This window comes from Enterobacter sp. E12 (genome assembly GCF_014596715.2).
GTDB classification, from domain to species: Bacteria; Pseudomonadota; Gammaproteobacteria; order Enterobacterales; family Enterobacteriaceae; genus Enterobacter; species Enterobacter bugandensis.
Genome location: NZ_CP115601.1, coordinates 2700408 through 2931093 on the forward strand (window position 1 = coordinate 2700408; position 230686 = coordinate 2931093).

224 protein-coding genes, 3 tRNA genes, 2 pseudogenes and 1 riboswitch (2 of these 230 only partly in view) are annotated in these 230686 nt (G+C 55.7%); of the genes and pseudogenes, 88 read left to right on the plus strand and 141 right to left on the minus strand.

The window, feature by feature from the left end; translation table 11 throughout:
• The 28 genes from IB212_RS12880 to IB212_RS13015 form a co-directional block, all read right to left on the minus strand.
• Nucleotides 1–540: the start of an RHS repeat-associated core domain-containing protein gene (locus tag IB212_RS12880; protein WP_041909564.1), read on the minus strand. It extends 3924 nt beyond the left edge of the window; the window shows 540 of its 4464 coding nt (coding positions 1–540); the start codon lies at nucleotides 538–540; its stop codon lies beyond the left edge, outside the window.
• 3 nt (nucleotides 541–543) lie between these two features.
• Nucleotides 544–984 (minus strand): DcrB-related protein, encoded by a 441-nt coding sequence (locus IB212_RS12885; protein ID WP_041909563.1) that lies wholly within the window; start codon nucleotides 982–984, stop codon nucleotides 544–546.
• A gap of 82 nt (nucleotides 985–1066) precedes the next feature.
• On the minus strand, nucleotides 1067–1765 hold the full coding sequence (locus tag IB212_RS12890; RefSeq protein ID WP_041909562.1) for a hypothetical protein: 699 nt from the start codon (nucleotides 1763–1765) through the stop codon (nucleotides 1067–1069).
• On the minus strand, nucleotides 1765–4326 hold the full coding sequence (gene tssI, locus IB212_RS12895) for a type VI secretion system tip protein TssI/VgrG (protein WP_041909561.1): 2562 nt from the start codon (nucleotides 4324–4326) through the stop codon (nucleotides 1765–1767). Before tssI ends, IB212_RS12890 begins: the two co-directional genes overlap by 1 nt.
• 71 nt (nucleotides 4327–4397) lie before the next feature.
• The gene (locus IB212_RS12900; RefSeq protein WP_041909560.1) at nucleotides 4398–4850 is read right to left on the minus strand and encodes a hypothetical protein; all 453 of its coding nucleotides are present in this window, start codon (nucleotides 4848–4850) and stop codon (nucleotides 4398–4400) included.
• Nucleotides 4834–5637: a hypothetical protein gene (locus tag IB212_RS12905; RefSeq protein WP_045630818.1), complete on the minus strand. Its 804-nt coding sequence runs from the start codon at nucleotides 5635–5637 to the stop codon at nucleotides 4834–4836. Before IB212_RS12905 ends, IB212_RS12900 begins: the two co-directional genes overlap by 17 nt.
• A gap of 20 nt (nucleotides 5638–5657) precedes the next feature.
• A complete protein-coding gene (locus IB212_RS12910) occupies nucleotides 5658–7076 on the minus strand; it encodes a serine/threonine-protein kinase (RefSeq protein WP_041909558.1) in 1419 nt (472 codons plus the stop codon).
• A gap of 24 nt (nucleotides 7077–7100) precedes the next feature.
• Nucleotides 7101–9716, minus strand: coding sequence for a type VI secretion system ATPase TssH (gene tssH, locus IB212_RS12915; RefSeq protein ID WP_041909556.1), 2616 nt, complete (start codon nucleotides 9714–9716; stop codon nucleotides 7101–7103).
• 35 nt (nucleotides 9717–9751) lie between these two features.
• Nucleotides 9752–10795 carry a type VI secretion system baseplate subunit TssG gene (tssG, locus tag IB212_RS12920; RefSeq protein ID WP_041909554.1) on the minus strand — a complete coding sequence of 348 codons (1044 nt, stop codon included), beginning with the start codon at nucleotides 10793–10795 and terminating at the stop codon, nucleotides 9752–9754.
• Entirely contained in the window at nucleotides 10792–12663 is a 1872-nt protein-coding gene (tssF, locus tag IB212_RS12925; RefSeq protein WP_041909549.1) for a type VI secretion system baseplate subunit TssF, read from the minus strand. The genes tssG and tssF overlap by 4 nt, the downstream gene beginning before the upstream one ends.
• A gap of 2 nt (nucleotides 12664–12665) precedes the next feature.
• Nucleotides 12666–13229, minus strand: coding sequence for a type VI secretion system baseplate subunit TssE (gene tssE, locus IB212_RS12930; protein WP_028013485.1), 564 nt, complete (start codon nucleotides 13227–13229; stop codon nucleotides 12666–12668).
• Complete coding sequence (locus IB212_RS12935; RefSeq protein ID WP_041909547.1) at nucleotides 13222–14034, minus strand: type VI secretion system accessory protein TagJ; 813 nt, start codon at nucleotides 14032–14034, stop codon at nucleotides 13222–13224. Before IB212_RS12935 ends, tssE begins: the two co-directional genes overlap by 8 nt.
• A 9-nt stretch (nucleotides 14035–14043) precedes the next feature.
• Nucleotides 14044–15042, minus strand: a complete 999-nt coding sequence (locus IB212_RS12940) for a hypothetical protein (protein ID WP_041909545.1) — start codon at nucleotides 15040–15042, stop codon at nucleotides 14044–14046.
• Nucleotides 15043–15058: 16 nt separating this feature from the next.
• Nucleotides 15059–15856 (minus strand): PP2C family serine/threonine-protein phosphatase, encoded by a 798-nt coding sequence (locus tag IB212_RS12945; protein WP_023336024.1) that lies wholly within the window; start codon nucleotides 15854–15856, stop codon nucleotides 15059–15061.
• The gene (gene tagH, locus IB212_RS12950; RefSeq protein ID WP_041909543.1) at nucleotides 15853–17613 is read right to left on the minus strand and encodes a type VI secretion system-associated FHA domain protein TagH; all 1761 of its coding nucleotides are present in this window, start codon (nucleotides 17611–17613) and stop codon (nucleotides 15853–15855) included. The genes IB212_RS12945 and tagH overlap by 4 nt, the downstream gene beginning before the upstream one ends.
• 87 nt (nucleotides 17614–17700) lie before the next feature.
• Nucleotides 17701–18117 (minus strand): hypothetical protein, encoded by a 417-nt coding sequence (locus tag IB212_RS12955; RefSeq protein WP_041909541.1) that lies wholly within the window; start codon nucleotides 18115–18117, stop codon nucleotides 17701–17703.
• Nucleotides 18111–19100, minus strand: coding sequence for a hypothetical protein (locus IB212_RS12960; RefSeq protein ID WP_041909539.1), 990 nt, complete (start codon nucleotides 19098–19100; stop codon nucleotides 18111–18113). The genes IB212_RS12955 and IB212_RS12960 overlap by 7 nt, the downstream gene beginning before the upstream one ends.
• A gap of 600 nt (nucleotides 19101–19700) precedes the next feature.
• Entirely contained in the window at nucleotides 19701–20183 is a 483-nt protein-coding gene (locus tag IB212_RS12965) for a type VI secretion system tube protein Hcp (protein ID WP_008502640.1), read from the minus strand.
• Nucleotides 20184–20360: 177 nt separating this feature from the next.
• Nucleotides 20361–20783 carry a T6SS amidase immunity protein Tai4 family protein gene (locus tag IB212_RS12970; protein WP_188246020.1) on the minus strand — a complete coding sequence of 141 codons (423 nt, stop codon included), beginning with the start codon at nucleotides 20781–20783 and terminating at the stop codon, nucleotides 20361–20363.
• A gap of 338 nt (nucleotides 20784–21121) precedes the next feature.
• Nucleotides 21122–22621 (minus strand): type VI secretion system contractile sheath large subunit, encoded by a 1500-nt coding sequence (tssC, locus tag IB212_RS12975; protein ID WP_006810956.1) that lies wholly within the window; start codon nucleotides 22619–22621, stop codon nucleotides 21122–21124.
• 3 nt (nucleotides 22622–22624) lie between these two features.
• Nucleotides 22625–23149: a type VI secretion system contractile sheath small subunit gene (tssB, locus tag IB212_RS12980; RefSeq protein ID WP_022648413.1), complete on the minus strand. Its 525-nt coding sequence runs from the start codon at nucleotides 23147–23149 to the stop codon at nucleotides 22625–22627.
• Between the two features lie 75 nt (nucleotides 23150–23224).
• The gene (tssA, locus tag IB212_RS12985) at nucleotides 23225–24241 is read right to left on the minus strand and encodes a type VI secretion system protein TssA (protein ID WP_041909535.1); all 1017 of its coding nucleotides are present in this window, start codon (nucleotides 24239–24241) and stop codon (nucleotides 23225–23227) included.
• Nucleotides 24242–24252: 11 nt separating this feature from the next.
• Nucleotides 24253–24969 carry a type VI secretion system-associated protein TagF gene (gene tagF, locus IB212_RS12990; RefSeq protein ID WP_008502646.1) on the minus strand — a complete coding sequence of 239 codons (717 nt, stop codon included), beginning with the start codon at nucleotides 24967–24969 and terminating at the stop codon, nucleotides 24253–24255.
• 16 nt (nucleotides 24970–24985) lie between these two features.
• The gene (gene tssM, locus IB212_RS12995; protein ID WP_188246019.1) at nucleotides 24986–28606 is read right to left on the minus strand and encodes a type VI secretion system membrane subunit TssM; all 3621 of its coding nucleotides are present in this window, start codon (nucleotides 28604–28606) and stop codon (nucleotides 24986–24988) included.
• Between the two features lie 2 nt (nucleotides 28607–28608).
• Complete coding sequence (locus tag IB212_RS13000) at nucleotides 28609–29847, minus strand: DotU family type VI secretion system protein (RefSeq protein WP_028013493.1); 1239 nt, start codon at nucleotides 29845–29847, stop codon at nucleotides 28609–28611.
• A 17-nt stretch (nucleotides 29848–29864) separates the two neighbouring features.
• The gene (tssK, locus tag IB212_RS13005) at nucleotides 29865–31208 is read right to left on the minus strand and encodes a type VI secretion system baseplate subunit TssK (protein ID WP_041909533.1); all 1344 of its coding nucleotides are present in this window, start codon (nucleotides 31206–31208) and stop codon (nucleotides 29865–29867) included.
• A gap of 28 nt (nucleotides 31209–31236) precedes the next feature.
• A complete protein-coding gene (tssJ, locus tag IB212_RS13010) occupies nucleotides 31237–31740 on the minus strand; it encodes a type VI secretion system lipoprotein TssJ (RefSeq protein WP_028013495.1) in 504 nt (167 codons plus the stop codon).
• Between the two features lie 23 nt (nucleotides 31741–31763).
• Complete coding sequence (locus IB212_RS13015) at nucleotides 31764–32258, minus strand: hypothetical protein (RefSeq protein ID WP_028013496.1); 495 nt, start codon at nucleotides 32256–32258, stop codon at nucleotides 31764–31766.
• Between the two features lie 1003 nt (nucleotides 32259–33261).
• Here IB212_RS13015 and IB212_RS13020 point away from each other — a divergent pair.
• Together IB212_RS13020 and IB212_RS13025 are read left to right on the plus strand one after the other, a co-directional pair.
• Nucleotides 33262–35550, plus strand: coding sequence for an FdhF/YdeP family oxidoreductase (locus IB212_RS13020; RefSeq protein WP_041909529.1), 2289 nt, complete (start codon nucleotides 33262–33264; stop codon nucleotides 35548–35550).
• 23 nt (nucleotides 35551–35573) lie between these two features.
• Nucleotides 35574–36470: a LysR family transcriptional regulator gene (locus tag IB212_RS13025; protein WP_188246018.1), complete on the plus strand. Its 897-nt coding sequence runs from the start codon at nucleotides 35574–35576 to the stop codon at nucleotides 36468–36470.
• On the opposite strand, the gene IB212_RS13030 is transcribed toward IB212_RS13025, so the two are convergent.
• Together IB212_RS13030 and IB212_RS13035 are read right to left on the minus strand one after the other, a co-directional pair.
• Nucleotides 36449–37207 carry a phosphate/phosphite/phosphonate ABC transporter substrate-binding protein gene (locus tag IB212_RS13030; RefSeq protein ID WP_041909522.1) on the minus strand — a complete coding sequence of 253 codons (759 nt, stop codon included), beginning with the start codon at nucleotides 37205–37207 and terminating at the stop codon, nucleotides 36449–36451. The genes IB212_RS13025 and IB212_RS13030 overlap by 22 nt on opposite strands.
• On the minus strand, nucleotides 37200–38171 hold the full coding sequence (locus tag IB212_RS13035) for a fatty acid desaturase (RefSeq protein WP_041909520.1): 972 nt from the start codon (nucleotides 38169–38171) through the stop codon (nucleotides 37200–37202). The genes IB212_RS13030 and IB212_RS13035 overlap by 8 nt, the downstream gene beginning before the upstream one ends.
• A 148-nt stretch (nucleotides 38172–38319) precedes the next feature.
• Here IB212_RS13035 and IB212_RS13040 point away from each other — a divergent pair, with 148 nt between their 5' ends.
• Nucleotides 38320–39300 carry a GlxA family transcriptional regulator gene (locus IB212_RS13040; RefSeq protein ID WP_041909518.1) on the plus strand — a complete coding sequence of 327 codons (981 nt, stop codon included), beginning with the start codon at nucleotides 38320–38322 and terminating at the stop codon, nucleotides 39298–39300.
• A gap of 78 nt (nucleotides 39301–39378) precedes the next feature.
• Nucleotides 39379–40389 carry a type I glyceraldehyde-3-phosphate dehydrogenase gene (gene gap, locus IB212_RS13045; protein ID WP_041909516.1) on the plus strand — a complete coding sequence of 337 codons (1011 nt, stop codon included), beginning with the start codon at nucleotides 39379–39381 and terminating at the stop codon, nucleotides 40387–40389.
• A gap of 40 nt (nucleotides 40390–40429) precedes the next feature.
• Here the strand turns inward: gap and IB212_RS13050 are convergent, their stop codons facing one another.
• Nucleotides 40430–41617, minus strand: coding sequence for an MFS transporter (locus tag IB212_RS13050; protein ID WP_041909515.1), 1188 nt, complete (start codon nucleotides 41615–41617; stop codon nucleotides 40430–40432).
• A 115-nt stretch (nucleotides 41618–41732) separates the two neighbouring features.
• Here IB212_RS13050 and IB212_RS13055 point away from each other — a divergent pair, with 115 nt between their 5' ends.
• Entirely contained in the window at nucleotides 41733–42689 is a 957-nt protein-coding gene (locus tag IB212_RS13055) for an AraC family transcriptional regulator (RefSeq protein WP_041909514.1), read from the plus strand.
• 102 nt (nucleotides 42690–42791) lie between these two features.
• The gene (locus IB212_RS13060; RefSeq protein ID WP_041909513.1) at nucleotides 42792–44477 is read left to right on the plus strand and encodes an alpha,alpha-trehalase; all 1686 of its coding nucleotides are present in this window, start codon (nucleotides 42792–42794) and stop codon (nucleotides 44475–44477) included.
• A gap of 60 nt (nucleotides 44478–44537) precedes the next feature.
• Here the strand turns inward: IB212_RS13060 and IB212_RS13065 are convergent, their stop codons facing one another.
• Both IB212_RS13065 and IB212_RS13070 read right to left on the minus strand, forming a co-directional pair.
• Nucleotides 44538–46640: a TonB-dependent siderophore receptor gene (locus IB212_RS13065; RefSeq protein ID WP_041909512.1), complete on the minus strand. Its 2103-nt coding sequence runs from the start codon at nucleotides 46638–46640 to the stop codon at nucleotides 44538–44540.
• 112 nt (nucleotides 46641–46752) lie between these two features.
• Nucleotides 46753–47007, minus strand: a complete 255-nt coding sequence (locus tag IB212_RS13070; protein WP_028013508.1) for a GlsB/YeaQ/YmgE family stress response membrane protein — start codon at nucleotides 47005–47007, stop codon at nucleotides 46753–46755.
• Between the two features lie 208 nt (nucleotides 47008–47215).
• Between IB212_RS13070 and IB212_RS13075 the strand changes: the two genes are divergently transcribed.
• Complete coding sequence (locus tag IB212_RS13075) at nucleotides 47216–47947, plus strand: flagellar brake protein (RefSeq protein WP_045630797.1); 732 nt, start codon at nucleotides 47216–47218, stop codon at nucleotides 47945–47947.
• Between the two features lie 36 nt (nucleotides 47948–47983).
• Here the strand turns inward: IB212_RS13075 and emtA are convergent, their stop codons facing one another.
• Nucleotides 47984–48595: a membrane-bound lytic murein transglycosylase EmtA gene (gene emtA, locus IB212_RS13080; RefSeq protein ID WP_041909508.1), complete on the minus strand. Its 612-nt coding sequence runs from the start codon at nucleotides 48593–48595 to the stop codon at nucleotides 47984–47986.
• 106 nt (nucleotides 48596–48701) lie between these two features.
• Between emtA and ldcA the strand changes: the two genes are divergently transcribed.
• Nucleotides 48702–49616, plus strand: coding sequence for a muramoyltetrapeptide carboxypeptidase (ldcA, locus tag IB212_RS13085; RefSeq protein ID WP_041909506.1), 915 nt, complete (start codon nucleotides 48702–48704; stop codon nucleotides 49614–49616).
• An 88-nt stretch (nucleotides 49617–49704) separates the two neighbouring features.
• Complete coding sequence (locus IB212_RS13090) at nucleotides 49705–51438, plus strand: potassium/proton antiporter (RefSeq protein ID WP_041909504.1); 1734 nt, start codon at nucleotides 49705–49707, stop codon at nucleotides 51436–51438.
• Nucleotides 51439–51484: 46 nt separating this feature from the next.
• Here the strand turns inward: IB212_RS13090 and dadX are convergent, their stop codons facing one another.
• Both dadX and IB212_RS13100 read right to left on the minus strand, forming a co-directional pair.
• Entirely contained in the window at nucleotides 51485–52555 is a 1071-nt protein-coding gene (gene dadX / locus IB212_RS13095; RefSeq protein ID WP_028013513.1) for a catabolic alanine racemase DadX, read from the minus strand.
• Nucleotides 52556–52564: 9 nt separating this feature from the next.
• A complete protein-coding gene (locus tag IB212_RS13100) occupies nucleotides 52565–53863 on the minus strand; it encodes a D-amino acid dehydrogenase (protein WP_041909503.1) in 1299 nt (432 codons plus the stop codon).
• Nucleotides 53864–54184: 321 nt separating this feature from the next.
• Between IB212_RS13100 and IB212_RS13105 the strand changes: the two genes are divergently transcribed.
• Entirely contained in the window at nucleotides 54185–55717 is a 1533-nt protein-coding gene (locus IB212_RS13105) for a SpoVR family protein (protein WP_023293929.1), read from the plus strand.
• 45 nt (nucleotides 55718–55762) lie between these two features.
• Here the strand turns inward: IB212_RS13105 and fadR are convergent, their stop codons facing one another.
• Nucleotides 55763–56482, minus strand: coding sequence for a fatty acid metabolism transcriptional regulator FadR (gene fadR, locus IB212_RS13110; RefSeq protein ID WP_028013515.1), 720 nt, complete (start codon nucleotides 56480–56482; stop codon nucleotides 55763–55765).
• 201 nt (nucleotides 56483–56683) lie between these two features.
• Between fadR and nhaB the strand changes: the two genes are divergently transcribed.
• Both nhaB and dsbB read left to right on the plus strand, forming a co-directional pair.
• Nucleotides 56684–58222, plus strand: a complete 1539-nt coding sequence (gene nhaB / locus IB212_RS13115) for a Na(+)/H(+) antiporter NhaB (protein ID WP_188246017.1) — start codon at nucleotides 56684–56686, stop codon at nucleotides 58220–58222.
• Nucleotides 58223–58268: 46 nt separating this feature from the next.
• Nucleotides 58269–58799: a disulfide bond formation protein DsbB gene (dsbB, locus tag IB212_RS13120; protein WP_188246016.1), complete on the plus strand. Its 531-nt coding sequence runs from the start codon at nucleotides 58269–58271 to the stop codon at nucleotides 58797–58799.
• A 33-nt stretch (nucleotides 58800–58832) separates the two neighbouring features.
• Here dsbB and IB212_RS13125 read toward each other — a convergent pair whose 3' ends face one another.
• The 3 genes from IB212_RS13125 to IB212_RS13135 all read right to left on the minus strand — a co-directional run bounded on the left by IB212_RS13125 (nucleotide 58833) and on the right by IB212_RS13135 (nucleotide 60349).
• Complete coding sequence (locus tag IB212_RS13125) at nucleotides 58833–59273, minus strand: YcgN family cysteine cluster protein (protein WP_041909501.1); 441 nt, start codon at nucleotides 59271–59273, stop codon at nucleotides 58833–58835.
• Nucleotides 59274–59366: 93 nt separating this feature from the next.
• A complete protein-coding gene (locus tag IB212_RS13130; protein ID WP_041909500.1) occupies nucleotides 59367–60026 on the minus strand; it encodes a fumarylacetoacetate hydrolase family protein in 660 nt (219 codons plus the stop codon).
• A gap of 47 nt (nucleotides 60027–60073) precedes the next feature.
• Nucleotides 60074–60349 carry a YcgL domain-containing protein gene (locus tag IB212_RS13135; RefSeq protein ID WP_041909499.1) on the minus strand — a complete coding sequence of 92 codons (276 nt, stop codon included), beginning with the start codon at nucleotides 60347–60349 and terminating at the stop codon, nucleotides 60074–60076.
• A 123-nt stretch (nucleotides 60350–60472) separates the two neighbouring features.
• On the opposite strand from IB212_RS13135, the gene minC reads away from it, so the two are divergent.
• From minC to minE, 3 genes are read left to right on the plus strand one after another with little or no spacing between them, the layout of a single operon-like run.
• Nucleotides 60473–61180, plus strand: a complete 708-nt coding sequence (gene minC, locus IB212_RS13140; RefSeq protein ID WP_028013521.1) for a septum site-determining protein MinC — start codon at nucleotides 60473–60475, stop codon at nucleotides 61178–61180.
• 23 nt (nucleotides 61181–61203) lie between these two features.
• On the plus strand, nucleotides 61204–62016 hold the full coding sequence (gene minD / locus IB212_RS13145) for a septum site-determining protein MinD (RefSeq protein ID WP_028013522.1): 813 nt from the start codon (nucleotides 61204–61206) through the stop codon (nucleotides 62014–62016).
• 3 nt (nucleotides 62017–62019) lie between these two features.
• Nucleotides 62020–62289: a cell division topological specificity factor MinE gene (minE, locus tag IB212_RS13150; RefSeq protein ID WP_010432714.1), complete on the plus strand. Its 270-nt coding sequence runs from the start codon at nucleotides 62020–62022 to the stop codon at nucleotides 62287–62289.
• A gap of 74 nt (nucleotides 62290–62363) precedes the next feature.
• Here minE and rnd read toward each other — a convergent pair whose 3' ends face one another.
• From rnd to IB212_RS13175, 5 genes are all read right to left on the minus strand, one after another.
• The gene (gene rnd / locus IB212_RS13155; protein WP_028013523.1) at nucleotides 62364–63491 is read right to left on the minus strand and encodes a ribonuclease D; all 1128 of its coding nucleotides are present in this window, start codon (nucleotides 63489–63491) and stop codon (nucleotides 62364–62366) included.
• Nucleotides 63492–63562: 71 nt separating this feature from the next.
• Nucleotides 63563–65248, minus strand: a complete 1686-nt coding sequence (gene fadD, locus IB212_RS13160; RefSeq protein WP_072252102.1) for a long-chain-fatty-acid--CoA ligase FadD — start codon at nucleotides 65246–65248, stop codon at nucleotides 63563–63565.
• Nucleotides 65249–65451: 203 nt separating this feature from the next.
• Nucleotides 65452–66033 carry a Slp family lipoprotein gene (locus IB212_RS13165; protein ID WP_041909497.1) on the minus strand — a complete coding sequence of 194 codons (582 nt, stop codon included), beginning with the start codon at nucleotides 66031–66033 and terminating at the stop codon, nucleotides 65452–65454.
• 37 nt (nucleotides 66034–66070) lie between these two features.
• Nucleotides 66071–66766 carry a tRNA (adenosine(37)-N6)-threonylcarbamoyltransferase complex dimerization subunit type 1 TsaB gene (gene tsaB / locus IB212_RS13170; RefSeq protein ID WP_041909495.1) on the minus strand — a complete coding sequence of 232 codons (696 nt, stop codon included), beginning with the start codon at nucleotides 66764–66766 and terminating at the stop codon, nucleotides 66071–66073.
• Nucleotides 66767–66832: 66 nt separating this feature from the next.
• A complete protein-coding gene (locus IB212_RS13175) occupies nucleotides 66833–68743 on the minus strand; it encodes an ATP-dependent DNA helicase (protein ID WP_041909493.1) in 1911 nt (636 codons plus the stop codon).
• A gap of 133 nt (nucleotides 68744–68876) precedes the next feature.
• Here IB212_RS13175 and IB212_RS13180 point away from each other — a divergent pair, with 133 nt between their 5' ends.
• Nucleotides 68877–69221, plus strand: coding sequence for a RidA family protein (locus IB212_RS13180; RefSeq protein ID WP_041909491.1), 345 nt, complete (start codon nucleotides 68877–68879; stop codon nucleotides 69219–69221).
• 6 nt (nucleotides 69222–69227) lie between these two features.
• Here IB212_RS13180 and IB212_RS13185 read toward each other — a convergent pair whose 3' ends face one another.
• Nucleotides 69228–69410: a YoaH family protein gene (locus tag IB212_RS13185; protein ID WP_008500497.1), complete on the minus strand. Its 183-nt coding sequence runs from the start codon at nucleotides 69408–69410 to the stop codon at nucleotides 69228–69230.
• Between the two features lie 61 nt (nucleotides 69411–69471).
• On the opposite strand from IB212_RS13185, the gene pabB reads away from it, so the two are divergent.
• The 3 genes from pabB to sdaA all read left to right on the plus strand — a co-directional run bounded on the left by pabB (nucleotide 69472) and on the right by sdaA (nucleotide 72930).
• On the plus strand, nucleotides 69472–70800 hold the full coding sequence (gene pabB, locus IB212_RS13190) for an aminodeoxychorismate synthase component 1 (protein WP_041909489.1): 1329 nt from the start codon (nucleotides 69472–69474) through the stop codon (nucleotides 70798–70800).
• A 2-nt stretch (nucleotides 70801–70802) separates the two neighbouring features.
• Nucleotides 70803–71381, plus strand: coding sequence for a CoA pyrophosphatase (locus IB212_RS13195; protein WP_041909487.1), 579 nt, complete (start codon nucleotides 70803–70805; stop codon nucleotides 71379–71381).
• Nucleotides 71382–71565: 184 nt separating this feature from the next.
• Nucleotides 71566–72930: an L-serine ammonia-lyase gene (gene sdaA / locus IB212_RS13200; RefSeq protein WP_041909485.1), complete on the plus strand. Its 1365-nt coding sequence runs from the start codon at nucleotides 71566–71568 to the stop codon at nucleotides 72928–72930.
• 240 nt (nucleotides 72931–73170) lie between these two features.
• Here the strand turns inward: sdaA and yoaE are convergent, their stop codons facing one another.
• Together yoaE and IB212_RS13210 are read right to left on the minus strand one after the other, a co-directional pair.
• Nucleotides 73171–74730, minus strand: a complete 1560-nt coding sequence (gene yoaE, locus IB212_RS13205; RefSeq protein WP_028013532.1) for a CNNM family cation transport protein YoaE — start codon at nucleotides 74728–74730, stop codon at nucleotides 73171–73173.
• Nucleotides 74718–74927, minus strand: coding sequence for a protein YoaL (locus IB212_RS13210; RefSeq protein WP_373569430.1), 210 nt, complete (start codon nucleotides 74925–74927; stop codon nucleotides 74718–74720). Before IB212_RS13210 ends, yoaE begins: the two co-directional genes overlap by 13 nt.
• Nucleotides 74928–75192: 265 nt before the next feature.
• Between IB212_RS13210 and manX the strand changes: the two genes are divergently transcribed.
• The 5 genes from manX to mntP all read left to right on the plus strand — a co-directional run bounded on the left by manX (nucleotide 75193) and on the right by mntP (nucleotide 79352).
• The gene (gene manX, locus IB212_RS13215) at nucleotides 75193–76161 is read left to right on the plus strand and encodes a PTS mannose transporter subunit IIAB (protein WP_028013533.1); all 969 of its coding nucleotides are present in this window, start codon (nucleotides 75193–75195) and stop codon (nucleotides 76159–76161) included.
• Nucleotides 76162–76208: 47 nt separating this feature from the next.
• A complete protein-coding gene (gene manY / locus IB212_RS13220; protein WP_003859914.1) occupies nucleotides 76209–77009 on the plus strand; it encodes a PTS mannose transporter subunit IIC in 801 nt (266 codons plus the stop codon).
• 12 nt (nucleotides 77010–77021) lie between these two features.
• Complete coding sequence (locus IB212_RS13225; protein ID WP_006810994.1) at nucleotides 77022–77873, plus strand: PTS mannose transporter subunit IID; 852 nt, start codon at nucleotides 77022–77024, stop codon at nucleotides 77871–77873.
• A 54-nt stretch (nucleotides 77874–77927) separates the two neighbouring features.
• Nucleotides 77928–78386, plus strand: coding sequence for a DUF986 family protein (locus IB212_RS13230; RefSeq protein ID WP_041909484.1), 459 nt, complete (start codon nucleotides 77928–77930; stop codon nucleotides 78384–78386).
• 198 nt (nucleotides 78387–78584) lie between these two features.
• Nucleotides 78585–78775, plus strand: a riboswitch (yybP-ykoY riboswitch).
• A gap of 10 nt (nucleotides 78776–78785) precedes the next feature.
• Entirely contained in the window at nucleotides 78786–79352 is a 567-nt protein-coding gene (gene mntP / locus IB212_RS13235; protein WP_041911997.1) for a manganese efflux pump MntP, read from the plus strand.
• On the opposite strand, the gene rlmA is transcribed toward mntP, so the two are convergent.
• The 7 genes and pseudogenes from rlmA to mgrB all read right to left on the minus strand — a co-directional run bounded on the left by rlmA (nucleotide 79349) and on the right by mgrB (nucleotide 84581).
• A complete protein-coding gene (rlmA, locus tag IB212_RS13240; protein ID WP_041909483.1) occupies nucleotides 79349–80164 on the minus strand; it encodes a 23S rRNA (guanine(745)-N(1))-methyltransferase in 816 nt (271 codons plus the stop codon). The two genes, mntP and rlmA, sit on opposite strands and share 4 nt — an antisense overlap.
• Before the next feature lie 67 nt (nucleotides 80165–80231).
• Nucleotides 80232–81950 carry a peptidoglycan glycosyltransferase FtsI gene (ftsI, locus tag IB212_RS13245; RefSeq protein WP_028013537.1) on the minus strand — a complete coding sequence of 573 codons (1719 nt, stop codon included), beginning with the start codon at nucleotides 81948–81950 and terminating at the stop codon, nucleotides 80232–80234.
• 217 nt (nucleotides 81951–82167) lie between these two features.
• The gene (gene cspE, locus IB212_RS13250) at nucleotides 82168–82377 is read right to left on the minus strand and encodes a transcription antiterminator/RNA stability regulator CspE (protein WP_001062678.1); all 210 of its coding nucleotides are present in this window, start codon (nucleotides 82375–82377) and stop codon (nucleotides 82168–82170) included.
• A gap of 13 nt (nucleotides 82378–82390) precedes the next feature.
• A pseudogene (locus IB212_RS13255) lies at nucleotides 82391–82535 on the minus strand (DUF2627 domain-containing protein).
• A 524-nt stretch (nucleotides 82536–83059) separates the two neighbouring features.
• On the minus strand, nucleotides 83060–84049 hold the full coding sequence (locus tag IB212_RS13260; RefSeq protein ID WP_041909482.1) for an MBL fold metallo-hydrolase: 990 nt from the start codon (nucleotides 84047–84049) through the stop codon (nucleotides 83060–83062).
• A 23-nt stretch (nucleotides 84050–84072) separates the two neighbouring features.
• Nucleotides 84073–84363: a YebO family protein gene (locus IB212_RS13265; protein WP_041909480.1), complete on the minus strand. Its 291-nt coding sequence runs from the start codon at nucleotides 84361–84363 to the stop codon at nucleotides 84073–84075.
• A gap of 74 nt (nucleotides 84364–84437) precedes the next feature.
• Entirely contained in the window at nucleotides 84438–84581 is a 144-nt protein-coding gene (gene mgrB / locus IB212_RS13270) for a PhoP/PhoQ regulator MgrB (protein ID WP_041909478.1), read from the minus strand.
• 159 nt (nucleotides 84582–84740) lie between these two features.
• Between mgrB and IB212_RS13275 the strand changes: the two genes are divergently transcribed.
• Complete coding sequence (locus IB212_RS13275; protein WP_041909477.1) at nucleotides 84741–84980, plus strand: YobH family protein; 240 nt, start codon at nucleotides 84741–84743, stop codon at nucleotides 84978–84980.
• Nucleotides 84981–85045: 65 nt separating this feature from the next.
• On the opposite strand, the gene kdgR is transcribed toward IB212_RS13275, so the two are convergent.
• Complete coding sequence (kdgR, locus tag IB212_RS13280) at nucleotides 85046–85837, minus strand: DNA-binding transcriptional regulator KdgR (RefSeq protein ID WP_014884288.1); 792 nt, start codon at nucleotides 85835–85837, stop codon at nucleotides 85046–85048.
• Between the two features lie 178 nt (nucleotides 85838–86015).
• Here kdgR and IB212_RS13285 point away from each other — a divergent pair, with 178 nt between their 5' ends.
• Nucleotides 86016–87389: an MFS transporter gene (locus tag IB212_RS13285; RefSeq protein WP_041909476.1), complete on the plus strand. Its 1374-nt coding sequence runs from the start codon at nucleotides 86016–86018 to the stop codon at nucleotides 87387–87389.
• A gap of 50 nt (nucleotides 87390–87439) precedes the next feature.
• On the opposite strand, the gene htpX is transcribed toward IB212_RS13285, so the two are convergent.
• The 4 genes from htpX to IB212_RS13305 form a co-directional block, all read right to left on the minus strand.
• Nucleotides 87440–88321, minus strand: coding sequence for a protease HtpX (htpX, locus tag IB212_RS13290; protein ID WP_010432647.1), 882 nt, complete (start codon nucleotides 88319–88321; stop codon nucleotides 87440–87442).
• A 193-nt stretch (nucleotides 88322–88514) separates the two neighbouring features.
• Nucleotides 88515–90563 (minus strand): carboxy terminal-processing peptidase, encoded by a 2049-nt coding sequence (gene prc / locus IB212_RS13295; RefSeq protein WP_028013542.1) that lies wholly within the window; start codon nucleotides 90561–90563, stop codon nucleotides 88515–88517.
• Between the two features lie 19 nt (nucleotides 90564–90582).
• Nucleotides 90583–91269, minus strand: coding sequence for an RNA chaperone ProQ (proQ, locus tag IB212_RS13300; RefSeq protein ID WP_028013543.1), 687 nt, complete (start codon nucleotides 91267–91269; stop codon nucleotides 90583–90585).
• A gap of 96 nt (nucleotides 91270–91365) precedes the next feature.
• On the minus strand, nucleotides 91366–91863 hold the full coding sequence (locus IB212_RS13305; protein ID WP_008500476.1) for a GAF domain-containing protein: 498 nt from the start codon (nucleotides 91861–91863) through the stop codon (nucleotides 91366–91368).
• Nucleotides 91864–91995: 132 nt separating this feature from the next.
• On the opposite strand from IB212_RS13305, the gene yebS reads away from it, so the two are divergent.
• From yebS to IB212_RS13325, 4 genes are all read left to right on the plus strand, one after another.
• On the plus strand, nucleotides 91996–93279 hold the full coding sequence (gene yebS / locus IB212_RS13310) for a membrane integrity lipid transport subunit YebS (protein ID WP_041909475.1): 1284 nt from the start codon (nucleotides 91996–91998) through the stop codon (nucleotides 93277–93279).
• Nucleotides 93248–95881, plus strand: a complete 2634-nt coding sequence (locus IB212_RS13315; protein WP_045630782.1) for a PqiB family protein — start codon at nucleotides 93248–93250, stop codon at nucleotides 95879–95881. Before yebS ends, IB212_RS13315 begins: the two co-directional genes overlap by 32 nt.
• 71 nt (nucleotides 95882–95952) lie before the next feature.
• Nucleotides 95953–97401, plus strand: a complete 1449-nt coding sequence (gene rsmF / locus IB212_RS13320) for a 16S rRNA (cytosine(1407)-C(5))-methyltransferase RsmF (RefSeq protein WP_204376005.1) — start codon at nucleotides 95953–95955, stop codon at nucleotides 97399–97401.
• Between the two features lie 105 nt (nucleotides 97402–97506).
• The gene (locus tag IB212_RS13325; RefSeq protein WP_041909472.1) at nucleotides 97507–97746 is read left to right on the plus strand and encodes a YebV family protein; all 240 of its coding nucleotides are present in this window, start codon (nucleotides 97507–97509) and stop codon (nucleotides 97744–97746) included.
• 34 nt (nucleotides 97747–97780) lie between these two features.
• On the opposite strand, the gene pphA is transcribed toward IB212_RS13325, so the two are convergent.
• On the minus strand, nucleotides 97781–98425 hold the full coding sequence (pphA, locus tag IB212_RS13330) for a protein-serine/threonine phosphatase (protein WP_041909471.1): 645 nt from the start codon (nucleotides 98423–98425) through the stop codon (nucleotides 97781–97783).
• Between the two features lie 168 nt (nucleotides 98426–98593).
• Here pphA and IB212_RS13335 point away from each other — a divergent pair, with 168 nt between their 5' ends.
• The 3 genes from IB212_RS13335 to IB212_RS13345 all read left to right on the plus strand — a co-directional run bounded on the left by IB212_RS13335 (nucleotide 98594) and on the right by IB212_RS13345 (nucleotide 100579).
• Complete coding sequence (locus IB212_RS13335) at nucleotides 98594–99535, plus strand: VirK/YbjX family protein (RefSeq protein ID WP_041909470.1); 942 nt, start codon at nucleotides 98594–98596, stop codon at nucleotides 99533–99535.
• Nucleotides 99536–99743: 208 nt separating this feature from the next.
• Nucleotides 99744–99914 carry a hypothetical protein gene (locus tag IB212_RS13340; protein ID WP_395756337.1) on the plus strand — a complete coding sequence of 57 codons (171 nt, stop codon included), beginning with the start codon at nucleotides 99744–99746 and terminating at the stop codon, nucleotides 99912–99914.
• Nucleotides 99911–100579 (plus strand): benzoate transporter, encoded by a 669-nt coding sequence (locus IB212_RS13345; protein ID WP_369797261.1) that lies wholly within the window; start codon nucleotides 99911–99913, stop codon nucleotides 100577–100579. Before IB212_RS13340 ends, IB212_RS13345 begins: the two co-directional genes overlap by 4 nt.
• Before the next feature lie 441 nt (nucleotides 100580–101020).
• Here the strand turns inward: IB212_RS13345 and IB212_RS13350 are convergent, their stop codons facing one another.
• From IB212_RS13350 to yobA, 3 genes are read right to left on the minus strand one after another with little or no spacing between them, the layout of a single operon-like run.
• Nucleotides 101021–101359: a YebY family protein gene (locus IB212_RS13350; RefSeq protein WP_028013604.1), complete on the minus strand. Its 339-nt coding sequence runs from the start codon at nucleotides 101357–101359 to the stop codon at nucleotides 101021–101023.
• A gap of 16 nt (nucleotides 101360–101375) precedes the next feature.
• The gene (gene copD / locus IB212_RS13355) at nucleotides 101376–102245 is read right to left on the minus strand and encodes a copper homeostasis membrane protein CopD (protein ID WP_041909468.1); all 870 of its coding nucleotides are present in this window, start codon (nucleotides 102243–102245) and stop codon (nucleotides 101376–101378) included.
• 1 nt (nucleotide 102246) lies between these two features.
• On the minus strand, nucleotides 102247–102618 hold the full coding sequence (gene yobA / locus IB212_RS13360; RefSeq protein ID WP_041909466.1) for a CopC domain-containing protein YobA: 372 nt from the start codon (nucleotides 102616–102618) through the stop codon (nucleotides 102247–102249).
• Nucleotides 102619–102754: 136 nt separating this feature from the next.
• On the opposite strand from yobA, the gene IB212_RS13365 reads away from it, so the two are divergent.
• The 3 genes from IB212_RS13365 (at nucleotide 102755) to exoX (ending at nucleotide 104433) form a co-directional block, all read left to right on the plus strand.
• The gene (locus tag IB212_RS13365) at nucleotides 102755–102985 is read left to right on the plus strand and encodes a DNA polymerase III subunit theta (protein WP_008500465.1); all 231 of its coding nucleotides are present in this window, start codon (nucleotides 102755–102757) and stop codon (nucleotides 102983–102985) included.
• A gap of 110 nt (nucleotides 102986–103095) precedes the next feature.
• A complete protein-coding gene (locus IB212_RS13370; RefSeq protein WP_041909464.1) occupies nucleotides 103096–103746 on the plus strand; it encodes a nitrilase-related carbon-nitrogen hydrolase in 651 nt (216 codons plus the stop codon).
• Nucleotides 103747–103770: 24 nt separating this feature from the next.
• Nucleotides 103771–104433: an exodeoxyribonuclease X gene (exoX, locus tag IB212_RS13375; RefSeq protein ID WP_025756911.1), complete on the plus strand. Its 663-nt coding sequence runs from the start codon at nucleotides 103771–103773 to the stop codon at nucleotides 104431–104433.
• Here the strand turns inward: exoX and ptrB are convergent.
• Both ptrB and IB212_RS13385 read right to left on the minus strand, forming a co-directional pair.
• Nucleotides 104430–106490 (minus strand): oligopeptidase B, encoded by a 2061-nt coding sequence (gene ptrB, locus IB212_RS13380; RefSeq protein ID WP_041909462.1) that lies wholly within the window; start codon nucleotides 106488–106490, stop codon nucleotides 104430–104432. The two genes, exoX and ptrB, sit on opposite strands and share 4 nt — an antisense overlap.
• 85 nt (nucleotides 106491–106575) lie before the next feature.
• Nucleotides 106576–107226 (minus strand): tellurite resistance TerB family protein, encoded by a 651-nt coding sequence (locus IB212_RS13385; protein ID WP_041909460.1) that lies wholly within the window; start codon nucleotides 107224–107226, stop codon nucleotides 106576–106578.
• A 170-nt stretch (nucleotides 107227–107396) separates the two neighbouring features.
• On the opposite strand from IB212_RS13385, the gene purT reads away from it, so the two are divergent.
• Nucleotides 107397–108575, plus strand: coding sequence for a formate-dependent phosphoribosylglycinamide formyltransferase (gene purT, locus IB212_RS13390; RefSeq protein ID WP_041909459.1), 1179 nt, complete (start codon nucleotides 107397–107399; stop codon nucleotides 108573–108575).
• A gap of 41 nt (nucleotides 108576–108616) precedes the next feature.
• Here the strand turns inward: purT and kdgA are convergent, their stop codons facing one another.
• From kdgA to zwf, 3 genes are all read right to left on the minus strand, one after another.
• A complete protein-coding gene (gene kdgA, locus IB212_RS13395; RefSeq protein ID WP_014884307.1) occupies nucleotides 108617–109258 on the minus strand; it encodes a bifunctional 4-hydroxy-2-oxoglutarate aldolase/2-dehydro-3-deoxy-phosphogluconate aldolase in 642 nt (213 codons plus the stop codon).
• Between the two features lie 39 nt (nucleotides 109259–109297).
• Nucleotides 109298–111109, minus strand: coding sequence for a phosphogluconate dehydratase (gene edd, locus IB212_RS13400; protein WP_041909456.1), 1812 nt, complete (start codon nucleotides 111107–111109; stop codon nucleotides 109298–109300).
• A gap of 234 nt (nucleotides 111110–111343) precedes the next feature.
• Nucleotides 111344–112819 (minus strand): glucose-6-phosphate dehydrogenase, encoded by a 1476-nt coding sequence (gene zwf, locus IB212_RS13405; RefSeq protein WP_028013613.1) that lies wholly within the window; start codon nucleotides 112817–112819, stop codon nucleotides 111344–111346.
• Nucleotides 112820–113177: 358 nt separating this feature from the next.
• Here zwf and IB212_RS13410 point away from each other — a divergent pair, with 358 nt between their 5' ends.
• The 3 genes from IB212_RS13410 (at nucleotide 113178) to IB212_RS13420 (ending at nucleotide 116887) form a co-directional block, all read left to right on the plus strand.
• Nucleotides 113178–114047 carry a MurR/RpiR family transcriptional regulator gene (locus tag IB212_RS13410; RefSeq protein WP_041909454.1) on the plus strand — a complete coding sequence of 290 codons (870 nt, stop codon included), beginning with the start codon at nucleotides 113178–113180 and terminating at the stop codon, nucleotides 114045–114047.
• Between the two features lie 139 nt (nucleotides 114048–114186).
• The gene (gene pyk / locus IB212_RS13415; protein WP_028013616.1) at nucleotides 114187–115629 is read left to right on the plus strand and encodes a pyruvate kinase; all 1443 of its coding nucleotides are present in this window, start codon (nucleotides 114187–114189) and stop codon (nucleotides 115627–115629) included.
• A gap of 103 nt (nucleotides 115630–115732) precedes the next feature.
• The gene (locus IB212_RS13420; RefSeq protein ID WP_409033778.1) at nucleotides 115733–116887 is read left to right on the plus strand and encodes an IS481 family transposase; all 1155 of its coding nucleotides are present in this window, start codon (nucleotides 115733–115735) and stop codon (nucleotides 116885–116887) included.
• Between the two features lie 80 nt (nucleotides 116888–116967).
• Here the strand turns inward: IB212_RS13420 and lpxM are convergent, their stop codons facing one another.
• From lpxM to znuA, 3 genes are all read right to left on the minus strand, one after another.
• Nucleotides 116968–117939 (minus strand): lauroyl-Kdo(2)-lipid IV(A) myristoyltransferase, encoded by a 972-nt coding sequence (lpxM, locus tag IB212_RS13425; RefSeq protein WP_028013618.1) that lies wholly within the window; start codon nucleotides 117937–117939, stop codon nucleotides 116968–116970.
• Between the two features lie 120 nt (nucleotides 117940–118059).
• Nucleotides 118060–119379 carry a murein DD-endopeptidase MepM gene (mepM, locus tag IB212_RS13430; protein ID WP_028013619.1) on the minus strand — a complete coding sequence of 440 codons (1320 nt, stop codon included), beginning with the start codon at nucleotides 119377–119379 and terminating at the stop codon, nucleotides 118060–118062.
• Nucleotides 119380–119394: 15 nt separating this feature from the next.
• Nucleotides 119395–120339 (minus strand): zinc ABC transporter substrate-binding protein ZnuA, encoded by a 945-nt coding sequence (gene znuA, locus IB212_RS13435; RefSeq protein ID WP_041911996.1) that lies wholly within the window; start codon nucleotides 120337–120339, stop codon nucleotides 119395–119397.
• 77 nt (nucleotides 120340–120416) lie between these two features.
• Here znuA and znuC point away from each other — a divergent pair, with 77 nt between their 5' ends.
• A complete protein-coding gene (gene znuC, locus IB212_RS13440; protein WP_028013621.1) occupies nucleotides 120417–121172 on the plus strand; it encodes a zinc ABC transporter ATP-binding protein ZnuC in 756 nt (251 codons plus the stop codon).
• Complete coding sequence (znuB, locus tag IB212_RS13445; protein ID WP_041909449.1) at nucleotides 121169–121954, plus strand: zinc ABC transporter permease subunit ZnuB; 786 nt, start codon at nucleotides 121169–121171, stop codon at nucleotides 121952–121954. The genes znuC and znuB overlap by 4 nt, the downstream gene beginning before the upstream one ends.
• Before the next feature lie 52 nt (nucleotides 121955–122006).
• On the opposite strand, the gene ruvB is transcribed toward znuB, so the two are convergent.
• From ruvB to aspS, 6 genes are all read right to left on the minus strand, one after another.
• Nucleotides 122007–123017 carry a Holliday junction branch migration DNA helicase RuvB gene (gene ruvB, locus IB212_RS13450; RefSeq protein ID WP_028013623.1) on the minus strand — a complete coding sequence of 337 codons (1011 nt, stop codon included), beginning with the start codon at nucleotides 123015–123017 and terminating at the stop codon, nucleotides 122007–122009.
• 8 nt (nucleotides 123018–123025) lie between these two features.
• On the minus strand, nucleotides 123026–123640 hold the full coding sequence (gene ruvA, locus IB212_RS13455; protein WP_028013624.1) for a Holliday junction branch migration protein RuvA: 615 nt from the start codon (nucleotides 123638–123640) through the stop codon (nucleotides 123026–123028).
• 80 nt (nucleotides 123641–123720) lie between these two features.
• Nucleotides 123721–124242, minus strand: a complete 522-nt coding sequence (ruvC, locus tag IB212_RS13460) for a crossover junction endodeoxyribonuclease RuvC (protein WP_003859749.1) — start codon at nucleotides 124240–124242, stop codon at nucleotides 123721–123723.
• A gap of 34 nt (nucleotides 124243–124276) precedes the next feature.
• Nucleotides 124277–125017 carry a YebC/PmpR family DNA-binding transcriptional regulator gene (locus tag IB212_RS13465; protein WP_003859747.1) on the minus strand — a complete coding sequence of 247 codons (741 nt, stop codon included), beginning with the start codon at nucleotides 125015–125017 and terminating at the stop codon, nucleotides 124277–124279.
• A gap of 27 nt (nucleotides 125018–125044) precedes the next feature.
• Nucleotides 125045–125488, minus strand: a complete 444-nt coding sequence (nudB, locus tag IB212_RS13470) for a dihydroneopterin triphosphate diphosphatase (RefSeq protein WP_041909447.1) — start codon at nucleotides 125486–125488, stop codon at nucleotides 125045–125047.
• 1 nt (nucleotide 125489) lies between these two features.
• Nucleotides 125490–127262 carry an aspartate--tRNA ligase gene (gene aspS / locus IB212_RS13475; protein WP_041909445.1) on the minus strand — a complete coding sequence of 591 codons (1773 nt, stop codon included), beginning with the start codon at nucleotides 127260–127262 and terminating at the stop codon, nucleotides 125490–125492.
• Between the two features lie 264 nt (nucleotides 127263–127526).
• On the opposite strand from aspS, the gene IB212_RS13480 reads away from it, so the two are divergent.
• Genes IB212_RS13480 through cmoB form a run of 5 tightly spaced genes read left to right on the plus strand, consistent with a single transcriptional unit; the run spans nucleotide 127527 to nucleotide 131108 of the window.
• Nucleotides 127527–128093, plus strand: a complete 567-nt coding sequence (locus IB212_RS13480; RefSeq protein WP_041909443.1) for a hydrolase — start codon at nucleotides 127527–127529, stop codon at nucleotides 128091–128093.
• Complete coding sequence (locus tag IB212_RS13485) at nucleotides 128090–128908, plus strand: DUF72 domain-containing protein (RefSeq protein WP_041909441.1); 819 nt, start codon at nucleotides 128090–128092, stop codon at nucleotides 128906–128908. Before IB212_RS13480 ends, IB212_RS13485 begins: the two co-directional genes overlap by 4 nt.
• A 52-nt stretch (nucleotides 128909–128960) precedes the next feature.
• Nucleotides 128961–129356, plus strand: a complete 396-nt coding sequence (locus IB212_RS13490; protein ID WP_028013630.1) for an MAPEG family protein — start codon at nucleotides 128961–128963, stop codon at nucleotides 129354–129356.
• A gap of 40 nt (nucleotides 129357–129396) precedes the next feature.
• Entirely contained in the window at nucleotides 129397–130140 is a 744-nt protein-coding gene (gene cmoA, locus IB212_RS13495; protein WP_041909439.1) for a carboxy-S-adenosyl-L-methionine synthase CmoA, read from the plus strand.
• Complete coding sequence (cmoB, locus tag IB212_RS13500; protein WP_028013632.1) at nucleotides 130137–131108, plus strand: tRNA 5-methoxyuridine(34)/uridine 5-oxyacetic acid(34) synthase CmoB; 972 nt, start codon at nucleotides 130137–130139, stop codon at nucleotides 131106–131108. Before cmoA ends, cmoB begins: the two co-directional genes overlap by 4 nt.
• 120 nt (nucleotides 131109–131228) lie before the next feature.
• Here cmoB and cutC read toward each other — a convergent pair whose 3' ends face one another.
• Both cutC and IB212_RS13510 read right to left on the minus strand, forming a co-directional pair.
• The gene (gene cutC, locus IB212_RS13505) at nucleotides 131229–131972 is read right to left on the minus strand and encodes a copper homeostasis protein CutC (protein ID WP_041909437.1); all 744 of its coding nucleotides are present in this window, start codon (nucleotides 131970–131972) and stop codon (nucleotides 131229–131231) included.
• Nucleotides 131973–132050: 78 nt separating this feature from the next.
• Nucleotides 132051–132611, minus strand: coding sequence for a VOC family protein (locus tag IB212_RS13510; protein WP_047362797.1), 561 nt, complete (start codon nucleotides 132609–132611; stop codon nucleotides 132051–132053).
• Between the two features lie 239 nt (nucleotides 132612–132850).
• On the opposite strand from IB212_RS13510, the gene argS reads away from it, so the two are divergent.
• Nucleotides 132851–134584 (plus strand): arginine--tRNA ligase, encoded by a 1734-nt coding sequence (gene argS, locus IB212_RS13515; protein ID WP_028013635.1) that lies wholly within the window; start codon nucleotides 132851–132853, stop codon nucleotides 134582–134584.
• Nucleotides 134585–134618: 34 nt separating this feature from the next.
• On the opposite strand, the gene IB212_RS13520 is transcribed toward argS, so the two are convergent.
• The 16 genes from IB212_RS13520 to IB212_RS13595 all read right to left on the minus strand — a co-directional run bounded on the left by IB212_RS13520 (nucleotide 134619) and on the right by IB212_RS13595 (nucleotide 152986).
• On the minus strand, nucleotides 134619–135758 hold the full coding sequence (locus IB212_RS13520) for a glycoside hydrolase family 105 protein (protein WP_041911995.1): 1140 nt from the start codon (nucleotides 135756–135758) through the stop codon (nucleotides 134619–134621).
• A 4-nt stretch (nucleotides 135759–135762) separates the two neighbouring features.
• Nucleotides 135763–137346, minus strand: coding sequence for an MFS transporter (locus IB212_RS13525; RefSeq protein ID WP_041909434.1), 1584 nt, complete (start codon nucleotides 137344–137346; stop codon nucleotides 135763–135765).
• Nucleotides 137347–137609: 263 nt separating this feature from the next.
• Complete coding sequence (locus tag IB212_RS13530) at nucleotides 137610–138002, minus strand: flagellar protein FlhE (RefSeq protein WP_028013640.1); 393 nt, start codon at nucleotides 138000–138002, stop codon at nucleotides 137610–137612.
• Nucleotides 137999–140077 (minus strand): flagellar biosynthesis protein FlhA, encoded by a 2079-nt coding sequence (flhA, locus tag IB212_RS13535; protein WP_028013641.1) that lies wholly within the window; start codon nucleotides 140075–140077, stop codon nucleotides 137999–138001. The genes IB212_RS13530 and flhA overlap by 4 nt, the downstream gene beginning before the upstream one ends.
• Nucleotides 140070–141218 (minus strand): flagellar biosynthesis protein FlhB, encoded by a 1149-nt coding sequence (gene flhB / locus IB212_RS13540; protein WP_041909432.1) that lies wholly within the window; start codon nucleotides 141216–141218, stop codon nucleotides 140070–140072. Before flhB ends, flhA begins: the two co-directional genes overlap by 8 nt.
• Before the next feature lie 148 nt (nucleotides 141219–141366).
• Nucleotides 141367–142011: a protein phosphatase CheZ gene (gene cheZ / locus IB212_RS13545; RefSeq protein ID WP_028013643.1), complete on the minus strand. Its 645-nt coding sequence runs from the start codon at nucleotides 142009–142011 to the stop codon at nucleotides 141367–141369.
• 10 nt (nucleotides 142012–142021) lie between these two features.
• A complete protein-coding gene (gene cheY, locus IB212_RS13550) occupies nucleotides 142022–142411 on the minus strand; it encodes a chemotaxis response regulator CheY (protein WP_000763862.1) in 390 nt (129 codons plus the stop codon).
• A 17-nt stretch (nucleotides 142412–142428) separates the two neighbouring features.
• Entirely contained in the window at nucleotides 142429–143478 is a 1050-nt protein-coding gene (locus IB212_RS13555) for a chemotaxis response regulator protein-glutamate methylesterase (protein ID WP_014884341.1), read from the minus strand.
• Nucleotides 143475–144341, minus strand: a complete 867-nt coding sequence (gene cheR, locus IB212_RS13560; RefSeq protein ID WP_014884342.1) for a protein-glutamate O-methyltransferase CheR — start codon at nucleotides 144339–144341, stop codon at nucleotides 143475–143477. The genes IB212_RS13555 and cheR overlap by 4 nt, the downstream gene beginning before the upstream one ends.
• A 19-nt stretch (nucleotides 144342–144360) precedes the next feature.
• Entirely contained in the window at nucleotides 144361–145962 is a 1602-nt protein-coding gene (gene tap / locus IB212_RS13565; RefSeq protein WP_041909430.1) for a methyl-accepting chemotaxis protein IV, read from the minus strand.
• 44 nt (nucleotides 145963–146006) lie between these two features.
• A complete protein-coding gene (tar, locus tag IB212_RS13570) occupies nucleotides 146007–147674 on the minus strand; it encodes a methyl-accepting chemotaxis protein II (protein ID WP_041909428.1) in 1668 nt (555 codons plus the stop codon).
• 84 nt (nucleotides 147675–147758) lie between these two features.
• Nucleotides 147759–148721, minus strand: a complete 963-nt coding sequence (locus IB212_RS13575; protein ID WP_041909425.1) for a spore coat U domain-containing protein — start codon at nucleotides 148719–148721, stop codon at nucleotides 147759–147761.
• Nucleotides 148718–151102, minus strand: a complete 2385-nt coding sequence (locus IB212_RS13580; protein ID WP_041909423.1) for a fimbria/pilus outer membrane usher protein — start codon at nucleotides 151100–151102, stop codon at nucleotides 148718–148720. The genes IB212_RS13575 and IB212_RS13580 overlap by 4 nt, the downstream gene beginning before the upstream one ends.
• Nucleotides 151078–151836, minus strand: a complete 759-nt coding sequence (locus IB212_RS13585; RefSeq protein WP_041909422.1) for a molecular chaperone — start codon at nucleotides 151834–151836, stop codon at nucleotides 151078–151080. The genes IB212_RS13580 and IB212_RS13585 overlap by 25 nt, the downstream gene beginning before the upstream one ends.
• Nucleotides 151837–151852: 16 nt before the next feature.
• On the minus strand, nucleotides 151853–152401 hold the full coding sequence (locus IB212_RS13590; RefSeq protein ID WP_041909421.1) for a spore coat U domain-containing protein: 549 nt from the start codon (nucleotides 152399–152401) through the stop codon (nucleotides 151853–151855).
• Between the two features lie 12 nt (nucleotides 152402–152413).
• Entirely contained in the window at nucleotides 152414–152986 is a 573-nt protein-coding gene (locus IB212_RS13595) for a spore coat protein U domain-containing protein (RefSeq protein ID WP_041909419.1), read from the minus strand.
• 430 nt (nucleotides 152987–153416) lie between these two features.
• On the opposite strand from IB212_RS13595, the gene IB212_RS13600 reads away from it, so the two are divergent.
• Nucleotides 153417–154676: a dicarboxylate/amino acid:cation symporter gene (locus IB212_RS13600; RefSeq protein WP_041909418.1), complete on the plus strand. Its 1260-nt coding sequence runs from the start codon at nucleotides 153417–153419 to the stop codon at nucleotides 154674–154676.
• 95 nt (nucleotides 154677–154771) lie between these two features.
• Here the strand turns inward: IB212_RS13600 and cheW are convergent, their stop codons facing one another.
• The 6 genes from cheW to flhD all read right to left on the minus strand — a co-directional run bounded on the left by cheW (nucleotide 154772) and on the right by flhD (nucleotide 160204).
• Nucleotides 154772–155275 (minus strand): chemotaxis protein CheW, encoded by a 504-nt coding sequence (cheW, locus tag IB212_RS13605; protein ID WP_041909416.1) that lies wholly within the window; start codon nucleotides 155273–155275, stop codon nucleotides 154772–154774.
• A 19-nt stretch (nucleotides 155276–155294) separates the two neighbouring features.
• Nucleotides 155295–157331 carry a chemotaxis protein CheA gene (cheA, locus tag IB212_RS13610; RefSeq protein ID WP_188245990.1) on the minus strand — a complete coding sequence of 679 codons (2037 nt, stop codon included), beginning with the start codon at nucleotides 157329–157331 and terminating at the stop codon, nucleotides 155295–155297.
• Between the two features lie 4 nt (nucleotides 157332–157335).
• On the minus strand, nucleotides 157336–158265 hold the full coding sequence (gene motB, locus IB212_RS13615; protein WP_028013653.1) for a flagellar motor protein MotB: 930 nt from the start codon (nucleotides 158263–158265) through the stop codon (nucleotides 157336–157338).
• Nucleotides 158262–159149 (minus strand): flagellar motor stator protein MotA, encoded by an 888-nt coding sequence (motA, locus tag IB212_RS13620; RefSeq protein WP_008500417.1) that lies wholly within the window; start codon nucleotides 159147–159149, stop codon nucleotides 158262–158264. Before motA ends, motB begins: the two co-directional genes overlap by 4 nt.
• Nucleotides 159150–159272: 123 nt before the next feature.
• Complete coding sequence (gene flhC, locus IB212_RS13625) at nucleotides 159273–159851, minus strand: flagellar transcriptional regulator FlhC (RefSeq protein WP_013096051.1); 579 nt, start codon at nucleotides 159849–159851, stop codon at nucleotides 159273–159275.
• Between the two features lie 2 nt (nucleotides 159852–159853).
• Nucleotides 159854–160204, minus strand: a complete 351-nt coding sequence (gene flhD, locus IB212_RS13630; protein ID WP_028013654.1) for a flagellar transcriptional regulator FlhD — start codon at nucleotides 160202–160204, stop codon at nucleotides 159854–159856.
• 795 nt (nucleotides 160205–160999) lie between these two features.
• On the opposite strand from flhD, the gene uspC reads away from it, so the two are divergent.
• Nucleotides 161000–161428 carry a universal stress protein UspC gene (gene uspC / locus IB212_RS13635; RefSeq protein WP_041909414.1) on the plus strand — a complete coding sequence of 143 codons (429 nt, stop codon included), beginning with the start codon at nucleotides 161000–161002 and terminating at the stop codon, nucleotides 161426–161428.
• A 16-nt stretch (nucleotides 161429–161444) separates the two neighbouring features.
• Here uspC and otsA read toward each other — a convergent pair whose 3' ends face one another.
• The 5 genes from otsA to araF form a co-directional block, all read right to left on the minus strand.
• Nucleotides 161445–162869, minus strand: coding sequence for an alpha,alpha-trehalose-phosphate synthase (gene otsA, locus IB212_RS13640; protein WP_028013656.1), 1425 nt, complete (start codon nucleotides 162867–162869; stop codon nucleotides 161445–161447).
• Nucleotides 162844–163647, minus strand: coding sequence for a trehalose-phosphatase (gene otsB / locus IB212_RS13645; RefSeq protein WP_028013657.1), 804 nt, complete (start codon nucleotides 163645–163647; stop codon nucleotides 162844–162846). The genes otsA and otsB overlap by 26 nt, the downstream gene beginning before the upstream one ends.
• Before the next feature lie 176 nt (nucleotides 163648–163823).
• Nucleotides 163824–164804 carry an arabinose ABC transporter permease AraH gene (gene araH / locus IB212_RS13650; protein ID WP_032644894.1) on the minus strand — a complete coding sequence of 327 codons (981 nt, stop codon included), beginning with the start codon at nucleotides 164802–164804 and terminating at the stop codon, nucleotides 163824–163826.
• 14 nt (nucleotides 164805–164818) lie between these two features.
• On the minus strand, nucleotides 164819–166333 hold the full coding sequence (gene araG / locus IB212_RS13655; RefSeq protein ID WP_028013659.1) for an L-arabinose ABC transporter ATP-binding protein AraG: 1515 nt from the start codon (nucleotides 166331–166333) through the stop codon (nucleotides 164819–164821).
• A gap of 71 nt (nucleotides 166334–166404) precedes the next feature.
• Nucleotides 166405–167394, minus strand: coding sequence for an arabinose ABC transporter substrate-binding protein AraF (gene araF, locus IB212_RS13660; protein WP_008500409.1), 990 nt, complete (start codon nucleotides 167392–167394; stop codon nucleotides 166405–166407).
• Nucleotides 167395–168181: 787 nt separating this feature from the next.
• Between araF and IB212_RS13665 the strand changes: the two genes are divergently transcribed.
• Complete coding sequence (locus IB212_RS13665) at nucleotides 168182–168685, plus strand: non-heme ferritin-like protein (RefSeq protein ID WP_028013660.1); 504 nt, start codon at nucleotides 168182–168184, stop codon at nucleotides 168683–168685.
• A gap of 163 nt (nucleotides 168686–168848) precedes the next feature.
• Nucleotides 168849–170192: an anaerobic C4-dicarboxylate transporter gene (locus tag IB212_RS13670; RefSeq protein ID WP_041909412.1), complete on the plus strand. Its 1344-nt coding sequence runs from the start codon at nucleotides 168849–168851 to the stop codon at nucleotides 170190–170192.
• Nucleotides 170193–170232: 40 nt separating this feature from the next.
• Here the strand turns inward: IB212_RS13670 and IB212_RS13675 are convergent, their stop codons facing one another.
• From IB212_RS13675 to IB212_RS13685, 3 genes are all read right to left on the minus strand, one after another.
• The gene (locus IB212_RS13675; RefSeq protein WP_041909410.1) at nucleotides 170233–170484 is read right to left on the minus strand and encodes a DUF2766 family protein; all 252 of its coding nucleotides are present in this window, start codon (nucleotides 170482–170484) and stop codon (nucleotides 170233–170235) included.
• 110 nt (nucleotides 170485–170594) lie between these two features.
• Nucleotides 170595–170678, minus strand: coding sequence for a stress response protein AzuC (gene azuC / locus IB212_RS13680; protein WP_014884364.1), 84 nt, complete (start codon nucleotides 170676–170678; stop codon nucleotides 170595–170597).
• A gap of 118 nt (nucleotides 170679–170796) precedes the next feature.
• Nucleotides 170797–171435: an RpiB/LacA/LacB family sugar-phosphate isomerase gene (locus tag IB212_RS13685; protein WP_028013662.1), complete on the minus strand. Its 639-nt coding sequence runs from the start codon at nucleotides 171433–171435 to the stop codon at nucleotides 170797–170799.
• A 254-nt stretch (nucleotides 171436–171689) separates the two neighbouring features.
• Here IB212_RS13685 and yecR point away from each other — a divergent pair, with 254 nt between their 5' ends.
• From yecR to tyrP, 3 genes are all read left to right on the plus strand, one after another.
• On the plus strand, nucleotides 171690–172028 hold the full coding sequence (gene yecR / locus IB212_RS13690; protein WP_041909409.1) for a YecR family lipoprotein: 339 nt from the start codon (nucleotides 171690–171692) through the stop codon (nucleotides 172026–172028).
• Nucleotides 172029–172231: 203 nt separating this feature from the next.
• Nucleotides 172232–172729: a non-heme ferritin gene (gene ftnA, locus IB212_RS13695; protein ID WP_028013664.1), complete on the plus strand. Its 498-nt coding sequence runs from the start codon at nucleotides 172232–172234 to the stop codon at nucleotides 172727–172729.
• A 245-nt stretch (nucleotides 172730–172974) separates the two neighbouring features.
• On the plus strand, nucleotides 172975–174186 hold the full coding sequence (gene tyrP, locus IB212_RS13700; RefSeq protein ID WP_041909407.1) for a tyrosine transporter TyrP: 1212 nt from the start codon (nucleotides 172975–172977) through the stop codon (nucleotides 174184–174186).
• Nucleotides 174187–174220: 34 nt separating this feature from the next.
• On the opposite strand, the gene IB212_RS13705 is transcribed toward tyrP, so the two are convergent.
• Nucleotides 174221–174889 (minus strand): YecA family protein, encoded by a 669-nt coding sequence (locus tag IB212_RS13705; protein WP_188245991.1) that lies wholly within the window; start codon nucleotides 174887–174889, stop codon nucleotides 174221–174223.
• Nucleotides 174890–175304: 415 nt separating this feature from the next.
• Between IB212_RS13705 and IB212_RS13710 the strand changes: the two genes are divergently transcribed.
• The 8 genes from IB212_RS13710 (at nucleotide 175305) to IB212_RS13745 (ending at nucleotide 181669) form a co-directional block, all read left to right on the plus strand.
• Nucleotides 175305–176426 (plus strand): branched-chain amino acid ABC transporter substrate-binding protein, encoded by a 1122-nt coding sequence (locus IB212_RS13710; protein ID WP_028013667.1) that lies wholly within the window; start codon nucleotides 175305–175307, stop codon nucleotides 176424–176426.
• 99 nt (nucleotides 176427–176525) lie between these two features.
• Nucleotides 176526–177440, plus strand: a complete 915-nt coding sequence (locus IB212_RS13715; protein ID WP_047362805.1) for an ABC transporter permease subunit — start codon at nucleotides 176526–176528, stop codon at nucleotides 177438–177440.
• 11 nt (nucleotides 177441–177451) lie between these two features.
• Nucleotides 177452–178726 (plus strand): high-affinity branched-chain amino acid ABC transporter permease LivM, encoded by a 1275-nt coding sequence (gene livM, locus IB212_RS13720; protein ID WP_047362806.1) that lies wholly within the window; start codon nucleotides 177452–177454, stop codon nucleotides 178724–178726.
• A complete protein-coding gene (locus tag IB212_RS13725; protein WP_045260336.1) occupies nucleotides 178723–179598 on the plus strand; it encodes an ATP-binding cassette domain-containing protein in 876 nt (291 codons plus the stop codon). The genes livM and IB212_RS13725 overlap by 4 nt, the downstream gene beginning before the upstream one ends.
• Nucleotides 179595–180311 carry an ABC transporter ATP-binding protein gene (locus IB212_RS13730; protein ID WP_126818457.1) on the plus strand — a complete coding sequence of 239 codons (717 nt, stop codon included), beginning with the start codon at nucleotides 179595–179597 and terminating at the stop codon, nucleotides 180309–180311. The genes IB212_RS13725 and IB212_RS13730 overlap by 4 nt, the downstream gene beginning before the upstream one ends.
• 154 nt (nucleotides 180312–180465) lie before the next feature.
• Nucleotides 180466–180957 (plus strand): Hcp family type VI secretion system effector, encoded by a 492-nt coding sequence (locus tag IB212_RS13735; RefSeq protein ID WP_008500392.1) that lies wholly within the window; start codon nucleotides 180466–180468, stop codon nucleotides 180955–180957.
• Complete coding sequence (locus IB212_RS13740) at nucleotides 180954–181433, plus strand: DUF2778 domain-containing protein (RefSeq protein WP_188245992.1); 480 nt, start codon at nucleotides 180954–180956, stop codon at nucleotides 181431–181433. The genes IB212_RS13735 and IB212_RS13740 overlap by 4 nt, the downstream gene beginning before the upstream one ends.
• The gene (locus tag IB212_RS13745) at nucleotides 181430–181669 is read left to right on the plus strand and encodes a hypothetical protein (protein WP_041909397.1); all 240 of its coding nucleotides are present in this window, start codon (nucleotides 181430–181432) and stop codon (nucleotides 181667–181669) included. The genes IB212_RS13740 and IB212_RS13745 overlap by 4 nt, the downstream gene beginning before the upstream one ends.
• Nucleotides 181670–181788: 119 nt before the next feature.
• Here the strand turns inward: IB212_RS13745 and IB212_RS13750 are convergent, their stop codons facing one another.
• The 7 genes from IB212_RS13750 to uvrY form a co-directional block, all read right to left on the minus strand.
• Nucleotides 181789–182466 carry a DUF2076 domain-containing protein gene (locus IB212_RS13750; protein WP_041909395.1) on the minus strand — a complete coding sequence of 226 codons (678 nt, stop codon included), beginning with the start codon at nucleotides 182464–182466 and terminating at the stop codon, nucleotides 181789–181791.
• 300 nt (nucleotides 182467–182766) lie between these two features.
• A tRNA-Leu gene (locus IB212_RS13755) sits at nucleotides 182767–182853 on the minus strand.
• A gap of 12 nt (nucleotides 182854–182865) precedes the next feature.
• A tRNA-Cys gene (locus tag IB212_RS13760) sits at nucleotides 182866–182939 on the minus strand.
• 46 nt (nucleotides 182940–182985) lie between these two features.
• Nucleotides 182986–183061, minus strand: a tRNA-Gly gene (locus IB212_RS13765).
• Nucleotides 183062–183213: 152 nt separating this feature from the next.
• Entirely contained in the window at nucleotides 183214–183762 is a 549-nt protein-coding gene (gene pgsA / locus IB212_RS13770) for a CDP-diacylglycerol--glycerol-3-phosphate 3-phosphatidyltransferase (protein ID WP_041909393.1), read from the minus strand.
• Nucleotides 183763–183818: 56 nt separating this feature from the next.
• Nucleotides 183819–185651, minus strand: coding sequence for an excinuclease ABC subunit UvrC (gene uvrC, locus IB212_RS13775; RefSeq protein WP_041909391.1), 1833 nt, complete (start codon nucleotides 185649–185651; stop codon nucleotides 183819–183821).
• Nucleotides 185648–186304, minus strand: coding sequence for a UvrY/SirA/GacA family response regulator transcription factor (gene uvrY, locus IB212_RS13780; protein ID WP_188245993.1), 657 nt, complete (start codon nucleotides 186302–186304; stop codon nucleotides 185648–185650). Before uvrY ends, uvrC begins: the two co-directional genes overlap by 4 nt.
• 464 nt (nucleotides 186305–186768) lie before the next feature.
• On the opposite strand from uvrY, the gene IB212_RS13785 reads away from it, so the two are divergent.
• Nucleotides 186769–186993, plus strand: coding sequence for a DUF2594 family protein (locus IB212_RS13785; protein WP_014832453.1), 225 nt, complete (start codon nucleotides 186769–186771; stop codon nucleotides 186991–186993).
• Between the two features lie 66 nt (nucleotides 186994–187059).
• On the opposite strand, the gene sdiA is transcribed toward IB212_RS13785, so the two are convergent.
• The 10 genes from sdiA to IB212_RS13835 form a co-directional block, all read right to left on the minus strand.
• Entirely contained in the window at nucleotides 187060–187782 is a 723-nt protein-coding gene (gene sdiA / locus IB212_RS13790) for a transcriptional regulator SdiA (protein ID WP_041909389.1), read from the minus strand.
• Nucleotides 187783–188003: 221 nt separating this feature from the next.
• A complete protein-coding gene (gene tcyN / locus IB212_RS13795; RefSeq protein WP_041909387.1) occupies nucleotides 188004–188756 on the minus strand; it encodes an L-cystine ABC transporter ATP-binding protein TcyN in 753 nt (250 codons plus the stop codon).
• Complete coding sequence (gene tcyL, locus IB212_RS13800; protein WP_028013677.1) at nucleotides 188753–189421, minus strand: cystine ABC transporter permease; 669 nt, start codon at nucleotides 189419–189421, stop codon at nucleotides 188753–188755. The genes tcyN and tcyL overlap by 4 nt, the downstream gene beginning before the upstream one ends.
• A 21-nt stretch (nucleotides 189422–189442) precedes the next feature.
• A complete protein-coding gene (dcyD, locus tag IB212_RS13805; RefSeq protein WP_041909386.1) occupies nucleotides 189443–190429 on the minus strand; it encodes a D-cysteine desulfhydrase in 987 nt (328 codons plus the stop codon).
• Nucleotides 190430–190536: 107 nt separating this feature from the next.
• Nucleotides 190537–191337, minus strand: a complete 801-nt coding sequence (gene tcyJ / locus IB212_RS13810) for a cystine ABC transporter substrate-binding protein (protein ID WP_028013679.1) — start codon at nucleotides 191335–191337, stop codon at nucleotides 190537–190539.
• 86 nt (nucleotides 191338–191423) lie between these two features.
• Entirely contained in the window at nucleotides 191424–191975 is a 552-nt protein-coding gene (gene fliZ / locus IB212_RS13815) for a flagella biosynthesis regulatory protein FliZ (RefSeq protein ID WP_028013680.1), read from the minus strand.
• A gap of 54 nt (nucleotides 191976–192029) precedes the next feature.
• The gene (locus IB212_RS13820) at nucleotides 192030–192749 is read right to left on the minus strand and encodes an RNA polymerase sigma factor FliA (protein WP_014170714.1); all 720 of its coding nucleotides are present in this window, start codon (nucleotides 192747–192749) and stop codon (nucleotides 192030–192032) included.
• A gap of 157 nt (nucleotides 192750–192906) precedes the next feature.
• Nucleotides 192907–193722, minus strand: coding sequence for a glycosyltransferase (locus IB212_RS13825; RefSeq protein WP_051486078.1), 816 nt, complete (start codon nucleotides 193720–193722; stop codon nucleotides 192907–192909).
• Nucleotides 193723–193790: 68 nt separating this feature from the next.
• Nucleotides 193791–197468, minus strand: a complete 3678-nt coding sequence (locus IB212_RS13830; protein WP_041909384.1) for a glycosyltransferase — start codon at nucleotides 197466–197468, stop codon at nucleotides 193791–193793.
• Nucleotides 197469–197560: 92 nt separating this feature from the next.
• Nucleotides 197561–198412: a flagellin domain-containing protein gene (locus IB212_RS13835; protein WP_041909382.1), complete on the minus strand. Its 852-nt coding sequence runs from the start codon at nucleotides 198410–198412 to the stop codon at nucleotides 197561–197563.
• Nucleotides 198413–198778: 366 nt separating this feature from the next.
• Here IB212_RS13835 and fliD point away from each other — a divergent pair, with 366 nt between their 5' ends.
• The 4 genes from fliD to amyA are packed head-to-tail and all read left to right on the plus strand — an operon-like array spanning nucleotide 198779 to nucleotide 202549.
• Nucleotides 198779–200215, plus strand: coding sequence for a flagellar filament capping protein FliD (gene fliD / locus IB212_RS13840; RefSeq protein WP_041909380.1), 1437 nt, complete (start codon nucleotides 198779–198781; stop codon nucleotides 200213–200215).
• A 9-nt stretch (nucleotides 200216–200224) separates the two neighbouring features.
• Nucleotides 200225–200635: a flagellar export chaperone FliS gene (gene fliS, locus IB212_RS13845; RefSeq protein WP_041909379.1), complete on the plus strand. Its 411-nt coding sequence runs from the start codon at nucleotides 200225–200227 to the stop codon at nucleotides 200633–200635.
• Nucleotides 200635–201009, plus strand: a complete 375-nt coding sequence (fliT, locus tag IB212_RS13850; protein ID WP_041909376.1) for a flagella biosynthesis regulatory protein FliT — start codon at nucleotides 200635–200637, stop codon at nucleotides 201007–201009. The genes fliS and fliT overlap by 1 nt, the downstream gene beginning before the upstream one ends.
• 52 nt (nucleotides 201010–201061) lie before the next feature.
• Nucleotides 201062–202549 carry an alpha-amylase gene (gene amyA, locus IB212_RS13855; RefSeq protein ID WP_041909373.1) on the plus strand — a complete coding sequence of 496 codons (1488 nt, stop codon included), beginning with the start codon at nucleotides 201062–201064 and terminating at the stop codon, nucleotides 202547–202549.
• 102 nt (nucleotides 202550–202651) lie between these two features.
• Here the strand turns inward: amyA and yedD are convergent, their stop codons facing one another.
• The 3 genes from yedD to fliE form a co-directional block, all read right to left on the minus strand.
• Nucleotides 202652–203065 (minus strand): lipoprotein YedD, encoded by a 414-nt coding sequence (gene yedD / locus IB212_RS13860; protein WP_041909371.1) that lies wholly within the window; start codon nucleotides 203063–203065, stop codon nucleotides 202652–202654.
• A 108-nt stretch (nucleotides 203066–203173) separates the two neighbouring features.
• On the minus strand, nucleotides 203174–203968 hold the full coding sequence (locus IB212_RS13865) for an FkbM family methyltransferase (RefSeq protein WP_041909369.1): 795 nt from the start codon (nucleotides 203966–203968) through the stop codon (nucleotides 203174–203176).
• A gap of 68 nt (nucleotides 203969–204036) precedes the next feature.
• Nucleotides 204037–204351, minus strand: a complete 315-nt coding sequence (fliE, locus tag IB212_RS13870; protein ID WP_013097729.1) for a flagellar hook-basal body complex protein FliE — start codon at nucleotides 204349–204351, stop codon at nucleotides 204037–204039.
• 228 nt (nucleotides 204352–204579) lie between these two features.
• On the opposite strand from fliE, the gene fliF reads away from it, so the two are divergent.
• From fliF to rcsA, 14 genes and pseudogenes are all read left to right on the plus strand, one after another.
• The gene (gene fliF, locus IB212_RS13875; protein ID WP_028013700.1) at nucleotides 204580–206259 is read left to right on the plus strand and encodes a flagellar basal-body MS-ring/collar protein FliF; all 1680 of its coding nucleotides are present in this window, start codon (nucleotides 204580–204582) and stop codon (nucleotides 206257–206259) included.
• A complete protein-coding gene (gene fliG / locus IB212_RS13880; protein WP_014832476.1) occupies nucleotides 206252–207250 on the plus strand; it encodes a flagellar motor switch protein FliG in 999 nt (332 codons plus the stop codon). Before fliF ends, fliG begins: the two co-directional genes overlap by 8 nt.
• Nucleotides 207243–207950, plus strand: a complete 708-nt coding sequence (gene fliH, locus IB212_RS13885; protein ID WP_041909366.1) for a flagellar assembly protein FliH — start codon at nucleotides 207243–207245, stop codon at nucleotides 207948–207950. Before fliG ends, fliH begins: the two co-directional genes overlap by 8 nt.
• Nucleotides 207950–209320 (plus strand): flagellar protein export ATPase FliI, encoded by a 1371-nt coding sequence (fliI, locus tag IB212_RS13890; protein WP_041909364.1) that lies wholly within the window; start codon nucleotides 207950–207952, stop codon nucleotides 209318–209320. Before fliH ends, fliI begins: the two co-directional genes overlap by 1 nt.
• Before the next feature lie 21 nt (nucleotides 209321–209341).
• Nucleotides 209342–209785, plus strand: a complete 444-nt coding sequence (gene fliJ / locus IB212_RS13895; protein WP_006811155.1) for a flagellar export protein FliJ — start codon at nucleotides 209342–209344, stop codon at nucleotides 209783–209785.
• Entirely contained in the window at nucleotides 209782–211014 is a 1233-nt protein-coding gene (gene fliK / locus IB212_RS13900) for a flagellar hook length control protein FliK (RefSeq protein WP_041909362.1), read from the plus strand. Before fliJ ends, fliK begins: the two co-directional genes overlap by 4 nt.
• A gap of 106 nt (nucleotides 211015–211120) precedes the next feature.
• A complete protein-coding gene (gene fliL / locus IB212_RS13905; RefSeq protein WP_021241388.1) occupies nucleotides 211121–211591 on the plus strand; it encodes a flagellar basal body-associated protein FliL in 471 nt (156 codons plus the stop codon).
• 4 nt (nucleotides 211592–211595) lie between these two features.
• A complete protein-coding gene (gene fliM, locus IB212_RS13910) occupies nucleotides 211596–212600 on the plus strand; it encodes a flagellar motor switch protein FliM (RefSeq protein ID WP_028013703.1) in 1005 nt (334 codons plus the stop codon).
• Nucleotides 212597–213010, plus strand: coding sequence for a flagellar motor switch protein FliN (gene fliN, locus IB212_RS13915; RefSeq protein WP_003859592.1), 414 nt, complete (start codon nucleotides 212597–212599; stop codon nucleotides 213008–213010). Before fliM ends, fliN begins: the two co-directional genes overlap by 4 nt.
• Nucleotides 213011–213012: 2 nt before the next feature.
• Entirely contained in the window at nucleotides 213013–213387 is a 375-nt protein-coding gene (gene fliO, locus IB212_RS13920) for a flagellar biosynthetic protein FliO (RefSeq protein WP_041909360.1), read from the plus strand.
• On the plus strand, nucleotides 213387–214124 hold the full coding sequence (fliP, locus tag IB212_RS13925) for a flagellar type III secretion system pore protein FliP (RefSeq protein WP_041909358.1): 738 nt from the start codon (nucleotides 213387–213389) through the stop codon (nucleotides 214122–214124). Before fliO ends, fliP begins: the two co-directional genes overlap by 1 nt.
• A 9-nt stretch (nucleotides 214125–214133) precedes the next feature.
• Complete coding sequence (gene fliQ / locus IB212_RS13930) at nucleotides 214134–214403, plus strand: flagellar biosynthesis protein FliQ (protein WP_003859587.1); 270 nt, start codon at nucleotides 214134–214136, stop codon at nucleotides 214401–214403.
• Between the two features lie 7 nt (nucleotides 214404–214410).
• Nucleotides 214411–215203 (plus strand): annotated as a pseudogene (gene fliR / locus IB212_RS13935) (flagellar biosynthetic protein FliR); the annotation flags it as partial.
• 287 nt (nucleotides 215204–215490) lie between these two features.
• Nucleotides 215491–216114 carry a transcriptional regulator RcsA gene (gene rcsA, locus IB212_RS13940; RefSeq protein WP_013097740.1) on the plus strand — a complete coding sequence of 208 codons (624 nt, stop codon included), beginning with the start codon at nucleotides 215491–215493 and terminating at the stop codon, nucleotides 216112–216114.
• A 102-nt stretch (nucleotides 216115–216216) separates the two neighbouring features.
• Here rcsA and dsrB read toward each other — a convergent pair whose 3' ends face one another.
• Complete coding sequence (dsrB, locus tag IB212_RS13945) at nucleotides 216217–216405, minus strand: protein DsrB (protein ID WP_008500312.1); 189 nt, start codon at nucleotides 216403–216405, stop codon at nucleotides 216217–216219.
• A 128-nt stretch (nucleotides 216406–216533) separates the two neighbouring features.
• Between dsrB and yodD the strand changes: the two genes are divergently transcribed.
• Both yodD and IB212_RS13955 read left to right on the plus strand, forming a co-directional pair.
• Nucleotides 216534–216761, plus strand: a complete 228-nt coding sequence (gene yodD / locus IB212_RS13950) for a YodD family peroxide/acid resistance protein (RefSeq protein ID WP_028013707.1) — start codon at nucleotides 216534–216536, stop codon at nucleotides 216759–216761.
• 301 nt (nucleotides 216762–217062) lie between these two features.
• Entirely contained in the window at nucleotides 217063–217863 is an 801-nt protein-coding gene (locus IB212_RS13955) for a mannosyl-3-phosphoglycerate phosphatase-related protein (protein WP_041909356.1), read from the plus strand.
• On the opposite strand, the gene dgcQ is transcribed toward IB212_RS13955, so the two are convergent.
• From dgcQ to IB212_RS13970, 3 genes are all read right to left on the minus strand, one after another.
• Entirely contained in the window at nucleotides 217848–219548 is a 1701-nt protein-coding gene (gene dgcQ, locus IB212_RS13960; protein WP_041909354.1) for a cellulose biosynthesis regulator diguanylate cyclase DgcQ, read from the minus strand. The two genes, IB212_RS13955 and dgcQ, sit on opposite strands and share 16 nt — an antisense overlap.
• A 73-nt stretch (nucleotides 219549–219621) precedes the next feature.
• Nucleotides 219622–219804, minus strand: a complete 183-nt coding sequence (locus IB212_RS13965) for a YodC family protein (RefSeq protein WP_041909353.1) — start codon at nucleotides 219802–219804, stop codon at nucleotides 219622–219624.
• Between the two features lie 78 nt (nucleotides 219805–219882).
• Nucleotides 219883–220797, minus strand: a complete 915-nt coding sequence (locus tag IB212_RS13970) for a DUF808 domain-containing protein (RefSeq protein WP_181013184.1) — start codon at nucleotides 220795–220797, stop codon at nucleotides 219883–219885.
• Between the two features lie 174 nt (nucleotides 220798–220971).
• On the opposite strand from IB212_RS13970, the gene yedA reads away from it, so the two are divergent.
• Entirely contained in the window at nucleotides 220972–221886 is a 915-nt protein-coding gene (gene yedA, locus IB212_RS13975; RefSeq protein ID WP_028013712.1) for a drug/metabolite exporter YedA, read from the plus strand.
• On the opposite strand, the gene IB212_RS13980 is transcribed toward yedA, so the two are convergent.
• From IB212_RS13980 to IB212_RS13990, 3 genes are all read right to left on the minus strand, one after another.
• The gene (locus IB212_RS13980; RefSeq protein ID WP_041909351.1) at nucleotides 221858–222349 is read right to left on the minus strand and encodes a very short patch repair endonuclease; all 492 of its coding nucleotides are present in this window, start codon (nucleotides 222347–222349) and stop codon (nucleotides 221858–221860) included. The genes yedA and IB212_RS13980 overlap by 29 nt on opposite strands.
• Nucleotides 222330–223745 (minus strand): DNA cytosine methyltransferase, encoded by a 1416-nt coding sequence (locus IB212_RS13985; protein ID WP_041909349.1) that lies wholly within the window; start codon nucleotides 223743–223745, stop codon nucleotides 222330–222332. Before IB212_RS13985 ends, IB212_RS13980 begins: the two co-directional genes overlap by 20 nt.
• A 61-nt stretch (nucleotides 223746–223806) precedes the next feature.
• A complete protein-coding gene (locus IB212_RS13990) occupies nucleotides 223807–224508 on the minus strand; it encodes a phosphohydrolase (RefSeq protein ID WP_041909346.1) in 702 nt (233 codons plus the stop codon).
• A 285-nt stretch (nucleotides 224509–224793) separates the two neighbouring features.
• Between IB212_RS13990 and ompC the strand changes: the two genes are divergently transcribed.
• A complete protein-coding gene (gene ompC, locus IB212_RS13995) occupies nucleotides 224794–225957 on the plus strand; it encodes a porin OmpC (protein WP_041909345.1) in 1164 nt (387 codons plus the stop codon).
• A 57-nt stretch (nucleotides 225958–226014) separates the two neighbouring features.
• On the opposite strand, the gene IB212_RS14000 is transcribed toward ompC, so the two are convergent.
• Nucleotides 226015–226878 (minus strand): N-acetylmuramic acid 6-phosphate etherase, encoded by an 864-nt coding sequence (locus tag IB212_RS14000; protein WP_041909343.1) that lies wholly within the window; start codon nucleotides 226876–226878, stop codon nucleotides 226015–226017.
• A gap of 165 nt (nucleotides 226879–227043) precedes the next feature.
• Between IB212_RS14000 and IB212_RS14005 the strand changes: the two genes are divergently transcribed.
• A complete protein-coding gene (locus IB212_RS14005; protein ID WP_041909341.1) occupies nucleotides 227044–228660 on the plus strand; it encodes a sensor histidine kinase in 1617 nt (538 codons plus the stop codon).
• Nucleotides 228657–229376: a two-component system response regulator DcuR gene (gene dcuR, locus IB212_RS14010; protein WP_188245994.1), complete on the plus strand. Its 720-nt coding sequence runs from the start codon at nucleotides 228657–228659 to the stop codon at nucleotides 229374–229376. The genes IB212_RS14005 and dcuR overlap by 4 nt, the downstream gene beginning before the upstream one ends.
• On the opposite strand, the gene IB212_RS14015 is transcribed toward dcuR, so the two are convergent.
• The gene (locus tag IB212_RS14015) at nucleotides 229357–230319 is read right to left on the minus strand and encodes an FAD:protein FMN transferase (RefSeq protein WP_041909336.1); all 963 of its coding nucleotides are present in this window, start codon (nucleotides 230317–230319) and stop codon (nucleotides 229357–229359) included. The genes dcuR and IB212_RS14015 overlap by 20 nt on opposite strands.
• A gap of 58 nt (nucleotides 230320–230377) precedes the next feature.
• Nucleotides 230378–230686, minus strand: the 3' portion of a protein-coding gene (locus IB212_RS14020) for a flavocytochrome c (protein ID WP_041909335.1). The gene runs 2472 nt beyond the window's last position; the window shows 309 of its 2781 coding nt (coding positions 2473–2781); the start codon falls outside the window, past its right edge; its stop codon occupies nucleotides 230378–230380.

The following is a 230686-nucleotide window of genomic DNA, read 5'->3' on the forward strand; positions in this document are numbered from 1 at the left end:
CTTGTCTTCTTCCAGCGGCGAGGTTCCCGCAGCGGCAGAGGCCACGCTCGGCTGCCACATTTCGCTGCCAAACTGTCCGGCGGCGGAAAGCAGCATGCCCGCGTAATCGGCAAAGCTGCCCGGCGACTGCGGCTCAGGGGGCGGGGTATCGGCGGGCGTGAGCGTGCCTGCCGCGCGCGCGGCAGGGATTGCGTTGGTCAGAACGTTGTTCGAACCGGTGGTGATTTTGCCCGCAGGCGACGGCGGGAAAAGCGCATTACCTAACCCTTCCGCGGCGTTACTGATATCGTCTGTGATCCCCGCCACGTTCGCCAGCACGCCGCCAATGATGCCGCTTAACAGACAACTGGATCCAATTGCTGCCACGCCCGCGGCGGCGGCTCCGGCACCGAGGAGTGGCGCGGCCGCCGTAGCCGCCAGCCCTACCGCCGCGCCAATCACCGCATAGGCGGCACCTTCCGCCACAATGCTGGTGATGTCAGCAAAAATGCTGGAGTGAATAATCTCGTCGCCCTTACGGGCCGCGTTGTTATCGCTCATGCCTTACACATTCCGGTTGTCGTTTAGCGTCAGACTCTGCTTAAGCGCGCTCCAGCGCACCTCGTCCTCTTCGGTAAAGGCTCTGAGTGCCGAGAGGGTAAAAATCATCAATACCGGTTTGCCCGGCGTCTGCACAGCCAGCTGTTTTTGCCACAGACGCTGCCCGTTGCGGTCAAAAGTGGTCTCGACTTCCAGTCCGCTAATGTTTCCGTCTGGCCCGGCTTTTACGCTCCGGAACTCGCTCTGGGCAATCTCACCCATCTGAGGACGCAGCACATCCCACTGGCGGTGAAACTCTTGTTCGTAGTCGCTGCCATCGGGAATCACGCCGCGGCTGACCACCACGGACAGCCCGCTTTCGTCATCGCGAATGATGTTCATGCTGTTATCCTGCCAGGCAGCAGGAAATAGGGAAAACGAACCTTCCTGGAGGGTGTATTTCATAAGTGAACTCGGGATGATTAATATCAAGAAAAGTGAAGGCAAAAATAAAGGCCAGAGAACACTGACCCTTTAGTAATAAATTCTACTTATTAATCCATTGACCTGACTGATCAACTAAAATATCACCACCCTTACTGACTACCAATTTCAATGGGTTATAGGTAACCGCATAGGTAATTTCGCCATTTTTAAATAAGGAGCCAATTACTTTTCCTGTCGCATCGTTTAAAGTCTTCCCATTTAAAGAAATTGTACTATTGTCACCTTTTCTAATTCCAAGATAAAACATATCATTGCAGTCGCTTTCAAACGAACCACATTTATTTACTAGAGTAATGTTGAATTTATCGGTTTCAAAAATTCTTTTTTCGGACACCGGCGACTTTAACACTTTTGTTAGTTTATAATTCTGCGGAGCATAATATTCACCTTTCTGTGGCGGTGTAATTAAAGTCCAGATCATTTTATCACCAACAACTTCCAGTTTCGCATGTCCCTTTTCACCACCAAATGAAGAGTTAAATTCCACATTTGCTCGATTTTCAGCAATAACACCCTTTAGATTATTCTCATCATCTGGGGGACAGTCAATGCGGTTACCGTTTTGCGTAACATAACAATAACTACCATTCACATTTTGACCAACTTGAGTTAATCGTAAAGTCAGTGTTGACTCATTTTTTTGTTCTCCGCTCCACTGACCAGAAAACAAATCTTTAGCTATTACATGACCACTATTAAAACCTGCAACCATCAATAGCATTACTAATTTTATATTCATTACAAAGCCACCTGTGCACACCGATCAACTCGATTTAACCAACCTGTCAAAAACTTAGCATTTTTTGAGTTATTTACCACAAGATTTTCATAATATTCTTTACGAATGTCCGCTATTCTGGAGGTAAGCTTCGCTGAGTCGCTTACGCTGTTCATTGCGTCTATAGTCTTAGGCCCTATTTTCCCATCTGCAATCAACTGCTGGCCAAACTCATTGTTCAGCAATTTTTGGATTTGTTTACCGGCTCCGCCGGAGGTTATGGTCCAATCATAAGACATTAGTGCGAGTTTAGGATCATTAAGATTGTTAAACCCAGACGGCTCCCAGTAACGTTTACGGTAAATTGTCTCAGCTTGTTCATTGGTTAAATTTTTTAGGTTATCCAATGTGGGTTCAACACCAAGATCTTCCTTGGCATATTTCTGCCATGTTTTCCACGCAATTCCTTTATTGGTAGCACCCCCTGCGTCGTTAGGGTCATTAACGTATCCTCCTTCATTTTGGAAGATAATAGGTGAGATCTTTGAAAACTTGTCCTCACTTTGAGTCGGTGTTGCTGAAGTGGCATTACTTACTGTGGCTTGAGGTGCTGGTTTCGTTGCAGACTGTGATGGCACAGGAGACGCTCCTGCCCCTTTCTTGCTTTGTTCCGGCGAAAACTTCGCCTGCACCGCCGCATCAATATCCCCTTTATGCCCTGCCCCCGGCGCCGTTGTGCCCGGCTTAGTGCCAGAGGTATTCAGATGCAGCTTACCGCCCGTGGTGATATAACCATCCCCTTCCACGAAGAAGTTAAACTCTTTGCCGATCAGGTTAATCTTGCCGTTAGCGTTAAGCTCTATGGCGCTTTCACCTGAGACCAGCCGCAGCTTCGTCCCGGATGCAATAACATACTGCTCGACCGCCGCATCCAGCTTGCCTTTCCCCGTCAGGATCTCGGTGCCACCTTTCACGGCCTGCGTCTGGTTCGCTTCTACGCGATGCAGCTCATTTTTCTTCACGTAATGGCTGCGCGCCCCGCCGACGCTGTGCGTTTCATCATTTTTAACGCTGGTGTCCATGTTGCGCTCGGCCTGGATCCACACCTGCTCTGCACCCGCTTTATCCTCAAAGCGCAGGGCGTTAGCGTTGTCCACGGAACCGTCTTTCGTGCGGCTCATAAAGCCCATCTGCGTTGCCGCTGCCGGCAGCGCCCACGGCGGCATGCTCGCGTCGTTGTACACACGACCGGTAATGATCGGACGGTCCGGGTCGCCGTTGATAAAGTCCACCACCACCTCGTCGCCGACGCGCGGGATCTGCACCCCGCCGTAGCCCTGGCCTGCCCACGCGCTCGACACGCGAACCCAGCAGGAGCTGGTGTCATCGCCCTTCGCCAGCCGGTCCCAGTGGAACTTCACCTTCACCCGGCCATATTTATCCGTCCAGATACTCTCCCCCTTCGGCCCCACCACCTTCGCCGTCTGCGGGCCGTAGGTGCGCGGCCACGCCGTGGACTGCGCCGGGCGGTAAACCACCGCCGACGGAATGACCGTGAAATCGGTACGGTGTATGGTCTCCCCCTCGCCGCTGGCGTAGCGGTTCTCCTCGAAGTGGTAGCCCGCTGCCGTCACCAGATATTCCCCGTTGTCGCTGAAGAACGGCGCGTTGGTTAACGTGAAGGTGTGCCCCGGCGCTATCCCCGCCGCCGTGGCGGTGGCCTGAATCTGCTGGTGCTCCACCTGCCAGCGCTCCTGACGGATACGGGCATAGAACTCCCCGTGACCTTTGTCCACAAAGCGCCCCGGCCAGTCGTACACGTCGATGCTGCCCGGCTTCGGCGACGCCGGGTTCTGCTGGGCCTGGAACAGCCACGCGTTCGGCTTGCGGAAGTCATAGTCGTCGAGGCTGTAAATCCCCGGCGTCACGCTGTCCTCCAGCGCCCACTGGCTGATGCCCTCTTCATCCGTACTGCCGCCGGACGGCGTCTGGTGGTAAGGAATGACCTCATAGCCGCTGAACGGCTGATGCTGCGTGGCGGCGTCAGTCAACACCAGGGTGTGCTTGTCCGCATCGTGTCTGAAGTGATAGGCAATCCCCTCCAGCTCCATCAGGCGGCTGATAAAGTCCAGGCTCGACTCCTGATACTGCACGCAGTAGTCCCACACCCGGTAGCTGCCGGTGAGCTTATCCTCGACGTTGACCTGATGCTCGCCCAGCAGGGTTTTCACAATCTGCGGCACCGTCTGCCCCTGGAAAATACGCAGGTTACGGTCGCGCTTCATCGGCCACAGGTCCGGTTCCACCGTCAGCTGGTACACCGCATAGCGGGTGCCCGTCAGCTCAACGGCGCTCACCGCCACGCGGGTAATCTTGCCGTTAATATAGCGGGAGGTCAGCAGGCTCTGCGTCGGGATGGTCACCGTGACCGGCTGGCCCAGCAGCTTACTGCGGTCAATGCGCGCGTCCGTGCCGAGCACTGTCAGCGTCAGCGCAAACGACTCGGACATCGCCTCGCGGCCCGTCAGTTTCCAGAACAGAAGCCCCTCCATCGGGAGCTGAACGGTAATTCGGTTGAGCATAATCTTTATTCCATATTGCTTATGCGATTCAGAAAAGAGGTTCGCATCTATGCATGAGCGTCATTTATATATCAAAGTGAATGAGTTTTTTCTCTTTTGCCCATTACGTAAATGAGAGAATATATCTTCAGAAACTCCGAGATAACAAACAACCCTAAATTCACCCACACATTTGAAATACCAAACACACTTATCAGAAGTGGGAAAAGAGAAACCGAACATCTGAATGAAATGAGACGAAAGACTTCCTGAATAAGGGCAAACTTAATCGCAACATTTTTTCTCTTAAAAAACAGCCAGGCCGAAGCAAAAAGAGAAAGCAACAAAAGCAAATCAAATATAAAAAAGAGGGTTACGATAAAGCTGTAACCGCCTCCTGAAATGACATCTGAGTTCCCTGTGAACGCGATTATATCTGAAATGAAGGGGATCCTGTTCTGGCGAAGTGAATTTATAGAGTAAAGCAAAAGAGCCAGTACATCCATGCATCCCCAGAAATACCATAATTTATTTTTTAAATTCATAATCCTCTTCTCTGACTCCAGGTATCCATTGCCATGATTTACCACTTACTGCCCAGGCATCATCGCTCTCCAGGTATTTCTGATAAATGGATCGTTGTTCTCCGAATCGTCTAATTACAGATTTTTCAGATATCAACGCGCGTGATACTCCGTCCAGGTCTGCGGGTAGTGCTGTCCAGCGCTGGATTTTGTCGCGCGACGTATTCATGTAATCTTTACCGTCCGATCCAAATACTCTTCCCTCATCCCCCATGCTCGTCAGACGATTAATCGCCATGATCACAACATTTTTTGTGCCATGATAATCATCTTCCACAGTTTTCCAGTAACCTGGCCCATAGTGAGCAGTCAAGGGAATAAAAGCATCACGCGTTGGGGCTGGTTTTCCAAATAGAGCGACATTGTTTCGGTAACGTTCGAGGATGTAACTCACGAAAGCTGAGCTGTACATCTTCTCATCTACACAAAACAACTCTCCTGACTCAGAGATGAAAAAGGGATATATGGCTTTTGTCCGTTGACGGTGGTCTGTTAAAACGACTTCTCCTGAGTCAATTAACCGTTCAATTTTACTAAGATTTTGTGCGTAGAGAGGATCAAACACGGCATTAGGATTAAATTCGAAGCGACGTCGCAACGTTAAACCATCAATGCTGTGAAATGGATTTAAAGCACCGCGCACCACAACAAATTCACGCCCTACGTCGCTCCGTGCATAAACAGGAGAGACAATCTTTTCGAATTCCTTTGGATGAAGCCTTTGGCTTCGAAGATCGTACACTTCCATAGTTTCTCCTGTTTATATTTCTACGGATTCACCAGCCAGGTGCCCGGCTTGGCAATCTCCAGCGTCTGGCCACGCGTTCTTCCGTTGCCCTGCAGCTCAATCTTCGCCTCACCGGCCGGCAGCTTGAGCGATGCATAGCCGTTAGCTCCCGGGCGCAGCGCTTTTGGCTCACCGTTAACTTTCAGCGTTTCGCCGTCGAGGATCCGGATATAGACCAGCGCAATCGGGCTCGCGGCAGGCGGTGGCGTCTGCTGTGCCGTCGCCGGTTCGCTCACCGTCGCCGTTTCTGGCTTCACCTCTGGCGCGTTCGCGGCAGTTTCTGTCGGACGCGTCTCTGACGGAGCCTGGGCAGCCTGCTCAGGCGCATCATTCCCACCGCTGAACAGCATCGCCCCGGCGACAACGCCCACCAGCACGCCCGCGGCAACCATGCCCGGGATCTTATAGCGACGCCAGTCGAGCACCGAAGCTGGCTTCTCTTCCTCAACAGGAACCAGCATGGTGCCGGTCTTTTTGGCGGTGAGCACGTCGTTGATCCCGGCGACCGGCATCTCAATCAGCGCCGCGAATTCGTCGATAGACTGCGGACGATCCTCCATGTGCAGCGCCAGCGCGCGGTCGATGGCCTGCAGCAGCGGGATGGAGTAGCCCTGCGGCATGATTTCCACCAGCGGCTTACAGGTATCCTGGATGGAGCGCACCACGCTGACCGGCGGCGGAGAACCCACAATCAGGGTACGCAGCACCGCGCCGAGGGCGTAAATATCCGTCCACGGCCCCTGCTCGCTCTCGTTGTCGTCGGTGTACTGCTCAATCGGCGCAAAGCCGGGGCGCAGCATGGTTTCCGTTTCGTCGGAAAGGTTGCCGATGGTGCGGCGCGCGGAGCCGAAATCGAGCAGCACCGGCAGGCCGTTATCCTGGATCTGAATATTATCCAGAGAGATATCACGGTGCAGATAGCCTTCGTCGTGGATGGTCTTGATCGCCCCGAACAGCATCGGCAGCGTGCGGCGGATCCAGGCCTCGTTGATCAGCTCCGGTTTTTCTTCGCGCAGGCGTGAAAGCGTGGTGCCGCTATAAAACAGCGTCCCCATGTAAGCCGTGTCGTTTTGCACCCAGAAACGCAGGACGTGCAGCAGGTTCGGGTGGTTAAAACGCGCCAGCAGACGCGCTTCCTGAATAAAGCTGTTCAGGCCCGCGGAAAATGCTTTGCCAAAGCGCTCGCTGCGCAGCACCAGGGTCATGTCGTCGCCGCGCACGGCGAGCGAGGAAGGCATAAATTCTTTGATAGCGATAGTGCGTTCGAGCTGGTGATCCCACGCGCGATAGACAATGCCAAAACCGCCGCCGCCGATCACCTCTTTGATTTCAAACTCGTTGAAGCGGTACCCGACCGGGAGCGCGTTTGGGACAGTCCGATTGTTATCATTATCCGTCATCTTTTACAGTTCTCTTGATGATTATTACGCGGCAAACTGACAGTGAAACTCGCCCTGCTCGCAGGTGACATGCAGGCGTCGGAACTGCTCGTCGCTGCGGCTGGCGGTAAGTAAGATCTGGCTCATCTGAGGCAGCAGGGTGTTAGTCAGGATAGCATCCACCATGCGGCCACCGGACTCCACCTCGGTGCAGCGCTGAACAATCTGTTCCACCACGCTGTCGTCAAACTCAGAAATAATGCTGTGATTCTCTTCCAGACGACGCTGAATGCGCTTGAGCTGCAGGCGCACAATCTGCCCGAGCATCTCGTCGCTGAGCGGGTAGTACGGCACCACCAGCAGGCGGCCCAGCAGCGCCGGCGGGAATACTTCCAGCAGCGGCTGGCGCAGCGCGCCGCTTAACGCGTCAGGCTCCGGCATCAGCTCCGGATCGGCGCACATGGCGCTTATCAGCTCGGTACCCACGTTGGACGTCAGAATGATAATGGTGTTACGGAAATCAATGTGGCGCCCCTCGCCGTCCTCCATCCAGCCTTTGTCGAAGACCTGGAAGAAGATCTCATGGACGTCCGGGTGCGCTTTTTCAATTTCGTCCAGCAGCACCACGCTGTAAGGGCGACGGCGCACGGCCTCGGTTAACACGCCGCCTTCACCATACCCTACGTATCCCGGAGGCGCACCTTTTAAGGTGGAAACGGTGTGCGCTTCCTGGAACTCGCTCATGTTGATGGTGATGACGTTCTGCTCGCCGCCGTACAGGGATTCCGCCAGCGCCAGCGCGGTTTCAGTTTTCCCGACGCCGGACGGGCCGCACAGCATAAAGACGCCCACCGGTTTGTTCGGATCGTCGAGCTTCGCCCGCGAGGTTTTCACGCGGCGGGCAATGAGATCCAGCCCGTGACGCTGGCCGATAACGCGCTGGTTCAGCGTATCGGCAAGGTTCAGCACCGCGTCGATCTCGTTTTTCACCATCCGGCCCAGCGGGATCCCGGTCCAGTCAGAGACGACTGCGGCGACCACGTTTTCATCTACCGCCGCAAACAGCAGCGGCTCGTCACCCTGTAAGGCGTTCAGCGCCTGCTGCTGCTCCGCCAGCTGGCTGCGCAGCTCGGCGGTCTCTTCCTCGCCCGCCGCAAACAGCGCGGCGCGCAGGCGGATAATCTCCTGCACCAGGCCGCGCTCGTCTTCCCAGCGCCGGGCCAGGGCTTCGCGTTTTGTTTCATACGCGTCGCGCTCTGTGATTAATGCCGTTACGCGCTCTGCGTCACCGGCGCCGACGCGCGCTTCGCGTTCAGCAATTTCAATTTCCACGTCCAGCGCGGCAAGATGGCGCAGGCAGTCTTCCAGCTGCGCCGGCGGCGCGCTCTGGCTGACCGCCACGCGGGCGCAGGCGGTATCGAGCAGGGCTACGGCTTTGTCCGGCAGCTGACGCGCCGGAATGTAGCGATGGGACAGCTTCACCGCCGCGCTGACCGCTTCGTCGAGCAGCAGGACCTGGTGGTGCGTCTCAAGCGGCGACACGGTGCTGCGCAGCATCAGAATCGCTTTCGCTTCGTCCGGCTCGTGAACCTGTACGGTCTGGAAACGACGGGTCAGCGCCGGGTCTTTTTCAATGTACTTTTTGTATTCCGCCCAGGTGGTGGCACCGATGGTGCGTAGCTGACCGCGCGCCAGGGCCGGTTTCAGCAGGTTCGCCGCATCGCCGGTTCCCTGCTGGCCGCCTGCACCAATCAGAGTGTGGATCTCATCGATAAACAGAATAATCGGCGTGGCGCTGGACTGGACTTCATTAATGAGCGCCTGCAGACGGGCTTCAAATTCGCCTTTCATGCCCGCGCCTGCCTGCAGCATGCCGATATCCAGCAGCCACAGCTGAATATTTTGCAGCGGCTCCGGCACGTCGCCGTCGGCGATACGCAGCGCCAGCCCTTCAACGACTGCGGTTTTGCCGACCCCGGCCTCCCCGGTCAGCAGCGGGTTGTTCTGGCGGCGGCGCATCAGGATATCGACCATCTGGCGGATCTCCTCGTCGCGCCCGACAACCGGGTCAATCTTCCCGTCGCGGGCACGAGCGGTCAGGTCCTGGCCGTACTGGGCCAGCGTACCCTGAGCCGCCGGGACCGCACCCGCCGGTGCATCGACGGCGGCAGCGGCCTGCTGCGTCTCTTTACTGTTGCCACAGATGGCGTCGAACTGCTCAATCAGCACTTCGACGTTAAGGCGGGTGAACTGCGACGAGATGCTTTTCAGCACGTTGGCCAGATTCCAGGTCTTTAGGATGCCGATCAGCAAATGGCCGCCGCGAATGCGGCTGACGCCAAACTTCAGCGAGCCGAATACCCAGGCGCGCTCCACGGCGCTGTCGATATGTTCGGAGAGATCGGAAACGGAACTTGCGCCGCGCGGCAGAGCGTCCAGCGCCGCCACGATATCGCGCGTTAGCTGCTGTTCGTCGAGGGCAAAGTGGCGGATGACCTGCTGCAGATCGCCATCCTGCTGCTGCATCAGCTGATGCAGCCAGTGCACCAGCTCAACGTAGGGGTTGCCGCGCAGCTTGCAGAAGGCAGTCGCGCTTTCCAGAGAGGTAAATAACAGCGTATCCAGTTTGCCGAAAAGCACGGCACGGCTAATTTCTGACATGTTCGGTTCCGTTGATAACAATGCGTTAGAAAAATTTATCGCTCTGCGCGATACACCAGATCGCCACGCGGGACAGGCTGCGGCTGATGCCCCAGCCAGGTGTTAAAGCCTAATCGCCCATCGCTGCCGAGCGTGGTACCCTGCACCGCGTCTTCACGCAGGATCACCCGTGTTTCCCATTCAAACTCAATTCCCGCGTACTGGCGCACCCAGTCGCGCAGCTCGGTGACCCACGCTTCGCCCGGCAGAAAGCGGTTGTACTCCTCCGCGCTCAGCGGGCCAATCTCGATACGAAACTTATGCTGCACGTCGCGGACGGCGACGCCGAGAAAAGCGGATTCCCCCATGCGCGGCATGCAGCGTCCTGCTCCCAGCTGCGCCTGCTCGCGGGTGGAGAGCGGCATCCACTGCGGCACGTTGCTCACCAGCTTAACCGGCGCTTTAAAATAGCTGCGCAGGATCTTCTCCAGCCCTTCCGGATCCCGCCCGTGGCGGGTCAGGTGCCCGGCGTGGGTAAAGCGGGCATGGGCGCTCAGGCTGCCCTTGTTCATCTGACCCGGCTGTCCCATTCCGATCAGCGACGCCAGGTAGCCCTCAAAGCGCTTATTGTCGGCGCGATCGAGGGAAACGGCAGGCTGCGCATCCGCCCAGGCGCGGTAAAACAGCAGCGCAAGACGATGATGGAACAGATCGGCAAACGCGCTGAGGCTGGTGTCCTGATGATGATGAATCCGCTCGCGGGCGTACTCGGTCATATGCACCGGCAGCGGGCCGTTCGGGCCAAACAGGCCAAAGCTGAGGATCGACACCTCATGCAGCCCGCTTTCCTCACGCTTTCGCACCTGGGCCAGCGTCGACGGCGCAAAGCTCATTGAGGGCTGCTGGCCAATGCGCAGCGGCTCAAATTTCGGCAGCGGCGCGCGTCCCAGCGGGTAGCGCTCGCCGCCCTGGGCATCAATGCGCCTTAACAGCTGAAACAGATCGTAGCGCCAGGGCGTCTCGCGGACCCCGTGCCAGAACGTATCCGGCAGCTTCGTCAGGCGATGCACGCGCAGCGGTGCGGTGGCAGCGTCACTCATACCAGCGCCCTTTTACCCATGCGCGGCGCCCAGTAGCCTATCTCGCCGCGCTGCTGACTCTTCAGGGTGAACTCGGTGAAGCTGTTGATGGAGACCAGACGGGCAAAAAGGCGCTCCATCACGCTGCCGAAAAGCCACGGGCTGGCGCCGGAAAACGCCCGCTCGTCCACCGTCAGGGTGATGCCAATTCCGCGGGCGAAAACGACCGGGCCGGGTTCAGGCACGCGGCGGTGTACCGGCTCCAGTACGCAGTGGCGAACCCCCTCCACCTGACGCGCAACCGGCGTTTCGGCCAGGTTGGCGTACAGACCTAACAGCTGGCGCAGCGCCGCTGCCCCCTCTTCATTTTCGCTGTCCATCAGGCTGAGGTAGTTCATCTGCAGCTGGCTGATGAGCCGCCAGGTGCTGAACCCTTCCGCCAGCGCCGGACGCGGCGGCGTCGGGCCTTTGCGCAGGGTTAACCCCTTCACCGGCATGGAGTCGGCCATAATGAACTGCCCGAGCTCCTGCTGGAGCATCAGCGGCAGGTCGCGGCTGGTACAGAGCACCTCGGCAGAGATGTAGCGCAGGTTTTCCTGCCACGGGGCATGCTGTTCATCCACCAGCGAGACAAAGACCTCCGAGCCGATATAGCCGGTACGGGTGCCGTAGCGCAGGGCGTGCTCGGAGAGCACGCGCTGTTCCCGGCGCAGGGAAAAATAGGCCCCGTAGTTACCCGCGTCGCCGCTCCAGGTGCTCCAGAACGGACGAAACGTCTGGTCGTCGCGCTGGCCGTCGGCGCTGCCAAAAATTTTATTTACCGCATAAATTTCGTAGTCCAGCGGGCGGATGTTATCGACCACCAGATGGTATTCATGCTGGCCTTCATTCAGCTTCTGCCGGGCCGCCACTTTCGGGAACAGGTTGATGACCGGCGTGCAGTGCAGCGCCAGATGGCTGGCGTCGACCACGCGCTCCAGCTGTTCATCCGACTTATCCAGCAGAATGAAGATATCGAAGGCTTTTTCGTTTTCGCAGCGCTGGATAAGCGTGCTCAGACCGCTCAGGCTGATAAAGCGGAAGCGGGCCGGAAACGCAAAATACTCCTGCAGCAGACGGTAGCCGTCAAAGTTGCGCAGATCGTCCGGGAGGAGCGCCTGGTCCGGCGCAAAGCCCTCCTGACGCAGCGCATCCGTTGCCAGCAGCTGTCGCTGCGGCTGCGGGCTGACCGTCTGGCAGACGATCCCGGCGTGGTGCTCCATCACCAGCTCCAGCAGCTTCAGCGCCTCAATGTCCGGGCCGCTGAGGAAAAACTCCAGCCGGTCAAAATTCAGGTGCCCGAGGTTTTGCGGGCCGTCGCAGGCAATGCGGATCCGCAAGGCGCTGTTGATCCCCCGCTGGCTTAAGCCGAGCTGCGCCAGCGGCAGGTCAGCGGGCACGCCGCCGAACTCCACTTTGTCGATTTTCAGCGGCAGCAGATTAACCTCGTGCGCGGTGGTATAGCTGCAGGTTACGCCGGTTTTTTTCAGCGCCAGGCTGTCCATCATGGTGCCGCGCGGCACAATAAAGCCGTTGCTCAGATCGCCGCGGCTGCTGTCGGGCTCAATTTCCGCAATCGCCATTGAAGGGGTGGGCGCGAGGTAGTTCGGCGCGATCATCTCCAGCAGACGCTGGGAGAAGCGCGGAAACTCCGCGTCCATTTTCATCTGCACGCGGGAGGTCAGAAACGCGAAACCTTCCATCAGGCGTTCGGTGTACGGGTCCGCCACTTCGATGCCGCGCATGCCCAGCCGCCCGGCGACCTTCGGATAGCGTTCGGCAAACTCGGCCCCCATTTCGCGCAGGTAGGCCAGCTCACGGTTGTAATATTCGAGCAGTTTACTTTCCATGATTACCCCGCATCTTTCAGTTCAAAATGGCCGTTTTCCAGATCGACATCGGTGCGAAACAGAAACTCCAGCGGGTACGGCACACACCATAAGCGCCCTTTAATCTCGATGGAGAGCACGTTGTGCAGATCCAGCGAGGAGGTATCCGACACGCAGCGGACCTGCAGCCCCTGCGGCAAAATTCGCGGTTCAAAATTGATGATGGCCTCGGTGAGCTTGCGCTGAATATCGTGCCATTCGATGTCCGACATTCTCTTCCCGGCGAGCGGCGCGACGCCGAAGTTAACCACCGAGCGGCTCACGTGCGGTAGCGCGCTTAAATCGCCGGAGGCATCGTGGTTGATGGTGTTAAACAGCCACTGCAGATCCCGCAGCACGTTACGACGCAGCGCGGCGTGGGTGATCAGGTTGCTGTTAGCCGGCTCGCGTTTTTTTTCCGGGTCGTTATCGGTGAGGCGATCGAGCAGCGAAGGCTGCATTTTGTCGCGCGCCCCCACCTTCTCCTGCCTGCTGCGGGCTTGCCAGCCGCTGCGCAGCAGATCGCCTTCGCCAGCGGGATTACTCATCGGCTCCATCCGTCGCAAACGACACGAGGCTTAACGACAGCAACGGGCTTTCGCTTTGCTCACTGAGCCAGGCTTTCTGGCCCATCCCTTCGTAGAGGGTGCCGTCCTCGTCGAGCGGCTGCCACTCGGTAGTGCGGCCCAGTTTGATCGCATCCGACGCATCGGCAGCAAACGGATAACGCGCCGGGATCTGACATACCTGCTCCGTACCGTCAGTCAGGCGCACCAGCGCGTGACGCCAGACCAGATCGGTCACGCTGGCAGGCGCCTGGAAACGGATCTCGGCGATAGCGTTAAACGGCAGCCAGAAATAGCGGCCGTTCACGATGGTTTCGCACACCGGGCCGAGACGGGCATCGCCGTCCATCAGCCAGTCAAACGCCTGAGCCTCATCGTTTTCGAGGGTGATGTGACCGGGAGTGGCCTGCGCCTGGTCAAGCGCTTCAAGGCGCAGCGACCGGGCACGCTCGCCCTCCTCGCGGAGCGCCGCGGCCAGGGTGGTCAGCCACGGCCACTGCGTTTCAGGCATGGCCGGACGCGCCTGCCCCGCCATCACCTGCGCGCGCTGCAGCTCGCCCTGAATGGACTGCTCCAGCAGCGTGACGGTGGGTTTCGCCTGCGGCTTCAGCGCCAGCCAGCTTTTCAGCTGGGTCAGCGCACGCGTCCCGTTGCCGCTGAGGATTAAAAACTGCACGAACGCGGCGCGGAGGTCTGCATCTGCCGGACGGGCTTTGATCTCCGCTTCAAGACGCGCCAGCGCGTCGTTGAGCGTTTCACCCGCCAGGTGTTGATAGAGCGTATTCATAGCCATTCCTTAATTCGCCGCGCGCCAGGCGCCCACTGCCGGATCGCGCAGCTGAGGACGCAGGGTATCAATCAGAACGATATTCAGCGGGGTGCCTGGGGCAACCCAGGCGCTCCAGGTTTTCTTCACCGCCGCAATACGCGCCTGCAGTTTTGCATCGTCGCTGGCGGTCTCGCGGGAAATTTCTACCGCAACCGTGCCGTTGCTCTTCCAGCTGTTCAGGGTGCTGTCGTAAGGCAGGATCATCCAGCTCTGATCGCTGTCTGGCGTGCTGAATACCATGCGCTCTTTGTTTACGGAGGTGATCAGCGCGTTTTCCGGATCGGCGCTCTGATTCAGCCCCATCACCGGGAAGCCGTGAATGTACGTCACCGCCATCTCTTTCTGCCCGCCGTTGCGGGACTGAGAGATAACGGTGTGACCGCTCAGCCAGCTGCCGTTACCGCAGCGGGTGGTGTCAGAATCCGGAATAAAGAGCGCCGGAGCGGACGCGCCGCCCTCCCAGAAGGTGCGCAGGTGGCAGCCATCCTGCAGGGTAAACTCCTGCCACGGCGTGCGGTCCGCGGCAACGGTGCGGGAAGCCACGTTCTGATCGGGTGGCAGTAACGCGCCGCTGGCTGGGGTTGCGGTGACGGTCTCGGCAGGCGCGGCCTGCTGCTGTTTCACCACCAGCGCCCAGTCCTGCGCTTTAGCTGCCGTGCCCTGCGCCAGCGTCGTCCCCTCGGGATCGTTGAGCGTCCAGCTGAGTTTATTCACTTTGCTGCACTGGTGTTCCAGCAGCGAGCCAAGGCGCGGCACAAAGTTTTCCAGCACGGAGACCTCTTTCTTGCCGTTCGCCACAATGCGCAGCGCCACGTCTGGCTTACACCAGCTCTGTGGGGTGTTGTCTTTGATGTTGTCGATCCAGATATCCAGCTTCTGCGCAGGAGACTGCACGATGCGGAAATTTTCAGCCTGCGCGGTGGAGGTCGCCGCCAGAAGTGCCAAACCCGATAGCCAAAGTTTCATATCGTTCCTTGTGTGTCTAATCAGTTCCGCAGGGAAGAAATTGTGCTGCATCAGAGAGGGTGTGCAGCAAAGTGGTGTCCTGAGGGTTGCCCATCCATACCGCCAGGGCGGTATAGTTATCCTGCGCATTCCCCTCCTGCTCGCCATTCTTTTGAATGATTTGGTTCATTAAGGTCAGCCACTCCTGCGGCGTATTGACCATGTGCAGCGACTGCTTCATTTGCTCTTCGCTGACGCCGTGCCAGAACCCGTCGGTGCAGAGTAAAAAGGCATCGCCGTCTTCTACCTGCACCACGTCGCTGTAGCTCGCTTCCGGTCCGCCGTTTTCAATTCCCAGCGCCAGATAAAGCAGGTTGCTGTTGAGATCGTCCGTCTGATGCCCGGCATCCTTCATCTGCTGCACCAGACTGTGGTCCGTAGTGACGTGCCACAGCCACCCCCGGCGAAACAGGTACAGGCGGCTGTCGCCGGCATGCGCCCAGTACGCCAGCCCGTAGTCCCGGTCAATGAACAGGCTGACCAGCGTCGTACCCATCCGGCGATAGTCCTGAACGGCCTGCTGTTCGCTCAGAATGGTGCGATTCGCCGTCTGCACGTAGTCGCGGATATGCTGCGCGTTGAGGTGCTTGTCGCCATCGAAGCGGGAGATAATGCTGTTACGGGCCAGTTCCGCGGCGACTTCACCACCGGGCAGACCCGCGATGCCGTCGCAGACGACAAAGCAGGCCGAGCGTTCCCCTATGGTTTCTCCCGTCTGATCCTGGTTGCTGGCGCGCGTCCCCTGGCGGGAGAGAGAAGCGGTTGCGATATTCATTTGTCTTCCGATCCGCTCTGTGAGTCTTTGTACTGATTCACCTCCATGTCATACGCATGAAGGAAGGCTTCGCCGAACAGGGTGTGGAAGTCATCCTCAATCTCGCCCGCCGTCTCGCCATAGCTGCGAACAAAATAGTCCCACAGGGCGGCTTTGCGGCTGCCCGGCAGCGCCAGACGCGAGGTCATGCCGTTCTGCTTCGCCTGCTCCTCCAGCTGTTCCGGGTTAAAGGACTGCAGCATCGCGGCGATGATGGCGCGGATACCGGAGATCATCCCCAGCTGGTGCGCCTGCAGGTCGATCAGCGCGTCGCGCACCGATTTGGTCGGCGGCATAAAGCCCGGCATCGGGGTGCCGAACATCTGAATTAAGACGGTTTTCCCGGTCGGCAACAGCTTGAACGGGTTGTTGGCATCGTCCAGCACCATGGTCATATCGGCTTTTACGCCGCGTTTCAGGATGGAGCGCGACGAGAGCAGCGCCACGGTGCCCTGCGAGAACATGCCGAGAATCTGCCCCAACTGACGCATATTTTCCCGGTCAAACTGCGGAACAGGCTGCATTTCGCTCAGGCCCATACCTTCAAGCAGCGCCTGCAGCAGCTCGCCCTGCAGCACTTCACCCTTCTCGCCATTATTCGGGCTGGCGGTTGGGGATGCCGCGTTATTGACCGGGTCGATGCGCAGGCGCCCCTTCGGTGCCTGAGCGCTGCTGCGCGCAACGGCCTGCGGCGTAGGCATGGTGAAGCCTGCGTAATCCGGCCGTGCAGGCTCTTCTTCACGCGGCGTATCCTGCGGCTCTGGGGCGAACAACGGAGAATCGGCAAGCACGTCCTCTTCCTGCTCCGGTTCAGGCGTTGGTGCTGGCTTTTCGTCTGCAATATCATCCGGGTGGGTTAACGGTGCTCCGCCCATCAGCCCGAGCGGGTCATCATTGCGCGCGGCTGGCGCGCTGGCCTTTCCACCGAACAGCGCCAGCGGGTCAAGCTCGTCCGCCGCGTCTTCTTTAGGGGCGGGTTGCCCCTCAACCGGCGGCACCAGCGTGGAAGGCGTCACGTCGTCAAAAATGCTCTCTTTTTTGAACAGCGCTTCGTCGCTGAACAGCGTGTCCGGGTCGACGTTTTTGCGCTCAAGCGTTGGATCGCTGTCGTTGAACATCGCCAACGGATCTTCGGCATTACGCTCCGGCGTGGCGGGCTGGGAGAAGGGATCCTGTGAGGCCGCAGGCTGCGGTTTAGCGCGGTTGCTGGAGATGCTGTCGGAGATGGAGAACTCCTGCATCAGGCTGTCCCAGATTTCGGAAGGCACGGCGGTCGGTTCCGCCTTCCCGCGTGGCGCGGGGTTAGCAGGCTTCGCTTGCGCTGCGGGCGCAGCGGGTGCGGCTGTCGGACGCGCCTGCTGCTGCATGCTGGCCGCCATGCGGCTCACCGGCTGTGTGTCGTGGATCAGTTCGGTCACTTCGATACGGTAGTCATCAATACCGAGAATGTCGCCATCCTGCAGTTCAACCTGACGCCCACGCTCCAGCGGAATATCATTCAATACCACGCGGGTGACGCTGCCACGGTTGGTGACACGGCATTCGCCCTGAGCGTCAACGTGGACAATGGCCTGCAGACGCGAGATGGTGCGGTCATTGTCCGGTAATACCAGATTGTTATCCGTACCGCGCCCAATGGTGCCGCCCGGGGCGTAAAAATCACAGCTGCTTTGCGGCGGCTGATGACCGGGTTTCGTAGAAATAATCGTGAATCGCATGGCGTATTCCTGCTGGTATGATTAGCGCTCAAACGCTGCCGCTCTCGGGGCGAGAACGGCGGCGTTTGAGAAATTGAATATCAAAAACTATTTAATGAAGATGATAAAATATAATCCAACAATGAGCCATAGAGTGAATATTAACGCCTGTAACTTATAACGGCGATGTAACTTTAGTATCCAGCCAATTTTTTCTTCAGGTAACGACTGTACATATTTATAAGCATCTTCCTGAACAAGCCGCTCACGCGTAAATTTCATTTTAACGCCTTTATAAAGGCGAACAAACCAGATTATTTTTTGATAATTTGCCAACGAACCAAAAAAAGAAGCGTAGTCGGTAACAAGATCCAGGTCATATCCTTTTCGCCGGTACTCAGAAAGTAACTGATTATAATCAGCCTCGTGTTTTTTGAAGTAACGAGAACTGAATAGATCCATAACTATCACAATCAGCAATAAAGCCACGATAAGGAATAATAGTAAATTTTCAATATTCACCATATTTTATCCATCATATACTCAGTCGCTCCGCCCGCTATCTCGCCACCAACGTATCCACCTGCAGCCGCCCCGACAATGGAACAGGCGAGCAAACCTACACCACCCGTCGCGACACCAAGCGCAACGCATACACCGGCACCTGCCATGGCCCCGTATTTGCCACCGTAAATCCCTCCTGCAAGACTTGCACCAAAGCTGCTGTATTTTTTTACAGCGACTTTAGTACAACTTTGCTCTCGTCCCGTGGTGCATGCATTGTAAACTTCATTGGTTGTATTTGCACCGGCAAAACCTATTGCAAGCCATCCCCCGGCTTTAAGAAAACGAGCGGCTTTAGAGGCATTATCGACATAAGTTGAATAACCACGAATAGAAGCGACACCCGCTGTGCTCCATTCATGTACAATTGATCTGCTTGACAACCCTAATGCATGCTTCAGTTCGTTATAGGGTTTCATCTTTAACGTCAGCCTGGACAATTTATTTAATAAACCATCCAACTCAGAAAAGAGGCGCTGACGCTCAACAAAAAACTGCTGGCTTATCAATGTCCCTTGTGCCCTGAACTGATTCTGGTATGCCAACTCAATGGATTTAAGTTTTTTTTCTATTTCACTGAAATATTTTTCACCTGCGTCAGCAACAACTCCAAGGGACTTATCCATAAAATTAGTGACTGCGGCTATGGTACTAAAATGGTGATTAAAAAAATTCGCTTCTCCAGAGTTAAGTTCGGCCAGAGCACCGTTGACTTTATTTTTTGCAAGCTGTAATTGCTTAAGTTGCACAGCATTATTACTTCCCGGCGCATCAAGAATCAACATCTGCCCAGGTTTTGACCACTGCATATCACTATTAACCCGCATGAAATAACGTGCAGCATCACTATTTGGATTGTTGAATAAGAGCCTTGCCTGGAAATCCAGAGTTCCGGGTTGCTGAACAATGCAATATCCCGGATTAACTAATGATTGACCAGTCATATTAATTCCTTCTGATTTTCACCGAAACGCTTACAAATAAGCACAAACATTTAAATAAAAATGAAGTTAAGCAGCACCCAAATGTTGACGTTTTTCTAAAAAAGCCAACATTTGGAAACTCTTCTATTCTATTTTAGTCAGCGATAGTTCACCTTTAGCATTCGCACTGAGCACAAAGCGAGTCGCGTACCGAAGAGCGGCATTATGATTTCTCAACTTTAATACCACATCATACTTTCCTGGCTGCCAGTCAACTTTATCCCAGCGAAGACAATCCTCAGACTTTAGAATGCGGCCGGAATGAAAAATTTGTGGGGAATATATAGCTTCCCATTCATTACCTACCTGTCGAGATATTGAAGGTTCGTAAACTAAAACAGTTTCACCTGGCCTCGTGTCTTCCAAAAATCCAAAACAGGGGACATTTTTTTCCAGCTTAACAGTTAAACTTTTAAACTTTTAAACTGAGCAGGATGGGATATGCACGCGCTACATGATAATACAATGGATATAACAGTTATCGCTCTTTCCATCGCTATTATACACCGAGTAGTGAACCAATCGTAATGACCGGGGAAAACTCCCCGGTCACCTGCGCAATTACGCTTCTTTGTTCTCTTTGATGTTCCAGCCAGCGCTGCTTTCAGCACCTTTGCCACCAGAGGTGGTCTGCTCCCAGTACTGCTGCTTCACTTTCGCAGCCTGGAATGCGTAGGTCACACCAACGGTATCGCCATTGTCTGCACCAGTGTACTGAACGGAAGTCACCAGCACATCTTCCAGCGTAATGCGGGAATATTCCACCTGCTGGCCACCCGCTTTACATACGGACAGCTCAACTTTGGTAAGGTGTTTACCGCTGGCGCAGTGTTTCAGGATAGCGGTGGTGGATTTGTCGATCAGCGCGTTAACGTGCAGGTCGTTAAAGTTGACTTTACCGGCACCGCCGCCACCGCCAACGCTCATATTACCTGGCTGGGAAGCGCCCCAGGAGAAGGAGGTAATATCAGTCCAGCCGGTGTGGTTAGAATCTTTAGATTCGCCCGTAACACCCTCGACCTTCAGAAACATATCAATAGCCATAATATCTACTCTTCGTGGATGAACAATATTGCTTTCGAAAAAGCACTTATATGGCAAACAGGAAAGCATGGGGCTGAATAAAACCGTCCATATTTTACCTCTGCCTCATATCAAACGACCCATGTCATTTGACAGTCTTACATTCCCCCTGAATGAAAGGAAAGAATGTGAAGTCTTTTACTCTTGTGGATTATCCTGTAACCAGGTGCGGTCAGGATTTCCGATGATTAACTGAGGTGCAAGTTCGTTAAGTTCGTCGCTGTGATAAAGTCGTAAACAGTTTAAGGTTACGCCTTTGACATCGGGTTTTCGCTCTGAATGAAACCCGTTAATTTGATTTATATATTTCCCAATGATGACATTCACTTTATCCGTGCCATTTTCGGCATCAAAAGGAATCCATTCAATGAATGCACTCGCACTGCGAGCCGCATCAGCAGAAAACTTACTGCCTTTATCTGCCACCTGCGCAAGGCAGCGCGCCAGAACTAAATTTTTTAAAACCTGCCGGTATGTTTGCTGATGATAAAAATCAGGATAGCTATTTCCGGCATTTACATAAGAAGTCAAAAACACGAGGAGATAACCCAAATATTTCATCTGATATCCTTTTCTATATACTCAGTAACACACTGACCAGCATGAGGAACTAACATTTCTCTTTCCGCTTCTCTGCAACAACGTATATACCTATCGCTAATGCATTAAGTCCAGTACATAAGGAACCATGCATTACGATTTGCCGGACATCGTCCGTCCAGTTAAATATAAACAAATAGTAGCCAGATACTGTCACAAATAGCATGAATGAAATAATGAGCAATGTATAACTGATTAAATAGCTGATGAATTTTCTTGTTATCGTTTTTAAAGGTAAATTCATTAGCTATCTCGAATTAACAGTAAAGCTGCCGGCCCCTGCGGGCCGGCAATCGTCATCACGCGTCTTTCGTCTTCAGAGACGGCAGTTTAGAAACCAGACGCAGAGAAACGGTCAGACCTTCCAGCTGGTAGTGCGGACGCAGGAAGAACTTCGCGGCATAGTAGCCCGGGTTGTCCTCAATCTCCTGCACCTGCACTTCCGCAGCCGCCAGCGGTTTGCGGGACTTGGTCTCCTGAGAGGAGTTCGCCGGGTCACCGTCGACGTAGTTCATCACCCAGTCGTTCAGCCAGCGCTCCATCTCTTCGCGCTCGCGGAAGGAGCCGATTTTGTCGCGCACGATGCACTTCAGGTAGTGGGCAAAGCGGCAGCAGGCAAACAGATACGGCAGACGGGAGGCCAGGCGCGCGTTGGCGGTGGCATCCGGGTCGTGGTACTCGGCCGGTTTTTGCAGAGACTGTGCGCCGATGAAGGCAGCAAAGTCGGAGTTTTTACGGTGAACCAGCGGCATAAACCCGTTTTTCGCCAGCTCGGCTTCGCGACGGTCGCTGATGGCGATCTCGGTCGGGCACTTCATGTCCACGCCGCCGTCATCACTCGGGAAAGTGTGGCACGGCAGGTTTTCCACCGCCCCGCCGGACTCCACGCCGCGAATAGAGGTGCACCAGCCGTACTCTTTAAAGGAGCGGTTGATGTTGGCGGCCATCGCATAGGCCGCGTTCGCCCACGAGTAGCTGTTGTGGTTTGCGCCGTCGGTCTGCTCTTCAAAATCGAAGCTGTCCACCGGGTTGGTGCGAATGCCGTACGGCAGGCGCGACAGGAAGCGCGGCATCACCAGCCCCAGATAGCGGGCGTCTTCGGATTCACGCAGGGAACGCCAGGCGGCGTATTCGGTGTTCTGGAAGATCTTGGTCAGATCGCGCGGGTTGGCCAGCTCCTGCCAGGACTCCATCTGCATCACGCCCGGCGCGGTGCCGGTGATGAACGGACAGTGCGCCGCAGAGCCAATGCGCGCCATTTCCCCCAGCAGCTCAACGTCCTGCGGGCTGTGGTCGAAGTAATAGTCGCCGACGATGCAGCCAAACGGCTCGCCGCCGAACTGACCGTACTCCTGCTCGTAGATTTTCTTGAAGATCGGGCTCTGGTCCCAGCCCACGCCCTTGTAGCGCTTCAGGGTGCGGCCCAGCTCCTGCTTGGAGATACTCATAAAGCGGATCTTCAGCATCTCGTCAGTTTCGGTATTGTTGACCAGGTAGCTCAGGCCGCGCCAGGCGCTCTCCAGCTTCTGAAACTCTTCGTGGTGAATGATCTGGTTCACCTGCTGCGAGAGCTGCTCGTCGATACCGGCAATCAGGTTCTGAATGGTGCGGTAGGTGTCGTTCGAGAAGGTAACGGTATTTTCCAGCGCCTGCTGCGCCAGAGTCTTGACCGCACTCTCCACGGCGGAACGCGCCTGATCGGTTTTCGGGCGGAACTCTTTGTTCAGCAGCGCGCTGAACTCATCCTGGCTGAACGCCTGACCCGCCTGCTGATCGTGTTGTTGAGTCTGGTTGCTCATCGATTATTCCTCGCTACCTTTCGCGCTTTCGTCATTTTTTGGCATCTGGCTCAGGGATTTGAGCAGCGTCGGATCCTGAAGGATTTTTGCGATCAGCTCTTCCGCACCGTTTTTGCCGTCCATGTAGGTCAGCAGGTTAGAGAGCTGCGTGCGCGCCTCCAGCAGCTTGTTCAGCGGCTCAACCTTGCGGGCCACCGCGTCCGGCAGGAAGTCGTCCATGCTGTCGAAGGTCAGATCGACGTTGAGCTTACCTTCGCCGGTCAGGGTGTTATCTACCTGGAACGCCACGCGCGGCTTCAGCGCCTTCATGCGTTCATCGAAGTTATCGATGTCGATTTCCAGGAATTTACGCTCGTCGACGGCTGGCAGGTTTTCCACCGGCTTGCCAACCAGATCGGCCATAACGCCCATCACAAACGGCAGCTGAATTTTGCGTTCTGCACCGTAGATCTCTACGTCGTATTCGATCTGCACGCGGGGAGCACGGTTGCGTGCGATGAATTTCTGTCCACTGTTACTCATTGCCATGATGTTCTCCATCAAAGATGCGCGGTGAAGGTGAAACGGCAGACTCCATGCCTGTCGTCATAATGCCAGGACGCGTCATTCGCGGCGTCCAAAGATGTTTTCCAGTTGGTTAACGCCGTCTGGCGCCAGGTCGCGAATAATGTCCATAAAGTTAAGTTCTGACAGCCGCTGCACCCGTTCAATCATCAGCGGCGCGGGGTGGCTCGGTTCGTACTGCGCGAAATACTGCTTCGCTTTTTCCAGCATTAGCTGCGCGTCGGCGCGGCTGGTAACCTGCACGCTGCGCCAGTCGGTGACCGGCTGAACGGGCTGCGCTGCCGCAGGCTGCGGCTCAGCGTGCTGTTCAGCCTGCGCTTCACGGTTCGGCAGCAGCTTACTGATGTCGGTCACCTGACACGCGCTGGCGACCAGCCCCACGGTTTTCAGCAGCTGTTCCATTTCCGGTACGCCGCTTTCACCGAGATGCCCGGTGAGCAGCTCGCGGATGGCCAGCAGCCGTTCGTTAATCACAATGACCGCTGCGGTCCCCGGCTGGTCGCCGCGGGCCAGTTCGTCAATCAGCCTCGGGCGACCGCCGGGATAGTCCGGACACTCGGTTTTACTGCCGTCCAGCAGCGCCTGGGCGTCACGCAGCGAAATTTCATCGCCGTTTGAACGCAGCAGCGAGGCGTTACGTACCGCGACGGTGAGCTCGGATTTATCGCTCAGCCCTGCCAGAGCGTTAATGCGATAGAACGGGTCGGTTTCGCCATACTCTTCCAGCAGCGGATAGAGCGGCTCCCAGTAGCGCGCGATCGCCTCCTGCACCAGCAACAGCCCGTCCGCGTAGCCTGCAAGACCGCGACGGCGGGTCCAGGCGTGGGTTAACGCCAGCATCACGCGAAGATCTTTGGTGCGGCTCAGCAGGCTGGTAGCGAATTTTTCTACCGTGTTCCAGTCCGCAGGCTCTGCCGGGATGATGGTGTCGCCAAACTGCTGTTCCGCTTTGCCCTGACTGGCCTGGTTCATCGCCTGAAAGTCAGCGTCATATTCCAGATTGTCGCCGCAGGGCTTGTCGGCGCTTATCGGCGCGAGAAATTCTTCGATATTCATGTGATCCCTGCTTATTCAAACATAGGCGGATAGAGACCGTGACGCCCCGGGCGGGCGCCCCCTGCCGGGTCGAACAGCAGGGTAAAAAGCTGCCCGGTGAAGTTGCCGCTGTGAACGTGGGTGTACAGCGGGTACCCGTCGCAGCGGTTGGTCCACCAGTAGCTGGTCTGACGCAGCGGGTCAAAACACTCTGCCGCCTGCGGCCAGCCCAGCGTGCTTTGGCCGTCCTCGTCGTAGCCAATGACGTCGAGGATGTCAGAGCGCTTCTGCGGCTCGACGGGCTGCGGCGCCGGAATGGACATCAGCATCTCATCCAGCTGCGAGGCGGAAAAGCTGTTACGCACCGCGTGCAGCCCCAGACGACCAATTTGCTGATACCAGCTCTCCGCCTGGCTGAGCAGGCTGGTCGACCACTCTGACGGGGCGAAGCTCAGCTGAATGCAGACCGGGTACTGTCGGCCAACGCTGTCGCGGCCGGGCAGCAGGCAGCCCATCTGGATCATCTGGCTGCCCAGCATGGGCGGCACCACAAAATTCCAGACTGGCGCTTTCTGAAACGGGCGCTCGCCGCTGCGCTGCTCTTCCTGCTGCCAGGCCAGCAGACCGACCTGGAACCAGTGCGACCACTGGCGCTGTAAGGTGTCAGGAAAGCGACGCTGCAAAAAATCTCCGGCGCTGGGTAATTTGCCATACCAGCTGTAGCGGTTCATCGCAGGGGTATTCGTCATACGGCTGTCCTTGCGGTTATGGGCATGAAAAACGGGGAAGCTGGAACGGGTTGCGGATGCTGTTCGGCGCAAACTCCAGCGTGACCTGATGTCCGTCGACGCTGAAGGTGGCCTGACGGCTCAGGCTTCCCGCGCCCGGGCTGCTGCTCGCTTTGTCAAAAAAGCGGTTGAGCGCCCAGGAGCCGTTGGTCACAAGCGTCGCGGTGCTGCCGTTAGCCAGACCCAGCTGCATACGGACCTGGTTGGTGCCGCCCGGCCCCGGCCAGTTCATGATTTGTACCGCCTGCGGACCGTGGCTATAGCGCAGCAGCTGACCGTCGACATCCAGCGTCAGGTTCAGAATGGTGTTATCCATTCGCACGGTGCGAACCGTCACCTTGAAAGATGGCGTGGTTGCGCCGTTCGCAAAGAAGGCGTCGCGAATCGACTGGGCCTGCTGGAACGGCCTCAGCAGCCCTTCGCTGCCCGGCAGGGTTTTACCGTCGATGCCCGGCATAAAGCGCCAGTTTGCCTGCGTCGTATCCACTTTGCTGGTCAGGTTGTCGCGAAAGAAGGTATCCATCAGCCCGGTGCCCGGCGCAAACATGCGGGCGAGATCGTCCGGAGTGACCTCAGTGCTGGCGCTGCGCACCAGCGGGTAGCGACCGGCGATCGCCTGACGGCAGAAACCGCCGACTTCAACGTTGATCCGCTTACGCACGTTTTCCAGATCGCGGCGCTGGGTATCGCTGCTGGCCCCCACCGCCATGTTGCTGAACATGGTTTGCAATCCGCCCGGCAGTCGACCGGCGCTGGCCTGCAGACGGCTGATCGCCTCGCCGCCCGGTGCCGGCATACCGCTGTTGGCGGCATCCTGCACGGCGGTCAGGTAACGATAAAGCTCGTCCACCTGCTTAAGAAAATCATCAAAGACGATGGTCTTGCCACCCTTTTCCAGCGGCTGGGCCAGCTCAATCATCGGCGCGTAGTGGTCCGTCACCAGCTGCTCCGGCGCCTGAGTAATCGCGGCGGCCTGCGTCGGGGCATTGTCATTATTGCTGAACAGCGCTTCCAGCGTGCGGGTGGCGCGGTTGCTCTGCGCCTGCGCTTTATCGGCATCTTCCGGTGCCGGGGTATCCCGGGAGAGCGTCAGCACCTGGCTCAGGTTCTGCACCAGACGGCGCAGGGGCGAGTTTGCGCCAGAGAGCAGGCGCGCAGTGTTGATGCGCTGGGAGAGATCGGCGCTGTTGTTAAGCTGGATGTCGGCGAGAAAGCGATCCCAGTTCGCGATAAAGTCGCGCATGTAGAACTGGCGTACGGCGTTATCGATCTGCTGTCTATCTTCCTGCGCGGTCGCGGCGCCCAGCACCCAGGCGTCGTCTTCATGCAGAGCGGTCGTTACGCTGTCAATCTGGCTGTTAAAGCTTTTCCAGTAACCGTCCGGCGTATAAAGACCCGGCACCCCTTCGCTCACCGGCTTACCGCTTTTGCGGGAAAACACCAGCTCGCTCTGTGGCCCGCCCAGGTCGGAAAGGGAGACCGGTTTGAGGTTGTCGTCATGTTCCAGCAGGCGCTTCAGGCGACCGTAGACGCGGGTTGAAAGCGGCTGCTGGTTGATCAGCGCTCTTTCACGCGCCACCAGGGATTCGTCCTGCGCGTACGGCGAGGCCTGAATTTTCGGCTCCAGCAGCTGGGTGAGATGCCATTCGAGCTGCTGCAGCTGCGCCTTCGTGACGTTTTGCGGCAGGTTGCGCTGCAGGTTGAGCATCACCCAGGAGTGCAAGAATTTGCCGTCGTAGTGCTTCGGCTGATAGAGCATCTGATAGGCTTTCAGCGCCTCATAGCTGTACTCCACGTCGCTGCCGTTGTCGTTGCGCAGCCAGGTGGTGATGTGCATAGCAACGGCGGGCAACAGCAGTTGATCCAGCGCCTTCTGGTACAGGGACTGCGAAGCATCGCTGACGTCATCCCCACGGTAAAGCCCCATGCGGCGGGAGACTGGCGGATCGTTGACATCAAACGCGTCGCTTTTCGGCAGGTCCACCAGGCCATTCAGCAATGGCAGCAGATCGAACAGGTCACGCTGCGGCTGGTTCTGCAACGCTTTGCTCTGCTGGTCCAGCAGCGGTACCTTCGCATCCACCTCTTCCAGATAGGCCTTGTTTTTAGCATAGCTGGTCAGCCACAGCCCGCCGAGGATCGCCAGCAGGGCCAGCAGCGCCGCGTAGCCGGACCAGATCACCGCCCGGTTGCGCAGTTCCCACCAGCGGTTTTCCCCGGCGATCCCGGCTTCCTGGAAAATAACGTTTTGCAGCAGGTTCTTGATGAAGAAGCTCTGGCCCTTCGCGCCCGGGATTGGGGCTTCTTTACTGACCGAATCCCAGTTATCGCGCTCTGCCCCTTCCGGCAGCGACAGCGCGCGGTTCAGTTCGCCCATGACGCGGTCAAACGGCATGCCTTCCTGCGTCCCGCTGGCGAAATAGATCCCGCGCGGGGAGAACTCAGTTTCGAAGTTGGAGCGCGCGAAGACCGTGCTCAGGTAGTCCGCCAGCAGCGGACGCAGCGCGGCGAACTCCTGCGGGAAGAGATACGCTTCGGCGCGGGTTTTCGCGTCATGCTCTTTGAGCATGGTTTCCGGCAGCCCGGCATCAAGACGCTGCTGTAACAGAGAAAATTCCTGCTGGAAGTTGCCCATCAGGTCGTAATCGGCGTGTTTGGTCTGCTCCCACGGCAGCGTGAAGCCCCAGATCTGGTCGCGCTGCGCTTTATCGTAGTCGGCAAACCAGGCGCGGAAGCCTTTAAGAAGGTCGGCCTTGGTCACCATCACGTACACCGGGAAGCGGATACCCAGCTGTTCATGCAGCTCGGACAGGCGCTGGCGCAGGTTCACCGCCTGCTGGCGGGACGCCTCGGCAGACTGGGTCAGCAGGTCCGAAATGCTGATCGTGACGATGACGCCGTTGATCGGCTGGCGGCGACGGTACTTGCGCAGTAGCCCCATGAACTGCAGCCACTCACCGGCATCCTGCGCCTGCTCGCTCTCCTGGGTGGTATAGCGACCCGCGGTGTCCAGCAGCACGGCCTCGTTGGTGAACCACCAGTCGCAGTTGCGCGTGCCGCCAATACCGCGCAGCGCGGTCTTACCAAAACGGTCGGCCAGCGGGAACTGCAGCCCGGAGTTCACCAGTGCCGTGGTTTTACCGGAGCCCGGCGCGCCGATAATGACGTACCACGGCAGCTGATAGAGATATTGCGTGCTGAAGCGCTGGGTCCACTGGGTGCCCTGGCCCGCTTTGCTGAAGTGCGCTTTTTTAAGCATCTGCGCGGCTTCATCAAAACGGCTGGCGAGGATCTGCTCCTCGTTGTTCAGGCGCTGCTGCGGATCCGCCGCCTCCGGGCTGGTGGTGTTCTCGTTGAGCTTGTCCATCAGCTTGCGGTTCAGCCAGGCGTTATAAAGGCGCGGCAGAATATGTCCCTGCGCCCACAGCAGGTAGACCACGGCGATACTGATGATGCGGTTCTGTTCGGATTCGAGCGGTCGGGTGTCCACGATGGACAACAGCGGGCCAATCATCCAGATTACCGCCGCCAGCGCCGTTACGCCGAGGAAGCTCCACAGAATGCGGTTGGTCAGAATGGAAAGAAGTGTAGTCAGCATCCTTAGTTTCCTTGCGGCAATCCGTTCAGCTCGGCCTGGGTGTTTTCAGGGGACACCAGCAGAGTAATTTCCACACGGCGGTTACGGGCGCGGTTTTCCGGCGTCGTGTTCGGCGCCACCGGGTTAATCTCGCCCCGCCCTTCCGCCTTCACGCGGCCAGGCTGAGAGAGGCTTCCCTGCAGCATTTTCTGTACGGAGCGCGCGCGTTCCAGTGAGAGCTCGTAGTTAGAGGCAAAGCGCGCGCTGCGGATCGGCACGTTATCGCTGTAGCCCACCACCAGAATTTTGCCGCTGACGTTGTTCATCGCCTGCGCAATGCGGTTGATGACCGGTTCATAGCGGTCGCGCACGACGGTCGAGGCGGAGGCAAACAGCCCGTCGCCCTTCAGGATCACGACGCTGCGATCTGCCTGGTCTTTTACCGCCACCAGGCCCGCCTCAATTTCAGGCTTCAGGAAGCCGCGCAGGTTAAGCACTGCGGGCAGCTGACGCGCTGGCTGCTGGATGGTGGTTTCCGGCAGTTGGGACTGATAAATCTTCGCCAGCACCGGGTTGGTGTTGTCGCCAAGGCGCCAGTTAAGCACGATGTAAAACAGGCAGGCGATAAACCCGGCCAGCGCCACGCAGGCCCACAGGGGAACCATCGGCCGCCAGAGCTTGCGCAGCACCGGACGATCTTCCGGATGGGGAGAAAGCGGCGGCGGATAGCTGCCGCGCACGCCGCGGATCATCTGCCACAGCCGCTGCTTGATGGTTTCAAGCTGGGTGCGGCCATTGTCCAGCACCCGATAGCGCCCCTCGAAGCCGAGCAGCAGGCAGTAGTTGATCATCTCCAGCAGCAGGATATGCTCGCGCGGGTTCTGCGACAGGCGCGCCAGCAGCTGGAAGAACTTTTCGCCGCCCCAGGTTTCGTTATGGAACGTCACCAGCAGGCCATTGCTGGACCAGACGCCGCTGCTGCCCCAGGGAGTCAGCGCGGCGGCCTCGTCCAGCGCCGTACACAGGCAGTAGCGCGCCCCGACGATCACTTCGTAGGGCAGCCCCGCCTGCTGACAGCGGACTTCAAAACGGCGAATCTCATCGATCAGGCGCTGGCGTAACGCCACCTGATCGTCATGTGATACCGAATGACGGATCTGCGGAATCGCGTTGAGCAGCGGATTGGCGGCCGCCACCAGCTGATTGTTGCTACTGGCTCCGGTAAACGCGGCATCACTGCCGCTATCCTGTCGTTCCTGCATATTAAGCGCTCGCTTTATTATTCTGTCGGGCTACGGATGGCCCAAAACTCCATATCCAGCCCCGGGAACTCTCCTGCAAGGTGCAGGGCGAATGCGCCGGACTTATCCATCTCGTGCCACAGCTCGCTGCCCTTCTCCAGCTCGAAGTAGCTGTAGCCGGCATGCCACGGGATCTGCGGCGGCGCGACCGGCATGGCGCGCAGCATAATGCCCGGCAGCTGCAGCTGAACCAGATCGCGAATTTTCGAGACCGGGGCAATTTTCATCTGCGCCGGGAAATGGGTTTGCAGGTGTTCGCCCGGCACGTTGGCTTTCACCGCCAGCACGAAGCCAAATTCGCGCACCATGCTGGTTTCAGGAACGGTGGCGATGTTCAGGCCATGCGAGCGCTCGTTAAGCGGCAGTTGAATGGCGTGGTCTTCCATCACCAGCGACAGCCCCTGGCGCAGCATTAGCATAAGCTTGCTGAAGCAGTTCGCCAGATCGTCGTGATCGTAGATCGGCAGCACGCTCTCGGTGGTGCGCTGCGACGTCCAGGTCGTGAGCTCGGTGGCAAACGGCAGCCAGCTGCGCCAGAGCGTTTCCGGGTGCAGCAGCGGCAGCGTTTTTAAATGTGAAACCTCGCCCAGATGACGGTTCACGAGCGAAAGCAGCGTAAATTCAATCAGTTCAGAGGTGTTAAAGCGGCCAGGCTGACGCAGGCGGCCGCCAATCTGCTGGCTGCGCTGCACCAGCAAACCGTGCAGATCGTTGATCATGCTGTAGATCTGCGGGCTGTTATTGGCGTTCAGCATCGGCGGGATGTAGCTGTTATCCAGCCGCACGTGGTTGTCGTTGCGTTTTTCAGTCACAAACGCCACGCCGATGGATGTCCATTCTGCCGTGAGGTCTTTTTCCAGCATCAGCGTCAGGCGCAGGCGGCCAAACTGGACGGTGGCATCCCCCACCGACATGGCGTTATCGTCCTCCACCTCCTGCTCAAACGCGACGAAGCGGGCCAGCGAGGCAGGCTCTTCGCTGAAAATCACCTCTTCCCGCTCGCCACGACGAACCGGCAACGCAAGCACCACCTTTTCGTTGGTGAGATTGTCAGGAATTTTTAGCGGCGCGGGACCATTGCGTCCGTTGCGGACCTGGAAAAAGGTGCCGTCCGGCAGTAACCCGCTGCAGTAGCTCAGGGCAATGCAGCCCTGGCGAAGCATCGCTTCGTCCAGTTCTACGTCGAGAAAGCCCCAGAGATAGGAACGCTGCAGCGCACCCCACTCACGAACATGGTTGAGCAGATAACTTTCAGTCCGCTGAAAATGGTGTGGACGCAGGAACATGCCTTCGGTCCAGACGACCTTTTCTGCTTTGGTCATGATGATGTGTTTCCTGTTGTGAAGCGCGTTACTGGCTGATGACCCGAATGCCGTTTACGTCGAGAAAAACGTTGGCCTGGAGTTCATCCGCGGACCATTTCCAGAACTGGTAGATATGATTTTCGCCTGGCACAGGCAGCGGGAGTGAAACGCGCCATTTTTTACCGTCCAGCTTCTGATATTCCGCCATCACGCCGATATAACGCGCCTCAGGATCGCTCTGACCGCTGAGGGTTTTGGACAGCTGTCCCGGCATCAGGAAGAAAACGTCGCTGTTCAGCAGATTCGCGCCAAGCGTTGCTGACGCGTTGTTCTGCAGGGAATAGAAGTCGCTGGACATGAAATCCGCATCGGATTTCAACAACAGCACCCGGACTTTAAGTGGCGCAGAATCATTGATTTGTGGATGAGCCTGAAACTGCAGATTGTAGCGGGAAGGGTCGCTGTGTGAAGACGACGTACAACCACTGACAAGGGCGAAAATCGCCGCGTAAAAGACTAACCACAGCCGATGAAACTTTTTATTATTCATAAAAATACGCCCACGAAAGCCGTTTAGTTCAGGATCCAGGTACCGTTAGCGCTGTCTTTGCAGGCTTTGCTGTTGCCATCCACATCGACGCAGGTCGCTTTTTTACGCACCTTAGGACGAATGGCCTGTTTGCGGACGGTGGCTTCGTACTGGTCGGCTTTGATAACGGCACGCATCGGGACGTAGCCAATCAGCTGGTCGTTCCCCTCATCGGCGAGCGCCATCCAGTAGTGTTCAACCTGCCCCAGCACTACATAGGTTTTTCCGGTTTCCAGCGTACGGATAACCTTTCCGCCAAAATCAGGACGGCTCATCAGGGAGGCCGGGTACATGGCACGATAAGGCTCGTTGAGCTGGGTGAATTCCGTTGGCGGCACCACGGCGTGACGGTGGGTCAGGGTGACACCGTTGACCTGGCTGGTCACGATCGTGTCGTCGGTGATTGCCGGTTTCTGTGGCGCTTTACAGCCCGCCACCGCCATTACAAACAGAAGTGAAAACAGTACGCGCATTTTCATATGCTTTTCCGTAGCGATATTTTGATGATGGAGATAAGGGGATGAAATTTGACTTAGGTGCTATTGTTAAAATAGTCAGGATAATTTCGGGGTGTTACTAATTTAAAGGCATAGCTACCGCACGAGCCCTTCAGAATAAGGCCCAGCGTCTTCCTGACATATTTTGACAAACGGTAAACAAGTTTACATGAGCTTTGCTTCAATTCAATATTTACCGCATCGTAACTGTTGGTAAATGAAGCAGTCGGAAAATTATAGGATTAATCCTATGATAAAAAACGATATGGCCCACGCTTTCTTATTCCCCCACCATAATATGACATAACCTTATGTTTTATCTATTAAAAAACACAAAGGATAACTACTTTATTAACGCAGTCACGCTATTACCGCCACTACCATAATTAGTAGAATTCGCGGTTTTTTGATGTCAAAGGAATATATCTCTGATGAATTATTTGTTGCACTAACAGGGTATGTTTAATATTGAAGACGCTTCATCGTCTGGGTGAGAGTATTTCACTTATGCAGCAAGATGTTAATTTCATGCCGCAAAAAAAGCGTATATTTTAGGCCGTAATAATTCCACTGTCAGGTATACCTTATATCTATTATTCATTAAGCGTGAGTAAACCTTTCTGCCATTCTCTCAATTGAAAAATGCCTCCAGTAGTCCATCAGACGCGAACCGCGGCGATATCTCCAGCGCATCAGCTTCATTCGAAGTTTAACTGGCGCTACATACTTTCCTGCTCACCGCCATCTATCTCGCCTACCGATTGATAGATAAAATTTATTATTAAAATGATAAAATTTCGTTATAATTTCTTTAAATATTTAAACACAAGATCATATAAATCACTGTAATAAAAAGAGTTTTAGTTAAGTCGCTTTTCCGTTCCGTATGTGCTTTGCCATTCGGTCGTCATTGCTTTCACCTATTGCTCTCGTCAGTGATTTTTTGAGCTCAGGCGTTGTGTGATCGAACAAATCAGGAGTGGGTATGAACAAGAAAAGACGCTCGGTGCCAGGCATCAGACACTATGACGGCCCTGCCGGCGGCTGGGGCGCGTTGAAGGCGACGGCCATTGCAGTACGTACCCAAATGGATACCCTGGACGCTCCCGCGACGCTGCTGCGTACCAACCAGCCGGACGGTTTTGACTGCCCCGGCTGCGCGTGGCCCGATAAAGAGCACAAGTCGACATTCCAGTTCTGCGAGAACGGCGCGAAAGCGGTGACCTGGGAAGCGACCAGTAAGCGCGTGACGCCCGATTTTCTGGCGGAAAACAGCGTCTCCTCGCTGCTGGCTAAATCAGACTTTGAGCTGGAAGGTTACGGTCGTCTGACGCATCCCCTGCGCTATGATCGGGCCAGCGATACCTTCCGGCCCGTCGACTGGGACGAGGCGTTTCAACGCATCGGGGAAATATTGCGCGGGCTCGAACCGGACCAGGTCGAGTTCTATACTTCCGGGCGCGCCTCCAACGAAGCGGCGTATCTGTTCCAGCTGTTCGCTCGCGAGTACGGCACCAATAATTTCCCGGACTGCTCGAATATGTGTCACGAGGCCACCAGCGTCGGCTTGCCGCGCTCCATCGGAATTGGGAAAGGCACCGTCTCGCTGGACGATTTCGACAAGACTGAGCTGGTGATCTCCATCGGTCACAACCCCGGCACCAACCATCCGCGAATGATGGGTACCCTGCACGAGCTGGCGCGTCGCAATGTGCCGATTATCGTTTTCAACCCGCTGCGCGAACGCGCCCTCGAACGTTTTGCCGACCCGCAAAGCGTGATTGAAATGGCAACCTATAGCTCTACGGACATCGCCTCGACCTACTTCCAGGTGAAGGCCGGGGGCGATGCCGCCGCGCTGAAAGGCATTGCTAAACACCTTCTGGAGATGGAGGCCGAACGCGGTGACGTGCTTGACCGCGCGTTTATTGCAGAACACACCCGGGGTATTGAAGATTTTGCCGCCGATATCGCGCAGACCCGCTGGGAAGACATTGAGCGCGAGTCGGGGCTCAGCCAGGCGGCGCTCAAAAAGGTGGCCGAGGCCTATGCCAAATCAAACGCCACCATCATTACTTACGGAATGGGGATTACCCAGCACAATAAAGGCACGGCGAACGTCCGCCTGATTGCTGACCTGCTGCTTCTGCGCGGGAATATCGGTAAGCCCGGCGCGGGGATCTGCCCCCTGCGCGGCCACTCTAACGTTCAGGGGAACCGGACCGTCGGGATTAGCGAGAAGCCTGCCCCAGCCTTCCTGAACCGCCTGAAAGAGGTGTTTGGCTTTGAGCCCCCTTCCCGTCACGGACACGATGCGGTGCAGGCGACGCAGGCCATGATCGACGGTCGCGCAAAAGCGCTCATTTGCCTCGGCGGTAACTTTGCCGTCGCGATGCCCGACCACGAGAACGGTTTCCCGGCGATGGGTAACCTGGATCTGAGCGTGCACGTCGGGACCAAGCTGAACCGTACCCATCTGCTGGTGGGCAAAGAGACCTTTATTTTCCCGTGTCTCGGCCGCACGGAGCTGGATATGCAGGCCACCGGCCGTCAGTCGATCACCGTCGAAGACTCTATGTCGATGGTGCATGCTTCCTCCGGCAAGCTGAAACCCGCCTCGCCGTTGCTCCGTTCGGAGCCTGCCATCGTCGCTGGCCTCGCAAAGGCTACCCTGCCGGAAACACGCGTGGACTGGCTGACGCTGGTCGAGGATTACGACCGCATCCGCGATTTGATCGAGCAGACCATTCCGGGCTTTGAGAACTACAATGCGCGGATCCGTGTTCCCGGCGGCTTCCGCATGCCGCTGCCTCCAACACAGCGTATCTGGCCGACCGCAACGGGCAAAGCGATGTTTTCGGTATTCGACGGCGTACAGGAAAACGCCAGCGGTGAAGGCGAGCATGTGCTGCGCCTGATCACGCTGCGCAGCCACGATCAGTACAACACCACCATTTACGCCCTGGACGATCGCTACCGTGGCGTATTTGGCCGCCGCGACGTGCTGTTTATGAACGAAGAAGATATGGCGCAGTCAGGGCTGGAACACGGCGATCGCGTGGATATCGAAACCGCCCTCCCCGGCAGCGCGCAGCGGCTGGAAGATATTACGGTGGTGGCGTACAACATCGCCCCGGGCTCCGTCGGCGCGTATTACCCGGAGGCCAACGTGCTGGTGCCGCTCGATTATCTCGATAAGGACAGCGGTACGCCGTCGTATAAATCGGTTCCGGTTCGCATTACCCTGCGCTCGAAAGAGATCCGCATGCTGTAAGGCTTTACGCGCAGAGAAGAGTGATGGACATAAAACAGTTAAAATATTTACTCGCGCTCGACGAGACCCGCCACTTTGGTAAAGCGGCATTGCGGTGCAACATCACCCAGCCGACCCTCTCCATGCGCATCCGCAGCCTGGAAGAGGAGCTGGGGCTGGTGTTGATCGTGCGCGGGCAGCGCTTTGAAGGGTTTACGCCGGAGGGAGAGCGCATCCTCGCATGGGCGCGCGCGCTTCTTGCCGCGCACGACGGATTGCAGGCGGAAGCCGCGCTGTGCAAAGGCCAGGTGGTGGGGGAATTACGTCTGGGGATGGTGCCGCTGGCGAGCGTGGATCCGATGATCTTTATCCGCCTGCTGACGCAAAAATACCCGGAGCTTACCTACAGCCTCTATTCTATGTCTTCGGCGCAGATTGCCGACGGCGTCAGCCGCAATAAGCTTGAGCTGGGGATTTGCTACCTGAACAGCATCGACACCAGCCTGTTTGACATTATTCAGCTTCCTAAAACGAAGATGGGGCTGCTCCACGACACCCGTCATTTCCAGCTTACCCCGGAGACGCTGACCTGGCACGACCTGACGGATTTTCCGCTGGGGTTCCTGACCAAAGGGATGCACTACCGGGCGCATATGGAGGCCAGCTTTAAAGCTGCTGGCATCGAACCGACGGCCGTTTTTGAGAGCGACTCCACGTTCCAGATCATTCAGGCGGTTCAGAGCGGCATATGCTGCGCCGTGATGCCGCTGAATAACGGGCTGGAAGCCCTGAACGGCACTTTCAGGATTGTCCCCATCGCCGACGCGAACATTGAGGCTCCCATCGGCCTGATTATGCGCAGGCAGAAACCCGTCTCTTCGCTGGCGCTGCGCTGCTTTACCGACGCGCAGGCGATTTATCACGCGGACAAGGAGGCGTAAGCCTGCCGCGACACCACGCTAAAACCGCCGATCAGCACTGCGGCGCAAACCTTCCGGTATTCCGGCGCACTCACCAGCTCGCGCAGCGCATCGCGAATGGCGCTGAGCGTTTCGGGGGACGTGCGTCGCGACGTGATTAATGGCAGCCCTGGCGTCAGCGGCGTTTGATCGAACGCCGCCAGCCCCGCAAGCCGTTCCGGCTCATGACGCTCCAGCAGCGCCCAGGTCACGCAGTCGATGGCGGCGATATCGCTCTTCCCGCGCTGCACGTCAATCAGCGACTGACGGTGGCTGCCGCTGAAGGACGTTTGTGAAAAAAATGGCCCGTCGACAATCAGGGGTGCCACCTTTTTTCGCAGCGCGTTATAGCCGGACTGCGAGTCTTCCGAATTACAAACCGCCCTACGTCCGCGAAAATCCGCCAACGTGAGATGCCTTTCCTCCTCGCGCGCTACCAGAAAACTGCGGTACTGGCTCCCTTCGCAGCCCGCGGCGGTGTAGTGAAAACAGCCCACCACCTGTACCTCCGGGAGCTGCGTCACCAGCGGGTAGCCGCATGTCTGGCTGAGGATAAGCTCAGGCTGCTGCCAGTGGGCCAGCAGGTTAGACTCCGGCCAGCCGGGAATACGATCGACGGGCACGCCACGCGCGGCCAGCAGATGCTGCACCGCCAGCCAGAGCGCGCGGGTATCGCCGCGATCCACGGCGTACATGGGAAACGCCAGCAGGTTACTCATACCTCTCCTCCTGTTGTTTTCCGGGATGGACGGTGACCTCCACTGGCCGGGTCCAGAACTGGCGTAGCCATTCACCGTAGCCCCGGACCACAAAGCCGTGGTTACGCTGCCGGTACGCCTCCCGGTTTTGCCGGTAGATCGTCGGCAACCCGTACCAGGGAACGCCCGGTAAATCGTGGTGAATAGAATGGTAGTTGAGATTCAAAAACAGCACCCGCCAGACTAGCCCGGCCTCGTTAATGACCGAGCGCGCGAGCGGATCGTCCGCCGCCCGATGTTCGTAGAACGAGCGGACCTTGGTCAGCGCCAGCGCCGGATAGCTTACCGCCAGCACAAACCAGACGGGTGAAAAGCCGTGATGCACCATCCACGCGAAAAGTGCCGCCAGCAGCAGAGCGTGAACCAGCCACATCGCCATCGCCCGCAGGTGAAAATCACGAAACGCCGCCCCGGCGCCGCCCAGCGCCTGAAGGATATCCAGCAGCGGCGCCAGCAGAAGCCGCCCGGCAAAGGTATTCCGGGCCCGGATCAGGCGCTTCTGCCACGGGGAAAAGCGCGCCCAGCTCGCCTCGGTAAAATAATACGACTCCGGGTCATCCGCCGGAAAGGTCAGGCTATCGTGACGGTGATGGGCCAGATGGGAATCCCGGTACAGGCCATACGGATACCAGACCGCCAGCGGGAGCGTGCCAAACAGCTGGTTAAGCCGGGCAAAACGGGTGGGATGCCCGTGGATCAGCTCGTGCTGCAGGGACATGTACCAGGCGGTAAACCAGATAAGCAGCAGCGTGGCGGGAAGCAGGCCGAGCGTTTGCCAGAATGTTAGGGTGGAAAACCAGCCGGTATAGATAATGACGATCAGCAGCCACGTAGGGAGTTCACTTCGCCACAGAACCCCAGATGCAAGTCGGTGGATGTGATTGCGCTGCTGCGGATGTAAATAGAGGGAGCTTCGTTTACTCATTCCTTCAGACGCCGTTTCGCCAGAGACAATGCTCTGACGATCGGGGATAACGCCTGAAATGACAAAGAACTTAAATCGCTTTGCTTTGCCGGAAACGCAGGGTCACGCCCGGCTTGACTTATTCTGTGGTAAAGGTACTTTTCAGGACATGAAGAAAATATTAATTATCGTACCTGACGGCGGCATGCTGTTTGAGGCCGCCGGTATCGCCGACATTCTGATGCAGGCCAACCGGCTGCATCCGGAAGGGCTTACCCAGCCCCGCTACCGTATCATCATTGCCACCACGCAGCCCCACCAGGTGATCCACGGCCAGTCTGGCCTGAACCTGCTGGCGGACTATCGTCTGCCGGAGCTGGATCCGCGCGAACCGCTGGACACCATTATCATCACCGGACGCGGGATCAACGAGCAGGAGAGCACGGCGGTGGTGGACTGGCTGCACCTCGCTGCCCCGCACGCCCGGCGGGTCGCCTCCATTTGTGGGGGCGCGATGCTGCTTGCCCAGACCGGCTTGCTGGACGGCCGCCGCGCAACCACCCACTGGCGGCTGCTGGAGACGATGCAAGCCCAGTACCCGGCTATCCACGTCGAAGGCGGCCCGCTGTATATTCAGGATGGCCCCATCTGGACCTCCGGCGGCGTGAGTTCCGGATTCGATCTGACCCTGGCGCTGGTGGAAGACGACTACGGATTTACCCTCGCCCGCGACGTGGCGCAGGATATGGTGATGTATCTGCGTCGCCCCGGCGGACAGCTGCAGTTCAGCCGCTATAGCCTGCAGCAGCCTGGCGCATCGGGGCCTATCAGCGAACTGCAAACCTGGATCCTGCAGAACCTCACCGCCGACCTGTGCGTGGAAAATTTGGCCGAAAAGGTGGCGATGAGCCCGCGCAATTTCACCCGGGTTTTTACCCGTGACGCGGGCGTCTCGCCTGCCCGTTACGTGACGGAAGCGCGCCTGGCCGCCGCCCGACAGCTGCTTGAGCAGACCCATGATCCCCTTGAGCGGGTTGCCGAGCAAAGCGGGTTTGGCACCAGCATTAACCTGCGCCGCGTGTTTGAGAAACAGCTCCACCTCACGCCAGGCGAGTATCGCCAGCGCTTCCACTGCCGCAAGATGGCGTAATCTGATCCTTTTTTGTCGTTTACGCCAACCGGCCCCGCGCCTACAGTGACTCCAGACAACAGAGATAAGGAGTGCACCATGGTTAAGGTCGGTATTAACGGTTTCGGCCGTATCGGACGTAATTTCCTGCGCGCGGCGCTGGGTAACCCGGATCTTCAGATTGTGGCCATTAACGATCTGACGGACAGTAAAACCCTCGCCCACCTGCTGAAACATGATTCCCTTCTGGGCAAACTGCCCGCGCCCGTTGAAGCGGCTGACGGCGCGCTGCAGGTGGACGGTCAGCGGATTGTGGTGTTTAGCGAACGCGACCCGGCAAATATTCCGTGGCGCGATGTTGGTGTTGACGTGGTAATTGAGGCCACCGGCTTCTTTACCGATCGGGAAAAAGCGGCGGTGCACGTCACGCAGGGTGGCGCAAAGCGCGTCATCATCTCCGCGCCCGGCAAGAATGATGATCTGACGGTTGTGATGGGAGTGAACCACGATCGCTACGACCCGGCTCAGCACGTGGTCGTCAGTAACGGGAGCTGTACCACTAACGGTCTGGCGCCGGCGGCTCAGGTGCTGCATCAGCAGTTCGGGATCGAGAATGGTCTGATGAACACGACGCACGCCTACACCAACAGCCAGGCGCTGCACGACCAGCCGGAAAAAGATCTGCGCGGTGCGCGCGCGGCGGCGCTGTCGATTGTGCCTTACTCCAGCGGCGCGGCGAAAGCGCTGGGCAAAGTGATCCCCTCCCTGGACGGCAAGCTGACCGGGTACTCCCTGCGCGTGCCGGTGCCGGTGGTGTCGATTGTGGATTTAACGGTAACGCTCAGCCGTAGCGTAACCGCCGAAGAGGTGAATGAGGCGTTCCGCAACGCGGCCGCCAGCGGGCCTCTGAAAGGGATCCTGGGCTATAGCGATGAACCGCTGGTCTCCAGCGACTACCAGGGCGACCCGCGCTCCTCCATTATCGACGGGCTTTCCACGCTGGTGATTGGCGGGAACATGGTGAAGATCCTGGCGTGGTATGACAACGAGTGGGGCTTCTCTAACCGCCTGGTGGATCTGGCGGTGCTCATGGATAAGAAAGGGCTGTAAGCCTGGAGCCGGGTGGCGCGAACGCTCACCCGGCAAAAAATCATTCCGCTTTCACTTTCACGCCCATCAACACAATCACCATCGCCGTCACCAGCAGGAACCCGCTTCCGGCGAATACGCCGCTGGCACCGTTAAGGTCAAATACCGCCCCGCCCCCGGCCGCACCGGCGCTTATCGCCAGCTGGATTGAGGCTACCAGCAGCCCCCCTGCACTTTCGGCTTCATCCGGAACGGTGGTGGCAAGCCAGGTTGACCAGCCCACCGGAACCAGACCAAACGCAAAGCCCCACAGCGCCACCAGGAAACCGTCCAGCATTGCCAGATGGCCAAACACCACCATCGTCAGCGCCAGTATGCCCATGGCGAACGGCACCAGCGCCAGCGTCAGGCGCAGATTACGTGCCAGCAGATGTCCGGCAACGGAAGTACCGACAAAGTTCGCCAGCCCAAAGCCCAGCAGGATCAGTGAAATGGTCTCAACGTTCGCCTGCCCCACCGTTTCCAGGAACGGGCGCAGGTAGGTAAAGAAGGCGAAATGGCCACTGAAGATCAGAATAGTGGCCAGCATGCCGCCGATCATGCCCGGTCGACGCAGCACGCGGAACAGCGTACTGAGGCTACCGCTGCTCTCGGGCTTCATGGACGGCAGCACCCAGATCTGCCACAGCAGCGCCAGTACGCTCGGCAGTATGCAGAGCACAAAGACGTTGCGCCAGCCGATCAGGCTACCCAGATAGCTCCCCAGCGGGGCAGCAACCACGGTGGCAATCGACACGCTGGAGAAAATCACCGCCAGCGCCTTCGGTACTTTATCCGTCGGAACCAGGCGCATCGTGGTGGCCGTCGACATCGCCCAGAAGCCACCGATGGCGACCCCTAACAGCAGGCGCCCCATCAGCAGGACGTGCAGCGTAGGCGCAAAGGCCACCAGCAGGCTGGAGATGATTTGCAGCACGGAGAAAAACATCAGTACCCAGCGACGGTCGATACTTTTGGTCGCCGGCGTAATCAGAAGCCCGGTGATCAGCGCCACCAGCGCGGTGGCGGTGACGGCCTGCCCGGCCATGCCCTCGCTGACGCCCAGGCTCGCGGCCATCGGCGTCAGCAAACTGGCTGGCAGGAACTCAGCCGTTATCAACCCAAACACGCCCAGCCCCAGTGAATAGACGGCCCGCCAGGCGGGTCTGGCAGGCGCCACGGCCTCTCTCGCCACGACACATGAATTCATCTGTTGTTCTCCCGTTATAAAAATGTGACAACTGTCGCAAAAGCATAGAGGGTTCACCGTGGACGATCTATGACATATAATCTCCACTTATTGATTATTCGTCCGGAGTTGCGCCATGACCGTTCAGTCCCCCGATTTGATCAGCGAACTCTTACGCGGCATGCGCCTGTCGGGCGTGAAATACCGACGGATTGAAGCCAGCGCGCCGTTTGGCGTGGCGTTCCACCAGGCGCCCGGTAAGGCGCAGTTCCATTTTGTGAGCCACGGTAGCGCCCTGCTGCGTATGGAGAGCGGTGCGACCTTCGAACTGAGCGGCGGCGACGCGCTGTTTATTCCCGGCGGGAACGCCCACGCCCTGCTCTCTGACGCGCAGGCAGCCATTACTCCGGTGAACGCCTTTCCGAGCGAGCCTATCTGCAGCTCGGTGTGCGCCATAACCTGCGAGCCCTGTCCGGAGAGCGAGAACACCATCATCTTTAGCGGGTGTATGGATTTTGAGCTCGGCGGGATGCAGCCGCTGATTAAAGCAATGCCTGAAGTGATGATGGTCAGCCGGCTGATGTCCACCTGGCCGGAAATTCATCCGCTACTGGTGGCGATGGAGCGAGAATCCATGACCCGTCAGGCCGGGTTCGCCGGGATCCTTGCCCGGCTGGCTGATGTGGTGGCGGCGTTAATTGTGCGCGGCTGGGTTGAGGGCGGCTGCGGTAAAGCCACCGGCTGGGTGCAGGTTTTACGCGACCCGCGCCTGAGCCGGGCCATTTACGCCATGCACCAGCAGCCTGGCCTGAACTGGAGCGTGGCGGATCTGGCGAAAGAAGCGGGCACCTCACGCTCCGTGTTTGCCGAACGGTTTCTGGCCGCGACGGGGACGACCCCGGCAAAGTATCTCAGCGAACTGAGAATGCGGCTGGCGATTCAGTACATTCGTCACGAAAATCAGCCGATTGAAACGGTCGCACTTAGGCTGGGTTACGGATCGCTGGCGGCGTTTAGCCGGGCCTTTAAGCGCATCATTGGCCATGCGCCGGGCACGCTGCGGGAAGCCGGTCAGACGCCGGAAGAGGTCTGATAGCGCGGCAATATTTAACGCGAAGCGGGCAATATTCGTCTAAGGTTTTCAGGTGATTGACAACAGCGGTCACGCTGTTTAGTGAAGACAGGAGACGAACTCATGATAAGACCTCGTACACTACGCCCCGCCTTTTTGCCCCTTGCGTTAGGTGGCGCGCTGCTCGGCGTAACGACATTGGGATATGCCGACGATAGCCCCACCGCCCAGACAACTTCACCCGATATTTTACTGGGCCCTCTGTTTAACGACGTGCAGAGTGCCAAACTGTTTCCCGATCAGAAAACCTTTGCCGATGCCGTTCCCAAAAGCGACCCGCTGATGATTCTGGCGGATTACCGGATGCAGCACACCCAGACAAGCTTTGACCTGCGCCACTTTGTGGAGATGAACTTCATGCTGCCTGCGGAAGGTGAAAAATATGTGCCGCCTGCGGGACAAAGCTTACGTGAGCACATTGACGACCTCTGGCCTGTGCTGACGCGCACCACGGATAAAGCCAGTAACAAATGGGATTCCCTGCTGCCTTTACCGAAACCTTACGTTGTGCCCGGCGGGCGCTTCCGCGAGGTCTACTACTGGGATAGCTATTTCACCATGCTGGGCCTGGCGGAGAGCGATCACTGGGACAAAATCAGCGATATGGTGGATAACTTTGCGTATGAGATTGATACCTTCGGCCATATCCCCAACGGTAACCGCAGCTACTACCTGAGCCGCTCCCAGCCGCCGTTCTTCTCACTGATGGTTGAGTTGCTGGCGACGCATGACAAAGACGCGCTGAAAAAATACCGTCCACAAATGGAGAAAGAGTACACCTACTGGATGGAGGGTGTAGAAAGCCTTCAGCCTGGGCAAGCTAACCAGCGCGTGGTGAAGCTCGATGACGGTTCCGTACTCAACCGCTACTGGGACGATCGCGATACCCCGCGCCCGGAGTCCTGGCTTGACGATATCACCACGGCGAAGAGCAACCCTAACCGGCCTGCGACGCAGATCTACCGCGATTTGCGCTCCGCAGCGGCCTCGGGCTGGGACTTTAGCTCCCGCTGGATGGACGACCCGCAAAAGCTCGGCACCATCCGCACCACCAGCATTGTGCCCGTCGATCTGAACGCCCTGATGTTTAAAATGGAAAAACTGCTCGCGCGAGCAGGCCAGGAGGCGGGCGACAGCGCGGCGGCGAGTAAATACGAGGCATTAGCAACCGCGCGTCAAAAAGCCATTGAGCGCCACCTGTGGAACGATAAAGAGGGCTGGTACGCCGATTACGATCTCAAGAGTAAGAAGGTGCGTAACCAGCTCACGGCGGCAGCCCTCTTCCCGCTCTACGTGAAGGCGGCGGCACAGGATCGCGCCGATAAAGTGGCCGCGGCCACTTCCGCGCGCCTGTTGAAGCCGGGTGGTATTACCACCACCACCATCAACAGCGGTCAGCAGTGGGATGCGCCAAACGGCTGGGCACCGCTGCAGTGGGTGGCAACGGAAGGGTTGCAGAACTATGGGCAGGATAAGGTTGCAATGGACGTGACCTGGCGCTTCCTGAAGAACGTTCAGCACACTTACGACCGCGAGAAGAAGCTGGTGGAGAAGTATGATGTCTCTTCTACCGGAACCGGCGGTGGCGGCGGTGAATATCCGCTCCAGGATGGGTTCGGCTGGAGTAACGGCGTGACGCTGAAAATGCTGGATCTGGTTTGTCCGAAAGAGAAACCGTGCGACAGTGTGCCGGAAAATCAGCCTGCGGCGAATGATGTGGCTGCGCCGGTGAAAGCTTCGGCGCAGTAAGGGAGTATTGCCGGGTGATGGCTACGCCTTACCCGGCCTTCATTTTGAACTCACAGGGATTTAGAAGCTGTAACTCGCCCCTAGCTGATACGTCCTGTCACGCCCAATCCAGCAGTTAGTCGCATCGTAGCAGGTCAGCGTCTCTTTATTGGTGATGTTCTGCATACTCGCTTTAAGCGTCAGCCCCGCCAGCGAAGGCAGAATTTCGCCCATCCGGTACGACGCCGCCAGATCGTACTGCGTAGTGCCCCCCAGCTTACCCGCATCGTTAGACGGTGAAATCTCCATCGGCCCGGTATAGCGCGCCCCGGCGCCCAGCATCAGCCCCTTCAGCGGCGTGCTCTCGAAGGTGTAGTCCCCCCACAGGTTGAATGCATTTTCCGGCACCTGAGTGGGACGCTTGCCATGGTATTTATCATCTTCGGTATTAATTACGTGGGTATAGGCATAGTTGGCAATCAGCGTCAGGTTGTCCGTCGGGCGGCTGATGGCGGAGAGCTCCGCGCCTTTGGATTCCACTTCACCAGTCTGATGGTAGTTCAGGAAGCCCGGGTCGGAGGTGACGACGTTTTTCTGCCGGATGTTAAACACCGAGGCGGTAAACGTCGTGGCGTACTCTGCCAGCAGATATTTTACCCCGCCTTCCACCTGCTTGCTGGTGGTTGGCTTGACGTCTTTCGCCGTGAGCGTCCCCTGCGGCGAGACCGGTGCAAAACCCTCTGAATAGCTGATAAACGGCGAAATACCGTTATCGAAGGCGTAAATCGCCCCCAGGCGTTTGGTAACGCGATCCTGCGATACCCAGGCCTTATCGCCATTTTGCAGGTAATCGGTGGTGACGGAGCGGTAATCGTCGTAGCGCAGGCTGCCCAACAGATTTAAGCCGCCAAATTCCACCTGATCCTGCAGGTAATACCCGTTCTGCTGATAGCTGAGGCGGTTTTTCTGGGCGGTGTAGAGCCCCAGCGCGCTTTCGTGGATTTGCGAATAATCCGGATTACGCATATCCATGCCCGGCGTAGTCGACGCGTAGCGGTAGTGGAAATGGGAGTTCAGCCTCTGATAGTCAAACCCGGCCAGCAGATGGTGTTTCCATTCGCCCAGCGCAACGGTTTTAGTCACCTGGTTGTCGATGTTGAAGCTCTTAAGATCTTCATCGGTGGTATAGGCAAAGCGGTTAAGCTGATAGACCTCACTTCCCGTTCCCGTCGCGTAGACGCTGTTTTGGTGGGTATCGACGTCGAAATAGCGCGCTTTCTGATTAAAGCCCCAGCCGCTGTCAAACTCGTGTTCGAAGCTGTAGCCCAGCATCCACTGCCGCTGCTTAAACCCGCTCCACTCATCTCCGGCGTAATCCCGGCGATCGGCATATTTGGACCGCAGATAAGCGAGCGGCAGCGGGTTAGACGGCGTCAGGCTCGGGGAGTTTTGCGCCAGCGCATCCAGGGTGAGGCGGGTTTTACTGTCGGGTTGCCATGTAACGGACGGGGCGACCAGATAATTTTCATAGCGGCTGGTGTGCGGCTGATCGTCATTCTCCGTCGCCTTACCCAGCAGGCGGTAATTCCAGTCGCTGTCGGCAATTTGTCCGGTCGAATCGAGGTAGCCTTCTTTCAGATTACGGTTCCCGGTGTTAAAACCGACCTCGGTTCGGGCTTCCCGCTGCGGCTTTTTGCTTTGAATATTTACCAGCCCGCCCGGCGAACCGCCGCCGTAAAGCACCGATGAAGGCCCTTTCAGGATATCGACGCTCTCTATTAACAACGGATCGATGCGCGCCTTGGTGTTGCCGGTGACGTTATAGGGTAGCTGCAGCCCGTTGTAAAACTCCTGATCGACGGTAAAGCCACGAATTTTGTATTCGCTCATATAGGAGGTATTCCCCCGCACCTCGGTTGAGACGCCTGGGGCATAGCGCAGGATTTCATTCACGGAGTTCGCGTGATGCTTTTCGATCTCCGGCGCAGAGAGCGTGTTGATAACCTGCGGCGTTTTACTTTCGGCAACGGCCGATTTGGTGGCGCTGTTGGTCCAGGCCGGCAGCGCGCTGCCCTGCTCTGAGCCCGTGACGACAATGGTTGATTCTTCGGCGAAAGCCTGGACCTGCAATGCCAGCGTGACGGCACCCGCCAGGGTGCATAACGTAAAACGTGAGGAGTTCATAATGTCGTCTTGTGATTACATGCAATACGGAACGACAATTATTATCATTTAGATTAGCAAATCAATATAGCGGCAAAAAAAACGGCCCTCCGCAGAGAGCCGTTCTGTCATTTTATGCTCGTCGCAGTAATCTGAATATGCCCAGCACGACAATGGCTCCCACGACAGCGACCAGGAAACTGTGCATGTCGAAACCACTGATGTCACCACCAAAACCAAACATCGTCGCCAGCCAGCCGCCTACAACCGCACCAACGACCCCGAGTACGCAGGTCAGAATAAAGCCGCCGCCATCGTTTCCCGGCATGATCAGTTTTGCGATAGCGCCGGCAATAAGGCCAAAGATAATCCAGGCGATGATACCCATAGCAATGCCCTCTTGCAGATTAAACGCATGTGCAGAAAACCTTCTGCACAGCTAACTTAAGTATAGGTCATCACCGGAAAACCAGTTTCGTCTCACCGACTTATCCGGCGGACAACAGTAAAAAAAATCTCACCGGTTTGTATTAAGTTTGAAGGTGGATTGCCGATAACGCTAAGACAGTCTGTCATCAATCAAGGAGCCATCCGGCGTGAGTCATTACAGTGAGCAGTTCCTCAAGCAAAATCCGCTGGCTGTATTAGGGGTATTACGCGACCTGCAAAAAGGCGAAGTGCCGCTGCGCATCAGCTGGTCGAATAATCAGTTCATCAGCAAGATCCTTGACGTCTCGCAGGAGCGACTGGTTATCGATCTGGGTAGCCAGGAGTATGAAAACCGCGCGGCGCTGAAAGCAGAGAATATCGTGGTCATGGCCGAAACCCATGGGGCCAAAGTGGAATTTGTCCTGCCGCGACTGGAATTGAGCGAGTACCAGGGCCTTCCTGCTTTTGTTACCCCCCTTCCTGGCAACCTCTGGTTTGTCCAGCGTCGTGAATATTTTCGCATCAGCGCCCCGCTTCATCCTGCCTATTTTTGTAAGGCTAAAATGCCGGACAAAAAAGAGATCCGCTTCCGTCTCTTTGACCTGTCGCTGGGTGGAATGGGCGCGCTGATGGATACCCCGAAGCCGGAGGGTCTGGTAGAAGGCATGCGGTTCACGCAAATTGAACTGGATATGGCGGGCTGGGGCCGCTTTTATTTCGATGCACAGCTGATTGCCATCAGCGAGCGCACGGTGGTGGACAGCAAAAATGAAACGATTACCACGCCGCGTCTGAGCTTCCGTTTTCTGAACGTCGGGCCCGGCGCGGAGCGCGAGCTGCAGCGCATTATCTATTCGCTGGAACGGGAAGCACGGGAACGTGCGAATAAGGTTCTGTAGGAAAAGTCGGGCAGCGAGCGCCGCCCGTTTGCGGCATTACATGGCATCCATCGCTTTCTGTACTTTCCAGATATAGCGAGGCGCCTGCGGTGCCGGATGATTTTTCGCCACATGCTCGACGAACTCATCTTTGTCCATGTCGTTGATCTCCTCAATCGCCTCTTTGCGGTCAGAGGAGAAGGTTCTGAGCAACGCCCCGGCGCCATTCACGTACGAGACCACCAGCGCGTATTGCATCACTTCCGGATCCTCAATGCCCTTCAGCACGCCGTGTTCCAGAATGCTCAGGTAAGCGGTCCCCATAGAAATGTTGCGTTCCGGGTTCTTCAGCTCGCTGGTCGACGGCTGGCCGCTCCAGCCCATATAGCGGTAGACCTCTCTCCCCGCCGTAGAGGCTTTCAGCTGCATCAGCCCCACCGCGTTGGATTTGCTGACAAGCGTAGGATTGCCACCGGACTCCACCGCAATAATGGCGGTGATCAACCGCGGACTGACGCCCCATGCCTTCCCGGCTTGTTCACTGATCGGCATCCACTGCATGGCCCGTTTCACCGGCACTTCCGGATTCCAGGGCGGGTTTTGATAATCATGTTTTGAACTACAGCCAGCCAGCAAAACAATCAAAAAAGCAAACCATCTCAATTTCACGTCATCTATCCTTATAGCCGGTCATCGCGGTGCGCCGCCCTTGAAGCAGGCGGCGTATACGCGGCATGATATAGACAATTAGTTTCTCATTCAGCAAGGAATTGCCATGTCTCAGTTTCATCTCATCGCGCCATCGGGCTACTGTATTAACCAGGACGCGGCGCAGCGGGGCGTTCAGCGCTTACTGGAATCCGGCCATCAGGTAGAAAATCAGACAATTATCCCCCGCCGCCAGCAGCGTTTTGCCGGAACAGAAGCGCAGAGGCTAAATGATATCAATAGCCTGGTGAACCTGAAGGGCGAAAACCGAATAGTCCTTGCGGTGCGCGGCGGCTATGGTGCGAGCAGGCTGCTTGAGAGCATTGACTGGCAGGGCCTGGCGCAGCGCCAGCAGCAGGATCCGCTGCTGATATGCGGCCACAGCGATTTTACCGCCATCCAGCTTGGTCTTCTGGCGCTGCATAACGTCATCACGTTTAGCGGCCCGATGCTGGCCGGTAACTTCGGCGCGCCGGAACTGGACGCGTTCACCATGGAGCATTTCTGGCGCGCGCTGCGCAATCCCACCTACAGCGTGGAATGGCAAGGCAATGGACCGCACTGGGAATGTGAGGGCCAGCTCTGGGGCGGTAACCTGGCGATGCTGGTCTCGCTCATCGGCACGCCGTGGATGCCGCAAATCAAGGACGGCATTCTGGTGCTGGAGGATATTAACGAACATCCGTTCCGCGTCGAGCGTATGTTATTGCAGCTTTATCATGCCGGTATTCTCGATCGCCAGTCCGCGATCGTGCTGGGCAGCTTCAGCGGCTCTGCCCCGAATGACTATGATGCAGGCTACTCCCTGGAAACGATGGTCGATTTCATCCGCTCGCGGCTGGATATTCCGGTTATCACCGGGCTGGATTTCGGCCATGAGCAGCAGACCGTTACCCTTGCGCTGGGCGCGCAGGCGACGCTTACACATGATGTTTCGGGCAGTCGGTTAACGATCGGTGGTCATCCGGTCATAAAAGCATAAAAAACCCCCTTAATAAAACGCTGTTGCCGTTGTTAATATGTTAGGGTTTTAGTAACAGCGTTAACATTGAGGTGGGAGTAAGAGAACATTGGATGCCGCAGCGATAATCAGCCTTTTCATTTTGGGTTCTGTACTTGTAACCAGCAGTATTTTATTAAGTTCATTTTCATCGCGTCTTGGCATACCCATTCTTGTTATTTTCCTGGCCATCGGCATGCTGGCCGGCGTTGACGGCATCGGCGGTATCCCCTTCGATAACTATCCCTTCGCCTACATGGTGAGTAACCTCGCGCTGGCGGTGATCCTGCTCGACGGCGGGATGCGCACTCAGGCGAGCTCCTTCCGCGTGGCCTTAGGGCCTGCGCTGTCGCTGGCGACCGTCGGCGTGTTGATCACCTCCGGCCTCACCGGGATGATGGCCGCATGGCTTTTCAATCTCAATCTGATGGAAGGCTTGCTGATTGGCGCAATCGTTGGCTCTACCGATGCGGCGGCGGTCTTTTCCCTGCTTGGGGGTAAAGGGCTTAACGAACGCGTTGGCTCAACGCTTGAGATTGAATCCGGCAGTAACGATCCGATGGCTGTGTTCCTGACCATCACGCTGATAGAGATGATCCAGCAGCACGAGACGGGCCTGAGCTGGATGTTTGCCCTGCATATTCTGCAGCAGTTCGGGCTGGGGATTGTCATCGGCCTGGCGGGGGGATACCTGTTACAGCAGACGATCAACCGCATTTCTCTGCCCTCGGGGCTTTACCCTCTGCTGGCGCTGAGCGGCGGCATTCTCATTTTTGCCGTTACCACCGCGCTGGACGGCAGCGGTATTCTCGCCGTCTACCTCTGCGGGTTCCTGATGGGCAACCGCCCTATTCGCAACCGTCATGCTATTTTGCAGAACTTTGACGGCCTGGCGTGGCTGGCGCAAATCGGCATGTTCCTGGTGCTGGGCCTGCTGGTGACCCCGTCGGACCTGCTGCCGATCGCCGTTCCGGCGCTGCTGCTGTCGGCGTGGATGATCTTCTTCGCCCGTCCGCTCTCCGTATTTGCAGGCCTGCTGCCGTTTCGCGGCTTTAACCTGCGCGAGCGCGTCTTTATCAGCTGGGTCGGCCTGCGCGGCGCGGTGCCGATTATCCTTGCGGTGTTCCCGATGATGGCCGGCCTCGACAACGCGCGGCTGTTCTTCAACGTGGCGTTCTTCGTAGTGCTGATTTCCCTGCTGTTCCAGGGCACGTCGCTCGGGTGGGCGGCGAAAAAGGCCAAAGTGGTGGTGCCGCCCGTAGGCTGGCCGGTCTCCCGCGTTGGGCTGGATATTCACCCGGAAAACCCGTGGGAGCAGTTCGTCTATCAGCTGAGCGCCGATAAATGGTGCGTGGGGGCCTCGCTGCGCGATTTGCACATGCCGACTGAAACGCGCATTGCCGCCCTGTTCCGCGATAATGTCCTGCTGCACCCGACCGGCAGCACCCGCCTGCGCGAAGGGGATATTCTGTGCGTCATTGGCCGCGAGCGCGACCTGCCCGCGCTGGGCAAGCTGTTCAGCCAGTCGCCTCCCGTGGCGCTGGACCAGCGTTTCTTCGGCGATTTTATTCTGGAAGCCAGCGCCAAGTTTGCGGATGTGGCGCTCATTTATGGCCTGGATGAAGGTGCAGAAGACGGTGATAACCCGCAAACGCTGGGCGAAATCATTCAGCAGCGGCTAGGCGCTGCGCCGGTTGTGGGTGACCAGGTGGAGTTTGCCGGGATGATCTGGACGGTGGCAGAAAAAGAAGATAACGCGGTGCGGAAGGTCGGTTTGAGGCCGATGGAAGAGGACGCGGAGTAGTTTTTTTGCCGGGTGGCGGCTTCGCGTCACCCGGCAAAGATACAAGTTACACCGTCACAACCGGCACTCTTGGTGCCAGGGCACACATCAGTTCATACCCTACCGTTCCCGCCGCGGCCGCCACGTCATCAATTTTGATTTCGTTGCCCCACAGCTCGACCGGTGAACCGATGCCCGCCTGCGGGCATGGCGTCAGGTCAACGGCCAGCATATCCATTGAGACGGTCCCCACCGTGCCCGTGCGCACCCCATCCACCCAAACCGGCGTGCCGGTCGGCGCGATACGCGGATAGCCGTCGGCATAACCGCCCGCGACGATGCCAATCCGCTGCTCGCCCTTCGCCCGGAAGCGGCTGCCGTAGCCTACCGTGTCGCCCGCCTTCAGCGTCTGCACGCCAATGATCTCGCTGCGCAGGGTCATGACCGGCCTCAGGCCGCTGTTGGCGATATCCTGCCACTGGCCTGAGGGTGATGCACCGTACAGAACGATCCCCGGACGCACCCAGTTATAGTGGGCTTCAGGATGCCAAAGCGTCGCCGCCGAGTTCGACAGGGAGCGCGGACAATCGAGCCCTTCAGCCGCCTGCTCAATGCGGACCATCGCATCAGCAATGCCGTCCGGTTTTTCCGCATCGGCAAAGTGCGCCATCAGCGTCATTTCGCCGACGTTTTTCAGGCCACGCAGCTGCTGCCAGACCGTATGCACCCGCTCAGGCTGGAAGCCCAGGCGGTTCATGCCGCTGTTCACCTTGAGATAAATATCCAGCGGAGCGTGGAGCTTCGCATCCTGAATGGCTTTAATCTGCCAGTTGCTGTGAACGCTGGTGGTCAGGCGATACTTATCCAGCAGCGGCAGATCGTCCGCGTGGAAGAACCCCTCCAGCAGCAGAATAGGTCCTTTCCAGCCGCGCTCGCGCAGCAGGATGGCCTCTTCGAGATTCAGTAACGCAAAACCGTCGGTCGCGCCGAGCGCGCTCCATATACGGTCAATACCGTGGCCGTAGGCGTTTGCCTTGACGACTGACCAGACGCGCGAACCAGGTGCTGCCCGGCGAACAATTTGCAGGTTTTCCTTCAGGGCCTGCAGATCCAGCTGAGCCAGAACAGGACGGGACATGACAACTCCTTAATTATGCGCGCCGTGCAGGTGCTGAGGACGCGATGGCGTAAATCCTGATTGATAGCGCGCCGCACTTAAATCGTCAAACGGAATTGCCGGCGTGCGCCCGGAAATCAGGTCGCTCAGCAGCTGGCCCGAGCCGCAGGCCATCGTCCAGCCGAGCGTGCCGTGTCCGGTATTGGTCCACAGGTTTTTGTATGGCGTGCGGCCCACGATTGGCGTGCCGTCCGGGGTCATCGGACGCAGGCCGGTCCAGAACGTCGCCTGTTCCACAAACCCGCCGCGCGGGAAGAGATCGCCCACCACCATCTCCAGCGTTTCACGACGCGGCTGCAGCAGCTCGGTGTTGAAGCCGACAATCTCCGCCATGCCGCCGACGCGAATACGGTTATCGAAGCGGGTAATGGCGATTTTGTAGGTTTCATCCAGGATGGTTGACACAGGCGCCCCGCTCTCCTCTTTCACCGGGATAGTCAATGAATAGCCCTTGAGCGGGTAGACCGGAATATCGAGGATGCCTTTCAGCATGGCGGTGGAGTAGGAACCAAACGCCATCACGTAGGCATCCGCCTTTATCACCTCGTCGCCGCACTTCACGCCATAAATTTTTTCGCCTTCCGACAGCAGCTTGTCGACGGAGGTATTAAAGCGGAATTTCACCCCAGCCTGCTCGCACATCTGTGCCAGACGCTGGGTAAAGAGCTGACAGTCGCCGGTTTCGTCATTCGGCAGACGCAGACCGCCGGTCAGTTTGTGGGCCACTTCGGCCAGCGCGGGTTCCACCTGCCCCAGCTGGCTGGCTTCCAGCAGCTGATACGGTACACCGGCATCTTCCAGCACGGCGATATCGCGGGTGGCGTTTTCATACTGTTGCTCGGTGCGGAACAGCTGCAGCGTGCCGCCCTGACGGCCTTCGTACTCAATCCCCGTCGACGCGCGCAGGGCTTTGAGGCAGTCACGGCTGTATTCCGCCAGACGCACCATGCGCCCTTTGTTTTCCATGTAGTGCCGGGTATCGCAATTGCGCAGCATCTGCCACATCCACTTCAGCTGGAACTGCGTGCCGTCAAGGCTGATGGCCAGCGGCGCGTGGCGCTGGAACATCCATTTGATTGCCTTCAGCGGCACGCCGGGCGCCGCCCACGGGGCCGCATAGCCAGGAGAGATTTGACCGGCATTTGCCGCACTGGTTTCAAGCGCCGGGCCGGATTCACGATCGATAACGGTAACCTCATGTCCCGCCTGACTTAAATACCAGGCGCTGGTTACGCCAACGACACCACTTCCCAGTATGACAACACGCATAGCCACTCCATTATGAGCAAAAGAACAATCATCTAATTACAGATTGATAACCTAGTTGAAAATATTATTCAACATACGACTTTTTTATGGTGACTTACCTCACACATCCCCCAGCATCAGGGGACAGGGATAATTTGGGATCTCCTGCTGAGCTTTATTTTTAACCAGCATAAAATTCTGATGAGTGCGCTTTTTTTGCCGTATCAAAAACGGGAAATCGCAAAGAAAAAATTTCTGCGCCAGCACGCTTTTTAACACGTTGATCTATGCTTGAAAGGAGGCTCTCCAGACAGAGAGAGCACCCACAACGAGGGCGCGCTAATGGCTACTATTGATTCCCTGAACAAGGACAACACACGTCTGAGCGATGGACCCGACTGGACCTTCGAGCTGCTGGATGTCTACCTAGCCGAAATCGACCGGGTGGCAAAACTGTATCGCCTGGATACCTATCCCCATCAGATTGAGGTGATTACCTCCGAACAGATGATGGACGCTTACTCCAGCGTCGGGATGCCGATCAACTATCCGCACTGGTCGTTTGGTAAAAAATTCATTGAAACGGAGCGGCTGTACAAGCACGGCCAGCAGGGGCTGGCGTATGAGATCGTCATTAACTCCAACCCGTGTATCGCCTATCTGATGGAAGAGAACACCATTACCATGCAGGCGCTGGTGATGGCGCACGCCTGCTACGGCCATAACTCCTTCTTTAAAAATAACTATCTGTTCCGCAGCTGGACGGACGCCAGCTCCATCGTCGATTACCTGATCTTCGCCCGTAAATACATTACCGACTGCGAAGAGCGCTACGGCGTGGACGAGGTAGAGAAGCTGCTCGACTCCTGCCACGCGCTGATGAACTACGGCGTGGACCGCTATAAACGCCCGCAGAAAATCTCACTGCAGGAGGAGAAAGCCCGGCAGAAAAGCCGCGAGGAGTATCTGCAGAGCCAGGTGAACATGCTGTGGCGCACCCTGCCGAAGCGTGAGGAGGAAAAAACGATTGCCGAAGCGCGTCGTTATCCGTCCGAGCCGCAGGAAAACTTGCTCTATTTTATGGAGAAGAACGCCCCGCTGCTGGAGCCGTGGCAGCGCGAGATTTTGCGTATCGTGCGTAAGGTGAGCCAGTATTTCTATCCGCAGAAACAGACCCAGGTGATGAACGAAGGCTGGGCAACATTCTGGCACTACACCATCCTCAACCATCTGTATGACGAGGGGAAAGTCACCGAGCGGTTCATGATGGAATTCCTCCACAGCCATACTAACGTGGTGTTCCAGCCGCCCTACAACAGCCCGTGGTACAGTGGGATTAACCCGTATGCGCTGGGCTTTGCGATGTTCCAGGATATTAAGCGCATCTGCCAGTCGCCAACGGAAGAGGACAAGTACTGGTTCCCGGATATCGCCGGTTCTGACTGGCTGGAAACGCTGCATTTTGCGATGCGCGACTTTAAGGATGAGAGCTTTATCAGCCAGTTCATGTCGCCGAAGATCATGCGCGATTTCCGCTTCTTCACCGTACTGGACGATGACCGCAACAACTATCTGGAGATCTCCGCGATCCACAACGAGGAAGGATACCGGGAGATCCGCTCCCGCCTCTCCTCCCAGTACAACCTGAGCAACCTTGAACCCAATATTCAGGTGTGGAACGTGGATCTGCGCGGCGACCGCTCCCTGACGCTGCGCTATATCCCGCACAACCGCGCGCCGCTGGATAAAGGACGTAAAGAGGTGCTGAAGCACGTGCACCGCCTGTGGGGCTTTGACGTGCAGCTGGAGCAGCAGAATGAGGACGGCAGCGTGGAGCTGCTGGAACGCTGCCCGGCGCGGTTGAATACGCTGTAGCGCCACCGGGCGAAAAAAAACCTCTCGATTGAGAGGTTTTTTATTTCAGCGGCTCTGAATCGCCAAATCGCCCGGCAGCGTTTTCTGCATACGGTGCCAGATTTCACCGGAGTCGTGGCCGTAGCGGCGTACGGTTTCATATACCTGATCGTGCAGGCCTTCGGTGCAGAGCTTGCTCAGCTTATGGTAGAAGCCCAGCGCCAGACTGCGGGCTTCAGGGTTAGCGAAGTAGTGACGACCAATGCGGGTATAGAGCCCTTTCATACCGTTGAGGATCAGGCCGTAAACCGGGTTGCCGGAGGCAAACGCCAGGCCGCGAAACACGTTGTAATCGAGGGTGGCAAAGGCGTCGGCGTGATCTTCAACTTCATTCGCGCTGGCCAGCACCGCAAGCGCATCTTCAGGATGCTGACGGAAAGCGGTACGAATAAAAATAGTCGCGATGTTGGTGCGCACGGAGAGCAGATTATCAATCAGCTGCGGCACGCTTTCGTGGTCGAGGCGCGCCAGCGTTTCAAGAATGTTCAGCCCCGAGGTTTCCCAGAAGTTGTTTACCTTTGTTGGCTTGCCGTGCTGGATCGTCAACCATCCATCACGCGCCAGTCGCTGAAGCACTTCACGCAGCGTGGTGCGAGTGACGCCAATCAGTTCAGAGAGTTCGCGTTCAGCCGGAAGAATGGACCCCGCAGGGAAACGATTATTCCAGATGCTTTCAATGATGTACTCTTCCGCGAAACCCGCCGGGCTCTGCGCCTTAATGACCATAGTGAGATTTCCATTACACAGCTTTTTGCAAATTGGACTCATCATACCAGAGGCGTGCAACGGCAGGTAGCGCGGCAAAGTGAGAAAAGAGGGATCGCCGTTTCATTTTTGTGAAATTTACAATGCGGTCTTATCCGCCTCCGGGCCGCGATTTTTGCGTATACTGATGTTTTGTATTACTTAACGGGAAGGACGTCTGTTGTGGAAATTTCTTTTGGGCGCGCGCTGTGGCGCAATTTTTTAGGCTATTCTCCTGACTGGTACAAACTGATACTGCTGGTTTTCCTGGTCGTTAATCCCCTCATTTTTAGCGTGGATCCGTTTATCGCCGGGTGGCTGCTGGTGGCAGAATTTATCTTCACCCTGGCCATGGCGCTGAAGTGTTATCCCCTGCTGCCCGGCGGTTTGCTGGCATTTGAAGCCGTTGTCATCGGCATGACGTCCGCAGAGCATGTAAAAGCAGAGCTGGCCTCCAATCTGGAAGTGCTACTGCTGCTCATTTTTATGGTGGCCGGTATCTACTTTATGAAACAGCTGCTGCTGTTTATCTTTACCCGCCTGCTGCTGAGCATTACGTCAAAAACGATCCTCTCGCTGGCGTTTTGCCTTGCCGCCGCCTTTCTGTCGGCCTTCCTGGATGCACTCACCGTTGTCGCGGTGGTGATCAGCGTCGCCGTCGGATTTTACGGCATTTATCACCGCGTGGCCTCCTCTCGCCCAAGTGAGGATTTACAGGACGATAGCCACGTCGAGGCGCATAACCGCGACGTGCTGGAACAGTTCCGCGCGTTTCTGCGCAGCCTGATGATGCACGCAGGGGTCGGTACGGCGCTGGGCGGCGTGATGACCATGGTGGGCGAGCCGCAAAACCTGATCATCGCGCAAGCGGCTGAATGGCATTTTGGCGAGTTTTTCCTGCGCATGGCCCCCGTCAGCGTGCCTGTGCTGGTCTGCGGGTTAGCGACCTGCATTCTGGTCGAAAAATTCAGGCTGTTCGGCTACGGCGCACAGCTGCCTGAACCGGTTCGCAATGAACTGCATAAATTTGACGAGCAGAGCCGCAAACAGCGTACGCGCCAGGAGACGCTGCGTCTGATTGCGCAGGGGATCATCGGCATCTGGCTTATCGCCGCGCTGGCGTTGCATCTTGCCGAAGTCGGGTTGATTGGCCTCTCCGTCATTATTCTTGCCACCACCTTTAGCGGGGTAACGGACGAACATGCTATTGGTAAAGCCTTTACCGAAGCCCTGCCGTTTACCGCGCTGCTGGCGGTCTTTTTTGCGGTCGTGGCGGTGATTATTGACCAACGCCTTTTCGCACCAATTATCGCGTTTGTGCTTCAGGCCTCGCCGGACTCGCAGCTTACGCTGTTCTATCTCTTTAACGGTCTGTTGTCCTCTATTTCCGATAACGTCTTTGTCGGGACGGTGTATATCAATGAGGCCAAAGCGGCGATGGAGCAAGGGATCGTCAGCACCGGGCAGTTCGACCTGCTGGCGGTGGCCATCAACACCGGAACAAACCTGCCCTCCGTTGCAACACCGAACGGCCAGGCGGCATTTCTCTTCCTGCTGACCTCGGCGCTGGCGCCGCTCATACGGCTTTCTTATGGAAGAATGGTCTGGATGGCGCTGCCGTACACGCTGGTGCTCACCGTTGTTGGTTTGCTGTGCATCAAAATTACTCTCGTTCCCTGTACGCAATGGCTGCTACAAGCGGGTATACTTGCGGCGCATTAAAATTCGTTTACACTGCGCTTTCTAAGCATGTTCCAGGGAAATGATTATGTTGAGATTTTTAAACCAGTGCTCCCGCGGTCGCGGAGCGTGGTTGTCGATGGCCCTGACCGCCTTTGCGCTGGAAATGGTTGCGCTGTGGTTCCAGCACGTGATGGGACTCAAGCCCTGCGTGCTGTGCATCTACGAGCGCTGCGCGCTGTTCGGCATTATGGGTGCAGGCCTGGTGGGCGCAATTGCCCCAAAAACGCCGTTGCGCTATGTGGGTATTGCCATCTGGCTGTACAGCGCCTGGAAAGGGATTGAGCTTTCCTGGCAGCACACCATGATGCAGCTGCATCCGTCACCGTTTATGACCTGTGATTTCGCCGCCCGCTTCCCGAGCTGGCTGCCGCTGGATAAGTGGCTTCCGCAGGTGTTTGTCGCATCCGGTGACTGCTCCGTACGTCAGTGGGAATTCCTGACGCTGGAGATGCCGCAGTGGCTGGTGGGCATTTTTGTGGCCTACTTCGTCGTGGCGCTGCTGGTGCTGATTGCTCAGCCGTTCAAACCGAAGAAACGCGATTTGTTTGGAAGGTAAAAGCAAAAACCCGCCACGGCGGGTTTTTTATTATCACCGATTAGGGTGATTCATGATGTGATCTTCCCAGTCCCGTACCTCGGACTCCTTCACCGCAATGTGGCGCACCGAAATCCGCTCGCCGTGCATCGCCGCCTTTGAACCGGTCAGCAGCGGATGCCAGTTCGGCAGTTCTTTCCCTTCCGCCAGCAGGCGATACGCGCAGGTGTGCGGCAGCCACTCAAAAGTCGGCAGATTTTCACGGGTGAGCTTGATGCAGTCCGGCTCGAACTCGAAGCGGCGTTCGTAGTTGCGGCACTGGCAGGTTTTAATGTTCAGTTGCCTGCAGGCGACGTTGGTGAAATAGATCTCATCGGAGTCTTCATCCATCAGCTTGTGCAGGCAGCACTGCCCGCAGCCGTCGCACAACGATTCCCACTCCGCGTCGGTCATTTGGTCAAGAGTTTTGCTTTGCCAGAAAGGAATGTCGTTCATCAGGATGTCCACACGTCAAAAGAAAGCGCACCTTATAACGAGTCTGGCACGTGGTTGCAAGTTTTGCCGCCCTTTGCAGGCGGCAAGATGCGGTTACAGCATGCGGGTTTTTAGCGACAGGCCGTTAAAACCGACCTCAAGCTCATCGCCGCTGGCGAGCGGGCCCACGCCTTCTGGCGTGCCGGTGAGGATCACATCGCCCGGCTTCAGGGTGAAGAAACGGCTCATGTAGGCGATCAGCGGCACAATCTTGTGGATCATATCTGCCGTGGTGCCCTGCTGGCGGATCTCGCCGTTAACCTTCAGGCTGAGCGGAGTGTCCTGCGGATCGTTGGTAAATTCATTCACCGGAACAAACCCTGAAATCGGACATGCGTTATCAAATCCTTTGGCTTTTTCCCACGGCTGCCCTGCCTTCTTCATTTTGCCCTGCACGTCGCGCAGGGTCAGATCCAGCGCCACGCCGTAGCCGGCAATCGCTTTCTCGACATGCTCTTCGGAAGCCTGGCGCAGCGTGGCGCCGATCAGCACGGCAAGCTCTACTTCGTGATGTACGGACCCCAGCCCCTGCGGCAGCGCCAGCGGCTGGCGGATGTCGCATAGCGCCGTCTCGGGCTTAATAAACAGGACCGGCTCTTCTGGGGTTGCGCTGCCCATCTCCTGAATATGCTTCGCATAGTTGCTGCCCACGCAGACCACTTTGCTGACGGGATAATCCAGTAATGCACCTTGCCAGTTATGATGTTGATACATGCTCGACCCCTAATCGGTTGATGTGTTATGCCCGAAAACAGCTGAGGCTATTTTTTCCCGGACGCCTCGAGGTGCTGTTTTAATAAATTCTCAGGCGGCGGTGGAAGCTGTAAATAATAGCCCTGCTCGGCTAATGCCGTTTTCACTTTTTCCAGATCGGCATTCACCAGTTTCTTACGGCCGTCCAGCGGCAGCAGCATCGCCAGCTGTGGTCGGCCAAAGTTCTTCATTAATTCTTCCGGCACGCGTGAAAAATCGTCTTTCTTTTCGACATAAAGATAGGTCTGGTCACGGCTTGTACTTCTGTAGATCACACAAAACATGTTTTTACTCTGAATTAATGGGTGGTTGCTTGCCTCAATATACTCCTGACTATAACATGCCTGATACTCTTCGGAATATCGCAGCGAATGGTTGCGGTTAATAGCAAATTGAGTAAGGCCAGGATGTCAAACACGCCCATCGAGCTTAAAGGCAGTAGCTTCACCTTATCAGTGGTTCATTTGCATGATGCAAAACCCGAGGTTATTCGTCAGGCGTTAGAAGACAAAATCGCCCAGGCTCCCGCCTTTCTGAAGCACGCCCCCGTCGTCATCAACGTCAGCGGTCTTGAGGCGCCAGTTAACTGGACACGTCTCCAGCAGGCGGTCTCCTCTACCGGGCTGCGTATTGTCGGCATCAGCGGCTGCAAAGATCCCGAGCTGAAAGCGGAAATCGACCGTGCGGGGCTGCCTCTTCTTAATGAAGGCAAAGAAAAAACCCCACGTGCAGCACCCGCTGCCGTACAAACGCCCCCTCCTGCGGCGCAAAACGTTACCGCTCTCACAAAAACGCGAATGATTGATGTGCCGGTTCGTTCCGGTCAGCGCATTTATGCGCCAAACTGTGATCTAATTGTTACAAGCCACGTCAGTGCTGGCGCAGAGCTTATTGCAGATGGCAATATTCACGTTTACGGTATGATGCGTGGACGTGCGCTCGCGGGCGCAAGTGGCGATCGGGACGCGCAAATATTTTGTACTCACCTGACGGCGGAACTGGTGTCCATCGCAGGTGAATATTGGCTGAGCGACAAGATCCCAGCCGAATTTTATGGCAAAGCGGCTCGCCTGCTTCTGGCAGACGACGCGTTGACCGTTCAACCGTTGAATTAATCCCTTTTTAACAAGGAATTTCTATGGCACGCATTATTGTTGTTACTTCGGGTAAAGGAGGCGTTGGCAAGACCACCTCCAGCGCGGCCATCGCTACTGGTTTGGCCCAGAAGGGAAAGAAAACCGTCGTTATCGACTTCGATATCGGTCTGCGTAACCTCGACCTCATCATGGGATGTGAGCGTCGCGTCGTATATGACTTCGTGAACGTCATTCAGGGCGATGCCACGCTGAACCAGGCGCTGATTAAAGACAAGCGCACCGAGAACCTCTTCATTCTTCCGGCTTCTCAGACGCGTGATAAAGATGCCCTGACCCGTGAAGGCGTGGAAAAGGTGCTCGACGAGCTGAAAAAAATGGAGTTCGACTTCATCGTCTGTGACTCCCCTGCCGGCATTGAAACCGGTGCCCTGATGGCGCTCTACTTTGCTGATGAAGCGATCATCACCACCAACCCGGAAGTCTCCTCCGTGCGTGACTCCGACCGTATTCTCGGTATTCTGGCCTCCAAATCCCGCCGTGCGGAAAATGGCCAGGATCCGATCAAAGAGCACCTGCTGCTGACCCGCTATAACCCGGGTCGCGTAAACAAAGGTGACATGCTGAGCATGGAAGACGTGCTGGAGATCCTGCGCATTAAACTGGTTGGCGTTATCCCGGAAGACCAGTCCGTGTTACGCGCCTCTAACCAGGGCGAGCCCGTGATCCTTGATACAACGGCAGATGCAGGTAAAGCTTACGCCGATACCGTTGACCGTCTGCTGGGAGAAGAACGTCCTTTCCGCTTCATTGAAGAAGAGAAGAAAGGTTTCCTCAAACGCCTGTTCGGAGGATAAGTTATGGCATTACTGGACTTTTTTCTCTCGCGGAAAAAAAGCACCGCCAACATCGCAAAAGAACGCCTGCAAATTATCGTTGCGGAGCGTCGTCGTAGCGACGCCGAGCCTCACTACCTGCCGCAGCTGCGCAAGGACATCCTGGAAGTGATCTGTAAGTATGTGCAGATTGACCCGGAGATGGTCACCGTACAGCTGGAGCAAAAAGACGGGGATATTTCGATTCTGGAGCTGAACGTAACGCTTCCGGAAGCGGAAGAGTCGCGTCCGTAGGTTCCTGGTGTCGTAGCCCCGGTAAGCGCAGCGCCACCGGGGGGAATATGCCGGGTATATCGCCCGGCATATTTTTATCGCGGATAACCTTCCAGCAAGGTATTCAGGCGATCGGCCATCAATACCCCGCGCCAGCCAGCCATCAGTTCCGGCACGCCATTCTGCGGTTTCAGCTTCCAGTGCCAGTTCAGCAGCTGGTTAATTTGTCTGCGTGACGCCAGCAGTTCAGCGCTCAGCTTGCTTTCCGTTGCGACATCCTGCACCAGCGCTTTGATATCCTTGAATGCTTTACGATAGCCCGGCATATCCATGAGATTCAGCAGCGTCTCAGGCAGTGCATCCTCCGGCAGCGCCTGCGCTTTGGCGACCAGCGCCAGCAGGGTTTTACCATGGAAACGGATCTCGCTGCCGGAAAGGCCAATGCTGTCCAGCTCGCCCAGGCTGCCCGGCATATAGCGCGCGACCGCCCAGAGATGCTCTTCACGCACCACAAAATTCACGGCCAGATCGCGCTCGCGCGCTTTACGCAAACGCCAGTCCGCTAACAGCTGCAGGCAGGCCAGCTGACGCGTGCGAAGCTGCCAGGCGTTGGTGATATCACGCCAGGCCTCTTTCGGGTCAACCACTTCCTGGCGACGCTGCTGCGTCATACGGCACTCGTCCAGCGCGGCAGAGAGCCAGCCGGAGGCTTCCGCCTCTTTCATCAGCTGTCCGGCAATCGGCAGCAGGTAAAACACGTCTGCCGCCGCATATTCCAGCTGACGCTCGGTAAGCGGACGCGCCAGCCAGTCGGTACGGGATTCACTTTTATCCAGCGTCAGGCCCGTGTACTCCTCCACCATCGCGGCAAAGCCCCACGACAGCGGACGACCGCTGAACGCCGCGAGGATCTGCGTATCAATCAGCGGCTGAGGCATGATGCCAAAGGTGTTAAGAAAAACTTCCAGATCTTCACTGCCCGCATGCAGATATTTCGTTACCGCAGTATCCAGCAGCAGGTCACGCATCGGCGCCCAGTCGGTAATGCCGAGCGGGTCGATCAGCGAGACGTGCTTACCGTCGTACATCTGTATCAAACCCAGCTGTGGATAATAGGTGCGAGTACGGACAAACTCGGTATCCAGAGCGATGGCAGGAAAGTCGCGCGTCACTTCGCACAGCGAAGCCAGCTCGTCGTTGGTCGTGATCATCTGGTAATTCAAATCGGATTCTCTTTTGTTTGCGCCCATAAAAAACGCCGGCTTAACCGGCGTCTGGGCGATTAACGTGAAGCTCAGGCCTTATTGTCTACTTTGGCACGGGCTTCGTCACGTAATTCTCGTCGTAATATCTTCCCAACGTTGGATTTCGGCAGCTCATCGCGGAATTCCACCAGCTTCGGCACTTTATAGCCCGTCAGCTGACGGCGACAAAACGTTATCAGCGCTTCCTCGGTAAGAGAAGGATCTTTCTTGACCACAAATATCTTCACCGCTTCACCGCTGCTGCCGGAAGGAACGCCCACCGCCGCCACTTCCAGCACGCCGCTGTGCTGCATCACCACGTCTTCGATTTCGTTCGGATAGACGTTGAAGCCGGAGACCAGGATCATATCTTTTTTGCGATCGACGATGCGCAGGAAGCCTTCGTCATCCATCACCGCAATATCGCCGGTGTGAAGCCAGCCGTCTTTAATGATTTCGTCGGTCGCATCAGGACGCTGCCAGTAACCCAGCATCACCTGCGGCCCTCTGACGCACAGCTCGCCCGGCTCGCCGTGAGGCACTTCGTTATCCTCATCATCCACCAGCTTTGCTTCCGTCGACGGGACCGGCAGGCCGATGCTGCCGCTGTGGTAGTCGATATCGTGCGGGTTGACGCTCACCAGTGGGGCACATTCCGTCAGGCCATAGCCTTCCAGCAGATATTGCCCGGTTAGCTTCACCCAGCGCTCGGCCACCGCCTGCTGAACCGGCATGCCGCCGCCCGCGGATAGATGCAGCGTGGAGAAATCAAGCTGCTGGAACTCTTTGTTGTTGAGCAGCGCGTTAAACAGGGTGTTCACCCCGGTCATGGCGGTAAACGGGTATTTTGCCAGCTCTTTCACCAGACCCGGGATATCGCGCGGGTTGGTGATCAATACGTTTTGCCCGCCCAGCTCGATAAACAGCAGGCAGTTCATGGTCAGCGCGAAGATGTGATACAGCGGCAGCGCGGTGATTACCAGCTCTTTACCCGGATGCAGCAGCGGCCCGTAGGTGGCATTGACCTGCTCAAGGTTCGCCAGCATGTTGCGGTGGGTCAGCATCGCCCCTTTGGCCACGCCGGTAGTGCCGCCCGTGTATTGCAGGAAGGCCAGGTCTTCGGAGACGACTTCAGGCTTGACGTACTGCATGCGATAGCCCGCATGCAGCGCGCGGCGGAAGGAGATAGCATCCGGCAGGTGGTATTTTGGTACCAGACGTTTGACGTATTTAACGACAAAGTTAACCAGCGTCCCTTTGGCGGTGGAAAGCTGATCGCCCATGCGCGTCAGGATGACGTGCTTCACCTGGGTTTTGTCGACCACTTTTTCCAGGGTATGGGCAAAGTTAGAAACAATGACAATCGCCACCGCCCCGCTGTCGTTCAGCTGATGTTCCAGCTCGCGCGGCGTGTAAAGCGGGTTAACGTTGACGACAATCATCCCGGCACGCAGGATGCCGAACAGCGCCACCGGGTATTGCAGCAGGTTCGGCATCATCAGCGCGACGCGATCCCCTTTTTGCAGCCCAAGTCCTTCCTGCAGATAAGCCGCAAACGCCCGGCTACGCTCCTCAAGCTTACGGAACGTCATCACCTCGCCCATATTCACAAACGCGGGCTGGTCTGCGTAACGTCTTACCGAGTGCTCAAATAATTCCACCAGGGATTGATAACGGTCAGGATTGATCTCCGCAGGCACATCTGCGGGATAACGGTTAAGCCAAACCTTTTGCAATGCATCACCTCTGAAATGAGTGTTCGTCGTCATCACAGCCCCGATAATAAACAGTTTGTTAACATTATATTAACTCAGCGTACCAGTTTATTAATTGTTCAGATTGCAGGTTGCGAAGCGCGTCACTCTTTTTTTTCGTTTTATCCGTAAAAAAACAGAGACAGCGGCTGAGCCGCTGTCTCTTTCTTAACAATAACAGTAAGTTACTCAGTTACGATCGTTTGCACCTGTGCGGGGCCCGGGTTATACCAGCCCCATCCCGGATAACCGTAACGATAAGGATGTGGACCCCACATCCACGGGTCGATTGGCTGAGGCGGCATCACCACCTGCTGGGCGATACGCCAGCGCTTATAGCCGTTCACCTGCATGGTCATAAATTTATACGGCGTGTTGCCGATTTTGCCCTGCACCGAACCGGTAATCGGCCCGACAACGGTTACCAGCTGTCCACGAAAATCGACCGGGTCGAGGAAACCACTAACGTCGGCATAGATACGCCCGCGAGAGGCTTCACCGAGTACGGGACGCGCGCCGCTGTCGAGCGGTACCGTGGCAATTTCCAGACGGGTTTTCCCCTGCTGGTTCTGCACGTCGATCACTTTCCCACCGAAGCGGGCTTCCTGGCCGACGTAAAGCTCGGGCGCATTCATTACCCGAACCAGATCCTGCTGTGGCGTCGGGCTGCTGCCCTTGATCGCATCAGGTACGGTTACGCAACCGCTCAGTGCTATGGCAACCGCGCCTGCCATAAAAAGGCGTACTACTTTAGTCTGAACCGCCATGATGCGACTCCTTTTTCTCAGTTCATGTTACTGAGATTCACTCGCGGCCCGGAAGTTTCTTCCACGCGACGGTGTTTCGCAAATAAACCGGTTCCGCGTGTTCAACGGCCACGGTTTTTCCTGCTGCAAGCAGTTGACGGGCAATCGGGAGCATATCTTCTGCCGCAGGCAGGAGCATGTTGCCGTCCACCAGCGTCAACCCGGTGCCGCTCGCCATCTCTGGCCACGCCGGCCAGCCCGTGCCGACGGTCGCCCATTCGCCGGACAGCTGCTTCAGGCGCTCAGTAACGGCTTCAGGCTTAAGCACTGCTTCCGTCTCTTCGCCGTGCCAGACGCCGTTTTCATCGCGGGTATATTCCGCCCAGTAAACTTCACCCATGCGAGCGTCAATAGCGGCGAGCACGCGGGTCGCGCCCGTCATGCGCCAGGCACCCTCCGCCATCGTCGCAAGCGTAGAGACGCCGATCATCGGCAGGTCAGCGCCCAGCGCCAGCCCCTGCGCGATGCCAATCCCAATGCGCACGCCCGTAAAGCTGCCGGGACCGCGGCCAAAGGCCAGCGCGTCGAGGTCGGTTAAGGAGGTGTTGCCCTGGGTTAAAATGGCTTTAACCAGGGGGAGAATGCGTTGGGTATGTTCCCGTGGGCACTCTTCGAAATGGGCAGAAACAGCACCGTCGTTCAACAGTGCGACAGAGCAAGCCTCTGTCGCGGTATCAATAGCCAGAATTCGCATCAGTCGTCGCGCTCTCGCAAGGGTCAGTCACAAAATGGCGCGCATCTTAGCACACTCCGGAGCGAATTACTCCGCCGTTGGGTTTGCCAGGAAACGCACCGCGCGTTTAATGTCCCGCGTACGCGGGGCGGGCGGCAGGCTGGCGAGAAAGGTTGCGCCGTAAGGACGCATCACCAGCCGGTTATCGCAGATGACCAGCACGCCGCGATCGGTGACGTCACGGATTAAGCGCCCTACCCCCTGCTTAAGCGTAATGACCGCATCCGGCAGCTGAACCTCGTCAAACGGATCGCCGCCGCGCAGACGGCAGTCTTCCATCCGCGCCTTGAGCAGAGGATCGTCCGGCGACGTGAACGGCAGCTTATCGATGATCACCAGCGAGAGCGTGTCGCCGCGCACGTCCACCCCTTCCCAGAAGCTGCTGGTTGCCACCAGCAGGGCATTACCGGCGCTGACGAACTGCTGCAGCAGCTGGCCTTTGCTGGTTTCGCCCTGCAGCAGCACAGGGAGGGTCATGGTGGCGCGAAACTGCTCGGCGAGATCGCGCATCATGGCGTGTGAGGTGCAGAGCATAAAGCAGCGCCCGTTGTTGGCCTCAATCATCGGCTTGAGCATCGCTGCGAGATGCCGCGCCGCCCCCGGCTGGTTCGGCAGCGGGAGATTGCGTGGCACGCAAAGCAGCGCCTGCTTTTCGTAATCAAACGGGCTGGGCAGCAGCAGTGATTCCGCCTGCTCAATACCGAGGCGTTCGGTGAAGTGGTGCAGATCGTCATTTACAGACAGGGTTGCGGAAGTGAAGATCCAGCTTCCCGGCTTCTGCGCCATCACCTCTTTGAATTTATCGGCCACCGTCAGCGGCGTGAGCGCCAGGGTAAAGTGCCGTGAGGTGCATTCATACCAGTAGCTGAACCCCGGCTGGTTGATCTCTTTTAGCCGTTTGAGCCGCCCGCGATAGAGCGTGGCGCGTTCAAAGGCGGCGTCAAGCAGCGCGGAGCGTCCGAGGGACAGCTTCGCCACGTCGTAGCAGAGCTCAAGTGCATCATCGAGCAGCAGCAGCGCGCGCTGGATATTTTTGTCCGCCAGCAATTCGCGCAGGTTGCCGCGATAGCCCGGCTCGCCAAGCTGTAAGCGGAAATCCTGTGCGCTTTGCGCCAGACGGTCGGCACACTTCTGCAGCTGCTGGGTATCTTTGAGTTCGGTACGGTAGGCAATGGTAAAATCTTTCGCCAGATCCTGTAGCTGGCGGCTGGAGAGCGACTGGCCGAAATACTGGCTGGCGATATCCGGCAACTGATGGGCTTCATCGAAGATCATCACGTCCGCCTCCGGGATCAGCTCGCCGAAACCGCTGTCCTTAACCACCATGTCCGCGAGGAACAGGTGGTGGTTCACCACCACCACGTCTGCGTCCATCGCTGTTTTGCGCGCTTTCACCACAAAACAGTCTTTATACAGCGGGCAGTCGCTGCCGAGGCAATTGTCGTTGGTGCTGGTCACCAGCGGCCAGGCCGGGGAGTCTTCCGGCACGCTCGCGCAGGTGCTGATATCGCCCTCTTCGGTCTGGTTCGCCCAGGCGCGCAGGATGATGACGTCGCTCAGGGTTTGTACCGGCAGATCGCCGCCGGCCAGCGCCTGTTGTTCGAGTCGCTCCAGGCAGAGATAGTTGGAGCGCCCCTTCAGCAGTGCCAGGCGTCCTTTGTATTTCAGCGCTTTTGCTACGGTAGGCAGATCGCGGCTGTAGAGCTGATCCTGCAGCGCTTTCGATCCGGTGGAAATTATCACTTTCTTTTTCGCCCGCAGCGCCGGCGCAAGGTAAGCATAGGTCTTACCCGTGCCGGTTCCGGCTTCAACCACCAGCGGCTGGGCCTGATCAATGGCGCGGGCAACGGCGTGCGCCATCTGTCGCTGAGGCTCACGGGGCTTGAAGCCGGGGATCGCCTGCGCTAATTGACCTTCAGGGGAAAAATCGTCTGCCACGTTGCTCTCTCACTGTATTTTTGCACAGGGATTATGTCAGCCCATCTTCTCCTGTGCCACCCCAAATAGTGACGACGGCAGAACAATATGGCAGTCTTGCCGCCTGACGACGAAAAATAACGAGGAAACGTTTATGACAATTGTGCGCATTGATGCCGAAGCCCGCTGGTCTGATGTGGTGATCCATAACCAGACGCTGTATTACACCGGTGTACCGTCAAATCTGGACGCGGATGCGTTCGAACAGACGGCGAATACCCTGGCGCAGATTGACGCGGTGCTGAAAAAACAGGGCAGCGATAAATCCCGCATTCTGGATGCGACCATTTTCCTGGCAAATAAAGACGATTTCGCGGCGATGAATAAAGCCTGGGATGCGTGGGTGGTGGCGGGTCACGCGCCTGTACGCTGCACCGTACAGGCCACGCTGATGAAACCGGAATACAAGGTTGAGATCAAGATTATCGCGGCGGTTTAAGCCCGATTACTCTTCATCTTCATCCTCAAAACGCGCCACGATCCGCTCGCCGGTATGGGTGGCGCGCAGCTCCTCCGCCACCTGGGAAATCGCCTGTCCGCTGCTCATCCCCTGGGACATCAGTTCCTGAATTCGCTCAACCGCTTTCTGCTGCTGTTCATGGCTCAGAGAAGGTAAACCTGCAAACATCGTCAACTCCTGCTAAATTATTCGCGCTAATTATTTCACGCTGCCCGGTAGTATGCCATACATGAACATGCGCTTCCCCATTGTTGTTACCTTACCCTGGCGCGCTGACGCCGCTGAGTTCTGGTTTGCCCGTCTGAGCCATCTTCCTTTTGCCATGCTGCTGCACTCCGGCCATGCGGATCACCCGTACAGCCGCTTCGATATTCTGGTGGCCGATCCCCTGAAAACGCTGACGACCGACGATCTGTCGACGACGGACGATCCGCTGATGCAGCTTCAGCAGGAAATCAACGCGCTGGGCTTATCCGCTACCCCTAACCTGGACCTGCCCTTCCAGGGCGGCGCGCTGGGCCTGTTTGGCTACGATTTGGGTCGCCGCTTCGAGATGCTGCCCGAGCATGCGCAGGCGGATATTGCCCTGCCGGACATGGCCGTGGGGCTGTATGACTGGGCGTTGATTGTGGACCACCAGAAAAAAAGGGTCTCCCTGCTGAGCCATGATGACGTGCAGGCGCGTCTGGCCTGGCTTGAGGCACAACAGCCTGCTCCAGCTGAGGCGTTCACCCTGACCTCCGGCTGGCGCTCAAACATGACCGCGCCGGAATACGCGGAAAAATTCTCCCGCGTGCAGGCCTATCTGCAAAGCGGCGACTGCTATCAGGTTAACCTTGCCCAGCGTTTCCAGGCAGCATACCAGGGGGACGAGTGGCAGGCGTTTACCCGTCTCAATGCCAACAACAGGGCTCCGTTCAGCGCGTTTGTACGTCTGAAACAGGGGGCCATCCTCAGCCTGTCGCCGGAGCGTTTTATCCATCTGGCGGAAGGGACGATTCAGACCCGCCCGATTAAAGGCACGCTGCCGCGCCTTGCCGATCCGGACGCCGATCGCCAGCAGGCGGAGAAACTCGCCGGGTCACCGAAGGATCGCGCCGAAAACCTGATGATTGTCGACCTGATGCGTAACGATATTGGCCGGGTCGCCGAACCAGGCAGCGTGCGCGTGCCGGAGCTGTTCGTCGTCGAGCCTTTCCCGGCAGTGCATCATCTGGTCAGCACCATCACCGCGCGTCTGCCCGCCTCTCGCACCGCCTGCGATCTGCTCCGGGCCGCGTTCCCGGGCGGCTCCATCACCGGTGCGCCAAAAATTCGCGCCATGGAAATCATCGACGAACTGGAACCGCACCGCCGCAACGCCTGGTGCGGCAGCATCGGCTATATCAGCCTGTGCGGCACCATGGATACCAGCATTACCATTCGCACGCTGACGGCCTGCGGCGGCAATCTGTACTGTTCTGCGGGCGGCGGCATTGTGGCGGACAGCCAGGTCGAGGCGGAATATCAGGAAACCTTTGATAAGGTGAACCGCATCCTGAAGCAACTGGAGAACTAACGGTGGACAAAGAGAACCTGACGCTGGATGATTTTCTGTCGCGCTTTCAGCTGCTACGGCCGCAGGTCAACCGCGCCACGCTGAATCAGCGTCAGGCGGCGGTGCTGATCCCGGTGGTGCGCCGGGAACAGCCGGGCCTGCTGCTTACGCAGCGTTCGCCGCATATGCGCAAACACGCCGGTCAGGTGGCCTTCCCGGGAGGCGCGGTGGACAGCACCGATGCGTCGCTGATTGCCGCCGCGCTGCGGGAAGCGCAGGAGGAGGTGGCGATCCCGCCTGACGCGGTGGAAGTCATTGGCGTGCTGCCGCCCGTCGACAGCGTGACCGGCTTTCAGGTCACGCCGGTAGTCGGCATTATCCCCCCCAATCTTCAGTATCACGCCAGCGTCGACGAAGTCTCTGCGGTGTTTGAGATGCCGCTTGAAGAGGCGCTCCGGCTAAGCCGCTATCATCCGCTGGATATCCATCGCCGGGGGCACGACCATCGGGTCTGGTTGTCCTGGTATCAGCATTATTTTGTCTGGGGCATGACGGCGGGCATCATTCGTGAACTGGCGCTACAAATCGGCCTGAAGCCTTGACTATACTTTACATTCCAGCCTTTTTTGCAGGTTTGCGATCCGCGTCGCGCTATTAGCAAAACCCATCGTTAACCATTAGTTTAATTCATGTGAATAGTTAAGCCGAGGTTGGTGTTCCCTCTTACACTATGCGCAGTTATAACATCGTTACTGGAACCCCGGTAACCCTGTCAGGAGTGTGAAAGTGATTAGTATATTCGACATGTTCAAAGTGGGGATTGGTCCTTCTTCTTCCCACACTGTAGGGCCGATGAAGGCCGGTAAACAGTTCGTCGATGATCTGGTCGAAAAAGGATTACTGGAAAGCGTTACCCGTGTCGCCGTAGACGTTTACGGTTCACTGTCATTAACGGGTAAAGGCCACCACACCGATATCGCCATTATTATGGGTCTGGCGGGCAATATGCCGGACACTGTTGATATTGATGCCATCCCGTCATTCATCCGCGACGTGGAAGCGCGCGGTCGCCTGCTGCTGGCTAACGGTCAGCACGAAGTGGATTTTCCGCAGGATGACGGCATGCGTTTTCGCAGCGACAACCTGCCGCTGCATGAAAACGGCATGACTATCCACGCCTGGAGCGGCGAAAAAGAGCTCTACAGCAAAACCTACTACTCCATCGGCGGTGGCTTCATCGTTGACGAAGAGCATTTCGGTAAAGAGAGCGCGGGCGACGTGAACGTGCCCTATCCGTTCAAATCGGCCACCGAGATGCTGGGCTACTGCAAAGAGACCGGCTTATCGCTGTCCGGCATGGTGATGCAGAACGAGCTGGCGCTGCACAGCAAAAAAGAGATCGAAGACTATTTTGCCAACGTGTGGCAAACCATGCGCGCCTGTATCGATCGCGGGATGAACACCGAAGGCGTACTGCCAGGGCCACTGCGCGTGCCGCGTCGTGCCTCTGCCCTGCGCCGTATGCTGGTGACCACGGACAAATTCTCTAACGACCCGATGAACGTAGTTGACTGGGTGAACATGTTTGCTCTGGCGGTGAACGAAGAGAACGCCGCAGGGGGGCGCGTCGTGACTGCGCCAACCAACGGTGCGTGCGGGATCGTTCCGGCGGTGCTGGCCTACTACGATCACTTTATCGAGCCTGTGACGCCGGATATTTATATCCGTTATTTCCTCGCGGCAGGCGCTATCGGCGCGCTGTACAAGATGAACGCGTCCATTTCAGGCGCTGAAGTGGGCTGTCAGGGTGAAGTAGGCGTGGCCTGCTCCATGGCGGCGGCCGGTTTGGCCGAGCTGCTGGGCGCAAGCCCTGAACAGGTTTGCGTGGCGGCGGAAATTGGCATGGAGCATAACCTCGGTCTGACCTGTGATCCGGTCGCAGGCCAGGTGCAGGTGCCGTGCATTGAGCGTAACGCGATTGCCTCCGTCAAAGCGATTAACGCCTCGCGCATGGCGATGCGCCGTACCAGCGAACCACGCGTGTCGCTGGATAAGGTTATCGAAACCATGTACGAAACCGGCAAAGACATGAACGCGAAGTACCGTGAAACGTCGCGCGGCGGTCTGGCCATTAAGGTGCAGTGCGACTGATCCTCTCTTTCGCCCATCCGCAACGGATGGGCGAATTTCTCCCTTCATTCTCGTCTCCTTCTTCTTTCCCCACTACACTTTTACGGTCGCGGCTGCTCGCGCTCGGCCTGACATCAGGCAGCGGCTAAATAGCGAACGGGTTGAGAGAGAAGCAGGCGCGGTAGTAACGCCACAATGGCTGGCGGGAATATCTTCCCCGCCAGAAGATCGTAGCGGGCACATCGTACCCGTTAAGCAGACTTATTCGTCTTCGTCGTGTGCAGACTGTTCTTTAACAATGCGGACCAGATCGACGCGGTAGTCGTTAGCTTCAACGATAGTAATGTGCAATGGAGGAAGCTCGATCACATCCCCGACGCGCGGGATCTGACCGTTTACGGCGATAACCAGCCCCGCCACGGTTGCGATGTCTTCTTCATCGTTAACCACGTTTTCCAGCCCCAGCGTATGCGAGAGCGCGTGCAGGTCGGTCGCACCTTTGACCAGCCAGCCTTCGCCGTCGGCCACAATCTCAGGCGTTTCGTCTTCATCCGGGAATTCACCGGCAATCGCTTCAAGCACGTCCAGCGGCGTCACCAGCCCCTGTACCACACCAAACTCGTTGGTGACGATAACAAAGCTACCGCGCGCGCGACGCAATACGCCCAGCAGGTTGATCGGATCCAGCGTTTCCGGTACGACAATCGCCGGCGACGAAGCTGCAATGGCCTCCACGTTGACGCCCTCTTCCAGCGCCACCAGCATCTCTTTCGCCCGAACCACGCCGATGATCTCATCCAGTTCACCGCGGCATACCGGGAACAGGCTGTGCGGAGATGAGAGCAATTGCTGACGAATTTCATCAACGCTCAGGTTCGCATCGACCCAGCTAATTTCCCCGCGCGGCGTCATGATGCCGCGCAGCGAGCGGGAGGCCAGGGAGAGCACGCCGTTAATCATGTAGCGTTCTTCTTCCACAAATGCCCCTTCCGGAACCGGCACCGGGTTACGGTTTTCAGGGTCAGACTGGACGTTCACCTGACGGCGTCCGCCCATCAGGCGCAGAATGGCGTCCGCCGTTCGGGCACGCAGCGGCTGATTTGACTGCTGCTTAATAAAGTTACGACGCGCAATCTGGTTGAACAGTTCGATCAGGATCGAGAAGCCAATCGCGGCGTACAGGTAGCCTTTCGGAATATGGAAGCCGAAACCTTCCGCCACCAGGCTCAAACCAATCATCAGCAGGAAGCTCAGACAGAGCACGACCACCGTCGGATGCTGGTTGACGAAGCGCGTCAGCGGTTTCGAGGCCAGCAGCATCACCGCCATCGCAATCACGACAGCCGCCATCATCACCGGCAGGTGGTTCACCATACCGACCGCGGTAATCACCGCATCCAGCGAGAAGACTGCATCCAGCACCACAATTTGCAGCACCACGACCCAGAAGCTGGCGTAGCCCTTACCGTGACCATCATCATGCTGCCGGTTCTCCAGCCGTTCATGCAACTCTGTTGTCGCTTTGAAGAGCAGGAATATCCCCCCGATTAGCATGATCAAATCACGGCCGGAGAAGGTGTAATCCATGACGGAGAACAGCGGTTTGGTCAGCGTGACCATCCACGAGATCACGGAGAGCAGCCCCAGTCGCATGACCAGCGCCAGCGAGAGTCCAATCAGACGCGCTTTATCACGCTGTTTTGGCGGCAGCTTATCCGCAAGGATGGCGATAAACACCAGGTTATCGATGCCGAGAACGATCTCCAGTACGACCAGCGTGAGCAGTCCCACCCAGATTGACGGGTCCATTAAGAATTCCATGACAAGCTCCTGCTAAAGGAATGACAAAACGGTGCCCCACTCAACGTGGGCAAATAAGAGGCAGACAGAGTTGATACGTGGCGTGGTTCGCCGGTGAAAAAGGCGCGGAATGGCCTGGTAGATGACTGACGTCGGTGACGGTCCATATAGTGGGCTGTAGCCCTATACTCCTGAACAAGTAAACGGAGGCTAAACATATCAGAGAGACTGTGTTTTTAGCAAAGATTTACGTTCCTTTGCAAAGTTCTGTAACACAGCGGCTATACGCTACAGATAATTCTGTAACGCGTGGCTAAATTACGGATCTTCATCACATAAATTATTTTTTCACTATCTAAAATAATTCGCGGAAGTCTTAGTTTTTTGAACTCTAACCCTTATCTGAATCGATTCGGTTCGCCAATACGATTCTCAGTACTCCTGCCCGGCAGGCGTATTAATGATAATAAAAGGAGGTAGCAAGTGACCATTGCTATTGTCATAGGCACACATGGTTGGGCTGCTGAGCAGCTACTCAAAACGGCAGAGATGCTGTTGGGCGAGCAGGAAAACGTCGGCTGGATCGATTTCGTTCCCGGTGAAAATGCCGAGACGCTGATTGAGAAGTACAACGCTCAACTCGCGAAGCTGGATACCAGCAAAGGCGTGCTGTTTCTCGTCGATACATGGGGCGGCAGTCCGTTTAATGCTGCCAGCCGCATTGTCGTCGATAAAGAGCATTATGAAGTCGTCGCCGGGGTAAACATTCCCATGCTGGTGGAAACCTTTATGGCGCGCGACGACAACCCAGGCTTCGATGAGCTGGTCGCGCTGGCCGTTGAAACCGGCCGCGAAGGGGTGAAAGCCCTGAAGGCTCAGCCGGTTGAAAAACCCGCCCCTGCCCCGGCTGCGGCGGCACCGAAAGCAGCGGCACCGGCAAAACCGATGGGACCGAACGATTACATGGTTATCGGCCTGGCGCGTATTGATGACCGTCTGATTCACGGACAGGTTGCGACTCGCTGGACCAAAGAGACCAACGTACAGCGTATCATCGTGGTCAGTGACGAAGTGGCCGCCGACACTGTCCGTAAAACCCTTCTGACTCAGGTTGCACCACCGGGCGTTACCGCGCACGTGGTGGATGTCGCCAAGATGATCCGCGTTTACAACAACCCGAAATATGCGGGTGAACGCGTGATGCTTCTGTTTACTAACCCGACAGACGTCGAGCGCATTGTTGAAGGCGGCGTGAAAATCACCTCCGTGAACATCGGCGGTATGGCTTTCCGTCAGGGCAAAACGCAGGTCAACAACGCGATTTCAGTTGATGCGAAAGATATCGAGGCGTTCAACAAGCTGAATGCCCGCGGTATTGAGCTGGAAGCCCGTAAGGTTTCCACTGACCAGAAACTGAAAATGATGGATTTGATCGGTAAAGTTGGGAAATAAGCCCGCGCCGGTTTTTCACATAAAGCTTATGTTATAGGAGAAGTACAATGGAGATTACCACTCTTCAGATTGTGCTGGTGTTCATCGTCGCGTGTATTGCGGGTATGGAATCCGTACTTGATGAATTTCAGTTCCACCGCCCTCTGGTGGCCTGTACGCTGATCGGTGCCGTTCTGGGTGATATGAAAACCGGTATCATCATCGGTGGTACGCTGGAAATGATCGCCCTGGGCTGGATGAACATCGGTGCCGCCGTTGCGCCTGATGCCGCACTGGCCTCTATCATCTCAACCGTTCTGGTTATTGCCGGTCATCAGAGTATTGGTGCAGGTATTGCCCTTGCCATTCCTCTGGCCGCAGCAGGCCAGGTGCTGACCATCATCGTTCGTACCATCACCGTGGCCTTCCAGCACGCGGCGGATAAGGCGGCCGAGAACGGCAACCTCACGGCACTCTCCTGGATCCACGTGTCTTCCCTGTTCCTGCAGGCGATGCGTATCGCAATCCCGGCGGTTATCGTTGCGATCTCTGTTGGCACCAGTGAAGTTCAGGGCATGCTGAACGCGATTCCTGAAGTGGTCACCAGCGGTCTGAACATCGCGGGCGGTATGATCGTCGTGGTAGGTTACGCGATGGTCATCAACATGATGCGCGCGGGCTACCTGATGCCGTTCTTCTACCTCGGCTTCGTCACCGCAGCATTCACCAACTTCAACCTCGTTGCGCTGGGCGTGATTGGTGCCGTGATGGCGATTCTCTACATCCAGCTCAGCCCGAAATACAACCGTGTTGCGGGTGCCCCAGCGCAGGCTGCTGGTAACAACGATCTCGATAACGAACTGGACTAACAGGTGAGCGAAATGGTTGATATGACAAAAACTACCACCGAGAAAAAACTCACTCCGGGTGATATTCGTGGCGTGTTCATCCGTTCTAACCTGTTTCAGGGTTCATGGAACTTCGAACGTATGCAGGCGCTGGGCTTCTGCTTCTCAATGGTGCCGGCGATAAAACGCCTCTACCCTGAGAACAACGAAGCACGCCGTCAGGCGATTAAGCGTCACCTGGAATTCTTCAACACCCATCCTTACGTCGCGGCTCCGGTTCTGGGCGTGACGCTGGCGATGGAAGAGCAGCGTGCGAACGGCGCGGAGATTGACGATGGTGCCATCAACGGTATCAAAGTCGGTCTGATGGGTCCGCTGGCTGGCGTGGGCGACCCTATCTTCTGGGGTACTGTTCGTCCGGTCTTCGCGGCGCTGGGTGCCGGGATCGCGATGAGCGGCAGCCTGCTCGGTCCTCTGCTGTTCTTTATCCTGTTCAACGCGGTACGTCTGCTGACCCGTTACTACGGCGTGGCCTACGGCTACCGTAAGGGCGTGGACATCGTTAAGGATATGGGCGGCGGCTTCCTGCAGAAACTGACCGAGGGGGCGTCTATTCTCGGCCTGTTTGTGATGGGGGCGCTGGTTAACAAGTGGACGCACGTGAACATCCCGCTGGTGGTTTCAACCATCACCGGTCAGGATGGTCAAACCCGCGTCACCACCGTGCAGACGATTCTGGACCAGCTGATGCCTGGCCTGGTGCCGCTGCTGTTGACCTTCGCCTGTATGTGGCTGCTGCGTAAGAAAGTGAACCCGCTGTGGATCATCGTTGGCTTCTTCGTCATCGGTATCGCGGGCTACGCTGTCGGCCTGCTGGGCCTGTAAAACATTGCGTTATCGACCGGGGGCTTGCCCCCGGTCTTTTTATCTGGAGGATGAATGACTGTTACGGACATCGTACTGGTGTTGTTTATTGTTGCCCTTCTGGCTTACGCGATCTATGACGAATTCATTATGCCTCGCCGTAACGGCGAGACGCTGCTGACCCTTCCCCTCTTACGTCGTGGACGCATTGATGCATTTATCTTCGCCGGCCTGGTGGTCATTCTGATTTACAATAACGTGACCAGCCACGGTGCAATATTAACCACATGGTTATTATGTGCGCTGGCATTAATGGCGATTTACCTGTTCTGGATCCGCTCGCCAAAACTCATTTTTAAAAAACACGGATTCTTCTTCGCCAATGTCTGGATAGAATATAACCGTATTAAAGAGATGAATTTATCCGAGGACGGCGTGTTAGTGATGCAATTAGAACAGCGCCGCCTGCTCATTCGGGTCAAAAATATTGATGACCTTGAGAAAATCTACACATTACTCGTTAAAACTCAATAAGTTAACATTATAACCTCGGCTATATATTGTGATATTCTTTCGCAAAGAATATAGCCGTTGCTATATCTTCTCGCCTCTTTGACTTATATTTATTAACGATATTTTCACGCATAAACCTAAATGAAAATCGTTATCAAAGACGCAGGTAAATTAAGCCTTGCTCGTTGTTGTTTTATATTCTCAAAATATGTTAAGGTTGCGCCCGTCGTTGGGGAGTAGCCGATTTCCTGCACGCAGGAAATGTACGCGTCAACATACTCGTTGAAAAACGTGGCGCGTACGGATCGCTTTCAGCACGCTTACCGTGCAAAAGAGATCAGGCGAGACCATAGATACATCAACTGCTGTTTACTGGGGGCAGTGATGTGTCATATGGATATCCCCGGTCTGGACGCTCTTATGAACATCTCCGCTACGATCCTTCTCGCTTTTGGCATGTCCATGGATGCATTTGCCGCCTCCATCGGCAAAGGCGCCACGCTTCACAAACCTAAATTCACAGAAGCTCTGCGCACCGGTCTGATCTTTGGTGCCATCGAAACGCTGACGCCGCTCATCGGCTGGGGTTTGGGCATGCTCGCCAGCCAGTTCGTGCTGGAGTGGAACCACTGGATTGCGTTCGTCCTGCTGGTGTTTCTCGGAGGCCGAATGATGATTGAAGGTTTTCGCGGGAATGATGATGAAGATGAAGCACCGCTGCACCGCCACGGTTTCTGGCTGCTGGTCACCACGGCAATTGCCACCAGCCTGGACGCCATGGCCGTCGGGGTGGGTCTGGCATTCCTGCAGGTCAATATTATCGCCACCGCGCTGGCCATTGGCTGTGCAACGCTGATTATGTCCACGCTGGGCATGATGGTCGGGCGGTTTATTGGCCCGCTGCTGGGTAAACGCGCCGAGATCTTAGGCGGTATTGTTCTGATCGGCATTGGTGCCCAGATCCTCTGGGCACACTTCGCGCCTTAAGCGTCGCGCTGCCAGACGTGGATACTGAAATCCGTCTGGCAGCCAAACGTCGTCCGAGCCGCTAACGCATCCCATACTTCCGGCTTTGCCCGCCACGCGAACGGCGTCATCTGCAGCAGGGCTACCGCTTCTTCCCCGTTCAAACTCATTTCATACGCCACTGAATGCTCCTGCTTCAGCGTAAAGCCTGTCAGCTGTTCAGAGTGGGGGGCATGCAGACGCACCTCATCGTAAATGAGTCCCTTCAGCTCCATCAGGTGACGCGGGCCCGGCGTGACGGTTATCACCCAGCCTCCGGGCTTCACCACGCGCGCCAGCTCGTCTGCTTTACACGGCGCGTAGATGCGGATAACGGCATCCATACTGGCATTATCAAATGGCAGCCGGTGGCTGGATGCCACGCAAAACGTCACGCCAGCGTAACGTTTAGCCGCCGCGCGGATCGCCACTTTCGACACGTCGAGACCGAATGTCACGGCCCCCTTCTCCCGCACCACATCCGCAAACCGTGCGGTGTAGTACCCTTCCCCGCAGCCGATATCAAGCATGGCGGACGCCGAATCAGGCAGTAAGTCACCCAGCATCTGCGCTACCGTCTCCCGTAGCGGCAGATAGTGCCCGGCATCGAGAAACGCCCTGCGCGCCTGCATCATCTCTGCGCTATCGCCCGGATCGCGGGAGCGCTTGTGCTGCACCGGAAGAAGATTCACATACCCTTCTTTCGCCATATCAAACTGATGTCCCTGCGGACAGGCATAACTTTTATCTGAGCGCGTCAGTGACGCGTGGCAAAGGGGACAGCTGAAGGACATGGAAACTCCGGGAGATAAACCAAAGGGCGAAGTGTACCGCTATTCGCCCTGCTATAAAATGGCTGGATTACCGCATGACGATAAGGTGGTCTGAACCGGCCGGCAGGCCATCGGGTTTGATATTCTCCAGGCGCAGCACGTTGCCCATGATTTCGCTGAAGACCGGCGCGGAAACCGCCCCGCCATAGTAGGCCCCGTTTTGTGGATCGTTAATCACCACCACCAGGGCGAAACGCGGGTCGCTGGCAGGCGCAACGCCTGCGGTATAGGCGACGTATTTATCGACATATTTGCCGCTATCATCAATTTTCTTCGCCGTCCCGGTCTTAACCGCCACGCGATAATCGCGAACGGCGGCCTTAACGCCCCCGCCGCCGGGCAGCGCGACGCTTTCCATCATGTGCTCCACTTCATGCGCGATCTCCTCCGGCATGACGCGGTGGCCGATAACCGGGGGATCGATGCGGGTGATGGAGAGTGGACGCTCAAGCCCGAAGCCGCCAATCGTCGCGTAGACGTGGGCAAGCTGGAGCGGTGTGACCATCAGGCCGTAGCCAAAGGCAAAAGTCGCACGGTCTAGCTGACTCCAGTATTTACGCTGTGGCAACAGCCCGGCGCTTTCGCCCGTTAAGCCAAGCCCCGTGTTGGTGCCAAATCCAAAGTTTCGATAGGTATCAATAAGATGCTGGACAGGCATCGCCAGCGAGAGCCGGGATACGCCGGTGTCGCTCGATTTTTGCAGGATCCCGGTCATAGTCAGCTCAGGATAATAACCCACGTCGCGGATACGATGCCCGTCAAGGGTATACGGGTGGGTATCAATGACGCTGTCCGGCTGGACCAGCCCCTGCTGCAGAGCCGTCATCAACACCAGCGGCTTAACGGTCGAACCGGGCTCGAACGTATCGCTGATTGCCCGGTTGCGAAAATCGTTTATCGTTGCGCCTTCCCGGTTATTGGGATTGAAATCCGGATAGCTCGCCATGGCGAGTATTTCCCCGGTGGGGATATTAATGAGCACCGATGCCCCTGACTCGGCCTTATTCCAGGCGACGGCATTGTCCAGCGCGTCTTCGGTAATGGTTTGCAGCCGCTCGTCAATACTCAACTGGATGTTATGTGCCGGCGTGGGCGCCACTTCCGTCAGGTTTTCAACCACGCGCCCGTAGCGATCCTCCCGGACCTGTCGGACACCCGCTTTACCGGTCAGCTGAGTGTTGAAGCTTTTCTCCACCCCTTCAATGCCCTGCCCGTCAATATTGGTGAAGCCAATCAGGTTCGCCGCCACGTGGCCTGCCGGGTAAAAGCGGCGGGATTCATCGCGCAAATTAATGCCGGGTAAATTGAGCTTATCAATCCACTTCGCCTGAGCAGGATCGACCTGACGCGCCAGGTAGATGAAGCGGCCCTGGGGGTTGGCGTTAATTCGTGATGAAAGGGTGCTCAACGAAAGATGCAGCGCGCTCGCCAGCGCCTGCCAGCGTTCATCAAACCCAACGCCCCCTTTTGCCAGCACCGTTTTTGGATCGGCCCATACGGCCCGGACGGGCACGCTGACCGCCAGCGGTCGCCCTTCACGATCCATAATCATCCCACGCGGCGCATCAATCGCCAGCTGACGGAGGGATCGCATATCTTCTTGCTTCACCAGATTGTCAGGTTTGATGATTTGTAGCCAGGCAACGCGGCCAAGTAAAAAGGCCAGACTGCAGAAAATAGCGAAACAGAGCAGCGCAAAACGCGCCGGCGTGAAATTGCCAGCGGTTAATATCAATTTTTTCTTCACCTGAACCCCAGAGCTGTTAAACAACGCTCTGATTTAACGAGAAAAGATGCGCTTAGGGAGGCGAAACTGTGATACTAACCTCGCAGCTTTGCAACAAGTTGCTAACAAGACCGTAGATAGTAATATTTTGAAAGATAGGGAATAAAAAAGCCCCGCATGATGCGAGGCTTTATGTCTGAGAGTGAAGCGCTATGCGCCCCAGTCAGCAGCGGTTCGATCAGATAGCAGTTACGTTAACTGCAGCTGGGCCTTTCTGGCCGTCCTGAATTTCGAACTCAACGTTCTGGCCTTCGGCCAGAGTTTTGAAGCCGTTACCCTGGATTGCAGAGAAGTGTACGAACACGTCTTTGCTGCCATCAGCAGGAGTAATGAAACCAAAACCTTTAGACTCGTTGAACCACTTAACTTGACCTTTAATCTTTGCCATTTTGCAAAATTCCTTAGAGTGTTTTCTTAGCCCGCAGGCATTAACTGAGATAAAACTGAGACATTACTGCATGAGGCACTAATATAAGGTTCGGCAGAGAAGCGGTATTCAACGACAACGTGTTTACTCAGGACTTCTTTACTGAAAATGCCACACATAAACAGAACTGTACCTCGTTTGACCCAAAACGTGTTATCACACACTATGTTTAATATGGCAAGCCATTTTTAAACATGTCTCGATCCGCCGCACAAATTCGAACACTGTCTGTAAGGAATTGCACAATTATGCGCTTCTCAAACAGACGGCTATACTCCCTTACACAGACTCAACGCTGCTTGCACAACCGCTGTAATCTAAGACTTTTTTAACATAGCTCAATCATTACAATGCGTCCAGCAGTCGGGAAAAGAAATCTTTGGTGTTGATTGAGTTAGAACAAATTGTGAAAACTTATGCTTAAATCATTGTAACGTGACCGTATTGTTTCAGCCAAAAACGATGTTAATAATCCGCACCCTTCTGTATTAAAATCCATCAGGTAATTAGCATTGTTATGCACCAAAATAATGAAATTTTTATGACTCTGCATCAAAACAAGGCAAGCAAAACGTTTCGATAAAATTAAAATTTTCCTGACGACGAATACATACATAATATACGCAACAATTCATCGCTTCGTTTATAAGGGTAAATACTCACCAACTTTCAGTATCCTGAAAGTATTATTAACTGGTGCTACATTATCCAGCGCATCAGTTAATTCTTTTATGGGGTCATCCAGCGCTTCATCCGCCAGCTCAAACACGCCCCAGTGAACAGGGAACGCCAGCGGGCAACCTAACTGTTGCCACAGCGCAACGGCAGACTGGGGATCCATATGGTGTACGGCCATAAACCATCGTGGAGCATAGGCGCCAACGGGCAATGCTGCAGCATCAATTTTCCCCAAACGTTCCGGTATCATCAGCAGCTCAGGCGAATAGCCGGTATCGCCACTAAACCAGAACTGGTGATGCCGCCCTTCAAAGACCCAGCCGCACCACAATGAGCGATTGCGGTTCCAGAGCGTGCGCATACTCCAGTGCTGCGCCGGTACGGCGGATAATGTTATCCCCTGCCAGGTAAAACTCTGCCACCAGTCGAGCTCAACCACCTGTTTTGCGCCCCGGCGGCGAAACCAGCCGCCCAGGCCTAAAGGAACAAACACACTGACGTCGGGAAAGCGTTTGAGAATGTGGCGAACAGTGAGTTCATCAAGATGATCGTAATGGTTATGCGAGATAACGACCGCGTCAAGCTGGTGCAGTTGATCGACAGAGAGTGCCGGAGGCGTTCTACGCTGCGGCCCTAAGAAAGGAAGTGGAGAAGCGCGCCTTGAAAAAACGGGATCGGTAAGAAGGATATTGCCGTCCAGCTGCAGCAGTATGCTCGCATGTCCGAGCCACCACGCCCCATCCTGCTGCGGCTGCTGAAGATCGGCCGGTTGCCACCACCGCCGGATAAAGTCATTGTAGCCGAGCGCGGGCGGCTTCGGTAAGCCAGCTGCTTTGCGTTCTTTGCGCCAGCGTTCAAGGTCGCCAGGCTGGTGTCCTGCAGAAGTGGTATTACGAAAACCGTTTGGGGTGTGATGTTTCAGGGAGGGGTCATACCAGGGATTTTTCCAGACCACTGCCACCTCCCGGAATAATACGATTAACGCTCAGCCACCAGGCGGATAAAATCGTCTTGATCGTTGTTGTCGTCAGCGACCGCTTCTTTTTGTGCTTCTTTCTCTTCCGGCTCGTTAGCCTCGCACAGACGACGCAACAGTGCATTCTGCCGTTTTTGCTGCTCAAGCAGCGCTTCCAGCAGTTCGATCTGCTCATTGGTACGTGAACTGGCACGGTTTACGAAAAACCAAATGACCAGCCCCACCAGCAGAACAACCAAAGAGATCGTCAGGGATGCCATATTTAGCAGCCCTGAATTCAGTAACTCACCCATTTCACCACCTCAATAAAAACGTCTATTTTACCACTGGCGCGAAGGAAGGAAATCACCTGAAGAAAAAATGCGTGCTACCACGGAATAAACTTATTGATTGCGCAAACGCCGCTAAAAAACTGTACATCCTGATCGCACATCACGTTGATAGTCTGCGTCCACAACACCACGCATGCTATCAGCACGATAATCAGAATCATCCAGCGTATTTTTTTCACTCCACACTCCGTTTAAAGACCTGATATGACCAGGTTATCACGGTTATCTTAAACAAGGACTAACTGTAGCGCCATCAGGCTCTTTTCAGAATCCTGCACTTGTTTCATTACGTAAACCGGTTAGGCTAGCGTCATGATAACAATGATAAAGAGGTAATAATGCGCTTAATTATTCGTACAATTGTTGCACTGGCGATACTCTGGATTGGCCTTCTTTTAACGGGTTATGGCGTGCTGGTGGGAAGCACCGAAAACGCCGCAGGGTTAGGCATTCAATGTAAGTATTTAACAGCACAGGGAGTTAGCACGGCGCAGTATCTCCATTCGGATAGCGGGATCATTGGGTTAACCAACTGCCCGGTACTGCGTAAGACCTCCGTCGTGATTGATAATGGCTGAGTCACAGCGTTAACGACGAATAAAAAACGCCGCAAAGATGCGGCGTTTTTTTATGCTAACCGGGGTTAGAACGGATAGTCGTGGTAACCCATCTGTTCAGAAATCTTACGCGCGGCGGTATGCAGAATAGCCACGTACTCGTGCAGGCGCTCTTCCGAGAAGCGAAGCGTTGGGAAAGAGATGCTCAACCCTGCGATCACGACGCCAAAACGGTCAAACACCGGAACGCCAATACAGCGCAGCCCTTCTTCCTGCTCTTCGTTATCTTCGCCGTACCCTTGCTCACGCACCTTGTCGAGCACCGTTAATAACTCATCGGTGTTAGTAATGGTGCGTTCAGTGCTGCGTTTGTACTCCACGCCATCGAGGATCTGTTTAACTTCTTCACGATCGCGCCACGCCAGCAGAACCTTACCGATTGCCGTGCTGTAAAGCGGGTTGCGACGACCAATGCGCGAATACATACGCAGGTTATACATGGAGTCAATTTTATGGATGTAAACAATACTGTCTTCATCCAGCGCGCCCAGGTGGATAGTCTCTTTGGTCAGGCGGGAGATCTCGCGCATCTGAATATCCGCGCTACGGATCAGATCCACGTTTTGCAATGCCCGGGCACCCAGTTCAAACAGTTTCAGCGTCAGAGAATATTTTTCAGATTCGCCTTCCTGTGCAACGTAACCCAGTGATTTCATGGTTTGCAAAAAGCGGTAAACGGTGCTTTTCGACATCATCACGCGCTGTGACAACTCTGTGATACCAATTTCACGCTCTTCCCCGAGCGCCTGTAAGATGCCAAACACCTTCAGCACGGAAGAAACTGAATCTGGCTGTTTATCCAAATCCGCAATTGCCATTTACCACCTCATAGAGAGTGTTTTATAAAAATCAGAACCGGTTTTTATTATAAATTCCCGTCATGTTACCTGCAATCAATCCGCGTTTACTTCGTTACAAATCTGCGACATAAAACGGTGTTAACGATGCTAAAATAGTTACCCTGAGAATAATTTCACTCTGAGCTATTTATCCCCGATGGAAAAGAACCTTTCCGATGGCCTGCCTTTGCCCCAGCGGTATGGCGCTATCGCTACGATTATTATTGGTATCTCAATGGCCGTTCTTGACGGCGCGATTGCGAACGTTGCCCTTCCCACCATTGCCACCGATCTGCATGCTTCCCCGGCCAGTTCGATATGGATTGTTAACGCCTATCAGATTGCGATTGTGGTTTCCCTGCTCTCCTTTTCTTTTCTGGGCGATATGTTCGGCTACCGTCGGGTATATCAGTGCGGGCTGGTGGTATTTACCTTTACATCACTGCTGTGCGCCCTTTCGGACTCTCTGCATACGCTGACGCTGGCGCGCATCGCGCAAGGTTTTGGCGGCGCGGCGCTGATGAGCGTCAATACGGCGCTAATCCGCCTAATTTATCCGCACCGCCATCTGGGCCGCGGCATGGGGATAAATTCGTTTATTGTCGCGGTCTCTTCTGCCGCCGGGCCAACGATTGCAGCGGCCATTCTTTCTGTCGCCTCGTGGCAGTGGCTGTTCGCCATAAACGTGCCGCTGGGTATCGTGGCCATCTTCTTTGCCCTGCGATTTCTCCCCGCTAACGGCCCGAAAAGCACCATGCCGCGCTTTGACGTAGCAAGCGCGGTGATGAATGCGCTCACCTTTGGTCTGCTGATTACCGCCCTGAGCGGTTTTGCGCAGGGTCAATCCCTGATGCTAACCGCCGTGGAGCTTGTTGCCCTGCTGGTGACGGGCTTCTTCTTTGTTCGCCGCCAGCTTTCCCTGCCGGTGCCCTTACTGCCGGTCGATCTGCTGCGTATTCCCCTCTTTTCGCTTTCCATCTGCACCTCCGTCTGCTCATTCTGCGCCCAGATGCTGGCTCTGGTTTCTCTGCCCTTCTTCCTGCAAAGCGTGATAGGACGTTCCGAAGTGGAGACCGGGCTGCTGTTAACCCCCTGGCCGCTGGCGACGATGGTGATGGCCCCCCTGGCAGGTTATTTAATAGAACGTGTACATGCCGGTTTGTTGGGCGCGGTGGGGCTGGCCGTGATGGCAACAGGTCTTTTCGCGCTGGCGCTGCTGCCATCATCGCCAGGGGATCTGGACATCATCTGGCGCATGATCCTGTGCGGAGCCGGGTTTGGCCTGTTTCAGTCCCCCAACAACCACACCATTATTACCTCTGCACCGCGCCACCGCAGCGGAGGTGCCAGCGGCATGCTGGGGACCGCGCGTCTGCTGGGGCAAAGCACCGGTGCGGCGCTGGTTGCCCTGATGTTTAACCTTGCCGGGCAAAACGGCAACCACGTTGCGCTTCTCACCGCAGGCGCCCTTGCCACCCTTGCAGCCATCGTCAGCGGGTTGCGCGTGACCCAACCCGGCGTTCAGGCATAAAAAAAGCCGGGCGGAGTGTTCTCCTGCCCGGCTTATTTAAGCGCTTAGCGTTACTTCAGGTATTCTCCACTGCGCAGCGCTTCAATACGTTTATCCAGCGGTGGGTGAGACATAAACAGCTCGCTCAGCGACTTTGATTTGCCGTTGATGCAGAAGGCCATCATGCTGTTCGCTTCCTGCGGCTCGTAGCTGGTTTTCAGACGCTGCAGGGCGGCAATCATCTTTTCACGCCCTACCAGCTTCGCTGAACCGGCATCCGCATGGAACTCACGGTGACGGGAGAACCACATGGTGATAATGCTGGCCAGAATACCGAACACCAGTTCCAGCACCATCGATACGGCGAAGTAGATCAGCGGATTACCGTTGCTCTCTTCACCTTCATCACGGTTGCCACCCATGAAGCCAGCCGCAATCTGCGCCAGGATACGAGAGATGAAGATAACGAAGGTGTTCACCACACCCTGAATCAGGGTCATGGTCACCATGTCACCGTTGGCGATATGGCTGATTTCGTGCGCGATAACCGCTTCGGCTTCGTCACGGCTCATGTTCTGCAACAACCCGGTGCTCACGGCAACCAGCGACGCATCACGACGGGCACCCGTAGCAAACGCGTTAATATCCGGGGCATGGTAAATAGCAACCTGCGGCATCGCAATGCCTGCCTGCTTAGACTGCTGTGCCACCGTATTCATCAGCCACTGTTCCATGTCGTTACGCGGCTGTTCAATCACCTCACCGCCTACGGATTTCAGCGCCATCCACTTTGACATCAGCAGGGAAATGAAAGAGCCACCAAAACCAAACAGCAGCGCCATAATCAACAGACCCTGAACGCTGCTCGACTGAATTCCCGTCAGGCTTAGCACTAGCCCGAAAACCACCATCACCGCCAGGTTGGTGAGCAGGAAGAGCGCGATTCGCATCATAATTTTCTTTTAACCTCAGTTTAACAAAACGCACTATGCGATTACCCACATCGTATGGGTATTACGGCTATTTTCAAGCATCCGGTGGGCGTAAGTCACCAGAAAGACACAACTTTACACAATTGGAAATCAGCCTGACGGAAGGATGCAGAACAAAAAGAAACAGGCACAATTTCTTGTGCCTGTTGAGAGATTATTTTGCCGGAGCGGGCTGTACGGCAGGCTTCTCTTTTTCCAGATTCGCCAGGTCGAGCGCGATATGCACCGTCTCGTCCAGGTACGGATCCGGCTCCTGGTAATCTTTTGGCAGATCGTCCAGTTTCTTGAGCAGAGGCTTACCTTCTCGCTTGAAGCGATCGTTGATACGCGCCAGACGCGTTGCGTCGTCCTCGTTGTTCTCTTTTTCACGCTGAGCGTAGTTCAGAGAAACAATATTCCGCTTATCTTTCAGAGCATTGAAACGCGCAATGTCCTTCATGATGTACTGGAATTCCGGGTCTTTCGCGATGCGTTCATTATGCGCTTTCAGCAGCTCAGGGCCAAACTGCGTCATATCACCTGCCTTCACGAATGTCGCAGCATTGATGCTGTCCCACGGCAACGCGTTATCCTCAAACTTCTCGCCGGTTTCAGTCTCTTCAGTGCCGGTCGGCATCATGATATCCGGCGTTACGCCTTTACGCTGCGTACTGCCGCCGTTAACGCGGTAGAACTTCTGAATGGTGTACTGAACGGAGCCCAGCGCAGGCCATTCCGGACGCAGCATCTGATCGTAAATACGGTTCAGCGAGCGATACTGCTGAACAGTACCTTTGCCGAAGGTGGGCTCACCCACGATTAGCGCGCGGCCATAGTCCTGCATTGCAGCGGCAAAGATTTCAGATGCGGACGCGCTGAAGCGGTCAACCAGGACCACCAGCGGGCCTTTGTAATAGACCACACCGTCGTTATCAGCATCTTCACGAACTTTACCGTTGTTATCACGCACCTGTACAACCGGGCCAGACGGGATAAACAGCCCTGAGAGCGACACCGCTTCGGTCAGCGCACCGCCACCGTTCGTGCGCAGGTCGATGATGACGCTGCTCACGTTCTGCTTCTCAAGTTTCTGCAGCTGAACTTTTACATCGTCGGTCAGCCCCACGTAGAAGCCAGGGATATCCAGGACACCCACCTTCTCTTTACCCACGGTTTTCACCGACATTTTCACCGCGCGGTCTTCCAGACGAATACGCTCGCGGGTCAGGGTCACGATACGGGTTTTGGTGCCTTTACCGGCAGGCAGAATTTCCAGACGAACTTTGCTGCCTTTCGGACCTTTGATCAGCGCAACCACATCGTCCAGACGCCAGCCAATGACATCAACCATGCTCTGACCGGTTTGTCCTACCCCCACAATGCGATCGCCTACGCTTATCGCTTTGCTTTTGGATGCCGGGCCGCCCGCGACCATGGAGTTGATCACCGTGTAGTCATCATCCATTTGCAGTACCGCGCCAATACCTTCCAGAGACAGGCTCATCTCAGTATTGAACTGTTCGGTATTGCGTGGAGAGAGATAGTTGGTGTGCGGATCGATTTCGTGCGCAAAGGCGGTCATCGCCAGTGAGAAAACATCTTCACTGTTGGTCTGCGCCAGACGGCGAATGGCAAATTTGTAACGACGCGTCAGCGTGTCGCGGATCTCTTTTTCATCTTTGCCGGTCAGCTTGAGGCTTAGCTCATCGTATTTGACCTTTCCATCCCACAGCGCGTTCAGCTCGGCTTCGTCTTTCGGCCAGGGCGCTTTGCTGCGATCGAGATTAAAGGTGTCGTTGCCGGTGAAGTCCATTGGACGTTCCAGCACTTTCAGCGCGTACTGATAGCGTTCAAAGCGGCGCTTCTGCGACAGGTTGTAGAGATCGTAGAACAGATCCAGCTTGCCTGACCGCAGCTCATCACCCACCTCGGATTTGCGCTTAGCGAACTGCTCGACATCGCTGGCGAGCAAAACGTTATGGCTGTAATCCAGCAAGTTCAGATAGCGGTCAAAGATTTTGGCCGAAAAGGCCTGATCGAGATCGAACTGACGATAGTGCGAGCGGGTAAAGCGAGAGGTTACACGCTCGCTTACCGTCGCGTGCTGCGTCTCTTCCTTGAGTACCGGAATTTGATCAACACGCGTGATATCGTCCACTGCGAAAGCGTGACCTGTTATGGCAAACAGGCCCGCCAGCGCGGTGAGCTTAAAAAAAGTGTTCATGCCAGGCTTGGCCTCCGTTTCAGAACAACAAGTGTTCTGCGCGTACAATCATTGACATACCAGAAGTCAGCTGTACACGAACGCCATCTTTGGTGATTTCCAGTACGGTGGCGTCCATTGCGTTGTTGCCCGCTTTTACCTTCAGAGCCTGACCCACGCTCAGGGCGTTAATGTCAGAAACCGGAGTATGGCGCTGCTCTTCACGAGGCGCACGAGGGGCTTTCGCTGCTGGTTTGTCTGCACGCGGTTTGCGATCGTTATTGTCGTGACGACGAGGCGCAGGACGTGGTTTACGCTCACGACGAGGCGCTTCTTCCTGGCCGTTTGCCGCTGCGGCTTCGCGTTTTTTCGCCTGCTGTTCTGCACGTTGTGCCTGAACGCGTGCTTTGGCTTCTTCCAGCTGCTTGCGCGCGTGTTCTACGTGCTGCTCGTCCAGCTCGCCGCAAGGGTTGCCGTCGAGATCCACGCGGGTCGCGCCCGGTTTGATACCGTACAGGTAACGCCAGCTCGAAGTATAAAGACGTAAGGCAGAACGCAGCTGAGTTTTGCTGAGGTTCATTTCCCCTTCAACACGCGCTACCAGATCCTGAAAAATACCGACTTTCAGGGGACGTGCTTCACCTTCCGCGCTGAAGCACTGCGGGAAACGCTCGGCCAGAAATGCGATAACTTCTTTACTGCTATTCAACTTAGGTTGATTTTCCATGAAATTTCCTGATTACAACGGACGTTGCCAACAAGCGCAGGCATGAACAGGCGTCATTATAATGACGCTATCAGTAAATGCTACGTTATCCGTTGATTATCCTGCGACGCTCGCAAAGAATTTTTGATAATCGGTTGCAGCGAGGACGTTTTCCAGATTCGCCACCAGCTCGCGCAGCCCCTGTTCGTCCTCGGTTGTAAAGCGACTGAAGACCGTACTGTCGATATCCAGAACGCCAATAATCTGATTTTTTACCACCAGCGGCAGAACGATCTCTGAATTGCTGGCAGCATCACAGGCGATATGCCCGTCAAACGCATGAACATCTTCCACGCGCTGAACCTGATTCTCGGCCACCGCGGTACCGCATACGCCGCGCCCTACCGGAATACGCACGCAGGCCAGTTTGCCCTGAAACGGACCCAGCACCAGCGTTTCACCTTCCAGGAGATAAAAGCCAGCCCAGTTCACATCGGATAGCCGTTCGAACAGCAATGCGCTAGTATTTGCCAGAGTGGCTAAGAAGCTGGTTTCACCTGCCATCAATGCCTTAAAATCGCGGTTCAGATCCGCGTAGAATTCTGTTTTGTTCATTATTCAATCACTTAGTTGTCTTACAAAATTACCGCATAGCCTATTAAAATAAGCAATAAATGCGCTCATGCTCAAGATGAATCCGTTCATGAGTTAATATAACGTTCAACAATACTTATTTGCGCGCAGCTGATGGCCTTAAAAACAACCAAAATTACGCCGACAAAAAAGATAACTGTCCATACGGTAAGCGACGCTTTGCCTCGTGCACATTATCAGCGTTGCCCCCAGTGCGATACGCTTTTTATGTTGCCGAAGATGAAATCGCACCAAAGCGCCTTTTGTCCCCGCTGTGACGCTAAAATTCGTGACGGCCGCGACTGGTCGTTAACCCGCCTTGCCGCTATGGCCGTTACCATGCTGCTGCTGATGCCTTTCGCCTGGACCGAGCCGCTTCTGAAGCTTTACCTGCTTGGTGTGCGCATTGACGCTAACGTGCTGCAGGGTATCTGGCAGATGACGAGCCAGGGCGATCCTCTCACCGCCGCCATGGTACTGTTTTGCGTTGTCGGCGCGCCGCTGGTGCTGGTTGCAGCCATTGCCTACCTGTGGTTTGGTAACATTTTGGGAATGAACCTGCGTCCGGTATTGCTGATGCTGGAAAAGCTTAAAGAGTGGGTCATGCTGGATATCTATCTGGTGGGCGTGGGCGTGGCATCAATTAAGGTGCAGGACTATGCCTTTCTGCAGCCGGGCGTCGGGCTTTTTGCCTTTATCTGCCTGGTATTGCTCAGCATCCTGACACTGATCCACCTGAACGTTGAGCAGCTTTGGGAGCGTTTTTACCCGCAGCGCCCTGCCACCCGCCCGGATGAAAACCTCCGCGTCTGTCTGGGATGCCATTACACCGGGTTGCCCGACAAGCGTGGACGCTGCCCGCGCTGCCACATACCGTTGAGGTTACGACGCAACAACAGCCTGCAAAAATGCTGGGCGGCGCTGATTGCCTCCCTGGTGTTTCTGTTCCCGGCCAATATGCTGCCGATATCCATTATTTACGTGAACGGTGGCCGTCAGGAAGATACTATCCTCTCCGGTATTATCTCTCTTGCACACAGTAACGTTGGGGTGGCGGCCATCGTCTTTATTGCCAGTATCCTGGTTCCCTTTACCAAAGTGGTGGTGATGTTTACCCTGCTCGTCAGCATTCACTTTAAGTGTGAACAAGGTTTACGTACCCGTATTCTGCTTCTGCGATTCGTCACCTGGATTGGCCGCTGGTCAATGCTGGATCTGTTTGTGATTTCGCTGATGATGTCGCTGATCAATCGCGACCAGCTTCTTGCTTTTACTATGGGACCCGCGGCTTTTTATTTCGGCTCTGCGGTGATATTGACTATTCTTGCTGTGGAATGGCTGGATAGCCGCTTACTTTGGGATGCACATGAGTCAGGAAACCCCCGCTTCGCCGACTGAAGCGAGAATTAAAACTAAACGCCGCATTTCGCCATTCTGGTTGCTGCCCGTCATCGCCCTGATGATTGCAGGCTGGCTTATCTGGACGAGCTATGAAGATCGCGGCAGTACCGTCACCATTGATTTTCAGACCGCCGACGGCATCGTCGCCGGACGAACCCCCGTTCGTTTTCAGGGGGTCGAAGTCGGTACGGTTCAGGACATCTCCCTTGGAAAAGGGCTTAACAAGATTCAGGTGCGGGTCAGTATAAAATCTGACATGCAGGATGCCCTGCGCAGCGAAACGCAGTTCTGGCTGGTGACGCCGAAAGCCTCACTGGCCGGCGTGTCCGGGCTGGATGCGCTGGTTGGCGGCAACTACATCGGCATGATGCCGGGCAAAGGTGAACCGCAGGATCACTTTGTCGCGCTGGATACACAGCCGAAGTACCGCCTCAATAACGGCGATTTGATGATCCATCTCCAGGCACCGGATTTGGGCTCGCTGAACAGCGGCTCGCTGGTCTACTTCCGCAAGATTCCGGTTGGCCGTGTGTATGATTACAGCATCAACCCGAATAAACAGGGCGTCACCATTGATGTGCTGATCGAGCGTCGCTTCACCAATCTGGTGAAAAAAGGCAGCCGCTTCTGGAATGTCTCCGGCGTCGATGCCGACCTCAGTCTGAGCGGTGCAAAAGTGAAGCTGGAGAGTCTGGCCGCCCTGGTTAACGGTGCCATTGCCTTTGACTCCCCGGAAAACTCAAGCCCTGCCACGGCCGATGACACGTTCGGTTTATACCCGGATCTGGCGCACAGCCAGCGTGGCGTGATCGTTAAGCTCGTTCTGCCTGATGCCAAAGGGCTGAAAGCGGGGTCAACGCCGCTGATGTACCAGGGACTGCAGGTCGGCCAGCTCACCAAAATGACGCTCAATCCGGGCGGCTCGGTCACGGGCGAAATGACGGTCGATCCGAGCGTGGTCGATCTCCTGCGCGAGAAAACGCGCATCGAGATGCGCAGCCCTAAACTCTCTCTGAACGATGCCAGCCTCAGCACGCTGCTGACCGGAAATACCTTTGAACTGATCCCCGGTGAAGGTCAGCCCAGCAATAGCTTCGTCATTGCCCCGGCGGATAAAGCGCTGCTGCAAAAACCGGGCGTCGTGACGGTTACGCTCAATGCGCCTGAAAGTTACGGCATTGAGGCCGGTCAGCCGCTGATTCTGCATGGCGTACAGGTGGGTCAGGTGCTGGAGCGAACGCTCTCCGAAAATGGCGTGAGCTTCTCGGTAGCTATCGATCCGCAATACAGCAACCTCGTCCATGGCGACAGTAAGTTCGTGGTGAACAGCCGCGTCGACGTGAAGGTGGGTCTGGATGGCGTGGAGTTTCTCGGCGCCAGCGCCAGCGAATGGGTTAACGGCGGTATTCGCATTTTGCCGGGCAATAAAGGCCCCGTTCGCGACAGCTACCCGCTGTACGCCAACCTGGACAAAGCGATTGAAAACAGCCTGAGCGATATGCCAACCACGACCCTGACCTTAAGCGCCGAGACGCTGCCTGACGTTCAGGCGGGCTCCGTGGTGCTCTACCGCAAATTTGAGGTTGGGGAGGTGATCGCCGTTCGCCCGCGTGCGGACGCGTTTGATATCGAACTGCATATCAAGCCCGAGTACCGCAAGCTGCTGACCCCAAACAGCGTCTTCTGGGCCGAGGGCGGCGCGAAGGTGCAGCTTAACGGCAACGGCCTGACCGTGCAGGCCTCCCCGCTCTCGCGCGCGCTGCGCGGGGCGATCAGCTTTGATAACCTCAGCGGCGCGGGCGCGAACCTGCGTAAAGGCGATAAGCGAATTCTCTTCCCATCCGAAACTGCCGCGCGTGCCGTGGGTGGGCAGATTACCCTGCATGCGTTCGATGCCGGCAAGCTGGCGGAAGGCATGCCAATTCGCTACCTGGGCATTGATATCGGGCAGATCCAGAAGCTGACGCTCATCACCTCGCGCAACGAGGTGCAGGCCACCGCCGTGCTTTATCCGGAATATGTGCAGACCTTCGCCCGCTCGGGTTCCCGCTTCTCGGTGGTGACCCCACAGATTTCGGCCGCGGGCGTTGAGCATCTCGACACCATTCTGCAGCCTTACATCAATGTCGAGCCCGGTCAGGGCAAAGCCCGTCGTGATTTCGAGCTGCAGGAAGCTACCATTACCGACTCGCGCTACCTTGGCGGCCTGAGCATTGTAGTGGAAGTGCCGGAAGCGGGCTCGCTTGGCATCGGTACGCCGGTGCTGTTCCGCGGCATTGAGGTGGGTACGGTAACGGGCCTCACGCTCGGCACGCTCTCCGACCGCGTGATGGTGGCGCTACGCATCAGCGAGCGTTACCAGCATCTGGTGCGTAATAACTCGGTGTTCTGGCTGGCATCCGGCTATTCGCTGGACTTCGGCCTGACGGGTGGCGTGGTGAAAACCGGTACCTTCAACCAGTTCATCCGCGGCGGTATTGCCTTTGCCACCCCGCCGGGAACGCCGCTGGCGCCGAAAGCGCAGCCGGGTAAACACTTCCTGCTGCTGGAAAGCGAACCGAAAGAGTGGCGCGAATGGGGAACGGCCCTGCCGCGTTAATCTGACAGGCTCCGGTGTCAACGCACCGGAGCCTTTATGTTACACTGCGCACCTGAACTTTTCCCTGTGGTGTGCTCGTGGCTCAAAACTCCGTATTTCTTCCCGATCAATTCCTGGCGCAGATGCGCGAGGCGCTTCCCTCTCATCTGTCGTTGGACGATTTTATCGCCGCCTGCCAGCGTCCGTTACGCCGGAGCATCCGCGTTAATACGCTGAAAATCAGCGTCGAGGATTTTCTGGCGCTGGTCTCTCCGTACGGCTGGCAGCTTACGCCGGTTCCGTGGTGTGAAGAGGGATTCTGGATCGACCGCGATGACGAAGACGCGGTGCCGCTGGGAAGTACCGCAGAACATCTGAGCGGTCTGTTTTATATTCAGGAAGCGAGCTCAATGCTACCGGTTGCCGCCCTGTTCGCCGACGGCAACGCGCCTGAACGCGTGATGGATGTCGCCGCCGCGCCCGGCTCGAAAACCACGCAGATTGCCGCGCGCATGGGCAATCGCGGAGCAATCCTCGCCAACGAATTTTCCGCCAGCCGCGTGAAGGTGTTGCATGCCAATATCAGCCGCTGCGGTATTCATAATGTCGCTCTTACGCACTTCGACGGTCGCGTCTTTGGCGCCGCCCTGCCGGAAATGTTTGATGCCATCCTGCTGGACGCCCCCTGCTCCGGTGAAGGGGTAGTGCGTAAAGATCCCGATGCGTTAAAGAACTGGTCCGTGGAGAGCAATCTTGAGATCGCCGCCACGCAGCGCGAGCTGATCGACAGCGCGTTCCACGCCCTGCGCCCCGGCGGCACGCTGGTCTATTCAACGTGTACCTTAAACCGCGATGAAAACGAAGACGTCTGCCTGTGGCTGAAAGCGCAATATCCGGATGCGGTCGAGTTCCTGCCGCTTAACGATCTGTTTTCCTCGGCACAGGAGGCGGTCACGCCGGAAGGTTTCCTCCACGTGTTCCCGCAGATTTACGACTGCGAAGGGTTCTTTGTGGCGCGTCTGCGTAAAACGCAGGCGGTTGCTCCCCTGCCCGCCCCCAAATTCAAGGTCGGCAACTTCCCGTTTGCGCCGCTTAAAGGCCGCGACGTCGCGCAGCTTGAAGCCGCAGCCAGCAAGGTCGGGTTGCAGTGGGATGAGAGCATGCATCTCTGGCAGCGGGACAAAGAGGTTTGGCTTTTCCCGGCGAATATCGAGCCACTGATTGGCAAAGTGCGTTTTTCCCGAATCGGGATCCGCCTGGCGGAAGTGCATAATAAAGGCTATCGCTGGCAGCATGAGGCCGTCATCGCGCTTGCCGGACACGAGAATACCTTTGCCCTGACGCATCAGGAAGCCGAAGAGTGGTACCGTGGCCGCGATGTTTATCCTGACAGCTCGCCTTCCGCAGATGAAGTGGTGGTGACCTATCAGGGATTCCCGCTGGGGCTGGCCAAAAAGGTCGGTTCAAGACTCAAAAACAGCTATCCACGCGAACTGGTCCGGGATGGCCGACTGTTTACCGGTAACGATCGCACCGCCTGAAAAAAGCGCATTTTTTTACTGGCGATTTTGCTCTCCTTGTCTACGATCAAAAATGGATCCCCATACTGGTCATACCAGATTTTGACAACCGACCCGGAGAGCACTATGACGAAAACCAGCGTGCGTATTGGCGCTTTTGAGATCGACGACGCAGAGCTGCGCGGCGAAGCACAAGGCGATCGAACGTTAAGTATTCCCTGCAAATCCGACCCGGATTTGTGCATGCAGCTCGATGCATGGGATGCAGACACCAGCGTCCCGGCAATACTTGATGGCGAACATTCTGTCCTTTACCGTGAGCATTACGATAGTAAAGCCGATGCCTGGGTCATGCGTCTTGCCTGACCTAAAGAGAACCCGCCCGAAGGCGGGTTATTTATTACTGCAGCTGCGCCAGCGTAAAGTAACCGTCAAATACGGCCCCCGTATCAATGTAGTGCAGATTGTCAAAATCATACCTTCTGTCGACGGGCGTATGTCCGAACCAGAAATGATCCGCCCCGCTAATTCCCTGCCCTTTGCCCACCATAAACCCCATCAGGCGGTCGCGATCCCATAACACGCGCTGGGCGCTTACCGGTTTTTCCCAGCGGTATTCCTCCGCCGGGTAATCAGCATGAGCAATAACGTTCAATCCGTTCGCGCAGGTAATTTCGATAATATGCGGTAACGCACGACATGCGTTAAGTAACGAGCGCGCCCGCTGCTGCTCCTCATGCTCAAGCCGCGAAAACCACATTCCGCCATTCATTGTCCAGAGCGCAAAATCATTATTATCCAGGCTATCTATTGCCATTTGCTCATGATTGCCCCGCACTGCTCGAAACCATTTCTCATTGATGAGCTGCAATGATTTCACGCTGTCCGGACCACGATCGATCAGATCGCCAACGGAAATAAGTAAATCCTCATAAGGATTGAAATGACGGCGTTTCAGTTCCTCCATGAGCCTCTGGTAACAGCCGTGTATGTCGCTGACAACCCATACGTGACGCCACTCTCCACCTTCTATTCGCTGATACATAAGGCCTCCCTTTAACAGTATAGCCGCCGTCAAAAGCGCAAGAAGATCAGCGCAGCCCTTACAAAGTAAAACAAACGGTAAACCAAAGAGAAATAAAGATCCGCGCGCTCTTAATCCCTTTTTACTGGCTCCTTAGAATAAGGGGAGATAAAAACGAGAGGTCTTCACGTGTCTAATACACAGCTACATAACGATGTTTTCTATCCGCATCGCACGAATATTATTTCCGAGCTGGTGAACGGCAAACGCGTCCCGGGGCCAATCTGGCGGAAACGCGACTACCGACTGAAGTTCCTTTTACGTTCCCTGCTCTTTTGGTCTTCCACCCACCGTATGCTGGAAGCCCTCTCTGGCCGTGACGATTTCGACAAACTGCTGACATCGCAAATTACGTTGCCCAGCAAGACCCATCGGCAATACCTGATGCGTGGTCTGACGGCAAACGATCGCGCCGACGCTATCGTTAACCATTACTACTGGATCGATCGCCTGAAGGAGAGCCGTCTTGCCCAGGCTATGACCGGCGCGCAGGAACAACCTATCGCGCAGTTCCATGTCAAAGACGGCATGACCTACACGATTAATGCGTCCTCAGCTGGCAAAGCCGAGCGTGAAGGTGAGAGTACGCTCTGGCTGCGCGACAACGAGGATACGCTTCTGGCCAGCCTGACCTTTAGCGTCGCCCGCAGCAATGGCCAGCCCGTTATGGTCATTGGCGGACTTCAGGGCCCCCGTCGCTGCGTGTCACGAGATGCCATTAAACTGGCAACTCGCGCCTGCCATGGCCTGTTTCCCAAGCGCGTGCTGATGGAGGTACTTTTCCAGCTGGCAGCGCAGTCCTCTGTTCGGGCCATTTTTGCCGTCAGCGATGAGGGACACGTTTTCCGCGCGCTGCGCTATCGCCTCAGCAAAGGCCGTCATTTCCACGCCAGCTATGACGAATTCTGGGATTCTTTGGGTGGGAAAAAACTTTCCGCCTTCTGCTGGCAGCTGCCGCTGCAGATGGAGCGCAAATCCCTCGACGAGATAGCCAGTAAAAAACGCGCTGAATACCGTCGTCGCTTTGAACTGCTTGATGAAATTGAGGCGTCCGTTAAGTCCCATTTCTAATCGCGACAAGCGTTTTCGCTCTCAGCACAGAGAATGCACTCGGTTTGAGAAAGGAATGATAAAGCAGAGCACTCTTGCATATGCCAGGGGTGCTCAGTTAGCATTGCGCGAAATGAAAATAGCGAATGCGTTGGAAAAGCGCAGTGTAGACGCAAATTTAAGGACTTTAATGATGATTTACGACTGCTTCTTGTATTACGATGAAGATATGCTTCTTGATATCAGGCTGAATACGCTAGCGGACGTTATTGATCGGTTCGTTATCGTTGAGTCAACGCATACCTTTACCGGCAAAAAGCGGCAGCTTAACTTTGACATAAATACGGTCCTTTTAAAGATAAAATTATTTATGTTGTGCATGATGAAACACCTCTCATGAAAGCCTCTGACGGCGGCGATCAGCATCAGGACGGTCTGGTGGTGGATGCATGGGCGAATGAAGCCGCGCAGAGAAATGCCATCATGCAGGGCCTCAAAAGTGCTAAATATGATGATTTGATTTTAATTTCCGATGTGGACGAGATTTTTTCACCACAGGTTATCGGCTCTATCAACGCGAATAAACTCTGCACAACGCTTTATCAAAACTTTTATAATTATCAGTTTAATCTGCAGGTTTTTAATACAGATAACACCCCAAGAAAATGTAAACTGCCGAGAGCCACAAAATATAAAAACCTCGTTCATTTTTTTGGCGGCGAGCCTGAGTCGTTCAGAAATCTTAAACGCACCAGAAGCGTCAAAAACTGGTCCTGGCTCAAATGGAACTGGTTCAAACTTAACAATCGCATCATTGAAAATAGTGTCTGGCATTTCTCATGGGTTATGACCCCTGAACGCATATCAGAAAAAATGTCCACCATCTCCCACACGGAATACGATCTGCCTGAGTTCAATAACCCGGAACATATCATGAAGGTGATAAAAAACGCCGAAGATATCTGGGGACGAGACAGGAAGTTAATCAGGCAAGAGCTGTCGGCAGACAGTTTCCCCGAGTATATCGTTAACAACAAAGATAAATTCAGGGAATTCATTATTTAACTATCAGGCCGGGCCTTTACTTCACCGACGAAGATTCCACAGCGATCGCCAGGACACAATTTTTTAACAAAGATGCCAAAAAACCCTGGACGTACGCGGTCCTGAGTATGTTATGGTTTAGTCAGGATAGGGAACTGTCCAGCCATTCTCGGGGTTTTCGGTCCATAACCGAAGAAACCTTTTGAGAAACATAGAGATAAAAAGAGACCGAATACGATTCCTGTATTCGGTCCAGGGAAATGGCTCTTGGGAGAGAGCCGTGCGCTAAAAGTTGGCATTAATGCAGGCTAAGTCGCCTTGCCTTTTAAGAATAGATGACGACGCCAGGTTTTCCAGTCCACAGCAAAAGTGGCCTGAAAAAAAGCGTCAGAGCATCATTAAAAGTGAAAAACCGCAGTGCTTTGGCGAGCATCTGCGGTTTTTTTATTGGAAACCTGAACGTCAGCAGAGCTTGTCAGCGCGCTCGATAAACGGTGCCAGGCTCATCTTCTGCCCCGGGTTGGCCGGGTCATCAATCTGAATCACGCTGACTGGCTGACCGCTGCTCTTGCCGCTGGCGACCTGCTGCTCAGCGGTATCGTTGAGCGGGTACTGGACCAGCGTGCTCGGGTTGATCGCATACAGCGCATGGCCCGGACGGCAGGTCAGCATCACCTCTTCGCGATTAAAGGCCCATTTGTCTTTGCCCACTTCAAAGCGGCTTACGGTGATTACCTGCGGTGCCGCCAGAGCGCTTCCCGCGCAGGCCAGCAATAAGAGAGAAAGTACTGTCTTTTTCATTTAATAGTTAACCTTGTCAGAAGGGTTCCCAGGTAGCAAACAGACTGACCGTTGCCAGAACCAGCGCGCCCAGCACCACCTCTGCCTGTGTCATCCTGATAAACATCTGTTGTGCGCGCCCGGAATCCGGACGGAACCGTGGCACCAGAAAATACCGATTTGCCAGCGCAATTGCCACCATCAACGCCACGAGAGCACATTTGAACAACAAAAACTGCACGTAGCCAGCCTGCCAGGGAATATGGATGCCCAGAATCAACAGCGCATTCACTACGCCGGTAAGCAGCACGCCTGCGACGGCATAATGCCCCACGCGCGAGAAACGCATCATGGTATAGATGGCCGCGTTCTGCCAGCGTCCTTTCGCCAGACGCATGCAAAACAGCAGCGGCAGCAATCCACCCACCCAGGTTGCGGCACACAGCAGGTGAACAGCATGATTGATTCGCTGTATCGCCCCCATCGGGCCGTCGCTCATCGCCGCGTGCCCTACACCTGCCAGCAGGATAAGCTGGCCCATGGCGAGCAGCAGCAGGCGCGAGCCTTTCAGCGGCGCGAGCCACGCGACGACAACGGTGATGGCAGCGAGGATAATTTGCCACAACCAGACGCCACCAAACCGCGTTCCCAGCACGCTGTTCCAGATTTGCGGGTTAAACACATCGCCCCAGCCGTTGCCCATTAAGCCGCCCTGAAGCATAAACATCAGGATCGCAGCGGTCAGGCTGACGATGGATGCCACTCTCTGCTGGAGCTGGAAACGCCGGGCCATCAGGCGGTGCAGCCCGGAAGGCGCAAACCAGACGCTGTAAAGCGCGTTGCCAAAAACGAGCATTAGCGCCGCAAAATGGATAAAGCGCAATCCTACGTATAACAGTCCCAGCATGCTATTTCACGCTGAAGCGATAGCTGCCTTTGGTTTTATGGCCGTCGACGGAAACCACGTGCCAGTCCACCCGGTAAGCCCCCGGCGCCAGCGTCTGTTCCAGCGGAACGGTCAGCTGTGCTTTGTTCTTTTCGTCTCGCGTGGCGGTACCGGTTTTGATCACCTGATTTTGCGCATCCGTCACCACGACGCCGCTAAATCCGGGCTCGATACCTTCGGAGAAATTCAGCGTCAGCACCTGCGGTGACGCCACCTGGCTGTCCGCTGCCGGGCTCTGCTGCTCAAGATGCGCATGCGCCAGCACGGAGGGTGAGATTACCGTTGAGGCCAAAAAAACCAGTGCGCATACCGCGCGGGAAGCGGATAAACCCATCACAATCATTCCTTTTTGTTATGTCTGTATGCTAAAGAATAACGCTGTATAATAAACGAGTCGAGGATCATCCCGCTCTGCTTGTTATCGTCGCGCAATCGCGGTAACGTTGCCGCCGCAAAATAAGGAGAAGGTAATGAAGATTAATCTGGCCGCCCTTCCTCAGGACGAGATGGATAAAGTGAATGTCGATCTCGCTGCCGCTGGCGTCGCCTTTAAAGAGCGTTACAACATGCCCGTCGTGGCTGAAGTGGTGGAGCGAGAACAGCCCGCCCATCTGCGTGACTGGTTTCGCGAAAGGTTAATTGCCCACCGTCTCGCCTCGGTCAACCTCTCCCGCTTGCCGTACGAGCCGAAAGTTAAATAAGCTTAACGACTCGTTACACTTCCTTACGCGGAATCTGGCAGGATAAGAAAACCCTGATTAAATTAGGTGTACTCTTTAATCCCTGCGACTCTGTGTATAAGGAAGTCACGATGTCACATTGGAATATTGCGGCAGCCCAGTATGGCGGGCAGCATCACAGCGTAGATGACCATATTGCGCACCATCTCCACTTTATTGCCGAAGCAGCACAGCATCAGTGCGATTTGCTGGTTTTTCCGGAACTCTCATTAACCGGCCCGGGCGCGACGGCATTACCGCTCCCGCCCGAAGACGATCGACTACAGCCGTTGCTTGACGCCGCGCATTTTTACCGCATTACCCTCATTGCAGGGCTTCCCGTTGAACGAAACGGTCAGCGCCAGAAAGGCCTTGCGCTGTTTATCCCCTCTCGCGATCGTATTCTGCGTTACCCTCAGGGGAGCGGCGCCAGCCTGGTGCCGGGTGATAAACAACTCACGATTATCGATGGGCAAAGCGATTCCCCGAATCTTGATCCGCAGGCAACACTCTTCACCAGCTGCCAGTCGGTGAGGGATTACCGCTGGCGACAGTCCATCAATACCCTGCAGCGCTTTGCGCACAGGTATGCCATCGCGGTGTTAATGGCAAATGCCGGCACGGGCAGCGCGTTATGGGATGAAAAAGGCCAGCTGATCGTTCGGGCAGATAAGGGTGAGCTCCTGTTGACCGGCACGCGCAACGGACAGGGTTGGCAAGGCGATATCATTCCTTTAGGCTAAGCGTTTTAAGCTCAGGAGATTTTCATGCTGCGCGTCATTGATACCGAAACTTGCGATCTTCAGGGCGGAATTGTGGAAGTGGCCTCGGTCGACGTGGTTGATGGAAAAATCGTCAACCCGATGAGCCATCTGGTGCGTCCCGATCGTCCTATTAGCCCACAGGCCATGGCTATCCATCGCATTACAGAATCAATGGTGGCGGATAAACCCTGGATAGAAGATGTTATCCCGCACTACTACGGCAGCCCATGGTACGTTGCCCACAACGCCAGCTTTGACCGTCGGGTACTCCCCGAAATGCCCGGGGAGTGGATTTGTACCATGAAGCTGGCGCGTCGCCTCTGGCCAGGGATCAAGTACAGCAATATGGCGCTGTATAAATCCCGCAAGCTCAGCGTCAGAACCCCTGAAGGGCTGCACCATCACCGCGCCCTGTATGACTGCTATATCACCGCTGCGCTACTCATAGATATTATGAACACATCGGGCTGGACGCCGGATGATATGGCAACGATCACCGGACGCCCTGCGCTGCTGACGACGTTCACCTTCGGCAAATACCGCGGGAGAGCGGTATCGGATATTGCGGATAAAGATCCGGGCTATCTGCGCTGGCTGTATAACAACCTCGACAAAATGAGCCCGGAGCTGCGCTTAACCCTGAAACACTATCTGGGTGAAGCTTAACGCTGTACACGGCCTGGCAACGTATCCTGCGCCAGGCCTATCAAAAAGGCATACTCAAGGGCCACCCCTTCGTAGGATTTGAATCGACCCGATTTCCCCCCGTGCCCGGAGTCCATATCGGTACAGAGCAGCAGCAGGTTGTCATCGGTTTTCAGCTCCCGCAGCTTTGCTACCCATTTTGCCGGTTCCCAGTATTGCACCTGTGAATCGTGCAAACCGGTCGTCACCAGCATGTGCGGGTACGCTTTCGCTTCCACGTTGTCATACGGGCTGTACTCTTTCATATAGCGATAATAGGTTTCATCCTGCGGGTTGCCCCACTCCTCAAACTCTCCGGTTGTCAAAGGGATGGACTCATCGAGCATAGTGGTAACCACATCGACAAACGGGACCTGCGCAACAATACCCTTAAAGCGTTCGGGCCGCTGATTGATGACCGCCCCCATCAGCATCCCCCCCGCGCTACCGCCCATGCCGAAGCAAAGCTGAGGATCGCCATAGCCTTGCTCAATCAGCGCATCGCAGACGTCGAGATAGTCGTTGAAGGTGTTTTTCTTTTTCAGGAATTTCCCGTCTTCATACCAGTGCTGCCCCAGCTCGCCGCCGCCGCGAATATGGGCAATGGCGAAAACAAAGCCGCGGTCGAGCAGGCTTAATCTGCTGCTGCTGAAGTCGGCATCCATGCTGGAGCCATAGGAGCCGTAGCCATAGACCAGGATCGGATTTTTACCCTTCTGGAAGTGCGCCTTGTGATAAACGAGCGAAACAGGCACCTCCACGCCATCGCGCGCGGTGACCCACAGGTGTTCGCTGCGGTAATTGTCGGAATCAAAGCCCTTCACTTCGGTTTGCTTAAGCACCTGGCGCTGTCCGGTATCCATATCCAGCTCGAAGAGCGTATCCGGCGTGGTCATGGACGAGTAACCGTAGCGCAGCCGGGACGATTCAGGTTCCGGGTTAAAGCCGATCCACGTGACGTAGGCCGGATCGTCGAACGCAATCCCTATCACCTCACGCGTTTTACGGTTGATCTGCCGGATACTGGTCAGCCCCCGCTGGCGCTCCTCCACCACCAGCCAGTCGGTAAACAGCGTGAACCCTTCCAGCATCACCTGATCCCGCGCGGGAATCAGCACCTCCCACTTGCGCTCGTCGCGCACCTTGGTTTTGTACAGACCAAAGTTCTTGCCTTCACGATTCGAACGCAGATAAAAGCTGTGCTGGAAGTGATCCAGGCTGTACTCGTGGTCCTTGCGGCGCGGCAGGAAACAGAGCGGCTGGGCGTCAGGCAGTTCGGCATCCAGGAGCAGCACTTCCGAGGTGGTGGCGCTGGCGAGGAAGATAATCACATAGTGGCGCGAGGAGGTTTTATGCAGGCTGACATAAAACGTTTCGTCTTTCTCTTCATAGACCAGCTCGTCATCGGCTGAGTCCGTGCCTACGGTATGGCGCCACACCTGATAAGGCAGCAGCGTGGAGGCGTGCTTTTTAACGTAGTAGACCGTCTCGGAATCGTTCGCCCAGACAAAATCCGGGGAGACGTTTTCCAGCATTTCCGGATACCAGTTGCCGGTTTCCAGATTGCGAAAACGCAGGCCGTACTGGCGCCGGGAGAGATAATCCTCCGCCAGCGCCATGATGGTGTTGTCCGGGGAGATGGACATACCGCCCAGGGTATAAAACTCGCTGTGGGCGGCACGCTGGTTCGCATCCAGCAAAATGTCCCATTCATCCCACTCGGCGCTTAATACCGACTGTCGTTGATAGATGGGATACTCGTTGCCCGGCTCATAGATATGGCGATAGCGATAGCCGTTTTTGGTCCAGGGCGCGGAGATGTCGCGCTGGGGAATACGCTGCACCATTTCATTCAGCAGCTGGTCCTGAAGCGCCTGCTGGCTGGCCATGACCCTGCGGCCATAGTCGTTTTCCTCGTGCAGGTAGTCGAGCACCTCTGGCCGGGAACGCGAATCGTCCCGCAGCCAGTAATAGTTGTCTATGCGCGTATCGCCATGCGTGACGATCGCATAAGGAGTACGTCGGGCTTTCGGTGGCATGTCATCATTCTTTTAAGTTTTACACCCTATAAGGTTGGCAAAACCCGCGCATGATGCAAGCGAAACATGACCACGGGGGCGCGAGTTAGCCCTGTAGCGCCAGTTTTTGTTCCCCGATATCTTTTTCAATCCCCTCGCGCACGTCCTGAGGGATCTTCAGCGCGTCGCCGAGGGCATTAAGGTAGCTACGCTCCATAAAGTGATCGATATCTATGGCGGCACAGCTGAGAAAATAGAGTTCCAGCGCCTCTTCCTCATTTTTCACGCTCAGTGCCAGACGCTGCGGATCGAGCGGCTGTTCAATGGCCTGCGCCACCAGCGTTCTGCCCTGTTCTTCAACACCCGCCTCGCGCAGCTGCTGTTCGATAGCCGCTCTTTCATTATCATCAATATGCCCGTCGCTTTTGGCGGCAAACACCAGCGCCAGGATGAGCCGCTCCGTGCGCAGATCCAGCGGAGAAGTATGCTCCCCATAGTGAGGTTCATCGCGGTGCGCCGCTCGCACCCTGTCCTTATATTTGTTCCACAGCACGGTGCCGGCGATAACGCCGCCCCCGGCCAGCAGCGCGCCGGTACCGTACTTCGCCAGCAGCTTGCGTGAGGATTTATTGGCAACCAGCAGCCCTGCCAGCCCACCGAGCGCCCCCGGTACCAGCAGTTTGCTCAGCCCCTGTTCGCCGGAACCAGACGTTTTCTGCCCTAACATGGATTGCAGTTGATTTAACCAGCCTGACATGGTTTCCCTCGCTTAACGGTTAACATGTTCTCCAGCGTAAGCGAGCAGGCGTCAGGAAATGTCCATCAAGCCTAAAGAAGCGCAAATTTCTGGTCTGCCCTTTTGCCGTGCGCAAGACAGACGCAAACGTTTTCGTTTATACTGCGCGCATCTTTTTCAGGGGGAATGTTATGACTCGTTTAGGAACCGCGCTGCGACCTGCGGCGACGCGCGTAATGCTGTTGGGATCGGGCGAACTGGGTAAAGAAGTCGCCATTGAGTGTCAGCGTTTAGGGGTGGAGGTGATTGCCGTAGACCGCTACGCCGACGCGCCCGCCATGCACGTCGCCCATCGTTCTTATGTGATTAACATGCTGGACGGTGATGCCCTGCGTACGCTTATTGCACGGGAGAAACCGGATTTTGTCGTGCCGGAAATTGAAGCTATCGCAACCGATACGCTGATCGCCCTTGAGCAGGCAGGCCAGCGCGTGGTGCCCTGCGCGAAAGCCGCAAAGCTGACCATGAACCGTGAAGGCATTCGCCGCCTGGCGGCGGAGGAGCTGGGGCTGCCTACTTCAAGCTACCGTTTTGCGGGTGACAAAGCCGCATTCCTGCAGGCCGTTGAAGAGATTGGCTACCCGTGCATCATTAAGCCGGTGATGAGCTCTTCGGGGAAAGGTCAGAGCTTTATTCGCGACAGCAGCGCGCTGGACAGCGCGTGGGATTATGCGCAACAGGGTGGCCGTGCCGGTGCCGGTCGCGTGATCGTCGAAGGCGTGGTGAAGTTTGATTTCGAAATCACTCTGCTCACCGTCAGTGCCGTGGACGGCGTCCATTTCTGCGACCCGATTGGCCACCGCCAGGAAGATGGCGATTATCGTGAATCCTGGCAGCCGCAGCAGATGAGCGACCTGGCGCTGGAGCGTGCCCGGGAGATTGCCCGTAAGACCGTTCTGGCCCTGGGCGGTTATGGCCTGTTCGGCGTGGAGCTGTTCGTCTGCGGTGACGAAGTGATCTTCAGCGAAGTCTCCCCTCGCCCGCACGACACCGGTATGGTCACGCTCATTTCGCAGGATCTCTCGGAGTTCGCCCTGCACGTGCGCGCCTTCCTCGGCCTGCCGGTTGGCGGCATCCGCCAGTACGGCCCGGCGGCGTCGGCGGTGATCCTTCCGCAGCTGACCAGCCAGAATGTGACGTTTGATAACGTCGAAGGCGCGGTGGGCGCAGGCCTGCAGGTCCGTCTGTTCGGCAAGCCGGAGATCGACGGTACGCGTCGTCTGGGCGTGGCGTTAGCCACCGGGGATAACGTTGACGAGGCCGTAGTAAGAGCAAAAGCGGCGGCTGCGAACGTTCAGGTAGCAGGATAAAAAAACGGGCCGAAAGGCCCGTTTTTCATGCTGCATATGGCTTACTGCTTCGCGCCTTCAACCGCTTCACGAGCCAGTTTCGTGATGCGATCCCAGTCGCCCGCTTCCAGCGCATCCGCCGGAACCAGCCATGAGCCGCCGATGCACAGCACGCTTTTCAGCGCCAGGTAGTCGCGGTAGTTAGCCGGGGAGATACCGCCCGTCGGGCAGAAGCGTACCTGAGAGAAGGGACCCGCAATTGCCTGCAGCGCTTTGGTGCCGCCGTTCGCTTCTGCCGGGAAGAATTTGAACTCTTTCAGACCGTAGTCCATGCCCAGCATCAGTTCAGAAACGGTGCTGATGCCCGGGATCAAGGGAATGGTGCCTTCGGTCGCGGCCTTCAGCAGCGGCTCGGTCAGGCCCGGGCTGATGGCAAACTGTGCGCCAGCTTCGGTCACTTCCGCCAGCTGCTGCGCGTTGAGAACTGTACCCGCACCGATGATGGCGTCCGGCACTTCTTTAGCGATGGCGCGGATGGCATCCATCGCGCAGGCGGTACGCAGGGTCACTTCCAGAACGCGAACGCCGCCCGCAACCAGCGCTTTCGCCATTGGCACAGCGTGCTCCAGCTTGTTTACCACGATAACCGGCACGACAGGGCCAGTGGTCAGGATTGCTTCTGCACTTGTTTTCCAGTTTTTCATCAGAGTTCTCTCTCGCCAGATCGTTAAAATCAAGTCGTCTTAAAACGTAATACAGGTTGCGCCCTGCTCCGCACCGGAGAGCTTCTCACGCAGCGCGCTGAACATTTCGCGTCCGGTTCCCACGCGCGATGCGCTCAGGTCAGGAATATGAGGCTGACGTGCCGCCAGCTCCGCGTCATCCACCAGCAGGGTTAACTCGCCAGTCTGGCCGTTCACGCGGATCATGTCGCCGTCGCGCACTTTCGCCAGCAAGCCGCCGTCGTAGGCTTCAGGCGTGACGTGGATGGCGGAAGGCACTTTGCCGGATGCGCCTGACAGGCGGCCATCGGTCACTAACGCAATTTTGAAACGGCGGTCCAATAATACACCAAGTGGTGGCATAAGTTTATGTAATTCTGGCATGCCGTTCGCTTTTGGCCCCTGATGACGCACGACCACCACGCAGTCTTTATCCAGCAGACCGGCGTCGAAGGCAGGCAACACGTCGTGCTGGCTTTCAAACACTACCGCCGGGGCCTCGATAACCTGGTTCTCTTCCGGCACGGCAGAGGTTTTCATCACCGCGCGGCCAAGGTTGCCGCTCAGCACTTTGGTACCGCCGTGGTGGGAGAACGGTTTGTCGATAGTGGCAATCACCTGCGGATCAAGAGACGCGGTTGCCCCGTCGCGCCAGTCCAGCTCGCCGTTGTTCAGCCACGGCTCCTGGGTGTAGCGCTGCAGACCAAATCCGGCTACGGTGTTCACGTCTTCATGCAGCAGACCGCCTTTCAGCAGCTCGCGCATCAGCAGCGGCACACCGCCCGCAGCCTGGAAGTGGTTGATGTCCGCCGGACCGTTCGGGTACAGACGCGCCATCAGCGGTACCACGGAGGAGATGTCGGAGAAGTCATCCCAGTTAATCAGGATACCCGCCGCGCGCGCCATGGCCACCAGGTGCATGGTGTGGTTAGTTGAACCGCCGGTCGCCAGCAGGGCGACGATACCGTTGACGATCACTTTTTCGTCGACCATTTTGCCCATCGGCATCCATTCATTGCCGTTTCCTGTCAGGCGCGTCACCTGACGGGCCGCGGCCTCGGTCAGCGCCTGGCGCAGCGGCGCGTCCGGCTGGATGAAGGACGAGCCCGGAAGCTGCATCCCCATAAACTCCACCACCATCTGGTTGGTGTTGGCCGTGCCGTAGAATGTACAGGTGCCCGGCGCATGGTAGGACGCGGCTTCGGCTTCCAGCAGCGCCTGACGATCGGCTTTGCCTTCCGCATACAGCTGGCGGATACGCACTTTTTCTTTATTCGGCAGACCGCTGGCCATCGGGCCGGACGGCACGAAAATCGCTGGCAGATGACCAAACGACAGCGCTGCCATCACCAGGCCCGGGACGATTTTGTCGCACACGCCGAGATACAGCGCACCATCAAACATGTTGTGTGACAGGCCCACAGCCGCAGACATCGCAATCACTTCGCGGCTCAGCAGCGACAGCTCCATACCATCCTGCCCCTGCGTCACGCCGTCGCACATGGCCGGGACGCCCCCCGCCACCTGCCCCACCGCGTTCACGCTGTGCAGCGCTTTACGAATGATGTTGGGATAGACCTCATACGGCTGGTGCGCGGAGAGCATATCGTTATAAGACGTGATGATAGCGATATTGTTACGCAACATGCTTTTCAGGGAGGCTTTGTCATCGGGCTGGCAGGCGGCGAAGCCGTGGGCCAGGTTACCGCAGGCCAGCTGGGAGCGGTGAACGGTGTTGCTTTTCGCCTGTTCAATGCGGGCGAGGTAGGCCGAACGGGTCTCTTTCGAGCGCTCGATAATGCGTTGTGTTACGCGTAACAATACAGGATTCATAAAAGCTCCTTTAATTTATCTGTCCGGGCTCGGGAGTTTACAAAGTCGCTGGCGGTTGTTAACAACGCTGAAACGCTTGCTGTCCGGAGCTCAGGGGCAAAATCACTTCCGGCAGTGTAATAAAAAAAGCCCCGCGGGTGAATCCACGCGGAGCTTAAAAGTATAAAAATTGTGCCACTAGCTGTGTTAGATCATGTTACCGGTAAAATAACACTTTCGGGCTAGTGGATTATCCTACTCAAACTCGTTCCAGGAGCGGCCATCGCGGGTGATCATCGCCACCGACGCCACAGGCCCCCAGGTACCCGCCTGATACGGTTTTGGCGCATCCTGATCGGCAGCCCAGGCTTCGGTGATGGAATCGACCCATTTCCACGCCTCTTCCACTTCGTCGCGACGCACGAACAGCGCCTGGATACCGCGCATGGTTTCCAGCAGCAGACGCTCGTAAGCATCCGCAAGGTGCGTCTGGTTGAAGGTTTCGGAGTAGCTCAGATCCAGCTTGGTGGTCTGCAGGTTGTGCTTATGATCCAGGCCCGGCACTTTGTTGAGGATCTGGATATCCACCCCTTCGTCCGGCTGCAGACGGATGGTCAGCTTGTTCTGCGGCAACTCCTGCCAGGACTCTTTGAACAGGTTCAGTTCCGGGTTCTTAAAGTAGACAACCACTTCGGAACACTTCGTCGGCAGACGCTTACCGGTGCGCAGGTAGAACGGCACGCCCGCCCAGCGCCAGTCGTCGATATCCACGCGGATCGCCACAAACGTCTCGGTATTGCTGGACTTGTTCGCGCCCTCTTCTTCCAGGTAGCCTGGCACCTTTTTGCCTTGCGCAAACCCGGCAGTGTACTGGCCGCGAACGGTTTTCTCGCGCACGTTGGAGCGGTCGATGCGGCGCAGCGACTTCAGCACTTTCACTTTGGCATCGCGGATGCTGTCAGCCGTCAGGTCAGACGGTGGAGACATGGCAATCATGCACAGAATTTGCAGCAGGTGGTTCTGGATCATGTCGCGCATCTGGCCGGCCTGGTCAAAGTAACCCCAGCGACCTTCAATCCCCACCTCTTCCGCCACGGTAATTTCCACGTGGTCAATGGTACGGTTGTCCCAGTTATTCACAAACAGGGAGTTAGCGAAACGCAGCGCCAGCAGGTTCAGTACCGTCTCTTTACCGAGATAGTGGTCGATACGGTAGACCTGGCACTCTTCAAAGAACTCGCCCACCTGGTCGTTGATTTCACGGGAGGTAGCCAGCGACGTCCCCAGCGGCTTTTCCATCACCACGCGCGCCGGCTTGGCGTTCAGTTTGGCTTCGCCCAAACCTTTGCAGATGGCGCCAAAGGTGCTTGGCGGCATGGCGAAATAGTTAATGGTGACACGGTTTTTCTGATCCAGCATGGCACCCAGGCGGGAAAACGCGCTGACGTCATTAACGTCCAGGTTGCAGAAATCGAGACGACCGCTGAGGGTATCCCACAAACTTTCATCAATTTTTTCCTTCATGAAAGTTTCGAGCGCCTCGCGGACGACTTTGGTATAAGCGTCCTTGTCCCAGTCGGCGCGCCCAACCCCCAGGATACGCGTATCCGGATGAATTTGGCCCGCTTTCTCCAGTTGATACAGGGAAGGCAGCAATTTTCGGCGTGCAAGATCGCCTTTCGCGCCGAAAATGACCAGGTCACATGCCTGGGCTGTTTGTGTTACCGCCATGTCATTCTCCTCAGTTGGATCACCTGGTGCTTCTGCCAGGTATCGTTGTAATTTTATTACAATGCACTGTACTGCTTTTACGTCATTCCCGAAACCATTAGCGCTTATCGTCTCGTGCGATACGGTGATTTTTCGCCATTCAGCCGATTATGGCGACGTAATGACGCAACAGCCGTCGATAATTTGCGCAACAGGGTCATAGCAAAACCCGACATCGATCAAGTAATGAAAAAAAACAACAACATTATCTTGTCGACTGTTACCCTTTAGGGAAGCCACAGGGGTAATATCGGCTAATCGAATCAAGATTTCATCAATGAGTGAAATCGTTTCCACCCCCATGAGCGCCTTGTTAACAATGAACATGCTTGAAAAAATCCAGTATCAACTGGAACACCTTAGCAAATCCGAGCGAAAAGTGGCTGAAGTCATTCTGGCCGCGCCCGGTCAGGCGATTCATTCAAGCATCGCCGCTCTGGCTCAGGAAGCGGGCGTCAGTGAACCGACGGTCAACCGCTTCTGCCGCAGCCTGGAAACGCGCGGCTTTCCTGATTTTAAACTGCATCTGGCACAAAGTCTGGCAAACGGCACCCCCTATGTTAATCGTAATGTGGATGAAGACGACAGCGTAGATGCCTATACGGCAAAAATATTTGAGTCGGCCATGGCCACGCTCGATCACGTTCGTCAAAGTCTGGATATGAGTTCAGTAAACCGCGCGGTGGATTTACTCACCCAGGCCAAACGCATTGCGTTCTTCGGTCTTGGCTCGTCAGCCGCCGTGGCGCACGACGCCATGAATAAATTCTTCCGCTTTAACGTGCCGGTTATTTATTCCGATGACATTGTGCTGCAACGCATGAGCTGTATGAATTGCAGTGAGGATGACGTCGTGGTACTGATTTCGCACACTGGCCGCACCAAAAGCCAGGTTGAGCTGGCGCAGCTGGCCCGTGAAAACGATGCCATGGTAATCGCCCTCACCACCGCCGGCACGCCGCTGGCGCGGGAGGCGACTCTCGCCATTACCCTGGACGTGCCTGAGGATACCGACATGTATATGCCAATGGTGTCTCGTCTGGCGCAGCTCACGGTAATCGACGTGCTGGCGACCGGATTTACCTTACGCCGGGGCGCAAAATTCCGAGATAACTTGAAGCGAGTCAAGGAAGCGCTGAAGGAATCGCGTTTTGATAAAGAATTGCTTATAAAGAGCGATGTTCCCTGAAAGTAGATAACGAAGACGTAACCCATAATTAGATGTAACGATTTTCGGCATTCGGCCCCCTCTTTGCTGCCTTGCGGTAGATGAAGGCCGATTCAATGTTCACGCAACACCAAAGTTGTTTCAGTCAACGGAGTATTACATGTCCAGAAGGCTTCGCAGAACCAAGATCGTCACCACCTTAGGCCCGGCCACCGATCGCGATAATAACCTCGAAAAGATTATCGCCGCTGGCGCCAACGTGGTACGTATGAACTTCTCTCACGGTACGCCAGAAGACCATAAATTGCGTGCCGATAAAGTGCGTGAGATCGCCGCTAAGCTGGGCCGCCACGTCGCTATCCTCGGCGACCTGCAGGGTCCAAAAATTCGTGTATCAACCTTTAAAGAAGGTAAAGTTTTCCTCAATATCGGCGACAAATTCCTGCTGGATGCCAACCTCGGCAAAGGCGAAGGCGATAAAGAGAAAGTCGGGATCGACTATAAAGGCCTGCCGGCTGATGTGGTCCCTGGCGATATCCTGCTGCTCGACGACGGTCGCGTCCAGCTGAAGGTGCTGGAAGTTCAGGGGATGAAAGTGTTCACTGAAGTCACCGTCGGCGGCCCGCTCTCCAACAATAAAGGCATCAACAAACTGGGCGGCGGCCTCTCTGCGGAAGCCCTGACCGACAAAGACAAAGCGGATATCGTAACGGCGGCCCAGATCGGCGTTGACTATCTGGCGGTCTCCTTCCCACGCTGTGGCGAAGATCTGAACTATGCGCGCCGCCTGGCCCGTGACGCAGGCTGTGATGCCAAAATCGTCGCTAAGGTTGAACGCGCGGAAGCCGTGTGCGATCAGGATGCGATGGACGATGTGATCCTCGCCTCTGACGTGGTGATGGTTGCCCGTGGCGATCTGGGCGTGGAAATCGGCGACCCTGAACTGGTCGGTATCCAGAAAGCGCTGATTCGTCGCGCACGTCAGCTGAACCGCGCGGTGATCACCGCCACCCAGATGATGGAATCCATGATCACTAACCCAATGCCAACCCGTGCGGAAGTCATGGACGTCGCTAACGCCGTGCTGGACGGTACCGATGCGGTGATGCTGTCAGCGGAAACTGCGGCGGGCCAGTATCCGGCAGAAACCGTGGCCGCAATGGCGCGCGTCTGCCTGGGCGCGGAGAAGATCCCAAGCATTAACGTCTCCAAGCACCGCCTGGATATCCAGTTCGACAATGTGGAAGAAGCGATTGCGATGTCCGCCATGTATGCGGCCAACCATCTGAAAGGCGTTACGGCGATCATCACCATGACCGAATCTGGCCGCACCGCGCTGATGACCTCTCGCATCAGCTCCGGCCTGCCGATTTTCGCCATGTCACGCCACGAGCGTACGCTGAACCTGACGGCGCTGTACCGCGGTGTTACCCCGGTACACTTCGACAGCACCAATGACGGCGTAGCCGCGGCGCACGATGCCGTAAACCTGCTGCGCGATAAAGGTTACCTGGTGTCTGGTGATATCGTCATCGTGACGCAGGGTGACGTGATGAGCACCATCGGCTCAACCAATACCACGCGCGTACTGACTGTAGAGTAAGATCCGATCCCCTCTCCCCTAAGGGGTGTACGGTCCGGGGACATAGTGAACACTTGTTCGGGGACATGGTAGACACTTACAACTGAGGCATAAGAACCCGTTTATGGAGTCGCTTATGCCCTGGGATGCGAGAGATACCATGTCATTACGTACCGAGTTTGTGCTGTTCGCCTCGCAGGACGGGGCGAACATCCGTTTCCTCTGCCGTCAGTTCGGCATTTCTCCTGCCACCGGCTACAAGTGGCTTCAGCGCTGGGCTGAGGAAGGTGCCTCCGGTCTTCGGGACCGCTCCCGCGCACCTCATCATTCCCCGAACCGCTCATCTGACGACATCACCGCCCTGCTGCGCATGGCCCATGAGCGCCATGAACGCTGGGGCGCACGCAAGATTAAGCGCTGGCTCGAAGACCAGGGGCACCGTATGCCCGCCTTCAGCACCGTCCATAGCCTGATGGCCCGTCACGGTCTGCTGCCGGGCGCATCACCGGGCGTTCCGGCTACGGGACGGTTCGAACACGACGCGCCGAATCGCCTCTGGCAGATGGATTTTAAGGGCCACTTTCCCTTTGGCGGTGGCCGCTGCCATCCGCTCACCCTGCTGGATGACCACTCCCGTTTTTCCCTGTGCCTGGCGCACTGTACCGATGAACGGCGCGAGACCGTGCAGCAGCAGCTGGTCAGCGTGTTTGAACGCTACGGCCTGCCGGACCGGATGACGATGGACAACGGCTCACCGTGGGGCGACACCACCGGCACCTGGACAGTGCTGGAGCTGTGGCTGATGCGCCACGGTATCCGGGTGGGGCACTCCCGGCCTTATCATCCGCAGACGCAGGGCAAGCTGGAGCGTTTTCACCGCAGCCTGAAGGCGGAAGTGCTGCAGGGAAAATGGTTCGCGGACAGCGGTGAGCTGCAGCGCGCCTTCGACCACTGGCGCACGGTGTACAACCTTGAACGCCCGCACGAGGCGCTGGATATGGCGGTACCGGCCTCGCGTTATCAGCCGTCTGCCCGGCAGTACAGCGGCAGCGTAACGCCACCTGAATACGATGAAGGGGTGAAGGTCAGGAAAGTGGATGTCAGCGGAAAGCTGAGCATACAGGGTGTCAGTCTGAGCGCAGGCAAGGCGTTCAGGGGAGAACGGGTCGGGCTGAGGGAGACACAGGATGACGGCTGCTATGAAGTGTGGTGGTACAGCACGAAAGTGGGGGTGATCGACCTGAAGAAAAAGTCGATCACCATGGGTAAAGGATGTTAAAAAGTGTTCACCATGTCCCCGAACACCTGTCTACCATGTCCCCGGACTGTACAAGGGGAGAGGGACAAGGTGAAGGTTTTCTATTTCCTCGGGTAAAGCTCTTTACGCTTATAGGGCTCCGTCTCTCCCGGCTTCCGCGTTTTCAGCAGCTTCAGTATCCACGTGTACTGTTCGGTATGCGGCCCCACCAGCAGCTCCACCTCTTCGTTCATGCGGCGCGCGATGGTGCGATCGTCCGCAGTCAGCAGGTCGTCCATCGGCGGACGGACTTCAATGCTCAGACGATGCGTTTTACCGTCGTAAACCGGAAAGAGCGGGATCACGCGGGCACGGCAGACCTTCATCAGACGCCCAATCGCGGGGAGCGTGGCTTTATAGGTCGCAAAGAAGTCGACAAACTCGCTGTGCTCGGGTCCGTGGTCCTGGTCCGGCAGATAGTAGCCCCAGTACCCCTGACGTACCGACTGAATAAACGGCTTGATGCCGTCGTTACGCGCATGCAAACGTCCGCCAAAACGACGACGTACCGTATTCCAGACAAAATCGTAGATTTTATTGCCCTGGTTATGGAACATCGCCGCCATTTTCTGCCCCTGGGAAGCCATCAGCATTGCCGGGATATCCACGCCCCAGCCGTGCGGCACGAGGAAAATGACCTTCTCATCATTGCGACGCATTTCGTCGATGATTTCCAGCCCTTTCCAGTCAACGCGGTCGATGATTTTTTCCGGTCCTTTCAGCGCCAGCTCCGCCATCATCGCCATGGCCTGCGGTGCGGTGGTATACATCGCGTCGATGATGGCCTCGCGCTCGGCATCGCTTTTTTCAGGAAAACAGTAATAGAGGTTGATCTGCGCACGACGACGCGCGCTTTTACCTAAGCGTCCGGCCAGACGGCCAATTTTTCCCAGTACGGGATCGCGCAGCGCGGCAGGCAGCATAGCGATGCCCGCAAAGGTGTAAACCCCCAGCCAGGCGCCCCAGTTGCGCGGATGTCGAAAGGATTTTTCAAACTCAGGAATGTATTCAATATTATTTTTTTTTGTTTCCATGCTGGTTCCAGGGTCTGGTGACGCAAAAAATTATTCAGATAGTGTAGCGAGGCAGTCGCCCACGCACAAAAGAAAAAGCCGGCGCATGCTGACACCGGCTTTTTTCACAAAACAGAGAGCTTAGTTTAAGCTCAGCTGCGGTATCACCTCTCTCGCCTGCGCCAGGTAATCGGAACGATCTTTACCTGTCAGGCCTTCGGTGCGCGGCAGTTTGGCCGTCAGCGGGTTCACGGCCTGCTGGTTGATCCACACTTCATAGTGCAGATGCGGGCCAGTAGAGCGTCCGGTGTTGCCGGAGAGCGCGATACGGTCGCCGCGTTTCACTTTCTGCCCCGGTTTGACCAGCAGCTTGCGCAGGTGCATATAGCGGGTGGTATAGGTACGACCGTGACGGATAGCCACGTAATAGCCCGCAGCACCGCTGCGTTTTGCCATCACTACTTCGCCATCGCCAACGGACAGCACCGGCGTGCCCTGCGGCATCGCGAAGTCTACCCCGCGGTGAGGCGCAACGCGCCCGGTAACCGGGTTCAGACGACGCGGGTTAAAGTTAGAGGAGACGCGGAACTGTTTCGCCGTCGGGAAACGCAGGAAGCCTTTCGCAAGGCCCGTACCGCTGCGGTCATAGAACTTGCCATCTTCAGCGCGAATGGCGTAGTAATCTTTTCCCTCGGAGCGCAGACGCACCCCCAGCAGCTGGCTCTGCTCGCGCTTGCCGTCCAGCATTTCGCGGGACATCAGGACGGAAAACTCATCGCCTTTCTTCAGCTTACGGAAATCCATCTGCCACTGCATGGCTTTGATCACCGCGCTGATTTCACCGCTGGTCAGGCCCGCATCACGGGCGCTGGAAACAAAGCTTCCGCCCACGGTACCTTTCATCACGCTGTTAACCCAGTCGCCTTTCTGCATTTCACTGGTCATTTTGAAACCGTTTGCAGTGCGGTCATAGGTACGGGTTTCGCGGCGGGACATTTCCCAGGTCAAACGCTGAAGATCGCCATCCGCCGTTAATGTCCAGGAGAGCTGTTGCCCGATTTTCAGGTTACGCAGGTCTTTATCCGCAGCGGCCAGCTGGCTGATATTGCCCATGTCGATACCGTACTGGTTGAGCACGCTGCTCAGCGTGTCACCGGTAGAGACAACGTATTCGTGGATCCCCGCTTCGTTCTCGGTTTTATCGTCCAGTTCATCCTGAGGGATAGCTTCATCTTCCTGAGCGGCCTGGTCGATAGGCTCGCTGGCTTCAGGCAGCAAAGAGCGGATCTCGCTCTTTTCAAGCTCGATGGTTTTAATGATAGGGGCAGAACTCGGGTGGTAAACATAGGGCCGCCAGACGGCGACCGCTAGGGTGAGAACTGTAAGCGACCCCAGCATAACGCGGTGGGGTCGAGGCAGATTGTTAAATGCCAGGGCGACAGAGCGGGCTATCTGTTGCACGTATTCACTTCCTCGTTAATCTCCTTTCAGGCAGCTCGCATACTGGTTCGCCAGTTGGCTGAGGAACTGCGAATAGCTCGCTTTGCTCAACTGGATATTCGTACCTAGCGGGTCAAGGGTTCCCATGCGCACGGATGTTCCCCTGGCCACGGCTTCTACGACCGCTGGCCTGAACTGTGGCTCAGCAAAAACGCATGTCGCTTTCTGCTCAACCAACTGTGTTCTGATTTCATGTAAACGCTGCGCACCAGGTTGAATTTCAGGGTTGACGGTAAAGTGCCCAAGCGGGGTCAGGCCGTAGTGTTTTTCGTAGTAGCCGTAGGCGTCATGAAAAACGAAATACCCTTTTCCTTTCAACGGTGCGAGCTCATTACCTACCTGCTTATCGGTTGCGGCTAATTGTGCCTCAAAATCCTTCAGGTTGGCGTCTAGTTTGGCTCGACTTTGCGGCATAAGTTCCACTAATTTGTCATGGATTGCAACCGCTGAAAGCCGCGCTATCTCTGGGGATAGCCAGAGATGCATGTTGTACTCGCCGTGATGGTGATCTCCATCACCTTTTTCACCCTCTGCAGCGTGATGGTCATGTTCGTCACCGTCATCATCCGCCCCTTTCATGAGCAACGGTTTCACGCCGGAAAGCCCGGAAATCGCGACCTGTTTTTCATCAGCAACCTGTTTGGCGGATTTCTGCATGAATGCTTCCATCTCCGGACCAATCCAGACAACTAAGTCTGCGTTTTGTAAGCGTTTTACATCAGACGGACGCAGAGAATAGTCATGCTCTGAGGCCCCGTCAGGGAGCAGAACCTGGGTTTCCGTTACCCCATCGGCAATGGCCGACGCGATGAATCCAAGCGGTTTAAGCGAAGCAACAACGGCAGCGTTAACATCTTGTGCGGTTGTTCCCCAAAGGGCAGCGGATAATGCTGCGAAAAGAAGCGTATTTTTATGTAACATAATGCGACTAATCATCGTAGTGAATGCGTGGAATGTGATATTATAACATTCGTTGACTTCTTCAAGCTTAAATTGACATGACGACTCTGGTTTCTCTCGACAATATTTCGGTCTCCTTTGGCCAGCGCCGCGTCCTCTCTGACGTATCGCTGGATCTCAAGCCCGGAAAAATTCTGACGCTGCTCGGCCCCAATGGCGCAGGTAAATCCACTCTGGTGCGCGTGGTGCTGGGTCTGGTTACACCGGATGAAGGTGTAATCACGCGTGAGGAAAAATTGCGGATCGGCTATGTGCCGCAAAAATTACATCTGGACGCCACCCTGCCGCTGACGGTAAATCGTTTTCTGCGTCTGCGTCCCGGCACGCGAAAAGCCGATATTCTCCCGGCGCTGAAGCGCGTGCAGGCGGGCCACCTTATCGATGCGCCGTTGCAGAAGCTGTCCGGCGGTGAGACGCAGCGCGTTTTGCTGGCCCGTGCGCTGCTGAGCAGCCCGCAGCTGCTGGTGCTGGATGAGCCAACCCAGGGCGTGGACGTCAATGGTCAGGTCGCGCTTTATGATTTGATCGACCAGCTGCGCCGCGAACTGAACTGCGCCGTGCTGATGGTCTCCCATGACCTGCATCTGGTGATGGCGAAAACCGACGAAGTGCTGTGTCTCAACCATCACATTTGCTGTTCCGGCACGCCTGAAGTGGTCTCAATGCACCCGGAATTTATCTCCATGTTCGGCCCTCGCGGCGCTGAACAGCTTGGCATTTATCGCCATCATCATAATCACCGCCATGATTTGCAGGGACGAATCGTTCTGCGTCGGGGAAATGGACACTCATGATTGAACTGTTACTGCCCGGCTGGCTGGCCGGGGTTATGCTTGCCTGCGCCGCAGGCCCACTCGGCTCGTTTGTGGTGTGGCGCAGAATGTCTTACTTCGGTGATACCCTGGCGCATGCGTCGCTGCTGGGCGTTGCCTTTGGTTTGCTGCTGGATGTGAATCCCTTTTACGCGGTGATTGTGGTCACGCTGCTGCTGGCGGCCGGTCTGGTCTGGCTGGAGAAGCGTCCTCACCTCGCGATTGATACGCTGCTTGGCATCATGGCGCACAGCGCGCTGTCGCTGGGTCTGGTCGTTGTTAGCCTGATGTCAAATATCCGCGTTGACCTGATGGCCTACCTGTTCGGCGATCTGCTGGCCGTAACGCCTGACGATCTCATCGCGATCGCCATTGGCGTGGTGGTGGTACTGGGTATTCTGCTGTGGCAGTGGCGGAATTTACTGGCAATGACCGTCAGCCCGGATTTAGCCTTCGTCGACGGCGTGAAGCTGCAGCGCGTGAAGCTGCTACTGATGCTGGTTACGGCGTTAACGATTGGCGTGGCGATGAAGTTTGTCGGGGCACTGATCATCACGTCGCTGCTGATTATCCCTGCCGCCACGGCGCGCCGTTTTGCACGTACGCCAGAGCAAATGGCCGGTATCGCGGTGGTTATCGGGATGATCGCCGTCACGGGCGGGTTAACCTTTTCGGCGTTTTATGACACGCCAGCCGGACCGTCGGTGGTCTTGAGCGCGGCGGTGTTGTTTGTTTTCAGTATGATGAAAAAGACCGCGCAGTAGTGAGCATGTCCCCGGTGGCGCTTCGCTTACCGGGGCTACAATTTATTGCTACTTACGGCATCGCGGGCGGCGTAATACCGAAATGATTCCACGCCCGCACCGTCGCCATACGACCACGTGGGGTACGCTGTAAGAAGCCCTGCTGGATCAGATACGGCTCCAGCACATCTTCGATAGTCTCACGCTCTTCGCCAATTGCCGCCGCCAGGTTATCCAGCCCGACCGGCCCGCCAAAGAACTTGTCCAGCACCGCCAGCAGCAGTTTGCGGTCCATATAGTCAAAGCCTTCAGCATCGACGTTCAGCATATCCAGCGCCTGGGCGGCGATCTCGGCGGAAATCGAACCATCGTGCTTCACTTCAGCAAAGTCACGCACGCGGCGCAGCAGGCGGTTGGCAATACGCGGCGTACCGCGGGAACGCTTCGCCACTTCATATGCCCCCTCTTCGCTCATATCCAGCCCCATGTAGCGCGCGCTGCGCCCCACGATATGCTGAAGATCGGGTACCTGATAAAACTCCAGACGCTGAACGATGCCAAAGCGGTCGCGCAGCGGAGAGGTCAACGACCCGGCGCGGGTCGTGGCGCCAATCAGGGTAAACGGCGGCAGATCGATTTTGATGGAGCGCGCGGCCGGGCCTTCGCCGATCATGATATCCAGCTGGTAATCTTCCATCGCCGGATAGAGCACTTCCTCCACCACCGGTGACAGGCGGTGGATCTCATCGATAAACAGCACATCATGCGGTTCAAGGTTGGTCAGCATCGCCGCCAAATCGCCCGCTTTCTCCAGCACCGGGCCGGAGGTGGTACGCAGGTTGACGCCCATTTCATTGGCGACGATATTCGCCAGGGTAGTTTTCCCTAACCCCGGCGGGCCAAAAATCAGCAGGTGATCGAGCGCATCGCCGCGCAGCTTTGCCGCCTGGATGAAAATCTCCATCTGGGAACGTACCTGCGGCTGGCCGATGTACTCATCAAGCAGCTTCGGGCGGATCGCACGATCCACCACGTCTTCTGCCTGAAGGGTGCCTGCCGATACCAGGCGGTCTGCTTCAATCATCCTTTACCTCACAATGCAGCGCGCAGCGCTTCACGAATCAGAGTTTCACTGCTGGCGTCCGGTTTGGCAATTTTGCTCACCATCCGGCTGGCCTCCTGAGGTTTATAGCCCAGCGCCACCAGCGCGGCAACCGCTTCCTGCTCGGCGTCATCATCAGAGGCAGGCGCACCCGGAGCAGTCAGAACCAAATCGGCAGCCGGAGTGAACAGATCGCCGTGCAGACCTTTAAAGCGGTCTTTCATCTCAACAATCAGACGCTCTGCGGTTTTCTTACCAATGCCCGGAAGCTTAACCAGCGCCGCGGGATCTTCACGCTCAACGGCATTCACAAACTGCGGAGCGGACATGCCGGACAAAATCGCCAGCGCCAGCTTAGGCCCCACACCGTTGGTTTTAATCAGCTCGCGAAACAGGGTGCGTTCCTGCTTGTTGTTAAAGCCGTATAGCAGCTGAGCGTCTTCACGCACCACAAACTGGGTAAAGACAATCGCCTCTTTGCCCGCGTCCGGCAGCTCGTAGAAGCAGGTCATCGGCATATGGACTTCATAGCCCACGCCACCCACTTCCAGCAGCACTAACGGGGGTTGTTTTTCAATGATGATGCCTCTGAGTCTGCCTATCACGTGACGCTCCTGCGTTCTGGGAGAAATTAACTGCCGACATAATAAAAAAAGGCTGGATGTTTATCCAGCCTGATTTCTGATTATCGTAACCTGCCTCGCGCCAGATTGAGCCGCGACTCGCTCATTTGCATCGCGTTCTGGCTGACGTGGCAGTGGGTAATCGCAATCGCCAGCGCATCGGCGGCGTCGGCCTGCGGGTTCGCGGGAAGCTTCAGCAGGGTGCGCACCATGTGCTGCACCTGGCTCTTCTCCGCGCTACCGATGCCCACCACCGTCTGCTTAACCTGACGCGCGGCGTATTCGAACACCGGCAGATCCTGGTTCACCGCAGCCACGATGGCCACCCCACGCGCCTGACCGAGCTTAAGCGCCGAATCCGCGTTCTTCGCCATAAAGACCTGCTCAATGGCGAAATAGTCTGGCTGAAACTGGGTGATGATCTCCGATACGCCCGCATAAATAAGCTTGAGGCGCGACGGCAGATCGTCCACTTTGGTGCGAATGCATCCACTGCCGAGGTAGGTTAGCTGGCGTCCCACCTGACGGATAACGCCATACCCGGTGACGCGCGAGCCGGGGTCAATCCCGAGGATAATCGACATCACGCGTCTCCCGTAAATGGTTTACAGGCTCTCATCAGAGAGTCGCTGCAACCTCATCAGAGATTTCACCGTTGTGGTACACTTCCTGCACGTCGTCGCAGTCTTCGAGCATGTCGATCAGACGCAGCAGTTTCGGTGCGGTTTCTGCATCCATATCCGCTTTGGTGGACGGGATCATGGAGACTTCAGCGTTGTCCGCTTTCAGGCCCGCCGCTTCCAGCGCATCGCGCACGGCACCCATCTCTTCCCACGCGGTGTAGACGTCAATGGCACCATCATCGTAGGTCACCACGTCTTCCGCACCCGCTTCCAGCGCCGCTTCCATGATCGCATCTTCGTCGCCTTTCTCGAAAGAGATGACGCCTTTTTTGCTGAACAGGTAAGCTACGGAGCCGTCAGTGCCCAGGTTACCACCGGTTTTGGTGAACGCGTGGCGCACTTCCGCAACGGTACGGTTACGGTTGTCGGACAGGCATTCAACCATCACCGCAGTACCGCCAGGGCCGTAACCTTCATAAATGATGGTTTCCATGTTCGCGTCTTCATCACCGCCCACGCCGCGTGCGATAGCACGGTTCAGGGTGTCACGCGTCATGTTGTTAGACAGCGCTTTATCTACCGCCGCGCGCAGGCGTGGGTTAGAAGCCGGGTCGCCGCCGCCCAGACGCGCTGCTGTCACCAGCTCGCGAATGATTTTGGTAAAGATCTTACCGCGCTTGGCATCCTGTGCCGCTTTACGGTGTTTGGTGTTGGCCCACTTACTATGACCTGCCATAAAAAGTTCTCCAAAAATCGCGCCTTCTCAGGCCGCGTTAATTACAAATTCTTCAATCGCCTGCCGGTTGCTCCACGACTTGGTCAGTGCGGCGGCATCCGCCGCGTTCACCCAGCGGTAGTTCAGGTGTTCGGTAAACACGATCTCCCGCTCATGGGGGAGCGCGAGACAGAACCACGACTCCGTGTTGCGCTCAATGCCCGGCGCATAGCGATGACGTAAATGGCTAAAAATTTCAAACTCCACCGTGCGCTGACAGTCCTTCAGGGTCAGTTGCTCATGAGCAACGTCAATGGTGACCTCTTCCTTTACTTCACGCGCGGCGGCCTGCGGCGCGGTCTCCCCCTCTTCCAGGCTGCCGGTAACCGACTGCCAGAATTCAGGGTCATCGCGCCGCTGCAACATCAGCACCCGCTTCGTGTCTTCTGCATAAATGACCACCAGGACAGAAACGGGAAGCTTATATGCCATATCAGTTTTTCTCTTCCTTCTTCACCACTTCAATGCCCAGCTCGGCCAGCGCTGCCGGGTTGGCAAAGCTTGGCGCTTCGGTCATCAGACACGCTGCGGCAGTGGTTTTCGGGAAGGCGATAACGTCACGAATGTTATCGGTGCCGGTCAGCAGCATGGTCAGACGGTCGAGACCGAAGGCCAGACCCGCATGCGGCGGCGTGCCGTACTTCAGGGCGTCCAGCAGGAAGCCAAACTTCTCGCGCTGCTCCTGCTCGTTAATACCCAGAATGCCGAACACGGTCTGCTGCATTTCACCGCTGTGAATACGCACGGAGCCGCCGCCCACTTCATAGCCGTTGATAACCATGTCATAAGCGTTTGCCACTGCCTCTTCCGGCGCCGCTTTCAGCTCTGCCGCCGTCATCTCTTTTGGCGAGGTGAACGGGTGGTGCATCGCGGTCAGGCCGCCTTCACCGTCGTCTTCAAACATCGGGAAGTCGATAACCCACAGTGGCGCCCATTTGCTTTCATCGGTCAGGTTCAGGTCTTTGCCGAGCTTCAGACGCAGCGCGCCCATCGCATCCGCAACGACTTTCTTGTTGTCTGCGCCGAAGAAGATCATGTCGCCGTCCTGCGCACCGGTGCGCTCAAGGATCGCACCCACGATGTCCGCGTTCAGGAATTTCGCCACCGGGCTGGTGATCCCTTCCAGACCTTTCGCACGCTCGGTCACTTTAATATAGGCCAGACCTTTCGCGCCGTAGATCTTAATAAAGTTGCCGTAGTCATCAATCTGCTTACGGCTCAGCGCCGCGCCGCCCGGTACGCGCAGGGCAGCCACGCGGCCTTTCGGATCGTTAGCCGGTCCCGCGAATACCGCGAACTCAACGGATTTCACCAGGTCAGCCACGTCCACCAGCTCCATCGGGTTACGCAGGTCTGGTTTGTCGGAGCCGTAGCGACGTTCCGCTTCGGCGAAGGTCATGATCGGGAAATCGCCCAGCTCAACGCCCTTCACGTCGTTCCACAGGCTACGCACCAGGGCTTCCATCACTTCACGCACCTGTTCGGCGGTCATGAAGGAAGTTTCCACATCGATCTGGGTAAATTCTGGCTGACGGTCAGCGCGCAGGTCTTCGTCGCGGAAGCACTTAACGATTTGATAATAGCGGTCGAAGCCGGACATCATCAGCAGCTGTTTGAACAGCTGCGGTGACTGCGGCAGCGCGTAGAATTTGCCTTTGTGGACGCGGGATGGCACCAGGTAATCGCGCGCGCCTTCCGGCGTCGCTTTGGTCAGCATCGGGGTTTCAATATCGAGGAAACCGTGGTCATCCATAAAGCGACGCACCAGGCTGGTGATTTTCGCACGGGTTTTCAGGCGCTGTGCCATTTCCGGACGACGCAGATCCAGGTAGCGGTATTTCAGACGCGCTTCTTCAGTGTTGACGTGGTTGGAGTCCAGCGGCAGCGCTTCGGCACGGTTGATGATAACCAGATCGGACGCCAGCACTTCGATAGCGCCCGTCGCCATGTCTGCGTTAACGTTTTTCTCGTCACGCGCACGCACGGTGCCGGTGACCTGAATGCAGAACTCATTACGCAGCTCAGAGGCCAGCTTCAGCGCATCTGCGCGATCCGGGTCGAAGAACACCTGAACGATACCTTCACGGTCGCGCATATCGATGAAGATAAGGCTACCAAGATCACGACGACGGTTGACCCAACCACACAGGGTGACCTGCTGTCCGACGTGGGACTGACGCAGCTGCCCGCAATATTCTGTACGCATGAGATATCCCTTAATTAGCCGCAGGCTAAATGTCGCCTGGTATGCAGGCTACTATGTCGCAGCTTTCTGTATGTCACAACTGGATGAAAAAAGGCGGCTATTATACTGGAAATTCCGCCGGACGATAAGAGCGAACCACCGCCAGACGGTCGTTTGCTGCACTCTTATTGCGCATTCTCACAAAAATTAACAAAATTATCCGACCGATAACAGGTCATCACGTCGTAAGGTGTTACGGAAGTGATTAATTTACCTGGAGTGACGATGTTAACACTTGATGCCCGCAAAACCGCGCTTGTTGTGATTGATTTACAGGAAGGGATCCTGCCCTTCGCCGGTGGCCCACACGCAGCGGATGAAGTCGTCAGCCGCACCGCTCGCCTGGCCGAGAAGTGCCGCGCCAGCGGTGCCCCTGTGGTCATGGTACGCGTCGGCTGGTCCGCTGATTTCGCCGAGGCGTTAAAACAGCCCGTTGATGCCCAGGCGCCCGCACATGCCCTGCCGGAAAACTGGTGGACGTACCCGGTGTCGCTGGGCAAACGCGACAGCGATATCGAAGTAACTAAACGCCAGTGGGGCGCGTTCTACGGGACCGACCTTGAGCTGCAGCTTCGCCGCCGCGGTATCGACACCATTATTCTGTGCGGCATATCCACCAACATCGGCGTGGAATCGACAGCCCGTAACGCCTGGGAGCTGGGCTTTAATCTGGTAATTGCTGAAGATGCCTGCAGCGCGGCTTCCGCGGAACAGCATCAGGGCAGCATGACCCATATCTTCCCGCGCATCGGACGCGTGCGCAGCACGGATGAGATTTTAAGCGCGCTATGATGTACGTGGGCCTGCCCCAGTGGTCGCACCCGAAATGGGTGCGCCTGGGCATTACCAGCCTTGAAGAGTATGCCCGACACTTTAACTGCGTCGAGGGTAACACCACGCTGTATGCGCTGCCCAAAGCCGAGATAGTCGAACGCTGGCGGGAGCAAACAACGGACGATTTCCGTTTCTGCTTTAAGTTTCCGGCGACCATTTCCCACCAGGCCGCGCTGCGCAACTGCGGGGACTTAACGGAAGAATTTTTCACGCGCATGTCGCCGCTGGCGAACCGAATTGGACAATACTGGCTCCAGCTTCCCGCCACGTTTGGCCCGCGCGATTTGCCCGCCCTGTGGCAGTTCCTGGATGCCCTGCCCCGCGAATTCACCTACGGCGTGGAAGTCCGACACCAGGACTTCTTTGCGAAAGGCGAAGCCGAAAAAGCGCTCAACCGGGGCCTGCTGGATCGTTCCGTTAACCGGGTGATCCTCGACAGTCGTCCGGTGCACAGCGCGGTACCGCATAACGAGGCCATCGTTGATGCTCAGCGTAAAAAACCGAAAGTGCCGGTCCACGCCATCGTGACCGCACAGAACCCGATGGTCAGGTTCATCGGCAGCGACAATATGCAGCAAAATCAGGCGATGTTCGCCGTCTGGCTGCAAAAACTCGCGAGCTGGGAGCAAGCCACCACGCCGTACCTCTTTTTGCACACGCCGGATATTGCTCAGGCGCCCGAACTGGTCGATGCTCTGTGGCAGGCCTTGCAGGCCGCGGTGCCGTCCGTGGGCAGCGTCCCTTCCATCCCACAACAATCTTCTCTTTTCTGATATCACCCCCTATCATAGTGAAGTGCCATCTGCCAAAAAACAGGGAGTTAGTATGGTCAGCGCGCTGTATGCGGTGTTAGGTGCGTTACTGCTGATTAAATTTTCATTTGATGTTGTGCGCCTCAGGATGCAGTACCGCGTCTCTTACGGCGACGGCGGTTTCTCCGAACTGCAAAGCGCTATTCGCATTCACGGTAATGCGGTGGAATACATTCCCGTTGCTCTCATCCTGCTGCTGTTTATGGAGATGAATGGCGCGGAAACCTGGATGGTGCATATTTGTGGCCTGATGCTTATTGCTGGCCGGTTAATGCATTATTACGGCTTTCACCACCGTTTATTCCGCTGGCGTCGTTCCGGCATGAGCGCGACCTGGTGTTCGCTTTTGCTGATGGTGCTGGCTAACCTGTGGTATATGCCGTGGGAGTTGGTTTTCTCCCTTCATTAGCGCACAATACGCCACTTTATTTTTCCCGGATTTTTACGTTATGTCAGATCGCGACACGCTTTTTTCCGCGCCTATCGCCAGCCTGGGCGACTGGACCTTCGATGAACGGGTAGCCGAAGTCTTCCCGGATATGATCCAGCGCTCTGTTCCCGGTTATTCCAATATTATCTCTATGATCGGTATGCTGGCTGAGCGCTTCGTTCAACCCGGTACGCAGGTCTATGACCTGGGCTGCTCGCTCGGCGCGGCAACGCTGTCGGTACGTCGTAACATTCATCACGATGGCTGCCGAATCGTTGCCGTCGATAACTCCCCGGCCATGGTGGAACGCTGCCGTCGCCATATTGACGCGTACAAAGCCCCCGTTCCGGTGGACGTGGTGGAAGGCGATATCCGCGAGATCGAGATTAACAACGCCTCGATGGTAGTGCTGAATTTTACCCTGCAGTTCCTGGTGCCTGAAGACCGCCAGCTGCTGCTGGACAAAATTTACCAGGGGCTGAATCCCGGCGGCGCGCTGGTGCTTTCTGAGAAATTCAGCTTTGAGGATGCCAAAGTAGGCGAGCTGCTGTTCAACATGCACCACGATTTCAAACGGGCGAACGGCTACAGCGAGCTGGAGATCAGCCAGAAGCGCAGCATGCTGGAAAACGTGATGCTGACGGACTCCGTGGAAACCCATAAAGCGCGCCTGCACAAAGCCGGTTTTGAGCACAGCGAACTGTGGTTCCAGTGCTTTAACTTTGGCTCTCTGGTGGCGCTTAAAGCCGGGGATGCCGCATGATTGAATTCAGCAACTTTTATCAGCTGATTGCTAAAAACCATCTTTCCCACTGGCTGGAGACCCTGCCGGCGCAGATTGCCGCCTGGCAGCGCGATCAGCAGCACGGCCTGTTAAAGCAGTGGTCAAATGCCGTGGAGTATCTGCCGGAGCTGACGCCGCATCGTCTGGATTTACTGCACAGCGTGACGGCGGAAAGCGCAGAGCCGCTCCCTGCCGGGCAGATCAACCGCATCGAAACGCTGATGCGTAATTTAATGCCGTGGCGCAAAGGGCCGTTCTCGCTGTACGGCGTGAACATCAATACCGAGTGGCGCTCAGACTGGAAGTGGGATCGCGTACTGCCGCACCTTTCCGACCTGACCGGGCGCACCATTCTGGACGTAGGCTGCGGCAGCGGTTACCACATGTGGCGCATGATTGGCGCGGGAGCCCATTTGGCGGTCGGCATCGACCCGATGCAGCTCTTCCTGTGCCAGTTTGAGGCGGTGCGAAAACTGCTCGGCAACGACCAGCGCGCGCATCTGCTGCCGCTGGGCATAGAGCAGCTCCCTGCCCTGAAAGCGTTCGATACCGTCTTCTCGATGGGCGTGCTGTATCATCGTCGTTCCCCGCTTGAACACCTGTGGCAGCTCAAAGACCAGCTGGTCAGCGGCGGCGAGCTGGTGCTGGAAACGCTGGTGATTGAAGGCGATGAGCATGCGGTTCTGGTGCCGGGCGATCGCTACGCGCAGATGCGCAACGTTTACTTCATCCCGTCCGCGCTGGCGCTGAAAAACTGGCTGGAGAAATGCGGATTTGTGGATGTGCGCATTGCCGATGTTTGCGTAACGTCTATCGAAGAGCAGCGCCGCACCGACTGGATGATCACCGAATCGCTGGAGCAGTTCCTCGACCCGGCCGACCACAGCAAAACCGTTGAAGGCTATCCTGCACCGATGCGTGCGGTGTTGATTGCGACCAAGCCGTAGTTTTTCCCTCTCCTCTGTCGGGTGAGGGGATAAAAAAAGGCCCCTGTTGAAATTGCAGGGGCCTGGTACAAGCAAGCATCATATTGGGCGACATGATGCGCGGTAAAAATCGGTACGTTGCTACACGTGATGACGCTCAATCAGCGACTTCATTTCCGCAACCGACTCTCCCTCTACGCCGTAGCGAGAATATTCATCCGCTTCAGCATCCGTCGACATTGACAGCCCTGTATTGCGATAACGCATGGGTGAAGGTATCCATTTCCCCGCAGAGCTGTGAAGCTCTTCCACCCCGGCGTTTAAAAACCGTTCCAGATTGCTGGCACGGACTCCCGCACCCGCCATTATTATTGGAACACCGGAATGTGCTTTTAGTTCCGTAATTAATTGCAGACCTTTTTCCGCCGAAGACTGCTGTCCCGATGTCAGGACGCGCGCCACGCCAAGTTCGGCAAGCGTATCAAATGCTTGCAGGGGATCTTTGCACATATCAAACGCACGATGAAATGTGACGGCCATTCCTTTCGCGGCATCCATTACCAGGCGCATGCGCGGCAAGTCGACGTGACCATCCTCATCAAGCAGGCCGGTAACCAGCCCCGGGAAGCCCAGGTCACGAACCAGCGCGATATCTTCAAGCATGGCACTGAACTCGCCCGCCGTGTAACAAAAATCGCCGCCGCGAGGGCGAATAATCGGGTGGACCGGGATGGTGACGGCCTGGCGGGCAGACTTCAACACGCCGTATGAAGGCGTTAAGCCCCCTTCTTTCGGGGCGGCGCATAGCTCAATACGGTCAGCTCCCATCTGTTGCGCCGTTACGGCACATTCCACGCTGTAACAACAAATCTCCAGCAGCGCCATCTGCTTCTCCTTAAAATCAGCTTAACGCGCCATCATTGCACGCCTCTCGTTTCGTGTCTCAGCGACGAATCACAACTCTCAGGCTTCGCTGGCAACGATCTGCTCAATGGTCCAGGGATGAAATTTCACGGTCACCTGCCCGTCCGTCACGGCCAGCGTCGGGTTAGGCAGACGCTCGCGCTCGCCTTTGGGTGAACTCGTCTTCACAACAATCCCCGGCTTGCTTAACCCGTCGTCTGACAGCAGGGCCAGGGCGCGCGCGTTCAACGTTTCCGGCTCACCCGGCAGGACGATTTCGATATGCTCCCAGCCTTCGTGCGGATAGCGTTTCTCGCCCGGCCACGGCAGTTCAACCACGGTGAACTGCCAGTGCGCCACGTTCAACGGCTCATGCAGTTTGAACAGACAAATGGGGCGTCCATTGATGATGTTCTCAGAAAGCAACTCGCCACACTGTTCAAACCCGCGACGCCAGCGCTCGGCGGTGGCATTCTGGTGGCAGCGCAAGGAAATGTGATCCGCCGCAAGCGGAACGATATCGAGACCAAGACGGGTGGCAAGTTCTGTGAACGCCTTTGTGAAGCGCGGTAAATCTGCGGAAATATCATGCAGTTCGTCAATGGATTGCCAGTTCGCCATAAGTCAGTCTCTTTTCGTGTCGCAAAGCCGCTAATTTACTCCGTTGCCCCGTTTTGACCAACCGCTGAATCCGGCTTTTTATGACTGCATGGTTATGCACGCTTTCTTAGCCTGGATTCTGAGCAATCTTCGGGCCCCGCAATGCTGACGCCAGAAGGCATTTGCAGTATACTCCCGCCCTAAATTCTTTAACTGGCGCGGGCGGTTGTAAGCCCGCATCAAAAACGTAAGGTATCCAGGTGAATATTCAGGCTCTTCTCTCCGAAAAAGTCAGTCAGGCACTGATTGCCGCAGGCGCACCTGCGGATTGCGAACCGCAGGTTCGTCAGTCAGCAAAAGTACAGTTTGGCGACTATCAGGCTAATGGCGTGATGGCAGTGGCTAAAAAACTGGGCATGCCGCCGCGACAGCTCGCTGAGCAGGTACTGACGCATCTGGATCTCTCCGGCATTGCCAGCAAAACCGAAATTGCTGGTCCGGGCTTTATCAATATTTTCCTTGAGCCTGCGTTCCTGGCGAGCCACGTTGACGCGGCGCTGAAGTCTGACCGTCTGGGCGTTTCCCAGCCGGAAGCGCAGACCGTGGTGGTCGACTACTCTGCCCCGAACGTGGCGAAGGAGATGCACGTAGGCCACCTGCGCTCCACCATCATCGGTGACGCCGCGGTACGTACGCTTGAGTTCCTCGGTCACAAGGTGATCCGCGCGAACCACGTGGGCGACTGGGGCACCCAGTTCGGCATGCTGATTGCTTACCTGGAAAAACAGCAGCAGGAAAACGCGGGTGAAATGGCGCTGGCGGACCTGGAAGGGTTCTACCGCGAAGCCAAAAAGCACTATGACGAAGACGAAGCCTTTGCCGAGCGCGCCCGCAGCTACGTGGTGAAGCTGCAGGGCGGGGATCAATACTTCCTCGAGATGTGGCGCAAGCTGGTTGACATCACCATGTCCCAGAACCAGCTTACCTATAACCGTCTGAACGTGACCCTGACCCGCGACGACGTGATGGGTGAAAGCCTGTATAACCCGATGCTGCCAGGCATTGTGGCGGACCTGAAGGCCAAAAACCTGGCGGTGGAGAGCGAAGGCGCAACGGTAGTGTTCCTTGATGAGTACAAAAACAAGGAAGGCGAACCGATGGGCGTGATTATCCAGAAAAAGGATGGCGGCTATCTCTACACCACCACGGACATCGCGTGTGCGAAATACCGTTACGAAACCCTGCACGCCGACCGCGTGCTGTACTACATCGACTCCCGTCAGCACCAGCACCTGATGCAGGCGTGGACTATCGTGCGTAAAGCCGGTTACGTGCCGGACTGCGTGCCGCTGGAACACCACATGTTCGGCATGATGCTGGGTAAAGACGGCAAGCCGTTCAAAACCCGCGCGGGCGGTACCGTGAAGCTTTCCGATCTGCTGGACGAAGCGCTGGAGCGCGCCCGTCGCCTGGTGGCGGAGAAGAACCCGGACATGCCTGCTGACGAACTGGAAAAACTGGCCAACGCCGTCGGTATCGGCGCGGTGAAATACGCGGATCTTTCCAAGAACCGCACCACCGACTACATCTTCGACTGGGACAACATGCTGGCGTTTGAAGGCAACACGGCGCCGTACATGCAGTACGCCTATACCCGCGTGCTCTCCGTGTTCCGCAAGGCGAACATTGATGAAAGCGTGCTGGCGAATGCTACAGTGACCATCACGGAGGATCGTGAAGCACAGCTGGCGGCGCGTCTGCTGCAGTTCGAAGAGACGCTGACGGTTGTCGCGCGTGACGGCACGCCGCACGTGATGTGTGCTTACCTGTACGATCTGGCGGGTCTGTTCTCCGGCTTCTACGAGCACTGCCCTATTCTGTCTGCAGAAAATGAATCGGTGCGTAACAGCCGCCTGAAGCTGGCTCAGCTGACTGCGAAGACTCTGAAGCTGGGTCTGGATACCCTGGGTATCGAAACCGTAGAACGTATGTAAAAAAGAAACCCGGCAAACGCCGGGTTTTTTATTATCAGAAGTATTTCCGCAAATACTCTGTCAGACAGAGAATCGCCATCGCCTGGCCATACGGCATCGACGTCAGCGGGATCTGGCGATAAAACTCAAGATCGCTGCCCATTCCCGTCCCGAACGACGTTTGCAGCAGCTCCCCTTCCGGCGAGATATTTTTCACGATGCCGCGAATCGCTTTTTCAGCAACGTCAGCATATTCAGGCTCAACATAGCGCTTCCGCACCGCTTTCAGGATCCCGTAGGCAAACCCTGCCGTGGCGGATGCTTCCAGGTACGAGTTCGGATCGTCCAGCAGCGTATGCCACAACCCGCTTTCGTCCTGACATTTTGCCAGCGCGGCAACCTGCGCCTTCAGCACCTGCACCAGATAACGGCGCACGGCGTTGTTTTCCGGCAGATCCACCAGCTCAAGGAAGTCCGGGATCACGATGGTCAGCCAGCTGTTGCCGCGCGCCCAGCGGGCCCGGGCAAAGTTATGATTGCCGTCGTAGCTCCAGCCGTGGAACCACAGCCCCGTCTCCCGGTCCATCAGGTTCTGCACGTGGAGCAGGAACTGATAGATCGCCTCCTCTACGTACTCCGGCTTATTCAGCAGCCTGCCGATTTTCGCCAGCGGCAGCACCGTCATCATCAGCGTGTCGTCCCACATCTGCTGATGATTCTCTTCCGCCAGCGTGATGTGCTGCATACCGCCGTGTTCGGTGCGTGGCATCTCATTCATCGCCCACTCCGCCCAGCTTTCCAGCCACGGCAGCCAGGCCGGGTTTTTGCTCTCTTCGTAGCGATAGGCCAGCGTCAGAAACGGCGACATCGTATTGACGTTTTTGGTGGTGGCGCCTTCCGCAAAGCGGTCGGCAAACCAGCTGTCGATAATGTTGCGCATCCCTTCGTCACCGGTCTGGCAGTAGTACTGCCAGATGCCATACAGGCCGACGCCGTGCGTCCACTCCCATCCGGCCCAGCCTTTGGTGTCGATCACGCGCCCGTCGTCCAGCCGCAGCAAAAATTCACCCGTTTTATCGTGGATATTGACCAGGTTGTGCGTCACTTTTTGAATCAGCGATTTCAGCTCGTCCCGGGCGATAAAGCGCTCTGGCTGACGCAATAGCGGGCTATGTTTGACAGGCCAAACTTTCATCATCTTAACCTCTGTTGTATGTCGAATTGAGTACCGCGCGATCCTTCAGCGAAGATGCAGCTGGCTTATTGCGATTCAGATAACCGATGTTGTTATTGCCCCACAGTGACTCATAAGGCATACCGGCCAGCATCTCGACGGTGGCGCGGGCGTGTGGCGTCGCTGACTCCGGCATCGCATGACCACACTCACGCATTTTCGCGGTCTCCTCGCGCAGCGTGCGGTGGGTCTGCAAATTAAGCCTGAAGCGCAGGGAAACGAGGAAACCGCAGAACAGCACCAGGATGGTGCCCACGCTCAGGATCAGCAGAATGGTGTGGCTCACTTCAGCAGGCTGTACCTTCTGACCGCTGACAAAGCCGGACATTTGCATCACGATGCCCACCAGCATCACCGCACCGGCCTGTGACGCCTTACGGGTCAGGGTCATGATGCCGGCGAAAATCCCTTCCCGGCGCTGGCCGGTGATCGCTTCATCCACGTCAGCAATGTAGGTATAGGTATTCCATGGCACGTAGTTAATACCGCCGCGACCCAGCCCAGCCACCGCAGAGATCAGTAACAGCAGAGCGTAGACGTCGCTCAGATCGGCGTAATAGAGCATGGCGTAAGAGAGAGACGCCAGGCCAAACAGCACCACCACCATGCGGTAGGACGGCGCAGGTCCGAAGCGAATACACAGCGGGATCATCCCGATCACGGCGAGGAACTGGAAGATAGCCATCGTGCCCAGCAGGTTGGACGCCATTGACGCTTCCTGCATCAGCACAAACACCACGTAGTAGGTGAAGACTGCGTTAAATACGTCCTGTGCGATGTAGCCGCCGAGGTACATGCCGAGATGCTGGCGGAAAATCTTGATGCGCAGCGTAGAGCTTAATTCGACAAACAGACGATTGATGCTTTGCCCCAGCGTCAGTTTCTTCTTCTCTTCTTCGGCACGCAGCGCCGCTTCAGACCACTCCTCACGCGGGCGCTCCCAGGTAAAGAACCAGACAAAGGTAAGCATCAGGGCGCACAGCACGGAGAAAACCAGGCTTGCGTAAAAGAATGAGATGGCGTTGTCTTTACCGAAGTGGGTGAGCAGGATCCCCGGCAGGAAGGAGGCCAGAATCGCTGACATCTGCGCCATAGAAATACGCGCCCCGGAGAACTTGGTTTTCTGTTTGAAGTCGTCGGTCATTTCCGGCACCAGCGTCTCGTAAGGCACCAGAATCATGGTGTAGACAATATCAAACACCAGATAGGTCAGCAGGTAGTACCAGAAATTCATGTCCCCTACCCACATCAACGAGTAGCTGAACACGCACGGAATGCCTAGCAGGATAAAGAACTTACGGCGACCAAAGCGCTTTCCAGGCCAGGTCGTACCGAAGTTATCCGTCAAAAAGCCCATTAACGGGCTGACAACAGCATCCAGCACCCTCGCAGCGGCAAAGATGAAGGTTGCTTCAATCGGTGTGAGTCCACAGAAGGTGGTATAAAAATACAAAAGCCAGGCCGCCGTCAGGGCGGTCGTACCGGCCCCGAGAAAATCGCCTGCCCCGTAAGCAAGATAATTTGCGAGACCAATTTTACGTGTTTTCATTGCCGTCAACCCTAAGCAAATTTGGGAGACTCCCTGCAAGTAAGGCTCATCGGGGAGTTTTTACACGGCTACAGTAAATGCAACGACGTCCTGATACCTTTCTGTTTCTGCCATCACGGGCAGGGTAAATGGCAAAAATGCAAAGAGTCGCGTCACGCGTGTCACTAATTTATAAAACAGCGTTTCTGTTGCATCAAAAGGTGAGGTCAATTTTGCGAGACAGCCATCAGAATTGACTGATGGCTGGTGACAAAGGCAGGCAGCTAGCGGTAGTTGACGATGACAGAATTGCTCTGCACCTTCAGCGCCGGGATCAAACGTCCTCCGCCTGGCACTTCCCAGATAAAACGTAAAGGTTCAATGGCCGGCACGCCGTTGAACGCCTGCGTTGTGCCATTTTCGCCGTCGATTTCCGTGCAGCGGGTCTGTGAGCAGAGGCGCACCCGCAGTCCGGCTGGCGTTGGGCCAATGAGCCTGTAGTTCCACACCACCATCCCCATCTGACCAGAAACCGTTTCAGAGGGCGACAGCGGATTAGAAGACATGGCGACACCCCGGTTGCTGAGGGTCACGCCCATGCTGCTTGCCTGCCAGGTCCCTTCCCCGGCAGCCTGAGCCGCCAGCGGGAAGAGCAAAATCCATAGCCATTTCATTATTTTCCTCCAATCGTTGCCGTCATACGGATATGGCGGTTATCCGACAGCTCCAGATTCGACAGCACAACAAGCTGATTCAGGCTGCGGCGCAGGAAGCGCGACAGCAGCGGACGCAGCGCGTGGTTGACCAGCAGCACCGGCGGCGCGCCCAGCATCTCCTGACGCGCCAGCGCCTCCTGAGTTTGCTCCAGCAGGCGATCCGCCAGGCCAGGCTCGAGGCCGCCGCCGCCCTGCAGGGCCTGCAGCAGCAGGCGTTCAAGCGGCGTATCGAGTCCAATCACCTGGACTTCGCCGGTCCCCGGGAACCACTGCTGGGTGATCGCACGCCCCAGCGCCACGCGCACCACCGCCGTCAGCTCGTGCGGATCGCTCTGCAGCGGCGCATGCTCGGCAAGGGTTTCCAGGATGGTACGCATATCGCGGATCGGCACTTTTTCCTCAAGCAGGTTTTGCAGCACCTTGTGCAGCGTAGTTAACGTCAGCACGCCCGGCACCAGGTCTTCTGTCAGCTTCGGCATCTCCTGCGTCACGCGATCGAGAAGCTGCTGCGCTTCCTGACGGCCAAACAGCTCTGCCGAGAATTGCCCAATCAGGTGATTAAGGTGGGTTGCCACCACGGTACTGGCTTCGACAACCGTATAACCCTGAATTTGCGCCTGCTCTTTCAGCGCGCTTTCAATCCAGATTGCCGCCAGGCCAAAGGCCGGATCGACGGTCTGCTCGCCCGGCAGCGTGCCTGCTGCAGTGCCAGGGTTAATCGCCAGCCAGCGTCCCGGATAAGCATCGCCGCTGCCAATTTCAACACCCTTCATCAGAATACGATAGCGCGCAGGCGGCAGGTCCATATTGTCCTTGATATGCACCACCGGCGGCAGGAAGCCCATGTCCTGAGCGAATTTTTTACGGATGCTGCGGATGCGGCCGAGCAGCTCGCCATCCTGCTGGAAATCCACCATCGGGATCAGGCGATACCCCACTTCCATTCCCAGGGAATCTTCCAGCTGAACGTCGTTCCAGGTCGCTTCAACGGCCTGGGTGTTCTCCGGCATTTTCACCGGAACCGGATCCGCAGCCGGCCTGGTCTCACGGCCACGCATCCACCAGGCTAGCCCCAGCAGCCCCGCCGTAAACAGCAGGAACACGAGGTTTGGCATCCCCGGCACCAGGCCGAGCAGCCCGAGCACCGCAGCCGCCAGCAGCATCACGCGCGGGTTACTGAAGAGCTGGCCCACCATCTGCTCGCCAACGTCCTGATCGGTACTGACGCGGGTCACGATAACGCCCGCCGCCGTGGAGATAACCAGCGCCGGGATCTGTGCGACCAGACCGTCACCAATGGTCAGCAGCGTATAGCTTTCCGCCGCGTGGCCCATGTCCATCCCGTGCTGCAGTACCCCCACCAGCAGGCCGCCGACCACGTTAATCACCATGATCAGGATGCCCGCGATGGCATCCCCGCGCACAAACTTACTCGCACCGTCCATGGAGCCGTAGAAGTCCGCTTCCTGGGTCACTTCCGCGCGGCGCTTTTTCGCTTCATCTTCGGCGATAAGCCCGGCGTTCAGATCGGCGTCGATCGCCATCTGCTTGCCCGGCATCCCGTCCAGCACAAAACGCGCGCCCACTTCCGCAATACGCCCTGCACCTTTGGTGATAACCATAAAGTTGATGATCACGAGGATAACGAACACCACGATACCGATAGCGAAGTTCCCGCCCACCAGGAAGTGGCCGAAGGCCTCGACCACCTTACCCGCCGCTGCCGCGCCGGTGTGGCCCTCCATCAGGATGATACGCGTGGAGGCCACGTTCAGCGCCAGCCGCAGCAAGGTGGTAAACAGCAGAATGGTCGGGAACGCGGCGAACTCCAGCGTGCGCTGGGTGAACATCGCCACCAGCAGCACCATAATGGACAGCGCAATATTGAAGGTGAAAAGCAGATCGAGGATGAACGCCGGGAGCGGCAGTACCATCATCGACAGAATTAACAGGATGAGGATCGGCCCGGCGAGGATCTGCCATTGGGTCGATTTCAGGTTGCCGGGCAGGCGCAACATTGCCACCAGATTAGCCATCAGTGTCCTTCTCGTTCATAAAATCCAGCGCGGCAGGCACCGGAAGGTTCTCAGGTTTGACAGGCCGTTGACCGCCGGCCAGACGCCAGCGCTTCAACTGCCATACCCAGGCCAGCACTTCCGCCACCGCGGCGTAGAGCTGTCCAGGGATCTGTTGTCCGATATCCGCGTGGCGGTAAAGGGCTCTCGCCAGCGGAGGCGCTTCCAGGATCGGCACGCGATTTTCGGTACCAATTTCCCTGATGCGCAATGCAATCAGCCCCGCCCCTTTTGCCACCACTTTCGGCGCGCTCATTTTGTTTTCGTCATAGCGCAGCGCCACGGAATAGTGCGTCGGGTTGGTAACGATGACGTCCGCCTTCGGCACATCTTCCATCATGCGGCGACGGGCAGCGGCACGCTGCATCTGCCGGATGCGCCCCTTCACGTGCGGGTCACCTTCCATCTGCTTATATTCGTCGCGGATGTCCTGACGTGACATTCGCAGTTTCTTGAAGTGGGAATAGAGCTGGAAGATAACGTCAAAACCCACCATCGGAATAATGCTGAGCACCACCAGCAGCGCGCAAAGCCCAACCAGGTTCAGCGCATTGCTCATCGCGGTAAGGGGCGACTCGCTGATAAGGCGCATCATTTCGGGCCAGTGGTACCAGAGGAAAAATCCTGCGGAACTGCCCATCAGCACCGATTTGAGAATAGCCTTGAGCAGCTCGGCCCCGGTCTGCGCCGAGAACATTTTCGCAATGCCCGGCAGCGGGTTCAGTTTTGAAAATTTAGGTTGCAGCGATTTTCCGCTAAAGACCAGCCCGCCCAGCATCACCGGGGAGACCAGCGCCACCAGCACCACGCCGGTAATCAGGGGCAGCAGCGCAACCATGGCCCCTTTTATCAGCTGAATAATCTGGCTGAGGATCAGATTCGGGTCGTTGACCATGCTGTGGTCAAAACGTAAGCCGGTGGAGAGCATCCCCGCCAGCTTGCGGGCGAGCGACTCCCCACCCCACCAGATAATGCACACGCCTACGATAAGGATCAGCAGGGAGGTCAATTCTCGGGATCGGGGGATCTGCCCTTCCTCACGCGCCTTTTCTAGTCGGTGGGGTGTGGGGGCTTCCGTTTTGTCGTCGTTCTCTTCTGCCACAGTGCATGCTCAGCCCATTACGTCACGGGTATCATGCCAGCGCAGCGGAAATCCAATGGCGGGAAAAGCCCGTTTATTCGGGCTCTTTTCGGTGATTTTGTCGTAAACCGCCTCAGGCGGCGTAACCCCCCTGAGGCGGAATGGACAATCAGAAGCCGAGGCTGTCCAGCAGGTCGTCCACCTGATCCTGGCTTGCCACGACGCCCGCCTTGCTGGCGTCGAGCTGTGGGCCATTGAGCAGGCTTTCGTTCTCGCGTTTTGGACGGGCAGCCGGTTCCGGGATGTTCTCCAGCAGCACCATCAGCAGCTGGCGCTCAATCTCCTGAATCACATCCATCATGCGCTTGATGACCTGACCGGTCAGATCCTGGAAATCCTGCGCCATCATAATGTCCAGCAGCTGGGCGTTGGTGAAGCTGGTGTGGCCCGGCACATCCCCCAGGAACTGACGGGTGTCAGTCACCAGTTCGCGGGCATCCGCCAGCTCGATGGGGTTCTCAAACCACTCATCCCAGCGTTGGGTCAGGGCTTTCGCGCCCTTTTCCATCGCATCCTGATGCGGCTGTGAGGCTTCAACGCTGTTCAGCGCACGCTCAGCTGCCTGAGCGGTCATCTGCACAACGTAGTCCAGACGGTCGCGGGCGTCCGGGATCGCTTCCGCCGCTTCGGCAATGGCCTGATCCAGCCCCAGTTCACGCAGGCTGTCACGCAGCATGCGCGTCAGGCTGCCGATGCGGACGATGATGTCGCTCGGCGAGTGTTCTTCAACGGGTTTCATTGCAGGTTGCATCATCACCAACACCTCACATGCCGAGTTTCTCGAAGATCTTACCGAGCTTCTCTTCCAGGGTCGCTGCGGTGAATGGCTTCACCACGTAGCCGCTTGCGCCCGCCTGTGCAGCGGCAATGATGTTCTCTTTTTTCGCTTCTGCAGTGACCATCAGCACCGGCAAAGACGCCATGCCCGCGTCCGCACGAATAGTTTTCAGTAGCTCCAGACCGTCCATATTCGGCATGTTCCAGTCGGAGATGACAAAACCAAACCCGCCAGCCTGCAGTTTGTTCAGCGCATCCACGCCGTCTTCTGCTTCTTCAACGTTGTTGAAGCCCAACTCTTTCAGCAGGTTGCGCACAATGCGACGCATGGTGGAAAAGTCATCCACAACCAAAAACTTAAGCTCTTTATCCGCCATAAAATAATACTCCTGAGTCAAATACGTATTGCCTGTCCGGCACTGATTTTCGCCAGCATCTGCTGGCTTACCTGGCTAAGATCGACCACTTCGCTCACGCCACCCATATTGATGGCCTCGCGCGGCATGCCGAACACCACACAACTTGCTTCATTCTGCGCAATCGTCCAGGCGCCAGCCTGGTGCATTGCAAGCATTCCGGCGGCACCGTCGTTGCCCATCCCCGTCAGGATCACCCCAACGGCGTTGCGCCCCGCATGTTTCGCCACCGAATGAAACAGCACATCCACCGACGGACGGTGCCGGTTAACCGGCGGTCCGTCATGAATTTTGATTTGATAGTTAGCGCCGCTGCGCGCCAGCTCCATATGCTTGTCCCCCGGCGCGATATACGCATGTCCCGGCAGCACGCGCTCGCCGTCTTCCGCCTCTTTCACGCTGATCTGGCACAGCTTGTTCAGACGTTCGGCGAAGGAGCGGGTAAAGCCAGGCGGCATATGCTGCGTGATCAGAATACCCGGACTTGAAAGCGGCAATGGCTGGAGTACATGGCGAATTGCCTCTGTTCCTCCGGTTGACGCCCCAATAACCAGCAGTTTTTCCGAGCTGAGTAACGGTCCGGCCTTCAGGGTTGCCGGCGCGGCCATCGGCTTGTGGGCCGCGAGCTTCGCGCGCGAGGCGGTGCGAATTTTCTCGGCGATCATCTCGCTGTACGCCAGCATCCCCTCGCGAATGCCGAGCTGCGGTTTGGTGACAAAATCCACCGCCCCCAGCTCCAGCGCGCGCAGAGTGATTTCCGAACCTTTCCCGGTCAGGGAGGAGACCATCACCACCGGCATGGGACGCAGGCGCATCAATTTCTCAAGGAAATCTATGCCATCCATGCGCGGCATCTCGACATCCAGCGTTAGCACGTCGGGGTTATATTTTTTAATTAAATCCCGCGCTACCAGCGGATCCGGCGCAGTGGCCACCATCTCCATGTCGCTGTGGCTATTGATGATTTCAGTCATGATCTGACGCATCAGCGCTGAATCATCGACAGACAATACCCTGATTTTACTCATGCTTTTTCCTTACTCAGCGCATATACCGTTTGCCCACGCAGGCTAAACTCACGCGCGAGGTTGCTGAAGTTTTCCGAATGCCCGGCAAACAGTAAACCGTCAGGCTTGAGCAACGGAACAAACCGACGCAGAATGTCCTGTTGCGTCGTTTTATCAAAATAGATCATGACGTTACGGCAAAAAATGGCGTCGAAAGGCCCCGGCACGTTGTACTGCTTATCGAGCAGGTTAACGGGCGCGAATTCGACGCAGTTCGCCAGCTCCTGGCGTACGCGAACCAGGCCTTCATGCGGCCCCGTACCGCGCATGAAGTAACGCTGCAGCTGCTGCGGCGACAGCGTTTTCAGCTCGTCCTGGCGATACACGCCGTTACGCGCCTTCTCCAGCACCTCGGTGTCGATATCGCTGGCGTAGACTTTCCAGCGTCCCGGTGCCATACCCAGCGTATCGGCAAGGGTGATCGCCAGCGAGTACGGCTCTTCGCCCGTTGAGGCGGCCGCACTCCATACGCGATACTCCCCGGTGCGACGGCGCGCGTGCTCGGCCAGAACCGGAAAGTGGTGGGCTTCACGGAAAAAGGCCGTCAGGTTGGTCGTGAGTGAGTTAATAAAAGCCTGCCACTCCGCGCTGTTCTGGTTCGCTTCGAGCATGCTCAGATAGCGGCCAAAATCATCCAGCCCCAGCGTACGCAAGCGCCGCACCAGTCGGTTGTAGACCATGTCCCGCTTATGATCCGCAAGCACGATCCCCGCACGCTGGTAGATTAACTGACATATCCGACGAAAATGCGCGTCGGACAGCGCGAGGCGCTGTGTCATCTGCAACAATAATGACGTTTGCCCAGGGGGCATTGGTGATGTCATAGCGCCTTCTTAATTACATTCAGGATACAACTGGCACGGCCTGCGACCGCCCGACTTCTGTTACTGCTTCAACGTGCTCTTTCACATTAAATACCGCGACCAGCCCGGTGAGACGATCCGCCTGGCTGGCCAGCTGATCGGTTGCCGCTGCCGCTTCCTCAACTAACGAGGCATTCTGTTGCGTCACCTGATCCATCTGGCTAACGGCCTGAGCCACCTGCTCTATCCCGCGACGCTGTTCGTCCGACGCCGAGGCAATCTCGCCCATGATGTCGTTAACCCGCGTCACGGAGGTGACGATCTCGTGCATGGTATGCGCCGCCGTATCCACCAGGGCAGACCCCTGCTGGACGCGAGAGACCGACTCTTCAATGAGGGACTTAATCTCTTTCGCCGCGTTGGCGCTGCGGCTCGCCAGGTTTCGCACTTCACCTGCCACCACCGCAAACCCACGTCCCTGCTCGCCGGCGCGCGCCGCTTCCACGGCGGCGTTCAGCGCCAGGATGTTGGTCTGAAACGCAATACCGTCAATCACGCTGATGATGTCGCCGATCTTCTGCGAGCTGGCGGCAATCTCCTGCATGGTGCTGGCCACGTGAGAGGCCTGATCGCCCCCTCTCTTCGCCGTCAGCGCCGCCTGTTTTGACAGGTCAGACGCCTGACGCGCGTTATCGGCGTTCTGGCTTACCGTCGCGGTCAGCTGTTCCATACTGGCCGCCGTCTGCGCCAACGACGCCGCCTGCTGCTCGGTGCGGGACGAGAGATCGTTATTCCCCGCCGCAATCTCTGAGATCCCCGTATGCATGGCGTAACTGCCCTGACGCACGTCGGATACCGTTTCCCGCAGCGACCCCTGCATGGCCTTCAGGCTGGCAAAGATCGCCGAAATTTCGTTTTTGCCAAACACCGCCACCGGACGCGCCAGATCCCCCTTCGCAATACTGTCGAAGTGGCTGCTGATAATCGCCAGCGGCTGCACAATCATTCTGCGCGCCCAGAGCAGCGCCCCGCCGGTCAGCAGCCCCGCCAGAATCACAACGACGGCAAAGATAACGCCCGACATGTGATAGCTGGTGCGGCTTGCTTCACCGGCGCGCAGAACAGACTGATTGATATCCTGCTGCCATGCGTCAAAGCTGCCGTCAAACGCCGCCTGAGATGCCTGGACCGGAGCGGTCATGAAGTCCGAAAGCTGGTTGTTCTCAAGCCAGGTCGCCTGGTGGTCCAGATCGCTGTACCACTGCTCAAAGTTCTTTTTCATGGCCGCCTTCAGCGCTTTCTCTTTCTCGCCGTCGGCCGCCTGCGCCGTGAAGGCCTTAAACTGTGCGTCTGCCTGCTTCAGGCTGTCGCGCGCCGTTGCCATCAGCGCCTTAATGTCATCCGGCGGATAGCTGAGCGCGGTTAAGGTTCCTGCCTTGTTCAGCGCAGTGCTTGCCTGCAACAGCACGGCACGCGTTTGTGCCAGTGCGGAGCGCTGCTGATTACTCGCCTCAACGTCCTGCAAATTCTGATAGCCATCGCGAAACGCCCAAAAAGACAACCCGTTACTGCCAACCTGCAACACACCGCAAAGGATCAGAATTAAAAACAGTGTGGTCGAGATACGAATACGATTTAACATCCACGCTCCCATCAAGCGGCAAGCAGCCGCGGTTTAATTGTCAGTCAAAATGTTTCCCAGTTTTCATCTTGTCCGGTCGTTGCAGCACGCGTGCGGGTGACCGCCGTGTCGGCGGCTGGCGCGCGGTACGTAGCTTGCGCAGTGACCGTATTTCCAGCGAGTGAAGCGAGACGAAACGCCGAGACGGCCATCTTCAGACGGCTCGCCTGGTCTTCCAGCGCAGCGGCCGCCGCAGCGGACTCCTGCACCAGGGCGGCGTTTTGCTGTGTCACGCGGTCCATTTCCGATACCGCCAGGGCAACCTGGTCGATACCACGACTCTGCTCATCGGACGCAGAGGCGATTTCACCCATGATGTCCGTCACGCGGGTAACGGCATTCACGATGTCATTCATGGTCTCCCCGGCACTATCCACCAGCACGGAGCCGGTATCCACGCGGGAGACGGAGTCTTCAATCAGGGATTTAATCTCTTTTGCCGCGTTGGCGCTGCGGCTGGCAAGGTTGCGCACTTCCCCGGCCACCACCGCAAACCCGCGCCCCTGCTCGCCCGCGCGCGCTGCTTCCACGGCGGCGTTGAGCGCGAGGATGTTGGTCTGGAAGGCAATGCCGTCGATGACGCTGATGATGTCGGCGATTTTCTTCGAGCTGTCGGCGATTTCGTGCATGGTTTTCACCACGCCATCCACCACGCGACCGCCGCGCTGCGCGGTTTCGGAGGCGCTTTCCGCCAGCTGAGACGCCTGGCGGGCGTTATCGGCGTTCTGCTTCACGGTTGCGGTGAGCTGCTCCATGCTGGCGGCCGTCTCTTCCAGCGCCGACGCCTGCTGCTCGGTACGAGATGAGAGATCGTTATTCCCCATCGCGATTTCGCTGGTGCCGGTATAGATCGCCTCGGATCCGTTACGCACGTTGGCGACGGTCTCGATCAATGAACGCTGCATGTGGTCGACGCTGTTGGCCAGCTCGGTGATCTCGTTACGTCCGGAAACGGTCAGCGTTTTGGTCAGATCGCCAGAGGCAATCTCGCGAATATGGGCAATCACGCGGCCGAGAGGGTTTAGCAGGATGTGGCGAATGCCGTACCACACAGCGAACAGCACAATGACCAGCGCCAGGGCCAACACCGCCATCTGCCATTTCGCAAAGCGGTAGTCATTCTGGCTTTCAGTAAAGGCCGAGTGATACAGATCGCCGCTGGCCTTCGCGTATTCCCCCAGCGCCGCGCCGAGTGCGTTTTGCATCCCCTGCGTCGGCTGTGCGAAGTAGGCGTCCATGTTGCCGCTCTCCAGGAACTGGATCAGCTCCGTCAGCCCGGCATAGTAGGCGCTGTATTTTTCATCAATGTTCTGGCTCACCTGCGCCATAGCAGGCTGCGGTGCGATTTGCCTGAAGGCGGCGTAGTGTTTAGCCGCGTCGGCCAGCGTGGCCCGGGCATTTTTTAGCAGATCGTTTTTCGCGCTGCTCTGCTGATTGTTCGGATCCATCATCATGCGCGCGGACGAGCGGCTCAGGTTGATGCGCGTTTGCAGCATCAGATCCCACGTCGACGTGAGCTCACTCTGCTGCAGGCGGAGATCGTTTGAGGCGGCGAAACTGTCCTGGTTCTGTTTTAAAGACGAGAAAAAAAGCCCGCCGGAGATAAGCTGAAGTAGTGCGAAAATGACCAGCACCATCATTAGCATTGTGACAACGCGGATACGGTTCAACATACAACACCTTCTCATAGATTTATTAACGGTGTTATCGGCACAGGCCACAGGAACTTTACATTTGCGAAAGGGAAAAGCGCGGGGTTAAAACGCGACGTCAACAATCAGCGTATCGGTGTAGGTGCCGGCGGGCGGCGTGGCCTGACTGGTCAGAACTTTGGCGGAGTAGTTATAGGTACGCAGCAGGCCGTCGGCGCTGACCAGCGAGGAGGTCGCGCTGGTCCAGCGTTCGCTGCCGCTGCCGCCCCAGCGGTTAGTGGTGGCTTCTTTATAGATGTCATAACTCAGGTAGTTACTGCCGCTCACCATCCGGCGGACATTATTCAGCGCGTTGGCACCATTGTTAATCCCGATGGTATAGGTACTGCCTTTGGTACAGGTGACGGCAATCGCCTGCGAGACCGTGGGGAAATTTTGCACCAGCGGCGCACTGTTAAAGTTGACGTCCGGCGTGGTCATGGCGCTGCAGTCGTTGGTGACGGTCATGTTAAGCAGAATGCTGGTCGTTGCGGTCCCCGTTTGTGGGGTGGTACACAGACCCAGCACGCCAATCGAGCAGACGTTATAGTTGATGCTGAAGGTCAACAGCACCTGATACGGACCGGCCGTGACGTTTTGTCCGGGCACCGTTCGGAAATAAAGAGGAATGTTGTACCGTTTTGACCCCAGCAGGCCAAGGAGCGTGTTACCACTCCATGTATATGCCTTACTGATTTGCACTTCACTGCTGCTTGCACATCCCGACAAACCGCATAAGCGCGTGGGGATCACATCCGTAATGGCCGCGTTGTCGGTGCGCTTCATCGTGGCACGACTGTTCCCCGATACGGACGCCGCTGTGTAGTTAAGCGTCACCGAGTCATTGGTCAGGAGATTGAGCACGGCATCACACGCCACCACCAGCGTACCGGTCGTTTCAACCTCGCCCGTGCCGCTGAGGGCGAACGAGGTGACGCTACCAAACGACGCATTGACCGTACTGACGGTGCACGCCGCCCAGCCGCCGCCGGAAAACAGCAGCAACATCCACAGCAGCAGGCGCCTCATAGCCCCTCCCGGCACACCAGTGGACCGTAGGTTTGCAGCTTGTGCTCCGGATTGGCGCCCACGGTCAGCGTGGCTTTGCAGCGTTTTCCGTCAGGTGATATCACCTCAAGCGGATTCACGTCGCTGAGATTTTCCAGCCAGGCGATGCCGTCATACCCCACCACCGCGTTTTTGCGCGAGACGCGTCGGACCTGGCTTCCCACCGGCAACGCTTGCCCGTGCACATCATGCAGAATAACGCTGGCCACCCGCTCCTGCTCCATCGGGAAATCGACCAGATAGCCGCTGTGACGGCGAATGGCGATCCGGCGCTCCGTCTCTTTCAGGCGGGTATCCGCCGGCAGGTTCAGGGTATCAATGCGGTAGCTGGCCGGATAATACGCCGACACCCCGCTGACCAGCAGGTAACCGTTATTGTTCGTTTTACCAACGGGCTGGTTCTCATAGCTGACGGGCACGTCCGGATGACCGTCGGTACTGATGACCACAAACGCATCGTTGATCTTATTCGCGGCAAACAGCTCGCCGTCCATCAGAACAATCGCGCCCATCGCCTCCCCCCACCAGGTCATAGTGTCCCTTTCGCCATAGCCGCCGCCCTGCAGTTCAATATTGTTATTGCGCCAGCCCAGCGTACCCTGCTGATAATCGCTGGATTTTGACTGGTTGGCCCAGGCCATGTTCCAGCTAAACCCGCCGTCAGAAGGCATAGAGTGGTTATAGTTAAGGCGCTGCGAACTGCCTGCATCCGGGGTGTTTTCGAAGGTGACGGCAGCGCTGTCGCGTTCCCCCAGCGGCACCTGCAGCGACAGCGCGACCGTCCAGTCCCCACGCTGCTGGTCCCGGCTGCCGGCCAGGTAAATACTGCTTGCCCCCCAGAGATTGCGGCTCCAGGAGAGATTCAGCAGTTCCGTTTTCTGGCTGTCAAAGCTCTCCACGCCGATCCAGGCCGCGCCGATATTGCCGTACTGCCCCAGATTGAAGGTCAGAGAATACTGGTCCGTATTGCGGCTAAAGCTGGCGATGGGCCGGTCATTTTCGTCATACACCGTCGGCTGATCGTAAAGAGCGAGATTGCCAAAGCCGCGATCGCGACGGGTGTGCTGGGTCGCGACGCTAAATTCGCTGGTGCTGTACTGATAGCCCCAGCTGATTTGCCCGCCGTTGTCTCCGCGCATGCGGCTTTGTGAGTAGGCCGTATTCACCACGCCAAACCGCCCCAGCTTTATCACCGTCCCCGCCCCGCCCAGCGCCAGCTCTTCTGCCCCTTCCGCGTGACCCTCCAGCGTCAGCCAGTCGGTCACCCCATAGCGATACGAGCCGCTGCCTGCCGCAGGGCCGTAGTCAAAATTCCTGATGCCGTAATTGCGGCGCAGGCTGCCGAGCGTTACGGCCCCGTCGCTCAGCCCTGTTTTAAGCAAATCGCTGGTGACGTAAAACGGCAACGTGGTGCTCACCTGGCGTCCCAGCGCATCGGTGGTGACCAGCACCGCATCCCCCGCCCCGTTGATATAGGGCAGATTAGTCAGGGTGAAGGGCCCCGGCTGAAGCTGAGTTGAGCCGGATCGATAGCCGTTGATAAAGAGATCCACCGAGGTGGGGACCGCGGCCTCCCCCGAAAATTCGGGCAGCGGCCATGTCACCAGGTCCGGGCGCAGGGAGAAATCGCGTCCGTAGCTGATACCGCCCATCCGCACGCTGGAGGTCCAGCTCAGGGCATCGCTGATCACGTCTCCGGCGCTCCAGGTGGTCGCGTCATCCTCATTCGTTATCAGCAGCGTGGTGTCATAGCGAACATACCCTTCCTGCTGACCGTCGTTTCCGGTGAAGTTTTTCCGGGCGTATCCGGTGGAGGAAAATGAGCCGTTCTCGTCGAAGTAGCGGAGTTCATGCCAGAGCGACGCCTGGCCGCCAATGTGCTCCGTGTGGTTGGTGTAGAGATCGTAATTCAGCAGTGCCCCGCGTCCGTAGTGCGGTTTGGACTGCGCCGTTTGCGCGCTAAAGGGGGTCACCCGGGCGGTGATCCAGTCCCGGGGAAGAGTCAGCAGCAGGCGCTGCGCGGCGCTGTCGTACTCCACACGAACCTGGCTCAGCGAGGCAAGATTCACCTCTCCGGCGGGCACATGCTCCGGGGGAAGCCCCGCGCGCAGCAAATCGGCGCTGGAGATAAAGAAAGCGCCGTTGCGTTGCGTCACGGGAACCACCAGACCGGTGTCGTAGTGGTTGAGCACGAGGGCAAGCTGAAAGACCGCTTCATCATTTACCGCCTGTGCCTGGGGCGGCGGCGGAAGGCTGTCGTCGCCGGGCTCAGCCCAGGTCGCGGAACTGACGCAAAGCAGTATCATCATTGCCGGCTTCAGTTGACGGGAGGCGACTGCCATTGTTCGTCCCTGGCATTAATCTGCGCGCTCATCCGGTCTGGCTGACGAATGCCAGCGGGTATTGGCCAGCTGCGGGTGCTGCCCGGCAGAACGTATCCCAGTAACCCCTCCGCTACGGTGCGTTTTTGTCCCCCCTGCGTCAGCGACACCTGGCTAAGCCTGACGTGCACATCCCCCCGATTCCGAACCTCAAGTGCCGGCTGCCCCTCCGTTCGCGTCACCCGCCAGCTCAGGTTCCGGGTCTCGGCCAGCGCGTGATGCGCCCCCTCTTTTATTGTCGGGATCCCCTGGCCATACACAAACAGCGGAATGGAGTAACGCATCTGCAACTTGAGGCCGATGGCAGGTTCGGCTTTGGTATCAGGCTGAGGAATTTCATCCACGATAATGCGGTAGGCTTGTTCGACGCCTGCGGGAACGGGGGCCTGCTTAATAAGACGGATAAGCTGCTTGCTGCCTGTGCCAATCGTGACGATGGGCGGGCTGGCGACCACATCCTGCTGTGCGGTGTAGCGCTCGTGTCCGTCCTCCTGCTTCCAGCGCACAATGCGCACCTGCATCGTGGTGGCGCTGTTTCCCTGGTTCTGGATCCACAGCTCCGTGGCGTTGGCGTCTGCCGCAAGCCACGGGTCAATCGGCCAGAGCAGAATAGTGGCTGCCGCCTGCGCCTGACCGGTTGCCACAGCCATTCCCAACGCGCCCGCCAGACAAACAGGTCTGAAAACTGGCTTCATCAACACTCTCCCTTTATTACCATGACAAGGTCACGGTGAGCTGATCGGAATACGTTCCTGCCGGGCTAAATCCGGTCAGTAGCGCCACGCCAAAAAGCGGCAGCGCGATGTTATTGCTGTTGCTATAGGTCACCGGTATCGCCTGGTTGACGCCAATTTCGCTGTTCGCGGCCAGCGAGCTGCTGCTGTAAAGCCGGTATCCCACCACGTCGGCGCCGTTCGAGCGCTTCATGCGGCGAACGGTTGAATAATTCTGTCCGCCATTAATGCTCATGCTCAGCGCCACGCCCGGCGTGCAGGCGATAGACAACGCCCCGTTTGGCACAAAGCTGGTGCTTACCGGTGCGCTCTCGACGCCGTTATGGGTGCCAAAATCCAGCGTGCCGAGAACCCCTCCGCTGCCGGTAGCCACCGCGCATCCCGGAACAATCGTCGCGCTGACCTTAAAGGACTGTGATGTCACCCCCTCCGCCGCGGGCGTCATCAGCAATCCGACGATCAGCGCGAAAAAAGGCTGCACGTGTCCCTCTGCGCATATGCGCAGACCAGTAAGAGTTGCCTTCATGGCGGTGCAGGACTAATAGGTGACGCTGACGTTAATCGTGTCGGTGTAGGTGCCCGGGACGACCGTCACGCTGTTACCGCCGCCGGTAATACGTCCGTAGAGGGTGTAACTGTCCACCCCTCCGGCCGTAGAGGCGGCCTGCAACGCGGTGTTATTGGCAATCACGCTGTTAAACCCGCTGTCGCTGTACAGGCTGTACGCCACACCCTGTGACGCATTGGCGGTGTTAACCAGATAGCGCGCAGGTGTTCCCGGAGTGCCGACAACGGTACCGGGGGCTGTGGAGTTGGTGTTGCCGGTGATCGCCACCGTATAGCTGGCGGTCGTACACTGAATGGTGAAGGTGTTTCCGCCGCTGGCACCGGTGAGCTGCGTGGTCAGGGTGGAAAACGTTGCGGGATGGGTACCAAAATCGAGTATCCCGAAGTTAATGCCGCTTTGCGCGGGCGATCCGTTAATCAGACAACCGTTTGTCAGCGTCAGCGTGGCGCCAATGGTGCCGCTGCTTGTGACGGCCAGTGCATGATGGGCTGTTGTCGCAGTCAGCAACGTGCCTGCGCAGATCAAAAGGAGTTTTCTTTTCATTTACCACCCTCCAGAAGACGTCTCCGTTCCCTTGCGACATTTTATTTTTAACGTTCAAGATGTTAGCCCCGCTAAACGTTCCTCAGAGGGGGTTATTGAGAATTTAGTTTACGGATATCGCTTCGACCACCCGCGACGCGCTGAGACAAACCAATGACCTATTGACTCATTTCTTTCTTTAAAAACAGAGATTTAAAACGAAACAGAGGAAAAATTCGCTACATAATCTGAGGATATATCCGCTAAAGTGTGATAAGCATCACAATATATCGTTCGGGCATTAACAACAAAATTAATAAAAATTAAAAAGGAGTTGTATCCCCCTACGCTTTGCGTCAATTTATGTGCCGAATATTTTCCCGCGTAGTAATAAAAAATTTATATGTATCGGCGCGGGCGACATCTGATAGTGCATAGAGGGTCTTTTTTCGTGGCAAGTGCAAACAAACTTACACTCTTCATCGTGATATTCATGCTGGCGGGTATTCTTTCAGGGGCGGCAATTCACGAGTACGCATCTGCGGATGCCATCAAAGCCTGGTCGGATAATATTACCCTTCTGACCGATATTTTCCTCCGTCTGATCAAAATGGTTATTGCGCCGCTGGTCTTCAGCACGCTGACCGTGGGCATTATGAAGCTCGGAGAAACCTCCACCATAGGCCGGGTGGGCGGCAAAGCGATGGTATGGTTTATCAGCTCATCCGTGCTTTCTATTCTGGTCGGTCTGTTTATCGTCACGCTGGAGCGTCCGGGAAGCGGCCTGAACCTGACTATTCCAACCGAGGCGGTGGATACCGGTCTGGCCGTGGGCGGGATGACGCTGAAAGCGTTCCTGTCTCACACCATTCCCACCAGCATCGCGGGGGCGATGTCGAACAATGAGATCCTGCAGATTGTGGTGTTCTCGATGTTCTTCGGCATCGGCGGCGCGTCGCTGGGGCAGAAATTCAACGCGCCGCTGGTGGCCGCACTGGATGTGGTTTCCCATATCATGCTGAAGGTAACGGGGTACGTGATGTACGTTGCGCCGCTGGCCATCTTCGCGGCGATCTCCTCCGTCATTGCCACGCAGGGTCTGGGCATCCTGTTGAACTACGCCTCCTTTATTGGCGGCTACTACGTTGCCATTCTTCTTACCTGCATGGTGCTGCTGGCCGTGGGTTACATGGTGCTGAAAAAAGAGGTGTTTCGCCTGGTCAGCATGCTGAAAGATCCGGTGCTGGTCGCATTCACCACCAGCAGTTCTGAAGCGGCCTACCCTAAAACGCTGGAACAGCTGGAGCGCTTTGGCTGCTCGCGCAATATCGCCTCTTTCGTTCTGCCGATTGGCTACTCCTTCAACCTCGTGGGGTCAATGGTGTACTGCTCGTTTGCCTCGATGTTTATTGCGCAGGCGTACAACATTCACCTGAGCTTCTCTGAGGTGACGGTGCTGATGTTAACCCTGATGCTGGCGTCAAAAGGCATTGCGGGCGTGCCGCGTTCTTCGCTGGTGGTGCTGGCCGCAACGATCCCAAGCTTTAACATTCCGGTGGCGGGGATCCTGCTGCTGATGGGTATCGACCACTTCCTGGATATGGGGCGTTCCGCGATTAACGTGCTGGGGAACGGCATTGCGACCGCGATGCTGTCGCAGAATGAAGGTGCGCGGGAAGCGGACGCTGAGCTGGTAAAGCAGGAAGCGTAAGGGTATGAAAAAGCCGGGTGGCGGCTTCGCCTTACCCGGCCTACAAATGGCTCGACACGTAGGCCGGGTAAGCGTCAGCGCCACCCGGCTTTGTTTTAGGCTACGTGACTCGCGGCGATATCCAGCAGCGCCATCTCTTCGCTGTTCAGCAGCTTTTCGATGTTCACCAGAATCAGCATACGCTCGCCGAGCGCCCCCAGGCCGGTCAGGTATTCGGTCGACAGCGTGACCGCAAACTCCGGCGCAGGACGAATCTGGTCAGAGGTCAGGGAAAGCACGTCAGATACGCCATCCACCACGATACCCACCACGCGCTGTCCCAGGTTGAGGACGATCACGACGGTATTGTCGTTGTAGTCAACGTCACCCTGGCTGAACTTCACGCGCAGATCCACGATTGGCACAATCACGCCGCGCAGGTTGGTGACGCCTTTAATAAACGCTGGCGTGTTAGCGATGCGGGTAACCTGGTCGTAACCACGAATTTCCTGCACTTTCAGGATATCGATGCCGTACTCCTCATCGCCCAAAGTGAATACCAGGAACTCCTGCCCTGATGGCTCGCCCGCCAGTTTCGTTACATTACTCATACCGGTCATGTTATTACCTTCTACTTAATCAGGCGGCTGTGTACGCCACACGTTGTTCACGATTTAATCCCTGAAGCGCCGACACGTCGACGATCAGCGCCACGCTACCATCCCCCAGAATGGTGGCAGCAGAAATACCCGGCACCTTGCGGTAGTTGCTTTCGAGGTTCTTCACCACCACCTGGTGCTGACCAATCAGCTGATCGACCAGCAGCGCGTAGCGACGGCCCGCGCTTTGCAGGATCACCACGATACCCTGCGTGGCCTCGGTCTTCGCCCCGTCCACTTCGAACACTTTCCACAGTTCGACCAGCGGCAGGTACTCACCGCGCACTTCGAGAACGCGCTCGCCGCCCGCCAGCGGATGCAGATCTTCTTCACGCGGCTGGAGGGATTCCATCACCGCGTTCAGCGGCAGAATGAAGACTTCGTCCGCGACTTTGACCGACATGCCGTCGAGGATCGCCAGCGTCAGCGGGAGCAGGATGCGGATGGTGGTGCCTGAGCCCTGTTTAGACTGGATCTCAACGTGGCCGCCCATCTCCTGTATGTTACGTTTCACCACGTCCATGCCGACGCCGCGTCCGGAAACGTCCGTCACCTGCTCGGCGGTCGAGAAGCCCGGCGCGAAGATCAGCATGCCCACTTCTTCATCGGTCATGTTTTCATTCACCGCCATCCCCTGTGAAATAGCTTTCGCCAGGATGCGCTCGCGGTTAAGGCCCGCGCCGTCGTCGGTCACTTCGATGCAGATGTTCCCGCCCTGATGTTCCGCAGAGAGGATCAGATTCCCGACCGGGGATTTCCCGGCGGCAATGCGGTTTTCCGGCAGTTCAATACCGTGGTCGAGGCTGTTACGCACCAGGTGCGTTAACGGGTCGATGATGCGCTCGATCAGGCTCTTATCCAGCTCCGTTGAGCTGCCCATCAGGGTCAGTTCAATCTGCTTATTCAGCTTGCTGGCAAGGTCGCGCACCAGGCGCGGGAAGCGGCTAAAGACATATTCCATCGGCATCATGCGGATGGACATGACCGATTCCTGCAGGTCGCGGGCATTACGCTGCAGCTGACCCATGCTGGTGATCAGATCGCCGTGCGTGACCGGGTCCAGTTCGTTAGAACGCTGCGCCAGCATGGACTGGGTGATCACCAGTTCGCCAACCAGGTTAATCAGCTGGTCAACCTTCTCAACGGCAACGCGAATGCTGGTGGACTCACTGGAGCGCGCGGCCGGTTTTTCACCACGGCCAGGCGCCGCGGCCTCTTTTGGCACCGCCTTCAGCACCGGGGCCGCTGGGGCCACAGCTGGTGCGGAGGCCTGGGCAACGACAGCAAGCTCTTCTTCTGCAGCCGGAGCTGCTACCGCGGCGGCTTCCGTTTCGAAGGCGATCTGGTCGGCTTCAATGACAAAGCACAGCACCGCCACGATATCGTCCTGACTGATACCGTCATCGAGGGTCGCTGCGAGGCTGTCTTTGCCTTTCACTACGTTACTTAATTTCGCCAGGTTACCCAGCTCTTCTTCCAGCAGGTTAACTTCGCTCTCTTTCAGGCGTGACAGCACAACGCGCAGCTTGCCCGCTTGCGCGGCGGCTGGCGCGGCCTCTTCAGCAGCAACCGCATCGACAACGCTCAGCTTTGCCGCAGGGACAACGGCTGCAGCGACCTCACCTTTGGCTTCCAGGGCGAGCTGGCGCAGCGCATTGCAGATGTATTCAAAGCTGGCGGCATCAGGCTCTGCCGAACTTTTATAGGCGTCGAGCTGTTCCTGCATAATATCTTTGGTTTCCAAAAACAGGTTGATAATGTCGGTATTGAGCTGCATCTCACCGCGTCGTGCTTCATCAAGCAGGTTTTCCATTAAATGGGTCGTTTCCTGCAGGATGGTAAATCCAAACGTTCCGGCTCCGCCTTTAATAGAATGCGCCGCGCGGAAGATGGCATTGAGCTGCTCGGAGTCCGGTGCTTCGGGCACCAGATCGAGCAAATGTTGCTCCATATCCGCCAACAGTTCGTCGGCTTCATCAAAGAATGTCTGGTAAAAATCGCTAATATCCATGCTCACGCTATCACCTCGGATTGGCTGGTGGCGATGTTGGAACGGCAGCCGCAGGGACGGCCCCAGGCTGTTTTAAATCGTCCAGTGACTCATTCTGACTTTCGGCGTTTTCGTGCAGGATGGCCTGCTCCGCCTGCTGGTTCAGCACTAAAAGACTGATACGACGGTTGATGGCGTCATCCGGCCCGCGGTCGGAGACCCGCATGGTTGCTGCCATGCCGACCACGCGCAGTACCTTGCCATCATCAAGCCCACCTGCCACCAGCTCGCGACGCGAGGCGTTGGCACGATCGGCAGAAAGCTCCCAGTTGCTGTATCCCTTCTCCCCACTGGCGTACGGGAAGTCATCCGTGTGGCCCGAAAGGCTGATTCGGTTAGGAATGCCGTTCAGCACCGGCGCAATGGCGCGTAAAATATCGCGCATGTACGGCTCAACTTCCGCACTCCCGGTTTTAAACATCGGGCGGTTCTGGCTGTCGATAATCTGAATACGCAGCCCTTCCTGGACCAGATCGATTTTCAGGTGCGGCCGCAGCGCGCGCAGTTTAGGATCCGCTTCAATCAGCTGGTCGAGATCGCCACGCAGTTTTTTCAGACGCGCCTGCTCCATCTTGCGTTTCAGCTCGTCGATGTTCGGCTCTTTTTTCACCTCACCCTTCTGCTGAGTGTAATCATCGCCGCCACCGGGGATCGGGCTTTCGCTGTTAGAGATACGCGGCCCACCGGTCACCGCCGTCGCCAGCGGGGTACGGAAATATTCGGCAATCTGGATAAGCTCCTTCGGGCTGGAGATAGAGATCAGCCACATCACCAGAAAGAACGCCATCATTGCGGTCATAAAGTCGGCGTACGCGATTTTCCAGGAGCCGTGGGAACCGTGCCCACCGCCCTTGTGCTTGCGTTTTTTGACAATGACGATCGGATGGGACTGGTTTTTCATGCGTCCTCAGTTGTCGTCTGTTGGTTTGGGTTTTTCACCGCGCGCACGTGTTCTTCAAGCTCGATAAACGACGGACGCTCGCTGGAGTAAAGCGTTTTACGGCCAAATTCAACCGCGATCGGTGGCGCGTAACCGTTGAGGTTAGAGAGCAGCGTGATCTTCACGCACTGCATCATTTTGGTGGTTTCCGCGCTTTTCTGGCGCAGCACGCTTGCCAGCGGAGAGATAAAACCATAAGCCAGCAAAATACCGAGGAAGGTACCCACCATCGCATGGGCAATCAGCGCGCCCAGTTCAGCCGCCGGACGGTCCGCCGAGGCCAGGGCGTGTACCACCCCCATGACCGCCGCCACGATACCAAACGCCGGAAGGGAGTCGCCAACCAGCGCCAGGCTGTTGGCCGGCACTTCAGATTCGCTTTCGTGGGTTTCGATCTCTTCGTCCATCAGCGCTTCAATTTCGAAGGTATTCATATTGCCGCTGATGATGAGACGCAGGTAATCGACGATGAAATCCAGCATCATGGCGTCCGCCAGAATGCGCGGATAGCTGGCAAAAATTTCGCTCTCTTTCGGGTTTTCAATATCCCGTTCAAGCGAGAACATCCCCTGCTGACGCGACTTCGCCATCAGGCGATAGAGCAGCGCCAGCAGATCCATATACATGCTTTTGGTGTATTTCGAGCGACGGAACAGCAATGGAATTGCCTTCAACGTGCCCTTGATCGATTTACCGTTGTTGCCAACGATAAAAGCCCCTACCCCTGCGCCGCCGATGATAATAAGTTCAGCCGGTTGATAGAGTGCTCCAAGGTGCCCGCCGGTCATCATGTAACCGCCGAAAACTGTACCGAGAACTACCAGGTAACCTAATAAGATAAGCACGACATCATCCTTCCGCTAGTGACTATGGCAAGGACGTCCAGCTCGCAGCGTTTACCGTTTGCGGGGTAAAAAAAAGCAGCGGTAATGACTTACCGCTGCTGGAATCTTGCCCACACGTTCGGGTTAAACAGCTTGTTCGATCTGTTCATCCAGCAGTTGTGGAATAATATCGGCAGCATCCCGGGAAAGTTTACGTCTTTTTACTGCGCGGGACGGCGGCTGACATAAACTACAGGCGAAGCTGCCTGCAGGCTGATGAGCATGGGTAATAAAATTGCCGTCGCAGCAATTGCAGCGCGACAGTTCAAGCATTCCGCTCTCAACAAAACGCACCAGCGTCCATGCGCGGGTCAGCGCCAGCAGAGGGCCTTCTTCCTGCTGTGGGCATTGTTCAAGGTAAAGTTTGTACGCTTTGATCACGGCGTCTACGCCGCTACACAAACCGGTTTTGAGAAGATACTGCCAGGCATTACAGAACATGGAAGCGTGGATGTTCTGCTCCCAGGTCATAAACCAGTCCGTAGAAAACGGCAGCATGCCTTTCGGCGGGGGACTACCGCGTAACTCTTTATACAGTTTGATGAGGCGACCACGGCTCAGCTGAGTCTCGCTTTCCAGCATTTGTAAACGAGCACCCAGCGTAATCAGCTCCATGGCCAGCTGTATGTCACGCGCTTCCTGAACAATGCTTTTTTCGCTCATTGCTAGGCCCTTTTCTTACGGGCTGCGTCATCAGGCTGACTGATGTCGCTAAGCAAGCGAGTGGAGAGCAGGATACCGGTATGGATCTGTTGCAGATCGTCCACGCGGGATTCCTGCGTCAGACGCGTTATCGTCTGCGGATTATCAAAACGGAACTGGCACACCAGTTGATTCGTTTCCGCCAGTTTTACCATCTGCGGGAGGGTTAATCCACCCAGCATGGTTGCCATTTCTTCGTTAATACCCAGACGAAACATCGCGGACGCTTTGTCCTGACTAATTAAACGCTGCGCGAGCAGTAAATATGACAAATTGATGTCATAGATATGTTTTAGCAACTCGGATGTATGCATTGTTCCCATCCCGAATAACCAACTATTATTTTTATGCGGAAAGACCGCACCCCGTGATGTCGCCGGGAAATCACCCGGTATAAAAAAGAAAAGGCTAAATGCATAGTTGAATCTAGGTTTGTATTCATCCAAACGCGTAAGGGATGCAACGCGGTTACATCTCTTACAGGTTTTATCATTTCTTACAAATAACTAAGATTTTTCCTAATTCGACGCAAACTCTACTCGCCAGATTTGACACATACAATGCAGCCACCCTCAAATTTAAAAAAAATGTGATCCACGTCACACAATTTAAGTGAATGTTACCCATAAATCCATCAGTATGACTTCTAATTTGCTCATTTTTTAAGCAATCGGCACTGTTTTGTATTCTTAATCGACGAATACTCATGCATAAGCGTGAGAATAAGTGGCACGCAATGTGCTTTTACCCGTGCGTGCAGTATCGGCAATCGTTTACATCGCGTATGCGTCAGGGACACATTTTGATTACTTCGATAAAACATAGAGTTATGCATTTCTGGCAGAAAAATTGTTTCATTGCGTGATCATTCGAAATGCGTTTATAACTTGTTAGAATGATTTAATAGCGAAAGCGAAGATTTGTGTGACTTACGTTAAGTTGTTAATTTTTTTCATTTAGGCGCATTTATCAGTTATTCTTCTTATAAGAATAATTAATGAATAATTATGATAAGCTTCACATTAATGTCGTATTCAAGTCTTGCGAAACCAGGAAATTCGCGGTAATGGTGATGAAACGCTGTCTGTCAGACATCTAAGGAGTGCGCCATGAGTTACTCCCATCTTCTTGTTTCTGTTGCCGTTTCCCCCGAAAGCCACCAGCTTGTCGCCCGGGCCGTTTCCATCGCCCGGCCGCATAATGCGCGCATCAGCCTCATTACCCTCGCGGCCGAGCCCGAGATGTACAATCAACTGGCGGCCCCGATGCTGGAAGATATTCGTGAGGTTTTGCAGGAGGAAACGCAGCAGTTTCTGCGAGAGCTTGTCGAAAAAGCAGAGTACCCCATTGATGAAACCGTTATTGCGACGGGGGAACTGAATGCCCATATTCTTGATATGTGCCGCAAGCAGAAAATTGATTTAGTGATTTGCGGGAACCATAACCACAGCTTTATATCGAGGGCTACCTGCGCGGCAAAATCTATTATTGCCTCAAGCCAGGTAGACGTGCTGTTAGTGCCGCTTGGGGGGGCTTAACCCCCCCAGAGGAATATCAGGCGAGTTTAGGGAAGGTCGCGATCTTTTTTTGCAGATCGCCTTCGTGACTTTGCGGGGCTATTTCGCGTAGATCCTGAATAAAACGTGCCTGCCAGTGATTTATATCGTTATTCCGGATCGTCTCCATCATTTCGGCATGGCGGGAAATTCGCTCCGTCAGCGGCATGGTCAGCGCGCGGTTGAGGGCATTTGCCACATCATCCCGATCGTAAGGGTTAACGAGCAGCGCTGAGGTCAGTTCGTTCGCTGCCCCTGCAAACTGGGAAAGCACCAGCACGCCCGGATCCGCCGGGTCCTGAGCCGCCACGTACTCTTTTGCCACCAGGTTCATCCCGTCACGCAGCGGCGTAACCAGGCCAACGTCGGCGTAGCGGAAGACCTTCATCAGGATCTTACGGTCAAAATGCTGATTCAGATAAAAGAGCGGCGTCCAGCCCAGCTGGCCGTAACGCCCGTTGATGCGCCCTGCTTCTGTCTCCAGCTGATGACGAATGTCCTGATAGGCCTGCACTTCCCCGCGCGACGTTGGCGCGATCTGGGTATAGCGGATTTTACCGTGGTGCTGAGGGTATTTATCCAGCAGCGTTTCATACGCCAGGAAGCGTTCCGGCAACCCTTTGGAATAATCCAGACGCTCTACCGAGAAGATATTCTTCACGTGCTTGAGTTCATTCTTAAGCTGGGCCAGCTTCGGCGGCAGCGGGCCCGAGGCCTGTTCCGCAATTTCGTCGGGTTCAATACCAATCGGATAGACCTCGGTGTGGAAGGTTTTTCCCCACGCCGTATGGGTTTTGCCGCCGTTGGTTACCAGGCGCGTTTTGCCTGACACGGAGTCCAGGAACGCGAGACGGTCATTTTCGGTCTGGAAGCCCAGCAGGTCATAATCACACAGCGCCTCCAGCAGTTCTTCATGCGGCGGCAGCGCGGTGAAAATTTCCGGCGTCGGGAACGGAATATGCAGGAAGAAGCCAATCCGGTTATTGACTCCCCTTTTACGCAGCTCTCTGGCGAAGGGGAGCAGATGATAATCGTGGATCCATAAAATATCGTCTTCCTCAATTAAAGGCAGCAGTTTATCCGCCAGCAGCGCATTCACCCGCGAGTAGCCCTCGAAGGATTCACGCTGGAATTTCACCAGGTCAAGACGATAGTGAAACGCAGGCCACAGGACCGCATTGGAGAACTGCGAGTAATACTCGTCATAGTCTTTCTCTTTGAGCGCAAATGATGCCCACGTAATGTTCCCGCGCGTCACCTTTTTAAGCGGTTTCTCTTGTTCATTGATTTCACCGCTCCAGCCAAACCACAGCCCGCCAGCAGCTTTTAAGGCACCTAATACCCCTACCGCCAAGCCACCTGCACTGGCTTTTTTATCATCAGGCGGTGCAATTCGGTTAGAGACGACGACTAAGCGACCCATAATGGTTTCCCCCTTTGTTTTGCGCTATTTGTTGTTGTTGCTGGTTAGCGATATCAGAAATCCACTGCCAGACGGCCTCGACATTCGCCAGACGCCACTCTGCGACAGTGTCACCAGGCCCTACCTTGACGGCGATCCCTCCGGCCTGTTTCACCACGCGAAAACCGGCCTCATCGGTCAGGTCATCGCCAAAAAATACCGGTGTACGTCCCTTAAATGGCGGTTCCGCCATAAACGCCGCAATAGCGGCTCCCTTATTGATGCCCTCAGGTTTTATCTCAACGACGCACTTCCCCGGCTGCAGCGCGAGCTGCGGATGTGCATCGGCCACGCTTCGGGCAATCGCAAAGATCGCCGCTTCGTGATGCGGAGCCTGCCGATAGTGCAAGGCGAACGCCATGCCTTTCGCTTCCAGTTCCGTGCCCGGGAGCGACGCCAGCGCCGAGGAGAGTTCAGTATGTAACGCCTGAATTAAGGTATCGGGGAGTGATACAACATGCAGTTGATCATGGATATCGCGGCGCTCCGCTCCGTGTACACCGGCCAGCGGAAAGTGGTAAGGACTGGCGAGCACATCCAGCTCGGCCATTGAGCGCCCTGAAATCAATGCCAATGCGCCCTCGTTCAGTCGAGAGAGCTGCTGCAAATTCTCTAGCACCGTATCCGGTACGACCACGTCGTCAGGATGCGGCTGGATCCCGGCGAGCGTCCCGTCGAGGTCAAAAAAGAAAGCATATTTTCCGGGCAGTACAGGCGGTGCGGTTAACAAGTCAGCCACCCTAATCCTCCTTACGGTTTACGAGAGGTAAACGCCTTTACCTCTTTCATAGCCATGTAAGTATAGACAGTGTGATGGGCCTCGCCATTTGACAACCGCCCCGCCAGCAAAACTGGCGAGGCGGTTCAGGGGTCAACTATGGTTATTAGTTGAGCAATAGAAAGTCAGCGCTGGGGTTACACGGTACGCTTCGCTTTTTGCTTGTAACGGTCGAAAATCACGGCTGCCAGCAGGATCAGGCCGCGCACGACGTACTGAGAGAACGGCGAAATATTCAACAGGTTCATGGCGTTTTCCACCGTGCCCAAAATCAGGATACCGGCCACCACATATGAGATTTTTCCGATGCCTCCCTTGAGGGAAACGCCCCCTAAAACGCACGCCGAGATGACGATCAGCTCATAACCGATAGACGTCATTGGCTGGCCGCTGGTCATACGCGACGCCAGAATAATCCCCGCCGCGGCGGAGACCAGCCCGGAGAGCACAAAGATAATAATCTTGGTGCGTACAACCGGCACCCCTGCCAGACGGGCCGCTTCTTCATTACCGCCGATCGCCAGCGTATTACGGCCAAAGGTGGTGCGGTTCAGCAGGAAGCCGAACAGGATCAGGCAGGCCACGGTGAGCCAGATAGGCGCAGGCAGGCCCAGCCAGTTGGCGTAGCCCAGCGTAAAGAAGCGCTCGTCTTCAATCCCTACCGCTTTACCGTCGGAGATGATATAGGCCAGACCGCGGACTATCTGCATCGTTGCAAGCGTGGTAATCAGGGCATTAATCTTCAGGCGTGCGATAACAAAACCGTTCACCAGACCGCTGATCACGCCGAGCAACAGACCGGCAAAAACGCCAATCCACAGGCTTTCCGTCATGTTGATCACCACCGCCGTGGTGACGCCCGCGCAGGCGATAACCGAGGCCACCGACAGGTCGAAATCACCGGAGGCCAGACAGAAGAGCATGCCGCAGGCCACCATGCCGGACATGGAAATCGCCAGTCCCAGCCCTTTCATATTAATGAAGGTGGCAAAATTAGGGACGAAGATTGCACAGGCGATGAAGAGTGCGGCAAAGACCACCAGCATGCCGTACTGATCCCAGATGCGTCCAAAACTAAAAGCCGACTTCGGCGCTCCGGATGTAGTAACAGAGGACATCTTTAACTCCTTACTCAGGCGACAGCCTGGCTGACTTTAGGCATGGCGAGGTTCAACGCCTGTTGTTCATTCGCCTGTTCATGAAGTAATTCACCGGCGATTTCGCCTTCGCGCATCACTACAATGCGGTCAGCAACGCCAAGCACCTCAGGCAGATCGCTGGAGGCGAACAGCACCGCCACGCCGCGTTTTGCCAGTTCATATATCACGTTGTAAATCTCGTGTTTTGCGCCCACATCGATACCGCGCGTCGGCTCGTCCAACAGAATGACCTTCATATCCTCCGACAGCCAGCGGCCTAAAATGGCCTTCTGCTGGTTTCCTCCTGACAGATTCATAATCAGCTGTTCCGGTCCCGGCGTTTTGATATTCAGCGAGCGAATATGATGGTCGGCGTTGCTCGACTCCCAGCCGTCGTTAATCAGGCAACCCGCGCGGATAAATTTACGCCGGGCGGAAATGTTGATGTTGTCGCGCACCGAATGCACCGGAATGATCCCCTCCGCCTTGCGGTCTTCCGGGCAGAGCATCATCCCGGCCCTGATTGCGTGGGCGGGTTTCTGGATATCCACCTGCTCGCCGTCAATGGAGACCTGCCCTGCGGTAATGCGTGTACCGCCGAACAACCCTTTCATCAGCTCGCTGCGCCCCGCCCCAACAAGGCCAAACAGACCGACGATCTCACCGCTGCGTACGGATAACGAAACCGGCGTTCGCACGCCCGGCGCTTTGACGTTGTCCAGACGCAGGCGCTCGGGGCCGTACTCGCGCGGTTTCCAGTGATAGATATCGCCCAGATCGCGCCCGACCATCGCCTGAACAAGCTGATCATGGTTAACCTGCTGCATATCGGTAAAGGTGCGCACATAGCGCCCATCCTTAAATACGGTGATGGCATCGCTCAGGGCAAATATCTCCTCCATGCGGTGCGACACGTACAAAATGGTGCGGCCTTCCTGCCGCAGCTCGCGGATCACGCGGAACAGGTTTTCGATTTCACGCGCGGAAAGCGAACTGGTGGGTTCATCAAAGGCAATAACCCTGGCGTTACGCGCCAGCGCCTTGGCAATTTCAACCATCTGCCACTGGCCGATGGAGAGGTATTTCAGCGGGGTCTGGGGATCGACGTCCAGACCAAGATGCTTAAGCTGCAGCCCCGCTTCATAATTAAGTAGCGAACGATTCACCACGCCGCTTTTGTGCGGAAGCTGGCCTAAATAGATATTTTCGGCCACGGTCATCTCAGGGATGAGGTGCAGTTCCTGATAGATAATGGCGACACCGGCGTTGAGCGCCGCCGTGGTATCGGCAAAGGCCACCTCTTCACCGCGAATGGCCAGCGTGCCGGTTGTTGGCGCGTAGTTGCCGCTGAGGATTTTTAGCAGCGTGGATTTCCCCGCTCCGTTTTCCCCCATCAGGGCATGAACCTGGCCGGCATAGCAGTCGAAGCTGATATCGGTCAGCGCGTTAACACCGGGAAACGTTTTCCCGATGCCGCGAAAAGAGAGATACGGATTAGACTGTTGCATAACGACTCCGTGATTCCTGTAGTGTGTACGTCTGGCCCCTTACGGCGAGTAAGGGGCACAATCACAGCGTATTACTTACCGCCCAATCCCTTTTTCGCCAGTTCCTCTTTGAAGTTGTCGCGGGTAATCAGCACCACGTCGGTCACTTCGGTAAATTTCGGCGGTTCAGCCCCTTTGGTTACCCAGTTGTAGAGCATTTCGCTGGATTTGTAGCCGTGAACGTCCGGGCTTGGCAGCAGAGAGCCGTAGAAGCCGGTGGCCTGCGCTTTGGACAGCTCGCTCACCGCATCCACGCCGTTGATGCCGATCCCGATAACGTCAGGCGCCTTGAAGCCCTGACCTTCCGTCGCGCGCACGCCGCCCAGCACGGTGTTGTCGTTCATGCCGACCACCAGCCAGTGCTTCACTTCCGGGTGCTGGACCAGCATAGAGTTCGCCGCGTCAAAGGCGCCCGGGATGTCGTTAGATTTGGTTGGCACTTTATAGATCTGTTTTTCAGGGAAGCCGGCCGCTTTCAGCGCGTCCATTGATCCGGTCGTACGACGACGCGCCGTGTCCAGCTCGTCTGCGGTGATGGCCATGACGGCGGTCTCTTTCACATCCCAGCCGCGTTTCTGCATCTCTTTATAAAGCTCCTGCCCCTGACGTTCACCAATTTTGGTCGCCGCCATCATGACCAGCGGAACGCTGTCCATCGGTTTGCCTTTGGCGTTAACGAACTGATCGTCAACCGCAATAACCTTCATGTCGTAACCGCGGGCTTTCGCCGCAATTGCCGATCCGAGTTTTGGATCCGGAGTGCAGATAACAAAGCCTTTCGCGCCGCTGGCCGCCAGGCTGTCGATGGCGTTCAGGGTTTTTTCACCGTCCGGCACGGCGATTTTAATCACTTCAAAACCTAAATCTTTTCCGGCTTTATCAGCGAATTTCCATTCGGTCTGGAACCAGGGTTCTTCCGGCTGTTTTACCAAAAAACCGAGTTTTAAATTCTCAGCGATAGCGGATTGTGACATAACGGCAGCCAGACCGATGGCCGCCAGCGCTTTAGTAAATTTGTGCATGGTAAACTCCAGCTTTAGCATTCTTTTCTGTAGGGAAGATTTGCGTGCTTCTTATTTAATCGGACTTAAAACAAGGCATTAGCGCTTACCTCGTCATAAGCGTTATTGCTGGTGATAGTTTTAGCGGGAAATTAATCATCCATAAGAGAGCCCCATCACACCGCAGAATTACAGTAATTGCGTACATAAATTCAGCGAAAAATGACATAAAAAAGGTAGGAATTGTCTGACAAATGAAAGCAGGGTAAGCAGAATTATCCATAAGATTAGCTAAGAAATCCCTGATGCCTTACGGCGGATGTCGCTGCGGCTCTCCCCTGACGGGGATCCATGCTTTTCATCAAAAAAACGAACGCATCATGAAAAGGCGTTATTCCGTTAAAATTGACTTAGCGCAAATTCAGCAACGCATCATATATTTGAAATGAATCATCTGTATTTATTTTTCTTATAGAGCATTATTCCGGCTAAATGTTCACGAAAGTAAATCAGTATCCCTCGAAAGATACTTAACCTTTAATATCAACAGGTTAATAAAATTTCATTTGGTGGCTATATATTTGTATTTTTGTACTATATTAAACTTTGTAATGTATGGTAAACACAGCCTAATTAAGAGTTTTCTTAATCATAAGACAAAGGTATGCTTATTTATATCGAACACAGGAAGTGAATTTTCGATCGATTTTAGTCACTGCAAAAATTGCAATTCTGTTTTTCTTCGTATTTGCCTGGCTGTCAGGTTAAGCAGCGGACATCACGTCCCACAGTCTATAAGGATATGAGTATGGCTACCCAAACGATGATGCAAAAACTTAACGCGCAGATGAACCTTGAGTTCTACGCCTCGAACCTGCACCTTCACCTAAGTGCATGGTGTTCTGAAAAAAGTCTCACGGGCTCTGCCACGTTCTTTCGTTCACAGGCACAAAGCAACGTCACCCATATGATGCGCGTCTTTAACTTCCTGAAGGCCGCGGGGGCTAACCCGGTTGTTAAAGCCCTTGATGGGATCAACGAAAATTACTCTTCTCTGGAAGAACTGTTCCAGAAAACGCTGGAAGAGCATGAGCAGCGCTGTACGACGCTCAACAAGCTGGCCGATGAAGCCAGAGCACAGCATGACATCATCACTCTTAAATTTTTACGCGATATGGATAAAGAACAGCAGCAGGACGGTATGCTGCTGAAAACGCTGGCGGATGAGATCCACAATGCGCGCCAGGCCGGTTTACGCCCGGAGCAAGCCGACCGCCACCTGCTCGATCTTGTGACGGTGCAGCACCACTAAGCGTTTAACCTGCCTTTGCCCTGGTTCAGGGAGGCAGGTTTCTTCTTATCTCCCCAACCCTCTGCTTTTGCTGAAATTTAACAAATCAGATCTCGCTCTCAATGATTAACCATACAAAATGTAATGATTTATTTAATTACATAATCATTGACGAGGGAAAAGCATGATCACCATTGAGTTTGTTGTCATTCTCCTCTGCCTGCTGACGGGAACACGTTTCGGCGGCATGGGGCTTGGGTTAATCAGCGGTATTGGCCTTTTTATTTTGTGTTTTGTCTTTGGGCTCCAGCCCGGCAAGCCTCCGGTTGACGTCATGTTAACCATTCTCGCGGTGATAGGCTGTGCCGCTACCCTGCAGACCGCGGGTGGCCTCAACGTCATGATGCAGTTTGCTGAACGCCTGCTGCGCAAACACCCGCAGCACATCACGCTTCTCGCCCCTTTTACCACCTGGATGCTGACCTTTCTGTGCGGCACCGGGCACGTGGTCTACACCATGTTCCCCATCATTGCGGATATCGCCCTGAAAAAAGGGATCCGCCCGGAACGCCCAATGGCGGTGGCATCGGTGGCATCCCAGATGGCGATCACCGCGTCTCCGGTTTCCGTCGCCGTTGTGTCGCTGGTCTCCATCCTGGCCGCACAGCATGGGATTGGGCACGCGTGGGGGATGCTGGAAATCCTCGCCGTATCGGTTCCCGCTTCGCTTTTCGGCGTCGCGATCGCGGCCCTGTGGAGTTTACGTCGGGGGAAAGATTTGGCTGACGACGGGGAGTTTCAGGAGAAACTGAAAGATCCCAAACAGCGCGAGTTTATCTATGGCGGCACGGAGACGTTAATGAACCAGCGTTTTCCGAAGCAGGCCTACTGGTCGACATGGATTTTCTTTGCCGGTATTGCGGTGGTAGTCCTGCTCGGGGCTTTCCCCGAACTGCGCCCGGCCTTCGAACTGAAAGGTAAAATGACGGCCCTGTCGATGAACCTCGTCATTCAGATGATGATGCTCATTGCCGGTGCCGTGATGCTGATGGCCTGCAAGGTCAATGCCTCAGCCATCTCAAACGGTGCGGTATTCAAGGCCGGTATGGTGGCGATCTTCTCGGTATTCGGGGTGGCGTGGATGAGCGATACCTTTTTCCAGGCGCATCTCGATGAGTTAAAGCTGGCGCTGGAAGGGGTGGTGAAAAGCCATCCGTGGACGTATGCCATCGTGCTTTTCCTGGTGTCGAAGCTGGTAAACAGCCAGGCGGCGGCCCTGACGGCCGTGGCGCCGATGGGATTGATGTTGGGCATCGATCCAAAAATGCTGATCGCCTTCTTCCCGGCGTCCTACGGCTATTTTGTTCTGCCGACCTACCCGAGTGATTTAGCCTGCATCGGCTTTGACCGCTCGGGAACAACCCGCATAGGCAAATTCATCATTAACCACAGCTTTATTCTGCCGGGGCTAATTGGCGTGAGCTGCGCCTGCGCGGCGAGCTACCTGCTGGTCCAGACCTTCTTTTAACGTTTTCAACGGGCGACACGCGTGGTCGCCCGTTCGCGTTTTAATGAGACTCGCCCTGCGGCGTAAAACGCAGTTCAATCAGCGCGATGGCTTTCTGGATCGCGCGAAGCGTCACCGGGTCGGCAGCCGCGGGATGGCTGGCAAAATCGATGTTTTTCAGCTGCGTGGACATCTTCTCGCGCACTTCAACCGGTGCAATAACGTCCAGAACATCAAGTATTTGCTTGATAACCAGCTGACAGGCGACAACGTCAGAGACCAGTTCCTGATCGGCGTTCAGGTTTTGTGACATGGGGGTTTCTCCTTATTCAAAGGCCGCCATAGTATCAAAACGTGGCCCGTGACATCTGCCCTTCATTGCCGCAGGACACAAAAAAACCCGCCGAAGCAGGTTTTTTTTTATCAGAACATGGCGCCAGGCGGCACGTCTTTAAAAGTGCGGCAGTAATTGGCCCACATACTTTTCAGGATTTTGCGCAGTTTCATTGTGATGCTCCATTAACTTGTTATACAACTTTATTGTCAATGTGCCTATAATATGACCATCGTCACAAAAATCAATATTTTTGTGACGCATATCACAATTTAAACTGCGCAGTGCGCATTAACCCACGATACTGCGAACAAAATCCTCGATCGCCTTATCCTGGCAATTTTCAAAGAAGCACTGCTGGAAACGCGGGCCGGAAACAGCGGTCTTCACCAGCTCAGGATCGATGGCGCGCAGCGAGTCAAGATAGTTATCTTTTACCACGGCCGCTTTTACCTGGTTCAGAATACCGGCGTTACGCACCTGCGGCTCTTTACGCTCTGGAGGATAACCCTCCCCTTTTCGGCCGGTAAACGCCTTTTCAAAGATAAAGCGAACGTTTAGCTCCGCTCCCCAGCCAAACCCTTTGGCAAAAGGCAGCGAGAGCGCATTGCCGTTATTGATTTGCGCGAAGAGAAACGCGTCTGCGGGATCGATGCAGTAGCCGCATATCACGCCAGGGTGGATGTTTAACGACATCAGCGCCCCCTGCCCGGTGCCGCAGCCGGTGACCACAAAATCCACCGCTTTCGCATTCAGCAAAATGCTCGCCATAATGCCCAGGTGGATGTAGGTCAGGTGATGATCGTTTTCGTCGCTCATACCCACGTTGTAAACCGGAAACCCTTTTTCATCGGCTACCGTTTTCAGCTCTTTTAATATGACTGGGTTTTTAGCCGCCTGGCTGTTTTCCATCATCAGTGCAATTTTCATCGTTTCTCTCCAGAATGCGCTGCGGGCGCTCCCCGCCATGGATACCTGTTCCCGTTCATTCTGGCATCAAATAAACAGACTTTCAAAGTAAATGAAATGCAGTTTTAAAAACTAAATGCACGCTCACAATTTTGTGAAGGGGAGGATCTACGCCGTCCGTTGCAAAGAGTGAGGGTAGATCGTCCGGCTATTCCTGGCATTGCAGCGGGCATCTGCGGGTACGATAACGTATTTCCATCCACTCAGAGCGAACCATGAAAAGAGCCATCGTAGCCGCTACAGTCCTGCTGCTCGCGGGATGCAGCGTTAAACGCCAGGCGGAAATCAGCAGCCTCGACGCGCCGAACGGCATTGTCCGCCTCGACTATGGCCAGGCCGTGCTGCAAAACGCCTGGTCCGATGAATATGTTAATAACGGTACCGCGGTAAAAGCCTGTCAGAACATGGGCTATGCCACCGCCTCTGCCTACGGGCAGCCGGTCAAAACCTGTACCCTGACAAGCGGCTCTTTGTGCCTGAACGAGAGCGTTACTATCCAGTATAAGTGCATGGGGTATGCCGTTAACCCTAAGGCAAATAATCCCTGGTATTAATCAAAGCTGCCAGCGTTTGCTGGCGCTTTATTTAACTAAGAACAAAAATAATTCGCATTAATAAAAATAAATATCGCCAATGCGTTTTATTCCCATTCGTATTTTAAACGAACAAATATTTAACTTTACTTTTTGCAAATAATTAAATAACAAATTATAGTGTCGCTCATTATGAACCCGTAATAATAATCCGGAGCGCCACCATGCTGAAAACTGAAATGATCGACAAGCTCAATGCACAAATGAACCTTGAGCTCTATTCATCCCTTCTCTACCAGCAGATGAGCGCCTGGTGCAGCTATCACAGCTTTGAAGGTGCGGCCGCGTTTCTGCGTCGTCACGCCCAGGAAGAGATGACCCACATGCAGCGCCTGTTTGATTATCTGACCGATACGGGCAGCCTGCCGCGCATTGAGAACGTGGCATCGCCTTTTGCTGAATATAATTCTCTCGACGAACTGTTCCGCGCCACCTACGAGCACGAACAGCTGATCACCCAGAAAATTAACGAACTGGTTCATGCGGCAATGATCGGCCAGGATTATCCAACCTTTAATTTCCTGCAGTGGTACGTTGCGGAACAACACGAAGAAGAGAAGCTGTTTAAATCCGTGCTGGATAAATTATCCCTGGTGGGTAAATCCGGCGAAGGACTTTACTTTATTGATAAAGAACTATCGACTCTCGATACGCAGAATTAATATCAGCGCGGTGCCGGTTTCCGGCGCCGCGTTAATTTACCTTTCCCCTGCATTAAAACACGCATTTTATTCCCCGTACGCCTTATTTACGTCACGCCTGACCGTCGCCCCACTCAGGATGAGCAGTAGCGCAATACGTAAACCTTTCATTACACGCCTTGTAACGGTGGTTTGACGAATTACCGCTTTTGCCTTACTCTGCGCCGCAGATTTTGTTGCGGTTAAGCGTCGTTGTAGAGGAAAGCGTGAAGAACAGAACCCTGGGAAGTATTTTTATCGTCGCCGGAACGACGATTGGCGCAGGAATGCTGGCAATGCCTCTGGCTGCCGCGGGAGTGGGATTTGGGATGACCCTGCTGCTGCTTGGCACGCTCTGGGCATTAATGTGCTATACCGCACTGCTGCTGCTTGAGGTTTACCAGCATGTGCCCGCCGATACCGGGCTGGGTTCGCTGGCGGCGCGCTATCTGGGACGCTACGGCCAGTGGATCACCGGCTTTAGCATGATGTTCCTGATGTACGCCCTCACGGCCGCGTATATCAGCGGTGCCGGGGAGTTAATCGCCTCCAGCGTCAACGACTGGTTTGGCTCTGACATTACCCCTGCAACGGGGGCTATCTTCTTTGCGCTTATTGGCGGCGGCGTGGTCTGCGTGGGCACATCGCTGGTCGATCTCTTTAACCGTTTTCTCTTCAGCGCCAAAATTCTGTTTCTGGTTGTCATGCTGGCACTGCTGGCACCGCACGTGCACAAGGTGAACCTGCTGACGCTGCCGCTGGAGCAAGGGCTGGCGCTTTCCGCCATCCCGGTCATTTTCACCTCGTTTGGCTTCCACGGCAGCGTGCCGAGCATCGTCAGCTATATGAACGGTGATGTCCGCAAGCTGCGTCGTGTGTTTGTTATCGGCAGCGCCATTCCGCTGATCGCCTACATTTTCTGGCAGCTGGTGACGCTGGGTAGCATTGACTCTTCAACCTTCGTCGGGCTGATGGCGCAGCACGCTGGCCTGAACGGTTTTCTGTTGTCTCTGCGCGAAGTGGTCACCTCGCCGCACGTGGAGCTGGCGGTTCACCTGTTCGCCGACCTGGCGCTCGCGACCTCGTTCCTGGGCGTAGCGCTCGGCCTGTTCGATTACCTGGCCGACCTGTTCCAGCGTCGCAATACTGCCGCCGGGCGGTTACAGACCGGAGCCATTACCTTCCTGCCGCCGCTGGCGTTTGCGCTGTTTTACCCTCGCGGGTTTGTGATGGCGCTGGGCTACGCGGGGGTGGCGCTCTCTGTCCTGGCCCTGCTGCTCCCTTCCCTGCTGGCGTGGAAAAGCCGTCAGCAGCATCCTCAGCAAGGATATCGCGTCGCGGGAGGAAAACCGCTGCTGTGCGTTGTGTTTGGCTGCGGGGTAATGATTATTCTGGTGCAGGTGTTGATTGCCGCCGGGATGCTGCCGGAAGTGGGTTAAAGATAAAAGGGGCTATCATCAGCCCCTTTTTTTATCAGTGCAGGCAGCAGCTCTTAAACTTCTTCCCGCTGCCGCAAGGACACGGATCGTTACGCCCCACTTTCGTGCCGTTCACGACAGGCTTCTTCGCTTCCGGCTGCTGCGGGTTCTCCACCCAGTAGTTGTATAAGCGCATGGCCGCAGGCTGGATGCTCTCGATGCTGGCGATATACTCCTCTTCGGACAGTTCATCCAGCTTCTCGCTGTTCTCTTCCGTTCCGTGCAGGGCAATCACGTCGAGATCGGCCTTCAGGGCTTCCGGCAGGGCTGACCAGTCCGTCAGCGCCACGCCGCGCATATAGCCATAGCACCACTCTTCGACCACGGTGTAACTCTCACCGTCAACGTCGTTATAGCCGAACAGCGGCTCAAACTGATCCGGGTATTCACTCAGGCGCTCGGCAATGTCGTTCATGTGCTTAAAGCAGAGATCGATAAAACGGTTCATTTCACGATCGTTTTTCCAGCGCGGGATGTACTTCTCCCCGCCCCACACCGCCACCAGCCAGGCATCTGGCTCAACGACAACAGGGCCGGAAAGCACTGCAGTAAGCATGCCGTCCAGTTCGGACACGTCAATCACGGACGCATCGTCATGACCGTAAGACATTAATGTCTCTTCCAGCCACGCCATTTCGCTTTCATTTAATGGACCTTCCGTCATCGCGGACACTCCTGATAAAAAAGGAAAGGATCCTACCACAGATCGCACGCCTGCCCTGGCTGAAGTTTAGGTCTTTATTGCTGCAAAAGTGTGCAAATCGTGACCGTTGCACAACTTATGGGCTTTATTGTTAACGATGTGTGATCTCCGCTGTAAATTCTTCTCCTGGCGCAGGGCGGGATAACGCGGCGCTCTATACTCAAACATGTCATAACCCCGTCAAGGGGTTAACCATTCTGGCAACGTTTTTGCTTGCTGTTCTTCGCGCGACGCTGCGCATGGAAACCTCGCCGTATCACGCAGGATGCCGTTCGTTTAGTGCATTTTGTTCTTGCTCGTGTTTTTGGATTGGCTGCGCCCTGGGCGTTCAGGCTTACGCCGTGGTGCAAAAACCTCTTTGCTAAGGAACATAATAATGTCGCTGAAATTTATCAAAACGCCTGTTTCTCTTGTGCTGGCCGGTTGTCTGGTAACGGCATTTTCCGCCCGGGCAGATATCGTGATCGGTGTCGCCGGACCGTTCACGGGCCCTAATGCCACCTACGGCGATCAGTACTGGCACGGCGCAACGCAGGCCGCCGAAGACATTAACGCCGCAGGCGGTATTAACGGTGAGAAGATCAAACTGGTTCAGGGGGATGACGCCTGCGAGCCTAAGCAGGCGGTGGCCGTCGCCAACCGCTTGGTCGACCAGGATAAGGTCAACGCCGTGGTCGGCCATTTCTGCTCCTCTTCCACCATGCCCGCCTCCGAGGTGTATAGCGACGCGGGCATCATCGCGATTACTCCTGGCTCAACTAACCCGCAGATCACCGAACGCGGCATGAGCGACATGTTCCGCATGTGCGGCCGCGACGACCAGCAGGGTCAGGTCGCCAGCGACTTCATCATCGACAAGCTGAAAGCCAAACGCGTGGTCATCATTCACGATAAAGACACCTATGGACAGGGACTGGCTGATGCCACCAAAGCGGCGCTGGCGAAGCGCGGGGTCAAGGATGTGATGTATGAAGGTTTATCCCGCGGTGAAAAAGACTTTAACGCGCTGGTGACGAAGATCGGCGCGCAAAAACCGGACGTGGTGTTCTTCGGCGGCTGTCACCCGGAAGCTGGCCCGCTGGTTCGCCAGATGCGTGAACAGGGGGTGCAGGCGAAATTCTTCTCCGGCGACTGCATTGTCAACGAAGAGATGGTGACGGCAGCGGGCGGCCCGCAATATACCAACGGCATTTACATGACCTTTGGTAAAGATCCGCGCCTGATCCCGGACGGTAAAGCGGTTATCGACAAATTCCGCGCCGGTAAATTCGAGCCGGAAGGTTATACCCTCTACTCCTATGCCTCCGTACAGGCCATTGCCGCAGCCTTCAAGGCCACCGGCGGCAAGGATTCCGCGAAAGCCAGCGAGTGGCTGAAAGCCAATTCCGTCGACACGGTGATGGGCAAAAAAGCCTGGGACAGCAAAGGCGACCTGAAAGTGTCTGACTACGTGGTTTACCAGTGGGACGACAAGGGAAAATATAAGGAAGTGCAGTAACGGGACGGAATCACGCTCAACGTCGGCGGGCTTGCCCGTCGGCGCGTAATAAACATCAGGCTGCGCGCCTCGCGCAGCCTATAAAACGAGCGCGCTAAGATGAGTACATTCTTCCTGCAGCAGTTAGTCAATGGCTTAACGCTGGGCTCCGTCTACGGCCTGATCGCCATCGGCTACACCATGGTGTACGGCATTATCGGGATGATCAATTTCGCCCACGGCGAAGTGTATATGATTTCCGCCTATCTCTGCGCCATTGGTCTGGCGCTGCTCTCTTTCTTCGGGCTTGAGTCCTTCCCCTTGCTGATTCTGGGTACGCTGGTGTTCACCATCGCGGTAACTGGCGTGTACGGCTGGACTATCGAGCGTATCGCCTACAGGCCGCTGCGCAACTCCACGCGCCTGGCGCCGCTTATCTCCGCCATCGGGATGTCGCTTATCCTGCAAAACTACGCCCAGCTTAGCCAGGGCCCGCGCCAGCAAGGGGTGCCGACCATGCTCGACGGCGTGATTCGACTGCATCTTGGCGACGGGTTCGTGCAGATAACCTACACCAAAGTGTTTATTCTGCTCGCCTCGTTTGCCGGCATGCTGTTGCTTACGTGGATAATCAACCATACCCGGCTGGGGCGGATGTGCCGCGCGGTACAGCAGGATCGCAAAATGGCCTCTATTCTGGGGATCAACACCGACCGGATTATCTCCCTGGTCTTTGTTATCGGCGCGGCGATGGCCGGCCTGGCGGGCGTGCTCATCACCATGAATTACGGCACCTTTGATTTCTACGTCGGGTTTGTGATTGGCATTAAGGCCTTTACGGCGGCGGTGCTCGGCGGTATCGGTTCCCTGCCCGGCGCCATGCTCGGTGGCCTTATCCTGGGCGTCGCAGAAGCCCAGTTCTCGGGCATGGTGAACTCGGACTATAAAGATGTCTTCTCGTTTGGCCTGCTGGTCCTGATCCTGATTTTCCGGCCCCAGGGTCTGCTCGGGCGTCCGGTTGTGGCCAAAGTGTGAGGAAGAGAATGATGACATCGCACGGTTTTTCTCTAAAGCGCTGCGTTCTGGACGCGATTTTTTCCGGGCTGATTGCGCTGATTATCTTCGGCCCGATTGCTGGCGTGGTGCTGGACGGGTACAGCTTTAACTTTGCCGGACAACGGCTGGCCTGGATGGTCGGCATTGTAATGCTGGGGCGTTTTCTCTTGAGCGCTTTTTTGGGTACCGCCGCGGGCGCTCGTTTCCAGGCGCGCTTCGAAGCTGATAACGCGGGCGTCTATGTTAGGCCACCGGACTACAAAAGCCGCATGCGCTGGATTATTCCTCTGTTGATTGCGCTTGCGGTTTGCTTCCCGTTTGTCGCCACCAAGTATGTACTGACCGTCGCCATTCTCGGGCTGATCTACGTGCTTCTCGGTCTGGGGCTGAACATCGTCGTGGGGCTGGCCGGCCTGCTGGACCTGGGGTACGTCGCCTTCTACGCGATTGGCGCGTACGGTCTGGCGCTGGGGTATCAGTATCTGGGGTTAGGCTTCTGGAGCATGCTGCCGCTGGCGGCAATCATGGCCGCCGCCGCCGGTGCCCTGCTCGGTTTCCCGGTACTGCGCATGCACGGCGACTATCTGGCGATCGTCACCCTCGGGTTCGGGGAGATCATTCGCCTGATCCTGAACAACTGGCTGACCTTCACCGGCGGCCCCAACGGCGTGTCAGCCCCTCCCCCCACCTTTTTCGGCCTGGAATTTGGACGACGCGCGAAAGAAGGCGGCGTGCCTTTTCACGAGTTTTTCCACCTGACCTACAACCCGAACATGAAGTTTATTTTTATCTACGCGGTGCTGTTCCTGGTGGTGATGCTGGTGCTCTACGTCAAACACCGCCTGACGCGGATGCCGATTGGCCGGGCGTGGGAAGCCCTGCGAGAAGACGAAATTGCCTGCCGCTCGATGGGGTTGAATCACGTCCTGGTGAAGCTCTCCGCCTTTACGCTGGGCGCGTCGACCGCGGGGATTGCCGGGGTGTTCTTCGCAACCTATCAGGGGTTTGTGAATCCGACCTCCTTTACCTTCTTTGAATCCGCGCTGATCCTCGCCATCGTGGTGCTGGGCGGCATGGGCTCGACCCTTGGCGTGGTGCTGGCCGCCTTCGTGCTGACGGTAACGCCGGAGCTGCTGCGCAGTTTTGCTGAGTATCGTGTCCTGCTGTTTGGCATGCTGATGGTGGTGATGATGATCTGGCGTCCACGCGGCCTGATCCGCATTAACCGCAGCGGGTTTGCCGTGCGTAAGGGCGTGGCGCCATGAACGGGACGATATTGCGCGTGGAACATCTGATGATGCACTTCGGTGGGATTAAGGCGCTTAACGATGTAAATCTGGACGTGCAGCGCGGCTCCATTACCGCCCTTATCGGGCCAAACGGAGCGGGAAAAACAACCGTGTTTAACTGCCTGACGGGTTTCTATAAGGCCTCCGGCGGCAATATTTTATTTTCTACCCGCACTAAAACGACCAACGTTATTCAGGTCCTCGGACAAAAATTCCAGCCGGGCGACTGGATTAACCCCGCGCAGTTCGGGCAGCGCCTGTTCTACAAAATGTTTGGTGGAACGCACCTGGTGAACCGCGCCGGGCTGGCGCGCACCTTTCAGAACATCCGCCTTTTTCGCGAGATGTCTGTCGTGGAAAACCTGCTGGTTGCGCAGCATATGCGCGTTAACCGCAATCTGCTCGCCGGGATCTTAAACACGCCGGCATATCGGCGGGCGGAAAGCGATGCCCTGGACAGGGCCTTCTACTGGCTGGAGGTGGTGGACCTGGTGGAGTGCGCCAATCGCCTGGCGGGAGAGATGTCGTACGGGCAGCAGCGGCGTCTGGAGATCGCGCGGGCAATGTGTACCGGGCCCGAGATGATCTGTCTCGATGAGCCTGCCGCCGGGCTTAACCCGGTCGAAACGCATAAGCTGAGCAGCATTATTCGTTTCCTGCGCGATCGTCATGACATCACGGTCTTACTGATTGAACATGATATGGGGATGGTGATGGAGATTTCGGACGACATTATCGTGCTCGACCACGGCGATGTCATTGCCAGAGGGAAACCCGAACAGATCCAGCATGATGAAAAGGTGATTGCTGCCTACCTGGGTACGGACGAAAGCGAGGTGACCCTATGACCGAACCGCTGCTGGCATTTCGCGAGGTGGATGTGTTCTACGGCGCCATTCAGGCGCTGAAGCAGGTCTCCCTGGAGGTCAATAAAGGTGAGACCGTGGCGCTGATTGGCGCTAACGGCGCGGGTAAATCCACATTGCTGATGTCTATCTTTGGCCAGCCGCGCATCCGGAGCGGGCAGATTCTGTTCAGTGGTGACGACATTAGCCATCAATCCACCCACTACGTCGCCTCCGGCGGCATTGCGCAGGCGCCTGAAGGCCGGCGTGTCTTCCCGGATATGACCGTCGAAGAGAACCTGCTGATGGGAACCATCCCCATCGGCAATCGGTTTGCGGCTGAAGATATGCAAACCATGTTCGACCTGTTCCCTCGCCTCAAGGAGAGGCGCAAGCAGCGCGCGATGACCATGTCCGGCGGGGAACAGCAGATGCTGGCGATCGCCCGGGCGCTGATGAGCCGTCCCAGGCTGCTGTTGCTGGATGAACCGAGCCTGGGCTTAGCGCCGATAGTGGTGAAACAGATCTTCCAGACGCTGCGCGAGCTGGCCCGCAACGGCATGACCATTTTTCTGGTGGAGCAGAATGCGCACCATGCGTTGAAGCTTTCCGACCGCGGATATGTGATGGTTAACGGGCAGATCCGGTTGAGCGGCAGCGGCGAGGAGCTGCTGGGAAATCAGGAGGTGAGGAAGGCGTATTTGGGTGGGGTGTGATTTGATACCTAAGGAACCATTAGAAATATTTTCATATAAATAACAATGAGATATTCACGAAAAGTATAGCACGCAATGCCTTGAAAGGGCCTGAATTTGTTGATTTATTAGTCTCTGACAATAACGTCAAACTCACTGAAAAGGAGCGTTCAGAATGGCTATACCCGCATATTTATGGCTCAAAGATGACGGAGGGGCGAATATTACAGGTTCTGTAGATGTTCAGCACCGTGAAGGTAGCATTGAGGTTTTATCGTTTGGCCATGGTTTACACATTCCAACCGATGGCAATACGGGGAAACTAACCGGTACCCGCGTCCACTCCCCACTAACAATCGAAAAAGAGTTTGATTCATCCTCTCCTTACCTTTACCGGGCTGTAGCAACTGGCCAGACCCTAAAGTCAGCTGAAATCAAATGGTACCGTATCAACGATGCAGGGCAGGAAGTTGAGTATTTCAATATGCTTTTAGAAAATGTGAAAATCGTAGGGATAACGCCTGTAATGCATAACGTAAAAAATCCCTCAATGGAAAAACACAATCACCTAGAGGCGATAGAACTGCGTTATGAGAGAATCACATGGAAGCACTGTGACGGGAATATCCAGTTTACTGACGGCTGGAATATTCGGGTTACAGCATGATTATTGCGCGCTATGCATTGAATGGCTTACCGTCATCTATTCTTACCGTTCCGGGGGTAGGAAACTTTCCGGCATTCTCAGGCCAACTCTATGGCAGAAACAATCCGACTATGGCAAGCAAATCAGAAATCGGGCCGATCCCGCCTGGACGTTACTTCATCGTGAACCGACAGAGCGGAGGCAGGCTCGGAGGACTAAGTGATTTTGCCCTGAAAAATATTTATGGCACCGATCGCTCAAAATGGTTTGCCTTATACAAAGATGACTGGCAGATAGATGATCAAGTATTTGTTGAAGGTGTCCGGCGTGGCCATTTCCGCCTCCATCCGATAGGACCAAGAGGGTTAAGCGAAGGCTGTATAACCCTTCTTCATCTGAGTGACTTTGATTACTTGTACGAAGCTATTATGAAAACAACTATGATGCCAGTACCTTGCACGAGCTTTAAAGCTTACGGGACAATAACAGTAACATGAGGACTTTTATAGAAATCACCTTCAGCCTTGCAATCGGTCTTATCAGTTTTCTTCTATACACGCGCTGGCTTTTTATTTTGATACCTGCCGAATGGGCTTATGCCATGATGGATCATTTCGGCACATACGGGATAGAAGAACTGGAGGATACGTTAGTCGATATCGCCTCTTTGTTTGGATTGCTTCCGGCAATTCTTACAGGTTTGTTAGTAAGAAAAATAGTAAAAAGAATGTGATTTATGAGCCTTCAGGCTTAGCCTCAAGGTATTTTTTGATTCAGAAACGCAAAACCCCTAATCGTTGGATACCCAACTTTCGGGGTTCACTTCATTTCGGTAGTTTCACGATAACGTCGTTAAATAAAACTATCGTCGTCATTGCTGTAGTCGTCATCTACATCGTCGTTCTGCCAGACGTCGTTATTACTGCCGAACGGATCGTTCTGGTTGAGGAAACGGGTGTCAGAGACGTTATTAACATCGCCGTATTGATTACCGACAAACGGTTCACCACCGACGGGCATTGTCGGTTCTTCGATGATGTTCACGATCTCTTCCGGCCGCGACTGATGGAACATGCTGGTAAGCATCTCAGCAAGCGCGATGCCACCGGCCACACCAGCGGCTGTCTGGAGCGCGCCAGCCATAAAACCGCCGCCGCGAGTAGCCGGCGCTGGCGCCCGAGAGTAATCCTGCGCCGACGGCTGTTGCGGCTGGGCATTCCAGCTGTTGTCAGGCTGCGGGTTACTATTCCCGCCACCAAACAGGCCGCCGAGGAAACTGCCGCCCGTCGAGGGTTTGCTTTTTTGCGCGGCTAATTCGCTTTCAAGCTCCTGAACCCGGGCCTGCAGGCGTTTCAGCGCCGCTTCCTGAATCAAAATCGACTGCGCCATATAGTAGGGGGCCGCAGGCTGCTGTCTGACAAATTCAGCGATATGACGCTCTGCATCTGCATCCCGTTGGCTGTTTTGTTGTCCGGCCTGTTTAAGACGCTCGAAAAGGCCGTTGATAAGCTGCTGTTCTTCATATTGCATGACAATAACCTTCCGCTCTCCAGGGTGGATACCAACCAGTTTATCAGCGGCGGCAACCTGTGTCTGGCGAGTGAAATGTTTGTTTAAAATTGGTTGCAGGTTAGCTGAAAATCGCCCTGCTTTCCGGGCTTGATATTAGAGAGTTAGGCTTAACGTTCTGGTATGGCAGCAAATTCCCGGGCACAGCACGATCGTGATGATGAGATACGATCACTTCGCGCTAAGCTAGAGCGCACAAAAAAACCACCTTTCGGTGGTTTCACGACACTGCTTATTGCTTTGATTATTCTTTGTTTCCCATGGTACCCGGAGTGGGACTTGAACCCACACAGCGCGAACGCCGAGGGATTTTAAATCCCTTGTGTCTACCGATTCCACCATCCGGGCTCGGGAAGAAAGTGGAGGCGCGTTCCGGAGTCGAACCGGACTAGACGGATTTGCAATCCGCTACATAACCGCTTTGCTAACGCGCCGTAAAACTTTTCTAACTGACACCCGCAATTGCGCATGTCTTTAATCTGGAGCGGGAAACGAGACTCGAACTCGCGACCCCGACCTTGGCAAGGTCGTGCTCTACCAACTGAGCTATTCCCGCATGTTATCAAGTTAACTGCTAACCACTTGATTTCATTATCGTCCGGCTTGCTGTGCCGCCGTTCGATGCGTTGCATTCTACTGATATGACGTGATGAGTCAACGTTATTTTTTGCTTGTCTGGATTGTTTGCTGAAAATTACGGCGAAACGATCACTGATCAAGCAAATCCCCGCGCGCAGCGTTCAAATATTGCAGCATTGACCACAGCGTCAGCACCGCCGCGACCCACAGGAGGCCAATCCCCGCCCACTCAACCCAGGCGTTCGGACGCCAGAGCATCCACACCAGCGAGGCCATCTGCGCGGTGGTTTTCACTTTACCAATCCAGGATACCGCCACGCTGCTGCGTTTCCCCAGCTCCGCCATCCACTCACGCAGCGCAGAGATGATGATCTCACGGCCAATCATAGTTGCGGCGGGCAGCGTCACCCACCAGGTATGATAGTGCTCAGCCACCAGCACCATCGCGATCGCGACCATCACTTTATCCGCTACCGGATCGAGAAAGGCGCCGAAACGGGTGCTCTGGTTCCAGCGGCGCGCCAGATAGCCATCAAACCAGTCAGTTACCGCTGCAATAAGGAAGATCAATGCGCAGGCGAACGGTGCCCAGACGACCGGCAGGTAAAACGCCAGCACAAAGAACGGAATGAGTACAACACGAAAGAGAGTGAGCAACGTAGGGATATTATATTGCATAGTGACGGTAACTATTTGTTGTCAGTAAAATTTAGCTCTATGTTGCTACAGAGCCCTCAATGTTTCAACGAGTAGTAGATCTTTTCTGCCAGCCCTTGCGAAATACCCGGCACTTTTGCAATTTCCTCCATACTGGCGTTGAGTAATCCTTGCAATCCGCCCATATACTTCAGCAGCATCTGGCGGCGTTTTGGCCCAACGCCCTCAATAGTCTCAAGCGTGCTCGTGTTTTTGACCTTCGCCCGTTTTTTGCGGTGGCCGCTGATGGCATGGTCGTGCGACTCATCGCGAATATGCTGGATGACGTGCAGCGCCGGGGAGTCCGGCGGCAGGCTGAAGCCCTCACCTTCCGGCTCAAAAAACAGCGTTTCCAGACCGGCCTTACGATCGGCCCCTTTTGCCACGCCTAACAGCAGCGGATGGTTTTTGTCCCACTCAACGTCGAGCGACTCGAATACCGCTTTCGCCTGACCTAGCTGCCCTTTCCCACCGTCGATAAGAATCACGTCCGGGATCTTGCTCTCTTCAATCGCTTTACCGTAGCGACGGCGCAGCACCTGATTCATGGCAGCATAGTCATCACCCGGCGTGATGCCGGTGATGTTATAGCGGCGATACTCGGCGCGCAGCGGGCCGTTGGCGTCAAATACCACGCAGGACGCCACCGTCTGCTCACCCATCGTATGGCTGATATCGAAACATTCCATTCGCTTCACTTCCGGCAACTTCAGGAGCGTCGCCAGCGCGGTTAAACGCTGGCTAACCGTCGATTGCTGGGACAGTTTAGTGGTGAGCGCCGTCGCCGCGTTGGTCCGCGCCAGCTTCAGATAGCGTGCACGGTCGCCGCGCGGTTTGGTTTGAACATTGACCCGACGCCCGGCCAGTTCGGAAAGCGAATCGGCCAGCAGGGTTTTATCATCGAGGCTAAAATCGAGCAGGATCTCCGAGGGCAGCGTACGCATCTGGCTGCCCTGAAGATAAAACTGGCCAACAAAGGTTTCCACCACTTCACCCAACTCAGTGCCGCCAGGCACCTTCGGGAAATAGCTGCGGCTGCCGAGCACTTTGCCCTGGCGAATAAACAGCACATGCACGCAGGCCATGCCGGCGTCGAAGGCCACGCCAATAACGTCGAGATCGTCGCCGGTATTTGAGACAAACTGTTTCTCAGTGACTCTGCGCACCGCCTGGATCTGGTCGCGGATCCGCGCAGCCTCTTCAAACTCAAGCGCGGCGCTGGCTTTTTCCATTCTGGCGATCAGCTGGGTTAAAACCTGATCGTCTTTGCCAGCTAAGAACAGGCGTACGTATTCTACCTGCTGCGCATACTCGTCTTCACTGACCAGCCCGGCAACACAAGGGCCAAGGCAACGCCCAATCTGGTACTGTAAACACGGGCGCGAGCGGTTGCGGTAGACGCTGTTTTCACACTGGCGGATCGGGAAGATTTTTTGCAGCAGCGCCAGCGTCTCCCGCACGGCATAGCCATTCGGGAAGGGGCCGAAATATTCCCCTTTCGCGTGTTTTGCGCCGCGGTGCATCGCCAGGCGCGGATGGGTGTCACCACTCAGAAAGATAAACGGATAGGATTTGTCGTCCCGCAGCAGCACGTTATAGCGCGGCTGGTAGAGCTTAATATAGTTGTGCTCAAGCAGCAGCGCTTCCGTCTCGGTATGCGTCACGGTGACATCAATATTCTGAATGAGTGAGACCAGCGCTTCGGTCTTACGGGAGGCAAGGTTACTGCGGAAATAGCTGGAAAGACGCTTTTTAAGATCTTTGGCCTTCCCCACATAGATAACCGTACCGCCAGCGTCATACATCCGATAGACGCCTGGCTGGCTGGTTACGGTTTTCAGAAATGCTTTTGAATCGAATACATCACTCACTGACTTAACAACGTCTCCGCGTTACATAAACCGTGCCGGATGGCCAGATGAGTCAGTTCAACATCACCATGAATGTTCAGTTTACTGAACATACGATAACGATAGCTGTTGACCGTTTTCGGGCTGAGATTCAGCTGCTCTGAGATCTCATTCACTTTCTGACCCTTGGTGATCATCAGCATAATCTGCAATTCACGCTCAGACAAACTGGCAAACGGTGATTCCGTTTTCTCGGGTTCGATCTGGCTCAGCGCCATCTGCTGCGCAATGTCGGAGGCAATGTAACGCTGCCCGGCAAATACAGAACGGATAGCATTGACGACTTCCTGCGGTGCGGCGCCTTTGCTCAGGTAACCGGCTGCCCCCGCCTGCATCACCTTCGCGGGAAGCGGATTTTCAGTATGCACGGTCAGCATGATGACTTTTGTATCAACAAAGGTACGCGCGATTTTGCGTGTTGCCTCAAGGCCACCGATACCGGGCATATTCATATCCATCAGCACCACATCGGCCGAGTTTGTGCGGCACCATTTTACGGCATCTTCCCCACAGCACGCCTCACCGGCAACTTTAATACCTTTAATATCTTCAAGAATGCGTCGTATCCCTGCGCGCACCAGTACGTGGTCATCAACAAGAAGGACGTTGATCAAAGGAAATGTCTCCAGAATAGGGATAACGCTACTGAGTGATAATTTGGCTTATATTAACGGTTTTCATCACAAGATTAAAACGTTAAAAAATCGGCTATTCGATTTTGCTCTCGTTTTTGGAAATTAGCCTGTACAGTCCATGGAAAGAGAGCCCTTGCCATCAGAGCTTTTGCGGGAATTTTTAAGCATCTGTATTCAAAAAGTTACAAAAAGCTTGCACGCTTTCCTCGCCGAAAAACTGTTCTCAATTTTTGTAACAATAATTAACGGCAAGTAAACCAGGCGCAAACAATTAATAGCCGTACCAGAGCATCAGTTTACCGGCTGGCTCTGTTTACGCAAATAAACACTGGCGTAAAAGTACGAAAAACAACCGCTGCATTTTTTGCTGCAGCTTGTGGTATACTCCGCCGCCTTGACTTTCGTCGTCGCGCTTTAGCGCCGTTTAATAATGAGGAAAATAAATGAGCACACCTGAATTTGCCACTGCGGAGAATAACCAGGAACTGGCACAGGAAGTAAACTGCCTGAAAGCGCTGCTAACGCTGATGCTGCAGGCGATGGGCCAGGCTGATGCTGGTCGTGTGATCATTAAAATGGAAAAACAAATCGCGCAGATGGAAGACCAGGCGGAATCGGCCGTATTTGCTAACACCGTTAAGCAAATCAAACAAGCGTACCGCCAGTAACAAAAAACGGCTGGATGCAGTGCATTCAGCCGTCCACTCGTCTGTCACGCAGAACGTACTCTCTAATCAGATCAGTCCCGTAGCCGCCGCATAACAGGCAATCTGCGTCTTGTTTGGCGCATTAAATTTTTTCTGCATATTCTTCTGATGGAAGTTAACCGTATTCTCTGAAATAGAGAGAATGATCGCTATTTCCGCCGACGTCTTCCCTTCCGCGGTCCATTTCAGAATTTCTCGTTCGCGTTTACTGAATTTCATCTCAGGCGGCATAACCATCTTATCTTCAAAACGCAGCAGCGCGGTTAATGCCATTTGCACCAGCATCTGCAGCCGCAGCTCTATTTCCTCGCCGGAAAACGGTCCTTCCTGCGCGCGAGTACGGGAAACAGAGAGGAAGCCGAGCGCATGATTAGGCAGCATCAGACACTGCGTTATTCCCGAACGTAGACCGAAGTCCTGCGCCCTATGCCATAATTCCTGAGCATCCGCAAATAATTCGTCCGTCCAGGGTAAATGCCCCTGAATGAAATTCTCCGGCTTTAGCACCGGATCGATGGTGAAATAGTTCTCTGATTGATATTGCGCCAGCCACTGTTGCGGATAAGTGGCATGCACAGCAATTTTAGGCCGCGTAAACGGCACCGGATGGCGCACACAGAGTGAGTAATAATCGAATTCCAGCGCCTGAGTTTGTCGCTGAAGTTCATGATATACCTCGGCGGCACAGGTCAATTCCTGAAACCGCAGGGAGCAATCCCGTCGCCAGGTGAAAAAGTCTGAATCCTTCATACTTACTAAAAGAAGCCTCTGAAAAGATAATCATTATTATGGTGAATATAACCTAACACATAAAACTTATTTCTAACCACAAAATATCTGCACTAGCACAATTAACTGTGCTATGGATAAGGATTATTCTGTTCGGGTAGAATAAAAGAACACCGTTTAAGGCGAAGAGCGAGAATAATTTGCTCCAGAAGAACTTTCTGGAGCAAATGAGTACATAAATGCTACTGCATAAGGAATTTTTCCAGGAACTGACGGGTTCGCGGCTGCTGGGGGTTAGCAAATAAGCTTTTCGCCGGTCCCTGCTCCACAATCCGCCCCTGGTCCATAAAGATGGCTCTGTCAGCGACATCGCGCGCGAAGCTCATTTCATGGGTCACGATCACCATCGTACGTTTCTCCTGTGCCAGCTGGCGAATGGTGTTCAGCACCTCGCCCACCAGTTCCGGATCGAGCGCAGAGGTCGGTTCATCAAACAGGATCACATCCGGGCGCATCGCCAGCGCGCGCGCAATCGCCACGCGCTGCTGCTGCCCGCCCGACAGGCGGCGCGGATAGCTGGTCTCTTTCCCTGCCAGCCCGACTTTGGCGAGCAACTCGCGGGCGCGTGCCGTCGCTTCCTCTTTGGGCTCACCTTTTACAATGACCGGTCCTTCAATAATATTTTCCAGCACCGTGCGGTGCGGGAATAGATTGAAGCTCTGGAACACAAAGCCGACATGCTGACGCAGGCGGCGAATCAACCCTTTCTGCTGGCTGATGGATTTACCGGTATCAATCGTTATCTCCCCAACCCGAATGGTGCCCCCTTCCGGCTGCTCAAGCAGGTTGATACTACGCAGCAGCGTGGTTTTCCCCGACCCGCTCGGGCCAATAATCGCCACGACTTCGCCCTGCTCAACTTCCAGGTCGATGCCGTGGAGCACCGTTTGCCCGTGGAATTTTTTCACCAGGTTTTTGACGTCAATTGCACTCATTTTGGATCACGCTCCTGGCGGTTAAGCTGGTTTTCAAAGTAGTTTTGCAGAGCAGACAACACCGTCGCCATCACCCAGTAGATCAGCGAGGCGGCCAGATACATGGTGAAAACTTCAAGGGTGCGCGAGGTAATCAGCTGCGCCTGACGGAACAGCTCCGGCACCTGAATGGTTGCAGCCAGAGAGGTATCTTTCACCAGGCTGATGAAGCTGTTGCTCAGCGGCGGAAGCGCTACCCGCGCCGCCTGCGGCAGAATGGCGCGACGCAGCGTCTGCCACGGCGTCATCCCGATACTGGCCGCCGCTTCCCACTGGCCTTTATCAATCGACGAGATCGCCGCGCGCAGGGTTTCGGAGGTATAGGCCGCCGTGTTAAGCGACAGGCCAATCATCGCCGCCGGGATGGGATCCAGCTCGATACCGAACTGCGGTAAACCGTAGTAGATCATAAAGAGCTGAGCGATAAGCGGCGTACCGCGAAACACGGAAATATAAAAGCGCGCCAGCCAGCGTACCGGCAGGATGGGCGACATGCGCATTAAGGCCAGTACAAAGCCCAGCACAAGACCGAAGAACATCCCGCCGATACTGAGCTGTAGCGTGAATACCGCACCTTTCAGCAGGAATGGCAGGGAATCAATAACCAGTTGAATACTTTCTTGCATTATTATTTTTCGACCTGATTTTTAGACATGAGGATGATAAGCAAACAGCGCGGGCGCCCCGCCGGTGTGCACAAATAAAATCGGCCCTTCATCCTTAAAGCGTTTCTGCGCAATGCCATCGATAAGCCCGGCCATCGCTTTACCCGTATAGACCGGATCGAGCAGTATACCTTCAAGGCGCGCCAGCAGCTTAACGGCTTCCATCCCCTCTTCATTAGGCGTGCCGTAGCCCGGCGCAAAATAGTCATCCCAGAGCAGGATCTCGGCCCTGGCCTTCAGATCCAGCTGCTCTGCCACCGCCTGTTGCAGAGCCACTACTTTTGGCTTCTGGCCCGCGACGCTGCGAGAAACCGTCACGCCAATCAGCTCGACATCCGGCAGAAGCTGTTCCAGCCCCACCGCCAGCCCGGCATGCGTGCCCGCGCTTCCGGAGGCGACAACGACCGACGAGAGGCTAACGGCGCCCTCGCACTGCTGGGCGATTTCCAGCGCACTTTCCACATAGCCCAGCGCGCCCAGCGCGTTCGAACCGCCGACGGGAATAACGTAGGGACGGAAACCCTGCGCTTCCAGACGCGTGGCCAGATCGTCGAGCTGCGCGGTCGGGTCGGTCAACGCATCCACCATCTCCACCTGCACGTTAAACAGATCCAGCAGCAGACGATTACCGTTGGTGAGATAGTTTTCCGCCCGCGTGCCAATCGGGTTTTCCAGCAACGCCACGCAGTGAAGCCCGAGCTTTGCCGCCACGGCGGCCGTCTGACGAACATGGTTGGACTGAATGGCCCCGGCAGTAATAAGCGTATCCGCGCCTTCGCGCAGCGCGTCGGCCGCCAGAAACTCCAGCTTGCGCAGCTTATTGCCCCCCATCGCCATCGGCGTCACGTCATCACGCTTAATAAAAATATCGCGTCCCAGATAATCAGAAAATCGCGGCAGGTACTCCAGCGGCGTCGGCGCGCCGATAAACTCCAGCCGGGGAAAGCGCGTTAAATTCTGTAGTGACATGGACTCTCCGGTAACTCAGACAAAATGTGATATTTTTCATTATGCACGCAGACGCGTAAGAAATAAAAAAGGCGCTTTTAAAAGCGCCTTTTTTCCAGGTCACAGACTTATTTGGTGACGTCGGCCCCGAACCACTTCTCAGACAGCGCCTTCAGGCTGCCGTCTTTCTGCATGTCAGCAATCGCGGAATCAATGGCTTTCACCAGATCCTCGTTGCCTTTACGGACGGCCACGCCGGATTCCTGACGAGAGAACGCATCACCCGCTACTGCCAGGGTATTATTGGTTTTCTTCACCAGATCCAAAGCGGCCAGACGGTCAACCAGAATGGCGTCGATACGGCCTACGCGCAGGTCCTGATATTTCGTCGGGTCATCATCATAGGTGCGGATGTCCACGCCCTGAACGTTCTGGCGCAGCCACTCTTCGTAGTTGGTTCCCAGACCGACGCCGACTTTTTTGCCTTTCAGATCGGCAGCGGATTTAATGGAGCCTTCGTTGCCTTTCTTCACCAGCGCCTGAATACCGGACACGGTGTACGGCGTGGAGAAGTCATACTTCTTCTTACGCTCGTCAGAAATGGTCACCTGGTTAATCACCACGTCAATGCGTTTTGAATCCAGCGAGGCCAGCATACCGTCCCATTTGGTCGGTTTCAGGGAGGCTTTAACGCCGAGGTGCTTCGCCAGTTCTTCTGCAAATTCCACTTCAAAACCGGTCAGCTTGCCGTCATCGCCCTGGAAGCTGAAGGGAGGATAGGTTCCTTCCAGCCCGACCAGCAGCGTACCGCGCTCTTTTACTTTATTCAGCAGGTTTTCTGCAGCGAACGTTTTCACGCTCATGCCCGCAACCAGCGCGACGGCCATAACACCCATCAGCGCCTGACGACCCAGAAGTGCAAATTTCATAAATACCCCGATATAGTGGAATTTTTACGTAGTGTAGAGAAATCGCCTGCAACGTCAAAGGCGACTGCGCTACATCTTATTCTTTTTTAATATATATCAGAAGTTGTTCCGGCGAGCGCTTTCTGCTTCACGGAACCCGGCATTTGCACCTTATATTGCGCATACTTGCGCAGCGCAATACGGTAGTTGTTGGTGCTGGTTGCAGGCAGCCACGGCTCCAGATTTTCATCCAGGTAACCGGTCTTCAGCAAATCGCGAGAGATATTGTTAACGCTCAGATGCTGCCCAAGACGGCGCAGGCGAACCACATATTCGCGCACGGTGCCGTGGCTCATCTCCGTTTGTTCAAACAGGAATTGCTTGAAGCCGATGATATCAAAGAAGTCGCTTTGCTCTTTGCAGTGGAGATCGCCACAGAAACGGCAAAGCGCCACCCACTCTTTTTGCTCTTCGAGCCACGCGGCTTCATCCATTAACGTGTCGAGGCGAGAGATAGCGATTTTATTCACGATCTCGCCGCGGCGAACCAGCGTGATACGATCGAGTAATTTGTTACAGTGGGCGCAATGCGTCTGGCTGTGTTTAAAGTCTTTCAGGTAGCGGCTTAAAGGCCGTCTTTTAGATTGCTGCACCGTCATGATAACTCCTGGTTGTCAATACGTTGTGCGGCATTTTTCGGGTGATTGGATCACCTATAACTTACCCAGTTTGGTTCGTAAGCGTTTAATGGCCTGGCTGTGCAGCTGGCTAACCCGCGACTCCCCCACCTCCAGAACCGCGCCAATCTCTTTGAGATTAAGCTCTTCCTGGTAATAAAGGGTCAACACCAGCTGTTCGCGCTCGGGCAGAGCTTCAATCGCTTCCATTACGCGCTGGCGTAAATTCCCTTCCATTAAATGGTGTAACGGGTTTTCCTGCTGGTGCTCGTCCGTCACCAGCTCGATGCTATCGCCATGCTCTTCGCGCCACTCGTCATAGGAGAAGAGTTGGCTATTATTGGTATCGAGCAACATCTGACGATACTCTTCAACAGCAATACCAAGACGTTCCGCCACTTCGGTTTCCGTTGCGTTGCGTCCCAGTTCCTGTTCCAGCTGCCCCATCGCATGCGCCACTTCGCGCGCGTTGCGGCGAACGCTGCGCGGCACCCAGTCGCGGCTGCGCAGCTCGTCCAGCATCGCACCACGAATACGCTGAACTGCGTAAGTCGTAAATGCCGTTCCTTGCAGAGCGTCGTATCGGTCAACTGCATTCAATAACCCGATACCGCCCGCCTGTAGCAGATCGTCAAGTTCCACGCTCGCCGGCAAACGCACCTGGAGGCGCAATGCTTCGTGACGCACCAGCGGGACATAACGCTGCCACAGCGAGTGTTTATCCATTACACCTTCAGCGGTATAGAGTGAATTCACGATAAACAGCCCTGCGTTAGTTGAGTTATCGGCATGATTATCCGATTCTGCAGGGCGTTCAATTGGATGAATAATGGGTGAAATGAGGGGTTATTTTGAGATTAGAACAGGAAATTCTGCAGCCAGTCGTTTTTCTACTACTGGCGTGCTGAATGTTTTATTGTGCCCTTAAGTCTTTAACTGCATATTTGCTATGGATTTTTTCCAGTATCCGGGTAACTTTCTTTGTGTTCTCAATAGTAATATCTGCAGGCACGAAACCACGCTTTTGTTTAAACCGTTGCAAAGCAACTGTAACTATTGCTCTAAAAGTGAGCTCGCCTGAAATTGTAGATTGCTGAGTGCTCCATCCCTCATCGCCAATATAGTCTTGTGAATCTGCTATATCTGCAAAATAACCGAACGGAGGATGCATGCCGGCATCTATGACTGCAATGGTATGGTCAACATGTTCAAGCGCATTATAGAAACGTTCGTCCATGAGCCCCACCGTATCAAGCGCCAGCGAGGTATAGTAGCTAAATGCCCCGACACAGGAAGGGAACATAAATAGTTTTTCACCGGCATAATCGCAGCGCATCCGTACGAGTGGCTGCCCCTGCTGATTAACATTCAGTAACCCATGCTGACTAAAATTGAAGTGTTGTACCCCTGTGAGGCGGGACATTTCAATGTAGCGATGAAAAACATCATTCCGTTTGACAAACAAGTCATCCTCAATGAGGAAATAGTGATCAACGCCCTTTTCTCGCAGGTAAGATAGCGCCCTATTTTTGCTGCACCCTACCCCAAGATTCTCTTCATTCAAAACATAGTGGCAATCCAGACCTGAATACTCAGGGAAATGTTGTCCATCATTAATAATGACCAGTTCATCAATATATTGGCGCGGAAGAGAGTTTAATAATTTAAGCAAACCGTCTTTACGGTTATAAGTGACGATCCCCACACCAATTTTTTCACCCTGATACATACATCATTTACCTATTCTTCGTTTCAGACACCGCCAGTTTCTGGCGCTCCTCCGCCCGGGTACAAGCATTAGCCTATCCAGGCGCGCTGCCAATCATCCAAACCGCCCTCTCTTAACATCCAGTCGCGATGCACAGCTTTGCGCAGTTCTTCACCAGCCTTCTCGAGCGCATTCCAGTCGTGAATGTATTCACGAACAGCAGCAATCCACGCATTAGGCGTATTTTTTACCCGATGAACGGGGAGGCCACAGCGATAAGGCTCGATATCCGTGCAGATAATAGGGAATCCGCAACTTCCCAGTTCTAAGAGACGAAGATTACTTTTACATTCGTTAAATCGATTCTGTTCGAGCGGGACCAATGCAAGATCAAGATCAAGTTCACTCAACTTTTGTGGATAATGCTCAAAAGGCACAGGTAAATGGAATTCGCACACGACGCCCTCTGGCTTCATCCCCATAAACACCCATTCCACTTCATCTTTTAATTCAGAAATGATCGGTAATAATATTTCGAGATCGCCCGTATGACTCGCCCCCCCCGCCCAACCTACCCGCGGCTTTTTACCGCGGCGTTTTGCGGACTTGAGGTTCCCCCACAGTTCTATATCCAGGCGATTTTTTGCCACGCGGATATCCGAATGAAAACGAGAATAGGCTTCAGCCAGCGGCTCAGTTGACACGACAACCCAGTCAGCCAGGGCCAGAGCCGAGGTCAGTCGATTCTGGATGTCTTTTGGTACATTCTCCCTGAAGATATTTTTCTCAGGGACGTCTAAATAGTAATCATCAAATTCCATAATAATTTTGGCATTACAGACCTGACGATAGCGTTGTACTGTCCGGGGAATATCATCGGCGATAGGCACTTCAAGAATCAGGCGATCGGGCTGAAACTGCGCTACTTCCATCACCGTGGGCAGGCCGAGGATCAATCCGCCATCAGCCTTCAACTCTTGCTGAAGCGCATGAAGAGGTTTAATGACGCGATAATTACCGCATCCTGTCCAGTTAATGTGGGTCCCCATGATTACAGGTAACGGCTTTCCTGGCAGCGCATGCGGTAAGCGCGACATACGGGTATTCAGGCTGAATGTCGACCCGAGACGATTCATATTTGGATTGTAATAAGGATCACGCGCCAGTTCTGCTCCCCATTTCTCCAACAGCGCATCACTGCATGCTTCATCCGCATGAGTAGCGACTGCAAATTTTTCTGGGAACAAACGCGAAGCTCCGCCAAGGTGCTTAACTCGGCTAAACGGTGTCCACAGGGTAATATACCCTTGCGCTTTCGCTTTTAATGCCAAATCAACGTCAGCGTAGTAGATCGGGAAATTCTCTTCATCGAATCCGCCAAGCTCATCAAATACATCTTTACGCACCATCATGCATGCTGCACTTACTGCATGAGCGCCCCGAGGGATCTTCAGTCGGCTAAGGAAGCCACTGTCATCCGGAGAGCTCCCTTTCCCGCAGACAACCACGCCGTCATTGATGCCTGTAATATACCCACCATGCTCCAGCGTACCATCCGGATATTCAAGTTTACTCCCGACAATACCGACTTCCGGGCGTTGAGTGAGTTCGAGTAAAGCCCCCATCCAGTTGGCATCATGAATTTCAACATCATTGTTCATGAACAACAGGTACTCACCTGTTGCATAACGGCTAGCGTAGTTGTTGATAGCAGCAAAGTTGAACGCAGTATCCCAGCGCAGAACTCTAATTTGCGTCAGTTGCATCGACTCTAGTTGATCCAGGTACCTTCTCGCATCCTCATCAGTTGAACCATTATCAACAATGATGATTTCATACTGATGGTACGCGGTTTTTTCCATCAAAGAATCAATACAGCGCTGGAGCAACATCAGACGGTCCCTGGTCGGAATAATCACCGACACCTTCGCAATAGCGGGAAGTTGATACGTCACGAACTGGACGCCAGGTTCTTCGCCGGACGCGATCGTTGCATGTATGCCGCAGCGTGAGAGATGTGCGGCAGTGATGATTTTCATTTCATCAGTGATAGCGGGGTTTTTACACCATTCGCTCATACTGATGGCTCTGGCGATCAGCGCCTCAGGAATATGACCGACCGCGAACGGTCCTTTTTCTTCAATTAATTTCCAGCAAAGATCGATATGACTGAGATACAAAAAGTCTGGATTAAATCCATTGTGGCGACGTAATGCATCTGTCGAAATAAAGACACTGGAGCCGATATAAGGATGCGCACGCAACATATCTATATCGCATTCCGGCTTAAGAATTAAGCCATCTTCCTTATCATTACGGATAACGAGTTCATCAAAATACCAAAACGCCTTCTGCGGATCCCGCATGGTAAATTCGGCACAGGTAAGTAGTGCATGCTCTTCCAGGGTATCGCCCGCCTCCATAATGAGCAAATTAGCGGATGCGATCCCGTCCACCGCCAGATTCAGATCGCCCACGAAGCGTATTGTCGAATCGCCAGTAATAGAATGCGATGGATGCTTTCCTACGACGATGAGTGAATCGGCACTTAATGTCTGGCTATTAACAGAGCTTAAACTCGCACGCAGCTTATCACGGTCGCCTTCACGATCGATGATTATGACCGAAATACTGGCGCAGGCAGGGAAAGACTGAAGCAACGTGCCTATAATTGCGGAACGCAATGGCGTCGGTTTTCTTTCATTCATCCAGCTACTGACTGATCGCGTTGTTTCTTCGCCGAAACTGTCCATAACCTTGCGGTGAAACTCGAGATTGCGGTGCTGTTCTTGCGAAATTTTTAATACTTTTGGCGCAGGCAGACGATCGAATATACGTTCAACGCAGGCGTCTAAAGAAAGCTGCGCGTTTGCTTCAGCCCGGTATTCCCAAGCCCAGTGGGCTGCTTGCGGGTAACCGTCAAGGATCTCTTTTATCCAGCGGTTACGGTTAACGATTTTGGGAGCACCTGTCAGTGCAAAGTGATAATCACTGCGTTCCAGCAGATTTGCTTCTGTCAGATAACCGTGTGAGGAAATACCATCTGATATCACAACTGGTAGCCCCATGCCCATGGCAAGTACAACTCGGGCTTCATCACCAATGATAAGCTGATATTGTGACAGCAACTCTGGCGTTACAGGACCAGGCGCAGAGTCGAGATTATAGTAATCCAGTTCAATATTTCTGGACTGGAATGACTCGATGAGCTCAGCTAAATTTTTATTATACCCAGTGGAGATCAGTAGTGCTTTTTCGAACTTATCAGTGAAGACACCTGTGGCAGACGCAAATTGATTATTAATTGTGAGCGGGAAAATCTTGATCCGCGGTTGTTTAATTCCCTTTTCAACTAAGCGGACATAACTGGCGGTAGAGCAGGCAAAACTGGTGCTGGAAAGCACATTTTCCACATCAGCGCCGTAGGGTAAATCATAATCAGCATAACTGTAAAAGTGATGGAAGAAGATTCTGGAAACCCAGTCTCCTTGCATAAAAATGGTGTTCAGCTCGGCGGGAATATAGCCGTTAAATATCCACATCAGATCGTAGAAAGCGTGCAACTTACCATCGGGTTGTTCCAACAAGCGAATGGTTTTATTTGCATTTATAACATTCAAATTGTTGAGCCAATACCGACCCGTGGTTTTGGCAAAAACATCGACCTGCCAGTTGTGACGATGAAAATATTCTATCAGATCAAAAAAGATACTCTCGTGTTGACCGTAATGTTCAAACCTGTCAATGGTAAGTAAAATTTTGCGCATAATATTTTCAAGTCTATCAACATTTAAGTGGAGTTGGGCAATATAACAAAAACCCGGCAACGCCGGGTTTTTGAATATCAAGGGCGTAAGAATTAACGCAGCAGAGACAGCATAGACTGTGGAACCTGGTTTGCCTGAGACAGAACAGAAGTACCAGCCTGTTGCAGGATCTGTGCACGTGACATGTTAGACACTTCGGTTGCGTAGTCAGCATCCTGGATACGAGACTGTGCTGCAGACAAGTTAGTTACTGAGTTGTTCAGGTTGTTAACGGTAGATTCGAAACGGTTCTGCATTGCACCCAGGTTGCTACGCGCACCGTCGATACCTTTAAGTGCAGTATCAACTGCGTCAATAACAGCTTTTGCAGTGGCGTTGTCGCTGATAGATGCCGTGCCGCCGGACAGGGCAGTACCGGATGCCAGAGAGCTGAGCTTAGCATTGATCAGAGAGTCAGAACCGATGCTGATGGTATCGCCAGCTTTGGTGTTTGCACCAACCTGAATGGTTACGCCGCCGCTCTGAGAACCATCCAGCAGGTTTTTACCGTTGAAGTTTGCAGCACCTGCGATACGGTCGATTTCAGACAGACGCTGGTTGATCTCGGTGTTGATGGAGGTCATGTCAGTGTCTTGGTTGGTGCCGTTTGCTGCCTGTACAGACAGTTCACGGATACGCTGCAAGTTGGTGTTAATTTCGTTCAGGTTGCCTTCAGCAGTCTGAATCATAGAGATGCCATCGTTGGCGTTACGAGCAGCCTGAGTCATGCCCTTGATCTGAGAATTCATGCGGTTAGCAATCGCCTGACCAGCAGCATCGTCTTTAGCGCTATTGATACGCAGGCCAGAAGACAGACGCTCAATCGCGGTACCCAGAGCAGACTGAGATTTGTTCAGGTTGTTCTGAGTAGACAGGGATAACAGGTTAGTATTGATTACTGACATAATTTAATTCCTTCAAATTGGATTCTAGGGTCGGTGCTTAACACTCACGGCGTCTCTCACCGTCAAAAAGGTTATCGACGAACGTTTTGAAGACTTTAGAATTTTCATTGATTTTTTTTTAACTATTTAATTTTAAAGAAATAATTTTACGTCATCATACCAAAAACAGAATTATTTATGGCATTCATCCTTGTAGGGCCATACGCAATATCCCAGGGCTGCATCCTTCATACCGTTAACGAAGAGGGTATATGGTAAGGAGAATACCGCTTATTCAACCGATAATTTTCTTAGCTAATGGTTAAACTATTTTCTCATGCCGCCGATAACTAGCTGAAACTACCATTGACTAAAGGAAACAATCTAATGGCAAGTGCAACAATCAGTAGTCTTGGCGTAGGCTCAGGTTTGGATCTACAGACGCTCTACACGAATCTTGAAAACGCTGAAAAAACAAAATTAACGACAATAACGAATCAGCAAACCTCTTATAACGCGCAGCTCAGTGCGTTCAGTAAGCTGCAAAGTGCGATGCAAACACTCAATACCGCCACTGCAGCGCTTTCTAAAACTGATACATGGAACGCAACAGCCGTAGGATCGACCAATAACTCCTTCATGGCAACCACAGCCACGGGCGCAACCGTCGGCAGCTATACCGTTCAGGTCAAAGCGTTGGCAAAAGCGCAGGTACTGACCACTGCCAGCCAGACTAGCGCGACTTCACCGTTGGGCGCGACAACGGGTGCAACCCGTACAATAACCATTGCACAAGCCGGCTCAACAACGCCGCTGACCGTTACACTCGGTGATTCCGATACCTCATTAAATGGAATTGCCAGCGCGATTAACAAAGCGAACGGTAACGTTACGGCTACCGTCGTTAAAGCGAAAGACGGTGACTACACTTTAATGCTGACATCAAAAACATCTGGTACAGCAAATGATATGACGGTGAGCGTCTCGGGTGACAGCACATTACAAAACGTCATTGGCTATGATTCGTCAACTCACACAGGGGTAATGAATCAACAGACGGCATCCCAAAATTCGCAAGTCATTATCAACGACATCACGATTGAGCGTTCAACTAACACGATTAATGATGCCCTACCAGGTATTACCCTGAGCCTTAAAAATGAAAGCACGAGCAGCGAAAACCTAAATATTACCCGTGCTGCTGACACCACACAGAAAGCCATTACTGACTGGGTAACGGCCTATAACGCTTTACAGTCCACCATTACGTCCGTCACTAAATATGTAAAGGTTGATGCCGGTGAGAGTCAGTCCGCAAATAATGGCGCGTTAATTGGTGATAGTACGGTACGTTCGGTGCAGTCGCAGTTACGTGGATTATTAACTGAGGTGCAGTCAGGCTCTTATGCAATCCTGGCTCAGCTTGGCGTGACGCAGGACACCGCAACGGGGGCAGACGGTTCATTAGGCAACCTTAAGGTTGATTCCAACAAATTGAGCAAGGCGTTAACGGATAATCCAGAAGCGGTACAGGAATATTTTGCCGGCGATGGCAAGACAACCGGACTCGCGACACAAATGGGTACGATGCTCACGAATATGTTGAGCACAACGGCGGGCAAAGAAGGGATTATCAAGAATGCTACTGATGGTATTAACACGACGCTGAAAACGCTTGACCAACGCTATGATACGATGGAAGCCAGTATAGAAGCCACAATGGCGCGATATAAAGCGCAATTCACCAATCTGGATACGTTGATGAGCAAAATGAACAATACATCTACCTATCTGAAACAGCAATTCAGTTCTTCCAGCAGTTAAGGAATATCTATGTACTCACAAATTGGTGCGCGTGCATATCAACAAATTGGTCTTGAAAGTGCGGTAATGAGTGCAAATCCGCATCAACTTGTGACCATGCTATTTGACGGGGCACTTAGTGCCCTTGTCCGTGCCCGCCTTTTCCTCAACGAGGGTCGTATTGCCGAAAAAGGTGAAGCACTGTCGAAAGCAATAAATATCATCGACAACGGTTTAAAGGCTGGTTTGAATATGGAGATCGAAGGTCCGCTTTCCGCGAACCTTGCTGCACTGTATGACTATATGATTCGTCGTCTTTTACATGCTAATTTACGTAATGACGAAGGGGCTATCGTCGAAGTTGAGGAATTATTGAATAACATTGCTGACGCGTGGAAACAAATTGGCTCTAATGTCTCCTCTGACCAGGATAATCTTTAATGAACACCCCCAACTCTGTCCTTAGCGCCTGGCAGGCGCTACATAATCTCAGCCTTTCCATGCTTAAGCTGGCTAAAGCCGGTCAGTGGGACGATCTAATCACACATGAAATTACTTATGTTCAACTTATTGAACATATATCGCAGAATCCAATAACATCAGCACCGCGGCCTCACATCGAACAGGCCAGATTATTGCTCGAAAATGTGCTTAAAAATGAAAGTGAACTCAAAGAGTTACTGGCTGTGCGCATGGAAGAGCTCCGCAATCTTATTGATCAAACAGGTAAACAGCAATCCATAACATCTACCTATGGAAAGCTGTCAGGAAATATTCTTTATCCAGAAAGTTTGACCCGCGACACACAATTATGATTTCTTCATCCATACTCCAGAAGTCTGCCATATGGCTTCTGGAGCACGGACGATGAAAAACCCCACCCTGTTACAATGCTTTCACTGGTATTACCCCGCTGGCGGTGAATTGTGGCGAGAAGTCACGGCGTTAGCCCCCAATCTTAATGAAATCGGCATCAACATGATCTGGCTGCCGCCCGCGTATAAAGGGGCTTCCGGCGGGTATTCGGTTGGCTATGACTCTTACGATCTGTTTGACCTCGGCGAGTTTGACCAGAAAGGCAGTATCGCCACGAAATACGGTGACAAAGCGCAGCTGCTGGAAGCCATCGACGCCCTCAAAAGCAACGACATTGCCGTCCTGCTGGACGTGGTGGTGAACCACAAAATGGGGGCTGATGAGAAAGAGCCTGTCCGCGTGCAGCGCGTGAACGAACAGGACCGTACACAAATTGATGATGAAATCATCGAGTGTGAGGCCTGGACTCGCTACACCTTCCCCGCCCGCGCCGGGCAATATTCGCAGTTTATCTGGGATTACAAATGCTTTAGCGGCGTCGACCATATTGAAAACCCGGATGAAGACGGGATCTTTAAAATCGTCAACGACTACACCGGCGAAGGCTGGAATGACCAGGTCGATGATGAGATGGGTAACTTCGATTACCTGATGGGCGAAAACATCGACTTTCGCAATCACGCCGTCACCGAGGAGATCAAATACTGGGCCCGCTGGGTCATGGAACAGACGCGCTGCGACGGTTTTCGTCTGGACGCCGTCAAGCATATTCCCGCCTGGTTTTACAAAGAGTGGATTGAGCACGTTCAGGAAGTCGCCGAACAGCCGCTGTTTATCGTGGCGGAATACTGGTCTCACGAGGTAGACAAACTGCAGGCCTATATTGACCAGGTCGACGGTAAAACCATGCTGTTTGATGCCCCCCTGCAGATGAAATTCCACGAGGCGTCACGCCAGGGTCGGGATTACGACATGAGCCAGATCTTCACCGGCACGCTGGTGGAGGCCGACCCGTTCCATGCGGTGACCCTCGTCGCGAACCACGACACTCAACCCTTGCAGGCGCTGGAGGCCCCGGTCGAAGCCTGGTTTAAACCGCTGGCGTACGCGCTGATCCTGCTGCGGGAAAACGGCGTGCCGAGCGTCTTCTATCCGGATCTGTTCGGCGCAAGCTATGACGATACGGGAGGCGACGGTGAGACCTATCACATCGACATGCCGGTGATTGAGCAGCTTCACGAGCTTATCCTCGCCCGCCAGCGCTTTGCCCATGGCGTGCAGACGCTCTTTTTTGACCATCCTAACTGCATCGCCTTCAGCCGCAGCGGCACCGAGGACGATCCCGGCTGCGTGGTGGTGATGTCGAACGGCGACGACGGCGAAAAGGTGATTTGCCTGGGGGAAAACTACGGCAACAAAACGTGGCGTGATTTTCTCGGCAATCGGGAAGAAACTATCACCACGGCAGCGGATGGCGAAGGCATCTTTACCTGTAAAGGGGGAAGCGTGAGCGTGTGGGTGATTGAGGATGCGTTGTAGAACGGGAAACGTGCGGCCTGATGCCCTCACCCCGTCCCTCTCCCACAGGGAGAGGGCGCAAACACCAAAAACGGCAACGAGGTTGCCGTTTTGCTTTTACCCTTAGGGCAGTTTACTCTCCAGCGGATTCTTGCTCAGGTAATCCGCACATTCCACCGTTGGGCGGTCAACCTTCTGCAACTCCATGCCATCATACTCAAGCGTAGCGCCGTCGCGATCCAGCGGATAGATATCCAGCTTGCGGGTAACGTTGTAATAATTGTCTGAACGCAGCATGATCTTACCCGGCACGGCAATCACACGTTGCCACTGGCGGCAGTCCAGCGTATCGCCCTCTTCCGTCACCACCAGCGTGGCAATGGCTTCAGGACTGACCAGGCTGCTCTGCGGCCCTTTCGACTGCCAGTATCCTGCCAAGTTTGCCGGGACGGGATGATTGATCACATCTTGATAGTTATCCACCTGGACACACCCGGCAAGGATTATCAGAGCGCCTGTTAATGCTAACTTTTTCATGAAAAATCCAGGTTAGTGAAAAAATTCATTTTGGCATTAAAACGCGCGCAACTCTAGTCAGAACCCTTTATGACATAAGAATTACCTATTGCAGATGACTCTCAGACCTTATGCCACACGTACGACGCGAGTCAGTTGATCATTTTGATCGCGAAGGAAATCAACTTTCGCCTCATTTTTAGGATGGTGAGCCAGATAATCATCAAACTGAATATGTTCTACTGTATATCCCAACTCAAGAATAAAGGTCAGCAATGCCTCACGCTGCTCTTTAAACCACGGTAAGTCCCATGCTTCGAAAGAAAAGGGAGGGAAATTATTATGCTCAAGGAATCCGACGGCACCTTTTAAAACATTCAGTTCCAGGCCTTCGACATCAATCTTCAAAAACCGCGTTTTCTGTTCAAACAGAACATCATCAAGTTTGATAATCTGAACGACATCTTTTTCACCGCTCATCGCCGCCTCTACTCCCGTGTTTGAACGATATTGTTCAATCATGGAAAAACCACCAACGTTATACATTTTATGGTAGTCAGGCACTGGTAACTCAAGTATCCCATTTGCCGCACCAACTCCTTTGTTCAGGGCTGTTACGTTATTGAGACGATTGAGGAAAATATTTCCGCAGAGCTGATAATACACAACCTTTTGTGGTTCAAAAGAATAAATATGGCCATTTTGCTCATTCAGCATGAGTGCTGTAGGTATGGTATACGCCCCCAGATTTGCCCCGAGATCGAACACTATAGGCTTATCAAACCCTCTGGTGAATTCACCTGTAATAGCAAAAAGCCAGTTTTCCCAGTTGTCCTGAGTAAAGAGGTGATTGGAAATGACATCATTGCCAAAGGTCAGAAAGCTACCTTGTGATGAGTTAACGACGTGAACTCTTGGTAACATAAGTAATCCTGTAAACTTTCTTTATAAAAAGAAACTACGTCTGAAATCTCGGTAAGACATTTCTCTGCCTAAACCTGCATGCCCATCACTTCCTGATACGCCGACACCAGTTTGTTACGCACCTGGATCCCCATCTGCAGGGAAACCGAGGCTTTTTGCAAATCGGTCATCACATCATTGAGCGCCACGCCCGGCTCGCCGAGGGTGAACTTCTCCGCCTGCGTACGCGCAGCGGTCTGGGTATCGCTGATACGGTCAAGAGCGGCATGCAGTTGCCCCGCAAAGCTGATGGTCGGCTGCTGTTCTGCCACATTCTGATTACGGGCCGTCATCGCCGTTGCCTGCAACTGACTGATGACCCCTTCAATGCCCTGTATAGCCATGACTCTCCCCTGGATGGTTTTTTACGCGGTCAAGACTAACAGCTTGTCAATAAGATAATGGCGGTAAATAGCGTGAAAAAACCAGGTTATTTGACGCATAGAAAATCCGGAATCGTCAAATAATGGCAGGGCCATCAATATGGAACTTTTGTCGTGTTTGCCGACCCGGGAGTCAGTTTTGTTTCTCTACACGAATAACGTAAACCACCAGGATTTAAGAGGTGCGCAATGAGTGCAACAGCATCGACAGCGCCGCAGAATAAATCACTCGAGTGGATGAACCGCCTTCGCGCGAATCCTAAAATCCCGTTGATCGTGGCAGGCGCTGCCGCAATTGCGATCCTTGTAGCGATGGTCCTGTGGGCGAAAAGCCCTGATTACCGCACGCTCTACAGCAACCTTTCCGATCAGGATGGCGGCGCCATCGTCACCCAGCTTACCCAGATGAACATCCCGTATCGCTTTGCCGATAATGGCGGTGCGCTTGAGGTACCGGCGGATAAAGTGCACGAGCTGCGTCTGCGCCTGGCACAGCAGGGCCTGCCAAAGGGCGGTGCGGTCGGCTTTGAGCTGCTGGACCAGGAAAAATTCGGCATCAGCCAGTTCAGCGAGCAGGTGAACTACCAGCGTGCGCTGGAAGGCGAGCTGGCCCGCACCATTGAAACGTTAGGCCCGGTAAAGAGTGCCCGCGTGCACCTGGCAATGCCTAAACCCTCTTTATTTGTTCGGGAACAGAAATCCCCTTCAGCTTCCGTTACCGTGAACCTCGAGCCCGGCCGCGCGCTGGACGAAGGGCAAATCAGCGCGGTAACACATCTCGTCTCCAGCGCCGTCGCCGGCCTGCCGCCGGGTAACGTGACGCTGGTGGATCAAAGCGGACACCTGCTGACGCAATCCAATACCGCCGGGCGTGACCTGAACGACGCGCAGCTGAAATACGCCGCCGACGTTGAAAGCCGTCTCCAGCGCCGTATCGAAGCGATCCTCGGCCCGGTGGTGGGCAACAGCAACGTGCACGCCCAGGTGACCGCGCAGATTGACTTCTCTAATAAAGAACAAACCGAAGAGCAATACAGCCCGAACGGCGATGCGGCTCAGGCGGTAATGCGTTCACGCCAGATCAACTCCAGCGAACAGATCGGCGGGGCCTACCCTGGCGGCGTGCCGGGCGCGCTCTCTAACCAGCCAGCGCCGGCCAACGCGGCGCCGATTTCCACGCCGCCGGCCAACCAGCAGAACGGTCAGCAAAATAATCAGCAGACCACCTCAACGACCAATAACGCCGGTCCGCGCTCCAGCAGCCGTAACGAAACCACGAACTATGAAGTGGACCGGACGATCCGCCACACTAAGCTGAACGTGGGCGATATTCAGCGTCTTTCCGTTGCGGTGGTGGTGAACTACAAAACCCTGCCGGACGGCAAACCGTTGCCGTTAACCGCCGAGCAGATGAAGCAGATTGAGAACCTGACCCGCGAAGCGATGGGCTACTCCGAGAAGCGCGGCGATACCCTCAACGTGGTGAACTCTCCGTTTAACTCGGTTGAAGAGACCGGCGGTGAACTGCCGTTCTGGCAACAGCAGGCGTTTATCGACCAGCTGATGTCCGCAGGCCGCTGGCTGCTGGTGCTGATTGTCGCGTGGCTGCTGTGGCGTAAGGGCGTTCGTCCTCAGCTCCAGCGCCGTGCGGAAGCCGAAAAAGCGGCTCGCGAGCAGATGAATACGCGTCAGGAAACGGAAGAAGCGGTTGAAGTTCGCCTCAGCAAAGATGAACAGATGCAGCAGCGTCGTGCTAACCAGCGCATGGGCGCTGAGGTGATGAGCCAGCGCATTCGCGAAATGTCAGATAACGATCCGCGCGTCGTGGCGCTGGTCATCCGCCAGTGGATGGGTAACGAACATGAGTAATACGCTTACGGGCACCGATAAAAGCGTCATCCTGCTGATGACCATTGGCGAAGATCGCGCGGCAGAGGTGTTTAAACACCTCTCCCAGCGAGAAGTGCAAATTCTCAGTGCGGCGATGGCCAACGTGCGTCAAATCTCCAACAAACAGCTGACCGAAGTGCTGTCAGAGTTTGAACAGGAAGCCGAACAGTTTGCCGCGCTGAACGTCAACGCCAACGACTACCTGCGCTCCGTGCTGGTCAAGGCGCTGGGCGAAGAGCGTGCCGCCAGCCTGCTGGAAGACATTCTGGAAACCCGCGATACCGCCAGCGGTATCGAAACGCTCAACTTTATGGAGCCGCAGAGTGCCGCCGACCTGATTCGCGACGAGCACCCGCAGATTATCGCCACCATCCTGGTTCACCTCAAGCGTGGTCAGGCGGCCGATATTCTGGCCCTGTTCGAAGAGCGCCTGCGTCACGACGTGATGCTGCGTATCGCCACCTTCGGCGGCGTTCAGCCGGCCGCGCTGGCGGAGCTGACCGAAGTGCTGAACAACCTGCTCGACGGTCAGAACCTCAAGCGCAGCAAAATGGGCGGCGTGAGAACGGCGGCGGAAATCATCAACCTGATGAAAACGCAGCAGGAAGAAGCCGTCATTTCGGCGGTTCGCGAATTCGACGGCGAGCTGGCGCAGAAAATCATCGACGAGATGTTCCTGTTCGAAAACCTCGTCGAAGTGGACGACCGCAGCATCCAGCGCCTGCTCCAGGAAGTGGATTCCGAGTCGCTGCTTATCGCCCTCAAAGGCGCCGAACAGCCGCTGCGCGAGAAGTTCCTGCGCAACATGTCCCAGCGTGCGGCCGATATCCTGCGCGACGACCTTGCCAACCGTGGCCCGGTTCGTCTGTCTCAGGTGGAAAACGAACAGAAAGCCATCCTGCTTATCGTTCGTCGTCTGGCGGAAACCGGCGAGATGGTGATTGGCAGCGGAGACGATACCTATGTCTAATGAGCTGTCGTGGAAGCGCTGGACGCCGGACGATCTGGCCCCTCCCCTTGCCGAATTCACGCCCGCAGTGCTCTCGCCCGCAGAGCCCGACACGGACGTTGAACAGCCCGAGCTGAGCGAAGAGGAGCAGCAAGCGCAGATGCTGGCGCAGCTGCAAATGCAGGCGCACGAGCAGGGCTATAACGCCGGTCTGAACGAAGGCCGCCAGAAGGGGCACGATCTGGGGTACCAGGAAGGCCTGGCGAAAGGGTTAGAGCACGGCATCGATCAGGCACGCCAGCAGCAGGCGCCGATCCATGCCCGCATGCAGCAGCTGGTCAGCGAGTTCCAGCACACGCTGGACGCGCTGGACAGCGTGATTGCCTCGCGTCTGATGCAGATGGCGCTGGAGGCGGCGCGTCAGGTTATCGGCCAGACGCCCGTGGTAGATAACACCGCGCTGATTAAACAAATTCAGGGTCTGCTTCAGCAGGAGCCGCTGTTCAGCGGCAAACCGCAGCTGCGCGTCCACCCGGACGATCTGCAGCGCGTTGAAGAGAGCCTGGGCGCAACGCTTAGCCTGCACGGCTGGCGTCTGCGCGGTGACCCATCCTTACACCACGGCGGATGCAAAGTCTCTGCCGATGAAGGCGACCTGGATGCCAGCGTCGCCACCCGCTGGCAGGAACTGTGTCGCCTGGCGGCACCGGGAGTCGTCTGATGACCGCACGCCTTACCCGCTGGCTCACCACGCTCGACAACTTTGAGACGAAGATGGCGCAACTGCCATCTGTTCGTCGTTATGGGCGACTGACACGCGCCACCGGTCTGGTACTGGAGGCCACCGGCCTGCAGCTTCCTCTGGGTGCGACCTGCGTCATTGAGCGTCAGGATGGGCAGGAAACGCGTGAAGTGGAAAGCGAAGTGGTCGGGTTTAACGGCCAGCGCCTGTTCCTGATGCCGCTTGAAGAGGTGGAAGGCATTCTGCCCGGTGCGCGCGTTTACGCGAAAAACATCAGCGGTGACGGGCTGCAAAGCGGGAAACAGCTGCCGCTTGGCCCTGCCCTGCTCGGCCGCGTGCTGGACGGCAGCGGGAAGCCGCTGGATAGCCTGCCCGCGCCGGACACCACCGAAACCGGCGCGCTGATTACCCAGCCGTTCAACCCCCTGCAGCGTACCCCTATTGAGCACGTGCTGGATACCGGCGTGCGTCCGATTAACGCCCTGCTCACCGTAGGGCGCGGACAGCGCATGGGCCTGTTCGCCGGTTCCGGCGTCGGGAAATCCGTCCTGCTCGGCATGATGGCGCGCTATACCCAGGCCGACGTGATCGTCGTGGGGCTGATCGGCGAGCGTGGTCGCGAAGTAAAAGACTTTATTGAAAACATTCTGGGTGCGGAAGGCCGCGCCCGCTCGGTGGTGATCGCCGCGCCGGCGGACGTGTCGCCGCTGCTGCGTATGCAGGGTGCCGCCTACGCCACCCGTATCGCCGAAGATTTTCGTGACCGCGGCAAGCACGTGCTGCTGATCATGGACTCCCTCACCCGCTATGCGATGGCGCAGCGTGAAATTGCGCTGGCCATCGGCGAGCCGCCGGCCACCAAAGGCTATCCGCCTTCGGTCTTCGCCAAACTTCCGGCGCTGGTAGAGCGTGCGGGGAACGGCATCAGCGGCGGCGGCTCCATCACCGCGTTCTATACGGTGCTGACCGAGGGCGACGACCAGCAGGACCCGATTGCCGACTCCGCGCGCGCGATCCTGGACGGCCATATCGTGCTGTCGCGCCGCCTGGCCGAAGCCGGGCACTACCCGGCAATTGATATTGAAGCGTCCATCAGCCGTGCGATGACGGCATTGATTACCGAGAAGCACTACGCCCGCGTGCGTAACTTCAAACAACTGCTTTCCAGCTTCCAGCGCAACCGCGATCTGGTCAGCGTGGGGGCGTATGCCAAAGGCAGCGACCCGATGCTCGACAAGGCGATTAGCCTGTGGCCGCAGCTGGAGGCGTTTTTACAACAGGGCATTTTTGAGCGTGCCGACTGGGAAGATTCAATCCAGGCGCTGGAGCTGATTTTCCCGCAGGTGTAACACAGGTGGAGGGCGAAGGTCATGGCGCAAAACAGCGCGTTATCAACGCTGAAAGATCTGGCTGAAAAAGAAGTTGATGATGCCGCATTGCAGCTTGGCGCAATGCGACGCGGGTGCCAGCAGGCTGAAGAACAGTTGAAGATGTTAATCGACTATCAGCATGAATATCGCACCAACCTCAATACCGATATGACGCAGGGCATTGGCAGCCAGCGCTGGATTAACTATCAGCAGTTTATCCAGACGCTCGAGAAGGCGATAGAGCAGCACCGCCAGCAGCTAAACCAGTGGACCCAAAAAGTCGATACCGCGCTGAATTTCTGGCGCGAGAAAAAACAGCGGCTGCAGGCCTGGCAGACCTTACAGGACCGGCAGATTGCAGCCTCAACCCTGGCGGAAAACCGCCTGGACCAGAAGAAAATGGATGAGTTTGCCCAGCGCGCATCAATGAGGAAACCGGAATGATCACACTGCAACAACTGCTGATGAGCGACAGCGACCCGTCAGGCGGGATGCAAACAGGGAAAGGCACCGAGGGTGCACAGGACTTTCTCTCCCTGCTGGCGGGCGCCCTGACGGACGCAACGGGCAAGGGCAACGATGCGCCGCTCACCCTGGCGGACCTGAAAGCCGCCGGCAGCAAGCTGTCGAAAGTCGCGCAGGATGCCAAAGGCGATACCGCTCTGCAGGCCAAAATTGCCGACCTGCTCTCGCGTCAGCCTGCGCTGAATGGCGTTGAAACGTCGGAGTCTGCGCCGCTTGAAACGTTGGTCTCCGGGCTGGTGCCGCTGTCAAAGGGCGACGCGCTGAAGACGCTCACTGCGGCCAACGGTAAAGATGACGCTAAAACCGAGCTGAGCGAAGAAGAGCTGGCGGGGCTAAGCGCGCTGATGGCGATGCTGCCGCACCAGCAGACGACCGCCTCACGTGCGGCAGGCAGCGACGGCGTTCACGCCACCTCGGCGCTGAGTTCAGCCACGCTTTCGCAAAACGGTGCGGGACAGCCGCCGTCCCTGAACGCGCCTGCGGGAAGCCATGATAAAGCGCAGCTTTCTGCGTCCTATCAGAGCCAGGCGAAGAACATCGGTCCGGATCTCGCCGCAAACGCGCCAGCCACACCGGTCGTGGCCGCAGCCGCTGAGAAGCAGGACTTCGCCAGCGCCTCCTCGTCATCTTCGCCGACCGCTACCCTGGCGCCGATTATCTCCAGCCATGCGGCCAGCCAGCCTGCCGCAACTGTTGCCACCGCCCCGGTGCTAAGCCAGCCTCTGGGCACACATGAATGGCAGCAGTCCCTGAGCCAGCACATCACCCTGTTCACTAAGCAGGGCCAGCAGACGGCGGAGCTGCGCCTGCACCCGGAAGATCTGGGCCAGGTGCAAATCTCGCTGAAGCTGGACGATAACCAGGCACAGCTGCAGATGGTCTCTGCGCACAGTCACGTGCGCGCGGCGCTGGAAGCCGCGCTGCCGGTCCTGCGGACCTCGCTGGCGGAGAACGGCATTCAGCTTTCTCAAAGCAGCGTCAGCAGCGAGAGCTTTGCCGGGCAACAACAGTCTTCATCCCAGCAGCACCATGCTTCACGCCCGGGCCAGCACGGCGGTTTTAATGAAGAGAGCGATGAGCTCCTGCCGACCCCTGCCGCCCTGCAATCCGCGGCGCGCGGTAACGGTGCCGTAGACATCTTCGCCTAAACGCCAGAGGTAGCGTGATTATCCCCGTCTTTTCCACGCTTTGACGACGGCAGGACACGGGATAATCACCTTATTAAGCTGTACCGAAACAGGAAGCTCGTATCAGATGACAGACTCCGCTATCACCAAAAAAAGCAAGCGTTCCATCTGGATCCCGCTGCTGGTGTTGATCACGCTCGCCGCCTGCGCTACCGCGGGCTATAGTTACTGGCGTATGCAGCAGGAACCTTCAACCGCTGCGGCCAAAGCCGAACCAGCCCCACCGCCGGCGCCGGTCTTTTTCCCTCTGGACACCTTCACCGTTAACCTCGGTGATGCGGATCGCGTGCTGTATGTCGGTATTACGCTGCGCCTGAAGGACGAAGCAACCCGCGCGCGCCTGAACGATTATCTGCCGGAAGTGCGTAGCCGCCTTCTCCTGCTGTTTTCTCGTCAGGACGCCTCCGCGCTGGCTACCGACGTGGGTAAGCAAAAGCTGGTCGACGCCATCAAGCAGACGCTGGCCACCCCGCTGGTAAACGGTCAACCTAAGCAGGAAGTCACTGACGTTCTGTACACAGCCTTTATTCTGCGGTAACGACATGGGCGACAGTATTCTTTCTCAGGCAGAAATCGACGCGCTGCTTAACGGCGACAGCGATAAGAGTGACGACCCGCAACCGGGTCTCACCGGCGACGATAATATTCGTCCTTACGATCCCAATACCCAGCGTCGCGTGGTACGTGAACGTCTGCAGGCGCTGGAGATCATTAACGAACGTTTTGCACGTCAGTTCCGTATGGGGCTGTTTAACCTGCTGCGTCGTAGCCCGGATATCACGGTCGGTGCGATCCGCATCCAGCCGTATCATGAGTTTGCCCGCAACCTGCCGGTGCCAACCAACCTTAACCTGATTCATCTGAAGCCGCTGCGCGGCACCGGTCTGGTGGTGTTTTCCCCAAGCCTGGTGTTCATCGCGGTGGATAACCTGTTCGGCGGCGACGGGCGTTTTCCGACCAAAGTGGAAGGTCGTGAATTTACCCACACCGAGCAGCGCGTCATTAACCGCATGCTGAAGCTGGCGCTGGAATCCTACAGCGACGCGTGGAAAGCGATTAACCCGCTGGAAGTGGAGTACGTCCGTTCTGAGATGCAGGTGAAATTTACCAATATCACCACCTCCCCGAACGATATCGTCGTCAACACGCCGTTCCACGTGGAGATCGGTAACCTGACCGGTGAGTTCAACATCTGCCTGCCGTTCAGCATGATTGAACCGCTGCGCGAGCTGCTGGTTAACCCGCCGCTGGAGAACTCACGCAACGAAGATCAGAACTGGCGTGAAAACCTGGTGCGCCAGGTGCAGCACTCGCAGCTGGAGCTGGTGGCGAACTTCGCCGACATTTCGATGCGGTTATCCCAGATCCTGAAATTACAACCCGGCGACGTTTTGCCGATAGATAAACCCGACCGCATTATTGCCCACGTAGATGGTGTCCCCGTACTTACAAGCCAGTACGGCACGATTAACGGTCAGTATGCGTTACGCGTTGAGCACTTGATCAACCCGATTTTGAATTCGCTGAATGAGGAACAGCCCAAATGAGTGACATGAACAATCCGTCCGATGAAAACAGCGGAGCACTGGACGATCTGTGGGCTGACGCGTTAAACGAGCAAAAAACGACTCCGACAAAAAGCGCGGCGGACGCGGTATTCCAGCAGTTAGGCGGCGGCGACGTCAGCGGCACGCTGCAGGACATCGACCTGATTATGGACATCCCGGTTAAGCTGACCGTTGAACTGGGACGCACCCGGATGACCATTAAAGAGCTGCTGCGCCTCACGCAGGGTTCAGTTGTGGCCCTTGACGGCCTGGCCGGCGAGCCGCTGGATATTCTGATCAACGGTTATCTGATTGCCCAGGGTGAAGTGGTGGTGGTTGCCGATAAATACGGCGTGCGCATCACCGACATCATCACCCCGTCTGAACGCATGCGTCGTCTGAGCCGTTAAGCATGAAAACCCAGGCAACAATATCACAGACTTCCGCCGTTCCCGGCTCCCCGCTGCTCCAGGTGAGCGGGGCGCTGTTCGGTATTATTGCCTTTATTCTGATCGCCGCCTGGCTGGCAAAGCGTTTTGGCCTGGCGGGTAAAACTGCCGGCACCCGCGGCCTGAAGGTCAGCGCCAGCACGACGCTTGGGCCGCGCGAACGCGTGGTTATCGTCGATGTGGAAGATGCGCGTCTGGTTCTGGGCGTAACCGGCTCAAACATCAACGTATTACATAAACTGCCGCCCGCCCCGGTCACGGTGGACGAGCGCGCACAAGCCCCTGCGGATTTTCAGTCCGTCATGAAGAGTTTGCTTAAGCGTTCCGGGAGATCCTGATGCGCCGTTTGTTATCCCTGACGCTTGCGGGCGTTGCCCTGTTTGCTCCCGCGGTTTATGCGCAGCTGCCCGGTCTGGTTTCCACGCCGATTGCGGGTGGCGGCCAGAGCTGGTCGCTCCCGGTTCAGACGCTGGTCTTCATCACCTCGCTGACCTTTATTCCGGCCATTCTGCTGATGATGACCAGCTTTACCCGCATCATCATCGTTTTTGGTCTGCTGCGAAACGCGCTGGGCACCCCTTCGGCGCCGCCAAACCAGGTTCTGCTCGGGCTGGCGCTGTTTTTGACCTTTTTCATCATGTCGCCGGTGATCGATAAGATTTATACCGACGCCTACCAGCCGTTCAGCGAAGACAAAATTTCGATGCAGGAGGCGCTGGAAAAAGGCGCGCAGCCGCTGCGAGAATTTATGCTGCGCCAGACGCGCGAGGCGGACCTGGCCCTCTTCGCCCGCCTGTCCAACACCGGCGAACTTCAGGGGCCGGAAGCGGTACCGATGCGCATTCTGCTGCCGGCCTATGTCACCAGCGAGCTGAAAACCGCATTCCAGATTGGCTTTACCATCTTTATCCCGTTCCTGATTATCGACCTGGTGATCGCCAGCGTCCTGATGGCGCTCGGGATGATGATGGTGCCGCCCGCCACCATTGCCCTGCCCTTTAAGATCATGCTTTTTGTGCTGGTCGACGGCTGGCAGCTGCTGGTCAGCTCGCTGGCGCAAAGTTTTTACAGTTAAGGAACGGCAATGACACCCGAATCGGTCATGATGATGGGCACGGAAGCGATGAAAGTCGCGATTGCCGTTGCCGCGCCGCTACTGCTAGTCGCGCTGGTTACCGGCCTGATTATCAGTATTCTTCAGGCCGCCACGCAGATTAACGAAATGACGCTGTCGTTCATCCCGAAAATCATCGCCGTGTTCGTGGCGATTATCGTGGCCGGACCGTGGATGCTGAACCTGCTGCTGGACTATATGCGCAACCTGTTTACCAATCTGCCGTACATCATCGGCTGACCTGACGATGTTGCACTTCACCAGCGACCAGTGGGTTCAGTGGCTCGGCGTCTATTTCTGGCCGATGCTGCGCATTCTGGCGCTGATCTCCACCGCCCCCATTCTCAGCGAGAAATCGATCCCCAAGCGCGTTAAGGTGGGGCTGGGCATTATCATCACCATTATCGTCGCCCCTTCCCTGCCACCCGTGGATATTCCCATCTTCTCGGCTAACGCGGTATGGGTCGCTTTACAGCAGGTGATGATTGGCGTCGCCGTGGGCTTTACCATGCAGCTCGCCTTCGCCGCCGTGCGCACGGCCGGCGAGTTGATTGGCCTGCAAATGGGGTTATCGTTCGCCACGTTTGTCGATCCCGGCAGCCATCTCAACATGCCGGTGCTGGCGCGCATCATCGATCTGCTCGCCATGCTGCTGTTTCTGTCGCTCAACGGTCATCTGTGGCTCATCTCCATGCTGGTGGATACTTTCCATACGCTGCCGATCGGTGATAACCCGGTCAACAGCAATGCCTTCCTCGCGCTGACCCGCGCGGCGGGGCTGATCTTCCTCAACGGTCTGATGTTGGCTCTGCCGATCATCACGCTGCTGCTCACCGTCAACCTGGCATTAGGCTTACTGAACAGAATGGCACCGCAGCTCTCGGTGTTTGTGATTGGTTTTCCGCTAACGTTGACGGTCGGAATTTTATTAATGTCACTACTGATGCCCCTTATCGCCCCCTTCTGTGAACATTTATTCGGCGAGATATTCAATCTGTTAGCGGATATTGTCAGCGAATTGCCACGTAAATAATAGTCCTCACGATCGCTATTGTCTTTCTGAGGATATTCCTAAAATAAAACGCGAAAAACATCTTCCAGGATATATCTGACGCGGTTTAAATGTTTCTAACCACCTCACAATACTTAATATTTACTTTACTTTAAGAAGATTCCTGGCAAATTATACGTAACTTTACGGGATAGTGAGTCCGCCTGAAAGTCTTTGTCATGCTCACAGGTTTATTATTTTTTTCCATCCCGTATGGCTGTTTTGAGCTCTCAGGCAGATGGTGAATTATCGTTACGCATTGAGTGAGGGTATGCCATGTCAACGATCATTATGGATTTATGCAGCTACACCCGGCTAGGGTTAACCGGGTACCTGGCAAGCAGAGGGGTAAGAAAGAGAGACATCAACGATGCACACACCGTTGAAGAACTCGCAGCCGCTTGTGACGAACTCAAACCAGGCGTGGTGTTTATTAATGAGGACTGTTTCATTCACGATCCAGCCAACAGTCAGCACATTAAGCAAATCATTAATCAGCATCCAAAAACCCTGTTTATTGTTTTTATGGCGATCGCGAATATCCATTTCGATGAGTATTTGTTGGTCCGTAAAAATTTATTGATCAGTTCTAAGTCGATTAAACCCGAGTCGCTGGATGACATTCTGGGTGATTATTTGAATAAAGAAGTTAAAAATGTAGGAGCGGTTAACTTACCCACCCTTTCATTAAGCAGGACTGAATCAAGTATGCTGCGAATGTGGATGGCTGGACAAGGAACTATTCAGATCTCTGACCAGATGAATATTAAAGCGAAAACCGTTTCGTCACACAAAGGAAATATTAAAAGGAAAATTAAAACGCATAATAAGCAAGTGATCTATCACGTGGTACGTCTGACCGATAATGTGACGAACGGGATTTTCGTCAACATGCGTTAGTGGCTTAAACCCCTTTGCACCCTACCTTTGATCTCTGGCCTGGCCAGAGATTTTTGCTTTTGCGGACGTGGTCGGGCACGCGCAATGCTACCCGACGCCGTACTAGTCCGCTTTCTCAACAAAAATGCCGTCCGGATGCCCCAGTTCGTTAAAAAACCAGATACCGAGCGGGTAGTCTTCCAGTGAGACCAGGTACATTGTGCCTTCACTAAACTCTTCAATTGCCAGCACCACCCCCGGGCGGCGCGGCCCACCGTCCGTTTTAACGGTTACCCGATCGTTGACCTTCATACATTCCTCCTCTGGTTTTGAGCCAGTGTAGAACAAAACGCAAAAACACACATCGCCGCACGGCGTGAATGGCGTTTTTATACACAGTCTATACTTACCGTGGACACGGTTTAATGAGGAGCCCCGTAATGAAGACCGATAAAGAGTACAGCGACACCATCAAACGCGAGGTCGAGGTGGATGTCGATGCCCTGCTGGCCGCCATCAATGAGATCAGTGAGTCAGAAGTCCGCCGCACAAACGATGGTTCGGACCACGTCATAGTTAACGGGAGGGATTATCACACCTACCGCGAGCTGGCGGAGGCCTTCGAGCTGGATATTCATGACTTTAGCGTGTCTGAAGCAAATCGTTAACACGAAAAAAATCCCGGTCATGGGGATGGCCGGGATCAAAACTTGCTTATGCAAGAAGCACTTGAAAATTCGTTACACCAGGAAATCTGATGTACAAACAACACTATCCCCAACGATTTTGCATGACAAGCATATATTCTTACGGCGAATATAATATTTTTAACATAATCGTTTTGGTTATGAGCAACAACATCCGCCGAATGCGGGTTTGGCTGGATCGGTTCTCCTCAATCCGGTTTAAGCCCAAATATTTTTTTAGGAATATTCTTAGATTAAGGTTCATTCGTTTTCGGGAGTTACTATGCTTTCACTCCGGGGTCCCCTGCTGATTTTTTCCGATCTGGATGGATCGCTGCTGGATATTCATACCTATGAGTGGCAGCCCGCGATGCCATGGCTGGATAAACTGCAGGATAACCAGGTACCGGTGATTCTTTGCAGCAGCAAGAGCGCGGCAGAGATGCTGGATATTCAGCAGGATCTGGGTCTGGAAGGGTTACCGTTTATCGCTGAGAACGGCGCGGTGATTCAGCCTGACGTGCGCTGGGAAATGGGTCAGCGCCACATCAACGGCATGACGCACCGGGAGATTCGTCCGCTTATTGAGCAAATCCGCCAGCAGGCGGGCTTCAAATTCACCACCTTTGACGACGTGGACGAACGCGTCATTAGCGAATGGACGGGGGTGACCCGCTACCGGGCGGCGCTTGCCCGCAAGCATGACGCCTCCGTCACGCTCATCTGGCGTGATTCCGACGAAGCCATGGCCCGGTTTGAACCGGCGCTGGCGCAACACGGGCTGAAATGCCTGCAGGGTGCCCGTTTCTGGCATATTCTCGATGCCGGCTGCGGTAAGGACGTTGCGGCTAACTGGCTAATCGCGCAGTACCGTGAACGGGAAAATATTGAACCCACGACCCTGGGGCTCGGCGATGGGCCGAACGACGCGCCGCTGCTGGACAGCGTGGACTTCGCGGTGGTGATTAAGGGGATAAACCGCCAGGGTATTACGTTACGGGACGATAACCCCCGCCGGGTTTATCACACCCGGCAGGCGGGACCGCTCGGCTGGCAGGAGGGGCTGGATCACTTTTTGTCATGATCGTGCCAGACAACCCGGTTACGTCCGTCCTGTTTAGCTTTATATAACCGAGCATCCGCCACGGACTGCAGCTGTTCGAAATCGTAATTCCCGTTTTCCCGGGCGCTGCTGACGCCGAGTGACGCGCTGATACGCAGGGTCGTACTCTTCTTCACCAGAATCTCCTTGCTGTTGATTCGGCAGCGAATACGCTCCGCGACGCCTCTCGCCTCCTCAAGACCGAGCCCCGGCAGGACGATACAAAACTCTTCCCCGCCCACGCGTCCTGCCACGTCGTTTTTACGCAAGGCGCTGGAAATCAGCCCTGCAGAGTGGGAAAGCACCTTATCACCGGCCTGGTGACCGAAACGATCGTTGACGCTTTTAAAATGGTCGAGGTCTAACTGAATGACCGAGAACGGCAGCGACTGTTGATGACACTTCTTCGCCAGCAGTTTCGCGCGTTCGAACAGCGCGCCGCGATTATTCAGGCGGGTTAGCGGGTCGTGCCAGGCCTGCCACTTGAGCGAGTGCTGCAGCGTATACATATTGCTGACCATCCGGCGGATCACCAGCCACGAAATCAGCAGCATCGCGGTAAAGAGTGCCCACAGTAATGCCAGTACGATACTGATGCTGCCGAAGTCGCCCTGTACCCCTTCCTGCAGAGTATGGACACGCAAAACCAGGCCATCAAAATGATCGAGCCGCTGCCAACTGATGAAACGGCTGCCGAGGCGGATGCCACCACCAGTATCGTGCTCGATCGCCTGCGCTATCTGCGCGAGTTCGCGTTCATCGAAATGGTTCACCTGTTTATCTGTCTTTTCAGAGGAGGCAATCATATTGAGCCGGGAGTCGTACAGCTGATACTCCCCCTCCGTACGGTCGTCCGTCGCCTCTGCCAGCAGGCGTTGCATCGTATTCAGCGAAAAATCCATCGCCACCACGCCATACCAGTAGTGATTGAAATAAATGGGGACGCTGGCAGTGATCGTTCGCTTGTCACCGGTCCAGGATGACGGCGTGGAGATAAACCAGCGCACCGCGCGGGAGCGATTGTTACGTTCCGACTGCTGGGTAAACCAGGACTGTGTGACCAGGTGATAATAGCGGGGGATAATATCGCTCGCCTCTGTTAGCGTATCCGTCGAAAGATAAAACCCGGCGCGTGAAACGTAGATCACCCGCGATTCACTATGCCTGCTCGACGTCGCCAGCCTGAGCAGATAACCCACCTCAAGCGCGGCTGAAATTTCATTGCTGATGCGTTCAGCGTCCCGGTTCAGAATCGACGTTTTTTCAACAAACGCATCCGAGACGCCGTTAATCGGAAGTGTGCGATTTCTATCAACGAGGAGCTGCCAGGTGGGACGCATGCGTAATGCGTTAAAGTGCGATACTGCATCGTGCAAAACATTGAAGGCCAGCGGCGTCTGTAGCGCATCGCGCATGCTCTGGCGAAATAACAGCATTTTATCCACGCTGTACTGCAGCTGCCTGTCCAGCGAGCTGGCCACGGTTTCCAGGTGGTTGCGCTGGCTGGAGATATACGCCTCTTCGAGGACCACCACTTCACGCCAGGTCAGGAGGGTTGAAAATACCAGAACAGTGATAAAACAGAGGTTAACAATCAAACCCGGATTGCTACGCTTATGCAGCCATTGCAGAAAGGATCGTCTTACAACAAAGGTATCGCGCTGCACACACACTCCCTGATTACTACCTTACACCCGGTACTTCAGTTAAAAACGCCCGGCAAAGCCGGGCGTTATGTGATTAAGCCTGATCGTGCTTGCGCTTGCCGTCACCCGGCTGAAGCTCATCTTCACGAAAGGCTTCCTGCTTAATGCTGTAGCCATCATGCCACCGACATTCCACCATTCCGCTGGAATACCCGGTGACAATCATGCGCGGGCCGCCCTTCTTAGGCTTAACTTCATCACTGACCAAAAAGACCATACCTGCCTCCTGTATCAGGGTGAAACTGTTTCAATTTAGACGAGGAATGGTCTTTTTGCACCCTGCGACGGGTAACAATTAGTGCGCCGTACCGCGCATTTTTTCGATCAGTTTCACCGCCGCCACCACGATAGCGCCAACGATAAAGCCCAGCACCAGATTAAGCAGCGTGGGCAGAATCGCTGCCACCACGCTCCCCTGCGCCGAGGCGAAATGTTCGATGGCATGGTGCAGCGGCGCAATGCCGTGGACCACAATGCCGCCGCCCACGAGGAACATCGCCAGGGTACCCACCACGGACAAGCTCTTCATCAGCCACGGCGCCAGCGTCAGTAAGCCTTTGCCGATGCCTTTAGCCACCGCGCTGGATTTCTCCTCCAGCCAGTAACCGATATCATCCAGCTTCACGATCAGCCCGACCAGGCCGTAAACGCCCACCGTGACCAGAATGGCGATCCCGGAGAGGATCAACACCTGATTCAGCAGCGGCGCATCGGAGACAATGCCCAGCGTAATGGCGACAATTTCAGCCGACAGAATAAAGTCGGTGCGAATGGCGCCTTTGATTTTATCGCGCTCGAAAACTTTCGGATCCTGCGCGGCAAGCGCTTCAAGGCGCTGCTGGCGCGCCTCCGGGGTATCCTTCTGCTTGCGAGAGCTCAAAGAGTGCAGGACCTTCTCCACGCCTTCGAAGCACAAGAATGCCCCGCCAATCATCAGCAGCGGCGTGATGGCCCAGGGAATGAATGCGCTGATCAGCAGCGCCAGCGGCACCAGGATCAATTTGTTCAGAAACGAGCCTTTTGCCACGCCCCACACCACCGGCAACTCACGGTTAGCCCGTACCCCGCTTACCTGTTGGGCGTTAAGCGAGAGATCATCCCCCAGCACCCCTGCGGTTTTCTTCGCCGCCAGTTTCCCCATCACGGAAATATCATCCAGTAAGGTGGCAATATCATCCAGCAATGTTAATAAGCTACTTCCTGCCAAAATGGTGATCCTTCTTTTTTGGTAATTAAGTGAATAGTATGGAGCAAAAGCGCAATCGCGGAAACAGGCAGCTTTCGTCAACAAAAAATTCACATCAACTACACAATTAAAGGACTCGCCAGCGCGATAGTTTTCGCGTTTACTATCAGCGACCTTTTTATTTCGTCGTGAGGGATTATGCGTTTCCGGCAACTGCTTCCGCTTATCGGGGCACTTTTTTCGCTGTATATCATCTGGGGTTCAACCTATTTTGTCATTCGCATCGGCGTGGAAAGCTGGCCGCCGCTGATGATGGCGGGCATTCGCTTCCTCTCGGCGGGTGTGCTGCTGCTGGCCTTCCTGCTGCTGCGCGGGCATAAGCTTCCACCGCTCCGCCCAATGCTGAACGCCGCCTTGATAGGCCTGCTGCTGCTGGCGGTGGGGAATGGCTTTGTGACCATTGCCGAGCACCAGAACGTACCGTCTGGGATCGCCGCCGTAGTCGTTGCCACCGTACCGCTGTTTACCCTCTGCTTCAGCCGCCTTTTCGGCATCCGCACCCGCAAGCTGGAGTGGCTGGGGATTGGCATCGGCCTTGCCGGCATTATTCTGCTTAACAGCGGCGGTAACCTGAGCGGGAATCCGTGGGGCGCGGTGATTATCCTTATCGGCTCGATGAGCTGGGCGTTTGGCTCCGTATACGGTTCGCGTATCGAACTGCCGACCGGCATGATGGCGGGGGCAATAGAGATGCTTGCGGCTGGGATTGTGCTGCTGCTGGCCTCAGCCCTGACGGGAGAGGAGCTGACGACCCTGCCGCCGTTGTCGGGCTTCCTGGCGGTAGGCTATCTGGCGCTGTTTGGCTCCATCATCGCCATCAACGCCTACATGTTCCTGATCCGTAACGTCTCACCGGCGGTCGCCACCAGCTATGCCTACGTCAACCCGGTCGTGGCCGTGCTGCTCGGCACCGGGCTTGGCGGTGAAACGCTCTCTCCGGTTGAGTGGTTAGCTTTAGGGGTGATTGTTTTTGCCGTCGTGCTGGTGACTTTAGGCAAATATTTGCTGCCGGCAAAGCCCGTGGTTACGCCTTGCGAGGTGGAGAAACCGTAAGCGCGTGGATCCCCTGGGTGTCGATCTGCGCGGCCTGGCCGCCGCCGCAGATCCACTCTTCCAGCCGTTCGCTCAGATCGGCATCGTTCAGCTTTAACCGTCCTCTCAGCGCACATTCCCAGACGATCAGCACTCTCCAGCCCTGCGCGACAAGCGTGGCGAGATCCCGCGCGTCGCGCTCAACGTTCTTGCCAATCTTCTCCAGCCAGAAATCGGTGCGCGTCGCCGGAACTTTAAACAGGTAGCAGTCGTGATGATGCCAGAAACAGCCGTGGGTGAAGATAATGCACCGATACGCGTCGATAACGAAATCCGGACGACCCGCAAGTGCGGGATCCTGCACGCGAAAGTCGAAGCCCGCCTGCGTCAGAAGCCCGGCCAGACGCTTTTCTATCGCGGTGTCACGCGTGCCGATGGCACGCATGTTTTTGCTCCGCGTGGCCTTATCGTGAACGTCCGTCATTAACGGCCTCACCCTGGCGGAGCGCCACCGCCTGTCTGATGCGCGGGGCCAGCAGTTTTGCCACCGCCGCGAACGCGGGCACCACCACCGAGTTGCCAAACTGACGGTAAGCCTGGGTGTCCGAAACCGGAATACGAAAGCGGTAGCCCTGCGGCGTTTCAAAGCCCATCAACCGGGCGCACTCCCGCGGCGTGAGGCGCCGCGGACGGTGACGCTGGTTTTGCGGATCGTCGAAATCTTTCTCGCCCAGCGCTTTATCCCAGCCTCTGTCGATCAGGATTTCCGCGCCGTCTTTGTAGTAGCGAGCGGACAGCGTGCGGGTCACGCTGTGCGGATCGTTTGGGTTCACCATGCCAAACCCAAATCCGTTGCCTTTGGCCTGATGCTTTTTGGCATAGCGGTAGAGGTATTTCCACAGGATCGGGGTAAGGATAAATTTCGCGTCGACCACCGGCTCCAGCAGGTCGGCAATGGTTGGACGACGCTCGGGGTATAAGGAGGGAATATCCCGCAGGGTGAAATCCCCCTTCAGATTGAGATCGCGGCGGAAACCGACGAGCACAATGCGTTCGCGATGCTGGGGCAGGAAGTGTTTCCCGTCGATAATTTTCGGGTCATCCGCGCCCATGTCCTCGGAATCCGCCACGTCATAGCCCAGCTCGTCTAGCGTTTGCATGATAATGCGGAAGGTCTTTCCACCGTCATGGCTCTTTAAGTTCTTGACGTTTTCCAGCACGAATATGGCCGGGCGACGGGCGTCAATGATTCGAGCCACATCGAAAAACAGCGTTCCCTGCGTATCGCAGGCAAAACCGTGGGCACGCCCGAGGGCATTCTTTTTGGAGACGCCGGCCAGCGAGAAAGGCTGGCACGGGAAGCCCGCCAGCAGCACGTCATGCGCCGGAATCGTCTGGCGAATGTGCTCGGCGGCTTGTTCATCCGTGACGCCGCTTTTATGGCTCAGGGTAACGTCGCGGATATCGGCGTTGAAATGATGTTCATGCGGATCGCAGTACCAGTTCGCTTTATAGGTGCGTACCGCATGTTTGTTCCACTCGCTGGTAAACACGCACTGACCGCCGATAGCTTCAAAGCCGTGCCGGATGCCACCGATGCCGGCAAACAGATCGATAAAGCGGAAGGCATAGTTCGGGTGCGCGGCAGACGGCCGCGGAAGCAGATCTTGCAGATAACGAAACTCGCTTTCGCTCAGGCGGCGCCCTGCCCGATCGCTGGTCAGCAGTCGCTTAAGGATGGCCGGGCTCCAGTGGCTCTCGCCGTGCGCCACCAGCTGGTTTGCCAGCGTTTTAGCGTCATAAATATCCAGCAGCTGGCGCAGTAATGCCTGCACCGTTGCCGTTGACTTCTCAGCCTGCTCTGGCGCGGGCTCTGTCACTGATCGATTTTCCTGCATTCTTTTAACCGGGCAATAAAGACTGGAAACAGATTACCACAGTTCACTTTCGCAAACTGCGACGGAAGCGGTGTTGAAGCTGGCTATCCAGCCCGATGCAGTCGCCCTGTAATTCGGCACTGAGTTTCGCCATAAACTGAATCAGAAAATCGGCGTTGTGCTGCGCGAGCTCGCGCCCGACGTCGGTTTGCATTGTATCAGGCAAGCGCAGCAGCTTGGTCTGAAAATGATCAAGCGCAAACGCCCGGTCATCAAGCGGGCGCGCGTCGGCAAACGGATCGTCCGCGTCAAAAAGCGGTACGCCCAGCGCGCCTGACACGGCAAACACGCGCGCCAGGCCAATCGCCCCCAGCGCCTCCAGACGATCTGCATCCTGGACAATTTTAGCCTCAATCGTGTACGGCGTCAGGCCGGCGCTGAAACTGTGCGCCTCGATGGCGTGCTCCACGGCGGCATAGCGATCGGATGGGAAGTCAGGGAAATCGCGGTGCAGAATGTCCCGCGTTCTGCGCGCAGCCAGACGCGACGACTGGCTGCGTTCAGGATGATTTTTCGGCAGGCTAACGATGTCGTGAAAATAGCAGGCGGTCAGGATCGTCAGCGGGTCGACGTGGTGATGAACCATGATTTTCTGCGCCGTCAGCCAGACGCGACGGAAGTGTGAAATATCGTGCGCGGTGTCGTCGGTCGCGTGATGTTCATCAAGCCAGGATTCAAAGCGCTGCTGCCACTGTATGAGTTCCATCATCCTTTCCTGTTACGAAAATGGGCACTGAATTATAACATAGCTAAATAAAATAAATTAAAAAATAGAACCCCGAAATACTTAATAATAATTACCCGCAATACTTTCAAGCGATTAATTCATTTGAAAAATAAAGAGATCTTTGGAAATATTTTGTAATATTTTCACTGGTTTAATTACATTTATTTTTGAACCAAATTTACTAGCCATAGAATAGTATCAGACACGTAATTACGGAGGGTGATTACATATATTCATATAAATTATCTTTAAAGGGAATATATAATGAAAAGAAAAGTTCTGGCAATTCTTGTACCCGCATTATTAATGGCTGGCGCGGCAAACGCGGCTGAAATGTATAACAAAGACGGCAATAAAGTTGACCTGTACGGCAAGGTCGACGCGCGTCATACCTTCTCCGACAACCCTGGCGACGACGGCGACGAAACCTACGTGCAGATTGGTTTCAAAGGCGAAACGCAGATCACTAACGACCTGACCGGTTACGGCCAGTGGGAATATAAAACCTACGCTAACGATACCGAAGGCGCGGGTGATCAATCCTTTAACCGTCTGGCATACGCTGGCCTGAAATTTGGCGAATACGGTTCATTTGATTATGGTCGTAATTACGGAGTCGTATACGACGTTGAAGCGTGGACCGATATGCTGCCTGTATTTGGCGGTGATTCCTACACCTGGACTGATAACTTTATGGTTGGCCGTACCAACGGTGTTGCAACCTATCGTAATACTGATTTCTTTGGTCTGGTTGATGGCCTGAATTTCGCGCTGCAGTATCAGGGTGCAAATGAAGATCAATTTGCTCAAGAAGACCAGGAAGGCACGAAAAACGGTCATAAAGATGTACGCTTCCAGAACGGTGACGGCTTCGGTATGTCTACCTCCTATGACTTCTCTGGCGATCTCTCCGGCTTGAGCCTGGGTGCGGCGTACTCTTCTTCTGACCGTACTAACAAACAGGAAGCGGCAGGCCAATACAGCGCACGTTATGCCAGTGGTAAAACAGCTGAAGCGTGGACACTTGGCGCGAAATATGATGCCAATAACGTCTATCTGGCAATGATGTATGCTGAAACCCGCAATATGACGCCATATGGTGATGATGGTATCGCGGATAAGACTCAGAACTTCGAAGCGGTTGCACAGTACCAGTTCGACTTCGGCCTGCGTCCATCCCTGGCATGGGTTTACTCCAAGGGCAAGGACATGACCTATCCAGGCAGCGCCAGCAACCCTCAGGGTCAGCATGGAGACATGGACCTGGTTAACTACATCGACCTGGGCATGACCTACAACTTCAACAAGAACTTCTCCACCTACGTTGATTATAAAATCAACCTGCTGGACGAAGATGACGCCTTCTACAATGACAACGGTATTGCAACCGATGACATTGTTGGCATCGGCATGATCTACCAGTTCTGATCCCTGAAAATACTAAAGCCCGCATTTGCGGGCTTTTTTGTTTCAAGGGACACTATTTTACGGCGCTTCCTGCAGCGCCACGCGGATAAACCCGTTATTGTGCGCCAGCAGCTCATGGGCTTTCCACGCATCCAGACCGGTCAGCACCATCAACACCGCCGTTTTACAGTGGTGGTTACAGCTCTCCAGCGCGGCCTTTGCCTGCGCCCGGGTGCATCCCCCCGCCTCCATCACGATGGCGATCTGCCGTTCGGCCCATTTGGTACTGCTTGCCTCAAGATCCACGCGCAGGTTGCTGTAAACGCGCCCGGTGCGAACGGCCAGCGCGGTGGTAATCATCGAGAGGATCATTTTTTGCGCGATCCCCGCCCTGGTATTGCGATACCCGGCAACCACATCAGCCCCAAGCTCTGGGGCAATTACCATGCTTGCCAGCTGTGCTGCTTCACTTTGTGCATCACCGGTGATGACCGCAACCGGCGCTCCCAACGACCACGCATGCCGCATTGCCCCCCAGACCCACGGCGTTTTTCCGCTGACGGTCACGGCAAGCATCATATCGTGCTCACCAAATTTAATGGCCTGCAGGTCAGCCACCCCACGCTCGTAGCTCCCATCCCCCTCTTCTGCCGTCACGGCAATTACCGGCGTTTTACCCGGCGCATACTCATCTGCAGCCTGTTGTGCGATGCAGCCTGACGGGCCCGCGCCGACAATCACCAGACGGCCGCCGTGGTTGAGCGCCGAGGCGGCATTATCCACCGCGCGGGCGATTGTCGTTAAGCAGGGGGTTATAGCAGCAGAAATGCGTGCATCTTCCTCGTGGATAACCTTCAGCATGTCCAGCGTGGACAATCTATCTATATTCATCGTGCTGGCGTGCCGTCTTTCCTTGACTGAACCGGTAAGCGTAATGCTCATAAACAGCCTCCTTATTATGAGTACCCACACACTATAAAGTGTTTTATATAGATGACCTGCGAGTGGGGTCACGAAAAGAAGAGTAAATCGACGCTTTTACATGGCTTTAAGAAAAGCCCATCATCAGCGATAATCACTCCCTTTCTTAATCATCGCGGAGTGTTGATGAGCGATTTGCAGCCTTTCCCTCTGACGCGCAAGCGCCCCATGAAACTGTACACGCTGGTCACGTTGATGGTGTCCGCGATTATCGCCTCGGTGTTGCTGGTAGTTTTTGCGCTCTATTCCGTGCAGATCACCCGGGCGACCCGCGATGATGTAAAAGATACCGCTCTGGGCATCGCCCGCACGCTGGCCGACAGCCCGGAAATCCAGCGCGGCCTGATGCAGTCGCCGCAGGCCGACATCATTCAGCCCATCGCCAAAGCCGTCACCCAACGCAACGATCTGCTGCTTACCGTGGTGACCGACATGCGGGGGATTCGCTACTCGCACCCGAACGAGGCGCTCATCGGCCTGCATTTTATCGGCAACGATCTGGAACCCGCGCTGGAAGGCAAAGAGAATGTCTCGGTTAACCGCGGCGCCCTCGCCGAGGCGCTTCGCGTTTTCACGCCGGTCTATGACAGCCAGCACGATCAGATCGGGGTCGTCGTGGTCGGGATCTCCCTCAAAAAGGTGGAAGACCAGATAGCCCGCGGGCGGCTCAACGCGCTCTGGACGATTCTGTTCAGCATCTTTATGAGTTCGATGGCGATATGGGGTCTGGTACGGGTCCTGAAACACATCCTGTTCGGGCTAGAACCCTATGAAATCTCCGCCCTGTTCGAACAGCGCCAGGCGATGCTGCAGTCGCTTCGCGAAGGGGTGCTGGCCGTCGATATTCACGGCCGCGTGACGATGATTAACCACGCTGCCAGAGAGATATTACTTCTTCCCTCCGGCAAGCAGACCGAAAACACCAGCGAGCCGCTGCTGGCAAGCCTGCGTGAGGTATCGAAAACCGGGATTGCGCGTCAGGATCAGGAGATTAGCTGCAACGGACGACTGCTGCTCTGCAACATGGTGCCGGTCAAAAGCCAGAATCGGGTGATCGGGGCTATCAGCACCTTCCGCGATAAAACGGAAATCAGCCAGCTGATGCAGCGTATTGATGGCATGGTCAACTACGTCGACGCCCTGCGCAGCCACACGCACGAGTTTATGAATAAACTGCATGTGATCCTCGGCCTGCTGCACATGAAGCGTTACGACAAGCTGGAGGAGTACATCATCCAGACGGCGCATAATTACCAGACGGATATCGGTACGATACAGAGCAAGGTAAAGTCCCCGGTCGTTGCCGGGTTCCTGCTGGGCAAAATCAACCGGGCGAAAGAGGCCGGCATCACCCTGACCCTGGCGGATGAAAGCCTGATACCGGATACCGGCAGTGAAGAACAGGTTGCGGTGCTGATCACCGCGCTGGGTAACTTAATCGAAAACGCGCTCGACGCGATGGCAGGACAGCAGGAAGGCGAGATTGGCCTGCTGCTGCATTATCAGAATGGCTGGCTCAGCTGCGAAGTCAGCGACGACGGCCCCGGCATTGATCCCACTCAGCTGGAGGCTATTTTTACTAAGGGGTTCTCAACAAAAGGTGAAAACCGCGGCGTTGGGCTGTTCCTTGCTCGCCAGCAGATCCAGAACCTGGGCGGCGATATCACCGTCGAGTCTGAGCCTGGCGTATTTACCCAATTTTTTGTTCACATCCCCTGGGATAGCGAGAGGAATATCGCGTGATAAATGTATTAATTGTCGATGATGACGCCATGGTAGCCGATCTCAACCGTCTGTACGTCAACCGTGTTGAAGGCTTCAGCTGCTGCGGCGTCGCCTCCACGCTCAATCAGGCCAGGGCCTTTATCAATAACCCCAGCCAGCCTGTCGATCTGGTGCTGCTGGACGTCTACATGCAGCAGGATAACGGGCTGGATCTGCTGCTCGATATTCGCGCGTCAGGCCGCCCGATTGATGTGATTATGATCTCCTCGGCCGCCGATGCCGCCACGATCCAGACCTCCATCCACTACGGCGTGGCGGATTATCTGATAAAGCCGTTCCAGTTCCCGCGCTTTGAAGAAGCGCTGAACGGCTGGAAGGCAAAACACAGCCTGATGGGCTCGCACCAGTATTACGAGCAGGCGGACGTCGACAGGCTGATCCACGGCGGCGCGCCGGAGCTGGCGGACACTAAAAAATTGCCGAAGGGGTTAACGCCGCAAACGCTGCGCACGATTTGCCAGTGGATTGATGGCCACCCGGAGACGGAATTTTCCACCGACGATCTGGCTAACGCAGTCAATATCTCCCGCGTCTCCTGCCGTAAATACCTGATTTGGCTTGCGCAGATCAACATTCTGTTCACCAGCATTCACTACGGCGCCACCGGGCGTCCGGTGTACCGCTACCGCTTACAGCCGGAACAGATCGGGCTGCTCAAACAGTACTGCCAATAACGCGGTAGCTCTCGTCCAGAAGGGTAAAACGGAAGTGGTGCATCGAGGAGATCACCACTTCTTTTGTTTTGGTCACAAAGATAGCTTCAATATCGGGGCGCGCACGCAGGGCGGCACAGCCCTTTTCTACCCCCATGCCGTATATCAGCGTGGTCCAGATGTCGCCGTCAATGGAGTCTTTTGAAATGATAGTGACGCTCTCCAGCTCGTTGTCGAGCGGATACCCGGTGCGCGGATCGAGAATATGGTGATAGCGCTTGCCGTTCTGCTCGAAGTAGCGCTCGTACGTTCCCGAGGTCACTACGGAGAGGTTCTCCACCGTCATCGCACCGATCAGCGCGTCACCGGCGAACGGTTTTTTTAGCCCCACGCTCCAGCCCCCTTCCGGCGAGCCTAACGTCTGGATGTTTCCGCCGAGGTTGATCAGCCCCAGCTCAGCGCCCTCTTTGCGCAGGTAGTCCCGCACCCGGTCGGCGATATAGCCTTTGGCGATGGCCCCCAGATCAATCTCCATCCCCGATCTGGTCAGAAACACGCTGGTCTGCGCCTCATCAAGGATGACCTCCTCGGGCCGGGTTATCGCCAGCAGGGACGCAATGTCATCGGCAGGCGGAACGCTGTCTCCCTGAAAGCCAATCTTCCAGCGCTTCACCAGCGGGCCGATCGCCAGGTTAAACGCGCTGTCTTTTAGCAGGCTTGCCGCTTTGGCACAGCGGATCAGTTCAAACACCGGACGACTGACGGCAACCGGATGCTGGCCCGCCGCATGGTTGATGTCCATCACCTGGGAATGCGCCCGGTTAACGGTGAGGAGATCTTCGTACTGTTTGATCAGGCGGAAAACGCGGGACGCGAGGGCTTCGTCATGGGAGAAGAGCTTCAGGAGAATGGGCGAGCCCATCAGAACGGCGGAGTAGCTGTAAACGCGATGGCTATCAGGCATTGCATGTGTCCTCAGATGTAGCCCCGGCAGGCACCGCGCCGCCGGGGAGACAGGAGCCTTACGTTCTTTTTGAGCGCATCGCCGCCTGATGTCCTGCAAGGGTACCAAAAATAATGATATCCGCCACCGCGTTACCGCCGATACGGTTGCCGCCGTGGATCCCCCCGACCACTTCACCCGCCGCAAACGCCCCCGGCAGTACGTTGTGGTTGCTGTCCAGCACGCAGGTTTCGGTGTTGATGGTCACGCCGCCCATGGTGTGGTGCACGCCTGGCGCAATCTGAATAGCGTAGAAAGGCCCTTCGTTGATGGGCGCACGCAGCGCGGTGGTACGACCAAAATCGTCATCGTGCTGTTTTTCAACGAA

Coding starts and splice junctions, on each gene's coding strand:
- IB212_RS12885 (WP_041909563.1), bottom strand. CDS start 984: ATGAAATACACCCTCCAGGAAGGTTCGTTTTCCCTATTTCCTGCTGCC.
- IB212_RS12890 (WP_041909562.1), bottom strand. CDS start 1,765: ATGAATATAAAATTAGTAATGCTATTGATGGTTGCAGGTTTTAATAGT.
- tssI (WP_041909561.1), bottom strand. CDS start 4,326: ATGCTCAACCGAATTACCGTTCAGCTCCCGATGGAGGGGCTTCTGTTC.
- IB212_RS12900 (WP_041909560.1), bottom strand. CDS start 4,850: ATGAATTTAAAAAATAAATTATGGTATTTCTGGGGATGCATGGATGTA.
- IB212_RS12905 (WP_045630818.1), bottom strand. CDS start 5,637: ATGGAAGTGTACGATCTTCGAAGCCAAAGGCTTCATCCAAAGGAATTC.
- IB212_RS12910 (WP_041909558.1), bottom strand. CDS start 7,076: ATGACGGATAATGATAACAATCGGACTGTCCCAAACGCGCTCCCGGTC.
- tssH (WP_041909556.1), bottom strand. CDS start 9,716: ATGTCAGAAATTAGCCGTGCCGTGCTTTTCGGCAAACTGGATACGCTG.
- tssG (WP_041909554.1), bottom strand. CDS start 10,795: ATGAGTGACGCTGCCACCGCACCGCTGCGCGTGCATCGCCTGACGAAG.
- tssF (WP_041909549.1), bottom strand. CDS start 12,663: ATGGAAAGTAAACTGCTCGAATATTACAACCGTGAGCTGGCCTACCTG.
- tssE (WP_028013485.1), bottom strand. CDS start 13,229: ATGAGTAATCCCGCTGGCGAAGGCGATCTGCTGCGCAGCGGCTGGCAA.
- IB212_RS12935 (WP_041909547.1), bottom strand. CDS start 14,034: ATGAATACGCTCTATCAACACCTGGCGGGTGAAACGCTCAACGACGCG.
- IB212_RS12940 (WP_041909545.1), bottom strand. CDS start 15,042: ATGAAACTTTGGCTATCGGGTTTGGCACTTCTGGCGGCGACCTCCACC.
- IB212_RS12945 (WP_023336024.1), bottom strand. CDS start 15,856: ATGAATATCGCAACCGCTTCTCTCTCCCGCCAGGGGACGCGCGCCAGC.
- tagH (WP_041909543.1), bottom strand. CDS start 17,613: ATGCGATTCACGATTATTTCTACGAAACCCGGTCATCAGCCGCCGCAA.
- IB212_RS12955 (WP_041909541.1), bottom strand. CDS start 18,117: ATGGTGAATATTGAAAATTTACTATTATTCCTTATCGTGGCTTTATTG.
- IB212_RS12960 (WP_041909539.1), bottom strand. CDS start 19,100: ATGACTGGTCAATCATTAGTTAATCCGGGATATTGCATTGTTCAGCAA.
- IB212_RS12965 (WP_008502640.1), bottom strand. CDS start 20,183: ATGGCTATTGATATGTTTCTGAAGGTCGAGGGTGTTACGGGCGAATCT.
- IB212_RS12970 (WP_188246020.1), bottom strand. CDS start 20,783: ATGAAATATTTGGGTTATCTCCTCGTGTTTTTGACTTCTTATGTAAAT.
- tssC (WP_006810956.1), bottom strand. CDS start 22,621: ATGAGCAACCAGACTCAACAACACGATCAGCAGGCGGGTCAGGCGTTC.
- tssB (WP_022648413.1), bottom strand. CDS start 23,149: ATGGCAATGAGTAACAGTGGACAGAAATTCATCGCACGCAACCGTGCT.
- tssA (WP_041909535.1), bottom strand. CDS start 24,241: ATGAATATCGAAGAATTTCTCGCGCCGATAAGCGCCGACAAGCCCTGC.
- tagF (WP_008502646.1), bottom strand. CDS start 24,969: ATGACGAATACCCCTGCGATGAACCGCTACAGCTGGTATGGCAAATTA.
- tssM (WP_188246019.1), bottom strand. CDS start 28,606: ATGCTGACTACACTTCTTTCCATTCTGACCAACCGCATTCTGTGGAGC.
- IB212_RS13000 (WP_028013493.1), bottom strand. CDS start 29,847: ATGCAGGAACGACAGGATAGCGGCAGTGATGCCGCGTTTACCGGAGCC.
- tssK (WP_041909533.1), bottom strand. CDS start 31,208: ATGACCAAAGCAGAAAAGGTCGTCTGGACCGAAGGCATGTTCCTGCGT.
- tssJ (WP_028013495.1), bottom strand. CDS start 31,740: ATGAATAATAAAAAGTTTCATCGGCTGTGGTTAGTCTTTTACGCGGCG.
- IB212_RS13015 (WP_028013496.1), bottom strand. CDS start 32,258: ATGAAAATGCGCGTACTGTTTTCACTTCTGTTTGTAATGGCGGTGGCG.
- IB212_RS13020 (WP_041909529.1), top strand. CDS start 33,262: ATGAACAAGAAAAGACGCTCGGTGCCAGGCATCAGACACTATGACGGC.
- IB212_RS13025 (WP_188246018.1), top strand. CDS start 35,574: ATGGACATAAAACAGTTAAAATATTTACTCGCGCTCGACGAGACCCGC.
- IB212_RS13030 (WP_041909522.1), bottom strand. CDS start 37,207: ATGAGTAACCTGCTGGCGTTTCCCATGTACGCCGTGGATCGCGGCGAT.
- IB212_RS13035 (WP_041909520.1), bottom strand. CDS start 38,171: ATGAGTAAACGAAGCTCCCTCTATTTACATCCGCAGCAGCGCAATCAC.
- IB212_RS13040 (WP_041909518.1), top strand. CDS start 38,320: ATGAAGAAAATATTAATTATCGTACCTGACGGCGGCATGCTGTTTGAG.
- gap (WP_041909516.1), top strand. CDS start 39,379: ATGGTTAAGGTCGGTATTAACGGTTTCGGCCGTATCGGACGTAATTTC.
- IB212_RS13050 (WP_041909515.1), bottom strand. CDS start 41,617: ATGAATTCATGTGTCGTGGCGAGAGAGGCCGTGGCGCCTGCCAGACCC.
- IB212_RS13055 (WP_041909514.1), top strand. CDS start 41,733: ATGACCGTTCAGTCCCCCGATTTGATCAGCGAACTCTTACGCGGCATG.
- IB212_RS13060 (WP_041909513.1), top strand. CDS start 42,792: ATGATAAGACCTCGTACACTACGCCCCGCCTTTTTGCCCCTTGCGTTA.
- IB212_RS13065 (WP_041909512.1), bottom strand. CDS start 46,640: ATGAACTCCTCACGTTTTACGTTATGCACCCTGGCGGGTGCCGTCACG.
- IB212_RS13070 (WP_028013508.1), bottom strand. CDS start 47,007: ATGGGTATCATCGCCTGGATTATCTTTGGCCTTATTGCCGGCGCTATC.
- ldcA (WP_041909506.1), top strand. CDS start 48,702: ATGTCTCAGTTTCATCTCATCGCGCCATCGGGCTACTGTATTAACCAG.
- dadX (WP_028013513.1), bottom strand. CDS start 52,555: ATGTCCCGTCCTGTTCTGGCTCAGCTGGATCTGCAGGCCCTGAAGGAA.
- IB212_RS13100 (WP_041909503.1), bottom strand. CDS start 53,863: ATGCGTGTTGTCATACTGGGAAGTGGTGTCGTTGGCGTAACCAGCGCC.
- IB212_RS13105 (WP_023293929.1), top strand. CDS start 54,185: ATGGCTACTATTGATTCCCTGAACAAGGACAACACACGTCTGAGCGAT.
- fadR (WP_028013515.1), bottom strand. CDS start 56,482: ATGGTCATTAAGGCGCAGAGCCCGGCGGGTTTCGCGGAAGAGTACATC.
- dsbB (WP_188246016.1), top strand. CDS start 58,269: ATGTTGAGATTTTTAAACCAGTGCTCCCGCGGTCGCGGAGCGTGGTTG.
- IB212_RS13125 (WP_041909501.1), bottom strand. CDS start 59,273: ATGAACGACATTCCTTTCTGGCAAAGCAAAACTCTTGACCAAATGACC.
- IB212_RS13130 (WP_041909500.1), bottom strand. CDS start 60,026: ATGTATCAACATCATAACTGGCAAGGTGCATTACTGGATTATCCCGTC.
- IB212_RS13135 (WP_041909499.1), bottom strand. CDS start 60,349: ATGTTTTGTGTGATCTACAGAAGTACAAGCCGTGACCAGACCTATCTT.
- minC (WP_028013521.1), top strand. CDS start 60,473: ATGTCAAACACGCCCATCGAGCTTAAAGGCAGTAGCTTCACCTTATCA.
- minD (WP_028013522.1), top strand. CDS start 61,204: ATGGCACGCATTATTGTTGTTACTTCGGGTAAAGGAGGCGTTGGCAAG.
- minE (WP_010432714.1), top strand. CDS start 62,020: ATGGCATTACTGGACTTTTTTCTCTCGCGGAAAAAAAGCACCGCCAAC.
- IB212_RS13165 (WP_041909497.1), bottom strand. CDS start 66,033: ATGGCGGTTCAGACTAAAGTAGTACGCCTTTTTATGGCAGGCGCGGTT.
- tsaB (WP_041909495.1), bottom strand. CDS start 66,766: ATGCGAATTCTGGCTATTGATACCGCGACAGAGGCTTGCTCTGTCGCA.
- IB212_RS13180 (WP_041909491.1), top strand. CDS start 68,877: ATGACAATTGTGCGCATTGATGCCGAAGCCCGCTGGTCTGATGTGGTG.
- IB212_RS13185 (WP_008500497.1), bottom strand. CDS start 69,410: ATGTTTGCAGGTTTACCTTCTCTGAGCCATGAACAGCAGCAGAAAGCG.
- pabB (WP_041909489.1), top strand. CDS start 69,472: ATGAACATGCGCTTCCCCATTGTTGTTACCTTACCCTGGCGCGCTGAC.
- yoaE (WP_028013532.1), bottom strand. CDS start 74,730: ATGGAATTCTTAATGGACCCGTCAATCTGGGTGGGACTGCTCACGCTG.
- IB212_RS13210 (WP_373569430.1), bottom strand. CDS start 74,927: ATGTTTAGCCTCCGTTTACTTGTTCAGGAGTATAGGGCTACAGCCCAC.
- manY (WP_003859914.1), top strand. CDS start 76,209: ATGGAGATTACCACTCTTCAGATTGTGCTGGTGTTCATCGTCGCGTGT.
- IB212_RS13225 (WP_006810994.1), top strand. CDS start 77,022: ATGGTTGATATGACAAAAACTACCACCGAGAAAAAACTCACTCCGGGT.
- IB212_RS13230 (WP_041909484.1), top strand. CDS start 77,928: ATGACTGTTACGGACATCGTACTGGTGTTGTTTATTGTTGCCCTTCTG.
- mntP (WP_041911997.1), top strand. CDS start 78,786: ATGAACATCTCCGCTACGATCCTTCTCGCTTTTGGCATGTCCATGGAT.
- rlmA (WP_041909483.1), bottom strand. CDS start 80,164: ATGTCCTTCAGCTGTCCCCTTTGCCACGCGTCACTGACGCGCTCAGAT.
- cspE (WP_001062678.1), bottom strand. CDS start 82,377: ATGGCAAAGATTAAAGGTCAAGTTAAGTGGTTCAACGAGTCTAAAGGT.
- IB212_RS13265 (WP_041909480.1), bottom strand. CDS start 84,363: ATGGGTGAGTTACTGAATTCAGGGCTGCTAAATATGGCATCCCTGACG.
- IB212_RS13275 (WP_041909477.1), top strand. CDS start 84,741: ATGCGCTTAATTATTCGTACAATTGTTGCACTGGCGATACTCTGGATT.
- kdgR (WP_014884288.1), bottom strand. CDS start 85,837: ATGGCAATTGCGGATTTGGATAAACAGCCAGATTCAGTTTCTTCCGTG.
- IB212_RS13285 (WP_041909476.1), top strand. CDS start 86,016: ATGGAAAAGAACCTTTCCGATGGCCTGCCTTTGCCCCAGCGGTATGGC.
- htpX (WP_010432647.1), bottom strand. CDS start 88,321: ATGATGCGAATCGCGCTCTTCCTGCTCACCAACCTGGCGGTGATGGTG.
- prc (WP_028013542.1), bottom strand. CDS start 90,563: ATGAACACTTTTTTTAAGCTCACCGCGCTGGCGGGCCTGTTTGCCATA.
- proQ (WP_028013543.1), bottom strand. CDS start 91,269: ATGGAAAATCAACCTAAGTTGAATAGCAGTAAAGAAGTTATCGCATTT.
- IB212_RS13305 (WP_008500476.1), bottom strand. CDS start 91,863: ATGAACAAAACAGAATTCTACGCGGATCTGAACCGCGATTTTAAGGCA.
- yebS (WP_041909475.1), top strand. CDS start 91,996: ATGGCCTTAAAAACAACCAAAATTACGCCGACAAAAAAGATAACTGTC.
- IB212_RS13315 (WP_045630782.1), top strand. CDS start 93,248: ATGAGTCAGGAAACCCCCGCTTCGCCGACTGAAGCGAGAATTAAAACT.
- IB212_RS13325 (WP_041909472.1), top strand. CDS start 97,507: ATGACGAAAACCAGCGTGCGTATTGGCGCTTTTGAGATCGACGACGCA.
- pphA (WP_041909471.1), bottom strand. CDS start 98,425: ATGTATCAGCGAATAGAAGGTGGAGAGTGGCGTCACGTATGGGTTGTC.
- IB212_RS13340 (WP_395756337.1), top strand. CDS start 99,744: ATGCTTCTTGATATCAGGCTGAATACGCTAGCGGACGTTATTGATCGG.
- IB212_RS13345 (WP_369797261.1), top strand. CDS start 99,911: ATGAAAGCCTCTGACGGCGGCGATCAGCATCAGGACGGTCTGGTGGTG.
- IB212_RS13350 (WP_028013604.1), bottom strand. CDS start 101,359: ATGAAAAAGACAGTACTTTCTCTCTTATTGCTGGCCTGCGCGGGAAGC.
- copD (WP_041909468.1), bottom strand. CDS start 102,245: ATGCTGGGACTGTTATACGTAGGATTGCGCTTTATCCATTTTGCGGCG.
- yobA (WP_041909466.1), bottom strand. CDS start 102,618: ATGGGTTTATCCGCTTCCCGCGCGGTATGCGCACTGGTTTTTTTGGCC.
- IB212_RS13365 (WP_008500465.1), top strand. CDS start 102,755: ATGAAGATTAATCTGGCCGCCCTTCCTCAGGACGAGATGGATAAAGTG.
- IB212_RS13370 (WP_041909464.1), top strand. CDS start 103,096: ATGTCACATTGGAATATTGCGGCAGCCCAGTATGGCGGGCAGCATCAC.
- exoX (WP_025756911.1), top strand. CDS start 103,771: ATGCTGCGCGTCATTGATACCGAAACTTGCGATCTTCAGGGCGGAATT.
- ptrB (WP_041909462.1), bottom strand. CDS start 106,490: ATGCCACCGAAAGCCCGACGTACTCCTTATGCGATCGTCACGCATGGC.
- IB212_RS13385 (WP_041909460.1), bottom strand. CDS start 107,226: ATGTCAGGCTGGTTAAATCAACTGCAATCCATGTTAGGGCAGAAAACG.
- purT (WP_041909459.1), top strand. CDS start 107,397: ATGACTCGTTTAGGAACCGCGCTGCGACCTGCGGCGACGCGCGTAATG.
- kdgA (WP_014884307.1), bottom strand. CDS start 109,258: ATGAAAAACTGGAAAACAAGTGCAGAAGCAATCCTGACCACTGGCCCT.
- edd (WP_041909456.1), bottom strand. CDS start 111,109: ATGAATCCTGTATTGTTACGCGTAACACAACGCATTATCGAGCGCTCG.
- zwf (WP_028013613.1), bottom strand. CDS start 112,819: ATGGCGGTAACACAAACAGCCCAGGCATGTGACCTGGTCATTTTCGGC.
- IB212_RS13410 (WP_041909454.1), top strand. CDS start 113,178: ATGAACATGCTTGAAAAAATCCAGTATCAACTGGAACACCTTAGCAAA.
- pyk (WP_028013616.1), top strand. CDS start 114,187: ATGTCCAGAAGGCTTCGCAGAACCAAGATCGTCACCACCTTAGGCCCG.
- IB212_RS13420 (WP_409033778.1), top strand. CDS start 115,733: ATGGAGTCGCTTATGCCCTGGGATGCGAGAGATACCATGTCATTACGT.
- lpxM (WP_028013618.1), bottom strand. CDS start 117,939: ATGGAAACAAAAAAAAATAATATTGAATACATTCCTGAGTTTGAAAAA.
- znuA (WP_041911996.1), bottom strand. CDS start 120,339: ATGTTACATAAAAATACGCTTCTTTTCGCAGCATTATCCGCTGCCCTT.
- znuC (WP_028013621.1), top strand. CDS start 120,417: ATGACGACTCTGGTTTCTCTCGACAATATTTCGGTCTCCTTTGGCCAG.
- znuB (WP_041909449.1), top strand. CDS start 121,169: ATGATTGAACTGTTACTGCCCGGCTGGCTGGCCGGGGTTATGCTTGCC.
- ruvB (WP_028013623.1), bottom strand. CDS start 123,017: ATGATTGAAGCAGACCGCCTGGTATCGGCAGGCACCCTTCAGGCAGAA.
- ruvC (WP_003859749.1), bottom strand. CDS start 124,242: ATGTCGATTATCCTCGGGATTGACCCCGGCTCGCGCGTCACCGGGTAT.
- IB212_RS13465 (WP_003859747.1), bottom strand. CDS start 125,017: ATGGCAGGTCATAGTAAGTGGGCCAACACCAAACACCGTAAAGCGGCA.
- nudB (WP_041909447.1), bottom strand. CDS start 125,488: ATGGCATATAAGCTTCCCGTTTCTGTCCTGGTGGTCATTTATGCAGAA.
- aspS (WP_041909445.1), bottom strand. CDS start 127,262: ATGCGTACAGAATATTGCGGGCAGCTGCGTCAGTCCCACGTCGGACAG.
- IB212_RS13480 (WP_041909443.1), top strand. CDS start 127,527: ATGTTAACACTTGATGCCCGCAAAACCGCGCTTGTTGTGATTGATTTA.
- IB212_RS13485 (WP_041909441.1), top strand. CDS start 128,090: ATGATGTACGTGGGCCTGCCCCAGTGGTCGCACCCGAAATGGGTGCGC.
- IB212_RS13490 (WP_028013630.1), top strand. CDS start 128,961: ATGGTCAGCGCGCTGTATGCGGTGTTAGGTGCGTTACTGCTGATTAAA.
- cmoA (WP_041909439.1), top strand. CDS start 129,397: ATGTCAGATCGCGACACGCTTTTTTCCGCGCCTATCGCCAGCCTGGGC.
- cmoB (WP_028013632.1), top strand. CDS start 130,137: ATGATTGAATTCAGCAACTTTTATCAGCTGATTGCTAAAAACCATCTT.
- cutC (WP_041909437.1), bottom strand. CDS start 131,972: ATGGCGCTGCTGGAGATTTGTTGTTACAGCGTGGAATGTGCCGTAACG.
- IB212_RS13510 (WP_047362797.1), bottom strand. CDS start 132,611: ATGGCGAACTGGCAATCCATTGACGAACTGCATGATATTTCCGCAGAT.
- IB212_RS13520 (WP_041911995.1), bottom strand. CDS start 135,758: ATGAAAGTTTGGCCTGTCAAACATAGCCCGCTATTGCGTCAGCCAGAG.
- IB212_RS13525 (WP_041909434.1), bottom strand. CDS start 137,346: ATGAAAACACGTAAAATTGGTCTCGCAAATTATCTTGCTTACGGGGCA.
- flhA (WP_028013641.1), bottom strand. CDS start 140,077: ATGGCTAATCTGGTGGCAATGTTGCGCCTGCCCGGCAACCTGAAATCG.
- cheZ (WP_028013643.1), bottom strand. CDS start 142,011: ATGATGCAACCTGCAATGAAACCCGTTGAAGAACACTCGCCGAGCGAC.
- cheY (WP_000763862.1), bottom strand. CDS start 142,411: ATGGCGGATAAAGAGCTTAAGTTTTTGGTTGTGGATGACTTTTCCACC.
- IB212_RS13555 (WP_014884341.1), bottom strand. CDS start 143,478: ATGAGTAAAATCAGGGTATTGTCTGTCGATGATTCAGCGCTGATGCGT.
- cheR (WP_014884342.1), bottom strand. CDS start 144,341: ATGACATCACCAATGCCCCCTGGGCAAACGTCATTATTGTTGCAGATG.
- tap (WP_041909430.1), bottom strand. CDS start 145,962: ATGTTAAATCGTATTCGTATCTCGACCACACTGTTTTTAATTCTGATC.
- tar (WP_041909428.1), bottom strand. CDS start 147,674: ATGTTGAACCGTATCCGCGTTGTCACAATGCTAATGATGGTGCTGGTC.
- IB212_RS13575 (WP_041909425.1), bottom strand. CDS start 148,721: ATGAGGCGCCTGCTGCTGTGGATGTTGCTGCTGTTTTCCGGCGGCGGC.
- IB212_RS13580 (WP_041909423.1), bottom strand. CDS start 151,102: ATGGCAGTCGCCTCCCGTCAACTGAAGCCGGCAATGATGATACTGCTT.
- IB212_RS13585 (WP_041909422.1), bottom strand. CDS start 151,836: ATGAAGCCAGTTTTCAGACCTGTTTGTCTGGCGGGCGCGTTGGGAATG.
- IB212_RS13590 (WP_041909421.1), bottom strand. CDS start 152,401: ATGAAGGCAACTCTTACTGGTCTGCGCATATGCGCAGAGGGACACGTG.
- IB212_RS13595 (WP_041909419.1), bottom strand. CDS start 152,986: ATGAAAAGAAAACTCCTTTTGATCTGCGCAGGCACGTTGCTGACTGCG.
- cheW (WP_041909416.1), bottom strand. CDS start 155,275: ATGACCGGTATGAGTAATGTAACGAAACTGGCGGGCGAGCCATCAGGG.
- motB (WP_028013653.1), bottom strand. CDS start 158,265: ATGAAAAACCAGTCCCATCCGATCGTCATTGTCAAAAAACGCAAGCAC.
- flhC (WP_013096051.1), bottom strand. CDS start 159,851: ATGAGCGAAAAAAGCATTGTTCAGGAAGCGCGTGACATACAGCTGGCC.
- flhD (WP_028013654.1), bottom strand. CDS start 160,204: ATGCATACATCCGAGTTGCTAAAACATATCTATGACATCAATTTGTCA.
- uspC (WP_041909414.1), top strand. CDS start 161,000: ATGAGTTACTCCCATCTTCTTGTTTCTGTTGCCGTTTCCCCCGAAAGC.
- otsA (WP_028013656.1), bottom strand. CDS start 162,869: ATGGGTCGCTTAGTCGTCGTCTCTAACCGAATTGCACCGCCTGATGAT.
- araH (WP_032644894.1), bottom strand. CDS start 164,804: ATGTCCTCTGTTACTACATCCGGAGCGCCGAAGTCGGCTTTTAGTTTT.
- araG (WP_028013659.1), bottom strand. CDS start 166,333: ATGCAACAGTCTAATCCGTATCTCTCTTTTCGCGGCATCGGGAAAACG.
- araF (WP_008500409.1), bottom strand. CDS start 167,394: ATGCACAAATTTACTAAAGCGCTGGCGGCCATCGGTCTGGCTGCCGTT.
- IB212_RS13665 (WP_028013660.1), top strand. CDS start 168,182: ATGGCTACCCAAACGATGATGCAAAAACTTAACGCGCAGATGAACCTT.
- IB212_RS13670 (WP_041909412.1), top strand. CDS start 168,849: ATGATCACCATTGAGTTTGTTGTCATTCTCCTCTGCCTGCTGACGGGA.
- IB212_RS13675 (WP_041909410.1), bottom strand. CDS start 170,484: ATGTCACAAAACCTGAACGCCGATCAGGAACTGGTCTCTGACGTTGTC.
- azuC (WP_014884364.1), bottom strand. CDS start 170,678: ATGAAACTGCGCAAAATCCTGAAAAGTATGTGGGCCAATTACTGCCGC.
- IB212_RS13685 (WP_028013662.1), bottom strand. CDS start 171,435: ATGAAAATTGCACTGATGATGGAAAACAGCCAGGCGGCTAAAAACCCA.
- yecR (WP_041909409.1), top strand. CDS start 171,690: ATGAAAAGAGCCATCGTAGCCGCTACAGTCCTGCTGCTCGCGGGATGC.
- ftnA (WP_028013664.1), top strand. CDS start 172,232: ATGCTGAAAACTGAAATGATCGACAAGCTCAATGCACAAATGAACCTT.
- IB212_RS13705 (WP_188245991.1), bottom strand. CDS start 174,889: ATGACGGAAGGTCCATTAAATGAAAGCGAAATGGCGTGGCTGGAAGAG.
- IB212_RS13710 (WP_028013667.1), top strand. CDS start 175,305: ATGTCGCTGAAATTTATCAAAACGCCTGTTTCTCTTGTGCTGGCCGGT.
- IB212_RS13715 (WP_047362805.1), top strand. CDS start 176,526: ATGAGTACATTCTTCCTGCAGCAGTTAGTCAATGGCTTAACGCTGGGC.
- livM (WP_047362806.1), top strand. CDS start 177,452: ATGACATCGCACGGTTTTTCTCTAAAGCGCTGCGTTCTGGACGCGATT.
- IB212_RS13725 (WP_045260336.1), top strand. CDS start 178,723: ATGAACGGGACGATATTGCGCGTGGAACATCTGATGATGCACTTCGGT.
- IB212_RS13730 (WP_126818457.1), top strand. CDS start 179,595: ATGACCGAACCGCTGCTGGCATTTCGCGAGGTGGATGTGTTCTACGGC.
- IB212_RS13735 (WP_008500392.1), top strand. CDS start 180,466: ATGGCTATACCCGCATATTTATGGCTCAAAGATGACGGAGGGGCGAAT.
- IB212_RS13740 (WP_188245992.1), top strand. CDS start 180,954: ATGATTATTGCGCGCTATGCATTGAATGGCTTACCGTCATCTATTCTT.
- IB212_RS13745 (WP_041909397.1), top strand. CDS start 181,430: ATGAGGACTTTTATAGAAATCACCTTCAGCCTTGCAATCGGTCTTATC.
- IB212_RS13750 (WP_041909395.1), bottom strand. CDS start 182,466: ATGCAATATGAAGAACAGCAGCTTATCAACGGCCTTTTCGAGCGTCTT.
- pgsA (WP_041909393.1), bottom strand. CDS start 183,762: ATGCAATATAATATCCCTACGTTGCTCACTCTCTTTCGTGTTGTACTC.
- IB212_RS13785 (WP_014832453.1), top strand. CDS start 186,769: ATGAGCACACCTGAATTTGCCACTGCGGAGAATAACCAGGAACTGGCA.
- sdiA (WP_041909389.1), bottom strand. CDS start 187,782: ATGAAGGATTCAGACTTTTTCACCTGGCGACGGGATTGCTCCCTGCGG.
- tcyN (WP_041909387.1), bottom strand. CDS start 188,756: ATGAGTGCAATTGACGTCAAAAACCTGGTGAAAAAATTCCACGGGCAA.
- tcyL (WP_028013677.1), bottom strand. CDS start 189,421: ATGCAAGAAAGTATTCAACTGGTTATTGATTCCCTGCCATTCCTGCTG.
- dcyD (WP_041909386.1), bottom strand. CDS start 190,429: ATGTCACTACAGAATTTAACGCGCTTTCCCCGGCTGGAGTTTATCGGC.
- tcyJ (WP_028013679.1), bottom strand. CDS start 191,337: ATGAAATTTGCACTTCTGGGTCGTCAGGCGCTGATGGGTGTTATGGCC.
- fliZ (WP_028013680.1), bottom strand. CDS start 191,975: ATGACGGTGCAGCAATCTAAAAGACGGCCTTTAAGCCGCTACCTGAAA.
- IB212_RS13825 (WP_051486078.1), bottom strand. CDS start 193,722: ATGTATCAGGGTGAAAAAATTGGTGTGGGGATCGTCACTTATAACCGT.
- IB212_RS13830 (WP_041909384.1), bottom strand. CDS start 197,468: ATGCGCAAAATTTTACTTACCATTGACAGGTTTGAACATTACGGTCAA.
- IB212_RS13835 (WP_041909382.1), bottom strand. CDS start 198,412: ATGTCAGTAATCAATACTAACCTGTTATCCCTGTCTACTCAGAACAAC.
- fliD (WP_041909380.1), top strand. CDS start 198,779: ATGGCAAGTGCAACAATCAGTAGTCTTGGCGTAGGCTCAGGTTTGGAT.
- fliS (WP_041909379.1), top strand. CDS start 200,225: ATGTACTCACAAATTGGTGCGCGTGCATATCAACAAATTGGTCTTGAA.
- fliT (WP_041909376.1), top strand. CDS start 200,635: ATGAACACCCCCAACTCTGTCCTTAGCGCCTGGCAGGCGCTACATAAT.
- amyA (WP_041909373.1), top strand. CDS start 201,062: ATGAAAAACCCCACCCTGTTACAATGCTTTCACTGGTATTACCCCGCT.
- yedD (WP_041909371.1), bottom strand. CDS start 203,065: ATGAAAAAGTTAGCATTAACAGGCGCTCTGATAATCCTTGCCGGGTGT.
- IB212_RS13865 (WP_041909369.1), bottom strand. CDS start 203,968: ATGTTACCAAGAGTTCACGTCGTTAACTCATCACAAGGTAGCTTTCTG.
- fliE (WP_013097729.1), bottom strand. CDS start 204,351: ATGGCTATACAGGGCATTGAAGGGGTCATCAGTCAGTTGCAGGCAACG.
- fliF (WP_028013700.1), top strand. CDS start 204,580: ATGAGTGCAACAGCATCGACAGCGCCGCAGAATAAATCACTCGAGTGG.
- fliG (WP_014832476.1), top strand. CDS start 206,252: ATGAGTAATACGCTTACGGGCACCGATAAAAGCGTCATCCTGCTGATG.
- fliH (WP_041909366.1), top strand. CDS start 207,243: ATGTCTAATGAGCTGTCGTGGAAGCGCTGGACGCCGGACGATCTGGCC.
- fliI (WP_041909364.1), top strand. CDS start 207,950: ATGACCGCACGCCTTACCCGCTGGCTCACCACGCTCGACAACTTTGAG.
- fliJ (WP_006811155.1), top strand. CDS start 209,342: ATGGCGCAAAACAGCGCGTTATCAACGCTGAAAGATCTGGCTGAAAAA.
- fliK (WP_041909362.1), top strand. CDS start 209,782: ATGATCACACTGCAACAACTGCTGATGAGCGACAGCGACCCGTCAGGC.
- fliL (WP_021241388.1), top strand. CDS start 211,121: ATGACAGACTCCGCTATCACCAAAAAAAGCAAGCGTTCCATCTGGATC.
- fliM (WP_028013703.1), top strand. CDS start 211,596: ATGGGCGACAGTATTCTTTCTCAGGCAGAAATCGACGCGCTGCTTAAC.
- fliN (WP_003859592.1), top strand. CDS start 212,597: ATGAGTGACATGAACAATCCGTCCGATGAAAACAGCGGAGCACTGGAC.
- fliO (WP_041909360.1), top strand. CDS start 213,013: ATGAAAACCCAGGCAACAATATCACAGACTTCCGCCGTTCCCGGCTCC.
- fliP (WP_041909358.1), top strand. CDS start 213,387: ATGCGCCGTTTGTTATCCCTGACGCTTGCGGGCGTTGCCCTGTTTGCT.
- fliQ (WP_003859587.1), top strand. CDS start 214,134: ATGACACCCGAATCGGTCATGATGATGGGCACGGAAGCGATGAAAGTC.
- rcsA (WP_013097740.1), top strand. CDS start 215,491: ATGTCAACGATCATTATGGATTTATGCAGCTACACCCGGCTAGGGTTA.
- dsrB (WP_008500312.1), bottom strand. CDS start 216,405: ATGAAGGTCAACGATCGGGTAACCGTTAAAACGGACGGTGGGCCGCGC.
- yodD (WP_028013707.1), top strand. CDS start 216,534: ATGAAGACCGATAAAGAGTACAGCGACACCATCAAACGCGAGGTCGAG.
- IB212_RS13955 (WP_041909356.1), top strand. CDS start 217,063: ATGCTTTCACTCCGGGGTCCCCTGCTGATTTTTTCCGATCTGGATGGA.
- IB212_RS13965 (WP_041909353.1), bottom strand. CDS start 219,804: ATGGTCTTTTTGGTCAGTGATGAAGTTAAGCCTAAGAAGGGCGGCCCG.
- yedA (WP_028013712.1), top strand. CDS start 220,972: ATGCGTTTCCGGCAACTGCTTCCGCTTATCGGGGCACTTTTTTCGCTG.
- IB212_RS13980 (WP_041909351.1), bottom strand. CDS start 222,349: ATGACGGACGTTCACGATAAGGCCACGCGGAGCAAAAACATGCGTGCC.
- IB212_RS13990 (WP_041909346.1), bottom strand. CDS start 224,508: ATGGAACTCATACAGTGGCAGCAGCGCTTTGAATCCTGGCTTGATGAA.
- ompC (WP_041909345.1), top strand. CDS start 224,794: ATGAAAAGAAAAGTTCTGGCAATTCTTGTACCCGCATTATTAATGGCT.
- IB212_RS14000 (WP_041909343.1), bottom strand. CDS start 226,878: ATGAGCATTACGCTTACCGGTTCAGTCAAGGAAAGACGGCACGCCAGC.
- IB212_RS14005 (WP_041909341.1), top strand. CDS start 227,044: ATGAGCGATTTGCAGCCTTTCCCTCTGACGCGCAAGCGCCCCATGAAA.
- IB212_RS14015 (WP_041909336.1), bottom strand. CDS start 230,319: ATGCCTGATAGCCATCGCGTTTACAGCTACTCCGCCGTTCTGATGGGC.